At 66.7% G+C, this 224,495-nt stretch carries 199 protein-coding genes, 1 other RNA gene, 4 pseudogenes and 1 riboswitch (1 of these 205 running past the window's edge); of the genes and pseudogenes, 81 read left to right on the top strand and 123 right to left on the bottom strand.

Annotation, left to right across the window (positions count from 1 at the left end):
- Window positions 1-440 carry the 3' portion of a HutD/Ves family protein gene (locus ACM0O9_RS13880; protein WP_088496716.1) on the top strand. The gene continues 169 nt to the left of window position 1, outside the view, so the window shows 440 of its 609 coding nt (coding positions 170-609); its start codon lies beyond the left edge, outside the window; its stop codon occupies window positions 438-440.
- Between the two features lie 116 nt (window positions 441-556).
- Here ACM0O9_RS13880 and ACM0O9_RS13875 read toward each other — a convergent pair whose 3' ends face one another.
- From ACM0O9_RS13875 to ACM0O9_RS13815, 13 genes are all read right to left on the bottom strand, one after another.
- Window positions 557-2,161 carry a sulfite reductase subunit alpha gene (locus ACM0O9_RS13875; protein ID WP_065185836.1) on the bottom strand — a complete coding sequence of 535 codons (1,605 nt, stop codon included), beginning with the start codon at window positions 2,159-2,161 and terminating at the stop codon, window positions 557-559.
- A complete protein-coding gene (locus ACM0O9_RS13870; protein WP_414604244.1) occupies window positions 2,158-3,129 on the bottom strand; it encodes an FAD:protein FMN transferase in 972 nt (323 codons plus the stop codon). Before ACM0O9_RS13870 ends, ACM0O9_RS13875 begins: the two co-directional genes overlap by 4 nt.
- A 56-nt stretch (window positions 3,130-3,185) precedes the next feature.
- Window positions 3,186-3,989 carry a DUF4198 domain-containing protein gene (locus tag ACM0O9_RS13865; RefSeq protein WP_053496840.1) on the bottom strand — a complete coding sequence of 268 codons (804 nt, stop codon included), beginning with the start codon at window positions 3,987-3,989 and terminating at the stop codon, window positions 3,186-3,188.
- A gap of 121 nt (window positions 3,990-4,110) precedes the next feature.
- Window positions 4,111-4,629, bottom strand: a complete 519-nt coding sequence (locus tag ACM0O9_RS13860; RefSeq protein WP_065177931.1) for a DUF2271 domain-containing protein — start codon at window positions 4,627-4,629, stop codon at window positions 4,111-4,113.
- Window positions 4,630-4,669: 40 nt separating this feature from the next.
- On the bottom strand, window positions 4,670-5,308 hold the full coding sequence (locus ACM0O9_RS13855; protein ID WP_053496843.1) for a PepSY-associated TM helix domain-containing protein: 639 nt from the start codon (window positions 5,306-5,308) through the stop codon (window positions 4,670-4,672).
- 169 nt (window positions 5,309-5,477) lie between these two features.
- Complete coding sequence (locus tag ACM0O9_RS13850) at window positions 5,478-7,898, bottom strand: TonB-dependent receptor domain-containing protein (protein ID WP_171955864.1); 2,421 nt, start codon at window positions 7,896-7,898, stop codon at window positions 5,478-5,480.
- Between the two features lie 145 nt (window positions 7,899-8,043).
- Complete coding sequence (locus ACM0O9_RS13845; protein ID WP_053496847.1) at window positions 8,044-8,445, bottom strand: hypothetical protein; 402 nt, start codon at window positions 8,443-8,445, stop codon at window positions 8,044-8,046.
- Window positions 8,446-8,609: 164 nt separating this feature from the next.
- Entirely contained in the window at window positions 8,610-9,287 is a 678-nt protein-coding gene (locus ACM0O9_RS13840; protein ID WP_065196583.1) for a Fe2+-dependent dioxygenase, read from the bottom strand.
- Between the two features lie 10 nt (window positions 9,288-9,297).
- A complete protein-coding gene (locus ACM0O9_RS13835; protein ID WP_005415590.1) occupies window positions 9,298-10,017 on the bottom strand; it encodes a tetratricopeptide repeat protein in 720 nt (239 codons plus the stop codon).
- Between the two features lie 71 nt (window positions 10,018-10,088).
- Window positions 10,089-12,380: a TonB-dependent receptor gene (locus ACM0O9_RS13830; RefSeq protein ID WP_053496852.1), complete on the bottom strand. Its 2,292-nt coding sequence runs from the start codon at window positions 12,378-12,380 to the stop codon at window positions 10,089-10,091.
- Window positions 12,381-12,529: 149 nt separating this feature from the next.
- Entirely contained in the window at window positions 12,530-12,934 is a 405-nt protein-coding gene (locus ACM0O9_RS13825) for a hypothetical protein (RefSeq protein ID WP_053496854.1), read from the bottom strand.
- A 175-nt stretch (window positions 12,935-13,109) separates the two neighbouring features.
- Complete coding sequence (locus tag ACM0O9_RS13820) at window positions 13,110-13,442, bottom strand: non-heme iron oxygenase ferredoxin subunit (protein ID WP_005415593.1); 333 nt, start codon at window positions 13,440-13,442, stop codon at window positions 13,110-13,112.
- Complete coding sequence (locus tag ACM0O9_RS13815; protein WP_065177925.1) at window positions 13,439-13,978, bottom strand: GNAT family N-acetyltransferase; 540 nt, start codon at window positions 13,976-13,978, stop codon at window positions 13,439-13,441. The genes ACM0O9_RS13820 and ACM0O9_RS13815 overlap by 4 nt, the downstream gene beginning before the upstream one ends.
- 68 nt (window positions 13,979-14,046) lie before the next feature.
- On the opposite strand from ACM0O9_RS13815, the gene ACM0O9_RS13810 reads away from it, so the two are divergent.
- Window positions 14,047-14,538, top strand: a complete 492-nt coding sequence (locus ACM0O9_RS13810) for a hypothetical protein (RefSeq protein ID WP_414604243.1) — start codon at window positions 14,047-14,049, stop codon at window positions 14,536-14,538.
- 54 nt (window positions 14,539-14,592) lie between these two features.
- On the opposite strand, the gene ACM0O9_RS13805 is transcribed toward ACM0O9_RS13810, so the two are convergent.
- The 5 genes from ACM0O9_RS13805 to ACM0O9_RS13785 all read right to left on the bottom strand — a co-directional run bounded on the left by ACM0O9_RS13805 (window position 14,593) and on the right by ACM0O9_RS13785 (window position 19,895).
- Window positions 14,593-15,849: a cysteine desulfurase gene (locus ACM0O9_RS13805; RefSeq protein ID WP_005415596.1), complete on the bottom strand. Its 1,257-nt coding sequence runs from the start codon at window positions 15,847-15,849 to the stop codon at window positions 14,593-14,595.
- Complete coding sequence (gene sufD, locus ACM0O9_RS13800) at window positions 15,846-17,108, bottom strand: Fe-S cluster assembly protein SufD (RefSeq protein ID WP_171955866.1); 1,263 nt, start codon at window positions 17,106-17,108, stop codon at window positions 15,846-15,848. The genes ACM0O9_RS13805 and sufD overlap by 4 nt, the downstream gene beginning before the upstream one ends.
- On the bottom strand, window positions 17,108-17,872 hold the full coding sequence (gene sufC, locus ACM0O9_RS13795) for a Fe-S cluster assembly ATPase SufC (protein WP_019337095.1): 765 nt from the start codon (window positions 17,870-17,872) through the stop codon (window positions 17,108-17,110). The genes sufD and sufC overlap by 1 nt, the downstream gene beginning before the upstream one ends.
- Window positions 17,873-17,945: 73 nt before the next feature.
- Window positions 17,946-19,421, bottom strand: a complete 1,476-nt coding sequence (gene sufB, locus ACM0O9_RS13790) for a Fe-S cluster assembly protein SufB (protein ID WP_005408435.1) — start codon at window positions 19,419-19,421, stop codon at window positions 17,946-17,948.
- Window positions 19,422-19,439: 18 nt separating this feature from the next.
- Window positions 19,440-19,895 (bottom strand): SUF system Fe-S cluster assembly regulator, encoded by a 456-nt coding sequence (locus ACM0O9_RS13785; protein ID WP_049414161.1) that lies wholly within the window; start codon window positions 19,893-19,895, stop codon window positions 19,440-19,442.
- 211 nt (window positions 19,896-20,106) lie between these two features.
- On the opposite strand from ACM0O9_RS13785, the gene ACM0O9_RS13780 reads away from it, so the two are divergent.
- Window positions 20,107-20,574, top strand: coding sequence for an SET domain-containing protein (locus ACM0O9_RS13780; RefSeq protein ID WP_012479369.1), 468 nt, complete (start codon window positions 20,107-20,109; stop codon window positions 20,572-20,574).
- 122 nt (window positions 20,575-20,696) lie between these two features.
- Entirely contained in the window at window positions 20,697-21,239 is a 543-nt protein-coding gene (locus ACM0O9_RS13775) for a type 1 glutamine amidotransferase domain-containing protein (protein WP_005415602.1), read from the top strand.
- A 38-nt stretch (window positions 21,240-21,277) separates the two neighbouring features.
- On the opposite strand, the gene ACM0O9_RS13770 is transcribed toward ACM0O9_RS13775, so the two are convergent.
- The 4 genes from ACM0O9_RS13770 to ACM0O9_RS13755 all read right to left on the bottom strand — a co-directional run bounded on the left by ACM0O9_RS13770 (window position 21,278) and on the right by ACM0O9_RS13755 (window position 23,552).
- Window positions 21,278-21,874: a YceB family lipoprotein gene (locus tag ACM0O9_RS13770; RefSeq protein ID WP_005415603.1), complete on the bottom strand. Its 597-nt coding sequence runs from the start codon at window positions 21,872-21,874 to the stop codon at window positions 21,278-21,280.
- 81 nt (window positions 21,875-21,955) lie between these two features.
- On the bottom strand, window positions 21,956-22,495 hold the full coding sequence (locus ACM0O9_RS13765; protein ID WP_139726794.1) for a hypothetical protein: 540 nt from the start codon (window positions 22,493-22,495) through the stop codon (window positions 21,956-21,958).
- Between the two features lie 56 nt (window positions 22,496-22,551).
- On the bottom strand, window positions 22,552-22,860 hold the full coding sequence (locus tag ACM0O9_RS13760) for a DUF3861 family protein (protein ID WP_065177921.1): 309 nt from the start codon (window positions 22,858-22,860) through the stop codon (window positions 22,552-22,554).
- A 293-nt stretch (window positions 22,861-23,153) separates the two neighbouring features.
- On the bottom strand, window positions 23,154-23,552 hold the full coding sequence (locus ACM0O9_RS13755; protein ID WP_005415606.1) for an HU family DNA-binding protein: 399 nt from the start codon (window positions 23,550-23,552) through the stop codon (window positions 23,154-23,156).
- Between the two features lie 372 nt (window positions 23,553-23,924).
- On the opposite strand from ACM0O9_RS13755, the gene ACM0O9_RS13750 reads away from it, so the two are divergent.
- Window positions 23,925-24,356: an OsmC family protein gene (locus tag ACM0O9_RS13750; RefSeq protein WP_005415607.1), complete on the top strand. Its 432-nt coding sequence runs from the start codon at window positions 23,925-23,927 to the stop codon at window positions 24,354-24,356.
- A gap of 99 nt (window positions 24,357-24,455) precedes the next feature.
- Here ACM0O9_RS13750 and ACM0O9_RS13745 read toward each other — a convergent pair whose 3' ends face one another.
- Both ACM0O9_RS13745 and ACM0O9_RS13740 read right to left on the bottom strand, forming a co-directional pair.
- Window positions 24,456-25,334, bottom strand: a complete 879-nt coding sequence (locus ACM0O9_RS13745) for a PhzF family phenazine biosynthesis protein (RefSeq protein ID WP_164093564.1) — start codon at window positions 25,332-25,334, stop codon at window positions 24,456-24,458.
- Window positions 25,335-25,405: 71 nt separating this feature from the next.
- Window positions 25,406-26,281 (bottom strand): PhzF family phenazine biosynthesis protein, encoded by an 876-nt coding sequence (locus tag ACM0O9_RS13740; RefSeq protein WP_139726796.1) that lies wholly within the window; start codon window positions 26,279-26,281, stop codon window positions 25,406-25,408.
- 75 nt (window positions 26,282-26,356) lie between these two features.
- Between ACM0O9_RS13740 and ACM0O9_RS13735 the strand changes: the two genes are divergently transcribed.
- The 4 genes from ACM0O9_RS13735 to ACM0O9_RS13720 all read left to right on the top strand — a co-directional run bounded on the left by ACM0O9_RS13735 (window position 26,357) and on the right by ACM0O9_RS13720 (window position 32,405).
- Window positions 26,357-28,951: a bifunctional aspartate kinase/diaminopimelate decarboxylase gene (locus ACM0O9_RS13735; RefSeq protein WP_139726797.1), complete on the top strand. Its 2,595-nt coding sequence runs from the start codon at window positions 26,357-26,359 to the stop codon at window positions 28,949-28,951.
- Window positions 28,952-29,027: 76 nt separating this feature from the next.
- Entirely contained in the window at window positions 29,028-30,380 is a 1,353-nt protein-coding gene (gene murL / locus ACM0O9_RS13730; RefSeq protein ID WP_235649494.1) for a UDP-N-acetyl-alpha-D-muramoyl-L-alanyl-L-glutamate epimerase, read from the top strand.
- Entirely contained in the window at window positions 30,361-31,770 is a 1,410-nt protein-coding gene (gene murD / locus ACM0O9_RS13725; protein ID WP_235649495.1) for a UDP-N-acetylmuramoyl-L-alanine--D-glutamate ligase, read from the top strand. The genes murL and murD overlap by 20 nt, the downstream gene beginning before the upstream one ends.
- A 98-nt stretch (window positions 31,771-31,868) precedes the next feature.
- Complete coding sequence (locus ACM0O9_RS13720; protein WP_235649496.1) at window positions 31,869-32,405, top strand: hypothetical protein; 537 nt, start codon at window positions 31,869-31,871, stop codon at window positions 32,403-32,405.
- A gap of 87 nt (window positions 32,406-32,492) precedes the next feature.
- On the opposite strand, the gene ACM0O9_RS13715 is transcribed toward ACM0O9_RS13720, so the two are convergent.
- Entirely contained in the window at window positions 32,493-33,086 is a 594-nt protein-coding gene (locus ACM0O9_RS13715) for an SMI1/KNR4 family protein (protein WP_235649497.1), read from the bottom strand.
- Between the two features lie 133 nt (window positions 33,087-33,219).
- Between ACM0O9_RS13715 and ACM0O9_RS13710 the strand changes: the two genes are divergently transcribed.
- Window positions 33,220-34,011, top strand: coding sequence for a dienelactone hydrolase family protein (locus tag ACM0O9_RS13710; RefSeq protein WP_414604027.1), 792 nt, complete (start codon window positions 33,220-33,222; stop codon window positions 34,009-34,011).
- A 137-nt stretch (window positions 34,012-34,148) separates the two neighbouring features.
- Here the strand turns inward: ACM0O9_RS13710 and ACM0O9_RS13705 are convergent, their stop codons facing one another.
- Window positions 34,149-35,147, bottom strand: a complete 999-nt coding sequence (locus tag ACM0O9_RS13705) for a polyprenyl synthetase family protein (RefSeq protein ID WP_061479203.1) — start codon at window positions 35,145-35,147, stop codon at window positions 34,149-34,151.
- A gap of 214 nt (window positions 35,148-35,361) precedes the next feature.
- Here ACM0O9_RS13705 and ACM0O9_RS13700 point away from each other — a divergent pair, with 214 nt between their 5' ends.
- Window positions 35,362-36,975 (top strand): alpha-glucosidase family protein, encoded by a 1,614-nt coding sequence (locus tag ACM0O9_RS13700; protein ID WP_065196576.1) that lies wholly within the window; start codon window positions 35,362-35,364, stop codon window positions 36,973-36,975.
- A 278-nt stretch (window positions 36,976-37,253) separates the two neighbouring features.
- Here ACM0O9_RS13700 and ACM0O9_RS13695 read toward each other — a convergent pair whose 3' ends face one another.
- Window positions 37,254-40,010, bottom strand: coding sequence for a TonB-dependent receptor (locus ACM0O9_RS13695; protein WP_171955870.1), 2,757 nt, complete (start codon window positions 40,008-40,010; stop codon window positions 37,254-37,256).
- 251 nt (window positions 40,011-40,261) lie between these two features.
- A complete protein-coding gene (locus ACM0O9_RS13690) occupies window positions 40,262-42,313 on the bottom strand; it encodes a glycoside hydrolase family 97 protein (RefSeq protein ID WP_235649499.1) in 2,052 nt (683 codons plus the stop codon).
- A 237-nt stretch (window positions 42,314-42,550) separates the two neighbouring features.
- On the opposite strand from ACM0O9_RS13690, the gene ACM0O9_RS13685 reads away from it, so the two are divergent.
- The 6 genes from ACM0O9_RS13685 to ACM0O9_RS13660 all read left to right on the top strand — a co-directional run bounded on the left by ACM0O9_RS13685 (window position 42,551) and on the right by ACM0O9_RS13660 (window position 49,342).
- Window positions 42,551-44,740 carry a glucosidase family protein gene (locus ACM0O9_RS13685; RefSeq protein WP_235649500.1) on the top strand — a complete coding sequence of 730 codons (2,190 nt, stop codon included), beginning with the start codon at window positions 42,551-42,553 and terminating at the stop codon, window positions 44,738-44,740.
- On the top strand, window positions 44,737-46,224 hold the full coding sequence (locus ACM0O9_RS13680) for an MFS transporter (RefSeq protein ID WP_164092705.1): 1,488 nt from the start codon (window positions 44,737-44,739) through the stop codon (window positions 46,222-46,224). Before ACM0O9_RS13685 ends, ACM0O9_RS13680 begins: the two co-directional genes overlap by 4 nt.
- Complete coding sequence (locus tag ACM0O9_RS13675) at window positions 46,224-47,939, top strand: alpha-amylase family glycosyl hydrolase (protein ID WP_164092704.1); 1,716 nt, start codon at window positions 46,224-46,226, stop codon at window positions 47,937-47,939. Before ACM0O9_RS13680 ends, ACM0O9_RS13675 begins: the two co-directional genes overlap by 1 nt.
- Before the next feature lie 121 nt (window positions 47,940-48,060).
- On the top strand, window positions 48,061-48,447 hold the full coding sequence (locus ACM0O9_RS13670; protein WP_005415624.1) for an SseB family protein: 387 nt from the start codon (window positions 48,061-48,063) through the stop codon (window positions 48,445-48,447).
- 140 nt (window positions 48,448-48,587) lie between these two features.
- Complete coding sequence (locus ACM0O9_RS13665; protein ID WP_032954000.1) at window positions 48,588-49,052, top strand: GNAT family N-acetyltransferase; 465 nt, start codon at window positions 48,588-48,590, stop codon at window positions 49,050-49,052.
- Window positions 49,049-49,342 carry a hypothetical protein gene (locus tag ACM0O9_RS13660; RefSeq protein WP_065177907.1) on the top strand — a complete coding sequence of 98 codons (294 nt, stop codon included), beginning with the start codon at window positions 49,049-49,051 and terminating at the stop codon, window positions 49,340-49,342. Before ACM0O9_RS13665 ends, ACM0O9_RS13660 begins: the two co-directional genes overlap by 4 nt.
- 115 nt (window positions 49,343-49,457) lie before the next feature.
- Here ACM0O9_RS13660 and ACM0O9_RS13655 read toward each other — a convergent pair whose 3' ends face one another.
- From ACM0O9_RS13655 to ACM0O9_RS13645, 3 genes are all read right to left on the bottom strand, one after another.
- Window positions 49,458-53,042, bottom strand: coding sequence for an ABC transporter permease/M1 family aminopeptidase (locus ACM0O9_RS13655; protein ID WP_235649501.1), 3,585 nt, complete (start codon window positions 53,040-53,042; stop codon window positions 49,458-49,460).
- A gap of 12 nt (window positions 53,043-53,054) precedes the next feature.
- Window positions 53,055-53,957 carry an ABC transporter ATP-binding protein gene (locus ACM0O9_RS13650; RefSeq protein WP_065177906.1) on the bottom strand — a complete coding sequence of 301 codons (903 nt, stop codon included), beginning with the start codon at window positions 53,955-53,957 and terminating at the stop codon, window positions 53,055-53,057.
- A gap of 351 nt (window positions 53,958-54,308) precedes the next feature.
- A complete protein-coding gene (locus ACM0O9_RS13645) occupies window positions 54,309-55,340 on the bottom strand; it encodes a LacI family DNA-binding transcriptional regulator (protein ID WP_065177905.1) in 1,032 nt (343 codons plus the stop codon).
- Between the two features lie 291 nt (window positions 55,341-55,631).
- Between ACM0O9_RS13645 and ACM0O9_RS13640 the strand changes: the two genes are divergently transcribed.
- The 3 genes from ACM0O9_RS13640 (at window position 55,632) to ACM0O9_RS13630 (ending at window position 61,652) form a co-directional block, all read left to right on the top strand.
- Window positions 55,632-56,204 (top strand): single-stranded DNA-binding protein, encoded by a 573-nt coding sequence (locus tag ACM0O9_RS13640; protein WP_043034165.1) that lies wholly within the window; start codon window positions 55,632-55,634, stop codon window positions 56,202-56,204.
- Window positions 56,205-56,695: 491 nt separating this feature from the next.
- A complete protein-coding gene (locus ACM0O9_RS13635; RefSeq protein ID WP_447907404.1) occupies window positions 56,696-61,264 on the top strand; it encodes an RHS repeat-associated core domain-containing protein in 4,569 nt (1,522 codons plus the stop codon).
- Complete coding sequence (locus tag ACM0O9_RS13630) at window positions 61,248-61,652, top strand: tetratricopeptide repeat protein (protein ID WP_155760660.1); 405 nt, start codon at window positions 61,248-61,250, stop codon at window positions 61,650-61,652. Before ACM0O9_RS13635 ends, ACM0O9_RS13630 begins: the two co-directional genes overlap by 17 nt.
- A 72-nt stretch (window positions 61,653-61,724) precedes the next feature.
- Here the strand turns inward: ACM0O9_RS13630 and ACM0O9_RS13625 are convergent.
- Window positions 61,725-62,096, bottom strand: a pseudogene (locus tag ACM0O9_RS13625) (H-NS histone family protein).
- 216 nt (window positions 62,097-62,312) lie between these two features.
- On the opposite strand from ACM0O9_RS13625, the pseudogene ACM0O9_RS13620 reads away from it, so the two are divergent.
- From ACM0O9_RS13620 to ACM0O9_RS13570, 11 genes and pseudogenes are all read left to right on the top strand, one after another.
- Window positions 62,313-63,260 (top strand): annotated as a pseudogene (locus ACM0O9_RS13620) (IS5 family transposase); the annotation flags it as partial.
- On the top strand, window positions 63,245-63,934 hold the full coding sequence (locus tag ACM0O9_RS13615) for an RHS repeat-associated core domain-containing protein (RefSeq protein WP_235649503.1): 690 nt from the start codon (window positions 63,245-63,247) through the stop codon (window positions 63,932-63,934). The pseudogene ACM0O9_RS13620 and the gene ACM0O9_RS13615, both read left to right, overlap by 16 nt.
- Window positions 63,921-64,337 carry a tetratricopeptide repeat protein gene (locus ACM0O9_RS13610; protein ID WP_049416238.1) on the top strand — a complete coding sequence of 139 codons (417 nt, stop codon included), beginning with the start codon at window positions 63,921-63,923 and terminating at the stop codon, window positions 64,335-64,337. Before ACM0O9_RS13615 ends, ACM0O9_RS13610 begins: the two co-directional genes overlap by 14 nt.
- 142 nt (window positions 64,338-64,479) lie before the next feature.
- A complete protein-coding gene (locus tag ACM0O9_RS13605) occupies window positions 64,480-65,304 on the top strand; it encodes an RHS repeat domain-containing protein (protein ID WP_065178157.1) in 825 nt (274 codons plus the stop codon).
- Window positions 65,294-65,686, top strand: coding sequence for a tetratricopeptide repeat protein (locus ACM0O9_RS13600; protein WP_235649504.1), 393 nt, complete (start codon window positions 65,294-65,296; stop codon window positions 65,684-65,686). The genes ACM0O9_RS13605 and ACM0O9_RS13600 overlap by 11 nt, the downstream gene beginning before the upstream one ends.
- 120 nt (window positions 65,687-65,806) lie before the next feature.
- Entirely contained in the window at window positions 65,807-66,058 is a 252-nt protein-coding gene (locus ACM0O9_RS13595) for a hypothetical protein (protein WP_155760584.1), read from the top strand.
- 549 nt (window positions 66,059-66,607) lie between these two features.
- Window positions 66,608-67,153 (top strand): Imm57 family immunity protein, encoded by a 546-nt coding sequence (locus ACM0O9_RS13590; RefSeq protein WP_196769394.1) that lies wholly within the window; start codon window positions 66,608-66,610, stop codon window positions 67,151-67,153.
- Between the two features lie 511 nt (window positions 67,154-67,664).
- On the top strand, window positions 67,665-68,561 hold the full coding sequence (locus ACM0O9_RS13585; protein WP_235649505.1) for a hydroxypyruvate isomerase family protein: 897 nt from the start codon (window positions 67,665-67,667) through the stop codon (window positions 68,559-68,561).
- A gap of 27 nt (window positions 68,562-68,588) precedes the next feature.
- Window positions 68,589-70,274 carry a GMC oxidoreductase gene (locus ACM0O9_RS13580; protein ID WP_065196569.1) on the top strand — a complete coding sequence of 562 codons (1,686 nt, stop codon included), beginning with the start codon at window positions 68,589-68,591 and terminating at the stop codon, window positions 70,272-70,274.
- Complete coding sequence (locus tag ACM0O9_RS13575) at window positions 70,274-70,849, top strand: gluconate 2-dehydrogenase subunit 3 family protein (protein WP_005415638.1); 576 nt, start codon at window positions 70,274-70,276, stop codon at window positions 70,847-70,849. The genes ACM0O9_RS13580 and ACM0O9_RS13575 overlap by 1 nt, the downstream gene beginning before the upstream one ends.
- Window positions 70,849-71,607, top strand: a complete 759-nt coding sequence (locus ACM0O9_RS13570) for a 3-keto-disaccharide hydrolase (protein WP_065178152.1) — start codon at window positions 70,849-70,851, stop codon at window positions 71,605-71,607. The genes ACM0O9_RS13575 and ACM0O9_RS13570 overlap by 1 nt, the downstream gene beginning before the upstream one ends.
- Before the next feature lie 10 nt (window positions 71,608-71,617).
- Here the strand turns inward: ACM0O9_RS13570 and ACM0O9_RS13565 are convergent, their stop codons facing one another.
- From ACM0O9_RS13565 to ACM0O9_RS13545, 5 genes are read right to left on the bottom strand one after another with little or no spacing between them, the layout of a single operon-like run.
- A complete protein-coding gene (locus ACM0O9_RS13565) occupies window positions 71,618-71,914 on the bottom strand; it encodes a c-type cytochrome (RefSeq protein ID WP_005415640.1) in 297 nt (98 codons plus the stop codon).
- A gap of 18 nt (window positions 71,915-71,932) precedes the next feature.
- Window positions 71,933-72,799, bottom strand: a complete 867-nt coding sequence (locus tag ACM0O9_RS13560; RefSeq protein ID WP_065178151.1) for a sugar phosphate isomerase/epimerase family protein — start codon at window positions 72,797-72,799, stop codon at window positions 71,933-71,935.
- Window positions 72,800-72,818: 19 nt separating this feature from the next.
- Window positions 72,819-73,943, bottom strand: a complete 1,125-nt coding sequence (locus ACM0O9_RS13555) for a Gfo/Idh/MocA family protein (RefSeq protein WP_414604031.1) — start codon at window positions 73,941-73,943, stop codon at window positions 72,819-72,821.
- 12 nt (window positions 73,944-73,955) lie between these two features.
- Window positions 73,956-75,173 carry a nucleoside permease gene (locus ACM0O9_RS13550; protein WP_005415643.1) on the bottom strand — a complete coding sequence of 406 codons (1,218 nt, stop codon included), beginning with the start codon at window positions 75,171-75,173 and terminating at the stop codon, window positions 73,956-73,958.
- Between the two features lie 27 nt (window positions 75,174-75,200).
- On the bottom strand, window positions 75,201-76,253 hold the full coding sequence (locus tag ACM0O9_RS13545) for a sugar phosphate isomerase/epimerase family protein (protein WP_065186011.1): 1,053 nt from the start codon (window positions 76,251-76,253) through the stop codon (window positions 75,201-75,203).
- A 95-nt stretch (window positions 76,254-76,348) separates the two neighbouring features.
- On the opposite strand from ACM0O9_RS13545, the gene ACM0O9_RS13540 reads away from it, so the two are divergent.
- The 4 genes from ACM0O9_RS13540 to ACM0O9_RS13525 all read left to right on the top strand — a co-directional run bounded on the left by ACM0O9_RS13540 (window position 76,349) and on the right by ACM0O9_RS13525 (window position 81,601).
- A complete protein-coding gene (locus tag ACM0O9_RS13540) occupies window positions 76,349-77,353 on the top strand; it encodes a LacI family DNA-binding transcriptional regulator (RefSeq protein ID WP_065178148.1) in 1,005 nt (334 codons plus the stop codon).
- A gap of 148 nt (window positions 77,354-77,501) precedes the next feature.
- On the top strand, window positions 77,502-78,554 hold the full coding sequence (locus tag ACM0O9_RS13535) for a sensor domain-containing diguanylate cyclase (protein ID WP_065178147.1): 1,053 nt from the start codon (window positions 77,502-77,504) through the stop codon (window positions 78,552-78,554).
- Window positions 78,555-78,670: 116 nt separating this feature from the next.
- Window positions 78,671-79,696, top strand: coding sequence for an AI-2E family transporter (locus ACM0O9_RS13530; protein WP_053497611.1), 1,026 nt, complete (start codon window positions 78,671-78,673; stop codon window positions 79,694-79,696).
- Window positions 79,697-79,858: 162 nt separating this feature from the next.
- Window positions 79,859-81,601: a GGDEF domain-containing protein gene (locus ACM0O9_RS13525; RefSeq protein WP_235649507.1), complete on the top strand. Its 1,743-nt coding sequence runs from the start codon at window positions 79,859-79,861 to the stop codon at window positions 81,599-81,601.
- Window positions 81,602-81,610: 9 nt separating this feature from the next.
- Here ACM0O9_RS13525 and ACM0O9_RS13520 read toward each other — a convergent pair whose 3' ends face one another.
- Window positions 81,611-82,117, bottom strand: a complete 507-nt coding sequence (locus ACM0O9_RS13520; protein WP_065178145.1) for a PaaI family thioesterase — start codon at window positions 82,115-82,117, stop codon at window positions 81,611-81,613.
- Between the two features lie 37 nt (window positions 82,118-82,154).
- Complete coding sequence (locus ACM0O9_RS13515; protein WP_065178144.1) at window positions 82,155-82,592, bottom strand: hypothetical protein; 438 nt, start codon at window positions 82,590-82,592, stop codon at window positions 82,155-82,157.
- Window positions 82,593-82,877: 285 nt separating this feature from the next.
- Here ACM0O9_RS13515 and ACM0O9_RS13510 point away from each other — a divergent pair, with 285 nt between their 5' ends.
- The 6 genes from ACM0O9_RS13510 (at window position 82,878) to ACM0O9_RS13485 (ending at window position 87,705) form a co-directional block, all read left to right on the top strand.
- Window positions 82,878-83,309: a pyridoxamine 5'-phosphate oxidase family protein gene (locus tag ACM0O9_RS13510; RefSeq protein ID WP_053497616.1), complete on the top strand. Its 432-nt coding sequence runs from the start codon at window positions 82,878-82,880 to the stop codon at window positions 83,307-83,309.
- 94 nt (window positions 83,310-83,403) lie between these two features.
- Entirely contained in the window at window positions 83,404-83,985 is a 582-nt protein-coding gene (locus ACM0O9_RS13505) for an NMCC_0638 family (lipo)protein (protein ID WP_065178143.1), read from the top strand.
- A gap of 204 nt (window positions 83,986-84,189) precedes the next feature.
- The gene (locus ACM0O9_RS13500) at window positions 84,190-84,657 is read left to right on the top strand and encodes a DUF2975 domain-containing protein (RefSeq protein ID WP_032954010.1); all 468 of its coding nucleotides are present in this window, start codon (window positions 84,190-84,192) and stop codon (window positions 84,655-84,657) included.
- Window positions 84,657-84,881 carry a helix-turn-helix domain-containing protein gene (locus tag ACM0O9_RS13495; protein WP_005415654.1) on the top strand — a complete coding sequence of 75 codons (225 nt, stop codon included), beginning with the start codon at window positions 84,657-84,659 and terminating at the stop codon, window positions 84,879-84,881. Before ACM0O9_RS13500 ends, ACM0O9_RS13495 begins: the two co-directional genes overlap by 1 nt.
- Window positions 84,882-84,924: 43 nt before the next feature.
- Window positions 84,925-86,466 carry a TerC family protein gene (locus ACM0O9_RS13490; protein WP_065186008.1) on the top strand — a complete coding sequence of 514 codons (1,542 nt, stop codon included), beginning with the start codon at window positions 84,925-84,927 and terminating at the stop codon, window positions 86,464-86,466.
- Window positions 86,467-86,568: 102 nt separating this feature from the next.
- Entirely contained in the window at window positions 86,569-87,705 is a 1,137-nt protein-coding gene (locus ACM0O9_RS13485; protein WP_065178141.1) for a metallophosphoesterase, read from the top strand.
- Between the two features lie 137 nt (window positions 87,706-87,842).
- Here the strand turns inward: ACM0O9_RS13485 and ACM0O9_RS13480 are convergent, their stop codons facing one another.
- The 5 genes from ACM0O9_RS13480 to ACM0O9_RS13460 all read right to left on the bottom strand — a co-directional run bounded on the left by ACM0O9_RS13480 (window position 87,843) and on the right by ACM0O9_RS13460 (window position 91,414).
- Complete coding sequence (locus ACM0O9_RS13480; RefSeq protein WP_065178140.1) at window positions 87,843-88,481, bottom strand: ferric reductase-like transmembrane domain-containing protein; 639 nt, start codon at window positions 88,479-88,481, stop codon at window positions 87,843-87,845.
- Between the two features lie 82 nt (window positions 88,482-88,563).
- A complete protein-coding gene (locus ACM0O9_RS13475) occupies window positions 88,564-89,298 on the bottom strand; it encodes an HvfC family RiPP maturation protein (RefSeq protein WP_065186007.1) in 735 nt (244 codons plus the stop codon).
- Window positions 89,291-90,136 carry an HvfB family MNIO-type RiPP peptide maturase gene (locus tag ACM0O9_RS13470; protein WP_235649509.1) on the bottom strand — a complete coding sequence of 282 codons (846 nt, stop codon included), beginning with the start codon at window positions 90,134-90,136 and terminating at the stop codon, window positions 89,291-89,293. Before ACM0O9_RS13470 ends, ACM0O9_RS13475 begins: the two co-directional genes overlap by 8 nt.
- Window positions 90,137-90,192: 56 nt before the next feature.
- On the bottom strand, window positions 90,193-90,669 hold the full coding sequence (locus ACM0O9_RS13465) for an HvfA family oxazolone/thioamide-modified RiPP metallophore (RefSeq protein ID WP_005415660.1): 477 nt from the start codon (window positions 90,667-90,669) through the stop codon (window positions 90,193-90,195).
- A gap of 100 nt (window positions 90,670-90,769) precedes the next feature.
- A complete protein-coding gene (locus ACM0O9_RS13460) occupies window positions 90,770-91,414 on the bottom strand; it encodes an HvfX family Cu-binding RiPP maturation protein (protein WP_005415661.1) in 645 nt (214 codons plus the stop codon).
- Window positions 91,415-91,756: 342 nt separating this feature from the next.
- On the opposite strand from ACM0O9_RS13460, the gene ACM0O9_RS13455 reads away from it, so the two are divergent.
- The 5 genes from ACM0O9_RS13455 to ACM0O9_RS13435 all read left to right on the top strand — a co-directional run bounded on the left by ACM0O9_RS13455 (window position 91,757) and on the right by ACM0O9_RS13435 (window position 96,652).
- On the top strand, window positions 91,757-92,551 hold the full coding sequence (locus ACM0O9_RS13455) for an alpha/beta fold hydrolase (RefSeq protein ID WP_005415662.1): 795 nt from the start codon (window positions 91,757-91,759) through the stop codon (window positions 92,549-92,551).
- A gap of 3 nt (window positions 92,552-92,554) precedes the next feature.
- Complete coding sequence (locus ACM0O9_RS13450; RefSeq protein WP_164092694.1) at window positions 92,555-93,100, top strand: redoxin family protein; 546 nt, start codon at window positions 92,555-92,557, stop codon at window positions 93,098-93,100.
- 57 nt (window positions 93,101-93,157) lie between these two features.
- The gene (locus tag ACM0O9_RS13445) at window positions 93,158-93,898 is read left to right on the top strand and encodes a response regulator (RefSeq protein ID WP_005415664.1); all 741 of its coding nucleotides are present in this window, start codon (window positions 93,158-93,160) and stop codon (window positions 93,896-93,898) included.
- Entirely contained in the window at window positions 93,895-95,208 is a 1,314-nt protein-coding gene (locus ACM0O9_RS13440) for a sensor histidine kinase (protein ID WP_235649511.1), read from the top strand. The genes ACM0O9_RS13445 and ACM0O9_RS13440 overlap by 4 nt, the downstream gene beginning before the upstream one ends.
- Before the next feature lie 184 nt (window positions 95,209-95,392).
- Complete coding sequence (locus ACM0O9_RS13435; protein WP_065186004.1) at window positions 95,393-96,652, top strand: MFS transporter; 1,260 nt, start codon at window positions 95,393-95,395, stop codon at window positions 96,650-96,652.
- A gap of 4 nt (window positions 96,653-96,656) precedes the next feature.
- On the opposite strand, the gene ACM0O9_RS13430 is transcribed toward ACM0O9_RS13435, so the two are convergent.
- The gene (locus tag ACM0O9_RS13430; protein WP_005415667.1) at window positions 96,657-97,604 is read right to left on the bottom strand and encodes a nucleoside hydrolase; all 948 of its coding nucleotides are present in this window, start codon (window positions 97,602-97,604) and stop codon (window positions 96,657-96,659) included.
- 152 nt (window positions 97,605-97,756) lie between these two features.
- Between ACM0O9_RS13430 and ACM0O9_RS13425 the strand changes: the two genes are divergently transcribed.
- Window positions 97,757-98,089 (top strand): hypothetical protein, encoded by a 333-nt coding sequence (locus tag ACM0O9_RS13425; protein ID WP_414604033.1) that lies wholly within the window; start codon window positions 97,757-97,759, stop codon window positions 98,087-98,089.
- Window positions 98,090-98,134: 45 nt separating this feature from the next.
- Here ACM0O9_RS13425 and ACM0O9_RS13420 read toward each other — a convergent pair whose 3' ends face one another.
- The 13 genes from ACM0O9_RS13420 to ACM0O9_RS13360 form a co-directional block, all read right to left on the bottom strand.
- Complete coding sequence (locus ACM0O9_RS13420; RefSeq protein WP_049414197.1) at window positions 98,135-98,854, bottom strand: GntR family transcriptional regulator; 720 nt, start codon at window positions 98,852-98,854, stop codon at window positions 98,135-98,137.
- Window positions 98,855-98,959: 105 nt separating this feature from the next.
- Window positions 98,960-100,327 carry an SLC13 family permease gene (locus ACM0O9_RS13415; RefSeq protein ID WP_049445977.1) on the bottom strand — a complete coding sequence of 456 codons (1,368 nt, stop codon included), beginning with the start codon at window positions 100,325-100,327 and terminating at the stop codon, window positions 98,960-98,962.
- 105 nt (window positions 100,328-100,432) lie between these two features.
- Window positions 100,433-101,353 carry a malonate decarboxylase subunit epsilon gene (gene mdcH / locus ACM0O9_RS13410; protein ID WP_065196560.1) on the bottom strand — a complete coding sequence of 307 codons (921 nt, stop codon included), beginning with the start codon at window positions 101,351-101,353 and terminating at the stop codon, window positions 100,433-100,435.
- Window positions 101,350-102,207, bottom strand: coding sequence for a triphosphoribosyl-dephospho-CoA synthase MdcB (mdcB, locus tag ACM0O9_RS13405; protein ID WP_065186001.1), 858 nt, complete (start codon window positions 102,205-102,207; stop codon window positions 101,350-101,352). The genes mdcH and mdcB overlap by 4 nt, the downstream gene beginning before the upstream one ends.
- A complete protein-coding gene (gene mdcG, locus ACM0O9_RS13400; protein ID WP_235649513.1) occupies window positions 102,204-102,845 on the bottom strand; it encodes a malonate decarboxylase holo-[acyl-carrier-protein] synthase in 642 nt (213 codons plus the stop codon). The genes mdcB and mdcG overlap by 4 nt, the downstream gene beginning before the upstream one ends.
- Window positions 102,838-103,542: a biotin-independent malonate decarboxylase subunit gamma gene (mdcE, locus tag ACM0O9_RS13395; RefSeq protein WP_065186020.1), complete on the bottom strand. Its 705-nt coding sequence runs from the start codon at window positions 103,540-103,542 to the stop codon at window positions 102,838-102,840. The genes mdcG and mdcE overlap by 8 nt, the downstream gene beginning before the upstream one ends.
- 2 nt (window positions 103,543-103,544) lie before the next feature.
- Window positions 103,545-104,453, bottom strand: a complete 909-nt coding sequence (locus tag ACM0O9_RS13390; RefSeq protein WP_065178128.1) for a biotin-independent malonate decarboxylase subunit beta — start codon at window positions 104,451-104,453, stop codon at window positions 103,545-103,547.
- The gene (gene mdcC / locus ACM0O9_RS13385; protein ID WP_065178127.1) at window positions 104,450-104,770 is read right to left on the bottom strand and encodes a malonate decarboxylase acyl carrier protein; all 321 of its coding nucleotides are present in this window, start codon (window positions 104,768-104,770) and stop codon (window positions 104,450-104,452) included. Before mdcC ends, ACM0O9_RS13390 begins: the two co-directional genes overlap by 4 nt.
- A 10-nt stretch (window positions 104,771-104,780) precedes the next feature.
- On the bottom strand, window positions 104,781-106,424 hold the full coding sequence (gene mdcA / locus ACM0O9_RS13380) for a malonate decarboxylase subunit alpha (protein ID WP_065185999.1): 1,644 nt from the start codon (window positions 106,422-106,424) through the stop codon (window positions 104,781-104,783).
- A 190-nt stretch (window positions 106,425-106,614) separates the two neighbouring features.
- Window positions 106,615-108,807 (bottom strand): TonB-dependent siderophore receptor, encoded by a 2,193-nt coding sequence (locus tag ACM0O9_RS13375; RefSeq protein WP_414603916.1) that lies wholly within the window; start codon window positions 108,805-108,807, stop codon window positions 106,615-106,617.
- A 355-nt stretch (window positions 108,808-109,162) separates the two neighbouring features.
- Entirely contained in the window at window positions 109,163-110,854 is a 1,692-nt protein-coding gene (mqo, locus tag ACM0O9_RS13370) for a malate dehydrogenase (quinone) (RefSeq protein ID WP_005415670.1), read from the bottom strand.
- A gap of 154 nt (window positions 110,855-111,008) precedes the next feature.
- The gene (locus ACM0O9_RS13365; protein WP_053497651.1) at window positions 111,009-111,488 is read right to left on the bottom strand and encodes a GNAT family N-acetyltransferase; all 480 of its coding nucleotides are present in this window, start codon (window positions 111,486-111,488) and stop codon (window positions 111,009-111,011) included.
- A 183-nt stretch (window positions 111,489-111,671) separates the two neighbouring features.
- Window positions 111,672-112,577 (bottom strand): LysR family transcriptional regulator ArgP, encoded by a 906-nt coding sequence (locus tag ACM0O9_RS13360; protein ID WP_049416399.1) that lies wholly within the window; start codon window positions 112,575-112,577, stop codon window positions 111,672-111,674.
- A gap of 139 nt (window positions 112,578-112,716) precedes the next feature.
- Here ACM0O9_RS13360 and ACM0O9_RS13355 point away from each other — a divergent pair, with 139 nt between their 5' ends.
- Both ACM0O9_RS13355 and ACM0O9_RS13350 read left to right on the top strand, forming a co-directional pair.
- Window positions 112,717-113,352 (top strand): LysE/ArgO family amino acid transporter, encoded by a 636-nt coding sequence (locus tag ACM0O9_RS13355; RefSeq protein WP_005415673.1) that lies wholly within the window; start codon window positions 112,717-112,719, stop codon window positions 113,350-113,352.
- Between the two features lie 163 nt (window positions 113,353-113,515).
- On the top strand, window positions 113,516-115,504 hold the full coding sequence (locus ACM0O9_RS13350) for an alpha/beta hydrolase family protein (RefSeq protein ID WP_138952953.1): 1,989 nt from the start codon (window positions 113,516-113,518) through the stop codon (window positions 115,502-115,504).
- Between the two features lie 56 nt (window positions 115,505-115,560).
- Here ACM0O9_RS13350 and ACM0O9_RS13345 read toward each other — a convergent pair whose 3' ends face one another.
- Window positions 115,561-117,315, bottom strand: a complete 1,755-nt coding sequence (locus ACM0O9_RS13345; protein WP_414603917.1) for a peptide MFS transporter — start codon at window positions 117,313-117,315, stop codon at window positions 115,561-115,563.
- A 79-nt stretch (window positions 117,316-117,394) separates the two neighbouring features.
- Complete coding sequence (locus ACM0O9_RS13340; RefSeq protein ID WP_414603918.1) at window positions 117,395-118,543, bottom strand: acetyltransferase domain-containing protein; 1,149 nt, start codon at window positions 118,541-118,543, stop codon at window positions 117,395-117,397.
- Window positions 118,544-118,742: 199 nt separating this feature from the next.
- Between ACM0O9_RS13340 and ACM0O9_RS13335 the strand changes: the two genes are divergently transcribed.
- The 3 genes from ACM0O9_RS13335 to ACM0O9_RS13325 all read left to right on the top strand — a co-directional run bounded on the left by ACM0O9_RS13335 (window position 118,743) and on the right by ACM0O9_RS13325 (window position 124,404).
- The gene (locus tag ACM0O9_RS13335; protein WP_049435318.1) at window positions 118,743-120,707 is read left to right on the top strand and encodes an OPT family oligopeptide transporter; all 1,965 of its coding nucleotides are present in this window, start codon (window positions 118,743-118,745) and stop codon (window positions 120,705-120,707) included.
- Window positions 120,708-120,940: 233 nt separating this feature from the next.
- On the top strand, window positions 120,941-123,019 hold the full coding sequence (locus tag ACM0O9_RS13330; protein ID WP_414603919.1) for a prolyl oligopeptidase family serine peptidase: 2,079 nt from the start codon (window positions 120,941-120,943) through the stop codon (window positions 123,017-123,019).
- Window positions 123,020-123,159: 140 nt separating this feature from the next.
- Window positions 123,160-124,404: a DUF819 family protein gene (locus tag ACM0O9_RS13325; RefSeq protein WP_414603920.1), complete on the top strand. Its 1,245-nt coding sequence runs from the start codon at window positions 123,160-123,162 to the stop codon at window positions 124,402-124,404.
- Window positions 124,405-124,467: 63 nt separating this feature from the next.
- Here the strand turns inward: ACM0O9_RS13325 and ACM0O9_RS13320 are convergent, their stop codons facing one another.
- Genes ACM0O9_RS13320 through ACM0O9_RS13300 form a run of 5 tightly spaced genes read right to left on the bottom strand, consistent with a single transcriptional unit; the run spans window position 124,468 to window position 127,489 of the window.
- Window positions 124,468-124,947 carry a hypothetical protein gene (locus ACM0O9_RS13320; protein ID WP_053497660.1) on the bottom strand — a complete coding sequence of 160 codons (480 nt, stop codon included), beginning with the start codon at window positions 124,945-124,947 and terminating at the stop codon, window positions 124,468-124,470.
- A 46-nt stretch (window positions 124,948-124,993) separates the two neighbouring features.
- Entirely contained in the window at window positions 124,994-125,254 is a 261-nt protein-coding gene (gene minE / locus ACM0O9_RS13315) for a cell division topological specificity factor MinE (RefSeq protein WP_005408532.1), read from the bottom strand.
- Window positions 125,255-125,256: 2 nt separating this feature from the next.
- Window positions 125,257-126,066 carry a septum site-determining protein MinD gene (gene minD / locus ACM0O9_RS13310; protein ID WP_005415682.1) on the bottom strand — a complete coding sequence of 270 codons (810 nt, stop codon included), beginning with the start codon at window positions 126,064-126,066 and terminating at the stop codon, window positions 125,257-125,259.
- A gap of 35 nt (window positions 126,067-126,101) precedes the next feature.
- Window positions 126,102-126,890 (bottom strand): septum site-determining protein MinC, encoded by a 789-nt coding sequence (minC, locus tag ACM0O9_RS13305; protein ID WP_329915525.1) that lies wholly within the window; start codon window positions 126,888-126,890, stop codon window positions 126,102-126,104.
- 2 nt (window positions 126,891-126,892) lie between these two features.
- Window positions 126,893-127,489, bottom strand: coding sequence for a GNAT family N-acetyltransferase (locus ACM0O9_RS13300; protein ID WP_005415684.1), 597 nt, complete (start codon window positions 127,487-127,489; stop codon window positions 126,893-126,895).
- 151 nt (window positions 127,490-127,640) lie between these two features.
- On the opposite strand from ACM0O9_RS13300, the gene ACM0O9_RS13295 reads away from it, so the two are divergent.
- The 4 genes from ACM0O9_RS13295 to ACM0O9_RS13280 all read left to right on the top strand — a co-directional run bounded on the left by ACM0O9_RS13295 (window position 127,641) and on the right by ACM0O9_RS13280 (window position 131,262).
- Window positions 127,641-128,837 carry a sensor histidine kinase gene (locus tag ACM0O9_RS13295; RefSeq protein WP_053497662.1) on the top strand — a complete coding sequence of 399 codons (1,197 nt, stop codon included), beginning with the start codon at window positions 127,641-127,643 and terminating at the stop codon, window positions 128,835-128,837.
- Window positions 128,837-129,478 carry a response regulator gene (locus ACM0O9_RS13290; RefSeq protein WP_006424175.1) on the top strand — a complete coding sequence of 214 codons (642 nt, stop codon included), beginning with the start codon at window positions 128,837-128,839 and terminating at the stop codon, window positions 129,476-129,478. The genes ACM0O9_RS13295 and ACM0O9_RS13290 overlap by 1 nt, the downstream gene beginning before the upstream one ends.
- 234 nt (window positions 129,479-129,712) lie before the next feature.
- Window positions 129,713-130,786 carry a polyketide cyclase gene (locus ACM0O9_RS13285; protein ID WP_005415686.1) on the top strand — a complete coding sequence of 358 codons (1,074 nt, stop codon included), beginning with the start codon at window positions 129,713-129,715 and terminating at the stop codon, window positions 130,784-130,786.
- 104 nt (window positions 130,787-130,890) lie between these two features.
- The gene (locus ACM0O9_RS13280; RefSeq protein WP_005415687.1) at window positions 130,891-131,262 is read left to right on the top strand and encodes a DUF423 domain-containing protein; all 372 of its coding nucleotides are present in this window, start codon (window positions 130,891-130,893) and stop codon (window positions 131,260-131,262) included.
- Window positions 131,263-131,671: 409 nt separating this feature from the next.
- Here the strand turns inward: ACM0O9_RS13280 and ACM0O9_RS13275 are convergent, their stop codons facing one another.
- Genes ACM0O9_RS13275 through ACM0O9_RS13255 form a run of 5 tightly spaced genes read right to left on the bottom strand, consistent with a single transcriptional unit; the run spans window position 131,672 to window position 134,370 of the window.
- Window positions 131,672-132,481: a M15 family metallopeptidase gene (locus ACM0O9_RS13275; RefSeq protein ID WP_414603921.1), complete on the bottom strand. Its 810-nt coding sequence runs from the start codon at window positions 132,479-132,481 to the stop codon at window positions 131,672-131,674.
- Between the two features lie 9 nt (window positions 132,482-132,490).
- On the bottom strand, window positions 132,491-133,084 hold the full coding sequence (locus ACM0O9_RS13270) for a PH domain-containing protein (protein ID WP_070489507.1): 594 nt from the start codon (window positions 133,082-133,084) through the stop codon (window positions 132,491-132,493).
- 3 nt (window positions 133,085-133,087) lie between these two features.
- Window positions 133,088-133,267, bottom strand: a complete 180-nt coding sequence (locus ACM0O9_RS13265) for a DUF4177 domain-containing protein (protein WP_005415690.1) — start codon at window positions 133,265-133,267, stop codon at window positions 133,088-133,090.
- Window positions 133,264-133,443, bottom strand: a complete 180-nt coding sequence (locus tag ACM0O9_RS13260; protein ID WP_065178114.1) for a type II toxin-antitoxin system antitoxin — start codon at window positions 133,441-133,443, stop codon at window positions 133,264-133,266. Before ACM0O9_RS13260 ends, ACM0O9_RS13265 begins: the two co-directional genes overlap by 4 nt.
- 45 nt (window positions 133,444-133,488) lie before the next feature.
- Complete coding sequence (locus ACM0O9_RS13255; protein WP_053500808.1) at window positions 133,489-134,370, bottom strand: SPFH domain-containing protein; 882 nt, start codon at window positions 134,368-134,370, stop codon at window positions 133,489-133,491.
- A 137-nt stretch (window positions 134,371-134,507) separates the two neighbouring features.
- Between ACM0O9_RS13255 and purT the strand changes: the two genes are divergently transcribed.
- Window positions 134,508-135,695 (top strand): formate-dependent phosphoribosylglycinamide formyltransferase, encoded by a 1,188-nt coding sequence (gene purT / locus ACM0O9_RS13250; RefSeq protein WP_139726818.1) that lies wholly within the window; start codon window positions 134,508-134,510, stop codon window positions 135,693-135,695.
- An 85-nt stretch (window positions 135,696-135,780) separates the two neighbouring features.
- Here purT and ACM0O9_RS13245 read toward each other — a convergent pair whose 3' ends face one another.
- Window positions 135,781-136,989, bottom strand: a complete 1,209-nt coding sequence (locus ACM0O9_RS13245) for an endonuclease/exonuclease/phosphatase family protein (protein ID WP_111127886.1) — start codon at window positions 136,987-136,989, stop codon at window positions 135,781-135,783.
- Between the two features lie 37 nt (window positions 136,990-137,026).
- Window positions 137,027-137,782: an arginyltransferase gene (locus tag ACM0O9_RS13240; RefSeq protein ID WP_053500802.1), complete on the bottom strand. Its 756-nt coding sequence runs from the start codon at window positions 137,780-137,782 to the stop codon at window positions 137,027-137,029.
- A gap of 156 nt (window positions 137,783-137,938) precedes the next feature.
- Between ACM0O9_RS13240 and ACM0O9_RS13235 the strand changes: the two genes are divergently transcribed.
- The gene (locus ACM0O9_RS13235) at window positions 137,939-138,499 is read left to right on the top strand and encodes an EF-hand domain-containing protein (protein WP_111127889.1); all 561 of its coding nucleotides are present in this window, start codon (window positions 137,939-137,941) and stop codon (window positions 138,497-138,499) included.
- 59 nt (window positions 138,500-138,558) lie between these two features.
- On the opposite strand, the gene ACM0O9_RS13230 is transcribed toward ACM0O9_RS13235, so the two are convergent.
- From ACM0O9_RS13230 to tesB, 3 genes are all read right to left on the bottom strand, one after another.
- Window positions 138,559-139,776 (bottom strand): RNA polymerase sigma factor, encoded by a 1,218-nt coding sequence (locus ACM0O9_RS13230; protein WP_069139079.1) that lies wholly within the window; start codon window positions 139,774-139,776, stop codon window positions 138,559-138,561.
- 182 nt (window positions 139,777-139,958) lie between these two features.
- On the bottom strand, window positions 139,959-140,450 hold the full coding sequence (locus tag ACM0O9_RS13225) for a pathogenicity-like protein (protein ID WP_414603922.1): 492 nt from the start codon (window positions 140,448-140,450) through the stop codon (window positions 139,959-139,961).
- A gap of 3 nt (window positions 140,451-140,453) precedes the next feature.
- The gene (gene tesB, locus ACM0O9_RS13220) at window positions 140,454-141,374 is read right to left on the bottom strand and encodes an acyl-CoA thioesterase II (protein WP_005408551.1); all 921 of its coding nucleotides are present in this window, start codon (window positions 141,372-141,374) and stop codon (window positions 140,454-140,456) included.
- 382 nt (window positions 141,375-141,756) lie between these two features.
- Here tesB and ACM0O9_RS13215 point away from each other — a divergent pair, with 382 nt between their 5' ends.
- The 4 genes from ACM0O9_RS13215 (at window position 141,757) to ACM0O9_RS13200 (ending at window position 144,971) form a co-directional block, all read left to right on the top strand.
- Window positions 141,757-142,512 carry a lysozyme inhibitor LprI family protein gene (locus ACM0O9_RS13215; protein ID WP_235646836.1) on the top strand — a complete coding sequence of 252 codons (756 nt, stop codon included), beginning with the start codon at window positions 141,757-141,759 and terminating at the stop codon, window positions 142,510-142,512.
- Window positions 142,513-142,561: 49 nt separating this feature from the next.
- Entirely contained in the window at window positions 142,562-143,902 is a 1,341-nt protein-coding gene (locus ACM0O9_RS13210; RefSeq protein WP_235649826.1) for a peptidoglycan-binding domain-containing protein, read from the top strand.
- A gap of 110 nt (window positions 143,903-144,012) precedes the next feature.
- Window positions 144,013-144,486, top strand: a complete 474-nt coding sequence (gene ybaK, locus ACM0O9_RS13205; protein ID WP_111128372.1) for a Cys-tRNA(Pro) deacylase — start codon at window positions 144,013-144,015, stop codon at window positions 144,484-144,486.
- Window positions 144,486-144,971, top strand: coding sequence for a hypothetical protein (locus ACM0O9_RS13200; protein WP_065178753.1), 486 nt, complete (start codon window positions 144,486-144,488; stop codon window positions 144,969-144,971). The genes ybaK and ACM0O9_RS13200 overlap by 1 nt, the downstream gene beginning before the upstream one ends.
- A gap of 75 nt (window positions 144,972-145,046) precedes the next feature.
- Here ACM0O9_RS13200 and ACM0O9_RS13195 read toward each other — a convergent pair whose 3' ends face one another.
- Window positions 145,047-145,604 carry a DUF3228 family protein gene (locus ACM0O9_RS13195; RefSeq protein ID WP_053498826.1) on the bottom strand — a complete coding sequence of 186 codons (558 nt, stop codon included), beginning with the start codon at window positions 145,602-145,604 and terminating at the stop codon, window positions 145,047-145,049.
- A 136-nt stretch (window positions 145,605-145,740) separates the two neighbouring features.
- On the opposite strand from ACM0O9_RS13195, the gene ACM0O9_RS13190 reads away from it, so the two are divergent.
- The 3 genes from ACM0O9_RS13190 (at window position 145,741) to ACM0O9_RS13180 (ending at window position 148,811) form a co-directional block, all read left to right on the top strand.
- Complete coding sequence (locus tag ACM0O9_RS13190) at window positions 145,741-147,249, top strand: amidohydrolase family protein (RefSeq protein ID WP_005415305.1); 1,509 nt, start codon at window positions 145,741-145,743, stop codon at window positions 147,247-147,249.
- 109 nt (window positions 147,250-147,358) lie between these two features.
- Window positions 147,359-148,186, top strand: a complete 828-nt coding sequence (gene metF, locus ACM0O9_RS13185; protein ID WP_005415304.1) for a methylenetetrahydrofolate reductase [NAD(P)H] — start codon at window positions 147,359-147,361, stop codon at window positions 148,184-148,186.
- Between the two features lie 40 nt (window positions 148,187-148,226).
- Window positions 148,227-148,811: a DUF4124 domain-containing protein gene (locus ACM0O9_RS13180; RefSeq protein WP_235649828.1), complete on the top strand. Its 585-nt coding sequence runs from the start codon at window positions 148,227-148,229 to the stop codon at window positions 148,809-148,811.
- Window positions 148,812-148,896: 85 nt separating this feature from the next.
- Here ACM0O9_RS13180 and ACM0O9_RS13175 read toward each other — a convergent pair whose 3' ends face one another.
- The 3 genes from ACM0O9_RS13175 to ACM0O9_RS13165 form a co-directional block, all read right to left on the bottom strand.
- Window positions 148,897-149,850 carry a Nudix family hydrolase gene (locus ACM0O9_RS13175; protein ID WP_065178756.1) on the bottom strand — a complete coding sequence of 318 codons (954 nt, stop codon included), beginning with the start codon at window positions 149,848-149,850 and terminating at the stop codon, window positions 148,897-148,899.
- Between the two features lie 101 nt (window positions 149,851-149,951).
- Window positions 149,952-152,684 carry a preprotein translocase subunit SecA gene (gene secA / locus ACM0O9_RS13170; protein WP_005415301.1) on the bottom strand — a complete coding sequence of 911 codons (2,733 nt, stop codon included), beginning with the start codon at window positions 152,682-152,684 and terminating at the stop codon, window positions 149,952-149,954.
- Window positions 152,685-152,986: 302 nt separating this feature from the next.
- Complete coding sequence (locus ACM0O9_RS13165; protein ID WP_053498833.1) at window positions 152,987-153,943, bottom strand: M23 family metallopeptidase; 957 nt, start codon at window positions 153,941-153,943, stop codon at window positions 152,987-152,989.
- A gap of 12 nt (window positions 153,944-153,955) precedes the next feature.
- Here ACM0O9_RS13165 and ACM0O9_RS13160 point away from each other — a divergent pair, with 12 nt between their 5' ends.
- The gene (locus ACM0O9_RS13160) at window positions 153,956-154,405 is read left to right on the top strand and encodes a DciA family protein (RefSeq protein ID WP_049413132.1); all 450 of its coding nucleotides are present in this window, start codon (window positions 153,956-153,958) and stop codon (window positions 154,403-154,405) included.
- Window positions 154,406-154,686: 281 nt separating this feature from the next.
- On the opposite strand, the gene lpxC is transcribed toward ACM0O9_RS13160, so the two are convergent.
- The 15 genes and pseudogenes from lpxC to mraZ all read right to left on the bottom strand — a co-directional run bounded on the left by lpxC (window position 154,687) and on the right by mraZ (window position 171,539).
- Window positions 154,687-155,598, bottom strand: coding sequence for a UDP-3-O-acyl-N-acetylglucosamine deacetylase (gene lpxC, locus ACM0O9_RS13155; RefSeq protein WP_005415298.1), 912 nt, complete (start codon window positions 155,596-155,598; stop codon window positions 154,687-154,689).
- A gap of 205 nt (window positions 155,599-155,803) precedes the next feature.
- Window positions 155,804-157,048: a cell division protein FtsZ gene (ftsZ, locus tag ACM0O9_RS13150; RefSeq protein WP_414603843.1), complete on the bottom strand. Its 1,245-nt coding sequence runs from the start codon at window positions 157,046-157,048 to the stop codon at window positions 155,804-155,806.
- 169 nt (window positions 157,049-157,217) lie between these two features.
- On the bottom strand, window positions 157,218-158,453 hold the full coding sequence (gene ftsA, locus ACM0O9_RS13145) for a cell division protein FtsA (protein ID WP_005408083.1): 1,236 nt from the start codon (window positions 158,451-158,453) through the stop codon (window positions 157,218-157,220).
- Between the two features lie 68 nt (window positions 158,454-158,521).
- Window positions 158,522-159,199: pseudogene (locus ACM0O9_RS13140) on the bottom strand (cell division protein FtsQ/DivIB); the annotation flags it as partial.
- The gene (locus ACM0O9_RS13135; RefSeq protein WP_065178757.1) at window positions 159,196-160,158 is read right to left on the bottom strand and encodes a D-alanine--D-alanine ligase; all 963 of its coding nucleotides are present in this window, start codon (window positions 160,156-160,158) and stop codon (window positions 159,196-159,198) included. The pseudogene ACM0O9_RS13140 and the gene ACM0O9_RS13135, both read right to left, overlap by 4 nt.
- Window positions 160,155-161,591 (bottom strand): UDP-N-acetylmuramate--L-alanine ligase, encoded by a 1,437-nt coding sequence (gene murC, locus ACM0O9_RS13130; RefSeq protein ID WP_005415294.1) that lies wholly within the window; start codon window positions 161,589-161,591, stop codon window positions 160,155-160,157. Before murC ends, ACM0O9_RS13135 begins: the two co-directional genes overlap by 4 nt.
- A gap of 40 nt (window positions 161,592-161,631) precedes the next feature.
- A complete protein-coding gene (murG, locus tag ACM0O9_RS13125; protein ID WP_005415293.1) occupies window positions 161,632-162,720 on the bottom strand; it encodes an undecaprenyldiphospho-muramoylpentapeptide beta-N-acetylglucosaminyltransferase in 1,089 nt (362 codons plus the stop codon).
- Window positions 162,717-164,036 (bottom strand): putative lipid II flippase FtsW, encoded by a 1,320-nt coding sequence (ftsW, locus tag ACM0O9_RS13120; protein ID WP_005415292.1) that lies wholly within the window; start codon window positions 164,034-164,036, stop codon window positions 162,717-162,719. The genes murG and ftsW overlap by 4 nt, the downstream gene beginning before the upstream one ends.
- 1 nt (window position 164,037) lies before the next feature.
- Window positions 164,038-165,123, bottom strand: coding sequence for a phospho-N-acetylmuramoyl-pentapeptide-transferase (mraY, locus tag ACM0O9_RS13115; protein ID WP_005415291.1), 1,086 nt, complete (start codon window positions 165,121-165,123; stop codon window positions 164,038-164,040).
- A complete protein-coding gene (locus ACM0O9_RS13110) occupies window positions 165,113-166,507 on the bottom strand; it encodes a UDP-N-acetylmuramoyl-tripeptide--D-alanyl-D-alanine ligase (RefSeq protein WP_065186664.1) in 1,395 nt (464 codons plus the stop codon). The genes mraY and ACM0O9_RS13110 overlap by 11 nt, the downstream gene beginning before the upstream one ends.
- Window positions 166,504-168,012, bottom strand: a complete 1,509-nt coding sequence (locus ACM0O9_RS13105; protein WP_065178759.1) for a UDP-N-acetylmuramoyl-L-alanyl-D-glutamate--2,6-diaminopimelate ligase — start codon at window positions 168,010-168,012, stop codon at window positions 166,504-166,506. Before ACM0O9_RS13105 ends, ACM0O9_RS13110 begins: the two co-directional genes overlap by 4 nt.
- Window positions 168,009-169,853, bottom strand: a complete 1,845-nt coding sequence (locus ACM0O9_RS13100; protein ID WP_005415287.1) for a peptidoglycan D,D-transpeptidase FtsI family protein — start codon at window positions 169,851-169,853, stop codon at window positions 168,009-168,011. Before ACM0O9_RS13100 ends, ACM0O9_RS13105 begins: the two co-directional genes overlap by 4 nt.
- Complete coding sequence (gene ftsL / locus ACM0O9_RS13095; RefSeq protein WP_005415286.1) at window positions 169,850-170,113, bottom strand: cell division protein FtsL; 264 nt, start codon at window positions 170,111-170,113, stop codon at window positions 169,850-169,852. The genes ACM0O9_RS13100 and ftsL overlap by 4 nt, the downstream gene beginning before the upstream one ends.
- Window positions 170,110-171,078 (bottom strand): 16S rRNA (cytosine(1402)-N(4))-methyltransferase RsmH, encoded by a 969-nt coding sequence (gene rsmH / locus ACM0O9_RS13090; protein ID WP_012479154.1) that lies wholly within the window; start codon window positions 171,076-171,078, stop codon window positions 170,110-170,112. Before rsmH ends, ftsL begins: the two co-directional genes overlap by 4 nt.
- A gap of 14 nt (window positions 171,079-171,092) precedes the next feature.
- The gene (gene mraZ / locus ACM0O9_RS13085; protein ID WP_004143635.1) at window positions 171,093-171,539 is read right to left on the bottom strand and encodes a division/cell wall cluster transcriptional repressor MraZ; all 447 of its coding nucleotides are present in this window, start codon (window positions 171,537-171,539) and stop codon (window positions 171,093-171,095) included.
- 324 nt (window positions 171,540-171,863) lie between these two features.
- Here mraZ and ACM0O9_RS13080 point away from each other — a divergent pair, with 324 nt between their 5' ends.
- Both ACM0O9_RS13080 and ACM0O9_RS13075 read left to right on the top strand, forming a co-directional pair.
- On the top strand, window positions 171,864-172,652 hold the full coding sequence (locus ACM0O9_RS13080) for an NRDE family protein (protein WP_065178760.1): 789 nt from the start codon (window positions 171,864-171,866) through the stop codon (window positions 172,650-172,652).
- Window positions 172,653-173,009: 357 nt separating this feature from the next.
- Window positions 173,010-173,489 carry a DM13 domain-containing protein gene (locus ACM0O9_RS13075; RefSeq protein WP_414603845.1) on the top strand — a complete coding sequence of 160 codons (480 nt, stop codon included), beginning with the start codon at window positions 173,010-173,012 and terminating at the stop codon, window positions 173,487-173,489.
- An 88-nt stretch (window positions 173,490-173,577) separates the two neighbouring features.
- On the opposite strand, the gene rnpB is transcribed toward ACM0O9_RS13075, so the two are convergent.
- The 4 genes from rnpB to rsmI form a co-directional block, all read right to left on the bottom strand.
- An RNA gene (rnpB, locus tag ACM0O9_RS13070) (RNase P RNA component class A) lies at window positions 173,578-173,929 on the bottom strand.
- An 80-nt stretch (window positions 173,930-174,009) separates the two neighbouring features.
- Entirely contained in the window at window positions 174,010-174,819 is an 810-nt protein-coding gene (locus tag ACM0O9_RS13065; protein ID WP_065178761.1) for a PDZ domain-containing protein, read from the bottom strand.
- A gap of 118 nt (window positions 174,820-174,937) precedes the next feature.
- On the bottom strand, window positions 174,938-175,255 hold the full coding sequence (locus ACM0O9_RS13060; RefSeq protein WP_065178762.1) for a DUF6058 family natural product biosynthesis protein: 318 nt from the start codon (window positions 175,253-175,255) through the stop codon (window positions 174,938-174,940).
- A 334-nt stretch (window positions 175,256-175,589) separates the two neighbouring features.
- Window positions 175,590-176,408 (bottom strand): 16S rRNA (cytidine(1402)-2'-O)-methyltransferase, encoded by an 819-nt coding sequence (gene rsmI, locus ACM0O9_RS13055; protein ID WP_164229397.1) that lies wholly within the window; start codon window positions 176,406-176,408, stop codon window positions 175,590-175,592.
- An 81-nt stretch (window positions 176,409-176,489) separates the two neighbouring features.
- Here rsmI and ACM0O9_RS13050 point away from each other — a divergent pair, with 81 nt between their 5' ends.
- From ACM0O9_RS13050 to ACM0O9_RS13035, 4 genes are all read left to right on the top strand, one after another.
- Complete coding sequence (locus ACM0O9_RS13050; protein ID WP_414603846.1) at window positions 176,490-178,211, top strand: penicillin-binding protein activator; 1,722 nt, start codon at window positions 176,490-176,492, stop codon at window positions 178,209-178,211.
- A complete protein-coding gene (locus ACM0O9_RS13045; protein ID WP_170944933.1) occupies window positions 178,201-178,569 on the top strand; it encodes a YraN family protein in 369 nt (122 codons plus the stop codon). Before ACM0O9_RS13050 ends, ACM0O9_RS13045 begins: the two co-directional genes overlap by 11 nt.
- Before the next feature lie 85 nt (window positions 178,570-178,654).
- A complete protein-coding gene (locus ACM0O9_RS13040) occupies window positions 178,655-179,236 on the top strand; it encodes a metal-dependent hydrolase (protein ID WP_414603847.1) in 582 nt (193 codons plus the stop codon).
- Window positions 179,233-180,618, top strand: a complete 1,386-nt coding sequence (locus tag ACM0O9_RS13035; protein ID WP_414603848.1) for an FAD-binding oxidoreductase — start codon at window positions 179,233-179,235, stop codon at window positions 180,616-180,618. The genes ACM0O9_RS13040 and ACM0O9_RS13035 overlap by 4 nt, the downstream gene beginning before the upstream one ends.
- Window positions 180,619-180,728: 110 nt before the next feature.
- Here the strand turns inward: ACM0O9_RS13035 and ACM0O9_RS13030 are convergent, their stop codons facing one another.
- The 3 genes from ACM0O9_RS13030 to ACM0O9_RS13020 all read right to left on the bottom strand — a co-directional run bounded on the left by ACM0O9_RS13030 (window position 180,729) and on the right by ACM0O9_RS13020 (window position 189,123).
- Window positions 180,729-182,750: an acyltransferase family protein gene (locus ACM0O9_RS13030; protein WP_414603849.1), complete on the bottom strand. Its 2,022-nt coding sequence runs from the start codon at window positions 182,748-182,750 to the stop codon at window positions 180,729-180,731.
- A 162-nt stretch (window positions 182,751-182,912) separates the two neighbouring features.
- A complete protein-coding gene (locus ACM0O9_RS13025; protein WP_414603850.1) occupies window positions 182,913-186,410 on the bottom strand; it encodes an autotransporter family protein in 3,498 nt (1,165 codons plus the stop codon).
- A 190-nt stretch (window positions 186,411-186,600) separates the two neighbouring features.
- Window positions 186,601-189,123, bottom strand: coding sequence for an autotransporter outer membrane beta-barrel domain-containing protein (locus ACM0O9_RS13020; protein ID WP_495495890.1), 2,523 nt, complete (start codon window positions 189,121-189,123; stop codon window positions 186,601-186,603).
- Window positions 189,124-189,868: 745 nt separating this feature from the next.
- Here ACM0O9_RS13020 and ACM0O9_RS13015 point away from each other — a divergent pair.
- Window positions 189,869-190,279 carry a hypothetical protein gene (locus tag ACM0O9_RS13015; protein WP_414603852.1) on the top strand — a complete coding sequence of 137 codons (411 nt, stop codon included), beginning with the start codon at window positions 189,869-189,871 and terminating at the stop codon, window positions 190,277-190,279.
- Window positions 190,280-190,406: 127 nt separating this feature from the next.
- Window positions 190,407-190,781 carry a DUF805 domain-containing protein gene (locus tag ACM0O9_RS13010; protein ID WP_065178775.1) on the top strand — a complete coding sequence of 125 codons (375 nt, stop codon included), beginning with the start codon at window positions 190,407-190,409 and terminating at the stop codon, window positions 190,779-190,781.
- Between the two features lie 192 nt (window positions 190,782-190,973).
- Here ACM0O9_RS13010 and thiL read toward each other — a convergent pair whose 3' ends face one another.
- The 5 genes from thiL to ACM0O9_RS12985 all read right to left on the bottom strand — a co-directional run bounded on the left by thiL (window position 190,974) and on the right by ACM0O9_RS12985 (window position 194,860).
- Complete coding sequence (thiL, locus tag ACM0O9_RS13005; protein WP_065186775.1) at window positions 190,974-191,936, bottom strand: thiamine-phosphate kinase; 963 nt, start codon at window positions 191,934-191,936, stop codon at window positions 190,974-190,976.
- A gap of 120 nt (window positions 191,937-192,056) precedes the next feature.
- Entirely contained in the window at window positions 192,057-192,536 is a 480-nt protein-coding gene (gene nusB, locus ACM0O9_RS13000) for a transcription antitermination factor NusB (RefSeq protein WP_005415268.1), read from the bottom strand.
- The gene (gene ribH, locus ACM0O9_RS12995) at window positions 192,533-193,000 is read right to left on the bottom strand and encodes a 6,7-dimethyl-8-ribityllumazine synthase (RefSeq protein ID WP_414603853.1); all 468 of its coding nucleotides are present in this window, start codon (window positions 192,998-193,000) and stop codon (window positions 192,533-192,535) included. The genes nusB and ribH overlap by 4 nt, the downstream gene beginning before the upstream one ends.
- A 136-nt stretch (window positions 193,001-193,136) precedes the next feature.
- Window positions 193,137-194,237, bottom strand: a complete 1,101-nt coding sequence (gene ribB / locus ACM0O9_RS12990; protein ID WP_005415266.1) for a 3,4-dihydroxy-2-butanone-4-phosphate synthase — start codon at window positions 194,235-194,237, stop codon at window positions 193,137-193,139.
- Window positions 194,234-194,860, bottom strand: coding sequence for a riboflavin synthase (locus ACM0O9_RS12985; RefSeq protein ID WP_065186774.1), 627 nt, complete (start codon window positions 194,858-194,860; stop codon window positions 194,234-194,236). The genes ribB and ACM0O9_RS12985 overlap by 4 nt, the downstream gene beginning before the upstream one ends.
- Window positions 194,861-194,934: 74 nt before the next feature.
- Window positions 194,935-195,080, bottom strand: a riboswitch (FMN riboswitch).
- A gap of 293 nt (window positions 195,081-195,373) precedes the next feature.
- On the opposite strand from ACM0O9_RS12985, the gene ACM0O9_RS12980 reads away from it, so the two are divergent.
- The 3 genes and pseudogenes from ACM0O9_RS12980 to ACM0O9_RS12970 all read left to right on the top strand — a co-directional run bounded on the left by ACM0O9_RS12980 (window position 195,374) and on the right by ACM0O9_RS12970 (window position 197,516).
- A complete protein-coding gene (locus ACM0O9_RS12980; RefSeq protein WP_005415264.1) occupies window positions 195,374-195,994 on the top strand; it encodes a hypothetical protein in 621 nt (206 codons plus the stop codon).
- Between the two features lie 150 nt (window positions 195,995-196,144).
- Window positions 196,145-197,027 (top strand): annotated as a pseudogene (locus tag ACM0O9_RS12975) (hypothetical protein).
- A 114-nt stretch (window positions 197,028-197,141) separates the two neighbouring features.
- Window positions 197,142-197,516: a hypothetical protein gene (locus ACM0O9_RS12970; protein WP_032953932.1), complete on the top strand. Its 375-nt coding sequence runs from the start codon at window positions 197,142-197,144 to the stop codon at window positions 197,514-197,516.
- A 35-nt stretch (window positions 197,517-197,551) separates the two neighbouring features.
- Here ACM0O9_RS12970 and ribD read toward each other — a convergent pair whose 3' ends face one another.
- The 6 genes from ribD to ACM0O9_RS12940 form a co-directional block, all read right to left on the bottom strand.
- Window positions 197,552-198,637, bottom strand: coding sequence for a bifunctional diaminohydroxyphosphoribosylaminopyrimidine deaminase/5-amino-6-(5-phosphoribosylamino)uracil reductase RibD (gene ribD, locus ACM0O9_RS12965; RefSeq protein WP_065178779.1), 1,086 nt, complete (start codon window positions 198,635-198,637; stop codon window positions 197,552-197,554).
- A 136-nt stretch (window positions 198,638-198,773) separates the two neighbouring features.
- Complete coding sequence (nrdR, locus tag ACM0O9_RS12960) at window positions 198,774-199,295, bottom strand: transcriptional regulator NrdR (protein ID WP_005415256.1); 522 nt, start codon at window positions 199,293-199,295, stop codon at window positions 198,774-198,776.
- Window positions 199,296-199,440: 145 nt separating this feature from the next.
- Window positions 199,441-199,890 carry a hypothetical protein gene (locus ACM0O9_RS12955; protein ID WP_065186772.1) on the bottom strand — a complete coding sequence of 150 codons (450 nt, stop codon included), beginning with the start codon at window positions 199,888-199,890 and terminating at the stop codon, window positions 199,441-199,443.
- 27 nt (window positions 199,891-199,917) lie between these two features.
- Entirely contained in the window at window positions 199,918-200,337 is a 420-nt protein-coding gene (locus ACM0O9_RS12950) for a hypothetical protein (protein WP_005415252.1), read from the bottom strand.
- Between the two features lie 66 nt (window positions 200,338-200,403).
- Window positions 200,404-201,657, bottom strand: a complete 1,254-nt coding sequence (glyA, locus tag ACM0O9_RS12945; RefSeq protein WP_005415251.1) for a serine hydroxymethyltransferase — start codon at window positions 201,655-201,657, stop codon at window positions 200,404-200,406.
- Window positions 201,658-201,843: 186 nt separating this feature from the next.
- Window positions 201,844-202,311, bottom strand: coding sequence for an RcnB family protein (locus ACM0O9_RS12940; protein ID WP_032953924.1), 468 nt, complete (start codon window positions 202,309-202,311; stop codon window positions 201,844-201,846).
- A 252-nt stretch (window positions 202,312-202,563) separates the two neighbouring features.
- Here ACM0O9_RS12940 and ettA point away from each other — a divergent pair, with 252 nt between their 5' ends.
- The 3 genes from ettA to ACM0O9_RS12925 all read left to right on the top strand — a co-directional run bounded on the left by ettA (window position 202,564) and on the right by ACM0O9_RS12925 (window position 206,814).
- The gene (gene ettA / locus ACM0O9_RS12935) at window positions 202,564-204,228 is read left to right on the top strand and encodes an energy-dependent translational throttle protein EttA (protein WP_414604227.1); all 1,665 of its coding nucleotides are present in this window, start codon (window positions 202,564-202,566) and stop codon (window positions 204,226-204,228) included.
- 181 nt (window positions 204,229-204,409) lie between these two features.
- Window positions 204,410-205,726 carry an NCS2 family permease gene (locus tag ACM0O9_RS12930; RefSeq protein ID WP_005415248.1) on the top strand — a complete coding sequence of 439 codons (1,317 nt, stop codon included), beginning with the start codon at window positions 204,410-204,412 and terminating at the stop codon, window positions 205,724-205,726.
- Window positions 205,727-205,809: 83 nt separating this feature from the next.
- Entirely contained in the window at window positions 205,810-206,814 is a 1,005-nt protein-coding gene (locus tag ACM0O9_RS12925) for a DUF4434 domain-containing protein (RefSeq protein ID WP_414604228.1), read from the top strand.
- On the opposite strand, the gene ACM0O9_RS12920 is transcribed toward ACM0O9_RS12925, so the two are convergent.
- The 8 genes from ACM0O9_RS12920 to ACM0O9_RS12885 all read right to left on the bottom strand — a co-directional run bounded on the left by ACM0O9_RS12920 (window position 206,808) and on the right by ACM0O9_RS12885 (window position 220,477).
- Complete coding sequence (locus ACM0O9_RS12920) at window positions 206,808-209,642, bottom strand: NfrA family protein (protein WP_164092968.1); 2,835 nt, start codon at window positions 209,640-209,642, stop codon at window positions 206,808-206,810. The two genes, ACM0O9_RS12925 and ACM0O9_RS12920, sit on opposite strands and share 7 nt — an antisense overlap.
- Window positions 209,639-211,786 carry a glycosyl transferase family protein gene (locus ACM0O9_RS12915; RefSeq protein ID WP_053498095.1) on the bottom strand — a complete coding sequence of 716 codons (2,148 nt, stop codon included), beginning with the start codon at window positions 211,784-211,786 and terminating at the stop codon, window positions 209,639-209,641. The genes ACM0O9_RS12920 and ACM0O9_RS12915 overlap by 4 nt, the downstream gene beginning before the upstream one ends.
- 6 nt (window positions 211,787-211,792) lie before the next feature.
- The gene (locus ACM0O9_RS12910; RefSeq protein ID WP_235649839.1) at window positions 211,793-213,994 is read right to left on the bottom strand and encodes a cellulose biosynthesis cyclic di-GMP-binding regulatory protein BcsB; all 2,202 of its coding nucleotides are present in this window, start codon (window positions 213,992-213,994) and stop codon (window positions 211,793-211,795) included.
- The gene (wecB, locus tag ACM0O9_RS12905) at window positions 213,991-215,175 is read right to left on the bottom strand and encodes a non-hydrolyzing UDP-N-acetylglucosamine 2-epimerase (protein ID WP_053498091.1); all 1,185 of its coding nucleotides are present in this window, start codon (window positions 215,173-215,175) and stop codon (window positions 213,991-213,993) included. Before wecB ends, ACM0O9_RS12910 begins: the two co-directional genes overlap by 4 nt.
- Window positions 215,176-215,441: 266 nt before the next feature.
- Complete coding sequence (locus tag ACM0O9_RS12900) at window positions 215,442-216,476, bottom strand: fimbrial protein (RefSeq protein WP_235649840.1); 1,035 nt, start codon at window positions 216,474-216,476, stop codon at window positions 215,442-215,444.
- Complete coding sequence (locus ACM0O9_RS12895; protein ID WP_005415240.1) at window positions 216,467-219,031, bottom strand: fimbria/pilus outer membrane usher protein; 2,565 nt, start codon at window positions 219,029-219,031, stop codon at window positions 216,467-216,469. The genes ACM0O9_RS12900 and ACM0O9_RS12895 overlap by 10 nt, the downstream gene beginning before the upstream one ends.
- A gap of 92 nt (window positions 219,032-219,123) precedes the next feature.
- A complete protein-coding gene (locus ACM0O9_RS12890) occupies window positions 219,124-219,852 on the bottom strand; it encodes a fimbrial biogenesis chaperone (protein ID WP_065186240.1) in 729 nt (242 codons plus the stop codon).
- Window positions 219,853-219,937: 85 nt separating this feature from the next.
- A complete protein-coding gene (locus tag ACM0O9_RS12885) occupies window positions 219,938-220,477 on the bottom strand; it encodes a fimbrial protein (protein ID WP_005415238.1) in 540 nt (179 codons plus the stop codon).
- Between the two features lie 459 nt (window positions 220,478-220,936).
- Between ACM0O9_RS12885 and ACM0O9_RS12880 the strand changes: the two genes are divergently transcribed.
- Window positions 220,937-221,302: a fimbrial protein gene (locus ACM0O9_RS12880; protein ID WP_049414538.1), complete on the top strand. Its 366-nt coding sequence runs from the start codon at window positions 220,937-220,939 to the stop codon at window positions 221,300-221,302.
- Window positions 221,303-221,312: 10 nt separating this feature from the next.
- Here the strand turns inward: ACM0O9_RS12880 and pncB are convergent, their stop codons facing one another.
- The 3 genes from pncB to ACM0O9_RS12865 all read right to left on the bottom strand — a co-directional run bounded on the left by pncB (window position 221,313) and on the right by ACM0O9_RS12865 (window position 224,287).
- A complete protein-coding gene (pncB, locus tag ACM0O9_RS12875) occupies window positions 221,313-222,491 on the bottom strand; it encodes a nicotinate phosphoribosyltransferase (RefSeq protein ID WP_005415236.1) in 1,179 nt (392 codons plus the stop codon).
- Between the two features lie 108 nt (window positions 222,492-222,599).
- Window positions 222,600-223,439: a glycosyltransferase family 2 protein gene (locus tag ACM0O9_RS12870; protein ID WP_065179816.1), complete on the bottom strand. Its 840-nt coding sequence runs from the start codon at window positions 223,437-223,439 to the stop codon at window positions 222,600-222,602.
- The gene (locus ACM0O9_RS12865; RefSeq protein WP_065196237.1) at window positions 223,436-224,287 is read right to left on the bottom strand and encodes a glycosyltransferase family 2 protein; all 852 of its coding nucleotides are present in this window, start codon (window positions 224,285-224,287) and stop codon (window positions 223,436-223,438) included. Before ACM0O9_RS12865 ends, ACM0O9_RS12870 begins: the two co-directional genes overlap by 4 nt.
- Window positions 224,288-224,495 lie beyond the last annotated feature (208 nt).

Genomic DNA, 224,495 nt, shown 5'->3' with positions numbered 1-224,495 from the left:
CCGCGTTCTCCGCGTTTCCCGGCGTGGAGCGCGAGCTGGTGCTGCTGCAGGGCAATGGCGTGCGCCTGCGCTTCGAGGATGGCCGCGTGGCCGAAGTCCTGCCGCCGCATGGGCGCGTGCGCTTTGCGGGCGAGGAAACGCTGCACGGCGAACTGGTCGACGGCACCACCCACGACTTCAACCTGATGTGGAAGCGCGACCTGCTGCAGGCCGAACTCCTGCACCGGCCACTGGTGGGCAGCATGTTCTTCTTCTGCGAACCAGGCGTGGCCTGGGCGCTTTACCTGTTGGCCGGTCATGCCGAATTTGGAGCTGACAGCGGTCTGCCGCCGATGCACGCTGGCGATACCGCGTGGTTGGCGGCCGGTGAACGGCAAAGGCATGCGTTGCAGGGCGGGGGCGAGTTGCTGGCGATCCGGGTCAGTGCGGCGGCGGGATGATTCCTGGGCGCCGGTGGGTACCATCCACGCATGGCGTGGATCTACTTGCACTGCGGTTGCCACCCTGCCTGGACACGCCGTTCAGTAGATCCACGCCATGCGTGGATGGGGCGACCTCAATACACATCGCGCCGGTAACGACCGGCCAGCAGTAGCGCTTCCTTGTCCGCAGTCCCCAGCACCTGCTCGATCACCGCATCCACCGCCGGGGCCATGCCCTGCAGGCTGCCACAGACCAGGATCGTCGCGCCTTCATCCACCCACTGCCGCAGTGTTGCTGCTTCGGCCAGCAGGCGGTCCTGCACATAGCGATGCACACCGCCATCGCGGCTGAACACTGCATCCAGCCGCGCCAGCGTGCCATCGGCCAGCATCGCCTGCAGTTCTTCGCCGAAATGGAAGTCATGCGCGGCGGTGCGCTCGCCGAACAGCAGCCAGGTACGGCGCGCGCCACTGCGTACGCGTTCGTGCAGGTGTGCGCGCAGGCCGGCGATGCCGGTGCCGTTGCCGATCAGCAGCAGCGGTACCTCGGCGGCGACGCCATGGAAATTGTCGTTGCGGCGCAGGCGCAGTTGCACCGGTTCGCCAAGTGCGGCGTGGTCGCACAGCCAGCCGCTGCCGATGCCGGGTGTTCCATCGGCGCGTAGCTGGCGACGCAGCAGCAGCTCCACCGCGCCGTCGGCCATCACTGAGGCGATGGAGTACTCGCGATGCGGCAGCGGCTGCAGGGTCGCCAGCAGCGCGGGCAGATCGCCCGGGGGGACCAATGAAGGCAGGTGCGAGTGCGCGACGCGTGCCAGCAACGTCTGCCCGTCATCCAGCACCCTGTCCGCATCGAAGCGCTGTGCGTCCAGCCAGGCACGCACGGTGTGCGACGCATGCTGCGGGCCGATCTCGGCGATGTCGCCGGCCTGCCACTGCACATCTGCGCCGGCCGGTGGCCGCAGGCGCAACCAGTACACTGGACCGCCGGGGCTGCCCGGGTTCAGATGTTCGCGCTGCAGCAGCGTCCACGGCTGGTATTCGGCCGGGCTCCAGTCGGGCATTTCACTGGCGCCACCACCGAGTTGTCCCAGCAGCTGTTGCCAATGACGCAGCGCTGCCGGATCGGCGTTGTCGACCTCGATCACATCGAACAGCGCATGCGCGCCGTGCTGCCGCAGCCATTGGTCAAGCTGGTGGCCGAATCCGCAGAAGTGGCCGTAGCTGCGGTCGCCCAGCGCGAGCACGCCGTAGTGCAGGTGCTGCAGTGAAGGCGGCGAGACCATGACATCGCGCAGGAACGGCAGCGCGTGGTCAGGCGGATCGCCCTCACCGGTGGTGCTGGCGATGAACAATGCACGCTGGCTGCCGGCCAGCAAGGCGGCGTCGACCTCATGCAGACCGCGCACGCGCACCGGCACGCCGGCACCACGCAATGCCTCGCCACTGCGTTCGGCCAGCTCGCGCGCGAAGCCGGTCTGGCTGGACCAGACCAGCAGGATCGGTGCGGCATCGCCAGAGGCAGCATGGTCGCGCGGTCGCCCACGCCACCACAGTGCGGCGCAGGCCAGCGCATACAACGCCGTAGCGAGCACCGCGATCTGCGACTGCCGCGCCGGTGGCGCGCCCTGCCACCAGGCTTCGCCCAGATGCAGCCGCAGCAGCGCCCAGCCGATCACTGCCAGCAGGAACAGCACCAGAGCGTTGCCGAGCCACGCGCGCGACGGACGGGTGCTCATGCGCCTTGCTCGTCGAGCAGGCGCTGGAAGGCGCTGCTGAGAAATTCGAGTGGGCCATCCGCTGCGCGATGCAGGTAGCGCGCCGCCAGGCCTTCGCGCTCGGCCAGCGCCATGCCCTGGTCGCGACCGAGTACGGTCAGCGCGGTTGCCCAGGCATCGGCGTGCATCGCATCGCCGGCCACCACCGTGACTGCCGCAGCGACCTGGCGCACCGGCCTGCCAGTACCCGGATCGAGGCTGTGGCTGTAAGCCTCGCCATCGGCGTGGTACTGGTGCCAGCGATCGCCGGAGGTGGCCACCGCCCGGCCATCCAGTGCCAGCACGCGAGGCGGGGTGTCGGTCCGCGCATCTTCTTCCGGTGCGGACTCCACCAGCACGCGCCACGGCTGGCCATCCGGTTTGCGGCCGTAGCCGGCCAGCTCGCCGCCGACCTCGATCAGCGCTGCCGCAATGCCTTGCCCTCGCAGCCAGGCAGCCACGTGATCGACGCCGAAGCCCTTGGCGATCGCAGAGAGATCCAGTTGCAGTCCACCCGGTTGTAGCAGCGCATCGCCCTGCCACTGCAGGCGCCGCCAACCGCAGCGCTCGCGCGTGGCCTGTACGGAGGTGGCATCGGGTTGGCGGCGTTCGCCGGCGTGTGCACCGAAGCCCCACAGCGCAACCAGCGGACCGATGGTGGGATCAAAGGCGCCGCCACTGGCGGCAGCGATGGCCTGTGCGCAGGCCAGAACGTGGCGGGTCTCGGCCGGCAGCACGCACCATTGGCCCGCGTTGGCGCGGTTGTAGCGACTCAGGTTCGAGCCGGGCTCCCAGGTGCTCATCTGCGCCACCACCGCATCCAGCCGCGCCTGGATGCCGGCATGCAGTGGATGCAGGTCGCGCTGGCGCGGCGCGACCAGCGACACGCTCCACGTGGTGCCCATGGTGGTGCCGCCGAGGCGGGCGATGTCGAGCTGGGGATCGGTCATGGTGGTCTACCGCAGGCACGATGCCGGGGCCTGCCCGGCATCGCGGTCCACATCTATTACTGCGGCAACACTTCCAGCGTGGCGACGTAGCTCAGGCGGCGCTTGGCGGCCTGCTTCACCGAGGTCTTGTTGTCTTCGGTGCCGGTTTCCAGCCAGTACATGCCGGCTTCCGGCCAGGTCACCTTGATCTCGCCCCTGGCGTCGCTGGTGAGCTTCAGTTCGTCCTGTGCGTTGCGGTAGCGGGTGGCACCCCGCACGATCTCGAACTCCAGGCCGGCGGTCGGCTTGCCATCGACCAGCACGCGGAAGGTGGCTTCTTCGCCGGCGAACAGGTCGTTCGGGTGGCCAACAGCGACCAGCTCGATCCCCCGGTTGGTCGGCTTCAGCGCGGTGTCGTTCGGCGCACCGTTGGTGACGAAGGTCTCCACGCGGCCCACCGACTGGCTCAGTTCCAGCTTCTTCGCGTCCTTGGGCAGTTCGCCAAGGGTCGCCACGCTGCCGCGCCAGCGCTTGCGCTCGCCGTTCTGCTCGTAGGTGGCGAACAGGCCGTCATTGACCGACGCGATGCGGTAGGTGCCCGGCTGCTTCAGTTCGATGTCGAACACGCTGCGGTACTTGCCGGTGGTCGCGTTCTGCGGCTGCACGGTGCTGCCGTCCGGCGCGGTGATCACCAGCGATTCCAGTCGCAGCGGCACGTGGTTGAAGTAGAACAGGTCGTTGGAGACCGCACCGTCGACGGTGATCCACGGTGCGTTGCCGGCGATCACGGTCTGCGAGGGCAGCAGCCAGGCCTTGTGGGCCAGAGCGGAGAAGGGAAGGGCAGCGGCCAGGGCGGCGGCGAGGACGAGCGTGCGCTTCATGCGGAAGACTCCAGTTGGAAGGGGTCGAATCCCTTTCCAACGGAAAGGGCTCTGATCCCGGGGATGTGGCGATGGGGTCAGAGCCCTTCCTGTGGAAGGGATCCGACCCCGGCTCAGACAATTACGGTTTGACGGACAGGGTGACCTGACCCAGTTCGGTGGCGCCCTGCGCCTTGCCGTTCTGCGCGGCGGTGGCCGGCCAGGTGAAGGGGATCTTCAGCAGTTCGCGGCCGCCGACTTCGCGCACCGCCTCCACCACCAGTGTGTAGTTGCCTGGGGCCAGCTGCTTCAGTGCCGGCTGCCTGTCGCTGAACGACAGTGCGTGCCTGCCGGCCGGGCGGGTCGGGCCGGTCACGCCGTCCACCGGCACCTGCAGGGTACGGCCACTCTTGCGCCACCACTGGCGCAGGTCGGGCAGCCACTTGGTGCCGTGGCCCTCGCTGTTGCTGGTCTGCTGGTACCAGACCGACAGGTTGGCCGCGACCTTCTGGTCGGCGCCTTCCAGCCACACCGCCACATACGGGCGGTGGTACTCGGCCACGTTGAGCTTGGGCACTTCGACGTTGATGTCGAGGGTGGTGGCATAGGCCGGCGAGGTGGCCAGCAGGCCGCTGAGGGCGATGGTCAGGGTGACGCGCATGGGGCGGCTCCGGAGGAACGGATGGAATTCACGGTGGAAGTCAGTGGATCAGCAGCAGGGCGATCAACAGCGGGATCATCAGGCCGAGGCCGACCAGCGGCCAGGTCATGCGCCGTTGCCGCGCATGCAGGTGCAGCAGGAACAGGCCGGTGATGCAGAACACCAGGCAGGCCACGGCGAACAGGTCCAGGAACCATCCCCACGCCGGGCCTGCGTTGCGGCCCTTGTGCAGGTCATTGAGGTAGGAGACCACGCCGCGCGAGGTCGATTCGTACTCCACCGCGCCGGTTTCGCGGTCGATGCTCAGCCAGGCGTCGCCACCGGGGCGCGGCAGCGACAGGTAGATCTCCTCGGCCGACCACTCGGCCGGGCGCCCACCGATGGCGATGCCCAGCTGCGTGTCCAGCCATTGCCGGGCCGGGCGCGGAATCGGCGCGTTGCCGTCCTCGCGCGTGCCCAGCTGGCCCAGCAGCGCGGCCGGCAGTTCCAGGTGCTGGTTCTGCACCTGGGGTTTGGCCTCGATCTTCGCGGCATGGTTAAGAGTCAGGCCGGTCACCGCGAACAGCAGCATGCCGATCAGGCAAACTGCGGAGCTGATCCAGTGCCACTGGTGCAGCGTCCGCAGCCAGAAGCCACGGTTCTGTTGCTGCTGCACGGTGGAAGAGGCAGGACGGCTCACGGCACGGTTCGAAGCGGACGGGGACTGCCCATTACATCATTGATGAGAATAGCTCGCAATTGCGTGTCGTTCTGTATCCCGGAGCAGGCATTCCGGGGGGCCGGCCAGCGGCCGGCACTACCGATCGGTAGATCCACGCCATGCGTGGAGCAGGAGCAGGGCGCGGCGATCAGAACTTCGCGTTCAGCGAAATCCAGTAGCTGCGGCGCTGGTCCTTGGTCGCATAGTCGTCCACGCAGTTGAATTCGCTCTGGCTGATCAACAGGCACGACTGCGAGACGAAATCCTTGTCGAGCAGGTTGTTGACCCGCGCGTTCACCGTCAGCCAGGGCGTGGCCTTCCAGCTGCCACCGAGATGGAAGATCGTGTAGTCCTCGTAGTAGCGGGTGTGGCTGGCGCCGTTGGCATCCAGCAGCGTGTCGCGGTAGCGGTCGTAGCGGCCCTCACCGATCAGCGACAGGCTGACCGCTTCATTGATCTGCCAGTTGAGGCTGGCGTTGGCCATGTGTCTTGCCGGCATGGTGCCGCTGATCGGCAACCCCTTCTGTGCGCCACTGGTCTGCTCACTCTTCGTCCAGGTGTAGTTGCCGCGCAGCTGCAGAGTGTCGAGCAGGTCGACATGCGCGGCCAGTTCGGCACCGCGGGTCTCGGCCTTGTCGATGTTCACGCTCTGGGTGAAGGTGCTGTAGCCCAGTGCCGCCCAACCCGGGCCGATGTCCACGCAGTAGCCGCTGCCGGCGCGCGCCACTTCGCAGTTGGGGAAGGTGCCGCCGCTGGCGATCTTGTCTTCGAACGTGTTGAAGAAGCCGGTGACGTTGAAGCCCCAGCGCTGGCCCTCGTAGTAGGCGGCCAGCTCGTAGTTGGTGCTGGTTTCAGGCTTCAGGTTCGGCGAACCCACCAACGGCAGCACGCCCTGGCCACCGAAGCCGGTGATGCCCGGGAACAGCTGGTCCGGTCGCGGGGTCTTGTAGCCGGTGCTGACGCCGCCCTTGAAGGTCCACGCATCGCTGGCGTTCCACACCAGGTAGCCACGCGGACTAACGTGGCTGCCGAACACGTTGTGGTCGTCGTAGCGCAGGCCGAAGGTGGCGGTGAGGGTGTCGGTCAGCGCCCAGTTGTCCTCGGCGAACAGCGCCCACATGCGGTGTTTCTGCTTGACGTTGCTGCGGTAGCCGGCGCCATCCATGCCGAACACGCCATCGACCATGTCAGTGTTGTTGTACTGGCCACCCACCGTCAGCTTGTGTGCGCCGAAGTCCAGGTCGAGCATCGTGTCGAGCACGTAGCCTTCCAGTTCCATGGTGCGCAGCGGGCGCGGCAGGAACGCCTGCAGGCGCGCCATCTCGCTGGGATGGAGTGCGGCCAGCGCATTGCCACGGCCGGCCGCGCAGTTGTTGGAAGCGCCGGTGCGACGGCAGACGTCATTCCACAGCGTCTGCAGGTTGGCACGCTCGTCCAGGGTCAGCGGCAGAGAACGGCCGAGATTGCTGCTCTTGCTGTGGGTCAGCGAAGTCTGCCAGGTGCCGAAGCTGTAGCGGCCCTGGTGGGTCAACGATAGCTGATCGCGCTCGTAGCGCTGGTAGGCGGTGTAGCCCACGCGCGGCTGCACCACACGGCGGGTGACGGTGCCGCTGCCGTTCGGGTTGGGGATCACCGCATTGCCGACGCGCCACAGGCTGGCCAGGCTGTCCAGCGTGCCGGTCTGGCCTTCGCTGTTGTCGTATTTCTGCCGCGACACGTCGTAGTCCAGCCACAGTTCGTGATCGTCGTTGATGCGGAAGTCCAGGCGCACCCCGGTATTCCAGTTGGTGTTGGCGACCGACTTGCCGCCACCGCCGAAGCCGATGCTGCGCTCCCACAGGCTGCCGTCGGGCAGGGACAATGCATCCCATTCCGGGTTCGATGCCTTGGCATCGTAGTAGCTGCCGCGTACCGCCAGGCTGAGGCGGTCCTTCAGCAGTGGGCCGCTGAGGTAGAGGTCGGTGGTGCGCGCATCGCCGAACTGGTCGTCCTGCTGCACGGTGAAGCTCTGGCTGACCGAGCCGTGCCAGCTGTCCTGGTTGCGGCGGGTGATGATGTTGATGACGCCGCCCATCGCGTCCGAGCCGTACAGCGTGGACATCGGCCCGCGCACGACTTCGATGCGTTCGATCGCCTCCAGCGGCGGCAGGTAGGCGAACTGGCCGCCACCGAAGTTGTTCGGATAGATCTGGCCGACATTGCTCTGGCGGCGGCCGTCGATCAGCACCAGGGTGTACTCGGACGGCAGGCCGCGCATCGACACGGTGGCGCGGCCGTTCTTGTCGGTCGCTTCCAGGCCCACGTCGATGCCTTCGACGTCGCGCAGCGCGTCGACCAGGCTGGTATAGGGGCGCTTGCTCAGTTCCTCGCGGCTGACCACGCTGATGCTGGCCGGGGCATCGATCACCTTCTGTTCGAAGCCGGAGGCAGTGACCACCACCTTGTCCAGCGTCTGCGGTGCGCCGGCGGCGTCACCGTGGGCGAAGGCGGGGCTGGCGAAAGCCGCCAGCACGGCGCTGGTCAGCAGGGTACGGGACAGGGACGAACGGACACGATGGCGCTGGGCCATGGCAGTTACCTCGAAGGATGCAGGGTGGCGCGATGCCGTGCGCGAAGGGCGCGGCAGGCACGGAAGGCCCGGTCAGGGGCGGCAGGGATGAAGCAGACAGCGGCGTGCAGGCGCGACCGCGCAGGCGGTCACGCCAGGCCGTGGATCAGGCGAGCGGCGGCGCCTGGCCGCGTTGCTGGCGGCGCCCGGGCGCATCGGCCCAGGGCGTGTCCGGAGCGGCCAGCGGCCAGTCCGGGCGCACGCCGGGCATGGCCGGCGTGGCGGGTACGAGTTCGAGTTCAGTGCGCAGCCAGTGGCTGGCCAGCAGCAACGGCGGGTGTGCCTGCTCGGCCGCTTTCACCGGGGTGGCGGCACAGCGGCGCAGCTTGGCCGGCGCCTCTTCCTGCAGGGGACTTTCGCCACCGCGCTCTTCCAGCGGCATCTGCATGGCCATTCCGGCCTGGGCCTGTGGCAGCAGTGGCAGGGTGCCCAGCAGCAACGCCAGCATCGCCACCCATGCCAGCAGGCTGGCCAGCGCCGGACGCTGGCCGCGCATGGCGGTGCCCATCTTGCGATGGATGAGTGGGCGAGGGCGAAGCGGACGCAGCAAGCAGGGGTCCCCAGGGGTCTGCCGGCAGCGGCCGGCATCAACGGGGCGTGATTGTAATGAGAGCCGTTAGCTGTTGCAAATGAGAATGATTGCCAAAATGCCGGAGGCCGGCCCGGCAAGGCTCAGACTTCGCTCCAGCGCCGCAAAAGGTTGTGGTACACGCCGGTCAGCTGCAGGATCGCCTCGGCGTCGCCGCCGGTCTGCCGCAGGCGCTCGATCGAGCCATCCATTTCCCACAACAGGCGGCGCTGCACGTCGTCGCGGATCATGCTCTGCACCCAGAAGAAAGAAGCCACGCGTGCGCCACGGGTAACCGGCCGCACCTGGTGCAGGCTGCTGGACGGGTACACGACCAGGTCGCCGGCCGGCAGCTTCACTTCGTGCTCGCCGTAGGTGTCGCTGATGATCAGCTCGCCGCCTTCGTACTCCTCGGGCGCGGACAGGAACAGGGTGCAGGAGATGTCCGAGCGCAGCTGCTCGCCATTGGCCAGGTTCATCACCGCACCATCGACATGGTAGCCATAGGCGCCGCCACCGCTGTAGCGGTTGAAGCGCGGCGGCAGGTACTTCAGCGGCAGCGCGGCGCTGAAGAACAGCGGGTGCCGGGCCAGCGCGACGAGGATGATCTCGCCCAGTTCGCGGCGCAGCGGGGAAGCCTCGGGCAGCTGCTGGTTGTGCTTGGCCTGTGCGCCCAGATGCCCCACGGTTTCGCGGCCATCGGTCCAATCGGTGTCGTCGAGGCGGCGCCGGAAGCCGGCGACCTGGTCGGCGCTGAGAATGTCGGGGATGTGCAGCAGCATGCGGGACTCCTCAGAGGGACGGCGGTGCGATCAGGGCGCGCACCTGGGGATGCGGCGACGCGGCCAGTTCCGGCACGATGTGCGCCATGAACGCCGGACTGCCGTGCGCCAGGGCGAGCCGCAGCCAGTGCACGGCCTGCTCGACCTGGCCGGCCTGCAGCAGGATCGAGGCGTAGTTGGCCTGGCCGCGGAAATCACCGGCCTCGGCCGCGCGCTGGTACCAGGCGAGCGCCGCCTGCGGATCAGCCGCGGTATCCAGCCCGTCTTCGAGATGCCGGGCCAGCAGGTTCATCGATTTGGCATGGCCCAGGTGCGCGGCACGGGTGTACAGGGCCAGTGCCTGCGCGCGGTCCTGGGGCACGCCGCGGCCGGTGGCCAGCAGGTTGGCCAGGTTGTACAGGCCCCAGTCCAGCCCGGTGTCGGCCGCGCGCCGGTACCACACCGCGGCCAGCGTGGGATCGGGCGTGGTGCCCTGGCCCAGCTCATGGCAGCGGCCGAGCATGTTCATCGCCATCGGCGCGCCGTTGTTGGCGGCGGTTTCGTACCAGAGCAGCGCAGCCGAGGCGTCCTGCGCGGTGCCTTTACCTTCCATGTGCATCTGCGCGAGCAGCAGTTGTGCATCGACCTGCCCGGCCTGTGCGGCGTCGCGCACGCGTGCGAACGCAGCCTGTGGATCGTGCTGGAGCAGCTCGGCCAGGGCGTCGCTGTCGATGGGGGTACGGGGTGCCATGATGGGGTGAGTATCGCCGGAAACAAAAACGGCGGCAGGAGCCCCTGCCGCCGTGGTGGAGCGCCGTTACATCAGAACTTGACGTTCAGTGCCAGGGTGGCCGAGCGACCCGGGGCGATGCTCGCGTAGTGCGAGGCATAGGCCTTGGTGAAGTAGGTCTTGTCGGTCAGGTTCTGCACGTTGAGCTGCAGGCTGATGTTGTCCTGGATCGCGTAGCTGGCCATCGCGTCGAAGCGGGTGTAGCTCGGGATCCACTTGGTGTTGGCGACATCACCGTACTGCTTGTCCGAGTAGAACGCGCCGGCGCCGATGGTCAGGCCGATCGGGAAGCGGTAGGTGGTCCACAGGTTGGCGCTGTGCTTGGCAGTGTTCGGGAACACGTTGCCGTTGTATGGCGACGGCACGTACACGTTGGACGGGCAGGTGCGGCCCACCGGTGCGCCACAGACGAAACCGTTGTCCTTCAGTTCCGAGTCCAGGTAGGTGTAGCCGCCGTACAGGCTCCAGGCGTCGGTCAGCTGGCCGGTGAAGCCCAGTTCGAAGCCGTTGATCTCCTTCTTGCCGGCGTTCTGGCTGGTGCCGTTGTCGACCGTCACGCGTGCGTTGTTCATCACGGTGTGGAAGATCGCTGCGGTCAGGTTCAGGCGCTGGTCGAACAGGTCCCACTTGGTGCCCAGTTCGAGGTTCCTGGTGTCCTGCGGCTTGAGGTCGGCCACGGCGGCGCTCAGGCCGTCCGAACCGTCACCACCGTCCATGCCCGGCGGGGTCGAGGAGGTGCCCCACGACAGGTAGATGCTGCCGTTGGCGGCCGGCTTGAACACCACACCGGCCTGGTAGTTCAGGAAGTCGTTGCTGTTGCGCACGCGGGTCGGTGCCTTGCCGGCCACCGGGGTGGTCAGGGTGGTGCGGAAGTCGTCGTAGCGCAGGCCGAGGTTGATCATCCACTGCTCATTGAGCTCGATGGTGTCGAACACGTAGGCGGAGGTGGTCCTGGTGCGCTGCTCGACGTCCAGTGCCTTGTCGCTGCGGTACACCGAATGGGTGGCTGCCCACGGATCGCGCGGATCCGGATTGGCGAAATCGGTGCAGTTGTAGCCAGTGGCCGCGCCGGTGGTCGGGCACTTGCTGTTGCCGGTGAGCGGGTTGCTGGTGCCCGGTGTCATCAGGTAGCTGCCGCGGGTCATCTTCTCGTCGCTGTACTCCACGCCTGCGCTGTAGCTGTGCTTGAGCGCACCGGTCTGGAAGGCACCGGTCAGGCCCAGCTGGTCGGCGAAACTCTTGACGTCGACGGCGCGGGCGTTGGTACGGCGCCACAGGGTACCGTAGTTGTTCGGGTTGCCCTGGCTGTCGTCCGGCTGGGTCCACAGGTAGTCGTTGCTGGTGTTGCCCAGGCGCGCGATGTTGCGCAGCTTGTGGCCGCCGAAATCGTAGCTGGCATCCAGCGTGCTGATGTCGGCGCGGGTGCGCTGGAAGTCACGGTCGACCAGGCCGTAGTAGTTGTTGCGGTCCGGCACCATCGGGCGGCCGTCGACCCACTTCGAGGCCGGCGCCCCGTTCGGGTTGCCATACGGGAAGCCACCCGCGTCCGGCAGGTCATCGCTCTGCATGTGGTAGTGGCTGGCGATCAGCTGCGCCGGGCCGTTCAGGCCGAACGCGATCGACGGTGCGATGCCCCAGCGGCTGACATTGGCGGCGTCGCGGCCAGCGATGTCCGATTCGTGCTTCATCAGGTTCAGGCGCGCGGCGATGCCGTCGCCCAGAACGTAGTTGGCGTCCACGGTGCCGCGTGCGTAGCTGTCGGTACCGATGCCCATGCTGGCGCTGGTCTCGTTCTTCAGCTTCGGCGTCTTGCTCACCAGGTTCAGGCTGCCACCACCGGAATCACGGCCACCGTAGGCCGAGCTCGGGCCCTTGACCACTTCCACCTGCTCCAGGTCGAAGATCTCGCGGGTCTGCGAGCCGACGTCGCGCAGGCCGTCGACGAAGACGTTGCTCTGCGAATCGAAGCCACGGATGAAGGGGCGGTCGCCGGTCGGGTTGCCGCCTTCGCCGGCACCGAAGGTGATGCCCGGCACCATGCGCAGCGCATCCTGCAGGTTGGTCGCACCGGTTTCGGCGATCAGCTTCTCCGACACGATCGACACTGACTTGGGGGTGTCCAGCAGTTCGGCGGTGAACTTCGGCGAGGACGGATTGAACCAGCTGCCGCGCACCTGCACCTTGTCCAGGTCGGTGGCCTTGCTGGATGCGGCATCAGCGCTGTCGGCAGCCTGCGCGGCCAGCGGCGCGAAGCCTGCGGCCAGGGTGGCGGTGGCGAGCAGGGAAACGCGCGGGGCGTGCTTGCGGGACGTGATGTGGGTCATGGCTTTGGGTAGTGGCGTGGATCGGGAAACGGCGAAGGCCGAAGCGCAGACAGCGCGACGACAGGGAGGGAGCGTCTTCTGTAGAGCCGAGCTGATGCCCGGCGATGCGGCGAACGACTTCAGGCGCACGGCAACAGCCGCAGGGCGCCTCAGCTGGCGTGCGGTGCGGGCGGTGCGTGGCCGGGGTTCAAGCGCAGTGCGGGATCGTGCAGTTGCCGGCGCAGGGCATCGGAGCGCCATAGCGGGATATGTGCGACCAGGGGCGCGCGCAGGGGTGCCACTCCGGTGCAGGGCGTGTTGCCCTCACCATCAAGCGGCGGCTCCGGTGCAGGTGCAGCATGTTGCGGGCATTCGTCTGCCGACGGCGCCGGCAATGGCATGACCTGGCGCAACCCTTCGGCATGTGCCTGCCACCCTTGGGTAGTCGGGGCGTTGCTGCGTCCTTCGTGCAGCGCCGACCAGCCCAGCAGCAGCGTCAGCAGCACGGCCACGGCCAGTGGCCACCCCTGGCGGGCGAGCTGGCACAACGTGGCAGTGGGCGCGGGCGATGCCATGGCGCGAGGGCGAAGTCGTTACGAAGATGTTACGTAGAATAACATCAACGATAATGATTCGCATGTACGGGGTGCTGCGGGACGCCGGGGCGGCCGGGGAACGCCCTGCGAAGGCCCTTGCGGGGCCTCCTGCAGATCCAGCCCATGGGTGGGTACCCCAGGTCGGGGCGCCGCCTCAATCCCGGTCGTCGCGCGTCCAGACGGCGTCGTGTTCGCGCTTCACCGGGAACTTGGGCACCGGGGTATAGGCCGGTGCGCACAGGGCGCGGCCATCGCGTACGTCGAAGCGCGCGCCGTGCAGCACGCACTCCACGCTGCCTTCGGCGGTGTTGAACTCGCCCGAGGACAGCTCGAATTCCTCGTGCGTGCACTGGTCTTCCAGCGCGTACAGCTCGCCGTCGAGGTTGAACACCACGATCGGGGTGCCGGTCACCTCGTCGAACACGCTCTTCATTTCACCGGGCAGCAGCTCGTTGCTGGCGCACACGAAGGTCCAGGTATCGCTCACGCGGCCGCTCCGGCCAGCGGTTTTTCCAGGATCTCGAAGCGCAGGTCGTCGCGCTTGGGGATGCCGAAGCGTTCGTCGCCATATGGGAAGGGTTTCTTGATGCCGGTCCGCTGGTAGCCACGACGCTCGTAGAAGGCGATCAGTTCGTCGCGTACGTCGATCACCGTCATCTGCATCACCGGCACGTTCCATTCGCGTGCGGCGTGGGCTTCGGCGGCGTCCATCAGCTGCTTGCCGACGCCGCCGCCCTGCTGTGCGGGGTCGACCGAGAACATGCCGAAGTAGCCCTTGCCCTCAACGTCGGCAACGTGGGCGCAGGCCACAAGAACGCCTTCGCGCTCGGCCAGCAGGATGGTGGAGCGGGGGCGGTCCAGGTCGGCCTGGATGCCTTCGGCGTCGATGCGGGCGCCATCCAGCAGGTCGGCTTCGGTAGTCCAGCCCACGCGGCTGGCGTCGCCACGGTAGGCCGAGGTGACGAGGGCGATCAGGGCGGGGATGTCGGCCGGCGTGGCGGCGCGGAAGGTCAGGGTGCTCATGGGGGCATTCTAGGTGGGCAGTGGGCGAGCGCAAATGGGGGAGACCCTCGGCGGTCCTGGCAACCGCTATGCTCGTGCATTCTTCAAATGCCAGGCGGAGTGCAGGGGTGGGCATACCGAAGGGAATCGCGCTGGCCGCAACTGTCCTGCTTGTGGCTCTTCTGGCTTGCCTGCCGGCGCACGAGGAGAGTGGCGGCGTCGCGCCCAACGGCCTGGGGTGCCCGCGTTTCAGTGCGTCCCGTGCGTTGCCAGTGACGGTGGAGGCGCTGCGTGCCGATCCCATGCGTTATCACGGCAGACTGGTGCGCGTACGGGGTGCCTACGTTGAGAGCTTCGAAATGTCTGCGCTGCACCCGGGGCCACCGGTGCAGGATCCATGGGCGGCCGACGGCGTGTGGGTGAATGGAATTCCCGTCACGGCGCTGCCGTCGGAGCAGGCGGTTGAACTCACCGGAATCGTATCGGCGGGCCAACCCGCGTTCCCTTACGGCAAGGGGCACCTTGGGCAATGGCCTGCGGAGCTCTGCGTGTCTTCCATCCTGCCCTTGGCGGCGCCATGAAAAACGCCGCGGTTTCCCGCGGCGTTCTCGTTGCTTCCGGCTGCGCTGTGAGTCTTACCCCAGCAGCTTGCGCACCTTGGTCAGCGCGGTCATGAAGCGCTCGATCTCGGCGTGGGTGTTGTAGAACGCCAGCGAGGCACGGCAGGTGGCGGCGACGCCGAAGTACTGCAGCAGCGGGTGTGCGCAGTGCTGGCCCGAGCGCACGGCCACGCCTTCCAGGTCGAGCAGGGTGGCCAGGTCGTGCGCATGCGCACCATCGATCAGGAACGAGACCACGGCCGCCTTCTCCGGTGCCTGGCCGATGATGCGCAGGCCGTCGACACGGCGCAGTTCCTCGGTGAAGTGCGCCAGCAGTTCGGCTTCGCGCGCTTCCACGTTGTCCTGGCCAAGCTGCTGCAGGTAGTCGGCGGCCACGCCCAGGCCGATGAAACCGGCGATGTTCGGGGTGCCGGCTTCGAACTTGTGCGGGGCATCGTTGAACACGGTGCCGTCGAAGCTGACTTCCTTGATCATCTCGCCGCCGCCGAGGAACGGTGGCATCGCGTCCAGGTGCTCGCGGCGGGCCCACAGCGCGCCGGTACCGGTCGGGCCACACATCTTGTGGCCGGTGATGGCGTAGAAGTCGCAGCCGATCGCGGCGACGTCGACCTTGCGGTGTGGCACGGCCTGCGAGCCATCGACCACGGTGATGATGCCGCGCTTGCGCGCTTCGCGGCAGATCTCGCGCACCGGGTTGACCGTGCCCAGCACGTTGGAGACATGGGTGACCGCCAGCAGCTTGACCTCCGGGGTCATCGCCGCGCGCAGCGCATCCAGGTCCAGCGCACCATCGGGAGTGATCTCGGCCACGCGGATGGTGGCACCGGTACGCTGCGCGACCAGCTGCCACGGCACGATGTTGGCATGGTGCTCCATGCGCGACACCAGGATCACGTCGCCGGCCTTCAGCCGCGGCAGCGCCCACGAATACGCCACCAGGTTGATGGCGAAGGTGGTGCCGCTGCACAGCACCAGGTCGCTGGGGCGCACGTTGAGGAAGCGGGCCAGCGTGTTGCGCGCGCCTTCGTAGGCGTCGGTAGCTTCGCTGCCGAGCGCGTGCACCGCGCGGCTGACGTTTGCGTTGTAGCGGCGGTAGAACTCGTCCACCGCGCCGATCACCTGCACCGGCTTCTGACCGGTGTTGGCATTGTCGAAATAGACCAGCGGCTTGCCGTGCACTTCGCGCATCAGCAGCGGGAAGTCGAGGCGGACGCGGTCCCAGTCGGGCGCGCCGGTGCGTTCTTCGATCGGGCGCGGCGTGGACAGGTTCATGCCACACCCGCCTCGGCCAGGGCCTTGTCCAAACGGCGTGCCAGCTGCTCGCGCAGGGCTTCCGGCAGGATCTTCAGCGGCTCATGGCAGAACGCGGCGCTGAGCAGCGCCTGCGCCTGTGCCTGCGGCAGGCCGCGCGAGCGCAGGTAGAACAGCGCATTGGCATCGAGCTGGCCGACGGTGGCGCCATGCGCGGCCTTCACTTCATCGGCGTCGATAACCAGCGTCGGCTGGGTATCGATCTCGGCGTCGGCCGATAGCAGCAGGTTCTTGTTGGACAGGTTCGCATCGGTGCCGTCGGCGCCTTCGCGGATCTGGATGCCGCCATGGAACACCACGCGGCTGCGGTTGGCGGCAACGCCGCGCCACAGCAGTTCGCAGGCGGTATCGCGCGCGATGTGATCGATACCCAGCCGGGTCTCGACGTGGCGGCGGCCATTGCCGAGCAGCACGCCGTTGGCGGTCAGCTGGGCGTTGTCGCCTTCCAGGCGCACGTTCAGTTCATGGCGGCTGAGCGCGGCGCCCAGTTCCAGGTCGACGCGGTGGTACTGCGCGTCGCGGGCCAGCACCGCGTCGGTACGCAGGAAGCTGGTCTGGCGCGCGCTGCCGGCCTGCACGCGGGCGTGCTTGAGCACGGCGTCGCGCGCGACGTGGGCATGCAGCACGGTGTTGTCCAGGTGGGCGGAGTCACCCACGCTGAAGCGGTGCTCGACCACGCCGAGGCTGGCGCCGGCACGCAGTTCGATCAGGTGGCGGTGATGCCAGGCCAGGTCGGTCTCGCCGGCCACACTGGCGAACACCAGCTGCAGCGGCGCTTCGACCTGCACGCCTTCATCCACGCGCAGCACCACGCCTTCATCGGCCAGCGCGGCATTGAGGCGGGCGAAGATCTCTTCGCTGCGCTCGTAGCGGCGGCCGAGGAAACGCACGGCGTCCTCGCCCGCAGCCAGTGCAGCCGACAGCGGCTGCAGCTGCACGCCGGCCGACAGGGCCTGCACGTCGCTCAGTGCGGCGTCCAGGCGGCCATTGACGAACACCAGGCGCGGTGCCGGAATGTCCTCCAGCAGGGCGGCGTCCAGCGCCGGGCCCTGCAGCGGTGCAGCCGCGAACGCACGGCGTTCCAGCTGGCGCAGCGAGGTGTACTTCCAGGCTTCGTTGCGGGCGGCCGGCAGGCCGTCACGCAGGGCCGCATCCAGCACTTCGCGGCGCGCATCGCTGCCACAGAAGGCCTGGGCCATCGAATCAAGCAGGGCGCTCATCAGACCGCCGCCTCGGGCACGACCCGGTCCTTCAGGAAATCATAGCCGTGCGCTTCCAGCTCCAGTGCCAGCTCCGGGCCGCCACTCTTGACGATGCGGCCATCGGCCAGCACGTGCACCACGTCCGGCTTGATGTAGTCCAGCAGGCGCTGGTAGTGGGTGATGACCAGGAACGAGCGATCAGCAGCGCGCAGTGCGTTGACACCATCGGCCACGCTCTTCAGTGCATCGATGTCCAGGCCCGAGTCGGTTTCGTCCAGGATCGCCAGCTTCGGTTCCAGCACGGCCAGCTGGAAGATCTCGTTGCGCTTCTTTTCGCCGCCGGAGAAGCCTTCGTTGACGCCACGGTGCAGCAGTTCGTCCTTCAGGTGCAGCACGGCCAGCTTCTGGCGCACCAGCTTGAGGAACTGCATGGAATCGAGTTCCTCCTCACCGCGTGCCTTGCGCTGGGCGTTCAGTGCCGCGCGCAGGAAGTAGGTGTTGTTCACGCCCGGGATCTCCACCGGGTACTGGAACGCCAGGAACAGGCCGGCAGCGGCGCGCGCTTCCGGGTCCTGCTCCAGCAGGTCGACGCCGTCGAACTGCACGCTGCCTTCGGTCACTTCGTAGCCGTCGCGGCCGGCCAGGACATTGCCCAGGGTGGACTTGCCGGCGCCGTTGGGGCCCATGATGGCGTGCACCTGGCCCGGCTGGACGTCCAGCGACAGGCCCTTGAGGATTTCCTTGTCGCCGATGCGGGCGTGGAGGTTTTCGATCTTCAGCATGGTGGGGTTTCCGTGGGGCGGGCCGCGGCCCGCCGGTAAAGAGAATGCGTTTGCGAGGGGCAGGGGCGGGCGGTCAGCCCACCGAACCTTCCAGCGAGACTTCCAGCAGCTTCTTGGCTTCCACCGCGAACTCCATCGGCAGTTCGCGGAACACCTGCTTGCAGAAGCCGTCGACGATCATCGACACCGCGTCTTCCTGGCTGATGCCACGGGCGCGGCAGTAGAACAGCTGGTCGTCGGAGATCTTCGAGGTGGTGGCCTCGTGCTCGACGGTGGCACCCGGGTTCTTCACCTCGATGTAGGGGAAGGTGTGCGCGCCGCACTGCTTGCCGATCAGCAGCGAATCGCACTGGGTGTAGTTGCGCGCGCCATCGGCATTGCGGTCCACCCGCACCAGGCCGCGGTAGGTGTTCTGGCCGCGGCCGGCGCTGATGCCCTTGCTGACGATCTTGCTCTTGGTGCGCTTGCCGACGTGGATCATCTTGGTGCCGGTGTCGGCCTGCTGCCGGTGATGGGTCAGCGCGACCGAGTGGAACTCACCGACCGAATCGTCGCCCAGCAGCACGCACGAGGGGTACTTCCAGGTGATCGCCGAGCCGGTCTCGACCTGGGTCCAGGTGACCTTGCTGCGCGCGCCACGGCATTCGGCACGCTTGGTGACGAAGTTGTAGATGCCGCCGACGCCGTTCTCGTCGCCCGGGTACCAGTTCTGCACGGTGGAGTACTTGATCTCCGCATCTTCCAGCGCGACCAGCTCGACCACTGCGGCGTGCAGCTGGTTCTCGTCGCGCATCGGCGCGGTGCAGCCTTCCAGGTAGGACACGTAGGCCTTGTCCTCGCACACGATCAGGGTGCGCTCGAACTGGCCGGTGTGGCCGGCGTTGATGCGGAAGTAGGTGCTCAGTTCCATCGGGCAGCGCACGCCCTTGGGAATGAACACGAAGCTGCCATCGGAGAACACCGCCGAGTTGAGCGCGGCGAAGTAGTTGTCACCCACCGGCACCACGGTGCCCAGGTACTGGCGCACCAGCTCCGGGTGTTCCTTGATAGCCTCGGACATCGAGCAGAAGATGATGCCCTTCTCGGCCAGTTCCTTGCGGAAGGTGGTACCGACCGACACCGAGTCGAACACCGCATCCACCGCCACGCCGGCCAGCTTGGCGCGCTCGTGCAGCGGCACGCCCAGCTTGTCGTAGGTGTCCAGAAGCTCCTTGGGCACGTCATCCAGCGAGGCGTACTTCGGGCCCTTCGGCGCGGAGTAGTAGCTGAGCGCCTGCAGGTCGATCGGGGCGATCTCCAGCTTGGCCCAGTCCGGCATCGGCATGGTCAGGAAGTGGCGGTAGGCGTCCAGGCGCCACTGCGTCATCCACTCCGGCTCGTCCTTCTTGGCCGACAGGGCACGGATGGTGTCCTCGTCCAGGCCCGGCGGCAGGGAGTCCGACTCGATCTCGGTGATGAAGCCGGCCGAATACTTGCGGCCGAGCTGCTCGTGGATCTCGCGGTTGGGGGTGTCGTCGTGGGCGACGTTTTCGATGGTTTCGGTGGCCATGGGGGGGCTGCCTGTGGATCAGGAGACGACGTCAACAGCGATGGTGCGGCGCTGTTCGTCATCGGCAAGGGGAAGGGGGGGCAGGATCTGCGCAAGACTGACGTCGCGCAGGGCCTCGGAGACCACGTCGTTGATCAACCGCCAGCTGCTGCGCGCGCCGCACTTGGGTGCCATGCCGCACTGGTGGTGGTCGTGGCTGCATTCGGTCAGGGCAAGCGGCCCTTCCATCGCTTCGACCACTTCGAACAGCGAGATCTCGATGGCCGGGCGGGTCAGCCGGTAGCCGCCACGCACGCCGCGCAGGCCTTCGACCAGGCCGGCCTGGGCCAGCGGCTTGAGTACCTTGCTGACGGTGGGCGGCTCCAGGCCGGTGAATTCGGCCAGTTCGGTGGCACTGAGCACCTCGCCCGGACGGGCGGCGAGCACGGTCAGCACGACGGTGGCGTAATCGGTGAGCTTGGTGACGCGCAACATGGGGATGCGAGTGGTTCTTAAAGCGGACTGAAATTGTACGCTTTTATTCGCCACCATCCAACCCGGGCATTCAGCCGGCGCTGGGGCCGGGCCGGGAGGCTTTGCCAGCGGGCGCTGCCGGGGGCGCCATGCTGCGCCAACCGGGTGATTTTCGCAATCACCCGGAATGGGCGAGAATCCCTGTTCCATCCGCTGCAAACAGCCCGTGCCGATGCCGAAGAAGATCCAAGCCCGCAAGTCCGCCATCCATGGCAACGGCGTGTTCGCCGTCGCCCCGATCAAGCAGGGCGAGCGCGTGATCCAGTACAAGGGCCTGCTGCGCAGCCATGGCGACGTTGATGCCGATGACAGCGGCGACGTCGAAAGCGGCCATACCTTCCTGTTCACCCTCAATGACGACTGGGTGATCGATGCCAACTACAAGGGCAACGATGCGCGCTGGATCAACCACAGCTGCGACCCGAACTGCGAGGCGGTGATCGAGGAGGATGAGGACGGCGACAGCCGTGGCGACAAGGTGTTCATCGAGGCGCTGCGCGATATCAAGGCTGGCGAAGAGCTGACCTACAACTACGGCATCACGCTGGCCGAGCGCCACACCGCCAAGCTGAAGAAGATCTGGGAATGCCGCTGCGGCTCGCCCAAGTGCACCGGCACCATGCTGCAGCCCAAGCGTTGATCCTTCCGGTAGTGCCGGCCGCTGGCCGGCACGGGTCCTCTCCACCTGCCGTGCACAGCAGGGTCACCGCCGTGCAAGGGCCGTTCGTCCACGCTGTGCACTCCCCCAACTGGAGTGCACCCATGGCAGAGCGATTGAAGGGCAAACAGATCGCAATCCTCGCGACCCACGGCTTTGAACAGTCCGAATTGACCGAGCCCAAACGGCTGCTGGAAGCGGAAGGTGCGCGGGTCAGCGTGGTGTCGCCCGCAAAGGAGGCGACCATCAAGGGCTGGAAAGAGAAGAACTGGGGCGACGCCGTCGCGGTCGACATTCCGCTGGACGAGGCGGATCCGGCGGGCTTTGATGCCCTGGTGCTGCCAGGGGGCGTCATCAATCCGGACACACTGCGCACCGACGACGCGGTGCTCAGCTTCATCCGCTCAGTGGATGAAGCCGGCAAGCCCGTCGCGGCGATCTGCCATGGTCCGTGGCTGCTGATCAACAGCGGGCTGGCAGATGGCCGCGAGCTGACCTCCTGGCCCTCCCTTCAGCAGGACCTGGCCAACGCGGGCGCGAACTGGCGCGATGCCGAGGTCGTGGTCGACGGCAACGTGATCACCAGCCGCAAGCCGGATGACATTCCTGCTTTCAGCGAGGCGGTGGTCAAGGCACTCGCCGCGTGATGCCTTGCCGGTAGTGCCGGCCCCCGGCCGGCACTACCTTATTTGCCCAGCAGGCCTGCCGGCACCAGGTTGCCCAGGTTCTGGTTGAAGGTGACCACCAGCTTGCCGTTCTTGACCTGTGCCGCCTGCACCTGCAGCGCGCCGAGCACCCCGGCCACGGCCGGGTCCAGCTTGTAGATCGGTTCGCGCTGGGCGTAGTCGCTCAGCCAGGCATTGAGCAGGCCGCGGGTGCGTGAGTCGAGGCGGCCGCCCTGGTTGGCCGGGGTGAAGTCATCCACGCTGGGCTGCTGCAGGTGGAAGCCCTGGGTCTGCGCGTCGTAGCGCAGGCCGCTGCTGAGCTTCACCGTACCCAGTTTGGCCGGGTTGCCGCCGGCGGTGGCCAGTGCCACGTCCATGCCAAGGTTCAGGCGCTCGCCGGCCGGAAGGCTCAGCTGAGGGTGGCTCATGGTCAGGGAGATCAGGCCGCCAAGGGCGTCCTGGGTGCGCGGGAAGCTGCCATCGAGGTACTGCTGCACGTCGCTGGCACCCACCGACAGTTCGCGGCCGGAAATGGAGGGAGCCGCCTGCGCGCCGATCGCAGCGGCGATCAGTACGGTGGAGGCAGCGAGGCGGGTCATCAGGGAACGCAGGCGCATGGCGGTGACCGATGGCAGGGAATGGATGGATCAAAGAGTAGCCGTGCAGGCTGAATCGCGCGTGCATGCGGCTGTAACGGTTCAGTCCAGCATCGGACGCAGTTGCGCCGACTGGATCTGCCAGGCGCTGCCATCGCTGCTGGGTTGCACGCGGTACCAGCCACCGAAGCGGAACGTACCGTTGGCGGTGACCGCGCGGATCTGCACCGGCACTTCAAGCAGCTGCGGTGGCTGCCGATCGTCGCGGGCGAGCGGGGGATCGCTGTGCAGGCGCAGGGTGCGCAGGTCCTGCAGCTGCCGCAGCGCGGCGTCGTCCGCATGCCGCGGGTCGCTGGGCGGGATCGTCCAGGCGGCATCGCTGGCGGCGCGGTCGCGGTTGAGCAACGCCGCTATGTAGCGGTTGAGCATCGTCGATGGCGGCTCGGCACCGTCGGCGACAGCAGACAGCACCGGCATTTCACTTGCCTGCACTGCTGCGGGATCGGGGCCGGTGCGAGTGTCCGCGGCTGCGGTGGCAGCGACGGGAGCGGACGCTGCCGCGATGTCGCCGGTCGTCTGTGCTGCCGGGCGTGAACAGCCCAGCAGCACCAAGGGTGCGATCAGCAACAGGTTCCTGCGCATGTCTGCCTCCTCCGCGAGGCAACCTGGAGGGCGGCAGTGTAGCGATTGCGCCGGGATCAGCGGGAGGAGGGCAGCTGATCCAGAGCGTCCAGCGCTGGCAGGACCTGGTCGGCGATGGCCGCCAGTGCGTGGCCGCCGGTCTCGGCATGGCGCTGCACGATATCGCGCAGCAGCTGGGTGGCGATCACCAGGGTCGCACGCTCGTCGCCGCTGATACCGGCGGTACGCGGGGCCGCCTCCAGCAGGCGCATCAGGTCGCGGCTGGCGCGATGCTCCAGTTCGATGGTGCAGCGCCCTGTGCACTGCAGCCCGTCCTTTTCGATGGGGGTCACCGAGATCCGGTAGCGGGTGGAGGGGCTGGCCATGAGGGTGTGCTCGCCGTAGCTGTGGAGGATGTGCCCACCATAGGCAAGGCCACGGCCTGAGGCGACGGCCGGCGCTGCACGCAGTGTTCCACCCGGTACGTTCCAGCACCTGCCCAAGCCGCGCTCGGCCAGTGGCGACGGGCCTGTACGGGCATTGCCGGGGAGGCGGCAACGCTGTGTTGCGGATTGCCGCAGCGCGACGCATCCACGCATGGCGTGGATCTACCGCCGGGCACGCAAAAAAAACGGGACGACCAGAGCCGTCCCGTCGGAATCCACGTTGGGGCGCGCGCTTACAGCGCGGCGTCCTTCAGCTTCTTCAGCGGACGCACCTTCAGCTTGGTGGTGGCCGGCTTGGCGGCGAACCACTGCTCTTCCTTGGTGAACGGGTTGATGCCCTTGCGCTTCGGCTTGGCCGGCACATTGACGGTGGTGATCTTCAGCAGGCCCGGCAGGGTGAAGGAGCCAGCGCCCTTCTTGTGCACCGAGGAGGCGACGGCGCTTTCCAGCGAGGCCAGCACAGCGCGGACGTCCTTGGCGATGACGCCGGAGGCTTCAGCGATGTGTGCAACCAGGCCGGACTTGGTCAGCACTTCCTTGATCGGCTTCGGAGCGGCCGGCTTGGCGGCTGCCTTCGTCGCGACTTTCTTCGCTGCCTTCTTCGGGGCAGCCTTCTTAGCGGTCTTTGCCATGGTTTCCTGTTCCGTGAACGGTTGGTTGTTTGGTCGGCGCCGAACCCCGTCGGCAAGCGCAATGTAGGGCAACTCTTGGGCGCCGCCAATAGCCCGAAGCGCGGAAAGTGCATGTTTTTTCATATCCAGGCCGATTCAGTACATGGTCGGCGGTGGGGGATGGGGGCACGCCAGCGTGTTCGATCGCCGGCGCCCGCCGATCGGTGGGGTGCGCGAAACCACTGAAAACAAGAGGAAAATGCGTTCCGGGCTGGCGAGGAAGTGTCCACTCGCCGGGCTCGGGGACGACGTCCGGCGTGCGGCGGAGCGACGCAGGGCTAACGCGTGGCGTGCGAGGGTAGCCGTTCATCACCGCCACGCAGGAGCAGCACAATGGGAATCTCGCGACACGCCACCGCGCACTGGGAAGGCGATCTGAAGACGGGCAAGGGCCAGTTGAGCACGCCGCAGAGTGGGCTGCTGGAGAAGACCCGCTACGGTTTCAACAGCCGCTTCGGCGACGAAAAGGGCACCAATCCGGAAGAGCTGATCGCCGCCGCGCACGCGGGTTGTTTCACCATGGCGCTGTCGGCCAAGCTCGGCGAAGCAGGCTTCACCCCGACCTCGCTGGACACCGAAGCCAAGGTCGACCTGTCGCTGGAAGGCGGTCCGCAGCTGTCGCAGATCCGCCTGAAGGTCAGGGCGGTGGTGCCCGGCATCGATGCGACGCAGTTCCGTGCCATTGCCGATGACGCCAAGCAGAACTGCCCGGTATCCAAGGCGCTGAGCGCGGTGCCGATCAGCCTGGAAGCCGAACTGGGCTGAGCCGGCGCATCTGTAGAGCCGAGCCCATGCTCGGCTTCTGCAGGTCCCGTGATCTGGCCGAGGAGCAGCCGAGCGAGGGCTCGGCTCTACAGTATCCCTTTACCAATCAAGGGTGCCGGTGATCACCGTCTGCACCTGGCCGCCCGACCAGACCTCGCCGTCCTCGTCGACCCGCAGGGTCAGGCGCGCATCGTGGCCGACTTCGCGGCCTTGGCTGACTTCGAACGGCGCACGGCCACGTGGCAGCGCGTCGCGCAGGTCCAGCCACGCGGCCAGCACTGCATTGGCGGCCCCCGAGGCGGCGTCCTCGAAGCGCCGACCATTGCCGACGAAAGCGCGCACGGCCAGATCGAATCCCTCACTGCCATCGCTGAAGGCATAGGCGAACACGCCCATGCTGTCGGTGGACTCGGCCAGCGCAGCCACCGCGTTCCAGTCAGGGCGCAGCGCGCGTAGTGCTGCTTCATCGGCCACCTGCACCACCCACCAGCTGCGTCCGCCCTGCATGCGCGCCGGCGGCAGCGAGCCCAGTGGCCAGTCCTTCAGTGCTGCCCGCAGGCGCGGATCGGTGGCTTCAGCGGTCTCCGCCAACTGCGCGCGCGGGGTGCGGATGGCGATGCGCTGCTGCGCGCCCTCACCGCTGACGCGCAGCGGCAGGGCGCCGGCAATGCCGTCCTGCACCAGCACGCCATCGATCGGTGTGGCCAGGCCTGCCTGCAGTACTGCATGCGCCGTGCCGACGCTGGGGTGGCCGGCGAACGGCACTTCCTTCTGCGGGCTGAACATGCGCAGCCGGTAGCTGACACCGGCGGCCTGGGGCGGGAACACGAAGGTGGTCTCGGGCAGGCGCGTCCAGCGTGCGATGGCCTGCATGCTGGCGTCGTCCAGGCCTTCGGCATCGAGTACCACGGCCAGCGGGTTGCCAGCGCCGGCGCGCGGGGAGAACACATCCAGCTGCAGGAAACGGCGGGTGGTCATCGGGGCGAAACTCCATGATCGGGTGGCGCGCAGCTTAACGCGCCGCTGCAGCGCCGAGCCTACGCTCGGCTCTACAGCCAACGGATCTGGCCGTCGATGACCGGCTGCACCTGGCCGCCGATCCACACCGTGCCCTGCGCATCGACCTGTACCTGCACGCGACCATCGCGACCGACTTCGCGGCCCTGGCTGGCCACGTAGCGGCCCTCGCGGCCGGGCAGGGCATTGCGCTGCCGCAGCCAGGCGCCGATCAGTGCATTGGCACTGCCGGTCACGGGATCCTCGGGCACGGCGGGCGCATCAGCGGGGCAGAAGGCACGCACCACGCGGGTGTGGCCGGTGCCGGCTTCATCGGCGAAGACGGCCAGGCCTGTAGCGTCGGTGGCGAGGTTCCAGTCGGCCAGCGCGGCCATGTCCGGTGCCAGCTCGCGAACGGCGGCGGCATCGCGCAGTGGCAGCAGCCACCAGCGTGCGCCGTTGTCCCAGAGTTCGGGCACCTGCCCGTCGGCAGCGAGCGCCAACAGCGCGGCGGGCGCTCCGTCTGCCTCCGTGTCCAGTTGCCGTGCCGGCGGGCTGGCCAGCTGGATCTCCAGTGCCTCGGCCGGGCCGCTCACCCGTACTGGCAGCACCCCTGCCGCGCATTGCTGCAGCAGGGCGCCGTCGCGCGGTTGGGCCAGGCCGCAGGTCACCGCCGCCCAGGCGGCGCCGACGCTGGGGTGGCCGGCGAAGGCCAGCTCACGGGTCGGGGTGAAGATGCGGATGTGGTAGTCGGCGCCGGGCGCGGTGGGGCGCAGGAAGAACACCGTCTCGGACAGGTTCAGCCAGGCGGCCAGGGCCTGCATCTGGCTGCTGGAGAGCGCGTCGGCGTCCAGGATGGCGCCCAGTGGATTGCCGGTTCCGGGGCGGGGGGCGAAGACGTCGAGCTGCAGGTAACGGAGGACGGCCATCTACGGGGATATTGCGCTTAGAATCAAAGGTTCCGCCCCCGAGGGCGGCTTCCCCACATTCTACATAGCCAATCCATGTCAGCTTCCCCCCTTGTCGATCGTTGGATCGTACTGAAGTTCGGCGGCACTTCGGTGTCGCGTCGTCACCGCTGGGACACGATCGGGAAGCTGGCGAAAAAACGCGCGGAAGAGACCGGATCGCGCGTGCTGGTGGTGGTATCGGCGCTGTCCGGGGTCACCAACGAACTGACCGCGATTGCCGACGGCGCGCCGGACAGCGGTGATCGCGTGGCAGCGCTTGTCGAGCGCCATGAGGGCTTCCTGGCCGAACTCGGCCTGGGCCGCGAGGTGTTGGCCGAACGGCTGGCGGCGCTGCAGGGCCTGCTCGACGATGCGCGGGCGGCTACCCGTCCGCTGGATTGGCAGGCCGAAGTGCTGGGCCAGGGCGAGCTGCTGTCCTCCACCCTGGGCGCGGCCTATCTGCGCGCCTCGGGCCTGGACATGGGCTGGATGGACGCCCGCCAGTGGCTGGACGCGATGCCGCCGCAGCCGAACCAGAGCGACTGGTCGCAGCGGCTGTCGGTGAACTGCCAGTGGCGCGCCGACGCGGAGTGGATGCAGCGCTTCCGCGCGCAGCCGACCCGCCTGCTGATCACCCAGGGCTTCATTTCGCGGCATGCCGATGGCGGTACCGCCATCCTCGGCCGTGGTGGCTCGGATACCTCGGCGGCGTACTTCGGTGCGCTGCTCGGCGCCAGCCGGGTGGAGATCTGGACCGATGTGCCGGGCATGTTCAGCGCCAATCCGAAGGACGTGCCCGACGCACGCCTGCTGACCCGCCTGGACTATTACGAAGCGCAGGAAATCGCCACCACCGGCGCCAAGGTGCTGCACCCGCGCTCGATCAAGCCGTGCCGCGATGCCGGCGTGCCGATGGCCATCCTCGATACCGAGCGCCCGGAACTGCCGGGCACCAGCATCGATGGCAGCGCCGCACCGGTGCCGGGGGTGAAGGCGATCAGCCGCCGCAATGGCATCGTGCTGGTGTCGATGGAAGGCATCGGCATGTGGCAGCAGGTCGGCTTCCTGGCCGATGTGTTCAACCTGTTCAAGAAGCACGGCCTGTCGGTGGACCTGATCGGTTCGGCCGAGACCAACGTCACCGTGTCGCTGGACCCGTCCGAGAACCTGGTCAACACCGATGTGCTGGCCGCGCTGTCGGCCGACCTGTCGCAGATCTGCAAGGTGAAGGTGATCGTGCCGTGCGCGGCGATCACCCTAGTGGGCCGCGGCATGCGGTCGCTGCTGCACAAGCTGTCGGACGTGTGGGCGACCTTCGGCCGCGAGCGCGTACACATGATCTCGCAGTCGTCCAACGACCTGAACCTGACCTTCGTCATCGACGAGGCCGATGCCGATGGCCTGCTGCCGATGCTGCACGCAGAGCTGATCGACAGCGGCGCGATGCCGGTGGAGGAGACCGAAGTGTTCGGCCCGCGCTGGCGCGAGATTGCCGGCACCGTGCGCCCGCGCGGCACGCCGTGGTGGCGCGGCCAGCGTGCGCACCTGCTGCAGCTGGCCGATGCCGGTACGCCGCGCTACGTCTACCACCTGCCGACGGTGCGCGCCCGCGCCCGTGCACTGGCCGCAATCAAGCCGATCGACCAGCGTTACTACGCGATCAAGGCCAACAGCCACCCGGCCATCCTGCAGCTGCTGGAAGCCGAAGGCTTCGGCCTTGAGTGCGTGTCGCATGGCGAGCTGAAGCATGTGTTCCAGCACCTGCCGGAACTGTCGCCCAAGCGCGTGCTGTTCACCCCCAGCTTCTGCCCGCGCAGCGAGTACGAGGCGGCGTTTGCGCTGGGCGTAACCGTGACCGTCGACAACGTGGAAGCGCTGCAGCGCTGGCCGGACCTGTTCCGTAACCGCGAGCTGTGGCTGCGCGTCGATCTGGGCCGGGGCGAGGGCCACCACGCCAAGGTCCGTACCGGTGGCAAGGAGTCCAAGTTCGGCCTGCCGATCGCCCGCGTCGACGAGTTCGTGCGCGCGGCCACCGAACTGGGCAGCCGCGTGGTGGGCCTGCATGCGCACCTGGGCAGCGGCGTGGAAACCGCGCAGCACTGGCGCCTGATGTGCGATGAGCTGGCCGGTTTCGCTCGCCGCATCGGCAGCGTACAGACCATCGATATCGGTGGCGGCCTGCCGATTCCGTACAGCGACGAAGACGAACCCTTCGACCTGGACGCCTGGGCCGAGGGCCTGGCCGAGGTCAAGGCACTGCACCCGGCATTCCGCCTGGCGATCGAGCCGGGCCGCTACCTGGTGGCCGAATCGGGCGTGCTGCTGACCCATGCCACCCAGGTGGTGGAAAAGGACGGCGTGCGCCGTGTCGGCCTGGACGCCGGCATGAACGCTCTGATGCGCCCGGCGCTGTACGACGCCTGGCATGACATCGAGAACCTCAGCCGCCAAGGCGGTTATGCCGAAGCGGCGTTCGATGTGGTCGGGCCGATCTGCGAATCCAGCGATGTGTTCGGCAAGCGCCGCAAGCTGCCGGTGTCGACCGCGCCGGACGACGTGATGCTGATCGCAGATGCCGGTGCCTACGGCTATGTGATGGCCAACACCTACAACCAGCGGATGCTGCCGCGCGAAGACGTGATCGAATGACCACCGCCCGCGCCCTGCACCCGCCCACCGACACGCCCCGCGCCCTCGCGCGGGCCCGTGCCTGACCGGATACACCATGACTGCTTTCGACAAACACCAGGTTTCCCGCTTCCGCTTCGTCCGCTGCGACTTCGCAGCGGATACCGGCGTGGCCCGGCTGGTCTACGCCTTCGACGACGGCCCGGAGATGGTGGAGACCATCACCGTGCCGGGTGCCCCGTTCGTGCTGGACGAGGCGCGCGCCGCTGCCGTGCAGCGTGCGCTGCAGCTGCTGCACCTGATTGCCGGCGTCAGCTACTACAAGGCCGGCGTACCGGATACGGTCAGCATCGAAAGTTACAGCATCGATGCCGATACGGCCGCACTGGTGGAGACCATTTACCTCAATGGCTTGGGCGAATTTGCCTACCGCAACGGCCTGAACCTGCGCGGCCGCTTCCGGTTGCCGGTGCAGGGCGAGGCCGTGCAGGCGCCGGCGCTGGGCCTGCAGCCGCACGCACTGGTGGCCATCGGCGGCGGCAAGGATTCGCTGGTCAGCATCGAAGCGCTGCGCCGTGCCGGCGTGGACGAGACCGTGACCTGGATCGGTGGCTCGCAGCTGATCCGTGCGTGCGCCGAGCGCACCGGCCTGCCGACATTGAACCTGGGCCGCACGCTGGCACCGGAACTGTTCGAGTTGAACCGCCAGGGCGCCTGGAACGGCCATATCCCGGTGACGGTGGTGAACTCGGCAATCATGGTGCTGGCCGCCCTGCTGCACGGCGTGGACCAGGTCGTGTTCTCCAACGAGCGTTCGGCCAGCTACGGCAGCCAGATTCCGGGCACCGGCGAAGTGAACCACCAGTGGTCCAAGGGCTGGGCCTGCGAGCAGGCGTTCGGCAGCCATGTGCGGAAGTACGTGGCGGCGGATCTGCAGTACTACTCGCTGCTGCGACCGATGTCCGAGCTGGCGGTGGCCCGCCAGTTCGCCAAGACTGATTTCTACGACGCGCACTTCTCCAGCTGCAACCGCAATTTCCACATCCTCGGCGAGCGCCCGGTGAACCGCTGGTGTGGCGTCTGCCCGAAGTGCCATTTCGTGTTCCTGGCGCTGGCCCCGTTCATGCCCAAGACGCGCCTGGTGCGCATCTTCGGCCGCAACCTGCTGGACGATGCCGAGCAGGCCGGTGGCTTCGATGCGCTGCTGGAATTCCAGGACCACAAGCCGTTCGAGTGCGTGGGTGAAGGCCGCGAATCGCGTGCGGCGATGGCGACGCTGGCGCAGCGCCCGGAGTGGAAGGAAGACGTGCTGGTGAAGCGCTTCTGCAACGAGATCCAGCCGCAGCTGGATGCCGCCGAACTGGAGCTGGTACCGCTGCTGCAACTGCAGGGCGAGCACCGCGTTCCGGCTGCGCTGTGGGACCGGGTGCGTGAAGATTTCGAAGCTTGAAGGAAAGCGCGTCGCGCTGTGGGGCTGGGGCCGCGAGGGCCGCGCCGCGTTTGCGGTGCTGCGTGAGCGCCTGCCAACGCTTGGCCTGAGCCTGTTCTGCCCGGCCGCTGAAGCCGAAGCCGCGCGTGCGGAAACGCAGGGCGCGCTGCAGGTACTTGGCGAACCCTCGGCCGAAGCGCTGGCCGCGTTCGATGTGGTGATCAAGTCGCCCGGCATCAGCCCTTACCAGCCGATCGCGCTGGCGGCGGCAGAGCAGGGCACCACCTTCATCGGCGGCACCGCGCTGTGGTTTGCGGAGCACGCGGCTGACGATGGCATCGTGCACGACACCGTGTGCGTGACCGGCACCAAGGGCAAGAGCACCACCACAGCGCTGGTCGCGCACCTGCTGCGGGCCGCCGGGCATCGCACCGGACTGGTCGGCAACATCGGCCTGCCGCTGCTTGAAGTGCTGGATCCGCAGCCCGCGCCCGAGTACTGGGCGGTGGAACTGTCCAGCTACCAGACCGGTGAGGTGGCGCGCAGTGGCGCCCGCCCGCAGGTGGCCGTGGTGCTGAACCTGTTCCCGGAACACCTGGACTGGCACGGCAGCGAACAGCGTTACATCGAGGACAAGCTGCGGCTGGTGACTGAAGCTGCGCCGCGCATCGCCGTGCTCAATGCCGCAGATCCGCACCTGGCGGCACTGTCGCTGCCCGAGAGTGAGGTGGTCTGGTTCAACCAGCCGCAGGGCTGGCACATGCGGGGCGACATCGTGCATCGCGGTGAGCAGGCCGTGTTCGATACCCGTAACACGCCGCTGCCGGGCCGTCACAATCGCGGCAACCTGTGCGCGGTGCTGGCCGCGCTGGAGGCACTGGGCCTGGACGCGGTGGCGCTGGCACCGGCGGTGCAGGATTTCCGCCCGCTGCCGAACCGCCTGCAGCGCATCGGCGTGGCCGATGGCCTGACCTACGTCAATGATTCGATCAGCACCACGCCGCATGCCAGCCTGGCCGCGCTGGAGTGCTTTGCTGGGCAGCGCATCGCGCTGCTGGTGGGCGGGCACGACCGTGGCCTGGATTGGACCGACTTCATGCAGCACATGGCGCACGATGTGCCGCCGGTGGAGATCGTGACCATGGGCAGCAACGGCCCGCGCATCCACGCGATGCTGCAGCCGCTGGCCGATGCCGGCCGCTTTGGCCTGCACGCTGCGGGCGATCTCGCCGAGGCGATGGCGTTGGCGCGCACGGCGCTGGGCGCACAGGGCGGGGTGGTGCTGCTGTCGCCGGGTGCGCCGAGCTTCGGGGCCTACCGCGATTACGTGGCGCGCGGACGCCATTTCGCCGAACTGGCTGGGTTCGATCCGGACAGCATCAGCGCGATTCCGGGGTTGGGCATCGCCTGACCGGCGGGATCGGGGTCGGATCCCTTTCCGCAGGAAAGGGTTCTGACCCCATCGTGCATTTATCATGCAGGCATCCCCGGACGGACCCGGATGCCCGCATGTGCACCTTCATTACCCTGTTCCTGCCCGCATCCTTATCGCACGTTGAAGCCGCCGCGATCATGCAGCGCAGTGGCCGGCGCCTGTTTGCGCAGGATTCGCCCAGCCTGCAGTCAGCGGTGGGCCCGGATTGGCAGCCGTGGCTGAGTGCCGCGCACTGCGATTGCGGCACGTCGCTGGCCTCGGCGCAGGCGGTTCGTGAGTGGAACGGCGATGATGCCGAACGCTGGCGCAGGAAGGGCTGGAGCGAAGCGAAGATCGCGCGCGCGTTGGCGGCGCAGTTGGCGCGGCATGAACAGGATCAGCAGGCACGCCGCGATGAAGCCCTGGATGATTCCGGCCAGTGGTTGCAGCGTATCGACGCGCTGTTGCAGGCTGGGGCCGCGCGCATCGGCCTGCTGGTGCGCGACTACGACGGTTCGGTGGGTGCCCGGCAGCCGAAGCCGCCGGAACGGCGCTGGTCGCGCGCGCATCTGGCGGCGTCGGATCTGCTGGCATTCGAGCCGGGCACGTTGCACTGGATCGAGCGTGGGTAGTGCCGGCCGCTGGCCGGCAACCTGCGGGGAAATTCATCCACGCATGGCGTGGCTCTACTGTAGCGCCGAGCCCACGCTCGGCGGCCTTCATTCGTCTTCGTCGATGAACGCGTAACCGCCGTCAATGAGCTGCTGCAGGTACGCATCGAAGCTCGGCGCAATGACTGCGTAGCTGTCCGGATCGTGCAGGTAGCGCACCACCTGGCCGACCGTACCACCCGGTGCCGGATCGAAATCCAGGTACAGCATCGAGGTGCCGCCGTTGTTCATGCAGTGCGAGAAGCACAGGCGCCTGCTCATCGGCAGATCACCGTCGATGCCTTCACCCAGGATCTCCGGCTCCTCATCCAGCCACTCTTCGTAGATGGAACGGATGCTGTCGTCCCACTGCTGCTGGTCCTCGAAGATCTGCGCGACCGAGCGCAGGTAGTACGGGTAGCCACCGTCCTCCACGTCCGAGCCCAGCATCAGTACGCAGACCTTGCCGCCGGGGTACTCCCGGTAGTGGGTGCCATCCACGCGCGATAGGAGTTCCACAAGGCTGTCCGGCACCTGCGGCCACTGCACACGCAGGCGCTGCAGGTCCTCGGCGCTGGCGCCCTGGACATGTGCCCACTGCGGGGCATCCTCGGCAGGCAAACGCGGGATCAGGCCAGACAGAAAGCGATCAACAGGATTCATGCGAAAAAAGGGGACAGAGGGGATTAAGTCGTATCCAACCACACCTGCGTCACGCCGCCAATGCAGAATGCGACGCGGGAGGGGCGAATACGGCTTAATCCCCTCCGTCCCCTTTTTCTTGCGGAGCAGGCGCATGAATCGTTGGCGATGCGGTGTGGCGATGATGCTGGGGCTGGCGGCGATGCCGGCCTGGGCGGCGATGAAGACGCAGCCGGTGGAGTGGAAGCACCAGGGCACGACCTTCAGTGGCGTGCTGGTCTATGACGATGGTGGGCACGACAAGAGCCCCGGCCTGGTGATGGTGCCGAACTGGAAGGGTGTGAACGAGTCGGCCATCGAGAAGGCCAAGCAGCTGGCCGGTGATGACTACGTGGTGCTGGTGGCCGATGTCTATGGCAAGGACGTGCGGCCGAAGAGTGATGCGGAGGCGGGGCCGGTGGCCAGCAAGCTGCGCAATGACCGGCCGCTGCTTCGTGCGCGTGCACTGGAAGCGGTGAACGTGCTCAAGGCGCAGGCCGGCAAGGTGCCGCTGGATGCCAGCCGGATCGGTGCGGTCGGTTTCTGTTTCGGTGGCACCACGGTGCTGGAGCTGGCCCGCGCCGGTGCGCCGCTGGCCGCTGTGGTCAGCCTGCACGGTGGGTTGGGCTCGCCACTGCCGGCGCAGGCCGGTGGCAGCCATCCTTCGGTGCTGGTGCTCAATGGCGCCGACGACAAGAGCGTGACCGCCGAGGACATCGCCGGTTTCCAGAAGGAAATGGACGCGGCCAAGGTCGACTGGGAGTTCACCAACTACAGCGGCGCGGTGCACTGTTTCGCCGAGCGCGATGCCAACAGCCCGCCGGGCTGCCAGTACAACGAACGGGCGGCCAAGCGCGCGTTGAAGGCGCTGGATGAGTTCTTCGAGGAACGGTTCGAGAAGCGTTGAGCCGTGCAGTGGTAGTGCCGGCCGCTGGCCGGCATTCCCGTGACACCCGCAGCATCATGAGGTTGCCGGCCAGCGGCCGGCACCCACCGGAATGCCGGTGGGTGGGTGCCGACCGTTGGTCGGCACACCTCAACCCATCAATGCGAGCGCTGCACCGCGTAGCGGGCCAGGCCGCGCAGGGCCGCCACGGCATCATTGTCGCCCAGGCCATCGAGCGCACGCTCGGCGGCTTCGGCATATTCCTCGGCACGGCGGCGGCTGTACTCCAGGCCGCCGGTGGCGCGGATCGCGGCCAGCACTTCCGGCATTGCCGAGGCGTCGCCGTCCTGCACGATGGTGCGCAGGCGCTCGCGGGTGGCGTCATCGGAGTGGGCCATCGCGTGGATCAGCGGCAGCGTGGCCTTGCCCTCGGCGAGGTCGTCGCCCAGGTTCTTGCCCAGCTCCTCGGCGTTGGCCGAGTAGTCCAGCACGTCGTCGGCGATCTGGAATGCGTAGCCCAGGTGCATGCCGTAGTCGAACAGGGCCTGCTGGGTGGCTTCATCCACGCCGCTGGCCAGCGCGCCCAGGCGGGTGCCGGCGGCGAACAGCACTGCGGTCTTGCGCTCGATCACGCGCAGGTAGGCGGCTTCGTCGGTATCCGGGTTGTGCACGTGCAGCAGCTGCAGCACTTCACCCTCGGCGATGCGGTTGGTGGCATCGGCCAGGATCTGCATCACCGGCATGCGCTCCAGCTCGACCATCAGCTGGAAACTGCGCGAGTACAGGAAGTCGCCCACCAGCACGCTGGGCGCGTTGCCCCACAGCGCGTTGGCGGTGCTGCGGCCACGCCGCAGGCTGGACTCGTCCACCACGTCGTCGTGCAGCAGGGTAGAGGTGTGGATGAACTCGATGATCGCCGCCAGCTGGTGGTGCTCCGGGCCGGCCTGGCCGACCGCGTGGCCGGCCAGCATCACCAGCATCGGGCGCAGGCGCTTGCCGCCGGCGGAAATGATGTGGTCGGCGATCTGGTTGATCAGCACGACGTCCGAGGACAGCCGGCGCCGGATCAGGGCGTCGACGGCGGCCATGTCGGCCGCGGCAAGCGACTGGATCTGGGGCAGGCCCAGGGCGGGACGGGTGTCTTCGGTGATGGTCATGCGATCAGGCTTTCAGGCTCACCATCGATTATAGGCGCTGGCCGTGAATTCGGGCGCAAACCGGCCCGAGCGGCAATTCCAGCCCGGCCTGCGCGGCCCTTCGCGTGAATACGTATGCAGGTTGCGCCATGCCCGCGAGGCCACCGCTAAGCTTGCCGGATCAGGATTTCGGCCCGCTGCCGGCGGGTCCCGCATGCCCGGAGGGGGGCTGTCGATGTCGCACTATCCATGGTGGCGCGGAGCCGTCATCTACCAGATCTACCCGCGCAGTTTCCTCGATGCCAACGGCGATGGGGTGGGCGACCTGCCGGGCATCATCGAGCGCCTGGACCACATTGCCGCGCTGGGCGTGGATGCGATCTGGATCTCGCCGTTCTTCAAGTCCCCCATGGCCGACTTCGGCTACGACATCGCCGACTACCGCGACGTCGACCCGCTGTTCGGCAGCCTGGACGACTTCGACCGCCTGCTGGCCAAGGCCCACGGCCTGGGCCTGAAGGTGATGATCGACCAGGTGCTGAGCCATACCTCGATCGAGCATGCCTGGTTCCGCGAGAGCCGCCAGGACCGCAGCAATCCGAAGGCGGACTGGTACGTCTGGGCCGACCCGCGCGAGGACGGCACCCCGCCCAACAACTGGCTGTCACTGTTCGGCGGCTGTGCCTGGCAATGGGAGCCGCGCCGCGAGCAGTACTACCTGCACAACTTCCTGGTCGACCAGCCGGACCTGAACTTCCACCACCCGGACGTGCAGCAGGCCACCCTGGACAATGTACGTTTCTGGCTCGATCGCGGCGTGGATGGCTTCCGCCTGGATGCGATCAACTTCTGCTTCCACGACGCGCAGCTGCGTGACAACCCGCCCAAGCCGGCGGAGAAGCGGGTGGGGCGCGGCTTCAGCCCGGACAACCCGTACGCCTACCAGTACCACTACTACAACAACACCCAGCCGGAGAACCTGCCGTTCCTGGAGCGCCTGCGCGCGCTGCTGGATCAGTATCCGGGCGCGGTCAGCCTGGGCGAGATCTCCTCGGAGGACTCGCTGGCGACCACCGCCGAGTACACCCGCGAAGGCCGCCTGCACATGGGCTACAGCTTCGAGCTGCTGGTGGATGACTACAGCGCGGCCTACATCCGCGACACGGTCTCGCGGCTGGAAGCGGCGATGACCGAAGGCTGGCCGTGCTGGGCGGTTTCCAATCACGACGTGGAGCGGGCGGTCAGCCGCTGGGGCGGCCACCCGGCTGACCCGCGCCTGGCGCGGATGCTGGTGGCGATGCTGTGCTCGCTGCGCGGTTCGGTCTGCCTGTACCAGGGCGAGGAGCTCGGCCTGGCCGAGGCCGAGGTGCCATTCGAGGCCCTGCAGGACCCCTACGGCATCACCTTCTGGCCGAACTTCAAGGGCCGTGATGGCTGCCGCACCCCGCTGCCGTGGACCGATGCGCCGTTAGCAGGTTTCACCAGCGGCCAGCCCTGGCTGCCGATTCCGGCCGAGCACCGGGCGGCGGCGGTGGCTGTGCAGGAACGCGACCCGCACTCGGTGCTGGCGGCGTTCCGGGCGTTCCTGGCCTGGCGGCATACCCAGCCGGCGCTTCTGCATGGCAGCATCAGATTCCTTGAAAGCGCCGAGCCAGTGCTGCTGTTCGAGCGTATGCTTGCAGATGAAACCCTCCTGCTGGCCTTCAACCTGTCGGCCGAGGCAGTGACCCATCCGCTGCCGCCGGGCAACTGGCAGCAGGTGGCGGTACCGGGCCCGGATGCGGGCACGGTGCAGGGCAACGAACTCCAGCTGCCGCCGCGCGCGGTGTATTGCGCCCGACGCAGCTGACCGTTTTCTCCGGTGGCGGTACTTGCGGGGACGGGGCCGAAGCGCCCCGTCCCTTTTTTGTGGGTGGAGTTCCAGAGAACGGCATCCACGCATGGCGTGGATCTACGGGTTGGAGCGTCGCTGCATGGGCCTTGCCGATCCGCTGCCGGCATTCGCGCAGAAGAAAACCCGCTGCCTGCGCAGCGGGTTTCCGGTCCTGCTCCCTTTGTGTTGCCGGCCAGCGGCCGACGCTACCGGGTTCGGGGTGCCAGCCAGCGGCCGGCACGACCCGGCCGTGATCAGAACTTGTAGTTCACGCCCAGCATGTAGGTGCGGCCCCACTCGATGTACTCCAGCGGGCGGTCCTTGCTGCCGGCGTAGGTGCGGTACGGCTCGTTGGTCAGGTTGCTGCCCTGCAGAAGCAGGGTCAGGCCACGCAGGGCACTGCTGTCGCTGAAGGTGTAGCTGACCTGCGCATCGGTCACGTTCTCGCCGACAACGTAGCGCAGGCTGCGGTTGCCGTTGAAGTTGCCGATCTCGCCGATGAAGTCCGAACGCCGGCGCTGGCTGACGCGTGCTTCGAAGCCGCTGCGCTCGTAGTAGGCGGTGAAGTTGTACACGCGCTTGGACAGGCCCGGCAGGCTGATCGGATCACTGCCCACGCTGGAGGCGCTCTCCGGGTCCAGGATGGTGATGTCGCTCTTGTTGAAGGTCGCGCTGGCCTGCACGCCGAAGCCACGCAGGCTGTCGGTCAGCATCTCCAGCGGGAACGATGCGGTCAGTTCCAGGCCCTTCAGCGTGCCGCCCTTGCCGTTCTGCGGGGCGGAGAAGGTGCCGGTGGTCAGCACCGGTGCCGTCATGCCCGGCGGCGGCACGTAGCTGCCCAGCAGCGCGGTGAAGTCGTAGTTGTCGACCGACTGGGTGTAGACGTAGCTCTTCAGGTCCTTGTAGAAGATCGCGGCAGCCACGTAGGCCTTCTCGCCGAAGTACTTCTCGTAGGACAGGTCCAGCGCGGTGGCACGCCACGGGTCCAGCAGCGGATTGCCGCCGCTGCCGCCGGGGCGGCCGGTGCCGGTGTCCACGCCGAACTCCAGGCCGGCGCGCATCTGGTCCACACGCGGGCGTGCGACCTGCTTTGCAGCGGCGAAGCGCAGCGTCTGCTGGTGCGGGAACAGGAAGGCCAGGTTCAGGCTCGGCAGCCAATCGTTGTAGGTGCGGCCGTTCGAGTACGGCTGCACGTTGTTGCCGGCCGACTGCGAGCTGTCCCAGTAGCGCGAATCCGAACTCTGGTCGGTGTGCTGCATCTGCACGCCGATGTTGCCGCGTACGCCGACTTCACCGATGTCGGCGTTGATGTTCAGGCGCGCCCAGGCGGTGGTGATCTTCTCCTGTACCGTCCACGACTTGGGAATCAGGTAGTCCAGGTTGTCGACCGGGTTGAAGGTCATGTAGCGGCCCACCGCAGCGGGCACGTTCCAGGCCGGGATGGTGCCGAGGCCGGCGAAGCCCAGGTTGACCGGGCGGTACTGCAGGTCCGAGGCGATGTTGGCGTCGCCCTGCGCACCCAGCAGGATGTTGCCTTCGGACTGGGTCTTCACCTTGCGGCGGTCGGCGTAGTTCACGCCGATGTCGATGTCCGGCGCCCACGACGCGAGGGCATCGGGCAGGGCAATGGTGGCGGCCAGCTTGCCACCCTTCAGGCGGTCTTCCACCTTCGGCACCTTGCCGTAGCCGGAACCGTAGATGGTGTTGGTCAGGAACAGGGCGTCGGGGTTGGAATAGTTCAGCTGTGGGCTGATCTGCGAGAACCCGTCCTGGCGGATCGTCACGCCGACCGTATCCAGTTGCGGCATCGGGGTCAGCTGCAGGTTGTTTTCCAGGTTCAGCTCGTCGCGCGTGGCCTTGGAGTAGTTCAGGTCGGCGACCAGCTTGACGCCACTGAAGTTGAACTCGTTGTTCCAGCCGAACGCATCGATCTTGTCCTTGCGCTTGTTGTACATGCCGCGAACCAGCGGATACACGCCACTGGCAGTGCCACCGGTGAACGAGCCATTGGCGTTGACCTGCGGGTTGCTGACCAGCAGGCCCGGGGTGTAGTTGCCGTTGTAGTTGCTGAGGTTCAGCTCGAACTGGTTGGCGGTGTCGATCTGCTCGGCTTCGGTGTGGAATGCATCGAAGGTGCTGGTCCAGCTGTTGTTCGGCCGGAACTGGATCGTGGCCATCACGCCGTCGCGCTTGTTGTTGCCGGTGCGGCGCAGCGCCTTGATGCCATCGGAGAAGTAGGTGCCGGCACCCACGCCCGGACGGTCGCCCTTGTCGGTGTGCTCGGTGGTCCACGGTTCGTACAGGCCGACCTGGTTCTCCTGGATCGGCATGTCGCTGTGCGCATAGCCGATGGCGATGCCCAGGGTCTTGTCCAGGAACTGGTCGATGTAGCTGGCGCTGAAGCGGTTGCCGTACGGATCGGTGTTGGCGGCGCGGCCCAGCGAGCTCTTCTGGTAGCGGCCACTGACCGCGATCACGCGCTCGCCGAAGCTGAGCGGGCGAGCGGTCTGCATGTCGATGGTGCCCGACAGGCCCTGTCCGACCAGCGCCGCGTCCGGGGTCTTGTACACGGTCACGCCGTTGACCAGTTCGGACGGATACTGGTCGAACTCGACGCCACGGTTGTCGCCAGTGCTGACCACTTCGCGGCCATTGAGCAGGGTGGTGGCGAAGTCCGGCGACAGGCCGCGCACGCTGATCACCTGCGCACGGCCGGCAACGCGCTGGGCGGCCAGGCCGGGCAGGCGCGAAATGGACTCGGCGATGCTGACGTCGGGCAGCTTGCCGATGTCTTCGGCGGAGATCGCTTCGACCACCGAGGTGGCGTCCTGCTTGACCGCGATCGCGCTCTCGATGCCGCGGCGGATGCCGGTGACCTGCACCGTATCGAGGTTGGTGGCGGCGGTGCCGGCCGGCGTGGTGGTGCTCTGCGTGGACTGTGCCGACGCCAGCGTCGGCGCCAGGACAACGGCCAGCGCGATGCTGAGCGCGCTGCGCTTGTGGTTCAACATTTTCCCCTCCCAGGCAATGTTGCAGATCGATTTGTGAGCGTTCCGGCGGGGCCGTGAACGTGCGACGCGGTGGCCGCTGTCGTCGCCGCTATGGTAGGCAGCGCGTTCTTCGCGGGAATCACCCTGCATACGTATTCAATGGCGTCTGCAGGGATGTAATCGCTTTCAGGTGCTGCTTGCGGTAGTGCGGGCCGCTGGCCGGCAATCGCGTTCACCGGGTTGCCGGCCAGCGGCCGGCACTACCCGGGCATTCACAGCGGCGTGAAGCGAATGGCCTGGCCACCGCCTGGTGCCAGCACCAGCGTCAGTGCATCGGCGCTGGTCACTTCGCGGGTTTCACGCATGAACGCGAATGGATTGCTGCGGAAATCCGCTCCCTCGCCATCGCGGTAGATTTCGGCGCGGTAGCGTACGCCCGATTCCAGGAAGCCCAGCGATACCGGCAGCACGCGGCCGTGCTCGTCGGTGATGCTGCCGAGGAACCAGTCGCGGCTGTTGCGGTCGCGGCGCACGATCGTCACGTAGTCACCCACTTCGCCATCGAGCACGCGGCTCTGCTCCCAGTCCACCGCCACGTCCTCGATGAAACGGAACGCCTCGCGATGCTGCAGGTAGTGTTCGGGCAGGTCGGCGGCCATCTGGATCGGGCTGTACAGCACCACGTACAGCGCCAGTTGGCGGGCCAACGTACTGGGGATGGCCTGGCCGTGGCGGCCCTTCAGGCTGAGGATGCCGGGGGTGTAATCCATCGGCCCGGCCAGCATGCGGGTGAACACCAGGTTGACCTCGTGCTCCGGCGGGTTCGGTGGCTGGCCCCAGGCGTTGTACTCCATGCCGCGTGCGCCTTCGCGCGAGATCCAGTTGGGATAGGTGCGGCGCAGGCCGGTATCCTTGATCGGCTCATGCGGGTTCACCGACAGATGGCGGCGCGCCGCTTCCTGCACCACCTTCAGATGGTGGCGGGCCATGAACTGCCCGTCATGCCACTCGCGCCACAGTGGGCCCCCCGTGGGATTGCGGCGGTCGACCTGGCCGTCGTCGCAGACGTAGCCGGTCTTGAACTGGTCCACGCCCAGTCGTGCGTAGAGGTCCAGCGCGGCGCCCAGCTGGGCCTCGTAATGTTCGATGGCGCAGCCGGTTTCATGGTGACCGATCAGGTGCACGCCCTTGTTCAGGCCATACGCCGACAGCGCTTCGATGTCGAAATCGGGCGTGGCACGGGTGAAATCGAAGTCGTAGCCATTGCCGACCCAGTTGCCGTCCCAGCCCGGATTCCAGCCTTCCACCAGCACGCCGCGGAAGCCGTGTGCAGCGGCGAAATCGATCACCTTCTTCGTCTTGGCGGTGGTGGCCGCGTGCTTCGGCCCGGTCGCCCAGCTCTCGTTGTCCAGGTGCATCGACCACCACACGCCCAGGTATTTGGCCGGTTTCACCCAGCTCACATCGCCCAGCGCATTGGGTTCGTTGAGGTTGAGGATCAGGTCCGATTCGACCAGGCCGCCGGCACGGTCGGCGATCTGCAGCGTGCGCCACGGCGTGGCGAAGGGCAGGGTGCGGCGCACCTTCCAGCCTTCGGCCGAGGGCGACAGCTGCGCGCGCAGGCGCTGCCCCTCGCTGCGGCGCAGCCACATGCCGGCGTAGTCCACCAGCGCGGCCTCGTGAATGGCCACATGCAGGCCATCGCGGCTGCGCAGGGTCATCGGCGTATGCACCAGTGGTACTTCGCGCAGCGGGGTGCGCTGGTACAGGTACTCGTAGTGGATCGGCTCGCCGGCGGGGATCCACCAGGCGGTGGAGTCCTGTGCGATGGCGAACTCGGTCAGCTCGTCATCGATGATCGCCTCGCGCAGATTCGGCTGCTCGGGGAATATGTAGCGGAAGCCGAGGCCATCGTCGTAGACGCGGAACACTACATCCAGCCGGCGCTTGCTGCCGGTGGTTTCGGCCAGCTGGACGGTCAGCTCGTTGAAATGGTTGCGGGTGAGCCGGCGCTCGCCCCACGGCTGCTCCCAGGTGTCATCGACGCTGCGCCGCTGCTGGCCCAGCAGGGTGAAATCGCGGTCCAGACGACCGTCGCGCAGGGTGAAGCCGAGCTTCGAATCCTCCACAACAGTGTCGCCCAGGCGCTCGACCCGGTAGCGGGCCGTGCCGCCGTCCAGCACCAGGCTGACATTCAACACCTTGCCCGGAGAGTCGACGCTGACCACCTGCGGCGCGGCCTGCGCCAGCGTGGCTATTCCCAGCAGCGCCAGACCGAACAAATGCGCGAGCGCGGTACGTACAGCAGTGAGTGACATCGGCATTTCCCCTCCCAAGGCGCCGTTGGCAGACCCGGACCATAAGCCAGCGCGGCGGGTGCGCTATTGCGCGACGCCATGAATACGTATGCAACTGGACGCAGCCGACAGCCCCGCGTCTACCATGGCGCCAGGGCACCTTGAGGGAGGGGCCGCGCCCGCCCGCCGGCAACGACGGTGCGGACCTACAACGCGTGCAGAGAGGGAGGGAGGCCGACGGGCGCGAGCCGGTCCGCCGCTTCGATGCTGAAGATCATTTGCCTGACCGCTGCCCTGGGGGCAGCGCTGGGGACGACCGCGCAGGCGGCCGACCTGCAATTCGACGGCCGCCATGCGCGCGCCGAAGCCGCTGCCAACGGCAGCTTCGTGCTGCATGCGCCGAAGGGCGATGTGCGTATCGCGCCGATGCCGATGCGCAGCCAGACCGGCAGCGTGATGTTCGATGCCCTGTTCGCGCTGGCCCAGCAGGAGATGGACCAGGACCGCGTGGACGCGATTCGCGATCCCGCGTTCGACGAAGGCCGACCGGTGCCGTGCGAGTGCTTCCAGACCGGCGCGCGCTGGCCCTATGTGTGGACGCGCGATGTCAGCTTTGCCGCCGATCTGGCGCTCGCACGCCTGGACCCGAAGCGCACCCGGCAGTCGCTGCAGTTCAAACTGTCGGCGGCGCGCGACGGGCACACGCCCGGCCTGTTTGTGGCGCAGGACACCGGTTCCGGTGGCAGCTGGCCGATCAGCAGCGACCGCGTGGTGTGGTTCCTGGCGGCTCGCCAGCTGCTGGAGGATCGCGCATTTGCCGACCAGGTCTGGCAGGCGCTGCAGGGCACGCTGGCGCAGGACCGCGCAATGGTGTTCGACGCGCAGATGGGCCTGTACCGTGGCGAGACTTCGTTCCTGGACTGGCGCGAGCAGACCTATCCGGACTGGACCCGCGAGGACGTGCGCTTCATCGGTGATTCCTATGCACTGTCCACCAACGTGCTGCACTACCAGGCACTGCGCCTGGCCGAACGCCTGGCCGGGCAGCACGGCGATGCCCGCGCGGCCGATTACAAGGCCTGGGCCGACGCATTGGCGCAGCAGATCGATGCGCGCTTCTGGCGCGAGGATATCGGCCAGTACATGAGCTACATCGGCGAAGCGGCGCACCCGGTGCCGTACGCCAAGGTCGATCTGCTCGGCCTCTCGCTGGGCATTCTCGCCCAGGTGCTGCCGCCCGAGCGCACGCGGCGTGCGCTGGCGGCGTATCCGATGGGGCCAGCCGGCAGCCCGGTGGTCTGGCCGCAGGAAGCACAACAGCCGATCTATCACAACCGGGCGATCTGGCCGTTCGTCAGTGCCTACTCGCTGCGTGCGGCGCGGCAGCTGGACGATGCGCCGCGCATCGCCGCCGAGATCCGCTCGCTGATGCAGGGTGCCGCGCTGGCCGGTTCCAACATGGAGAATTACGAGCTGGTCAGCCAGGCCGTGCATGTCGATGAAGGCGCGCTCAGCGGGCCGGTGGTCAATTCGGAGCGCCAGCTGTGGTCGGTGGCCGGGTATCTGTCGATGGTGCTCGAAGGCGTATTCGGCGTACAGGCTGACGGCCGCGTGCAGCCCAAGCTGCCAGCCGCGCTGGTCCCCGAACTGTTCGGCAAGCAGCGCCGCATCTCCCTGGAGGCCGATGGCAAGCGCTATGTGCTGGAGCGGCCGAAGCAGGTGGGTGATGGCCTGCTGGTGGCGGGCCAGGTAAAGACGCGTGGTGCCACCACCACCGTGCAGCTGGTGGCCACCGCAGCGGCACCGCGCAGCGTGGCGACGACGGCCGACGCCAATGCGCGCGCACCGGCCACGCCGGCCGCACCGCAGGCGCGACGCAAGGGCAGGGGCTGGAACATCGAGGTCGCTGCCGGCCAGGTGCTGTGGCAGGACGGCCGGGCGCTCACCGCCAGCAATGGCCTGGCACGCATCGGTGACGATGGCCTGCAGCATTGTCTGAGCCTGACCCGGCGCGACGGCGCATTGGAATCGCTGCACAGTCCGATGGTCTGCGTCGGTCCGCAGCAGCGATTGAAGGGTGCCGAGCGCTGGCAGTTCACCTCGGCCAAGGCGGGGCAGGTGCGCCTGCGCCTGCAATACAGCAACGCGAATGGGCCGATCAACACGGGCGTGACCGCCGCGGTGAAGCAGCTGGTGCTGCAGTGCCCGGGCCAGCCGTTGCAGCGGCACACCGTCACCCTGCCGCACAGCGTGGCCGTGCAGGACTCGACCTCGGCGACGTTCCCGGTGCCGAAGGGCCGATGCACGGTCACGCTTGAAGAGGGCTTCAACATGAGCACACTGCAGCATTTCGCGCACTACACCGGGGGCAAGGGCGGGCGCGACGGCGTGCTCAACCAGGCGCAGGTGCAGGCGCTGACGGTGGCGCCCGTGGCTGTAGAGGGCGCACGATGAATCGCCCCGCCAAACCCCAGCTGTCGTTCTGGCAGATCTGGAACATGTGTTTCGGTTTTCTCGGCATCCAGTTCGGCTTCGCCCTGCAGAATGCCAACGCCAGCCGCATTTTCGAGACGCTGGGCGCGGACATCGACGCGGTACCGGGGCTGTGGATCGCCGCGCCGCTGACCGGCCTGCTGGTGCAGCCGGTGATCGGTTACCTGTCCGATCGCACCTGGACGCGCTGGGGGCGGCGCCGTCCGTTCTTCATGATCGGTGCGGTGCTGACCACGCTGGCCCTGCTGGTGATGCCGAATTCACCGACGCTGTGGATCGCGGCCGGCACGCTGTGGGTGCTCGATGCCTCGATCAACGTATCGATGGAGCCGTTCCGAGCCTTCGTCGGCGACCAGCTGGCGCCACGCCAGCGTCCGGCCGGCTATGCGATGCAGAGCTTCTTCATCGGCGTGGGCGCCATCGTCGCCAGCTTCCTGCCGTTCATCCTGGCCCACTTCGGCGTTGCCAATACGGCCGCCGCCGGTGAGGTGCCGGACACCGTGCGCTATGCGTTCTACTTCGGCGCGGCGGTGCTGCTGGCGGCGATCACCTGGACGGTGGTCAGCACCCGCGAATATTCACCAGCAGAACTGGCTGCCTTCGATGATGCCGAGCCGCCGGCGCATCATGCGGGAGCGGTGATCAACGGCCCGGCGCCATGGACGCGGGTGGCCCTGTGGCTAGGGCTGGGTGTGCTGTTGGCGCTGCTGATCACCTGGCGGCAAGGCGACAGGATGCTGTACGTGCTGGCAGGCCTGTGCGCCGGCTACGGCCTGCTGCTGGCGGCCGCGCGCGCGTTGCCGGCCACGCATATGCTGGCCGCCATCGTCGGCGACCTGCGCGCGATGCCGGTGACCATGCGCCGCCTGGCGTGGGTGCAGTTCTTCTCATGGTTCGCGCTTTTCGCCATGTGGATCTACACCACTGCTGCGGTGGCCGGTACCCACTTCGGTTCGACCGATCCACAGTCGGCGGCCTACAACGAAGGTGCCAACTGGGTGGGCGTGCTGTTTGGCGCCTACAACGGCTTCGCTGCGCTGGCGGCGGTGCTGATTCCGCCGATGGTGCGTGCGATCGGCCTGCGCTGGAGCCACCTGGTCAACCTGTGGCTGGGCGCTGCCGGCCTGGTCTCGCTGATGTTCATCCGCGACCCGCACTGGCTGCTGCTGTCGATGGTGGGTGTGGGTTTTGCCTGGGCATCGATCCTGTCGTTGCCGTATGCACTGCTGTCCGACAGCGTGCCGGCGTCGAAGATGGGTGTGTACATGGGCATCTTCAATTTCTTCATCGTGATCCCGCAGCTGGTGGCGGCCAGTGCGCTCGGCTTTGCCCTGCGCGCATGGCTGGGTGGCCAGCCGATGCATGTGCTGGTGCTGGGCGGCTGCAGCCTGTTCGTCGCCGGCCTGTGCGTGCTGCGGGTTCCGTCCCGTCCGGAGGTGGTGTGATGCGTGGTGTCCTGGCTGTTGCTGTTTCCCTTGCCCTGTTCGCCGGCCAGGCCGTGGCCACGCCGCGCCCGGACTACGTCGGCACCACCGAACCGTTCGCCAGCGATGCGGTGTACTTCGTGGTCACTGACCGCTTCGTCAACGGTGATCCATCCAACGATCATCGCGACCAGGGTGGCGCGCACCGCACCTTCGACATCCCGGTGCCATGCCCGGACAAGGTGGACGGCAACATCGGCTACCTCGGCGGCGACTTCCGTGGCGTGCTCGACAATGCGCAGTACATCCGCAACCTGGGTTTCGGCGCGGTGTGGATCACGCCGATCGTCGACAACCCTGACCAAGCTTTCACCGGCAGCAAGCCGATCAGCTGCACCAGCACGCTGACCGACCGCGGCAAGACCGGCTACCACGGCTACTGGGGCATCAACTTCTACAGACTCGATGAGCACCTGCCCAGCAGGGACCTGGACTTCGCCGGACTGACCAGGGGCCTGCACGGTGCCGGCTTGAAGGTGGTGTTGGACATCGTAGGCAACCACGGTTCGCCGGCCTGGACCATGCCGATACGGCAGCCGCAGTTTGGCCAGATCTTCGACAAGGACGGAACGCTGATTGCCGACCACCAGAACCTGCCACCGCAGAAGCTGGACCCGAAGCACAACCCGCTGCACGCGTTCTACAACAACATCGGCCCGGTCGACAGCAAGGACGGCTCGATCTTCGACGGCAACCTCGCCGAACTGTCCGACTTCAACCAGGACAATCCGGCGGTGATGGATTACCTGGTCGGCGCTTACCTGCAGTGGACCGCGCAGGGCGTGGACGCGCTGCGCATCGATACCATCGGCTGGCTGCCGCACCCGTGGTGGCATGAATTCGTCAAGCGTATCCGCGCCGAGCACCCGGGCATGTTCATGTTCGGCGAAGCCTTCGACTACAACGCGACGACCATTGCCGAGCACACCTGGCCGGCCAATGCCAATGTCAGCGTGCTCGATTTCCCGCTGCGCGGCGCACTGGAACAGACCTTCGGCACCGCCGGCAAGGGCTTCGAGACCCTGGCCGAGCCGCTTCACCTGAGCGGTGGCCCGTATGCCAATCCGTACGAGCTGATGAGCTTCTACGACAACCACGACATGCCGCGCCTGCAGGCCAGCGACAATGGCTTCATCGACGCGCACAACTGGCTGTTCACCGCGCGCGGCATTCCGGTGGTCTATTACGGCTCGGAGACCGGCTTCATGCGTGGCCGCGCCGAGCACGCAGGCAACCGTGCCTACTTCGGCCAGCCGCGTGTGGACGCTGCGCCGCAGAGCCCGATCTTCGCGCCGCTGCAGCGTATCGCCAAACTGCGTGAAGCGACCCCGGCACTGCAGCGTGGCTTGCAGGTGAACGAGCGGCTGCAGGGCGATGAGGCCGTGTTCTTCCGCGTGCTGCAGCACGGTGACGTGACGCAGACCGCGCTGGTGCTGCTGAACAAGGGTGATGCGGCGCGCACCTTCGAGGTGGACCGCTACCTGCAGGCTGGCACGTGGCGTGATGCGCTGGATGGCGGCACGGTGAAGGTCGAGCAGCAGCTGAAGACTGACGTGCCGGCGCATGGGGTAAAGGTCTATGTGCTGGACGCCACCGTGCAGCAGCCGGCACTGCAGGCCGAACTGGACAAGGCGATGGCCGACCAGAAGGCGCGGGACCAGCGCCTGGGGCGGTAGTGCCGGTCGCTGGCCGGCAACTCATGAATCCATGGTCCCTTCAGGTGCCGGCCAGCGGCCGGCACTACCGGGGGGACCACATCCGGCACAATAGGCACCCCTCACGCCCTGCCGTACCGCCATGACCGACCTCGTCCCGCAGACCCCGATCGAAACCCTGCTGAAGGCGGCGATGGACGGGGCGGTGCCGATCCGCGCCTTCATGGAAGCCTTCGTCGCCTCCGAGGTGGTGCTGCAGACCGGCAGCCTGGTGACCCCCGATGGCAGCGGTTTCGACCCGCTGCTGTTCGACAAGCAGGGCACGCTGCACGTGGCCGTGTTCACCGATCCATCGCGGGTGGGCATCTACAGCCAGCAGGCCGAACACCAGATCCGCTGGCTGATGCTGGACGTGCTGCGCCGCGTGCCGGGTGGCTACGGCGTGGTGATCAATCCGGGCACCCCGCTGGGCTTCGAGATCTCGCCCAGCGGCATCGGCGAGATCCTGAAGGACTTCGCCCAGGGCTGATTGTCCTGTACAGCCGAGCCCATGCTCGGCTGCCGTTCGCGCAATGCCCGCTCAGTCGTGCAAGGCTCGACGCTACAGAAGGCTTCCCTTCGAACGCCGTCCGTGATCCCCTTGGGCGACATCGGGATCGAGGCCTGGTCATGGAGTTCAGGGTATTGCCTGCAGACGCAGCGGAACGACAGCAATTGGCGCAGTGGTACCACGCGCAATGGGGCCGGGACGCCGGCCTGACGCTGGAACAGGAACTGCAACGGCTCGACCCGCCGCAGGATGCTGAAGGTTTCCCGCACCTGATCGCCGCTTTCGAAGATGGGCAGGTGGTCGGTGCAGTCCAGCTCAAGCGCCGCGAGATGCAGGCCTTTCCACAGTACGAGTACTGGTTGGGCAGCGTATTCGTGGCCGACAGCCATCGCGGCCGCGGATTGGCCAGTGGTCTGGTCGAACAGGCTGCGGCACAGGCCGCGCGGATGGGCGTTTCCGACCTGTACCTGCAGACCGAGGCCCTGGATGGTGGTCTGTATGCGCGGCTGGGCTGGAAGCCGGTGCAGGAAGCCGACAACCGCAGCTATCGCGTGCTGGTGATGGTGCGCAGGTTGGCCGCATGAGCGCATCCACGGTACGCCATTCCCGCTCGGCCCTGATCTTCCTGATCGTGGCCATCGTTGCGGCGCTGGTGGCCATGCCCCTGCTGCGCGCGGTAGGCATGGTGCAGTGGCCGGTGTTTGTCATCGCCTGGCTGATCAACCTGGGCGCGGCTTGGCATCTGGCCCAGTGGGCGCGCCAGCAGGGGCGCTCGGGCTGGGCGTTCGGGGTACCGGCAGCGCTAGGTACGGTCGCCTCGATCGTGGTCTATGTGCTGTTGGCGTTGCTGGGGCCGAAGTCCCCGGTGCGCTGAACCTTCGCCGGCTGTCCTGGACAAGGTGCCGAGCAGGGCTCGGCACCACAGCAAGGCCGAGCCAAGCCCGCACGCGTTGCGTGGAGCGCCGGCGCACAGGCCGGCGCCCCCTCCCTCACATCGTCACCTTGCGCCGGTTGTCATCGCTCACCCGGTCGATCAGCTTGTTGTAGGGATCGAAGCCCGCTTCATCCGGCTTCTCGTCCACCGTCACCGTGATCTTCGGCTCGGCGCTGGTGATGTGGTGGCGCTGCAGGTACAGCACCTTCTGGTCGCGCTCCTTGCCCGACGGGCCGTTGGCGAACACGCCGATCTCGACCCAGTCATCCATCTTCGCGTCGCTCTCCTTGCCCTTGCCATCGGCGTACTGCTTGGCGGCGTGCAGGTCCAGGGTCACGTCGTAGCGCCCGTCATCGCGCTTGCGGGCGCTGGCGGCCATCACCCGGTTGTCGTAGAAGCTGATCTTCTCGAACAGATCGGTGACCAGCTGCTGGCGGTCAGCCGGGGTCTCGGCGCGGATGTAGCCCAGCAGCTCGCGTGAGGTGGTGTACGGCGGCTGCTGGTAGCCCTTGTCCTGCAGGAAGCGCTTCAACGCCCGGTTCAGGGCCTGCTCGCCGATTTCCTCGCGCAGCCGATAGAACACCAGCGAACCCTTCTGGTAGTGGATGTACTGCTGGTTCTCCACGCGCTCCAGCGGCTGTTCCTCGATGGCCTCGCCGCCGCGGCCGGACAGGTAACCGTCCAGCTCGCGCTTGAGGAACTGGCGCATATGCTGGCGGCCGTACTCCTGCTCCATCACCATCAGCGCCGAGTACTGCGACAACGATTCGGACAGCACCGTTGCGCCCTGCACGTTGGCACCAATCACCTGGTGCGCCCACCACTGGTGTGCGATCTCGTGCGCGGTCACGTAGAACACGTAGTCCACCTTGTCCGGGTCACGCAGGTCAGCGATGAAACCGATGGCCTCGGAGTAGGGGATGGTGTTGGCGAACGACTGCGCGAAGCGGGCATAGCCCGGGAACTCGATGATGCGTACCTGGCGGTGCTGGTACGGCGTGAAGTTCGCCTCGTAGTAGGCCAGTGATTTCTGCACCGCCTCGATCATCCGGTCCACGTTGTAGCCGTGCGCCGGGTCGAAGTAGACCTCGATCGGGATGTCCTTGTACTTCGCCTTGCGCACCTCCCAGCGTGCCGACAGATACGCGTAGAAGTTCAGCATGGGCCGGTCCATGGCATAGCTGAAGCAGCGCCGGCCATTCACCGTGGTCTCGTGCCGCAGGTAGCCCGGCGCCAGCGCGACCTGGTCCGGCGCGGTGCACACCGTGGTGCGGAAATCGAGCCAGTCGGCATCATTGGAGATATAGGTGTTGGCCCGCGCTGCCTCGTCTTCCAGCCTGGGCATGCGCCGCGGTTCACCGAGATCGCGCTTGCGGCGTTCGTTGCGGTCGCTGATCTCGGCGCCCTCGTTATAGCCGAAGGACGGCAGTACGCGGCTGTTGAAGAAGGTGCCGTTGTCGACGATGTTGCTCGGTGCCTGGCCAGCGGTGATGCCGTTGGGCTTCTGCACCACCCGGAAATGCACGCTGCGGGTTTCACCGGGTTGCAGCGGCCTGTCCAGCCGGTAGATGCGGTAGCCGAGATCCTTGTCGTGGAAGGTCAACTTCTGCCCGCCGAGGTCGGCGGCCAGCAGCTGCTTGTCGTCGCCCATTGAGACATGCAGGTCCTGGATGGGCTGCGCGTGCAGGTTGCGGATGGTCCAGTTCGCATCGATCACCATTGACTGCGATTCCGGGAACAGGTCCACGCGGTTGTCCACGGCGACAATGCGCGGCTGCGGCAGGTTGCGGTACTTCGACAGCTCGCGCTCGTAGCGGGCCTGCAGGTCCAGCTGCTGGTCGGGCGGGATGAACTCGTTGCGGATGTTGGTGCTCCAGTACAGCCAGCCGCCCACGCCGACGAACGCCACTGCTGCCAGCGCCGCAAAGGCGCCGGTAGGGCCGCGCAGGCGACGGCCAGCCAGCGCCAGGCGCTGGCGCAGGCCCTGGCTGACACCGCGTACCCAGAAGGCTGACGCCAGACACATCAGCGTCAGCAGGAACAGCGCCCAGTAGCCCTGGAAGGCCAGCTGCCCCGGCAGGAAGTGGCCGTAGCCGTTCATGTCCGAATAGGGCGCGTTGGGCCAGCTGCCGAAGTTGTACAGGTGCTGCGTGTAGTCGAGCAGGCCGAGCACGCCCTGGCCGATCATCACCACGATCAGCAGCGCGTAACCGACGAACTTGTTGTTGGTGAGTACCTGCAGCACCAGCGCCAGGCCCCCCATCAGGATGTAGACCACCGAATCCAGCGCCAGGCTGCGCAGGTACAGCAGCGGCTCCAGATGGGTGTAGCCCTTGGCCAGCTGCACGCCCATCGCGGCCAGCGCACCGGCGGCCTGGAAGCAGACGATCACCGCCAGCAGCGCAGTGAACTTGGCCAGCAGTGGCACCCAGTTCGGCACCGGCATGGCATCGGTCACTTCGTTGATACGCGCGCTGCGTTCCTTCCAGACCAGTTCACCGGCGAAGAACAGCACGATGATCACCAGCAGCCAGCTGAAGGCGCCCTGCAGGGCCATGATCATCTGCGAGGTGACCGGCCAGATCGAGGTGCCGTACAGGGTCTGCCGGAACAGCGCGCTGGGCAGGAAGTTGGCCAGGCCCAGCACCAGCAGCACGATGAACGGCACGCTGCGCAGCACGCCGCGTGTATCGAAGCGCACCTGGCGCAGGAACTGCCGCCACGCCGTGGTGGCGGTGAACGCCGGCACCACGCGCGGCAGTGCTGCGCGGGTGGGGCGGACACTGGCGGCATCGGCAACCGGTTGCGCCTGCCTGCGGCCCCAGCGCCGACGACCACTGCCGCTGCGTTCGGTACGGAACAGCGCGAAGGTGGCGGCGAACAGCGCGGCAGCCACACCCAACCACAGAGCACGGTTGGCCAGCAGGTAACCGGCCAGCTCGGGAATCCCGTTGTTGCGTTCGGCGGTGGACCAGTAGCGGATCGTGCGGCCGAGGGCGCGCATGCCCAGCGGTTCGCTCAGCACCGCGATCCACGTATTGTCGATGTCACGCAGCAGGGCCGCGCTGGCACCGTACAGCACCAGGTAGGCCACCAGGCCGATGTAGACCCACAGGATCGAGCGGGTCAGTGCCGCCAGCAGCGACAGCAGTGCGGTGGTGAACAACAGGTTCGGAATGACGATGACCGCGAACGTCCACGCATAGCCCTGCCAGCTGATCGGGCCCATGCGCTCGGGATCGACCCACGGCATGAACGGTGCCAGCCACAGCCCGAACGCGATCACCACGTAAACCAGCAGCCCGGCGGCGAGGGCAGCGGCGATGCGCCCCGCCAGGTAGTCGCGGCGTTTCACCGGGCTGGCGAAGATCAGTTCGGCGGTGCCCAGTTCGAAGTCACGCAGCAGCGCATTGCTGACGAACAGTGCAGTGACCAGCATGCCGAGCAGGGTGAAGATGCCCAGCATCTGCGCGATCACGGTGGGCGCGTTGCTGTGCACGTTGCCGCTACCGCCACCGATCTGCACCGCATCGCTGGAGGCGGCGGCGAAGGCGAGCAGGGCGAACAGCCCGGCCAGCAGCCACAGCAGCGGGGAGCGCAGCTGCTCGCGCAGCTCGAAACGGAAGAAATCGAGGATCATGGTGTGCTCCGCTCAGGCTGCCGCGCGGGCACGGGCCTGCAGGCGCAGGCGCTGGAAGTACACGTCCTCAAGGTCGGGAGCCACGGCCGCGAAGCCATCGCCGGGGTCGTTGGCGCTGTGCACGTGGATCACTGGGCGGCCCCCGACCAGGCGGGTCGAGAGCACCACGTAGCGTGCTTCATGGTCGGCCAGTTCCGAAGGATCGACCTGCTTGCGCCAGACCTGCTGCTGCAGGGCATCGATGGCATCGGCCGGTCGCCCGGTCAGCAGTACCTGGCCCTTGTTCATGATCGCCATCGTCGGGCACAGGTCGGTCACGTCCTCGACGATGTGGGTGGACAGGATCACCGCCACGTTCTCGCCAATCGCCGCCAGCAGGTTGAGGAAGCGGTTGCGTTCCTCCGGATCGAGGCCGGCGGTGGGTTCGTCGACGATTACCAAGCGTGGGTCACCCAACAGCGCCTGAGCGATGCCGAAGCGCTGGCGCATGCCGCCGGAGTAGGTGCCCAGCTTGCGCTTGCGCGCGTCCCAGAGGTTCACCTGCTGCAGCAGTCCATCGACCACCTCGCGACGCTGGGCGCGCTGGGTCAGGCCCTTCAGCACCGCGAAATGTTCCAGCAGGTCCAGCGCGCTGACTTTCGGGTACACGCCGAAATCCTGCGGCAGGTAGCCCAGCCGGCGGCGCACCGCCTCCTTGTCGCGCAGTACGTCGATCGGCGCCTCGCCCGGAATGCTGAGCGTCGCCGTGCCGCTGTCGGCCTCCTGCAGGGTGGACAGCGTGCGCATCAGCGACGACTTGCCAGCGCCGTTCGGGCCGAGCAGGCCGAACATGCCGCGCGGGATGTCCAGGGTGACGTTGTTGAGGGCATGCACGCCGTTGGCGTACGTCTTGGACAGCGAATCGATCTTCAGCACTTGGCAGCTCCAGGAGAAGAGGCGGACCGAGGTGGAATCGACCGGGCGACCTGAAATCGGGTTGCCGGCCTTGAAGGCTGAAACTCTGGGACGTGCAGCTGCAACGTCCTATAGGACATGTCCCAGAGATCACCGATCTTCGCGGATGTCCTGCAGGCGCAGGGCTGCAACACCGGATCGCATGCGATGGGCTCCCGTTCGACCACCAGCTGGCAGTTCAGGAGGGGTGCCACCGATATGCCACACGTGCGTCGTGTTTATCGCTTACGAGCAGGCAGGCGTCATCCGCCGTTGGTCATGGGGGGAGAATCCCGCCATCGTGCGTTGGCCGGAGCGCCGGCCCAGCGGCGCCTACCCGCGCAGGGATGATTCGCGCACGACCAGCTTCACCGGGATGCTCTGGCTGTCCACCGGCTGCCGGCCGATCAGCGTCAGCAGGCGCTCCACCAGCAGCTGCCCGGCCTGCTTGGTGTCCTGCTGCACGGTGGTCAGCGCCGGGGATACCGAAGCGGCCAGCGGGATGTCGTCGAAGCCGGTCACCGCCACGTCCTGCGGTACCCGCAGCCCGGCCTCGCGCAGGGCGCGCATCGCACCGATGGCGATCAGGTCGCTGGCCGCGCAGATCGCGTCGATCGGCTCGCCGCGCGCCAGCAGCGCCTGGCAGGCCTCCTGGCCGGAGGCCTCGGTGGTGATCGCATCGTGCTGCAGCGCCGGTTCGGCAGCCAGGCCGTGGTCCTGCAGCGCCGCGACATGGCCGCGGTAGCGCTCCTGGAATTCGGGGTAGTGGCTGGAGGCATGGCCAAGGAAGGCGATGCGGCGGCAGCCCTGCAGCAACAGGTGGGTGGTGATGTCATGCCCGCCCTGGAAGTTGTCGCTGCCGATCGAGACACCGGGCTGGCCGGGCAGGGCGGCGCCCCAGCGCACGAAGTGCGTGCCCTGTTCAACCAGCCGCTGCAGGCGGTCGCGCGATTCGTGGTAGTCGCCATAACCGAGCAGGATGATGCCGTCGGCCTTGTTGCTGTCTTCGTAATCGGCCTGCCAGTCGGTGGACAGCTGCTGGAACGACACCAGCAGGTCCTGCCCGTGCAGGGCGCAGGCGCGGGTGATCGAGCCCAGCATCGAATGGAAGAACGGGTTGATCAGCGAATCGTCGTTGGTCGGATCCTCGAAGAACAGCAGGGCCAGCGTGCCGGCATTGCGCAGGCGCAGGCTGGAGGCGTTCTTGTCGACCTTGTAATTCAGCTCGCGGGCGATGCGCAGGATGCGCTCGCGGGTCTCGGCGTTGACCATCGGGCTGCCACGCAGGGCCCGCGACACGGTCGGCTGGGAGACCCCGGCCAGGTGGGCGATGTCCAGGGAGGTGGCTTTGCCTTTGATCGTCATGGGCGGGCGGAGCGGGCAGGTGGAAGGTGCCCGGGCATGATGCCATGCGCAGACGCGAATGCCTCTCTGGACGTCGGTCGGGGCGAAGGTAAGTCATTGCCGGACAAGGAAATCAGCCTGATCCTTCGGTGCGGTCGGGGTCTCCTGACCGGGCGGACGGCGGCGGCAATGGTAAGATGCGTCGTTCTCGCATTCCCCCAAATTTCACCAGGGGCGGCCCAGCGTACTGCACCCCGCCCGGGGCTGTGCTATCACTGGCGGTCTGCCCCTGGACAACGGACGAAGGTACCTATGGCGCGCGGCATCAACAAAGTCATCCTGGTCGGCAATCTCGGCAACGACCCGGACGTGAAGTACACCCAGGGCGGCATGGCGATCACCCGCATCAGCCTGGCCACCACCAGCGTCCGCAAGGACAAGGACGGCAACCAGCAGGAGCGCACCGAATGGCACCGCGTGGTGTTCTTCGGCAAGCTCGGCGAGATCGCCGGCGAGTACCTGCGCAAGGGCAGCTCGGTCTACGTCGAAGGCAGCCTGCGTTACGACAAGTACACCGGCCAGGACGGCGTGGAGAAGTACTCCACCGACATCATCGCCGATGAAATGCAGATGCTGGGCGGCCGCGGTGAAGGCGGCGGCGGTGGTGGCGGCAACTACGGCGGCGATCGTCCGCAGCGCCAGCAGGCGCCGCGCCAGGAGTATGGCGGCGGTGGCGGCGGCCAGCGTGGTGGCCAGGGCGGTGGCTATGGCAACCAGGGCGGCAACCAGGGCGGCGGCTACGGCAACCAGGGTGGCAACCAGCGTCCGCAGCCGCAGCAGGCGCCGCCGATGGACGACTTCGCTGACGACGATATTCCGTTCTGATTCCTACTTGACGGTTTTAGTGTTGATAGAGGCCCTCATCGTTGTGGATGGGGGCCTTTTTTTCGTTAGGCAGAATCCGGCCGTGATCTAACCATCTACTTGCGGCAGGGTGTTGATGGATGACTGGCGACACACCATAGCGAATCAGAATGGAGAGCGACACGGGAAAGCCGTCTGCTCGAGCCCATCGCTGGTGCATGGCTTCGGCGGGTCTTGATACGGCGTGCGAAGGACAGGCATAAGCCTAACGAGCTGGCGCGGGGCTGTCGCATACTCTGTGGACACGGTTACCGCGGGCCTATGCTCAATTGCGGTGTGCTTCTCCAAAGCTTGTTTTGGCGCACAAAATCTGTCATTAGCTTGCTCTAGGATTTGCCCATCCCCAGCAAGGTTGGGGGAGAGAAGATGTTCGTTCCGCGCATTAAGGATTGATGTCGGATGGAGTCCTTTGGCCGGACTTGCCAGCTGTATTTCACATGGAGCGTGTACCAATGGCATTTGCAATGCCCCTGCGCAGTCACAAGGCTGCCGCGATTCTCTCCTTCTGCCTGGCATTAGGCGGCACATCGACGGCAAGTGCAGCCACCTACTACGGTCCTCCCTACAAGGTCCAGTCGTTTCGCGGGGTTGGCTCGTTTGAGAGCATCGGTGCTGCGGTCAATTTCCTGGTTGGGAAGATCCAAGCCCCTTGCCAACAGGACCCCAAGTGCACCAAGCCGCCCGTTGTCACGGTGCGATACGGCACCGACGGCTGGGCTGCGACGATCTACGTCAATGGAAGTGTTAGTGACAACGTTTTTGCTTCCGAGATACTGATTGGACAGCCCCAGAAGAACTTCGGCGGGTGCCAGAAGCGTTGTTCGGCCGGGCTTGGCTCCGCTACCGATGGAACTGGTGCTCGAGGTGCTGCTGACAGTGCTTCAAAGGCTAACGCCCGTGATCCAGGAAGCCCGTTTGAGGGTGATCCGATCAATACCTCCACTGGCAACTTCTATCGGCAGGAAACGGACTTCGAGTCTCCGTCAGGCCTGATGTTCCGGCGGTTCTACAACAGTTCTGCTCGTGCCCCGGGTTCTTCTTTGGGTCGTCAGTGGCGCCATCTTTTTGATCGGCGACTCGAAGTGCTTGCACCCACCACGGGAGCGGCCGGAGACCGCACGTTCATCCGTGCCATTCGGCCGGATGGCAGTTCAGAGCTGTTCACTCGAACCCCGAGCGGCTGGATCGTCGATGCTGATGTCGCAGACGTGCTCGTCGATCGAGAGGCGGGCACTGGCTATGCATTGCAGTTAGCGGCCAACCGCCAGACCGAAATCTACGATGCAACAGGCTTGCTGAAGGAGGTCTATGACTCTGCAGGCAGGAAGCTTCTGTCCTTGCAGTATTCAGACGCAACCACGCCGGCAGACGTAGCGCCAGTCGCTGGGCTCCTGTTGACTGTTGGCGACGTCAGCGGGCGCACCTTGAACTTTAAGTATGATGCATCATCGCGTTTGACCACGATGATGTTGCCAGACGGTGCATCGCAAACGTTTGGCTACAACCCCGCAGGACAGCTTGCCTCGGTGACCTATCCGGATACCACAAGCAAGGGCTACATCTACAACGAAACAGCAAACAGTCCCACTGTCGCAGGCACGTCCTTCCTCACAGGAATTGTGGATGAGAAAGGCGTCCGTTACGAGACCATAAAGTTCGACTACAACCATCGCGCCTATCACGCAGAGTTCGCTGGCGGAGTTGATACCACAACCTTGGACTACGCCGCTTCCACCTGGAAGGGAACGCTGCCAGTAACCGTCAAGGGGCCGCTCGGAGCCACTTCCAAGTTGGGCTTCGTGGATACAGGAAAGGGGCGTTTGATGCCCGCGGGCGGTTCGGCCCCCTGTGGCGACCAGTGCAACCAACCCTACAAAGCCATGACCTATGACACGAACGGCTACCCGGCGTCGGTCACGGACTTCAAGGGAATCACCACAAGGACCACGTACACGGCAGACGGGCTACTGGCCGAACAGGTTGACGCCGCCGACACCCCACAGCAGCGCACCACGACGACCACGTGGGATAGCGCACTCCGTTTGCCCCTGAGTCGGGTGGTAAAGAACTCTGCGGGCGTGGCCGTTTCCAGCAGTTCATGGAAGTACAACGCGTTGGGCCTGGAGGTCGCGCGGTGCGAGGTGGATCCTGCCAATTCGGCTGCGGTCGGGTATGCGTGCGGAGCTGCGACCAATGCGCCCGCTGGGGTTCGCCAATGGACCACCGCCTACTGCTCGGCGGTGGATGCCACCCAATGCCCGCAAGTGGGTCTTGTCCTTGCCGAAGACGGGCCGCGGTCCGATGTTCAGGACGTTACCAGGTACACCTACTACCTGACCGCGGATGAGTCGGGTTGCGGCGTTCTCGGGGGCTCCTGCCACCGCGCTAGTGACCTTCAGTCCGAGATCAATGCTCTCGGTCAAGTGACGACACGGCTGGCCTACGACCGAAATGGACGTGTCAGCCGCCTTCGAGACGCGACCGGCACGATCCATGATTTTGGCTATTCCACTCGAGGCAAGCTCACCTCGATAACTGAGCGGAACAGCGTGGACGGAGCTGCGTCTACCAACGATCGAGTGACCTCCCTTTCCTATGATGCGACAGGTAATGTCGCATCGCTTGTTGACCCCGATGGAGTATCCCTCAGCTACACCTACGATGATGCGCACCGTCTCGTCCAGATCAATGACGGGGCCGGGAACAACATTCGCTACACCCTCGATGTGGCAGGCAATCGCACCAAAGAGGAGGTGTTCGACGCAGGTGGTGGACTGAAGCGTTCGCTCTCTCGCGTTTACAACAAGCTGGGGCAACTGGTGTCCCAGAAGACGGCAGCGGGGAATTCAACCGACTTTACGTATGACCTGGCGAACAACGTCCAGCTCATCACCGATGCCCTGAAGCGCAAGACGCAGTTTGACTACGATCCCTATGGAAGGCCCAGCAGGGTGCTTCAGGACGTTTCCGGAATGGCGGTCGAGACGCGATACGAGTATGACGTCGAAGGCCGGACCACCAAGGTGGTCGATCCCAAAGGCCTGGCGACCATTTACGGCTATTCAGGGCTGGGCGACTTGTTGAGCCGCCAGAGTCCTGACACGGGCGCAACCACTGCCAGTTACAACGGTGCAGGGCAGCCGGCGAAGCAGGTTGACGCCAACGGCACGGCTAGCAGCTACACATACGATGCCCTGGGACGCGTGGTGCGCAAGGTTTATGGGGACCAAGCGATTGTTGCGTCATACGTGTATGACCAAGTCGAGGACATCTGCTCAGCTGGTGAGTCGTTTGCAAGCGGGCGGCTCTCATCCATGCAGGATGACGGCGCTAAAACCCAGTATTGCTACGATCGCGCCGGCAATGTGACGCGCAAGGTGCAGACGTCATCGGGGCAGAGCGTAGGCGTCAGCTATGCCTATACCAATGCTGGCCGACTTCGTTCTGTCACCTATCCTGACGGAATGGTGGCGGACTACAAGCGAGATGCAGCCGGCATGGTCACCGAGATCGGCGTGACGCGACCGGGTGCTGCTCGTGTCGTGTTGCTTTCCAGTGCAAAGCGCCATCCCTTCGGCCCCACTGCAGGCTGGGCCTACGGCAACGGGCGTACGCTGGCGCGAGACGTTGACCAGGATTACCGTCCGTCAGCGTTGATCGGCAGTGGCTCGGGAGCACTGAATGCAGCCTTCTCGTTCAGTGCCGTGGGCGAGTTGACCGGCCTCACCTCCGGAGGGACCGGGGCAACGTCCGTATCGATGACCTATGACGCATTGAGCCGACTGACTGCCTTCAAGGATGCGGCGACTGGCTCGATCATCGACAGCTACGCCTACGACGCCACGGGCAATCGCACGTCCGCGAAGGTCAATGGAGTTGATCAAGCCTACGTCTATCCGTCAGACAGTCATCGCCTGCAAAGCGTCGGGGGCGTGTCGCGTGCCTACGATGCGGCTGGCAACACGCTTTCGATCCAAGGCGTAGAACGCGAGTTTGCTTACAACGCAATGGGGCGCCTGAGTGCGGTGAAGCGAAACGGCGCGGTTGCTGCGGAATACCATTACAACGATCTTGGCCAGCAGATCGCCCGTAAGGCCGGAGATGCCTCAGCGCTGAGTCTCTACGATGAGCGCGGGCAATGGCTGGGGGAATACGACCAGGCGGGTATTGCGCGTCAGCAGGTGATCTGGTTGGACAACCTGCCTGTCGGATTGCTGAAGGGTAGCGCGCTCTACTACGTTCAGCCGGATCATCTGGGCACCCCTCGCGTTGTCGTTGATCCAGCCCGTGACGTCGCAGTTTGGAGTTGGGATCTGAAGGGGGAAGCGTTCGGTGCGACGGCACCAAACGAGGATCCGGACCAGGACGGCACGCTGTTTGAGTTCGCGATGCGCTTCCCTGGGCAGCGATACGACGCTGAGAGCGGCCTTCACTACAACGTTCAGCGTGACTACGATCCCGCCAGTGGCCGCTTCGTGACGTCAGACCCGCTCGGATTGCATGGGGGAATCAGCACCTACGGCTACGTGAAGGGCAACCCGCTTACCTCGATTGACCCCGATGGGATGCAGGCAATTCCTTTGCTGCCCCCGCCCCCCGTGGTCACGGGCGCCCCGGGTGCCGTTGGGGCGTACAATGGGGGCGACCTCAGCAATCCGAACGGCAATTGGGATTTTGGTCCAAAGATCAACAGCGATAGCCTTAGTAATGCCCTTAAGGCGGGTGAGATGCTGGGGGTTGGGCCAAACGGTCTTCTTGGACCGAATGGTATCCTGAACCCGCAGAGTTCCGCGTCCAAGATGGCGGTTGCGTTGATTCGGTCGGCATGTGCGGATGGGGAGGATGATCTTGAGGCAGACTGCCAAGAGCACATTCAAGCCTGCAAAGTGACATGCACGCGCGCAGGCGGTGACTTCAGACAGCCTGGTGTGTGGGGGGGAAGCTTCGTTCGTTGCATGACCGGCTGCGTCCCGCACCGCTGTCAAGACTTGATCAAGGAGAGCGATGTCAATGGATATTAGGAGTGCCAAGTTGCTGCTGGAGTCGGGCGACTTGGATGGTGCTCGTAAGCAACTGTTGGAGATCGTTGAGCGTGATCCCTCTTCCGAGCGCGCTTGGCTATTGTTGGTCGGCCTCGGTTTTCGAACAAATGACGCGAATCTATCGCTGCAAGCGTTGCGCCAGCTTGAAAAAACCCGACCGCGTGATGCGTTCGTTGTTTCTGGGTTGGTGGACTGTTTGATTCAGCTGGAGCGCTATGGCGAGGCGAAGGAGGTCATTCGCGCCTTTTCGGATGCAGCCGTTCCTGGAATTCCTGCTCACGATACCGTGCTGCAAGAACATCGCAGAGCACTTCAGTTCATCAACGATAGACTTGAGGCTATAGACAGGAGCTCAGGCTCACCCTGACAGCTGGTCCTGCGTCATTCATCGGCCGGCTGCATGCAATGCAGTAGCCGGCCGCCTTGGTTGGTGGCAGGATTAACTAATCAGGAAATCTTGAGGCGATGCTCCCTTAGCAACCAGCAGGGCCATCCACTTAGGCTGCCTTCCGCGCCCAGTCCAGGTCTCTTCAGGATTCGCCGGATTGCGATACTTCGGAGCCACCTTGCCCAACTTACGGCTTTGGGTGATTTTCCGACCTTTTGCATTCTTTGGCTTGTCTGCCGTCGCTGCTGAGGGGAGGGCATACAACTCCTCTATCGTGTAAGCATGATCCTTGACTTATTTGTTGATCTTAGCTCGCATGGCTGCGGCTTTGGGCCGAGTCAGCACTTTGGTTTGCTGTTTTTCTGCCTGAGTGATGAGGGCTTTGAGTTCTTTGGCCGACAGGCCGCTGACATCAATGGTCATCTGTTTGATCCGAGCGGTGAGGGCTTTAGGGTAATTCCAAATGGAATCCGATGCGAACGCTCGCAGGGGCGCCCAAGCCCTCCTTCAGAATTCGGTAAGGCCCAGGCAACAGTTGCAGATCTACGGGTAGAACTTGCCTGGGTCGCTTAGGGAAAGTCTGCAAAACCTCCCCTGGCAGATCTGTAATTAACGTCAAGCATCCATGACAATTGCTCTATGGATCAAATCACCCTGAGCTTGGACCCACTGCCCAAGAAGACCCGCAAGCAAGTCTTTCTCGACGAAATGAACCGGGTTGTGCCCTGGGCAGCACTGGTGGCCCTCATTGCCCCGTTCGCTCGCGGTGCGCACCGAGTCTTGGGCGGGCGCCCGCCGTTTCCCATTGAGCCCATGTTGCGCATTCACTGCCTGCAACTGTGGTGGAACCTGAGTGATCCTGCGATGGGGGAAGAACTGCACGAGCGGCCGCTGTATCGGCGCTTTGCCGGCCTTGATGGCGCAGCACGCATGCCTGATGAAACCACCATCTTGCGTTTTCGCCATCTGCTGGAAAAACACCAGCTGGCCCCGCAGATACTGGCTGCAATCAACACCGGCCTGGCTCAGCAAGGCTTGATGCTCAAGACCGGCACCATTGTCGATGCCACCCTCATTGCCGCGCCCAGCTCGACCAAGAACAAGGATGGGCAGTGCGATCCGCAAATGCACCAGACCAAGAAGGGCAATCAGTGGTACTTCGGCATGAAGGCGCACATTGGCGTGGATGCCGACACAGGCCTGGTGCATACCGTCATTGGCACGGCGGCCAACGTCAACGACGTGACGCAGGCAGTGGGCTTGCTGCACGGTAAGGAAAAGCATGCGTGGGGCGATGCGGGCTACCAAGGCGTGGACAAGCGCCAGGAACTGTAGGGCAGCAAGGCGAAATAGCACGCGGCCATGCGCCCAGGCAAGCGCAAGGCACTGGACCTCAAGCAGACACAGCACCAGCTGCTGGATGAGGCCGAGAAGATCGAAGCCAGCGTGCGGACGGAAGTGGAACATCCGTTTCGAGTGATCAAACAGCAGTTTGGCTACGCCAAAGTGCGCTACCGGGGCCTGCAGAAGAACACCGATCGCCTGATGATGCTGTTTGCACTGGGCAATCTGTGGATGGCCAGGAAGCGTTCGGTGCGACGGCACCAAACGAGGATCCGGACCAGGATGGCACGCTGTTTGAGTTCGCGATGTGCTTCCCTGGGCAGCGATACGACGCTGAGAGCGGCCTTCACTACAACGTTCAGCGTGACTACGATCCCGCCAGTGGCCGCTTCGTGACGTCAGACCCGCTCGGATTGCAGGGGGGAATCAGCACCTATGGCTACGTGAAGGGCAACCCTCTCACCTCGGTTGACCCGGATGGGATGCTGGCAATTCCTTTAATGCCCCCGCCCCCCGTGGTCACGGGCGCCCCGGGTGCCGTTGGGGCGTACAATGAGACAAACCTCAGCAATCCGAACGGCAATTGGGATTTTGGTCCGAAAATCAACTTGGACTCCCTCAAGAATGTCTTGATGCTCCAAGAAATGATGGGGATCGGTCCCAACGGTTTGCTCAATCCCAATAGCGCTACGTCGCAGATGTCATTGGCAGTGCTGAAGCAAGCCTGCTCGGACAGAGACAAGGATGAGGACTGCAGGAAGGAGATTGAGCACTGCGTGTCAATCTGCAGTCGCGCCCGCAGGGATCCCGACCTTAAGGGAGTATGGGGTGGAAGCAGGGCCCGTTGCCTTACTGGATGCGTATCTTGGCGTTGCCAAGACAAAATAACTGAAGATGACCTCAATGGAATTCGATGAAGTAAAAAGCTGGCTTGAAGCGGGAGACGTTCCTAGAGCGCGCGCTTGGCTGATTGATTTCGTTGACCAAGGTCATGAAACGGAAGGGGCTTGGCTACTTCTCGCAGCCATCGGCATGCGCGCGAATGACGCAGAATTGTCCCTTCGCGCGTTTCGGGCACTCGAAAAGACCCGCCCTCACGATGCCTATGTGGCGTCTGGGTTGGTCGATGCACTTATGAGTATCGAGCGCTACCAGGAGGCCCGCGAGGTAATCCTCTCCTTCCGTAAGGTGGCCAAAAGAGGCGCTCCCTTCCACGATGCAGTCTTGGAAGAACACGAGGACGCACTGAGTTTGATTGAAGAGCGAATGCGTGCGGAGCAGCCGTCGTTGGGTGACGGCCGAACTGGGAGCGGTGATTGAAGATGTCAGGAGAGGGGCATTCCCTCTCCTGGTTGAGGTCCAGTCATCTGATTGTCAATAGGAGGCGCTTCAGCTTGAGCAATCAAGACGCCTCCAGGGCCGCGTCGGTGGCTTTCGGCGACCGGGTATTGCACTTCAGCAGGTGATCTGGTCGGACAACCTGCCCGTCGGATTGTTGAAGGGCAGCGCCCTCTACTACGTTCAGCCGGATCATCTGGGCACCCCTCGCGTTGTCGTTGACCCAACCCGTGACGTCGCAGTTTGGAGTTGGGATCTGAAGGGGGAAGCGTTCGGTGCGACGGCACCAAACGAGGATCCGGACCAGGACGACACGCTTTTTGAGTTCGCAATGCGCTTCCCTGGGCAGCGATACGACGCTGAAAGCGGCCTTCACTACAACCTTCAGCGTGACTACGATCCCGCCAGTGGCCGCTTCGTGACGTCAGACCCGCTCGGATTGCAGGGGGGAATCAGCACCTATGGCTACGTGAAGGGCAACCCGCTTACCTCGATTGACCCCGATGGGATGCAGGCAATTCCTTTGCTGCCCCCGCCCCCCGCGGTCACGGGCGGCCCGGGTGCCGTTGGGGCGTACAATGGGACAGACCTCAGCAACCCGAACGGTAACTGGGGTTTTGGCCCAAAGATCAACAGCGATAGCCTCAGAAATGCCGTTAAGGTGGGTGAGATGTTGGGGGCAGGTCCGAACGGCATTCTGAATCCGAATAGCCCAGCGTCGCGGATGGCTGTTGCATTGATCAGATCTGCGTGTGCCGACGGGGATGACGATGACTTCATTGCTGACTGCCAAAGCCATATTCAGGGCTGTAAGACTACCTGCACGCGCGCTAAGGTTGATTTCGATCAGCCGGGCGTCTGGGGTGGGAACTTGGCACGCTGCATGCTTGGGTGCGTTCCCTATCGGTGTCAGAAGTTAATGAAGCAGAGCGACCTTGATGGATATTAATGAAATTACCAAGATGCTTGAGGCGGGTGACGACAATGGCGCGCGTCACCACCTTTTGGATCTTGTAAGGCGCGATCCCGCTAGTGCGGTCGCGTGGTTGTTTCTTGTTGGGATTGGTTTTCGGAGCGATGATGCGGAGTTGTCCCTCTGGGCGCTTCGTGCGCTTGAGAAGCTTCGTCCTCGCGATGTGTTGGTCGCGTCTGGACTCGTGGACTGCCTGCTTCGGCTGGAACGATATGAGGAAGCTAAGGAGGTCATTCATGCCTTCTCCAAGATTGCTTGTCCTGGTGTACCCGCCCATGACGCAGTCCTCGAAGAGCATCGCAGGGCCCTTCAGTTCATCAACGATATCGTTGAGGCTGCAGGTGACGAAGACGAATAGCTGACGCGTTCGCTAATCGCGAAGCCTTGGCTTGATCGATTACTTTCGCTCGACGTCACGAGCTCTACGCCTTGATGAGGTTGCTCTCCCAGCCGTGCGTGGCTGGCAGCGTTGTCTTCGATGAATTTCTCAAGCTTTTGCGCGAGTACATTATTTTTGATTCGTCCCAAGGCAGGCGTTGCCTTGGTTTGGATGATGAGGATGGCGAAGTTCTTGGGCCTGGATGAAGTAAAGGAATGGCTAGAAGGCGGGGATATCCCTGGCGCGCGCCTGCCGGGCTGTGTCGATGCTCTTGACTGGCGGGTGCACCTGACGAGTGCAGATGACTACGTTCGAACAGGCTCAATCGAACAGAACGCCTGTCTTGCTTGACCAGCGAGGATTTGTTTACACGTTTGGTAGTCACAACCGTTCTGATTCCTACTGGACACTTTTAGTGTTGATAGAGGTCCCCATCTTTATGAAAGGGGGCTTTTTTCGTTTGGCAGTATCCGGTCGTGCCCCAGCCTTCTACCTACGGCGAGATGTTGATGGATGAGGGACGAAACATCTGAGCTAATCAGATTTGAGAACGGAGAGCAGTACGGGAAGAAGTCTGCTCGAGTCCATCGCTGGCCGGGGAGGCAATCATCAGCATCGGCCCGTTTCGACTATGGATCTGTGCAGGGTCTCGGCGGGTCTTGATGACGGCGTGCGAAGGACGGCCATAAGCCTGGCGAACTGGCGCGGGACTGTCGCAGATCCTGCGGACACGGTCACCGCGGGCCTATGCCCAATTGCGCTGTTCTTCACCAAAGCAAGCCCAATGGCCGAGCCTTGGAGCCCGCTCAAGGAACCAATACATTTGGCAGATCCCTGATAAGGTCACACAGCTGTGCAAACGCCTTTTGGTCCGTCTTCCCCCACGTTTCTGGTGAGCCGATGAATACCACTGCGCAAATTTCGTGCCTCATCCTTTGCGTTCTGCTTGGGTCTTCCGTGTCCGCGCGGCCGCTTGCAGAGAGACTCGCGGCGGACATTGAGATGGCCGAACACTCTATTCTTGCCTCGCTGGTGGTGCACAAAAGTTCCGAGAGCAAGTCACTGTGCTCTCAGACGCCATATGCTTGTGTAGGAGCAGACGGTGCTGAGCTTGGTCTCGCCTTGATAGGGGGCAGCAGGAGTGCTGCCGCTCCTCGGCACTTGGTTGAGCTGTCGCGATTTCGTATGGATGGAGCGCTTTCCGAGGACTACAAGTGCTACCTCGCCGCGCATGGCAATTCAACGGTTCAGGCCGCGTCGAAGCTGGATGCCAAAAAGCTGGCAGGGCAATGCATGTCCGAACTTGCTGCTTTCAAACGTCGGGCCGGCGCTGCAAAGTTCGACGTGGCGCCCGAGAATATTTGCAGCTCAGTGGCGGACATCCAGCGATCCCTGCGTGAAGCTGTCCGGCTAGCCAATGCAGGCGGTGAATGTGACGGCTTCTGAGTCGGTCGTCGGAAAAAGCTGATGCGTACGTGATTCGCGAAGCCTTGGCTTGGTTGACTAATGTCGCTCGACGTCGCGAGCTATACAGTTCTGCAATCCGCCGGCTCCGAGGCAGGGCTGGGCCCTGGCGGTGGGGTGCACCCGGATGCAGAACGAAGACATCCAGGAACTGGCTGATATGGTTCGTGAGGCTACGAACGCCCGGTGATCATTCAATGCCTCTGAGAATAGGGCCAATGCCTTGGCTCGGGGCATCGAAGTTCTACTGACTTTGCTCGCTCGCTTGAGAAAAAAGCCAGTAGATTTCATCTCAGGCGACTGATCTGGTTAGAAAAGAAAGCCCCGCCAATGCGGGGCTTTTCTTTCTGCGCGATGTCGTTGGCATTGTGCTTCGCAGCATCAATTTTCGTGCACCGCAACTTGCAAGCATCCAATTTCATCCCCTATGGTGCAATCGATTGCATTGCTGTGAATCGTTGCGTTTGATACCGGTTGGGAGGCCGGCAGGTGGATGTCCATCCATTCGATCAGACCGGCTCCGGCGACGGGCCTCACGCGGCGTGATGCGTTGCGCATGGCGGTTGCTGGAGGCGTAGCCCTGGGTACTGCGGGAGCGTTGCCTGCATTCGCCGCCACCGCAGCGCTCAAGGGCAACCTGAAGCACTCCGTGGCGCGTTGGACCTTCCCGCAGCTGTCGGTCGCCCAGCTCTGCACGACGGTGAAGGACATCGGCTTCGCCGCCATCGACCTGGTCGGCCCGGAAGACTGGCCCACGCTGAAGGCGAACGGCGTCTACAGCTCGATGTGCAATGGCGCGGAGCTGGGCCTGACCAAGGGCTTTGCCGGCCGCGAATTCCACGACCCGCTGGTGGAGCGCTACACGCGGCACATCGACCTGGTCGCCGATGCCGGCTACCGCAACCTCATCTGCTTCTCCGGCAACCGCAACGGTATGGACCCGCAGGACGGCATGGCCAATGCCGAGGCCGGCCTCAAGCGCATCCTCGGGCATGCCGAGAAGCGCGGTGTGGTGCTGGTGATGGAACTGCTGAACTCCAGGGTCGATCATCGCGACTACCTGTGCGACCACTCTGCCTGGGGCGTGGAGCTGTGCCAGCGGCTCGGCTCGGACAACTTCGGCCTGCTCTACGACATCTACCACATGCAGATCATGGAAGGCGACATCATCGCCACCATCGGGAAACACCACGCCTGCTTCAAGCATTACCACACCGCAGGCGTGCCCGGCCGGAACGAGATCGGGGACCGGCAGGAGCTGAACTATCCGGCCATCTGTCGCGCGATCCGCGACACCGGTTTCAAGGGGTATCTGGCGCAGGAGTTCACGCCTGCCGCGCCCGATGCCGTTGCCTCATTGCGCGAGGCGATCCGCCTCTGCGACGTCTGAAACGATATCCACCCAGGTGAGAAACCCATGGCAGATAATCACTATGACGCCATTGTTGTTGGCTCGGGAATCAGTGGCGGTTGGGCGGCGAAGGAGCTGACCGAAAAGGGCCTGAAGGTCCTGATGCTGGAACGTGGCCGTAACATCGAGCACGTCAAGGACTACGTCAACGCGATGAAGGAGGCGTGGGACTTCCCGCACCGCAATCGGCCAACGCAGGCGATGAAGGCCGCTTTTCCGGTGCTGATGCGCGACTACGGCCTCGCCGAGAACCTGGAAGGAATGTGGGCCAACGAGCAGGACTCACCCTACATCGAAACCAAGCGTTTCGACTGGTTCCGTGGCTACCACGTGGGTGGGCGCTCGCTGATGTGGGGCCGGCAGAGCTATCGGTTTTCCGACCTGGACTTCGAAGCCAACCTCAAGGATGGCATTGCCACCGACTGGCCGATCCGCTATGCCGACATCGCGCCGTGGTACGACCATGTGGAAAAGTTCGCCGGCATCGCCGGCACGCGCGAGGGACTGGACGTGCTGCCGGATGGTGAGTTCCTGCCGCCGATCCCGTTGAACATCGTCGAGAAGGACGTGGCCGCGCGGATCAAGAAGGCCTTTGGTGGCACGCGGCACATGATCCACTCGCGCACTGCCAACATCACCCAGCCGATGCCCGAGCAGGGGCGCGTGAACTGCCAGTATCGCAACAAGTGCATTCTGGGCTGTCCCTTTGGTGCCTACTTCTCCACCCAGTCGGCGACGCTGCCGGCGGCGATGAAGACCGGCAACCTGACCCTGCGGCCGTTCTCGATCGTCAAGGAAGTGCTCTACGACAAGGATCGCAAGCGCGCGCGTGGCGTGGAGGTGATCGACGCCGAGACCGGGCAGACCTATCAGTACACGGCCAAGGTCATCTTCCTCAACGCATCGTCCTTCAACTCGACCTGGCTGCTGATGAACTCGGCCACCGATGTCTGGGAGGGGGGGCTGGGTTCTTCGTCGGGCGAGCTGGGGCACAACGTGATGGACCATCATTTCGGTGCGGGCGCCTCGGGCCGGGTCGAGGGCTACGAAGACAAGTACTACTTCGGCCGCCGTCCGTGCGGCTTCTACATTCCGCGGTTCCGCAATGTCGCCGCCGACAAGCGTGGCTACCTGCGCGGATTCGGCTACCAGGGCGGTGCCAGCCGCACCGGCTGGTCGCGCGAGATCGCCGAGCTGAACATCGGTGCCGACCTGAAGGAGGCGCTGACCGTGCCGGGTGACTGGCGCATCGGCATGACCGGGTTCGGTGAAATGCTGCCGCACCACGACAATACGATCCGCCTGGACCGCGACCGCAAGGACAAGTGGGGGCTGCCGGTGCTGGCGATGGACGTTGCCATGCGTGCCAACGAACTGGCGATGCGCAAGGACATGGCCGCTGACGCCGCCGAGATGCTGGAGGCGGCCGGGGTCAAGGACGTGAAGATGCACGACAACGACTACGCCCCGGGCAAGGGCATCCATGAGATGGGGACTGCGCGTATGGGACGTGACCGGAAGAGCTCGGTGTTGAACGCGCACAACCAGGTGTGGGATGCGCCCAATGTGTACGTCACCGACGGTGCCTGCATGACCTCCAGCGCCTGCGTGAATCCGTCGCTGACCTACATGGCGCTGACCGCGCGCGCGGCCGACCACGCGGTACGCGAACTGAAAGCGGGGAACCTGTGATGGATCGCCGCGAACTGCTGAAGATGATCGTCGCCGCCACCGGTGCGGCGATGGTTGGCCTGCCAGCGCTGGTACATGGCAAAGCACCAGCGGCCGGGATGATGGCCGCGTTCTCCGATGCCGAAATCGGCACGCTGGACGAGATTGCCGAAACCATCCTGCCGCGGACCCGGACACCCGGGGCGAAGGACGCGGGCGCCGGTGCGTTCATGGCGACGTTCGTCAGCGACTGCTACACCGCCAGGCAGCAGGCGGTGTTCCGCGCCGGGCTGGCGGACATCGACAAGCGCGCCGGTGGCCGCTTCGTGTCGCTCACGCCGGAGGCGCGCACCGGGTTGCTGCGTACACTGGATGCCGAAGCCAAGGCGCGCAACGCAGACGTGACCGAGACCGGAACGCCCGAAGAGGGCGAAGCCATGCCGCATTACTTCACGATGATCAAGCAGCTGGCCATCTTCGGCTTCTTCACCTCCAAGGTCGGTGCGACCGGGGTGCTGCAGTACGTCGCCGTGCCGGGGCGCTACGACGGTGACCTCGCCTATGTCCCCGGCACACCTGCCTGGGGGACCAGCTGATGGACACCAACCTGATGATCCGCCCTGCGTTGATCACCGCCGGCCTGCTGGCCGCTGCATCTGCGTTCGCACAGGATAATGCCGACGCTGTGCGTGACCCGAAGAAGACGGAAGTGTGGACCCCTGTGCCCGCGACCGTGGCAACGCCACCTGGCAAGGCACCGTCCGATGCGATCGTGCTGTTCGATGGCAAGGATGTCTCCGCGTGGGAGGCGGAGCAGGGTGGCCGCGTGCCCTGGGAGGTGGCCGATGGCGCCATGACGGTTGTTCCGGGCAGCAAGGGCATCCGCACCCGGCAACGCTTCTGCGATGTCCAGCTGCATGTCGAGTGGCGCACGCCCACCGAAACGAAGGGCTTCGACGGCCAGAACCGGGGCAACAGCGGGATCTTCCTGCAGGAACTGTATGAACTGCAGGTGCTCGACAGTTACCACAACCCGACCTATGCCAATGGCCAGGCGGGTTCCATCTACAAGCAGGCCATGCCACGGGTGAACGCCTCGCGCGCACCGGGCCAGTGGCAGGTCTACGACATCATCTGGAAGGCCCCGCGCTTCTCGCCGGGCGGCGGCCTGACGTCGCCCGCACGGATCACCGTGCTGCACAACGGCGTGCTGGTACAGGACGACACCGTGCTGGCGGGCAGGACCGAATACATCGGTGCGCCTTCGTACGCACCGCATGGGTGCGCGCCGCTGTATCTGCAGGAACATGACTCCAAGGTCAGCTACCGCAACATCTGGGTGCGCGAGCTGTAGCGCTCACCGGCTACTTCGCCAGGTAGCTGGCGATGTCATCGATCTCCTGCTGTGACAGCTGCGGGAAGGGTGGCATCAGGCCGCCGCCCTTCCTGATCCTGTCCTTGACCTGGGCGGGCTGCAGCCGCTTGCCGACATCGGTGAGCGCCGGGAACGTCGGTGGTACACCGGTGCGTTCAGCACCGTGGCAGGCAGTGCAGTGCTGGGCGTAGAGTTTCGCACCCGCGGCCGGGTCGTCCTTGGCCCACGCTGCCGTCGCAACGTTCATGCCGCCCAGAGCCACGGCCACTGCCAGGATCATTTTCATGTGGGGCTCCTTGATGCGTCAGCGGTCGGCGCGGGTGGGCGGGTTGGTAGTCAGGTGTTCACGCAGGTAGTCCGCGCCGGCCTGGATGACCTTGGCGGGGTCGCGTGGCTGGTCGTGTTCGACGATGTACCACTGCACGCCAGCGTTGGCGGCGGCTGGCAGGATCGCGTTCCAGTCCAGCACGCCCTGGCCGACCGCAGCGAATCCACCTTCGTCTTCGGCCTGGCCCTTGGGCGCATTGTCCTTGGCGTGTACCGCAAATACGTGGCCGCGGAACTTGCCAAGCATCACGGCCGGGTCCAGGCCCGCGCGCGCGACCCAGGCCAGGTCCAGTTCGGTCTGCAGCTCGGGGCCGGCGGCGTCGAACAGCAGCTCCAGTCCGGTTCTGCCATTGAAGTCGACCAGCTCGAAGTCGTGGTTGTGGTAGGCCAGCTGCATCCCCCTGCCGCGCACCTGCCTGGCAATCCGGCCCAGCTCCCGTCCCAATGCGGTCCAGCCGGCGGCATCGCGCGGGCGGTCCTTCTGGTCCAGGTAGGGCACCACCAGCGTGCTGTTGCCAATCGAGCGGTTGAAGGCCACCACGGCATCCAGGTTGTCGCGCAGCTCGGCCAGCTGAACGTGCGACGAAACCGCTTTGATCGAGTAACGGTCCAGCAACTGTTTCAGTTCCGCAGCGCTTGCATTCTGCGTACCGACGGTTTCCACCGCACGCACGCCCGCGTCGTGGACGATCTTCAGCTGTTGGTCAAGCGGGCCGGCGTTGCGCAGCGTGTACATCTGCACGGCGATGGGCTTCTGCGCACCGGCTGTGTTCCCTGCGAAGGCGGGCAGGACTGCGAGCAGCAGCAGGACGAGGGTTGCAGTTCTACGGACAGGGATGTTCATCAACAGATCCTCCCGGGATTCAACCGATGGTGGTCCAGGTGCGTGACCTGGCCGATGCAATGACACGATCAACGATCCGCGCCGAGCGCAGGCCGTCTTCGAAGGTGGGCAGGCCCTGCGGCCGCTCGCCTTCAATGGCGCGATAGGTATCGGCCACGAACGCTTCGAAGCACTGCCCGTAGCCCTGCGCGTGCCCCGCTGGCAGCGGCGACAACCGGCGTTGTTCGGCGCTGCCGGCGCCCGGGCCGCGCACGAAGATTTCCTCGCGCTGTTCGGGCAGGCCGATCCACAGCCGCTCGGCATCCTCCTGGTTGAACGCCACGCTGGCGTTGGCGCCGTCGATCTCGAACCAGAGCCGGTTGTGGCGTCCGGCCGAGACCTGGCTGACCGTCAATGACGCCAGCGTGCCCGCGCCGGTCCTGAACATCGCTGCGGCCACGTCCTCGCTCTCGACCGCTTGCTTTGCGCCGTCTGTCGCCGGCGTGCTGAAGCTCTGGGAGGTGGTTGCGCTGCGTTCGGCGATCACCGTGGCAAACGCCGCGTTCACTTCGGCGAAGCACTCGCCGCTGACCCATTCAACCAGGTCGCACCAATGCGACCCGATGTCAGCGAACACGCGCGATGTACCACCCAGTGCCGGGTCAACCCGCCAGTTGTTGCTGGCCGGGTCCAGCAGCCAGTCCTGCAGGTAGCTGCCATGGATCAGGTGCAGTGGCCCCAGATCGCCCTGCGCGATGCGTGCACGTGCCTCGCGGACCACCGGGTGGTAGCGGTAGACGAAGGGGACGGTGGCGATCAATCCGGTCGAGGCGGCCAGCGCCGCCAGCGCCTGCGCATCGTCCAGCGTCGTCGCCAACGGTTTCTCGCAGATCACGTGCTTGCCGGCTTCCAGTGCGGCCTGCGCCATCGTGCGGTGCAGATGATTGGGCGTGCAGATGTGCACGACCTGTACCTGGGGATCAGCGACGATGTCCTCGATATCGCGATAGGCGCGCGGGACATTCCACGCGTGCGCCACCTCGCGCGCGCGCTGCGGCGACGAGGCGGCCACGCCGCGCACCTCGGCGCCAGCCAGCAGTGCCGCGCGGCGATGCACCGCACCGATCATGCCGGTACCAATGATGGCGATTCCAAGCGGGGGCATCGGCTGGTCTCCTCAGGGGGTGGACGACGCGGCCGCAGCTACCGGGCGGTCGCGGAACAGCAGCAGGAAGGCGATCAACACCACCAGTGCGACGCCGGCCGGGAACAACCAGATCTGCTGCCAGTCCGGGCCCGCTGCAGTGGTGAAGTGCTCCACTACCGCGCCGGACAGGAAGGTGCCGATCAGCATGCCCACGCCATAGGTGGCCAGGGTGATGAAGCCCTGCGCGCTGCTGCGCGCGGCGGGGCCGGCGTGGGCATCGGTGTAGATCTGGCCGGTGACGAAGAAGAAGTCGTAGCAGATGCCATGCAGTACGATGCCGATCACAAGCAGGGAGAAGCCACTGCCCGCATCGCCGAAGGCGAACAGCGCGTAGCGCACGACCCAGGCCGCCATGCCGACCGCCAGCATGGTCTTCACCCCCAGCCGCACGAACAGGAACGGCATGGCCAGCATCAGCAGCACTTCGGAGACCTGGCCCAGCGACTGCAGTCCGGCGGCGCCGTGCACACCGAGGTCGTTGAGATACGGATTGGTGAAGTTGTAGTAGAACGACAGCGGGATGCAGATGGCGATGGAAGCCAGGAAGAACACCAGGTAGGCGCGCGACTTCAGCAACCGCAATGAATCCAGCCCCAGGATCTGTCCCAGCCCGGCATCGCGCTGCTGCGCCAGCGGCGGCGTGTGCGGCAGGGTGAACGCATACAGGCCCAGCACCAGCGATGCCAATGCGGCCATGCGGAAGGTCAGTTCAAGCCGGTGCGCCTGTTCCCAGCCCAGCCAGCCGATCAGCACCCCGGCGATGATCCAGCCGATGCTGCCGGCCACGCGTACCAGCGGGAACTGCTTCTCCGGCGATTGCATGTGCCGCATGGCGACGCTGTTGGCCAGTGCCAGCGTCGGCATGAACAGCAGCATGTAGCCCATCACGCAGGCGGAGAACATGCTGAAGCTGGTGGCGGTGGACGCCAGCCACATCAGCACCGCGCCTGCCAGGTGCAGTATCGCCAGGATGCGCTGCGCCGCGAAGTAGCGGTCTGCGATCAGGCCGACCAGGAACGGCGCCACGATGGCGCCGATGGACTGGCTGAGGAACGCCGTTGCCACCTGGCTTGCGCTGGCCTGCAGCGGGCCCTGTACCAGGTAGGTACCCAGGGTGACGAACCACGCCCCCCAGATGAAGAACTGCAGAAACATCATCGCGCCCAGGCGCGACATGGCGTGCGTCATGGCTTGCCCTCCCGGGGCGGTCGTGGCTCAGATTCCCAGCATGCGGCGCAGTGATCCAGCGTCCGTGTCGCTCCCGGCAAAGTCGTCGAAGGCGCGTTCGGTCACATGGATGATGTGATCGCGGATGAAGGCGGCACCCTCGCGCGCGCCGTCCTCCGGGTGTTTCAGGCAGCACTCCCATTCCAGCACCGCCCAGCCGGGGAAGTCGTACTGGGCGAACTTCGAGAAGATCGCCTTGAAGTCGATCTGGCCGTCACCGGGTGAGCGGAACCGGCCCGGACGATCGATCCAGTCCTGGTAGCCGCCATACACGCCGCTGCGCGCGCTGGGGCGATACTCCGCGTCCTTGACGTGGAAGATGCCGATGCGGGCGTGGTAGCGGTCGATGAAGCCGAGGTAGTCCATCTGCTGTAGCAGCAGGTGGCTGGGGTCGTACAGGATCTTCGCGCGGGGATGATGGTCGACCTCATCGAGGAAGCGCTCGAAGGTCGCGCCGTCGTGCAGGTCCTCGCCGGGATGGAGTTCGAAGCACAGGTCCACGCCGCAGGCGTCGAACACATCCAGGATCGGGCGCCAGCGACGGCCCAGTTCGGCGAAGGCTTCTTCCACCAGGCCCGGCGGGCGCTGCGGCCACGGATAGAAGTAGGGCCAGGCCAGCGCACCGGAGAAGGTGGCGTGCGCGGTCAGCCCCAGGCGCTGGCTGGCCTGCGCGGCGAGCCGCAGCTGCTCCACGGCCCAGGCCTGGCGCGCGGGCGGGTTGCCGCGCACGTCGGCGGGTGCGAATCCGTCGAACAGGCTGTCGTAGGCGGGATGGACCGCGACCAGCTGCCCCTGCAGGTGGGTCGACAGTTCGGTGATCTGCAGGCCGTGCCCGGCCAGCATGCCGGCAACATCGTCGCAGTACGCCTGGCTGCGTGCCGCCGCGGCCAGATCGAACAGGTAGGGCGCGGAGGTGGGAACTTGTACGCCAGAATAGCCCAGACCCGCGGCCCATCCGGCCAGCGTGTCCAGCCGATCAAAAGGAGCTGTGTCGCCGATGAACTGCGCCAGGAACAGCGCTGGACCCTTGAGCGTCTTCAACGTGATTCGCCCTCGATGCAATCGATTGCATTATCCTAGCAGGGGCGCACGCAGGACCTGTTGTGCACTGCACAGCGGACAGGAGAACTAACGCCATGGCCACCATCTACGACATCGCCAGGCACGTCGGCGTCTCCGCAGGCACGGTGTCACGGGCGCTTTCCCGGCCGGACAAGGTGCTGCCGGCTACCCGTGCGCGCATCGAGCAGGCCGCCGTCGCATTGGGCTATGTGCCCAACACGGTGGCCCGCACGCTCAAGACCCAGCGCAGCGGCAAGATCCTGGTCACCGTCCCGGACATCGCCAATCCGTTCTTCGCACAGATCCTGCAGGGTGCGGAGGAGGCCGCGCAGGCGGTCGGCTACGCGGTTCTGCTGGGCGATACCCAGCATCAACCCGATCGTGAGGAGCGCTACGCGCAGATGCTCCGGCGCAACGAGGCAGACGGCATGATCGTGCTGGGCCATCGCCTGCCACCGACCGCGCGCGAGATCGTCGAGCAGCGCGGCGCAGCTGCGCCGGTGGTCAATGGATGCGAGTTCGACCCCGCACTGGGCATCCCCAGCGTCCATATCGACAACGCGGCCGCCGCACGCGCGGTGATGGAGCACCTGTACGGCCTGGGGCACGAACGGATCGCCGTGGTCGGCGGGCCACCTGACAACCCCCTGCACCAGCAGCGGCTGGAAGGGGTCCGGGCCGCCGGCAAGGCGCGGGGTCGCCTGCGCCAGCTGAGCATCGTGCCCGGGGACTTTTCCGTTGAGTCCGGGCATGCGGCGGTGATGGCGCTGCTGGACGGCACGCCCGTGCCGACCGCGGTGTTCTGCTTCAGCGACCAGATGGCACTGGGGGCACTGGCGGCCTGTCGCGACCGGGGCATCCGCGTTCCGGAAGCGCTCTCCATCGTCGGCTTCGACGACCTGGCCTCGTCGCGTTACCTCACCCCGCCGCTGACGACCATCCAGCAGCCGATGCGTGAAATCGGCGAGCGCGCGGTCAACCTGCTGCTCGCCATCATTGAACAGGTCGATGTACCGCTTCAGCAGACGCTGGAGTTCAGCTTCATGCTGCGCGGTTCGACAGCGGCGCCTCGGCGGTAGCGGAGGCGAGGCAGGGCAGCCGGAGCGGGGCGGCCGGCCCGCGCGTCGTCCCGCGACCTTGATCCCGAATTGACGCAAAGCTGTCAGACTCATCGCAGGCAGCCCGGCAAGGGCCGTAGCAGCGGGTGCGATCGCGCAGGGGGGGGCAATGCCATTCTTTACCGATTCGGCGGAAGGCGCGGTCGAAGGCATTGGCGCGGCACGTCGCATCGGCTGGATGCGTTTCGTCGGCAATGGGCTGGGGGCGATCCCCATCGCTTCGATCATCCTCGAGCGCCACGATGGGCCGCTGGCATGGGTCCTGCTGCTGCTCAACGCGCTGGCGTGGCCTGCGCTGGCATTGAAGCTGACCCAGCGCTCCGGCCAGCCCGCGCTCGTCCAGTTCCGCTGCATGGTGGCCGACTCCTTGTTCGGCGGTGGCTGGATCGCCTTCATGGCATTGAGCGCGGTGCCCAGTGCACTGTTCGCCGCACTGCTGGTGGCCGACAAGATCGCTGCCGGTGGCGTTCGCCTGGCGATGCGCGCCACGCTGGCCCTGCTGGTGGGCTTTGCGCTCACCTGGTGGGCGCTCGGCTTCCCTTACCAGCCGGTCACCTCGCAGCGCACGATCATGCTGAGTGTCCCGTTCCTGTTCGTGTATGGCATCGGCCTGAGCATTCTCAGCTGGCAGCTGGCGCGCCGGGTCAAATCGCAGAACCGCCAGCTGCAGCGTCTCAGCCGGATGGACCCGCTGGTCGAGCTGGCCAACCGCGGTTTCCTGATCCTGCGTGCGCAGCAGGCGCTGGACCGGGCACAGGGCCAGGGCGGCTTTGCCTGCCTGCTGATGCTCGATGTGGACGACTTCAAGCGCATCAATGACTCGCACGGCCACCGCGCCGGTGACGAGGTGCTGCGGCATATCGCGGCGACATTGCGCACCGTTGCCCGCCCGGGTGATACGCCCGCGCGGCTGGGGGGCGATGAGTTCGTCGTGCTGCTGCGCGACTGCGCGCCCGTCGATGCAATGCAGGTGGCCGAGCGGGTGCGCCTGCACCTGCTCGAGGCCGCGCGGCAGGCCACGCCGGGGGTGGAATTCAGCGTCAGTATCGGCATTGCGGCCACGCCGCGTGGCGGCAGTGTCGAGGACTGGTTGGCACTGGCCGACCGCGCGCTGTACCACGCCAAGCGCCAGGGCAAGAACACCGCCAGCTACGGCGAGTGAGCGCGCGTGGGGACGGCACGGCTGCCGCCGAACGCGGATGAAATGCCCATTCATCCTGCACGCGGAATCAGCACGCCAATCCTCTACCATGGGCCACCCCGCCCGGACGCGCTCCCATGCAAGACGCTCTCGTTGCCCAGCCCAAGCCCCCCATCCCAAGGATCGCGGCATGGCTGATGATGCTGCTGGGCATGTGGCTGGCGCTGAAACTGGGCTTGGTGGTCACCCTGCTGTCCGGCCTGCTGGTGTTCCAGCTGACCCACCTGCTGGCCTCCACCGTGGAAGGCAGGCTGCCGCCGGGACGCGCACGGGCGATCGCAGTGATCGTGCTGTCGGCGATCATCATCAGCGCGCTGGTGCTGGCCGGGATCGGCGTGGCCTCGTTCTTCCGCAACGAGACCGGTGGCCCGGACGCTTTGCTGGCGCGCCTGATGGAGATCCTCAACACCTCGCGGCACCAGGTGCCGGCGCTGCTGCAACCCTACATTCCCGAAGACATGCCAGCGCTGCGCGCGGCGCTGAACGACTGGGCCGCCGAGCATCAGCGCCAGCTGGGCGTGGCCGGTACCTCGGTGGTCCAGGTGGGTGTGCGCGTACTGATCGGCATGGTGCTGGGTGCGATGATCGCACTGTATGACGAACTGCCGCTGCCGAAGATGGGTCCGCTGGCGCAGGAGCTGGTCGGGCGCACCAGCCGCCTGGCCACCGCGTTCCGTCAGGTGGTGTTCGCGCAGGTGAAGATCTCGCTGCTCAACACCGTGTTCACCGCGATCTTCCTGCTGGGCGTGCTGCCGTTGTTCGGCGTGCACCTGCCGCTGTCCAAGACCCTGGTGCTGATCACCTTCCTGGCCGGCCTGCTGCCGGTGGTGGGCAACATCATCTCCAACACGATCATCACCATCGTCGCACTGTCGGTCTCGTTCTATGTGGCGGTGGCGGCGCTGCTGTACCTGATCGTGATCCACAAGCTGGAGTACTTCCTCAACGCGCGCATTGTGGGTGGCGAAATCCAGGCGCGGGCCTGGGAGCTGCTGCTGGCCATGCTGGTGATGGAGGCGGCCTTCGGCCTGCCGGGCCTGGTCGCCGCGCCGGTGTTCTATGCCTACGTGAAGCGCGAACTGGTCGACCAGCGCTGGATCTGACGCGGCGGGGCATGACGTATTTGTCCCGATTCGAGCGTCCGCGCGGCCTTGTCGGTGCGTTCGCGGCGCGCACGGTGTACCCACGGCCACGGTTGGCCCGTCAGCGGCTTGGCGCCTGTGCCGGCGGCCGCTACAGTGTTCCGCACGACAGGGGAAATGTGCATGGCCCGCAAGGCGTCGCCCATCGGATTGCGGACCTGGGTCTGGATCCTGGCCGGGCTGTTCGTAGTCTGTACGCTGCCGCTGATGGCCATCGCACTGGTGCAGGGCACGCTGCGCTTCACCGCCGCCGAGGACAACCTGGTCAGCCTGCGCCGGCTGCAGCAGACCTTCGACCTGGCCAACCAGGTGTCGGCCGAGCGCGGCCCCGCCAACAGCCTGCTGGGAGCCAATACGGCCGATGCGGCCGAACAGGCCCGGCTGACCGCGCAGCTGGCGTTTGCGCGCAAGCGGGTCGACACCGCCCTGCTGCAACTGGACACCGTGTTCAAGGCCGATCCCGGCGTGGTCGGCGAACATGGGCTGTTGGCCGACGTGCAACGTCGCCTGCAGTCGGCGCGGGCCGCAGTGGACCAGGTGGCGGCACAGTCGCACGACGCGCGCCGGGTGGAAGACGTGGAGCGCGCGATCAGCAGCATGTTCGCCGTGGTCGATCGCCTGCACGTGTTGACCTCGACGCAGATCGGCGTGCTGGTCAGTGCCGACCGCGAAGCGGCGATCCCGGCAATGCAGGGCCAGGTGCTGATCGACCTGCGCGAGCATGGTGGCCGCCTGGCCTCGAACGTGATGGCGCCGGTCGCGGTGCCGGGGGCCTGGCGTGACGAACAGGTGCGGGCTGCATTGCAGACCGAAGGCCGCCTGCTGGAGCTGTGGCGGCTGGCAGGCAGCCATGAAGCGGTGTTCCGCAGTGATCCGGCGCTGTCCTGGCATTGGGATATGGCGCGCCGCCAGTTCTTCGGCGAATCGCTGCCAATGATCGAACAGCTGATCGAGGATGGCCGGCGTGGCGTGCCGCCGCCGTGGACCGCCGCCGAGTTCACCACGCGCTACGTGCCGACCCTGCAGTCGCTGGAGGCGCTGCGCGACGGTTACCTGAGCGTGTCCATCGCCCGCTTCGAGCGCACCCGTAACCGCGAAGCGACGCGCCTGGTGGTGCTGGTGGCGACGGTGCTGGGCACGCTGGTGGTGCTTGGCGTGGCGCTGCGCATTGCTCACCTGCAGATCCTGCGGCCACTGCTGCAGGCGCAGAAGCAGGTCATCCAGATCGCCTCGGAAGCGCCCGGCCCGGAGCAGCATGTGACCCACCCGCTGGCCGAGATGCAGCGCCTGTTCGATGCCATTGAAGTGCTGCGCGAGAAGTCGCGCGAGCGCTCGGCGTTGACCAGCGAGCTGCGCCAGTTGGCCGGCACCGATGAGCTGACCGGGTTGTTGAACCGGCGCGCGCTGGAAGAAAGGGTACAGCAGCGGCATGCCGACGGCGGCAACAGTGCGGTGGTGATCCTGCTGGATGTCGATCGCTTCAAGGCCATCAACGACGGCCATGGGCATGATGCGGGCGACCAGGTGCTGGTGCAGGTGGCGCAGCTGCTGCAGCGCCACCTGCGCCGCAGCGACAGCATCGCCCGCTACGGTGGCGAGGAGTTCCTGGTGCTGCTGGCCGACGGCGACCTGGCCGGCGGACGCCAATTGGCCGAGTCGCTGCGCATGGCACTGCGGCAGCTGGACATCGCACTGGCCGGTGGCAACGTGCTGCGGGTCACCGCCAGCTTCGGCGTGGCCGCGGGTGGCACCGATGCGCTGGGCTGGCGCACCCTGTTGCGTGCCGCCGATGCGGCCATGTACCAGGCCAAGGCACAGGGGCGCGACCGCGTGCGCGTGGCCGGTGGCGGCCGCAAGGCACGTTGACGGCACCCATCAGCCGATCCGCGCATGCACGCGGCGCAGCGTGCGCGCGATCATCCGGCGCGCGATGGGACGCGGCACCGAGAGCCCACGCCAGCGCAGTGCACCCACCCGGAACGTGGCGCTGGCGGTGGCCAGCACCTTGCCGGCCGGGTCGGTCAGCCAGCCGCGGGTGAAGGCGATGCTGCCCTTGCTGTGCTCGACCTCGCCCCACCCGATGATCCGCCCGGGCCGCGCCGGGCTGACGAAACTGGTCTTGGATTCCACCGTGACCGCGATGCGGTTGGCGGGCAGGGTGGCGTAGATCGCCGGCCCCATGCAGTCGTCCAGCATCGCTGACAGGAAACCGCCCTGCACATTGCCCATTGGGTTGGTGAGCACGGCGCCGGCTTCGAATTCGACCTGGATGCGGCGTAATGCATCGTCGTAGCCAACGAAGCGCCAGCCGAGCAGGGTGCCGGCCTGGGAGGGGGGCAGATCACCGTTGACCACGCTGTAGAAGATCGATTCGGGATTCATTGTGGGGCCTCGTGGGGGGAGGGGAGAGAAAGGGGACTCACTGCGGTAGCGACAACAGGGCCAGCACGAATCCGATGACCGACAGCAGCACCACCGCGGCGCCAGCGGGCACCGGTGTACGTGCGCCGGTACGCCGCCGCACACCGGAGGCGACCAGCACCGGCGGCAGCGTGGCGACCAGGCAGAACAGCTGGAACGCCAGCAGCTGCGGCAGTGCGAAGTGACCGCCGAAGAAGATCAGGCAGGCCAGCATCACGCCGGCACCGGCCAGTGCGATCCACCCGGCGCCGACCACGCGGATGAGCGCCATCAGCAGCACCTGCATGCGCGGTTCGATCTCCGCCCACGGCACGCCCACGGCTTGCCCGTGGTAGGGCATGAAGTCGGAGCGCTTCAGATAGGCTGCAGCAAACAGCGAGACAATGAAGAACGCCAACAGGTAGCAGCCGAACGCGAGCCAGGCGAACAGATCCATGTGGAGGCCATGCGGTTGCGAAGGAGTCGCCGCGCGGATGCCGGCTGCCACGCCGGTCGTGCCACGGGGTTGCGCGATTCTCCGGCAGCCCCCTGTTAGCCGGCTGTGGTGCTTCGCAGGGGCGTTCCTCCATCTGCTTTTAACGTGGGTATGGTGGTGTGGAGTGCGTCACGCACGGACCATGCGCCGTATCTCGTTTCCCGTGAAGAGGCCGCAAGTGCTCCTCCACTTTCCGGTCACCGCTCTGCGCAGACGCTGGGCGTCCCTCCGATCAAGGACCACGCCGTGACCCAGCTCACCCTCCCAGAACTTGCCAAGAAAATGGCCGGCATCGATTTCACGATGCTGCAGACCCACGCCGGTGGAGAAATTGCCGGTCGCCCCATGAGCAACAACGGTGACGTGGACTATGACGGTGACAGCTGGTTCTTCACCATGGAAGACACCGACATGGTGCGCGAGATCGAGGCTGACCCTGCCGTCGCACTGGGTTTCTCCGGCAGCAAGTCGCTGCTGGGCAAGCCGCCGCTGTTCGTGCACGTGCAGGGAAGGGCAGCGCTGGTGCGCGATCGGGCCACGATGCGCGAGCACTGGGTGAAGGACCTGGAGCGGTGGTTCGAACAGGGAGTGGATACACCAGGACTGGTACTGATCCATGTGCGCGCCAGCCGCATCCACTACTGGGATGGCGAGGACGAGGGCGAAATCACAGCCTGATCCCGGTGCGGGGAGGCCGGCGGCAACGCGGCCGTTGCACGCCACGCCCGGGCTTTGCCATCCTCCCCGCTGCGTTCCGTACATTGGAGTTCCAATGCGCCCTGCCTCCTGGCTGATCCTGGCCCTGCTGCCTGCCCTGGTGGCGGCGCAGCCTGCGCGTGCACCCAAGGCCAGCGCACAGGCGCAGGACCCTTTCAGTGAGTTGTTCGATACCGCTTGCATGCAGCACATCGGCGCGCCAGCGCGGTTGCAGTCGTTGATGGAATCCAACGGGCTGTCACCGCTGCAGCCTGCCGAGGCGGCAACGTTGCTGCAGGGGCAGTCGGGCGTGGCCTGGATGGTGCCGCTGGCCAGCGGCCGCTATGCAGTCAGCTGGGCTGACGATGGCACGTGCACGGTCTACGCCGAAAAGGCCGACGCGGCGGTCGTGCAGAAGGGCTTTGCCCGGTTGGTGCAGGCGGCGCCGACGCCGTTGCAGGCGCGCTCGCTGCCAGGCCGTGGGCCGTTGTCGGCGGACCAGGTGGCGATCCAGTACGGCTGGGCCACGCCCGGGCAGGCCAAGCTGCAGGTGCGTTTCCGGCTGGTCACGCGGCAGGCCGCCGAGGCCGGCGTGCAGGCGATGGCCTCGGTGACGCCGGGCGAAGCGATGCTGGAACAGGCTGCACCCAGTCGGTAACGCTGGCCCCGCGCCGCGCAGGCTGCCCATGCCCGCGATTCAGCCTTTCACGCTGGTTGTGATATATCGTTTATCGATAAATACACCCCGGGGCGGCGAGGCCGCCCCAATGCCGGAGGCCGCTTGACCGCTCGTCCCGCCCGCGCCAGATCCGCGCGAGGCTTGTTCACCCTGGCCCAGGCCGCCGTCCAGGCCGTCCGGGCGATGTGCTGGCTGGGCATCCTGGCCGCACTGCTGGCCGTGCCGCTGGTCGCGCACGACCGTCGCTGGCTGCTCGACAGCGTCCACGATGCCGCTGCCGCTGCTGCGCACGGCAACGCCCTGTTCCTGCACTTCTGCCTGGGGCTGGCTGTGATCGTCGCGCTGCTGGTGCTGTGCCTGCTGTTCCTGCGCCATCTGCTGCGGCTGCTGAAATCGGCGGCGCGCGAAAGGCCGTTCACCCACGCCAATGCGCAGCGACTGCAACGCATGGCGTGGCTGATGCTGGCGATGGAGCTGCTGTCGATCCTGATCGGCGCCTACGCGGCCTGGATGGGCCCGGACTTCAGCTGGATGGAGGTGGGCGGCGGCATGTCGATCACCGGGCTGGTGGCGGTGCTGATGCTGTTCGTGCTGGCACGCGTCTTCGCCGTGGGCGCGGCGATGCGCGATGACCTCGACGGTGTCATCTGATGGCAATCGTCATCACCCTGGACCGCGTGCTGCAGGAACGGGGCATGACCCTGTCCGAGCTGGCCGGTCGCATCGACATCACCCTGGCGAACCTGTCGATCCTGAAGACCGGTAAGGCGCGCGCCATCCGCTTTTCCACGCTGGATGCGATCTGCCGGGAGCTGCAATGCACGCCTGGCGACCTGCTCGGGTACGACCCGGCGCGGGCGCAGGAAGCAGACTGAGTGTTTCTTCTTCTCCCTTGCCCAATGACGAAACGGACCTGAAATGGAATGGTTGACTGACCCCTCGATTTGGATGGGCCTTGCAACCCTGGTCGTGCTTGAGATCGTGCTCGGCATCGACAACCTGGTGTTCATCGCGATCCTTGCCGACAAGCTTCCGCCCCACCAGCGCGACCGCGCGCGGGTGATCGGCCTGGCACTGGCCCTGCTGATGCGGCTGGTGCTGCTGGCGGCGCTGGCCTGGATCATGAAACTGACCGCGCCGCTGCTTACGCTGTTCGAGCACAGCTTCTCCGGGCGTGACCTGATCCTGCTGGGCGGTGGCCTGTTCCTGCTGTTCAAGGGCACCATGGAGCTGCACGAACGGCTGGAAGGCCGCGCGCACCACGAAGACGGCAAGAAGGTCTACGCCAGCTTCGCAATGGTGGTGGCGCAGATCGTGGTGCTCGATGCGGTGTTCTCGCTGGACTCGGTGATCACCGCGGTCGGCATGGTCGACAACCTGGGCGTGATGTATGCCGCCGTCACCATCGCGATGGCGCTGATGCTGCTGGCGAGCAAGCCGTTGACCCGCTTCGTCAACAAGCATCCCACCGTGGTGGTGCTGTGCCTGGGCTTCCTGCTGATGATCGGTTTCAGCCTGGTGGCCGAGGGCCTGGGCTACAAGATCCCGAAGGGCTACCTGTACGCCGCGATCGCCTTCTCGATCCTGGTCGAGGCGTTCAACCAGTGGGTGCGTTTCAATCGTGAGCGCAACGAGCGCCGCCAGCCGTTCCGCCAGCGCACCGCTGATGCGGTGCTGCGCATGCTCGGGGCGCGCCCGGCCAACGGCCATTCCGATGACGGCGTGGACGAGCCGGTAGATGCCGAAGAGCGCCTGCAGCCGGCCGAGCACGAGATGATCCGTAGCGTGCTCGGCCTGGCTGACCGTCCGGTGTCGAGCGTAATGACCGTGCGCGCCGATGTGCAGTGGATCGACCTGGCGCGGGGCCAGGAGGATGTGGTGGCCCGCCTGGTGGCATCGCCACACACCCGGCTGCTGGTGGGCGATGGTGACCTGGACAGCCTGCGTGGCGTGGTGCAGAGCCGCGACCTGCTGGCTGACCTGCTGCAGGGCAGGCCGCTGCAGCTGGAAGGCAACCTGCGCGAGCCGCAGTACGTGCTGTCCAGCGCCAGTGCGCTGCAGGCGCTGGAACTGATCCGCCAGCATCCGGTACCGCTGGCGGTGGCGGTGGATGAGTACGGCAGCGTGGAAGGCCTGGTGACCGCCAACGATCTGCTGGCGGCGATTGCCGGCGATCTGGTCGATACCCAGGACGAGCGCTATGGCGTGGTCGCGCAGGGCGAGGACCAGTGGGAGGCCGACGGTGCGCTGACCCTGGACGACCTGCAGCGGCTGACCGGCGTATCGCTGCCACGCAGTGCCGACTACATGACCATCTCCGGGCTGGTGCTGGAGCAGCTGGGCCGGCTGCCGGACACCGGCGATGCGGTGGAGGTGGCGGGTGTGCGCATCACCGTGCTGGCGATGGAGAAGCGCCGCATTGCCCGCCTGCGGGTGGAACACCTCGACCAGCCGTTGTAGAGCCGAGCCCATGCTGGGCTTCGGGGATGCAGCCGAGCATGGCTCGGCTCTACACAACATGGCCCGCAGCCGTCACCATGGCGGGCCCGCTTTCTGTCATGGATGGTTGCAGTGCTGAGTACGATCGGTTTGTTGATGGGCCTGTATGTGGCCTGGCGCCTGTTCTGGCCGCTGCGCATGCCCATCGGGTTGAAGGTCGTGCTGTCGCTGCTGATGGTGGCTGTGGCCGTGCAGCTGCGCATCGTGGCGACCTTTTGGGGCACGATGGCGTCGCCGGAAATTCCGAAACTGGCCATCGCCACGCTGGCCACCGGCTCCACGGCGGTGCTGCTGCTGGCATTGGTGATGCTGGTACTGGACGCCGGCCTGCTGGTTTCGCGCCTGCTGCGTTGGCCGCGCATGGTATCGGCCCTGCGTGCACCGCAGCTGCGGCCGGCGGCCGGCGTGCTGGCCCTGCTGGTCAGTGGTTATGGTGTCAGCCAGGGCATGGCAGTGCCCCAGCCGCGGCAGATCGAGGTGAGCATTGCCGGGCTGCCAGCGGCGTTCGACGGCTATCGCGTGCTGCAGCTGACCGACATCCATGCCAGCCGCCTGCTTACAGGTGACTGGGTGCGCAGGGTGGTGGACCAGGGCAACGCGCTGAAGCCGGACCTGATCGTGATCACCGGTGATCTGATCGACGGCAGCGTCGAGGCCCGTCGCGACGACGCGCGACCCCTGGCCGATCTGCGGGCGCCGGACGGTGTCGTTGCCATTACCGGCAACCACGAGTATTACGCGCAGTACCAGGCATGGATGCAGGCGTTCCGCGCGCTGCACATGCAGGTGCTGGAGAACAGTCATTTGCAGGTACGACGCGGCGATGCGGCGCTCACCATCGCCGGTGTCACCGACCCGGTGGCGGCACGCTACGGCCTGCCGCTGCCGGATCTCCAGGCTGCACTGGAGGGTGCCGATCCGTCCGCGCCGGTGATCCTGCTCGATCATCGCCCGCGCAATGCACGCGAGGCGGCGGCGCGTGGGGTGAAGCTGCAGCTGTCCGGGCACACTCACGGTGGGCAGATCATCGGCATGGACCAGCTGGTGAAGCGCGCCAATGGCGGTTTTGTCTCCGGCCGCTATGACGTGGATGGGATGACGCTGTACGTGGGCAACGGTGCGGGCCTCTGGGCCGGTTTCCCGGCGCGCATCGGCGTGCCGTCGGAGATCACCCTGGTGACATTGCGCCGCGCGCCGTGACCTGAAGTGGGGCAGGTCCCTTTGCGCAGGGAGTTCGCTGCCTATCGCGCTGGGATCCCTCTGTAGAGCCGAGCCCATGCTCGGCTGAACCAGAAAGACAGCCGAGCATGGGCTCGGCTCCACAAGTAACCGCCTCCTCAAGAACTCCGCAGCGGTGGCCGCGCATGCGCATTGCGCCGCAGTGACTGCGCCCGCTTGGCTATCCAGCGCACCACGAAGGCGGTGAACAGCAGGGCCGACGGCACCGCATACCAGAAGTTGCCTGGCACGCGCTTGAAGTACGAGTAGGTGAACACCGCCGCGATGATCCACATGCCGGTCAGGTGCAGGCGACGCCAAGCGGTGGGGCCCATGCGGCGGGCGATCCCCCGATGCGAGGTGATGGCCAGCGCCACGATGGCGATGTAGCCCACCGTGCCCGGGAGGTTGGCCAGCGCGGATCGTGCTGGCCAGAACGCCGGGTTGAGGATGCCGAAACTGGTGATGGCGATGGCATGCAGCAGGTGCGAAAACGCGAAGGACAAACCGACGGTGCGCCGTTCGCGCAGCAGGAACCGGGTGAATGGGCCGGGCAGAAGACTGGCGAACGACGATGCGGTGAACGCCGCCAGGAACAACAGGAACGATGTACGTGCAGTGACCCGTATCGCCGCACGGCTGCCTTCGGCTGCATCGGGATACAGGGCGAAGGCCGCCAGCGCGAATGCGATCAGGACCACGGCCATGGCCACAAACAGGCGCCAGCCGTGCAGGAAGGAAGTGTTGGAAGCAGGCATGGTGAGACCTCGAAGCAGGAATGGGGAGCACCGACCGCTGGCCGGGCGATGAGTGGGTAGCACCGGCCGCTGGCCGGCACCCTCAACAGTCGTTCGGCACAACCAGCACGCTCGCCGCACACAGCTCGCCCAGTACGGGCGCGCAGGCCGCGCGCAATGCGTCCGTTGCCACGCCATGTGCCTCGGACAGCGCCCGGAGTGCTGCTTCCACAGCTGCGCCGTCGTCACCAAAGATCGATAGCAGCGCGTAGGCCAGCGGCGACAGTTGCTCGACCTGCAGGCTGAAATCGGCGAGGCGCCGGATCAGCAGCAGCGTGGGCGCAGCGCTCGGCACCGGCTCCAGGGCCTCGTCCTCATGCACCGGCCATCGGTAGCCCAGCACCCGCACCAGCGGCGAAACCGCCAGCACATCGCTGCCCTCGGGAACGCTGTGCAGCGACTGCCCGGCGTCACGCGCTTCAATGCGCAGCGACTGCAGCGTGCTCTCGTAGTGCGCAAGTTCCGCTGCCCAGGCCGGGAGTGCCAGCGCGTCCTGCACTGCCAGCCAGGCCGTGAACTCGCCGGCGATCTGTGGGAACAACGGGGTCTGGCAGGCGTGGTGGGCGTAGTAGTGCTCCACTGTGTCGCGCCAGTGTGGCGTGCCCAACTGCTGTTGCAGGCGCGGCAGGCTGCCGGCCAGCAGGGCGTCCAGGCTGTCGATGCACAGGCGGCGGTATACCGCCAGCCTGCCCGCCTCGACGCTGTCGGGTGCGGCCATTGCTGGGTCGCGCACATGATCGGCCCAGCGCCGTTGCAGGGTAGCCAGCGACTCAGCCATGGGCCACCTCGGGCCAGCGTGCCTCGGCTTGCGCCTGGCGGATCTGCGCGACCTCGGCCAGCAACTCCGCCAGCGGCGGAAAGTTGAAGTCGCGTTCGAGCAGCGTGGGGCGCACGCCGACCCGCGCATAGGCCTCGCGCAACAGCGCCCAGACCACGCCTTTCACCGGGGCACCGTGGGTGTCGATCTTGAAGCCATCACCTTCATCGAAATGGCCGGCCACATGCAGCGAGGCAACACGGTGGGACGGCACGCGGGCCAGGAATTCGAAAGCGTCGTAATCGTTGTTGCAGGCGTTGACGAAGACGTTGTTGACGTCCAGCAGCAGGTCGCAGTCGGCTTCGGCGAGCACGGCGTTGATGAAGTCGATCTCGCTCATGTCCGCGCCGGCAACGGCGTAGTAGGAGATGTTCTCCACGGAGATGCGCCGGCCCAGCATGTCCTGCACCTGGGCGATGCGACTGGCGACATGCTGTACGGCTTCGGCGGTGAACGGCAGCGGCAGCAGGTCGTAGACATGTCCGCCGGCGGCGCAGTAGCTCAGGTGTTCGCTGTACAGCTGCACCTGGTGCAGGTCGAGGAAGGCACGGGTCTGTGCCAGCAGGGTGCGGTCCAGCGGATCAGGACCTCCCAGCGACAGCGACAGGCCGTGGCAGGTCAGGGGGTGGCGCTCGCTGAGCTGGCGCAGCGCGGCGCCGTGTGCACCGCCGACGCCGATCCAGTTGTCAGGGGACACTTCGAGGAAGTCGATGGCGCCGGCCGGCATTGCCAGCAGTTCGTCGATCAGGCCACGGCGCAGGCCAAGACCGGCGGCATTGGAGGGCAGGGGCAGGGACATGGCGGATGCTCCAGAGAGAGGGCGCCGCCTTGAAGGCAGCGCCGGTTGGACGTCGATCAATCGGCAACGCGGGAGAACAGGCCCTTCGGCATCGGCTTGCCGTTGGCGGTGTAGACGCTGCGCAGGTAGTCGTGCGCTTCCTGCTCGCTGATGTAACCGTCGTGGTCGGTGTCGATGCGGTCGAACTCGGCGGCACGCTTGGCGGCCACCGCGTTGAACTCGGCGCGCGAGACCTTGCCGTCGTGGTCACGGTCGGTACGGGCAAACGAGGCGTCGCCGCACTTGCCTTCACCACACTGGCCCTCGGCCACCTTGGCCTTGCCGGCGGGCTTGCCGGTGGTGGCCTTGTTGGCCCCGCACTTGCCTTCGCCGCACTTGCCTTCGGCGGCGGCGCCCATGGCGACGGCGCTGATCGCCAGCGGTTGGATCGCTGCGGCCTGGCCGGCCAGCAGCAGGCCACCGGCCAGGGCGATGCCGATGGCACCAATGCGCGGCAGGCGGGAGGAGGGGGTGTTCTTGGTCGAGACGGACATGGTGGTGACTCCTTGGGCATGGCACGCCAGGCGTGCGGGATGGACGCCGCCTGAAGGCGACGGAAACGAAAGGAAGAAGCGCGGGAAGGGGCGAAGCAGGTCAGACGGTGCGACGACGGCGCAACGCGTAGCCCAGCAGCAGCACGCCACCGAGCAGGGCGCCGCCGAAGCCGACGCCGGGCAACAGCGCGGCAACCGGCAGCAACAGGGCGATCAGGCTGACGCCCCAGCCCAGGCCGTCATTGCCGACGGGGGCATGCTGTGGGCCGGCCAGCAGCCGGTCCACGCTGAGCGCGCCACCGCCGTTGAGGATCAATGGCAGCAGCATGGCCAGGAACAGCAGCGGCAGCTTGAAGTTGCCGTAGCCCTGGTCTGTGATCGCGTAGCCCTGCCAGAGTTCACCCAGGCCGTTCCACTGGTCGGGCCAGTGCACGGCGGCGATGGCGACCACCGTCAACACCCAGAAGACGTAGGCCACCGAGCGCGTGGCCAGGCCGAGCAGCAGCATCACCGCACCCACCAGTTCCAGCCAGGTGGCCAGTTGCCAGTTCAACGATGCGGGCAGGGTGGAGAACGGGAACGGGAAGCGACCTTCCAGGTCGGCGAACCAGTTCTGGCCGCCCAGCTTCTCGCGGCCGGACTCAAAGAACTCCCAGGCCAGCAGGGTGCGCAGCGCCAATGGCGACAGCCAGCGGCCGACGGCGTCCAGGCGGGGGGTATACACGGAAGAGGCGGTGCTGATCATGGTGGTGTCCTGCGGGCCAGTGGTCGATGGAGGCCATTCCAGGCGGTGCAGGTATCGGCAACGTGTGCCGTTGCCCGGGGTTTTGTCAGCGACTGTGGCCGCGACCGGGGTTTCGTACAGTCCGATACAAAGACGATGCGTGGATGCACATCGGGGCGTTGTGCGCACGCGGGCGGGGAACGATGTCCGGCCGGTAGTAGCCGGCCTGGCCCGTCGCGCAAATGTATCCCAGTGTAGAAACCCGCCTGCGCCCTACAGTCCGGTACAACTCCGCGCCACGGAGAAACAGCGCCGATACACCGGCAGGCGGAAATGGCCACTCCCAACACCGGAGTGACACCCATGATCCGTACCTCCTTGCTTGCCGCCGCTCTCGCTCTGGCCGGCGCTGCCGCCCCCGCCTTCGCTACCCAGGCCGATACCGCTGCACCGCCCACCGTCATCCTGGTGCACGGCGCCTTCGCCGATGGCTCAAGCTGGAGCAAGGTCCTCACCACGCTGCACGACTGGAAGGTGCCGGCGGTGGCGGTGCAGAACCCGCTCACCTCACTGGCCGACGATGTGGCGGCCACCCGCCGCGCGATTGCCGCCGCGCCTGGCAAGGTGGTGCTGGTCGGCCACAGCTGGGGTGGCACGGTCATCACCGAAGCGGGCAATGACCCGAAGGTGCAGGCGCTGGTGTACGTGGCGGCCTTCGCACCGGATGCAGGGCAGTCTTCGGCGCAACAGGGCGAAGGCTTCCCGGTCGGGCCGGGCCTGGCCCGGCTGCAGGAGAGGGATGGCTACCTGACCTTGCCGGCCGATGCCATCGCCCAGGACTTCGCCCCGGACGTGATGAAAAAGTCGGCCGCACTGCTGTACAGCACGCAGGTCCCGTTGAAGGCAAGCGCGCTGGGCGAGGTGGTGAACGTGGCGGCCTGGCGCAGCAAGCCGAGCTGGTACGTGCTCAGCCGTGATGACCGCATGCTGTCGCCACAGCTGCAGGCCGCGACCGCACGTCGCATCGGTGCTCAGCTGCAATCGATCGGCAGCAGCCATGTGTCGCTGCTTTCGCATCCGGCGCAGGTGGCCGACAGCATCCTGGAAGCGGCCGGGGTGAAGCCGGTGGAGCTGCCGCTGGCTGAGCAGGGGGGCTGAGCGATGGCCGCACTGCGAGGGTACGCACTGCCGCTGCTGCTGAGCCTGCTGGGCGGAGCGGTGTTGTTGCTGGCATGGCCCAGCCCGGAGGCCGATGCGCGGCCGGCACAGGCCGTTCCCGCCACCGGGTTCGACGGTGGCGGGCCCTGGCACAACAGCCCACCGCTCACACTGAAGCAGTTGCGGGGACAGGTGGTGCTGGTCGAGTTCTGGACCTACACCTGCAGCAACTGCCTCAACGTGGCGCCGTATGTCCACCAGTGGCATGCACGCTACGCACCGCAGGGCCTGAAGGTGATCGGCGTGCATACGCCGGAATTCGCCCATGAAGGGTTGCCCGGCAACGTGCGCAAGGCCATCGCGCGGTTGGATATCACCTGGCCGGTGGTGCAGGACAACCAGTACCGGATCTGGAACGCCTGGGGCAACCGCTTCTGGCCCGCGCTGTACCTGCTCGACCGGCAGGGGCGGGTGGTCTATCGCCATTACGGCGAGGGCGACTACGCACGTACCGAAAGCGAGATCCAGCGCCTGCTGGCCAGCCCATGAGCCGCGCTACCATGGCCGCGCAGCGCGGCCCTGACCTCCGTCTTCATCGAGAACGCAATGAACCATGTACCGCACATCCTGGTCGTCGACGATGACAGCGAGATCCGCCAGATGCTGGCCGACTACCTGCAGCGCAACGGCCTGCGCGTGAGCCAGGCCGACGGTGGCCGGGCCATGCGCGCGCTGATGGATACCCATGCGGTGGATCTGGTAGTGCTGGACGTGATGATGCCGGGCGAGGACGGCCTGAGCCTGTGCCGCAACCTGCGCGCCGGCAAGCATCGTGCGGTGCCGGTGGTGCTGCTGACCGCCCGCGATGACGAAACCGATCGCATCATCGGCCTGGAAATGGGCGCTGACGACTACGTGACCAAGCCCTTTTCCTCGCGCGAACTGCTGGCGCGCATCAACGCCGTGATCCGCCGCACGCAGATGCTGCCGCCGAACCTGCAGGTGAGCGAGGCCGGGCGCCAGCTCGCCTTCGGCGAGTGGCGCCTGGACACCACCGCGCGCCATCTGCTGGATGCGCAGGACACTGCGTATCCGCTCAGTGGCGCCGAGTTCCGCCTGTTGCGCGTGTTCCTCGACCACGCCAATCGGGTGCTTAGCCGTGACCAGCTGCTCAGCCTCACCCAGGGCCGCGATGCCGAACTGTTTGATCGCTCGATCGACCTGCTGGTCAGCCGCGTGCGCCAGCGACTGGGTGACGACGCGCGCGAGCCGACCTACATCAAGACCGTGCGCAGCGAAGGCTATGTGTTCAGCGTGCCGGTGCAGTTGCTGGGGCCAGACGAATGAACACCTGCGCACGCCGTCCACGCTGGCCGCGCACGCTGTCGGCGCGGCTGCTGCTGGTCCTGCTGGGCGGACTCACCCTGGCCCACGCGCTGTCCTTCGGCCTGCTGTTCTTCGAACGCTACCAGTCCACTCGTAGCATGATGCTGCGCAACCTCGACGAGGATGTGGCGGTGAGTGTCGCGCTGCTGGAGCACCTGCCTGTGGCGCAGCGTGAGGCCTGGGTGCCGCGGCTGGAGCGGCGCACCTACCGTTACCTGCTGCGCCCGGCCGCGGCCGGACCAGGGCTGCAGACCGATCGTGCACGCCAGGTCACGGCGATCATCGACGACAGCCTGCAGCACCGCTATCCGTTGCAGGCGCGCCAGGTGGCTCGCCTGCCGGAGCGGTTCGAGGTGGAACTGCGCCTGCACGACGGCACACCCTTGACCATTGAAGTCACTCCGTCGGGCCTGCCGCTGGCACGTTGGCTGCCCGCCGTGCTGCTGGTGCAGCTGGCGCTGCTGCTGGTGTGCGCGTGGTTGGCGGTGCGCCTGGCCCTGCGCCCGCTGCAGCAGCTGTCGCATGCGGTGGAGCATCTGCAGCCGGGCAAGGACGGGCCTGTACTGCCTGAAGATGGCCCTGCGGAAGTGGGCGGCGCGGCGGCTGCACTCAATGCACTGCAGGCACGCATTCGTGGCCATGTCAGTGAGCGCCTGCAGATCCTGGCCGCGATCTCGCATGACCTGCAGACCCCCATCACGCGCATGAAGCTGCGGGTGGAGACCCTGCCTGAAGACAGCACCCAGCAGCGCCTGCTGGCCGACCTCGATCACCTTGGGCAGCTGGTGCGTGAGGGCGTGGCCTATGCGCGCAGCAGCCACGTTGCCGCTGGCGCGCCGGTGTCGATGGACCTGGGCGCGTTCCTCGCCAGTGTGGTCGGCGACTACGAGGACATGGGCAAGCCGGTCACTGGCGGTGCGCCCGCTGGACTGGTCGTGCAGACCTGGCCGCAGCCGCTGCGCCGCGTGGTCGGCAATCTGGTCGACAACGCATTGCGCTACGCCGGCGCCGCCGAGATCGAGGCGGGCCGCGATAAGGCCGGAAGGGTCTGGATCAGCATTTCCGACCGTGGCCCCGGTATTCCCGAGGGCCAGCTGCAGGCAGTGCTGGCGCCGTTCCACCGGCTGGAAAGCTCGCGCAATCGCGATACCGGCGGGACCGGCCTGGGCCTGGCCATCGCGGTGCAGCTGGCGCAGTCGCTGGGCGGCTCGCTGCGGTTGCACAACCGCGAGGGTGGCGGCCTGCGGGCGGAACTGCAGCTGCCGGGCTGAGTTGCCCGGCCTTGTGTTCCAGCAAGGATGCTTCTGCTTCGGCCTTGGCGGTGAGCGCTTCACCGGTCATGAAACTCAGTGCATGCACGCAGCCGACAGCCGATGACCGGCATTTCACCCCGTCCATGCCACGCTGCGCGGAACCTGCCCAACCGGGACCGAGGCTGTTGAAGGCGAACACGCAATGACGGCGGCGCGGCAGCGCTCGATGTGGGTGGCGGGCCTGTCCACGGTGGTGGAGTGGTACGACTTCACCCTGTACCTGTACTTCGCCACGGTGCTGTCGCGGGTGTTCTTCGGCGGTGGCGAGCAGGCGTTGCTGGTGACCTTGGCTGGCTTCGCGGTGTCCTACCTGATGCGTCCGCTGGGCGCGCTGTGCTTTGGTCACCTGGGTGACCGGCTCGGCCGACGCTGGATGTTGCTCGCGTCGATGGCGTTGATGGCAGCGGCAATGCTGGCCACTGCGCTGCTGCCGACCGCGGCCACCGCAGGCGCCACGGCCGGCGTGCTGCTGCTGGTGCTGCGCTGCGTGATGGCGTTCTCGGTGGGCGGCGAATATACCGGCGTGGTGGCGTACCTGCTGGAAAGCGCACCGGCGCGCCGACGCGGCCTGGTTACGTCATTGGCTTCGGCGGCCAGCGAAGTGGGCGCACTGCTGGCGGTGGCGATCTCTGCACTTACCGTCGCGCTGCTGCCCACCGCGCAGCTGGACCGTTGGGGCTGGCGGATTCCGTTCCTCGTCGGCGCCGCGCTTGCGCTGGTGATCCTGATTGCGCGTTCGGGCATGCACGAGTCGCCGGAGTTCGAGCGCCAGCGCCGCGAAGGCAGCATTCCCGCCACACCACTGCGGCATGTGCTGCAGCATCATCCGTTGGCGGTGGCGCGCACGTTCGCGATTTCGGCGCTGGGATCGATCACTTACTACGTGGGCATCACCTATGTGCCTGCATTCCTGCACGCGCAGGGCCACGATGAGGGTGACGCACTGTGGCTGTCGACGATCGCGGCGGTGGCAGTGATCGCGATCACGCCCCTGTGTGGCGCATTGTCGGACCGCATCGGACGACGTCCGGTGTTGTTGGGCCTGACCGTGCTGGCAGCGCTGCTGCCGCTGTCCCTGTTTGCGTGGATGGCACAGGCGACGGCGCTGGGCATCGTGCTGGCGGCGGTGCTGCTGGCCTGCGTGGCCGGCGGTGTAAGCGCGGTGGCGGCCCCGGCCACGGCTGAGCAGTTCCCAGGCGAAGGCCGGGTCAGCGGCCTGGCACTGGGAGTAACAATGGCCACTGCCTTCTTCGGCGGGGCAACGCCATGGCTGGCGCAATGGTGGGTGGAGCGCAGCGGCTGGGCGGCGGCGCCGGGCGCGATGATCGCGCTGGTGGCGGTGCTGGTGCTGCCGGTGCTGTGGACCCTGCCCGAGACGGTCCCGGGCAGGGCCAGGCGCTAGCCGGTCAGACCTTCAGGGTCTGCTCGATGTCGGCCAGTACCGCGGCCGCATCCACACCGATGGCGATCGACTGCACCACGTGGCCGTCCCACACGCTGGGGCCGAATGCCAGGCCTTCCGGCTTGGGAATGGTCATGCCGCGGGCGACGCCGTCGGTGGCCACGCGCACGCTGGCGCGCTCGAACTGGAACAGTTCCGGGCGGGTCAGCGCGATGCACGCGCAGCAGTCATGCACGACCATGCCCTTGTGGCCGGCCTGCAGGTAGAAGTCCACGTAATCCTGCGACAGCGCACGGACCAGCTCGGCGTCGGCACCGCCGATGGTGGCCAGCTTATCCAGGCCGTCACGGTCCATTTCCACGCGGGTGGTCACGTCCAGGCCGATCGCGGTGACTGGCCAGCTGGCGGTGAACACCACGTCGGCGGCTTCGGCATCGCCCCAGATATTGGCCTCGGCGGCCGGGGTGATGTTGCCGTTGACGTGGAAGGCGCCGCCCATGATCACCACGCCGCGTACCAGGCCGGCGATGTCCGGGGCCTGCTGCAGGGCCAGGGCCAGGTTGGTCATGCGGCCGACCGCGACCAGGGTCACTTCGCCCGGATGGGCGCGGACCAGATCGATGATCAGCTGATGGGCCGGGCGGGCATCGGCGGCCACGTCCAGGCTGGCCGGCACCGGGTGGTTGCCCAGGCCGTTGTGGCCGTGGATGTGCACCGGCCACGCTTCCGGGGTGGCTTCCGGCTGCAGCGGGCCATCGGCACCGCGCGCGACCGGGGCGGCGAAGCCCCAGGCCTGCTTCAGGTACAGCGCGTTGTGCGTGGTCGACTCCACCGAGGCATTGCCGAAGGTGGTGGTGACACCGATCAGGTCGATCTGGGCGTGCTTGTGCAGGTAAAGCAGGGCCAGGGCGTCGTCGACGCCCGGGTCGGTATCGAAAATGACTTTCAGCATGTTGTTGTTCTTCTTCTTCCGTGTGGTGCGAGGGGCGCCGGCGGCCACGGGGCAGGCCGGCGCGCCCCCACATTGTCCCATCTTCATGACAGGCAGGGCCATTGCCGGGGTGGCAGGCCATAATGCCTCCAGTCCAGGCATGGAGTCGCCGAATGCTGATCGTTGCCCTTCTGCTGGTCCTGCTGGTGCTGGGCCTGAACGTGGTGGCCACCGTGGTGATCGTCAGGCGTGATGGGCTGTCGGCGGGTGGCCGGACGGTGCAGCTGCTGCTGGTCTGGCTGCTGCCGCTGGTCGGCGCCATCCTGTGCATGGCGGTGGCTACGGCCTATGGCTCCGGGATCCGGGGCGACAACAGTTTCGGCGATGGCTACGATCATCCGGGCGGCCAATCCGGCGACAGCTACAGCCATCAAAGTCACAGCAGCTCCGACTGCAGCAGCGACGGTGGCAGCGGTGACGGCGGCAGCTGCGGTGGTGGCGATTGACGAGATGTTCCAGGATGCCGGCCGCTGGCCGGCAACCTCATCCGCTCAACCGCCGCCTTCGGTCGGCAAGGGCGCTGGCACGTTCAACAACCCGCCCGCTGCCACATAGGCGGCCAATGCCTGGCCCTGGCTGAGCAGATGGCGCTCCATGGTGCGTTCGGCAGCCTGCGCATCGCGGCGGCGGAAGCACTCCATCAACTCGCGGTGTTCGGCCAGCGACTGCGCCGTGCGGCCCGGGGTCAGCAGCTGGCGGCCGCGATGCATCTTCAGGATGCGGTGCAGGTCGTGGGTGATGCGGATCAGCCACGGATTGCCCGCGTAATGCTGCACGGTTTCGTGGATCAGGTAGTTGTTGCGGTAGTACTCGGCAATGTTGCCCTCGGCCGCCGCGGTTTCCATCGCTGCATGCAGATCTTCCAGCTGCTGCACGCCGGCATCATCGATGTGCCTGACCGCCTCGTGTGCGCAACGGCCTTCCAGCATGGCCATTACCGGGAACAGCTGGTTGAGGTCTTCCAGCGTCAACCGGGTGACCCGGCTGCCACGACCTGCGTCGATCTGTACCAGGCCTTCGGCGGCCAGCAGCTTCAACGCCTCGCGCAGCGGCGTGCGGCTGATGCCCAGTTCTTCGCACAGCGCGGGCTCGTCGATCCACTCGCCCGGCGGCAGCCGGTAGTCGTAGATGCGCTCGCGCACGTGGTCGGCCACCTCTTCATACAGAGGCGCGCGCTTCTTCGGTGATCGCGGGGCGGGGGCAATGGCCATGGAGGAAGTGTACCGCCAGGTAGTGCCGACCGCTGGCCGGCAACCCGTGATCGCTGGATGGCTTCATGGGATTGCCGGCCAGCGGCCGGCACTACCGCTGGGCGGTTACATCCAGCCGGGCACCACGAATACCAGCCAGGCCAGCAGCGGTCCAAGCGCCACCACAAGACCGCTGTAGACCAGGAAGCGGCGGAACAGGGTTTCGCGCTCTTCCTTCGCTGCCGAGGCCACCACCAGTGCGCCATTGGTGGAGAACGGGCTGACATCGACGATGGTGGACGACACCGCCAGCGCGCAGATCACGCCGGCGGCGCTGAGGTGACCCTGCATCAGGAACGGCACCGCCAACGGAATCGTGGCGCCCAGCACTGCGGCCGACGAGGCGAATGCGGAGACGATGCCGCCGACGTAGCAGACCAGCAGCGCGCCGAGCAGCGGAATGCCGATGTCGGACACGCCATTGCCGATGAAGTCCACCGCGCCGGCATGTTCCAGCACGCCGATGTAGGTCACCACGCCACAGATCAGCAGCACGGTGGACCAGCTGATGCCATCGACCGCGCCCTTCTGGCTTTGTGGCGACAGCAGCGCCAGCGCCACCGCGACGGTGATCGAGACCAGGCCGACGTTGAGGTTGTAGATCAGCGCGGCCACGCCCAGGCCGAGCAGGCCGATCAGGGTGAACAACCGTTCGCGGGTCAGGCCCACCGCATCCAGTGCCGCCGGATCATTGCTGAGCGTGCCGCCGCCTGCTGCGACCAGCGCGCCATGGCCTTCGATCGCGAACTGGCGCGACGACGCCTGCGGGCCACCGGCCATCGCCAGTTCGGCATTGCCGATCGTTCCTGCCGCGGTGATCGAGCCGCGACGCAGCAGGGCGATGCCACCGAAGGCGAAGAAGCAGATCGTCGCCATCATGAAGTTGAAGCCCAGGCTGGTCAGGAACACCGCCATCTCGGTCACTTCCAGCCCGGCCTTCTGCACTACGCCATTGGTGATGCTGCCGTACACGCTGATCGGCGAGAAGCCGCCCGCCTGTGCGCCGTGGATGACCAGCAGGCCCATCATCAGTGGGTTGATGTTGTACTGCTTGGCAAAGCGCAGCGCGACCGGGCCGATGATCGCGACCGCCGCCGGGCCCAGCGCACCGAACGCGGTCAGCACCGCGGTGATCACGAACATCACCCACGGGATGGCCACGATATGGCCGCGCACGGCTTTTACAGCCCAGTGCACCAGCAGGTCGATGGTGCCGTTCTTCTGCGCGATGGCGAACAGGTAGGTGATGCCGACCAGGGTCAGGAACAGATCGCCGGGAAAGCCGGCCAGGACCTCCTTGCCGCCCATGTCGACCCACAGCCCACCGATGATGAAGGCCAACGCGAAGGCGACCGCGCCCATGTTGATCGGCATCGCCGTGGCGACGATGAACATGATCACCAGGCCGATGATCGTTGCGATTTGTGGACTCATGCGCCCTCCCAGACACGTGACTCACGTACAGCGCGGATGGAGACCCGCCATCCCCGGGGTAAGGCGACGTACTGCGTGTTGCGTGATACGTACTGCTCGAACCCGTTACTGCAGCCGCTCCAGCGCACTGCGGACCCACGCCGCGGCGCCTTCCAGGCTCTGGAACTCTTCCACCGCGCGCACTTCGCAGCACGGATAGGCCGGTGCGACCATGCGCGCCAGCGCGTTGCCCGGGCCCAGCTGCAGGAAAACCCGCGCGCCGCGCTCGAAGGCCTGGCGCATCACCTGCGCCCATTCGATGGTCTGCGCCAGCTGCGCCGACAGCGTGTGGACCGCCATTGCGCGATCCCGCACCGGTCGCGCATCGATCCCGGCCAGCAGCGGCAGGCGTGGGGCCTGCAGTGGCGAGGCATGGAGTGCGGCAGCAAACGGTGCTACCGCCGCCGCCAGCAACGGTGTGTGTGCAGGCACGTGCACCGGCAGCGGACGGATGCCGGCACCCTGCGCCCGTGCGGCACCGGCCAGCCGCTGCAATGCGGCGTGCGTGCCGCCCACGATGAAATGGTCCTGCCCATTGGCGATGGCCACGTACGCACCGTGCAGATCGCACAGTGGCTGCAGTACATGGCGCTCCAGGCCAAGTACCGCCTGCAGGCCTGCATCGGCGGGGCTGGCGCCGTCCATCAACTGCGCGCGCTGCGCCGCCAGGGCAAGGCAGGTGGCCGCATCGAAGCTACCGGCGATGGCATGCGCGGCCAACTCGCCGATGCTGTAGCCGGCGGCCAGCGTCGGCGTTGGCACGTTGTCGCGCAGCCCCTGCCACTGAGCCAGAGTGGCCGCGCACAGCAGCGGTTGTGCCTGCGCATTGTCGAAACGGTCGTCGGCCGCCGCGGCGGAAAACACATCGCGGCCGAGCACCGTGCTGGCCCGATCAAGGGTGTGGCGCGCAGCCGGAAGATCGCGCACGCGGTCGAACATCGCTGCATGCTGCGCGCCTTGGCCGGGGCAGAGCAGGGCCAGGCTCATGCGCGCTCCTGCAGCAGCAGGAACCCGCTGCAGGCCAACAGGTCTGCGCTGCCGCCCGGGCTCAGCCGGCGCGCGACGAAGCCATCACCGATGCGACGCAGATGTGTCCGCCAGTCCGGCGCGAAGGTGCCGCCCGCTTCCAGGAAGGTGCGGGCCTGCCGCTGGGCCCAGCGCAGGCCGTCGGCGCCGCCACGGTGCAGCAGGTTGAGGTCATCCACGCACGCGATCAGCTGCATCAGGGTCTGGCACATCGCGGCCTCGCGTGGCAGGCCGCTGGCCAGCGCGTGACGCATGGTAGGCAATGCCACGCCGCGCAGCAGCGGATAGCCGGTGGCCGCTTGTTCGCGCACACCCTGCACGCCGTGCCGTGCGCGCGCGCGCTGGCCAGGGCTGTTCGCATCCAGAGGTGCGTCGGCGAGCTCGGCAGACCAGCGGCACACTTCCTGGCAGACCTGCTCGCCCGTGGCGGCATGGCCAAGGCGGGAGCGACAGGCCGCGGCGGCCGCCACCAGCAGGCCGAGACTGAAGACCGCGCCACGATGGGTATTGACGCCGGCGGTCGCGCGCAGCATCGCGATCTCGGCGGCGATGCCACACCGGCGCAAGGCGTCGAAGTCCGTCCCGGCTGCACCGAGGCGGGCCACGGCGGTGAAGTAGTGGCGCAGTGCGAACAGGCTGCGCAGGAACGTGCCGGCGTCCATGTCGTGATGGCTGCCGCTGTCGAATGGCGTGACCAGTCCGGGCTTGGGTGCCAGCGCCAGCTCCGCATGCAGGCTGGCGACGGCGAGGCGCCCCAGACGCGCGCTGTCCACGGCAGCTGCCGGCCTGACTGCCGATTGCACGACGGCGTTCATGCGCTCACCCCGGCGGAGGCGAACAACGCATCGCGGAGTTCCAGTGCGGCACCATCGAGGCGCTTGACCAGTACCTCGCGGCTGCGTCCGGCGTACTCCCGCCAGTTCACGGCGGCGTCGCCGCCCAGGCACAGCTCGCCATCGACCCGCCGGTCGTGTTCGGCTTCCCATGCCTGTAGCCGTGCAGCCAGGGCATCGGCCTGCGCGGTGGTGTCGATCGGCCACAGCAGATCGACGTCCGAGCGCGCGTGCACATAGCGCAGGCCAGTAAGGTGCTGCCACGCGAAGGCACCGAATACGCGCGCCTCAGCGATGTTCTGCAGCACTTCAAGGGGCCGCCGCGAGTCCTGCGGAACGTCGCCTTTCAGCACCGCCTGGAGTGCCGGCGGCGGCGTGGTGCGCAGCACATCGTGTGCTGGCACGCGCAGGGCCAGGCGCAGTTTGCCCTCGGCGGGCGGCAGCGGCACGCCGAGACGCAGGCGTGGATCGGCATCGTCAGCGGCGCGCCGGGCGACGATCGCCGGCAGACCCTGCGCAAACCAGTCGGCCAAGCGCGGCTCATGCGCGGCGATGTCCGCCTGCCAGGCGGCGTGCGCTGACAGCCAGACCAGCGTATGTCGGGGCAGCCGCTCAGGCATCGCCCTGGCTCACGGCTTCAGTCACGCGTGCGGCCAGCATGCGCCCGCCACGCTCGGCGCCCTGGGCGGCGCGGCGGTCGCCATCGGCGGGCGTGCGCAGGGCCTGCAGCAGGTGCTGGGCCAGGTCGCCGCTCCAGATCGAATCCACCGCACCCATCGACACGTAGTTGGCTACGCCCGGCGCGAACACCGGCGAGCTCTGGCTGAGCGCCTGCAGTTTCTCCAGCGGTTGCTTGGTCACCCGTGCCATCGCGCGCAGGTCCATCACCCGCACCTGTGCATCGGGCAGGGCATGGATGTGGTCGGCCATCAGGCCGAAGGACAGGAAGCCACCACTGACGGATTCACCGTAGACCAGCGTGACCAGTCGCGCGCCACGTCGACGCGCGAGATCCAGCGTCTGCGCCAGGTGCGCGAAACAGCCGTTGATGCCGAGCAGTTCGTCGCGGCGTGCCAGGCGCTGGCCGGCGGTGTCGACCAGCATCACGATCGGTTGCTGCGGATGCGCGGCGGTGCTGGCCAGCACCGTTTCGGCCAGTGCCAGTGCGTGGTCCACGCCCACCTCGAGCTTGTTGGCGGTGCCGATCACAGTCACATCGCCGTTGTCGGTGGTGGCGCTGCCGGTCAGCACCGAATCGCTCACCGCAATGGCATGCCCATGCGGAAACAGGGCATCGAGCAGTGTCTGCAACGGCATGCTCATGGCAGGCTCCGGTCGCCGGTGGCGGTGAGGAATTCATCGGTGTCGAGCAGTGGCAGGCGTTCGGGGTGGGCAATGCCCAGCCGCGCCCAGATCTCCAGGCCATCGCGGCAATCGCCCCAGGCCCGCACGCGCGCCTTCAAGGCCGCATGGCGTTCCTGCAATGCGGCCAGTGCAGCATCCGGGTCAGTGCTGCCCGCATCGGGGTGCAGCGCGTCGCGTGCGGCCAGCGCGAATGCTTCAAGGGCATCGGGCACCAGCACCTGCGCCTGGTCGATCAGGTACCGGTGCTTGCCACCGGTCACACGCCAGACCAGCGCGCGATCGCGTGAGTCGAACTCTTCCACGCCGCGAACGGTTTCGATCACCTCCGGTCCGGACAGCGACATCCGGCCTTCCTCGGACATGATGACCGTGTTGCAGCAGCGGGCAACGATGCCCATGCCACCGAAGGCGCCGTTGCCGCTGCCGATCAGCGCGATCACCGGCACGCCCGCTGCACGCGCGTCCAGGGTGGCGCGCATGATCTCGGAGATCGCAATCAGGCCCGCATTGGCTTCGTGCAGCCGCACGCCGCCGGTATCGAGCAGCAGCAGCACGCCGTCAGGGCGGGTGTACGCCGCACGGCGCAGTAGCCCGGTCAGCTTGGCGCCATGCACTTCGCCCACGCCGCCGCCCATGAATTCACCCTGTTGTGCGGCCAGCAGCACGTGTTTGCCCTGCATCCTGGCCTCGCCGACGACGATGCCATCGTCGAACGCGGCCGGCTGGTCGAGCTGGGCCAGGTGCGGACTCATCATCCGTCGCGCCGGGCCGAGGAACTCGTGGAACGAGCCGGCGTCGACCAGCCCGGCGATGCGCTCGCGCGCATCGGCTTCGTAATAGCTGTGGCGCTGTACGTGGTTCATGGCGCGCCTCCGGCCAGCAGGGTTTCCACGGCCTGGTCCAGGCGCAGGCTGACCACGGCCGGGGTCGCACCGGCGTCGTTGATCGAGACGCGCACATCGCGCAGCGGATGACGCTGTGCGAAGTCGTTGATCACCGCCTGCCAGATGCTGCCGAAGCCCTGCGCGGCGGTGATGACGCGCACCGTCATCGCGCCCTGCTGCGCCGCCGGTTCCAGCAGGATTTCCAGGTTGCCTGACGCCAGCACGCCCACCAGCACCGCATCGCGCGCGAACGGCACGTCGGTGCGGCCTTCGAATCGATAGTCGAGGGTTTCCATGCTCAGCCTCTTACCAGTTGCGGAAGCGCTTGGGCGGGTCGTACAGACCGCCGGACCAGCGCACCAGGTCCTTCACCGAACGCGCCGCCAGCAAGTCACGGCTGGCATCGCGCACGGAGATGCCGAGGTCACCGGGACGGCGGATCACGCCGCGGTCGCGCAGGTTCTCCACCATCGCGCGGTCGCGCCCGATGCCCACGGCGGTATAGCCGGCCACGCCACGGATCGCCTGTTCGCGCTCCTCGGGGGTGCGGCACAGCAGCAGGTTGGCGATGCCTTCCTCGGTCAGCACATGGCTGACGTCGTCGCCGTAGATCATCACCGGCGGCAGCGGCATGTTCGCGCGTTCGGCCAGTTCCCAGGCGTCGAGGCGGTCAACGAATGCCGGGGCCATGTGCTCGCGGAAGGTTTCCACCATCTGCACCACCAGTTTGCGCCCGCGTGGCATCTCGCCCGGGCGTGCGGCCTGCTGGCCGGCCTTGATCCAGGCCTCGCTGGCATGGCGGCGGCCGCGCGCGTCCGAGCCCATGTTCGGTGCGCCGCCAAAGCCGGCGATGCGGTCGCGGGTGGCAGTGGAGCTGTTGCCCTGCAGGTCGATCTGCAGGGTGGAACCGATGAACATGTCGCAGGCATACAGGCCTGCGGTCTGCGAGAACGCGCGGTTGGAACGCATCGAGCCGTCGGCGCCGGTGAAAAACACGTCGCCCCGCGCGGCAATGTATTTCTCCATGCCCAGTTCCGAACCGAACGAATGCACCGATCTGACGAAGCCCGATTCGATCGCCGGAATCAGTGCCGGGTGTGGGTTCAACGCCCAGTGCTGGCAGATCTTTCCCTTCAGCCCGAGCGATTCTGCGTAGGTGGGGAGCAGCAGTTCGATGGCGGCGGTATCGAAGCCGATGCCGTGATTCAAACGATTCACGCCGTACTCGGCGTAGATGCCCTTGATGGCCATCATTGCCATCAGCACCTGGATCTCGGAGATCTGCGCAGGGTCGCGGGTGAACAGCGGCTCGATATGGTTCGGCTTCGGCGCCTGCACCACGAAGTTGACCCAGTCCGCAGGAACATCGACGCGGGGGAGGCTGTCGACGATCTCGTTGACCTGGGCGATGACGATGCCGCCACCGAAGGCGGTGGCTTCGACGATCACCGGCGTGTCTTCGGTATTCGGCCCGGTATAGAGGTTGCCGTGGCGGTCGGCGGCCTGCGCGGCGACCAGCGCTACGCGCGGCGTAAGGTCGATGAAGTAGCGGCCGAACAGTTCCAGGTAGGTGTGGATGGCACCGATCTGGATGCGCCCTTCGGCCACCAGGTTGGCCAGTCGCACCGATTGCGGGCCGGAGAACGAGAAATCCAGTTTCGAGGCGATGCCACGCTCGAATACGTCCAGGTGCGAGGGCAGTGAGAGGACCGACTGCACCATGTGCAGATCATGCACGCGGGCGGGGTCGAGGTCGGCCAGCGCCTGGGCGAGGAAATCTGCCTGCTTCTGGTTGTTGCCCTCCAGGCAGACCTTGTCGCCTGGCTCCAGCACTGCGTGCAGCAACTCGCCGACGTCGCTGCTGGCGACCTCGCGTCCCCGGGCCCACGGCGCGGCACGTTCCAGGCGGGCCTGGCGGCTGCGTTCCAACGTATCCCAGCTCGGGTTCATCGACCGGCTTCCGATTGGTGTTGATGTAATTACGGCATAATTACGAAGCGCGCCGCAACCTGCAGTGCAGCAAAAGGAAGGGCCCGCGCGGAGGCGGGCCCATTCAGGTAGGCCGCGACGGTGGGTCGTGGCGGAGGGCGTGCCGACCAACGGTCGGCACCCACCAGGCACCCACCGGTTCGCGGGTTGCTCAGAACTTCCAGCGCAGGCTGGCCGACACGAAGCGCGGTTCGCCGTAGTTGTTGTAGTCCAGGTTCGCCCAGTAGGTCTTGTCCAGTGCGTTGCGCACGCTCAGCGTTGCGGTCCAGCTGTCGCTGATGCGGTAGTTGGCATTGAACTGCACCAGCATGTAGGCCGGCTGGTTCACCGTCACCGTGCCGCCCAGCGGATAGGCGATGTTGTAGCCCTGCACCTTGCTCTGCCACTGCACGCCACCGCCAACGCTCAGGCGTTCCAGCGCACCGCGCAGCTGCAGCTGCGTGTTGAGCTGCAACAGATCCTTCGGCGGGTTGGCGTACAGCAGGTCGGTAGCCGCGCGGGTGACCTTGACGTGGGTGTAGCCGGCATTGACCGTCCAGCCCGGCAGGATCTCGCCGTTGACGTCCATCTCCCAACCGCGCGCCTTGGTACCGTTCACGCCGATGTAGGCCGAGCTGCCGTCGCTCAGCGTGCCTTCCGGCACGCCCATGTCACGCACCGCGTAGTTGTCCTGCTTGGCCTCGAACACAGCGGCATTTGCGGTCAGGCGGCCATCGAACCACTGCGTCTTGATGCCCGCTTCCAGGTTCGAGCCCTGCACGGGTGCCAGCAGGTTCTCGTTGCGGTCCTTGTAGTTCTGCGGATTGAAGATCTCGGTGTAGCTGGCGTAGGCCGACACGTTCGGGGTGATCTCGTAGACCAGGCCCACGTACGGAGTGACTTCATCGCTCACCTTGTACGCACCGCTGGTGCCGGTATAGGCGCCGGTGGCGTTGTAGGAGCGGGTGAGGGTTTCCCAGCGGCTCAGGCGTGCACCGGCAATCAACGACAGCGGATCGGCCAGGTGCAGGCGGGTGGCCAGATAGACGCCGCTCTGCGTGGTCTTCGCTACGCGGCGTGCGCCGGTGCGGGTGTAGGTCACCTCGGAAATGTCGCCGTTCCAGGAGTACACATTGGGGATGTAGTAGCAGCGCTCACGCCCGCAGGTGGCCCAGTCCCCCGGGAAGTTCAGCGACACGGTATTGGTGGTGCCTTCCAGGTCCGACCACTGGGCGCCGATCGTGAGGTCGTGGTCGCGGCCGAACAGCGGGAAGCTGCCGGTCAGGTAAGCATCGACATTGCGGCGGGTGTCCTTCGAATCACCGGCGGCGGCACGCAGGTAGATGCCCGAGCCGGTCGCCGGGTCCGGGTTGCCGGTGCCGTACAGGCGCACGTTCTGCACGTTGCCACGGGTGTAGGCGGTGTTGATCTTCAACAGCCAGTTGTCGCCGAAACGCTGCTCCAGGTTGGCGAAGGCGGTGTTGCTCTCGCGCTTCCAGTAGCTCCACTTCGGCGACAGGTTGGTCGAGCGCGGCAGATGGGCGAAATTGCCCTGGCTGTCGAAGAACGGCACGGTGCCCCAGGTCGAACCGGTCGGGTTGTTGTCCTGGGTCTGGTAGCCGAGGGTGAGGGTGGTGGTGTCGGTGACATCGCCTTCCAGCACCGCCATGCCGGCCATCTTGTTCTCGTCGTAACGGTCGTAGTACAGCCCGCGATCGGTGTAAGCGGCGACCACGCGGCTGCGGAAACGGCCGTCATCGGTCAGCGGCGCGGTGACGTCGGCTTCCATGCGGCGGTAGTCCCAGCTACCGGCGCTGACCGCGAACGACGCGTCGAATTCCTTGCCGGGGCGCTTGCGCAGCAGGTTGACCGTGGCCGACGGCACGCCGGCGCCGCTGAGCAGGCCGTTGGCACCGCGGATCACTTCGATGCGGTCGTAGAAGGCGGTGTCGTATTCCTGGTTGGTGGAGCCGCTGTAGGTGGGAATGCCGTCGACCTGGAAGTCGGTGATGGCGAAGCCACGCGCGTAGTACAGCGGGCGCTGCGTGTCATAGAAGGACACGCTGACGCCGGTCACGTTGCGCATCACATCGTTGATGCTGAACAGTGATTCGTCCTGCAGGCGCTGCAGGCTGATCGCGGTGGCCGACTGCGGGGTTTCCTGCAGGGTGATCGGCAGGCGCGTGGTGCTGGCCGGCGGAGCGGACTGCTCGGCCCGGACGCTGACCCGGTCCAGGGTCTTGGCATCGCCGGCGGCATCGGTGGCGGCGAACGCGGCGGGCGTGGCCAGCAGGGTCAGCGACGAAAGCAGGGCAGCCGGCAGCAGCGCGCGGCGGGGCAGGCGGTTACGGACAGGCAGGGGCATGGTGGGCTCGAGGCTCGGAAACGGGGGAAGGGCGGCAACAGTCGTCCAGCACCCGGGGCGGCGGCTTCGGGCACGGTCAGGTCCATCTGGAGCGGCGCGATCACTGCGCAGGGTGCAAATGTAAATAATTCTTAACAACATTACAATTCGCGTCATTGTGCAGGGGCTTTCCGGCGCAGAGCGGTGGCGGGCTGGGGTCGGATCCCGTTGCTGCAGGCAATGGGCTCTGACCCCATCATCGACGCCCAATCGCAGGTCAGTGCCCTCCCGTGCGGGAGGGATCCGACCCACCTCGCACAAAAACAAACGGCCACCCGAAGGTGGCCGTCCGTCTGCATCGGAGGAACGCGCGGGCTTACAGCGCCTGCAGTTCCTCATTGGCATTGCGCTTTTCCTTCGCCGGTGCCGGAGCCGCAGCGGCCGGAGCCGGCACCGCCGCGTTCGCATCCACCGGCACCTCCAGGTACGGCAGGTGCAGGGTCTGGCTGGTGAGCGTACGGATCTCGTTGACCAGTGCGGCGCTGTCGTTGAGCTTGCGCCCGTACGACGGCACGATCTCGCGCAGACGGGTTTCCCAACCGGCCTTCATCTGGTCCGGGAAGGCCTTGGCCATCAGGTCCAGCATGATCGGCGGCGAGGTCGACGCGCCCGGCGACGCGCCGAGCAGCGCGGCGATGGTGTGGTCCTTGTCGGTCACGATCTCGGTACCGAACTGCAGCACCGGGCCCTTCAGCGGATCGCGCTTGATGATCTGCACGCGCTGGCCGGCGGTGACCAGCTTCCAGTCACCCGGCTTGGCATTGGGGAAGTACTTGACCAGTTCGGCCTGGCGGTCGGCATCGTTCAGGCGCGCCTGGCCCATCAGGTACTGCACCAGGTCCAGGTTGTCCTTGCCCACTTCCAGCATCGGGCCAACGTTGTTGTGGGTCACCGAGGAATACAGGTCCCACCACGAGCCGTGCTTGAGGAACTTGGTACTGTACAGCGCGAACGGCCCGAACAGGACCACCGGCTTGCCGTCCAGCTTGCGTGCATCCAGGTGCGGCACCGACATCGGCGGCGAACCGGTTTCGGCCATGCCGTAGGCCTTTACGCCATGGCGCGAGGTCACGTCCTGGCCCTGGAAGGCGAGGAACTGGCCACCGACCGGGAAGCCTGCGTAGTCCTTCGATTCCGGAATGCCCGACATCTGCAGCAGCTTCAGCGCGGCGCCGCCGGCACCGATGAACACGAAGCGGGTGTGAGTGGTGGTTTCGGTGCCGGCCTTGAGATCCTTCACCGTGACGTTCCAGCTCTTGTCGGCGTTCTGCCGCAGGGCGGTCACTTCATGGTTCAGGTGCAGGCTGAAGTTCGGGCTGCGCTGCAGGCCGGCGGTCAGCTGGCGGGTGATCACACCGAAGTTGACGTCGGTACCGAGCGGCATCCAGGTCGCGGCAACCTTCTGCTTCGGGTCACGGCCTTCCATCAGCAGCGGGGCCCACTGCTTGATCTGCGCCGGATCCTCGGAGTACTGCATGCCGTAGAACAGCGGGTTCTTCACCAGGGCCTGCTGGCGCTTGTGCAGGTAGGCGATGTTGTCATCGCCCCAGACGAAGCTCATGTGCGGGGTCGGGTTGATGAAGTCGCTGGGCTGGCTCAGCCGGCCTTCCTTCACCTGGTGCGACCAGAACTGGCGCGAGACCTCGAACGATTCGGCGATGCCGACCGCGCGCTTGGTCTCGATGCTGCCGTCGGGCAGTTCCGGGGTGTAGTTCAGTTCGGCGAACGCCGAGTGGCCGGTGCCGGCGTTGTTCCAGCCATCGGAGCTTTCACCGGCGACGCCGTCGAGGCGTTCGTAGACCTGGATGTTCCAGTCCGGCTGCAGTTCCTGCAGGTAGGTGGCTAGGGTGATGCTCATGATGCCGGCGCCGACCAGCACAACATCGACGGGCTTGTCGTTGCTGGCGGCGGGCACGGAGCGCTGGGTCAGCGGCCAATACAGGAACAGCGCGGCGGCCAGCAACAGCAGCACGAGCAGGGCGAGCAGGGCCTTGCCAAATTTCTTCATGGGGGCGGGATCGTTGGCGGAGGGGAAGGGGTCAGGATGCGCGTGGGGCAGGGAAAGGGCGTGAAGAAACAACGCCTTGCAGCATCCATCCGCGATTCTAACCGGATCCGGTCGTTTTTTGATGCAACGCAGCATACGACGTTTCGCGACGCTGTCACGTGGGCGGCAGGCGGCGCCCGGCGACGGTGGGGACCAGCTCAAGGATCTCGTCGCCGGCCTCATCGAGCTCGCCGGTCGGGCGCCAGCCCAGGCGGCGGTAGAAGCCATGCGAGCGCGAACGCGGGTCGGCCGAGCAGGCCAGGAACAGCCGCTGGTGGCCGGCATCGCGGGTCAGGCTGACCACGTCCTGCAGCAGCTGGCGGCCGATGCCGCGGCCCTCGTAGTCCGGCAGCAGGGCAAGCACCAGCACCTCGCCGCTGTCACGATCGGCGAAGCAGTAACCGGCCATGCGCTCGCCGTCCCAGGCGACGCGGCCGATCGAATCGCCCTGGGCGATGCCGGCTGCCCAGCTGTCCTCGGTGATGCCCAGTTCTGCCAGCTGGGCCGCACTGAAGGCGTTCTCGCGGGTGCGCCCGCGCAGGTCGATGCAGGCGGCGGCATCTTCGGGGCGGGCGTCGCGGACGAATACAGGCATGCAGGGCATCCTTGCAGTGATCGGCCGACCAGTATCCGCATCACGCATGGACCTGGTGTGGAGCTTACGTGGAGATCCGATGGAGCAAAAAAGGGGACGGAGGGGATTAAGTCGTTTAAGACCCAAACGACATCCGGGGCAAAGACGACTTAATCCCCTCCGTCCCCTTTTTCCCGCTGGGCGTCAGCGCTTGCGCCGGATCAGCGCGGAGGACGCATCCAGTACCGCGCGGGTCAGCAGGGCCATGGTCTGCACGTCGCCCTTCCAGTGCTGCCAGTACAGCGGCACGTCCTCCCACGCGCGCTGGCGCACGTAGACCAGGCGGCCTGCGTCCAGGTGCCGCTTGACCAGCGGCAGCGGGTTCATGGTCCAGCCCATGCCGCCGAGGTTGGCCTGCACGAAGGCCCGGGTGGAGGGAATCCACCAGGTCGGTGCGGTGCTGGGCAGGTCGTCGCCGGCCATGCGCCGGGCGAAGCGCGACTGCATTTCGTCCTTGCGGTTGAACACCAATACCGGCGCCTGCGCCAGCGCCTGCGCGGTTACGCCCTTGGCGAAATGGCGCTCGCGGAACTCGGGGGTACAGGTGGCGGCGTAGCGGATGCTGCCCAGCGCATGGATCTGGCAGCCCTGCACCGGCTCGTCCAGCGTGGTCACTGCGCCCAGCACCGTGCCCTGGCGCAGCAGCTCCACGGTGTGGTCCTGGTCTTCCACGCGCAGGTCCAGGGTGGTGCCGGTGGTCTGCGCGAACTGGTAGGCGGCCTGCGGGAACCAGGTCTCCAGGCTGTCGTGGTTCACCGCCACCGGGATGCTGGCCTGGGGCAGATCCTCATCGGCCAGGCCCATCCGGTGCAGCGCATCGTGTTCGAGCAGGGCGGTCTGCTCGGCCAGCTGCACCAGCAGCTGCCCCTCGGCGGTGGCCGTGGCAGGCGTGCCGCGCTTGACCAGCAGGCGGCCGATCCGGTCCTCCAGCGCCTTGACCCGCTGCGAGATGGCCGAGGGCGTGACATTCAGCGACTGCGCGGCGCGGTCGAAGCTGCCTTCGCGGATCACCGCGGCCAGGGCGCGCAGCTGGGCATGGTCGATACGCATCGAATTAAGCTCCGCTAATGTTGATTTAGGAAGTTTAGCTCGTCTTTTCCATGTTGCGGCGCGACAATGGCGCCCGTTCCGGTGCTGTCCGCCTTCGCGAGGCACCGTCCCCCCCAAGCAATACAAGGCAGTGAATCCCATGTTCTCGGTCATCTCCGCCAGCACCGGCCTCGGTGCCTGGTTCTCTGGTGCAGCCACCGGCATCGGCCTGTTCGCCGTGGTCGGCGCCCAGAGCGCCTTCATTCTGCGCCAGGGCATCCTGCGCAAGCACATCGTGCCGGTGGTCGCCACCTGCGCGGCCATCGATGCCATCTTCATCTTCGCCAGCGTGGCCGGCCTGCGCACGCTCACCTCGGCGCTGCCGTGGCTGACGACCGCCGTGCTGTGGACCGGTGTCGCGTTCCTGGCCTGGTATGCGATGAAGTCGGCACGCCGTGCGATCGCCGGGGGGGGGGGCATGGGCGAGGCCGACAGCGATGACGGCAGCCGCCGCGCGGTGCTGATGGCCGCGGTCGGCTTCTCGCTGATCAACCCGCACTTCTGGCTGGACATGATGGTGATCGGCTCCATCGCCGAGAACTTCGGCAACGCCCGCATGGCCTTCGCTGCCGGCGTGGTCACCGCCAGCTGCCTGTGGCTGACCGCGCAGGGCCTCGGCGCCCGCCTGCTGGCGCCGCTGTTCACCAAGCCCAGCACCTGGCGCGTGCTCGACGGCACCATCGCCGTGATCCTCAGCATCCTGGCCCTCATGTTGGCGGTGCGCGGGGTCCACTGACCCGGCGCACGCCCCCCGAACCCACGTCCTGACTCTCTCTCCAAGGTAGTGGCAACGACGGCACCGGCAACGGTGCCGTCGTCTTTTCCGGCTCTGGCGTCAAACGCTCGGCGCTGCCTAGAATCGGCCACCAGGACAAGGTGTCCACAGGAGCAGGGGAAGGATGCACAAGACCATTCTGGCGGCCGCGCTGGCCGTCATCGGGGGCGTTGCCGCAGGCAGCGCGGGGGCGGTGGATCTGACGCAGTACCTGCGTCGGGAGACCTTCACCGACATCAAGATTTCGCCGGGGGGCGAGTACGTAGCGGCAACGGTTCCGAGGGAGGACAGCACCGCGATCGCGATCCTGCGGTTGAAGGACAAGCAGCTGGTCGGCAGTTTCTGGCCACCCAGCCGCAACCACGCGCAGGAATTCGACTGGGTCAGCAACGAACGCCTGTTGATCGGCCTGGCCCAGAAGTGGGGCTCGCTCGACCAACCCAATCCCACCGGCGAACTCTATGCCGTCGACGCCAACGGCAACCGTGGCGAGCTGCTGGTCGGCTATCGCGTCGAAAGCAAGGGCCCGGGGACCCGCATCCAGCCGAAGAAAGTCGAAGCAGTGGCCGCCTTCCTGGCCGACGACCTGCCGGGCGACGAGCGCAACGTGCTGGTGACCGTATGGCCGCTGGCCGAGGACCCGTTTACCCGCGTCGATCGCATGGATGTGACCACGGGCCGCCGTGCGCGGGTGGCATCTTCGCCGGTACGGCGCGGCGAATTCACCACCGATGGCGCCGGCGAGGTCCGCTTCGTGCACGGCTCGGGCAGCGACAACATCAACAAGCTGTATTTCCGCGAACGCAGCGGCGACACCTGGAAGCTGATCAACGACGAGGCGGTCAGCAAGCGCATCGAAACCGCCCTCGGCTTCTCGGCCGATGACAGCCTGGCCTACCTCAACGTCGAGCAGGCCCAGGGCCCGGATGCGATCGTCAGCTGGAATCCGCAGACCGGCGAGCGTGCCACGCTGCTGCGCGACGAGGTGGTCAATCCGTATCGCATCATCCATCGGCCCGGCACCCACGTGCCGGTGGGCGCGCTGTATCTGGGCGATACGCCGCGTACCCGGTTCTTCGACGAGAAGTCGCCGGAGGCGCGCCTGTACCGCAGCCTGGAAGCCGCCTTCGGAGGGCCCGTCTACATCACCTCCAGCACCCGCGATGGCCGTGTCGTGCTGGTGGAAACCTGGTCGGGCTCGAACCCGGGCGATTTCTACGTGTACGACACGGTGGCGCGCAAGGCCGATCACCTGATCAGCCGCAGCGACTGGATCGACGTGGACCGTAGTGCCAGCGTGAAGCCGATTGCACTGAAGGCGCGCGACGGGCTGCCACTGCATGGCTTCCTGACCCTGCCGGCCGGCAGCGACGGGCGCAACCTGCCGATGGTGGTGATGCCGCATGGCGGCCCGTTCGACATCTTCGATTCCGGCCAGTACGACCGCGAAACGCAGATGCTGGCCGCGGCCGGTTATGCCGTGCTGCAGGTCAACTTCCGTGGTTCGGGCAACTACGGCCGGGCCCACACCCAGGCCGGGGCGCAGCAGTGGGGCGCGGCGATGCAGGACGATGTCACCGATGCCACCCGCTGGGCAATCAGCGAAGGCATCGCCGACGGCCGTCGCATCTGTATCTACGGCGCCAGCTACGGGGCCTACTCGGCGATGATGGGTGCCGCCCGCGAACCCGGGTTGTATCAGTGCGCGGCGGGCTATGTCGGGGTCTACGACCTGCCGATGATGTACACCCGTGGCGACATCCAGGACCGGGGTTCAGGCGTGACCTATCTGCGCGAATGGCTGGGGGATCCGGCCAAGCTGGGTGCGGTGTCGCCGGTGAACATGGCCGAACGGATCAAGGTGCCGGTGTTCCTGGCCGCCGGTGGCGAAGACAAGCGCGCGCCGATCCAGCACACCGAGCGCATGGAAGCCGCGCTCAAGCGCGCCGGCACGCCGGTGGAAAGCCTGTACTACAAGACCGAAGGCCACGGCTTCTACACCGAGGCCCATCGTAGCGAGTACTACGACAAGCTGCTGGCCTTCCTGGCGCGCAGCCTGGGCGGCAAGACTGCGACGACCGTGCCCGCGACCGGCAAGGACAAGGCGCCCTGAGCTGACAGGGCGGTGGATGATCATTCCGCCGCCCTGGTTTTCCGCAAGCGCGGGGGTTACTTCACCCCGTGCATCATCTTCTTCAGCAGCGGTGCGGCGATGAAGGCCGCCAGTGCGCAACCCAGGCCGATCCACATCAGCAGCCAGAACAGGTGCGCATAGGCGCCGGCTGCGGCCACCATGTCCAGCGATTCGCCTTCCGGCACCTCGATCGCGGCCAGCTTGCCGAACAGCGCGGCCAGCGTCTCCGAGAATGCAGTGGCCAGGAACCAGGTGCCCATCATCAGGCTCATCACCCGCGGCACGGCCAGCTGGGTCACTGCCGACAGGCCGACCGGCGACAGGCACATCTCGCCGCTGGCCAGCAGGAAGTAGGCCAGCACCAGCCACCACACGCTGGCCATCTCGCCAGTGGCGCCCACCTGCTGCGCCGCCAGTGCCAGCGGTACGAACGACAGTGCGCCAATCACCAGGCCCCAGGCCGACTTCACCGGCTTGCCCGGCTCCCAGCCGCGGCGGTCCATCCACGTCCACAGCGCGGCGAATGCCGGCGCCAGCAGCACCAGGAACAGGCCGCCGAGATAGGTGAGCGAGCCGGCGGTCTGCGGGATCACCAGGCAGTCGCGCACCAGCAGCACCAGCATCAGCACGACAATGGCGGCGAAGAACGTGCGCGGCGCGGCCGAACCCGGGCGCCGTTCGGACAGCCGCGCGCTGACCACGAAGCCCAGCGGTGCCAGCAGCAGCGAGAGGATCGACCACGGCAGCGGCGTGCCGCCGGTGATCACCAGCGAGGGCACGATGTCCTTGGTCAACAGGCGGTCGGTGAAGGTCACCCACGAGCCGTAGGACTGCTCGTACATGGTGAAGAACACCAGCGCCAGGAAGATGAGTACCATCAGCGCGATCATCTGCTGGCGCTGCACCGGCGTGCACTTGCTGCCGGTGAACCAGGCGAACCAGACCAGCACGCCGCCGAGCACCACCAGCATCAGCATCAGCGCCAGGCTGATTTCTCCGCCCAGCGCGAACGCGCCGTTGCCGGCAGCCCACATCAGCCACGCCACCGGCAGCACACCCAGCACCGCGCACAGATAGATGAGCCATTCGCGCGGCAGTCCCAGCACCTTCTGCTTCAGCGCGGCCGGTTGCGGCGGTTCGGCATGGCCCTGCAGGTACTTCTGGCCCCATAGGAACATCGCCAGGCCGGCCAGCATGCCGATGCCGGCTGCACCGAAACCGTACTTCCAGCCATAGGCCTCGCCGAGGAAGCCGCACACCAGCGAGGAGAACAGCGCGCCGAGGTTGATGCCGGCGTAGAACAGCGAGAAGCCCGAATCGCGGCGCGGGTCATCCTTGGCGTACAGCTTGCCGACGATGGTGGAAATGTTCGGCTTGAGGAAACCGACGCCCATGATGATCAGCGCCAGCGACAGGTAGGTCACCGCCAGTGCCGAGGTGTCGCGCACCACTTCGCCGTTTACCCGGTAAGCGGCGCGGCCCTCGAAGGCCATGCCGAGGTGGCCGAGCACCAGCAGGATGCCGCCGAACAGCACCGCCCGCCGCATGCCCAGCCAGCGGTCGGCCAGCATGCCGCCGAACACCGGGATGCAGTACACCAGGCCACCGTAGGCACCGAGCAGGTCCAGGCCGGCCTTGTCGCCGAACAGGTGATATTTGGTCAGGTACAGCAGCAGCAGCGCCTTCATGCCGTAGAAGGAGAAGCGCTCCCACATTTCAGTGAAGAAGCAGACGTAGACGCCCTTGGGGTGGCCCAGGAAGTCGTCGGAAGCGATAGCGGTGGAATTCATCGCGGAATTATAGGCCTGTGACCTGATCCGCTTTCAGTAGATCCACGCCATGCGTGGATTGCCGGACTGGCCTGGGCGATCACAGGTATCGCAACCAAGGCAGATCGCGCCTTCGCGCTTTGAACCGCGCGAAGGCCCGCGTCGGCGGATACAGCACCACTGCCAGTGCACAGGCCGCCAGCAGCAGGCCGCTGACCGAATCCAGGGCATACAACTCGCCATGGGTCGGCCCCCAGGCCGCCAATGCGGCCAGGTACAGCCCCTTCAGTAAGTACAGGTGCAGCAGGTAGAAGAACATCGGCGCAGCGCCGATATCGGCCAGCGGCTGCAGTGCCCGCGCCAGCGGCGGCCATTCGTACAGCCGCAGCAGCAACACTCCCACGCCCAGGGTCAGCAGCAGGAACTGCAAGGACGGCGGGTACTTGGTGACGTTGAAGATGCTCAGCCAGGTACGCAGCGTGGTGGCCTGGTACTGCCAGGGCGCATCGCCGTATTCGTTGGCCAACCGCAGCAATGCGAACAGGGCCAGCGCGCTGACGCCTGCCCACAGCAGCCAGCGCTGGCGCTGCTCCGGCGCGCGCGCACGGCCAAACCAGGGCCCCATCAGATAACCCAGCGCAATCACCCCGATCCACGGCAGTACCGGATAGGAGGTGCGCAGGCGCAGCGTGCCAGCCTCGATCCAGTCGCGCTGGTGCAGCACTTTCCACAGCACCGCCAGCAGGCCATTGCCTTGCACCCGAAGGCCGTCGAACAGGTTGTGCCCGGCCACCACCGCGATTGCCAGCATCAGCAGGGCCGGGCGTGGCAGCCACAGCAGGCCGGCCAGCGCGATCATGCTCAGCCCGATGGCCCAGATCACCTGCAGGTACAGCGTGTGCGGCGGCAGCTGGAAGGTCCAGGCGAAGTTCACCAGGGTCAGTTCCAGCACCACCAGGAACAGCCCGCGCTTGAGCAGGAAGGCGGCTGTGGCCCGGCGCGGATCCGGCTGGCGCTGGCCGTACAGCCAGGCCGACAGGCCGGTCAACAGGACGAACACGGGTGCGCACAGGTGGGCCAGCAGACGGCAGGCGAACAGCGCAGGGGAGACCGTGGCTGCGTCCATCGGGTCGCTCACCTGGTGCTGCAGGAAGAAGGTCTCGCGCACGTGGTCCAGCAGCATCAGCAGCATCACGGTGCCGCGCAGCTGGTCGATGGAGGCCAGGCGAGAGGAGGGGGAAGGGGGCATGCGATGCGGAAGCTACAGGGTAGTATTAAGATATAACATATCAATTCAGGTGATCCCAGCCGGACTTTGCCGTGTCTGCCGATTCCGGCTTCACGCACAGCCTCATTGCGCTGTGGCGGCTGCCCCATCCTTTGGCACGCTGGACTTGATCTGTCCTGAACGCTAGCGTGACAGGGATTTTTTGCCAGCAGGGGCTTCCATGAACCACGACGCTGCGCCCAAGCAGCTCACCTTCCGCGCAGTGGCCCTGGCCATCGTGCTGGCGGTGGTGCTGTCGGCCGCCAACGCCTACCTCGGCCTGTTCGCAGGCCTGACCATCGCCACCGCCATTCCCGCCGCGGTGATTTCCATGGGCGTGCTGCGCCTGCTGGGTGGTGGTTCCATCCTCGAGAACAACATCGTGCAGACCGGCGCCTCGGCCGGCTCGTCGATCGCCGCCGGTGTGATCTTCACCATCCCCGCGCTGGTGATCATGGGCTACTGGCCGGACTTCAAGTACTGGTGGGTGCTGGGCATCGCCGGCCTGGGCGGCCTGCTGGGCGTGCTGTTCTCGGTGCCGCTGCGCCGTTCGATGATCGTTGAAGACCCGCTGCCGTTCCCGGAAGGCAAGGCGGCGGCGGAAGTGCTCAAGGCCGGTGAGAACCCGGGTCCGGGCCTGAAGATCCTCGGCCTGTCGGCGGTGATCGGCGCCTTCGTCAAGCTGGCTGCGGAAAGCGGCATGCGCTTGATCCCGGACGCCTGGGCCACCTCGGCCTATGTCGGCAGCTCCAAGGTCACCGCCTTCATCGGCACCAACCTGTCGCCTGCACTGCTGGGCGTGGGCTACATCGTCGGCCTCAATGTCGGCATCGTGGTGGTGTCGGGCTCGATCCTGACCTGGCACATCGCCATTCCGATCTACCAGGCGTTCTTCATGAACACCGATCCGGCATTGGCCGCGTCGGTTGCTGCGGCTTCCTCCACCGAGGCCGCGTTCGCCATCTGGGGCGCGAAGATGCGCTACCTGGGCGTTGGTGCGATGCTGATCGGTGGCATCTGGACCCTGATCTCGCTGCGCAAGTCGCTGCTCAACGGCGTCAAGAGCGGTTTCGCCGCGGCCCGCAAGAGTGGTGGCCCGGTGCTAGCGCATACCGAGCGCGACCTGCCGATGAAGTGGATGCTGGTCGCCCTGGTGGCGTTCGTGCTGCCGCTGCTGGCCCTGTATCAGGCCATCGTCGGCCAGTGGCACGTGTCGATCCCGATGACCCTCATCATGATCGTCGCCGGCTTCCTGTTCGTCTCGGTCTCGGCCTACCTGGCCGGCCTGATCGGTTCGTCCAACAACCCGGTTTCGGGCATCACCATCTCCACCATCCTGTTCGCCTCGGCCGTGCTGGTCGTGCTGCTGGGCGCTGACGGCCTCAAGCCGGTCGGTGCCGGCGGGGCGCCGCTGGGCGCGGTGGCCGCGATCATGATTGGTGCGGTGGTGTGCTGTGCCGCCGCGGTCGGTGGTGACAACCTGCAGGACCTCAAGGCCGGTTACATCGTCGGTGCCACCCCGTGGAAGCAGCAGCTGATGCTGGGCATCGGTGCGTTCTCGTGCGCACTGATCATGGCCCCGGTACTGAACCTGCTGGCCACTGCCTACGGCATCGGTGTGAAGTCCGAGCTGCACCCGAACGCGCTGGCTGCGCCGCAGGCCAACCTGATGGCCTCGGTGGCCAAGGGCCTGTTCGGTGGTGAACTGCCGTGGACCTTCATCGGCATTGGTGCTGTGGTCGGCGCTGCCATCATCGCCTTCGACAGCTGGCTGAAGTCCCGCAACGCGCGCTTCCGCGTGCCGGTGCTGGCCGCCGCCATCGGCATCTACCTGCCGCTGGAACTGATGGTGCCGATCTTCCTCGGCGGCCTGATCGCCCATCTGGTCGAGCGCTTCCACAAGGTGCGCGCCGATGACGAAGAAGGCCGCGACCGCGTGCACAAGCCGGGCGTGCTGTTTGCCGCCGGCCTGATCACCGGTGAGGCACTGATGGGCATCGCCATCGCGATTCCGATCGTGGTCAGCAGCCGCGCCGACGTGCTGGCGGTGCCGTTCCACCTGCCGGGCGCACAGTGGATCGGCCTGGCCGTGCTGTTCCTGGTCGGCTGGCTGATCTACCGCACCGGCAAGTACGCCAAGGCGTAAGCAATGGGGTCGGACGCCTTCCCGCAGGGAAGGGCTCCGACCCCGCGCTGACGGCGTCTGGGGTCAGAGCCGATTCCGCCGGAATCGGATCCGACCCCGGCGTCCCCACAAACCCCGCTTCGGCGGGGTTTGCGGTTTCTGGCGATTGCCCGCCTGCAGCCATGACCGATGGCCTTGGCAGCCCCGGCCATGCGGGCCTACCATCGGTTTTTTGCCGTCCTGCGGAGACCCCGATGAAACTGCGTCATGCCCTGCTGCCACTGAGCCTGCTGGCCGCCCTGCCCAGCGTCGCCGCTGCCCGTGGCCTGGAAGTCCGCGACATGGTGGCCATGGACCGCGTCTCCGCGCCGGTATTGACCGCTGACGGCGGCACCGTGGTGTTCGCCAAGCGCAGCGTGGATGCCAATCTCAAGGCCTCCACCGCGCTGTACGCGCGCAACCTGCGCACCCGCGATGCAGCGCCGCCGAAGCAGATCACCCCGGCCGGCTGGAACGTCAATTCCGCTTCGCTGTCGGCCGATGGCCAGACCGTGTATTTCCTCAGTGCCAGGAACGGCAGCCAGCAGCTGTACGCGCAGCCGATCAGCGGCGGCACCCCGCGCCAGCTGACCGACTTCCCGGTCGACGTGGACAGCTACCGTGTGTCGCCGCAGGACGACCGCGTGTTGTTCAGCGCCGGCGTGTTCCAGGCGTGCGCCTCGGACCTGGCCTGCACCGAGAAGAAGCTGAAGGAAAAGAAGGACGCCAAGGCCAGCGGCCAGGTGTGGGATTCGCTGTTCGTGCGCCATTGGGACACCTGGAACGACGGTCGCCGCAACACCCTGTTCGTCGCTCCGCTGCCGGCAGCCAAGTCCGGTGCAGTCAAGGGCGCTTCGGCGCTGAGCGCGACCATCGATGGTGATGCGCCGTCCAAGCCGTTCGGCGGCAATGACGACTTCGTTTGGTCGCCGGACGGCGCCAGCGTGGTGGCCAGCATCCGCGTGGCCGGCAAGCAGGAGCCGTGGTCGACCAACTTCGACCTGTACCGCTTCGACGCCGCCGGCAAGCAGGCGCCGGTCAACCTGACGGCCTCCAATCCGGCCTGGGACGCCGGCCCGGTGTTCAGTGCCGACGGCAAGACGCTGTTCTACCGCGCGATGAAGCGCCCGGGCTTCGAGGCCGACCGCTTCGGCCTGATGGCGATGGACGTTGCCAGCGGCAAGACCCGCGAGATTGCCCCGCAGTGGGATCGTTCGGCCGGTGGCATCACCCTGTCCGCCGACGGCGCCAGCATCTACACCACCGCCGACGACCTCGGCGAACACCCGCTGTTCCAGATCGACGTGGCCAGCGGCAAGGCCACCAAGCTGATCGGCGACGGCAGCGTGACCGCGGTCGACGTGGCCGGCAACAGCGTGGCGATCACCCGCAACAGCCTGAAGAGCAACGACCAGGTGCTGGTTGGCCTGCTGCCGGCCGCGGGCGAAGCCATCGGCGAACTGCGCGCGCTGACCCCGGCCGCAGGCGAGGTGCTGAAGGACGTGTCCTTCGGCGACTACGAGCAGTTCGAGTTCAAGGGCTGGAACAACGACACCGTGCACGGCTACGTGGTCAAGCCGCACAACTACCAGGAAGGCAAGTCCTACCCGGTGGCGTTCCTGATCCACGGCGGCCCGCAGGGCAGCTTCGGCAATGGCTGGAGCTACCGCTGGAACCCGCAGACCTACGCGGGCCAGGGCTACGCGGTGGTGATGATCGACTTCCACGGCTCCACCGGCTATGGCCAGGCATTCACCGATGCGATCAGCCAGCACTGGGGCGACCGCCCGCTGGAAGACCTGCAGAAGGGCTGGGATGCGGCACTGAAGAAGTATTCCTTCCTCAACGGTGACAAGGCCTGCGCGCTGGGCGCCAGCTACGGCGGCTTCATGGTCAACTGGATCGCCGGCAACTGGAACGGCCCGTTCAAGTGCCTGGTCAACCACGACGGCGTGTTCGACCAGCGCATGATGGGCTACGCCACCGAAGAACTGTGGTTCACCGAGTGGGAGCAGGGCGGCACGCCGTACCAGAAGGCCGCCAACTACGAGAAGTTCAACCCGGTCAACCACGTGGCGGACTGGAAGAAGCCGATCCTGGTCATCCACGGCCAGCAGGACTTCCGCATTCCGGTCGAGCAGGGCCTGGCCGCGTTCACCGCCGCCCAGCGCCAGGGCATCGAATCGAAGTTCCTGTACTTCCCGGATGAAAACCACTGGGTGCTGAAGCCGAACAACAGCATCCTGTGGCATGACACCGTCAATGCCTGGCTGAAGCAGCACATCGGCAATTGATGATTGCAGCGCCGCCCTTCGGGGCGGCGCTTTTGTTTCACCCTTTGCTTTACCGGTGGGTGCCGACCGTTGGTCGGTGCACCTTCCGGATCTGCCGCCAACAGCAGCCGGCCAGCGGCCGGCTCTACCAGAGCGCCTGCATGCCTTCGACTGCCCTCATCCAGAACGACATCGTCGTCTTCGGTTTGATCGCCGCCACCCTTGGCGCCGTGTTCTGGACCGCCTCGCGAGAGCAGGGCCTGTGGAAGCGCGTCTACACCTTCGTGCCGGCCCTGCTGCTGTGTTACCTGATTCCCGGCATCTACAACACTGTGGGCCTGATCGACGGGCAGAACACCCGGCTCTACAACCCGATCGCGCGCGACATCCTGCTGCCGGCGGCGCTGATCCTGCTGACCCTTGCGGTCGACATCAAGGGCATCCTGCGGCTTGGCCCGAAGCTGGTGCTGATGTACCTGGGTGCCTCGGCCAGCATCATGCTCGGTGCGGTGGTGGCGTTCCTGCTGATGCGTGCCGTGCATCCGGAAGCCGTGGCCGGAGACACCTGGGCCGGCATGGCCGCGCTGGCGGGCAGCTGGATCGGCGGCGGCGCCAACATGCTGGCGATGCGTGAAGTGTTCGACGTCAATGCGACCACCTTCGGACAGTTCGCGGTGGTCGACGTCGGGGTCGGCTACGTATGGATGGCCGCGCTGATCTTCCTGGCCGGGCGCGCGGCGAAGATCGACGCGCGCAGTGGCGCCGATACCTCGGCCATCGATGAGCTGAAGGAGCGCATCGCGCGCTTCCAGGCCGAACACGAACGCATTCCCAGCCTGACCGACCTGATGCTGATCGTGGCGGTGGCCTTCGGCGGTGTCGGCCTGGCTCACGCCATTGGCGCACCGCTGGCGGCGTGGTTCAAGGCGAATGTCAGCTGGGCTGCGCAGTTCAGCCTGGACGCGCCGTTCGTGTGGGTGGTGGTGCTGTCGACCACGCTCGGCCTCAGCCTGAGTTTCACCCGTGCGCGCAACCTGGAAGGCGCGGGCGCATCGCGCCTGGGCTCGCTGCTGCTGTACTTCCTGATCGCCTGCATCGGCATGCAGATGGATCTGCTGGCGCTGCTGGACCGCCCGTGGCTGTTCCTGCTGGGCATCATCTGGATCAGCGTGCACATCGTGCTGCTGTGGTGCCTGGGCAAGCTGCTGAAGGTACCGTTCTTCTATTTCGCCATCGGTTCGCAGTCGAACATCGGTGGCCCAGCCTCGGCGCCGGTGGTGGCCGCGGCGTTCCATCCGGCCCTGGCGCCGGTCGGCGTGCTGCTGGGGACAATGGGCTATGCCACCGGCACGTACCTGGCCTACATCGTCGGCATCACCCTGCGCGCGCTGGCCGGGCAGGGCTGATACGGTGATGGGGTCAGATCCCTTTTGCGACGCAAAAAGGATCTGACCCCGGTTCCCGGTGAATCACGCCACCGGCAATCCGCGTTCGATCAACCACGCCTTCGCGTCTTCGGCGTCCTGTTCAAACCACGCCTGGGTAGATCCCAGCCGATACGTATATCCCCACGCATCCATGTCGGCCATCAGCCGCTGGCTGCCGACACCGGGCAGCTGCCCGGCCAGCACGATCTGCAGGTAGCAGGTCGCGTCTTCCTCGGCCACCGAGTCGGTGGCATCGGTGTGCACCTGCGCACGCCGCTCCGGCGGCAGTACGATCAGGTGGCAGGCCTCATGCAGCATCGAGTGCACGGGCGTGTCATCGCGTACGTACACGTTGCTGGCGATGATGCCGGCCTCTGGCTCGCCCCAGTAACTGCCGGGAATCGGTTCACCGGCCGCCACGTGGTGCAGCCGAAGGCCATGCGCGGCGAGCAGGCGCTGCGCGTCGGCGAAGGCGATGTCGCCCACGCAGGTGATGTCCACGGCGGTTGTCGTATCGGTCATGCGGGTCAGACAGCCCCGCCCATGCAGGCACGGGCGGGGCAGGGGATCAGGGCTTGTCCGGACCTTCGGGCAGCGCCACGGAAATGTCCAGCACGTCGTGCTGGCCATCCTTTACCAGGTCGACCTTCACCGCATCGACGTCGATGTTCACGTACTTCTTGATCACTTCCAGCAGCTCGCGCTGCAGCAGCGGCAGGTAGTCCGGGCCACCACGGTGGCTGCGTTCCTGCGCGATGATGATCTGCAGGCGGTTCTTGGCGGTTTCGGCGGTGGTCTTCTTCGCTTTGAGGAAATCAAACAGGCCCATGCTTACCCTCCGAACAGCTTGCTGAAGAAGCCCTTCTTCTCGACGTTGGTGAAGCGCATCGGGCGTTCTTCGCCGAGGATGCGCGCGACGGCGTCTTCATAGGCCTGGCCGGCAGCGGATTCGACATCCAGGATGACCGGCTCGCCCTTGTTGGAGGCGTTGAGCACGTCGCCCGATTCCGGAATCACGCCGATCGCCTTCAGGCCGAGCACTTCCTCGACGTCGGCGATGCTCAGCATCTCGCCGCTTTCCACGCGCAGCGGGGTGTAGCGGGTCAGCAGCAGGAAGGCCGGCACGTCCTGGCCGGACTCGGCCTTGTGGGTCTTCGAGTCGAGCAGGCCGATGATGCGGTCGGAGTCGCGCACCGACGACACTTCCGGGTTCACCACCACCACCGCACGATCGGCGAAATACATCGCCAGGAAGGCACCCTTCTCGATGCCGGCCGGGGAGTCGCAGATGATGTAGTCGAAACCGTCGGCGGCCAGGTCCTTCAGGACCTTGCCCACGCCTTCCTGGGTCAGTGCGTCCTTGTCGCGGGTCTGCGAGGCGGCCAGCACGTACAGGTTGTCAAAGCGCTTGTCCTTGATCAGGGCCTGCTTGAGGGTGGCTTCGCCGTGCACGACGTTGACGAAGTCGTACACCACGCGGCGTTCGCAGCCCATGATCAGGTCGAGGTTGCGCAGGCCGACGTCGAAGTCGATCACCGCCACCTTCTTGCCGCGCCGCGCCAGGCCGCAGGCCAGGCTCGCGCTGGAAGTGGTCTTGCCGACGCCGCCCTTGCCGGAGGTGACTACGATGATTTCAGCCAAAGGACTTCTCCTGATGATTCTGTTTGGGGGCTGCGTCAGTCCAGCGCAGCGATCTTGATCTGGTCCTGTTCCAGCCAGACCTGCACGGCCTTGCCGCGCAGGTTGTCCGGGACATCGTCCAGTACCTTGTAATGGCCGGCAATGGCGACCAGTTCCGCATGGAAATCACGGCAGAAAATGCGTGCCGCAGTGTTGCCCTGGGCCCCTGCCAGCGCGCGGCCGCGCAGGGTGCCGTAGATGTGGATGCTGCCATCGGCAATGACCTCGGCGCCGGCGCCGACGGTGGCCATCACGGTCAGGTCGCAGTTCTCCGCGTACAGCTGCTGGCCCGAACGCACGTTGCCCAGCTGCATGCGGCCCGGCTTCGGTGCAGCCGCGTCGGCCACCTTGGCCACCGGCGTTGCCGGGGCCGGCTTCGGTTCGGCACGGGCTGCGCGGCGCGGCTCCGGTGCAGGCGGCGGCGGGGCCGGTTCGGCCTCGGCACGCTCGTACTGCGCTCGGAACTTGGCCAGCAGCGGCAGGCCGAGCTGCTGCGAGAGCAGATCGATCGCGCTGGTGCCATAGGCAAGCGCCACCGGCAGCACGCCGGCGCTGCGCAGGCCATCGACCAGCGCCTGCGCGGTGGCCACATCCGGCACCTGGCTCAGGCCGCCGAAGTCGAGAATCACCGCGGCGCGGCCGAACAGCTTCGGGGCGCGGGTCACGCGCTCGCGCATTTCCTGCACGAGGCGTTCGACATCAAGGGTACGGATGCGCAGGTTGGCGATGCCCACCTGGCCGATCTTCAGTTCACCGGCCTGTTCGTAATCGAAATTCACCGCCACGCTCAGGTCCCCGTCGGCCGCTGTGCCTGCGCCGGCAGCTGCCGTGCGCGTGTCCACGCCACATCCGGCAGCTTGCCGCCGTAGGTCTCCTTGACCCAGGGGTAGCTGCACAGTTCCTTGGCCAGCATGCTGGCGCGCACATCGACCTGCGGCATCGTGTTCTGGCCCAGCTCGCGGAAGCCGAAGCTGCCGTGGAAGAGCAGGGCGGCATCGGCGCCATGGTCGAGGAAGACTTCGCAGGTCATCTGCGGGTAGCGCAGTTCGGCGAAGCTCTGCGCGTCGGCATAGAACGCACGGCCGACGCCGCCGCCACGACGGCGGCTGGCGACCACGATGCGGTCGATATAGAAGAACGGGGTGTCCAGCTGCTGCTTGAACCAGGCGAAATTGCTGCTGTCGTGCTGGCTGTCGCTGCCAAAGCCGATCAGGAAGCCGGCCAGGTTGCCGTCGCGCTCGGCGACGCGGAAGTATTCAGCGGTTTCATAGAACAGGCGCAGGCGGGCCGCATCCAGGGGAAGGATGGCCAGGCCAGCATTGTTGTTCAAAGCCAGGACGGAATCGAGCTCGTGCTCGCGCACGTCGCGGATGACAATCGACATTGTGACTCCGTGGGGTAACGCGGTTGGTCCATCAAGGGACCCTGCGCACGATTATTGCATGCCCGGGGTGGGCTGCGGCATGAACAGGCGACTGCAGGGGCATGACTTCCGTGGGAGTGCGCGACGCAGGCCGGGCCCGTAGAGTGCTGGCATGTTGGGAGTCCTCAGCCATACCCGCGTCCTCCGCCTGGCCGGCCTGTTCACCTGGGTCATGGTCGGCCTGCCGCTGGCGTACTCGCAGTTCGAGAACCTGCACAGCCGCGCTGACATGGGCGGCTGGGCGATCCTGCTGTTCGTTGCCTACCTGTCCTTCGGCACGGCCTACTACTGGCTGACCCGCATCCTGCGCAGCGACAGCCACACCAGCTGGCTGGACCGCAGCCTGCTGCTGTTGCTGACGGTCTCGGCGCTGGGGGTCAGCTTCCTCAGCGGGTCGGGCCTGGGCAGCATCCTGATGATGGTGGCCGCCGGGGTCATTCCGTGGATGCTGTCGGTACGGCTGGGGGTGCTGTGGCTGCTGGTCAGCCAGCTGGCCGTGGCTCCGGTCTACTACATGCTGCTGCGCTTCCCGCTGTTCGAAGCGGTGATGCAGTCGCTGCTGTACGGCGGCTTCTCCATGTTCATCTTCGTGACCAGCCTGGTTGCGCGTCAGCAGACCGAGGCCCGCGACGAGCAGCGCCGGCTCAATTCAGAGCTGCGCGCCACCCGCGCCCTGCTGGCCGAGAGCGCGCGGGTCAACGAGCGCACCCGCATTTCGCGCGAACTGCATGACCTGCTGGGCCACCAGCTGACCGCGCTGACCCTGAACCTGGAGGTCGCCGGGCACCTGGCCGAGGGCCAGGCCCTGGATCACGTGAAGCGCTCGCACGCGCTGGCCAAGCTGTTGCTGGGCAACGTGCGCGAGGTCGTGAGCCAGCTGCGCGAGACCGGCGCGATCGATCTGGCCGCGGCCCTGCGCCCGCTGACCGAGAACGTGCCCTCGCTGGACATCCAGCTGGAGATCGAGGATCCGCTGAACGTGGAGGACCCGCAGCGGGCCCACGTACTGCTGCGCTGCACCCAGGAGATCATCACCAACGCGGTGCGCCATGCCAGTGCCCGCCACCTGTGGATCAAGGTGTACCGTGAAGCCCCCGATCGGGTGGTGGTCGAGGCCCGCGACGACGGTGTCGGCGCGGATATGGTCAATGTGGGCAATGGCTTGCGCGGCATGCGCGAGCGCCTGCAACAATGTGGTGGCCAGCTGCAGATCGAAACCCGCCCCGGTGAGGGTTTCCGGCTGCGGGCGACGGTGCCGGCAACGGTGCTGGTGGCGGCCCTTACCAAGGTTCCTGAAGGAGTGCGTTGATGATTCGCGTCTGCCTGGTCGACGACCAAACCCTGGTGCGGCAGGGAATCCGCTCCCTGCTGGCGCTCGACGACGGCATCGAGGTGGTGGCCGAGGCCGGCGACGGCCGGCAGGCGGTCGAGTTGATCCCCCAGGTACGCCCCGACGTGGTGCTGATGGACATGCGCATGCCGGTGATGTCGGGGCTGGAGGCCCTGCAGGTGCTGTCGAGGCAGGAACAGCTGCCGCCGACCATCATCCTCACTACCTTCGACGACGATCAGCTGGTGCTGGCCGGGCTCAAGGCCGGTGCCAAGGGCTACCTGCTCAAGGACGTCACCCTGGCACAGCTGGTCGGTGCCATCCGCACCGTGGCCGACGGGGGATCGCTGGTGCAGCCGGCGGTAACCCAGCGCCTGCTGTCCGGCCTGGAGCACATGCGCAATGAATTCGTCAGCCTGGACCGCCCGGACCCGCTGACCGACCGCGAGACCGAGATCCTGCGGCTGATGGCCAGTGGCTTCTCCAACAAGGAGATCGCCAATTCGCTGGGCGTCGCCGAGGGCACCATCAAGAACCACGTGTCCAACATCCTTTCCAAGCTGGGTGTGCGCGACCGTACGCGTGCCGTATTGAAGGCCTTCGAACTCCAGCTGGTATAAGAAAAATCTTTCAAGTACAAAGACTTGGGTCGTGGCCGGGGGGTTCCGCCAGGGTTGCCCCCTACTTGCCGGGTAGCGGTATGCGTTACCCTTCGAATCCTTTGTCCATACAAATACGCAGCCGGCAGGGAAACCGGTGCGCCAATCCCGATAAACAATGCCCGCGAAGCCTGCTAGGATTGGCGCTTCGCTTCAATCAACCCGGCCGTGGGATCGGCCCCGGAGACTCTCTGAATGACCCGTATTATCGAGTTCCTGATCGCCTTGGGGATCGTGGCTGGCCTGTTCGTCATCATTGGCGTATGTCTGCCGGGCGAGCGTCACATCACCGAAAGCATCGAGACCAACCGCAAGATGACGATCGTGTACGACACGGTCAGCAGCCTGCGCCGCTTCAAGGACTGGAACCCGCTGGTACTGCGCGATCCCGCCGTTGACCTGAAGCTGTCCGGCCCGGCCTCGGGTGTCGGTGCCACCCTCGACTTCACCTCCAAGGACCTGGGTACCGGTTCCTGGAAGATCACCGAAGCCGAAGAGAACAAGCGTGTTGTGATCGCCATCGAGGACGCCACCAAGGGTCACGACAAGGTCACCACCTTCAACCTGGAGCCGACCGGCAAGGGCGGTCGCAACGTCAAGATCACCCAGGACTACTCGGTGAAGTACGGCTTCGACCTGTTCGGCCGTTACGCCGGCCTGTATGTCAGCCGCCAGATCGGCGACGACATCAAGATGGGTCTGTCGCGCATGGCCAACATGCTCGCAACCGTGCCGAACGTGGACTACCGCACGCCGGAAGCCCCGCTGACCGACCTGGCCATCGTTGAAGTGCCGGCCGAGAACCTGCTGGTGGTCAACGCCGGCAACGTGGACCGCGGTCAGGACACCATCACCAAGTCCATCAAGGACAACCAGGAGTGGATCAAGCGCGTGATGGAGGCCAATGGCCTTGAAGCTGCCGGTCCGTTCCGCATCATCACAACCGACTTCGGCCAGGAGAAGTACGCCTTCGACATTGCCCAGCCGGTGAAGAAGAAGGGTGCCGAAGGTGCTGCTGCCGACGAGCTGACCGTCAAGATCGACGGCGGCGCTCCGGTCAAGTACGTGCACGTTGCTCCGCACCGTTCGGCGCATGCGGCCTACACCGGCCACATGGCGGGTCTGGACGTGGCGCGCAACGGCCTGCGTGCCTGGGCCGTGACCTCGGGCAACGAAGTCATCGACCGTCCGTACGAAACCTGGAAGGACGGCATCGACAAGTCGTTCACCCCGGAAGGTACCTACGACATCTACTGGGCCGTCAAGTAATCCCCGGCTGAGCCATGTAGTGTTGGACACGAAAACGCGCCGCTCATTGCGGCGCGTTTTTTTTCATCCGGCGCCCGGCAAGGGGCGCTGCGCAAGGAGCCCTCATGTTCAATCTGGAACGTCGCGCACGTAAGCCTTCCCTGCTGGCCTGCCTCGGGGCGCTGTTGGCTGCCGTCTCGATCGGCCTGTCTGCCTATGCATCGCATGGCGTGGCCGACCCGTTGGCGCAGCAGCATCTGAACATGGCGGCGCTGTATGCGTTCGCGCATGGCGCGGTGCTGGTCGCGCTTGGGCCGCGCGCGCAGGGGGTGATCGCACACCTGGCGCTGTACGTGCTGCTGCTGGGGGTCCTGCTGTTTTCCGGCAGCCTGGTGGGTGGGGCGTTGTGGCAGTGGCCGACACGGATGGCGCCGATCGGTGGCACCAGCATGATGGCCGGGTGGGTATTGCTGGCGATCAATGCGTTGAGGCGGTGAGGGTCGCAGGGCTGTCGCTCCGATCCATGCCGATGCGATCGTGATGGTTCATGGGCGTTACTTTTCTTTTCGCGCGAAAAGAAAAGTAACCAAAAGAAACGCGCCGCCGGCCGCGAGCCGGTGCTGTGCACCGGTCCCCTGTGCTCCTCGGCCCGTCGAGGGGCGGTGCGGAGAGCAGCCGAGCATGGCTCGGCTCTACAGAATCGCAAGCACCTCTTCGCCCTCGCCGGACCTGCGGTGCTCGGCTCGCTTGAAGGCGGACCCAACAGCCGCGCGCTGATCCCTTATAGAGACTTCGAGCGAAGCGACCGGCTTCTGTCTTTGCCTTCTTGTTCCATCTCGTGGTGGGCGCGCGCGGAATCCGCCCGGACAGCTCCATGAATTTCGCCCTGCGGCCGTCACGAGGGGCTCAGCCGTTGGCCGGTCTCCAGCACCAGTGCCAGGGTTCGTAGACGATGCCGTGCGGGTTGTCGCGCGGGTAGCTCAACCGGAAGCCGTGCCCAGCGGCATGGGCCTGCAGCCAGGCGAACGCGTCGGTGGCTTCAAATGATTCCTCGGCCGGGGCATCGCCCGGCGTGCCGATGTCCAGCGCATGGCCGCTATGGTGTTCACTGAACCCCGGCGCGGCATTCACCTTCAGGATCTCCGTCACGCTCAGCCCGCGCGCCCGTTTCCGTTCGAAGATGCCCAGCTGGTAGGCATGGCTGCGGAAGCCGGAGATTGCATCCAGCGCGATGCCATCGCGCGCTGCATGCAGGCGCATCCGCCGCCAGCCCTGTGCAGCGCCGCGGCGCAGCCACAGCGGGCGGGCGAAGCGGTCGCGCCCAGCAAAGTGAAGCAGGCACGGTTCGGGTTCCAGCGGCAGGCCGCTGTCGTCGGCATAGCGCTGGGCATCCAGGCCGAGCTGCTGCAGGCGCTGCTGCAGCCCGGCGAGGGGCAGCCACTGCGCTTCCAGATTTGCACCGAACGGCCGGGCCGCGGCTGCATCCAGCAAGGCCAGTGCTTCCTCGGCCCCGGGCTCGCGCGCCAGGCGCGGCACCATGGCGTGCACGCCGTGTTCCACCACCGCCGCCAGGTAACGGCCATCGCACTTGCGCCGCAGCACCCAGTTCGCTCGTGACAGCAGGCGCGCGTCGAGATTGCTGCGCGCACGCAGCAGGTCTGCGGGCCACAACTCGATGGCTTCGGTATTGATCAGCAGGGGCAGGCGTCGTTGCATCGCCGCAGCTTACTGCCGCGGACCCGGCACGGCCACCTTGCGCAGTGCTTCCAGCAGCGCCTGTGGCCGATCGAGACTGAGCAGCAGGGTGCTGCCATCGCGGACCGGCAGGGCGAGGACGCTCGCGCGGTTGGTGACCAGCGCGAAACCCTTGCCACCGCCCTGCAGGCGAAAGTGACCGGAATAGAAGCCCGGCATCGCGTAGCCGTTGGTCTTGAAGCGGATGCCATAGCGGGGGGCACGCTGCAGGTCGACCACCTCGGCCTGGTCCAGCCGCAACTGCGCCACCGGAACGCGGCGGCGGTACATCGTCGAACGCACGTCCAGCATGCCATCGGCCAGTTCCACCCGGCGGCGGAAGAATGCTGCGCCCAGCCCGATGCCGAGCGCTGCAATGACCAGCAGGCTCCAGGCGGCGCTGCCGCCCATCCGGAACCAGGGTGGCGACAGCGTTACTTCGATCCAGGGCGCCGTCGCCGGCGCCTTGTACAACTGCGCATACAAGCAGGCCACGAAGGCGGCGAGCAGGGGCAGCACGATCCACAGCACGCGCAACGGCGAGCTCTCGGCCACCTCGTACTGTTTCGGATCGCTGGCGCCCATGGCTCAGGCCTCCTTCTTGAACACCAGCATCGCCGGGCGCATCGGTGCGGGGATGATGATGTTGACCAGTTCCCAGCCGAGTTGGCCCTGGCGGCTCAGCTCGCTCTGGATGTCCTCGGCCTTGAGCAGGCCCATCATGGACGTCTTGACCTCGATCGTCTGGTAGCTCCAACGCTTGCTCATTCCTTGTCCTCCGAAGATGGCGTGGGTTTCGGCAGGCGTCCTGCCTTGCGCAGGGCGTCGCGCAGCACGTATTCGATCTGTGCGTTGAGGCTGCGCAGCTCGTCGTCAGCCCAGCGTTGCGCCGCGGCCAGGACCTCGGCGTTGATGCGCAGCGGATAGGCTTTCTTCTCACTCATGAAGACTCCCGGCGGGGCGGTGGGGCACCCCGTTGCGAGGGTGGTTCAGTACAGCGAACCGGCGTTGACGATCGGCTGGGTGCCGCGGTCCGAGCACAGCACGGTCAGCAGGTTGCTGACCATGTGCGCCTTGCGTTCCTCATCCAGCTGCACCACGCCGTTCTTCTGCAGCTCGGCCAGGGCCATTTCAACCATGCCGACCGCACCGGCCACGATGCGCGTGCGTGCAGCGATCACTGCGTTGGCCTGCTGCCGCTGCAGCATCGCCTGGGCAATCTCGGCGGCGTAGGCGAGGTGGCTGATGCGTGCGTCGATCACCTGCACGCCAGCATCGGCAAGGCGTTCGGCCAGCTCGTTCTTCAGGTGCTGGGAGATCTCGCTGGCATGGCTGCGCAGCGCCAGCTGGCCCTCCTCGTGCTGGTCGTAGGGATAGCTGGTGGCCATCGCGCGCAACGCCGATTCCGACTGGATGTGCACGAAGCTCTCGTAGTCGTCCACGTTGTAGACGGCCTCGGAGGCATCGACCACCTGCCAGACGATGACCGCAGCAATCTCGATCGGGCTGCCGTCCAGCTCGTTGACCTTCAGCTTGCCGCTCTCGAAGTTGCGTACGCGCTGGCTGACCCGGCGCTTGGCATAGAAGGGGTTGTTCCAGCGCAGGCCGTTGTCCTTGACGGTGCCGATGTACTTGCCGAACAGGCTCAGCACCGCCGCCTGGTTGGGCTGGATGGTGTACAGGCCGGCCAGGATGAAGACCGCAGCGAAGATCACCAGCATGCCGGCCAGCATCAGCAGCAGGTTCGGTGAGCCGGAACCGGTCCTGGTCGTCGCCCCGAGTACGAACAGTGCGGTACCCGCCAGCGCGACCAGCAGGGATCCGGCCAGGGTGCCCAGGCCGTTGAGGGAGGCAAGCGACTTCTCTTTCATGGCGGTACGTCCTTGAGGGTTCGAATTGAAGATATCAAAGTGATATCACTTTTAGACTACCGTTCGTCGGATGCCATGACCCGGGTGCGCGGCCAGCTAGAATGCCCACCCGCCTTCACGTCGCTGCTGGAACCGCCATGGCCAAGCTTGGAACTCCGTTGTCTCCCTCCGCCACCCGCGTGCTGCTGCTGGGCTCGGGCGAACTCGGCAAGGAGGTGGCCATCGAGCTGCAGCGGCTGGGCGTGGAAGTGATCGCCGCTGACCGCTACGCCGATGCCCCGGCCATGCAGGTCGCCCACCGCTCGCACGTGATCGACATGCTCGATGCGATGGCGCTGCGCGCCCTGATCGCCCAGGAGCAGCCACATCTGGTGGTGCCGGAGATCGAGGCCATCCATACCGAGACCCTGGTCCAGCTGGAGCAGGAGCAAGGCCTGCGGGTGATCCCGACCGCACGCGCCGCGCGCCTGACCATGGACCGCGAGGGCATCCGCCGCCTCGCCGCCGAAACCCTGGGCCTGCCGACCTCGCCCTACCGCTTCGTCGATACCGAGGCCGAATACCGCGCTGCCGTGGCTGCCATCGGTCTGCCGTGCGTGGTCAAGCCGGTGATGTCGTCCTCGGGCAAGGGCCAGAGCACCCTGCGCAGCGAAGCGGACATCGCTCCGGCCTGGGAGTACGCACAGACCGGTGGCCGTGCCGGTGCCGGCCGCTGCATCGTCGAAGGCTTCATCGATTTCGACTACGAGATCACCCTGTTGACCGTGCGCCATGCCGGCGGCACCTCATTCTGTGCGCCGATCGGCCACCTGCAGAAGGATGGCGACTACCGCGAAAGCTGGCAGCCGCAGCCGATGTCGAGCGCGGCACTGGCGCGTGCCGAAGAGATTTCGCGTGCGATCACCGACGACCTTGGCGGCTGGGGCCTGTTCGGCGTCGAGCTGTTCGTGAAGGGCGACGAGGTGTGGTTCAGCGAAGTGTCGCCGCGCCCGCACGATACCGGCCTGGTGACCCTGGTTTCGCAGGAACTGAGCGAGTTCGCGCTGCACGCGCGCGCGATCCTCGGCCTGCCGGTTCCGGTGATCCGCCAGAGTGGCCCGTCGGCGTCGTGCGCGCTGTTGGCACACGGCGAGGGTGTGCCGTACTTCAACAATGTCGCCGCCGCGCTGCAGGTGCCGGATACCGCCGTGCGCCTGTTCGGCAAGCCGAGCGTGCATGGCCACCGCCGCGTCGGTGTGACCCTGGCGCGCGCGGAAACCATCGACGAAGCACGCGCCATCGCGCGTGATGCCGCCGACGCCATCGGCGTCGAGCTGCGCCCGTAAAAAAGGAGCGACGATCAACGGTCGTCGCCTACCGAAACCCGGTGGGTACCGACCGTTGGTCGGTACAAAAAAAGGGGACGGACGGTTACGGCTTCACATCCACCCACACCAGGTGGTGGTCGCTGCCGTCGGCGATCTTCGCTTCCGGGCTTTCATTGGCCGGCCAGAAGATGCCGCTGCCCACGTACTCGAAACCGGTCGAGGGAAGCACGTAGTCCAGGCGCATGGTGCCGGACTTCGGGCCGAAATCGCCGGTGGCGTGGAACGGTGCGCCCTTGCGTTCGATGCCCTTGGCCGCATAGGCCAGGCTGGTCTGCTCGCCGCCGACGCTGCGCGGGGTGGGGTAGCGCAGCACGCGCGCGTTCTCGATCAGCTCGACGATCGCCTCGTGGCGGCCATCGCCATCGACCGGGTCGTTGTTCAGATCGCCGAGGATCACGAAGCGCGCGTCCTCCGCCAAGCCGCCGCACTGGCCCTTGTCGTCGCACAGCCAGGGCTTCTCACCCTTGGACAGGTATTCCTGCCACAGGCGCAGTTCGTCGTGGTTGCGTGCCGCGTTGCGCTTTTCCGGGCCGTCGAACACCGGCGGCGTCGGATGCGAGACCAGCGCGTGGACCACGCCGCCCGGGGTCTTCACCGGCACGTCCCAATGCGACTTCGAGGACAGGCGCAGCTGCGACCACACGTGGTCGTTGTAGAAGCTCTGGCCGGTACGCGGATCGACCGGGCGGATCGCGCCGGGCATCGCGCTCCACTTCAACAGCTGGAAGCTGCGCACCTTGGTTTCATCGATCGGGTAGCGCGACAGCACCAGCATGCCGTACTGGCCCGGGTGCAGGCCGTAGCCCCACGCGTCATTGCCACGGCTGCGGCCTTCGCCGCCGACCACGCCGTTGTTGTCCAGATCCAGGCCGCTGGGCACACCAGTGTTGACCGGCGCCAGGTAGCGGTAGGCAAAGTGCAGCGGCTTGCCGCCGCCGGGCTGGGCGACTTCCAGGTAGCGCTTCTGGAACAGGTCGGCGGCGCGATGGGCATCGTCGAAATCGAATTCGTTCAGCAGTACCAGGTCCGGGCGCACCTGCTGCAGCACGGCGGCGATCTTGCGTGCGTGCTCGCTGTCGCCCTCCAGTTCCTTGATCAGGCCACCGGCATCATCGGAGTACAGCGAAGTGTTGTAGGTGGCCAGGCGCAGCGCAGTGGACGGCTTCTCAGTCATCGCGGGGGACGTGGCAAAGGCGGGGGCGGTGGCGCCGCAGAGCAGGGCCAGGGCGAGGATCAGGGGTTTGGCGTTCATCCCCCTATTCTGCACCCGGCCCGGTGTCAGCGGTTTGTCAGCGCCCGTCCAGTTCGTTGTCGAAATCGTGCCAGCGGCGACCGTCGTAGGCCTCAAGGGGATGGAAGCGGCGCTTGTAGTCCATCTTCTGGTGCCCGCGGATCCAGTAGCCCAGGTACACGTGCGGCAGCCCCTCGCGGCGCGCCCACTCGATCTGTTGGAGGATCGCGAAGGTCCCCAGCCCGCGCGCGGCGTGGTCCGGGTCGAAGAAGGTGTAGACCGCCGAGAGGCCATGCTCGGTGACGTCGGTCACCGCCACCCCCAGCAACTGGCTGGGCTGGCCGTCGTGGCCGGGCAGGCGCATCTCCATGAAGCGGGTGTGCGACCAGCTGCCGATCAGGAACTGCTCGAACTCGTGCGGGCCATGGTCGTCCATGCCGCCATTGGCGTGGCGGTGGGTGAGGTAGCGGTGATACAGCGCGAACAGGTCGTCACGGGCGGTGGCGGCGGTGATCCGCACCTCCAGGTCGTCATTGCGGGCGGCACAGCGGCGCTGGCTGCGGTCCGGGGCGAAGCGGGCCACCGGGATGCGCACCGCCACGCAGGCCTGGCAGTGCGCGCAGTGCGGCCGGTAGACCAGATCACCGCTGCGGCGGAAGCCCCAGCTCAGTGCCAGCGGGTACAGGCCACCCAGCCGGCGATCGTGCGGGTCCAGCACCAGGTCGCGCGCCACCCGGTCGGACCAGTACCCGCAGGGGTGCTCGCCGGTCTGGAAAAGCCGCAGTTCGTCGTCTCTATCGCCGTGTAGTGCCATGGGCACAGCATAGCCCCAGCCCGTCGCAGTGGCGGCGACTGTCCGCCGGATGAATGGAACCGGCCACGGCGTCAACCGATGTCGCGCCCGGGCGTTGTTGTCACTCGAGGGTGAAGTGATCACCCCGACGCAATTCCCATTCCCAGGAGTGACCCCATGATCCGTACCCCCCTGCTGCTGGCCCTGCTGCTCGGCACTTCCGCCTCCGGCATCGCGCTGGCGGCCGACACCCCGGCCACGTCGGCGCAGCGCCCGGCCAAGCTGGACACCAATGGCGACGGCGTGATCGACCGCAGCGAGGCGGCTGCCAACCCGCGCCTGGCCGCGAAGTTCGACGAGCTGGACAGGAACAAGGACGGCAAGCTCTCGCGCGATGAGATGCCGCGCTGGCAGCATGGCCGTCGTGGCCACGGCGGTGAGCGCTGGGCCAGGCTGGACGTCAACAAGGACGGCCGCATCAGCCGCGACGAGGCCAAGGCCGACCCGCGCCTGGCCGCGCGCTTCGACCAGCTCGACCTCAACAAGGACGGTTACCTGGACAAGGCTGACCGCGAGCTGCGCATGAAGCAGCATCGTGATGCCTGGTTTGCTGCCGCCGACACCAACAAGGATGGCCAGCTGAGCAAGGCCGAGTTCGACGCGGCCAAGGGCCCGATGCACGGTGGCCCGCGCCAAGGCGGTCCGCGCGACGGCGGTGCACCGAAGTCGCAGCGCTGATTCATCGCACGCTGACCGACCACGACGCCGGCGTACTGCCGGCGTCGTGCGTTGAGGCCCTAGCGGCCGCTGGAATGGGCCACGGCATACAGCACGACGCCCAGCACCACGATGTTCATGGCGATGATCCCGGTACGCCCATACAGCGATTCATACACCCAGTTGGTGCCGGTGCGCCCACGCCGCGACGAATCGCGCGCGATCAGCGGCGCCATGATCTGCTGCAGCGGTCCCAGGCACTGGTAGTTCACCAGACCCATGCCGAGCACCAGCACCAGCAGATGCACCCACGTCGGGGTCTGCAGCAGTACCACCGCCAGCACTGCCAGGCAGCAGGCCATGGCTGTCCAGGTGTTCATGCGCACAAAGCGCCAGACCCGCGCGCGTTCGGCATCGGTCTTGGCATAGGACAGCAGGAATCGACCGCCCAGGTAGCTGCCGATCACGCCGCCGGCAACGCCACCAGCGAACGCGCCCCAAGTGCTGGCCGGAATCATGTGCAGGTAGCCCAGGGTGGCGGTGACCGAGCCCATGGCTGTACCCCCGGCCACGCTGGCCCCGCCCAGGCCCAGCTTGCTGCTGCCCACGCCGACGCCGGCGCTCAGCAGGATCGCGGCACTGGCGGTGCCGGGTGCGGCCACCAGCACCATCGACACCACGGCGGTGGCGAAGGCGGCGCTCGGCGCGCTGCTGCGCGCGAACTCACCGAAGCGCTGCAGCAGGCCGTCGCGCACCAGCGCGCGGGCGCGCGACAGGCGCTTGCGCACGGCGGCGTCGCTGAGCCCGAGCAGGTCGGCCACCTGCTGCGAGCGCTGGCCTTCGCGGTAGTACAGCAACAGGACTTCGCGGCTGTCGGCGGGCAGGGTGGAGATGATGTCCTCGGCGGCGATTTCTTCCTCCACCCGTTGCAGGCGATCGGCTGCGCCCGGGGACGGATCGGCGGCCATCCCCATCGCCACCTCGGCCGCCTCGCCGGTCAGTGGACGGCCACGCTGGGCGCGCAGCCAGTCGCGGGCGAGGTTGCGGGTGATCTGCCGCAGCCACGGCAGGAAGCTGGTCGCGCTGCGCAGCTGGTGCAGCTGCTGCCAGCCCTTCACAAAGGCCTCCTGGGCGATGTCCTCGCTGGCCTGGCGGTCCCGGGTGATGGCCAGCGCGATGGCGGTGACCGTGTTCTGGCAGGCCAGCACGATGCGGCCGTAGGCGTGCTGGCAACCGCTGGCGGCGGCGGGCAGTTCGCGTTCCAGGGTCTGGTCGATCGATGCGGTGAACGTCGTCATGGCGGCGGCTCTCCTGCGGGGATTGTGTCCCATGACGGAGCCGCGCGCGAAGTGTGACCAGCATTCTGTGCGGTAGTGCCGGCCGCTGGCCGGCATCCTCATGACAAAAAGGGGACGGAGGGGATTAAGTCGTTTGTGCCACAAACGACTTAATCCCCTCCGTCCCCTTTTTCACCCGCGAATCATTTCGAGGGCTGGATGCGGACCCGGACTTCTTCCTCTTCCGGCGCGGCCTGCGGGGCCGGTTGCGCCTGCTGCGGCTGGGCCTGCGGGGCGGGCACCGGGGCGCCGCCCCGCAGGCCGATCACCAGCGCCACGCCAGCGATCACCACCAGCAGCGCGATGCGGATGCGCCAGGCCCAGCTGCGGCCGCCGCTGCCCGGTTCCGGCGCGTCGCGGAAGGCGAATTCGGCGGTGGGGTGGTCACGGCGGGTAGTGTCGAGCAGGCGCGCTTCGCGCAGGATTTCGCGCGCGCGCGGCTGGTCGTCGGCACGCACGATCCATACCGCCGGATAGGCGTTGGCGTTGCCCAGGTCGGTATAACTGAACTGGCCGCGGCGACGGGTCTTGTACGAGCGCCCGTTGGTCACCTTGACGTCGATCCCATGCCCGCGCAGGAGCTCGGCCACGCCTTCGACGGTTTCCACGCGCTGGCTGCTGAAGATCTGGCGCATGGGTTACTCCTTGGCCGGCACGGCGGCGGCCGCAGCCTGGTCGGGAACCACGCGGATCAGGCCTTCCTGCGCAGTGCTGGCCACCAGCACGCCGTTGCGGGTGAAGAACTGGCCGCGGGCCAGGCCGCGCGAATCCTGCGCGCTGGGGCTGTCCAGCGAGTACAGCAGCCAGTCGTCGGCGCGGAACGGGCGGTGGAACCAGATTGCGTGGTCGAGCGAGGCCATCTGCACGTGCGGGTGGTAGTAGCTGATGCCGTGCGGGAAGGTCGCCGTGCCCAGCAGGTGGAAGTCGGAGGCATAGGCCAGCAGCGCCTGGTGCAGCTCCGGGGCATCGCCGACCGGCTCGCTCAGGCGCAGCCACACCTGGTGGTAGGGCGGGCGCTTGGGCGGGTTCAACTCGTCGCGCGGGTAGACGTGGCGGAACTCGAACGGGCCGCCACGCGACAGCCAGCGCTGCACCTTGATCGGCAGCCGCTCCAGCACTTCGGCCGGCAGCGGCCGGTTCGGTTCGATGTCTTCCGGCTGCGGCACTTCAGGCATCTTGTGCTGGTGCTCGGCGCCGGTCTCGGCCTGCTGGAACGAGGCCGCGCAGAAGAAGATCACCTTGCCGTGCTGGATCGCGGTGACCCGTCGCACCGAGAAGCTGCCGCCGTCGCGGGTGCGGTCCACGTCGTAGACGATCGGGTGGTCGATGTTGCCGGCGCGCAGGAAGTAGGCGTGCAGCGAGTGCACGTGGCGGCCGTTGTCGACCGTGGCCTGCGCCGCAGCCAGGGCCTGGCCCAGCACCTGCCCACCGAACACGTACTTGGTGCCGATGTCGCGGCTCTGCCCGCGGAACAGGTTGTCCTCCAGCCGCTCCAGCGTGAGCAGGTCGATCAGCTCGGAGACGACGGGTTCGGGCGTGTCGTTCAAGGGGGCGGCCACAGCAATGAGAAGGCCCCGATTATACCGGTGCGGGCCAGCCCATCATCGGTAGTGCCGGCCGCTGGCCGGCAACCTCATGATCCTCTTGGGGCGCTTGCGGTTGCCGGCCAGCGGCCGGCACTACCGGCGTACGCGGGGTCGGATCCCTTTCCGCATGAAAGGGCTCTGACCCCGGCAACGGATGCAGACAGGACGGGCGCCTTCGGGCGCCCGTTCTGCGTTGCGGCACCCGGCAACTGATCCGCGCACCCTGTCACGGAGCACTAAGAAGCTGCTTGCTAGGCTTTACGCCCGCGTGGGCTGCCAACGGCAGGCCATGCGCCGGGACGCAGACACCAAAGGACAGGACATGCCGCGCAACCGTGAACGACTGAACCGGGCCATGAAGCCCCTGATGACCCTGTGCTGGGTGGCCCTGCTGGCCGCCTGCACCCCACCTGCCGGCGACGCCGGCGCTACGGCTCCGGCTGCGGCCAGCGGACAGGCCAGCCCCGCAGGCAAGGCCGCCGACGCGCCCGCCACGGTTGCCGACACGAGCGCTGGTTGCGCCGATGCAGCGTCGCCGGCACAGACCCTGGTCTGCAAGGACCCGACCCTGACCGGCCTGGATGCGGACATGGGCAAGGCGGTCACTGCCGCACAGGCCACGCTCGATGCAGCAGGGCAGAGCAAGCTGCACGCCGAACAGCAGCGCTGGCAGGAGCACACCCGCGACCTGTGCACCGATGCACAGTGCCTGCGTCAGGTGTACGCCGATCGCCTCAAGGTGCTGTCCGCTACGCGTGACGGCCTGGTCGATCAGGATGCATGCGAAGCCCCTGACGGCCAGCAGCAGTGCGTGGACCTGCTGGTGCTGCGCGATCCCAACAGCCAGCTGGCTAACTTCAACACGCTGCTGGGTGAGAACGGCCAGGAAGGCCGCCTGCTGGGCTGCACGGCCGCCACGAACATGGGCGGCGGCGCCAACGCCCTGCTCGCAGCCAACTGCACCCAGGAAACCTCCGCCGGCAGGCGCACCGTACAGCTGTGCAGCAACCAGATGGTTGGCCAGTTCGCCCTCGAACCGGCGCCGGCTGCTTACGGCACCCAGGCTATCCGCCAGCTGCTCGGCTTCACCCAGCAGCACTGCGCCGGCTGACAATCGCCGGGCACGCCCGGCGCTTTTCTCTCATTGAAGGACGATGACCATGGCAACGGATTCCACCCTTACGCGCGAACAGCTGTCCACGCTGTTCCTCAACACCGAGCTGGGCGGCGACACCCGCCACCTGGACCACTTCTCATACGCACAGAAGGGCGCAAGCACCTATTCGTTCGGGCTGGTGCAGTTCGATGTCGGCGGCAATCCGCAGGCCAGGCGCTTCCTGCGCGACAACGGCTTCACCGATGGTGACATCGCACTGTTGTCCCAGCAGGGCGGATTGAGCACCCAGCAGCTGGCGGCGCTCGACGCCAAGTTGCAGGCCATTCCGCAGGCCAGGATGGACGAGCTCACCAACGCCAAGCTGGACAGCGCCATCGAGCGTGTCGATCAGGCCATCGCCAAGGTGCGTGCAACCAATCCGGCCGCGGCCGATGCCATCGCCGCCAACCCGGAGTTGCAGTTGGCCATGGCGGACTATGACAACCAGTTCGGCAGCATGGGCCCGCAGTTCATCAGCTATCTGGCCGGCAATGCGGAAAAGCTGCAGGGCGGCACGGTCCAGGCCGGCAATCCGCCGACGCGCGGCGACGTGCAGAACTTCGTCGATGCCACCAAATACGGCATCCAGTCGCAGGCCGCCGTAGCCAGCCGCGATGAGCGCTTCGACCGGGCCATGGTCCAGATCGGCATCACCCCAACCCATGCTCCCTCGCACGGGTCACCGGGCACGCCTGCGGGCAACGGCGTGCTGGTCAACGGCAGCAAGGGCGATGAGGTGCAGGCCATGCAGCAGAAGCTGTCCGACCTGGGCTATCTGGGCAAGGACGGCAAGCCGCTGGTGGCCGATGGCGATTTCGGCCCCGGCACCCTGGAAGCGGTCAAGCAGTTCCAGCGGGATCACCACCTCACCGTAGACGGCAAGGCTGGCGGCACTACCCTGGCCGCACTGGATGCGGCCACGCAGCAGCGCGCACCGGCTGCCGAACCGACCATGGCCACCCCGGGCCACGCCGACAACCCGCGTTACCAGCAGGTCGTGGAAAAGCTGGAAGCACTGGAAGAACAGCGGCGCCAGGGCGGCCTGTCGCCGCTGTTCAATGACCGCAGCCAGCTCGAGAACGCCGCAGGCCAGGTGGCTTACGAGTCAAAGTTGGCCGGCATGAGCCAGGTCGATACCGTGCTGGCGCGGCCGGACAACCAGGGCGTGTTCGCGGTGCAGGGCCAGCTCGGCGATCCCGCCATGCATCGCACCTACGTGGACCTGTCGCAGGCGGTGAACCACAATCTGCAGGACAGCACGCGGCAGAGCCAGGCCCTGGACAACGAACTGTCGCAGCGGCAGACCCAGGAACAGATGCAGACGCAGCAGTCGATGTCGCGCTGATGCTGGATGCAGCCGATCGCAGCCGGGACGGGCGCCTTCGGGCGCCCGTTCTGCGTTGACGCGCGAGTCTCGGTCAAGGCAACGCCCCAGCCCCGCGCTAGGATGCGTCCATGACCCCGGCCATCAACCTGCTCAAGCGCGAGAAGATCGCCCACACCGTGCGCAGCTATGTGCACGACGCCCACGCCGAATCGTATGGCGGCGAAGCCGTCGACAAGCTCGGCCTCGACCCGGCCCAGGTCTTCAAGACCCTGCTGGCCAGCACTGAAGCACATGAACTGCTGGTGGCGATCGTGCCGGTGGCCGGCCACCTGGACCTGAAGGCGCTGGCCGAAGCGGCCGGCTGCAAGAAGTGCGAGATGGCCGCCGCCGACGCCGCGCAGCGTGCGACCGGCTACCTGGTCGGCGGCATCAGCCCGCTGGGGCAGAAGAAGCGCCTGCGCACGTTCCTGGATGCCAGCGCGCAGGTGTTGCCCACGCTGCACGTCAGCGCCGGCCGCCGTGGCCTGGAAGTGGAACTGGCGCCGGCCGACCTGCTGCGCCTGACCGCCGGCCACTACGCTGCCGTCGGCAAGGCACGCTGATGCGCTGGCCGTGGTCTGCAGCACCGCCGCCCAGGCTGGAAGACGCGCAGGCCGATGTGCTGCTGCAGGACCTGCTGTCGCGCGACGCGACGCGCATCACCGACGCCGCCCGCATCGTCGCACGACTGTTCAGTGCACCGTCGCTGGACGCATTGGCCGCGCATGTGGACCTGATTGAACGCAGCTGCCACGGCATCACCCTCGGCGGCATGCTGATCAGCAACCAGGCGCATCTGGAGGCGGCCCTGAAACGGCTGCGTCACTGGCAGGCGCACGCAGGCTGCCTGTGCGCGCTCAATCCCGGCTACCCGTTCTTCGATCCGCGCCGCCTGATTGAACAAGGGCAGATGCAGCTGCTCGCGTTGCAGGAGGCCGAGGATGGTTGGGGCGATTGCCACAACGTTGCCTGCATGCACTGCGGCCAGCATTGGCAGGCCATCGACCGCGAGTACCACTACCCGTGGTGGGAATGGAAAACTGCCTGAAGGCCAGGCAGCCAAGCATGGCGTGGCTCTACTGCGGTCCGTACACTCACGCGATGCGTGGACGACCAATATCGCTCACGGCCGCCAGTTCGCGTTGCTCTCCCAGAACTCGACAGAACGCCGGTAGGCCTCGCGGTCCAACGGCACGCCGGAACCGCCCTCTTCCACGCCCAGCGCATTGCGCATCATCGTGATCGGCGCCATCGGCACCTCTTCCGGCTCGGCGGTATAGATACAGCCGACGATGCCCCAGTCGGCCTCGATCGGCGAGCCTTCCTTCGCCAGCTGCTCGGCGCTGTACAGGATCACCACCAGATAGTTCGCACGCGGCGACTCCACGCCCTCGAACCAGCGCACCAGCACCGGCAGTTCGTCGCGATTGCGTGCCTCGTAACCACTGCGCAGCAGATGGCGGTTGGCCTCGGTGATCGGCACGGTCAGGCAGCGCGTGCTGGTCCAGTTCTCGTAGACGAACAGTTTGCAGAACGGCGCATAGCCGTCCAGTACCTTCATCGGCGCGTGCGCGTTGAGGTGCGCTTCGAACTGTTCGGCAGTGCAGTCCTGGATCGTGTTGCCACGCGGTACGCGCGGGAACAGGCGGGGACGGGCGAAATCGGTGAGAACGATGGACATGGCGCGGCGTGATCAGGGAATCTGCTGCACAGGGTACCTGCCCACGCGGCATGGAGGGCGGGATGCCGATGGTCACTGGCATCGGCACCCGTGTTGGCGCACCCTGCAGGCGACCCCATGCAAGGATTGCCGGTTCATGGATGCACTACCCCGCTCCGCCCGTCGTCGCCGCTGGCCGCGCGTGCTGGCCGTGCTCCTGCTGGTCCCACCCCTGTTGTTCACCGCCGCCCTGCTCTGGCCGCTGTCTGCACCACCGCTGCCCCACCCCGGCAACAGTCACGTGATCGTCAACGCACGCGTGGTGGACATCGCCCGCGGCCAGGCCAGCGAACCCACCACGGTGACCGTGCGCAACGGCACCATCACCGCCATCGGTGAAGACCCGCCGGAGACCACGTTGCCGGTTCTCGATGCGGGCGGACGCTGGCTGCTGCCCGGTTTCTGGGACATGCACACCCATGCACTGCAGCTGTCACCGCAACTGCAGTTTCCGTTGATGCTGGCCAACGGCATCACCGGTACCCGCGACATGATGGACTGCCCACAGGCCACCGATCCGCTGATCGCCTGCGTGGCCGACAAGCGCCGCTGGACCGCACAGGCCATTGCCGGGCAGCAGGTTGCACCGCGCTTCGTACAGATCGCCAGCTTCTATTTTGAAGACCCGGCGCTGACGCCGGATGCAGCGGGCGAACGTGCACACGCGTACCGCGCACGCGGCGTCGATGCGTTCAAGGTCTACAACCGCCTTCGCGCCGAGACCTACCAGCGGCTGGCCAGCGAAGCGCGGCAGCTGCATCTGCCCCTGGTCGGACACCTGCCCAGGGCGGTCCCGCTGGAAGCCGCATTGCACGCGGGCCAGCGCAGCTTCGAGCACGGCCATCTGTTCGTGCGCCATTGCGTGGACAGTGCCGCCGCCTGGCGCGAAGGCTCGCTCGATGACGGGAACCCGACCGCGCTCGCCGAAGCCATGGTGGGTGACTACCAGCCCGCCCTCTGCGCCCAGGCGTTCGACCTGATGCAGGCCAGCGGTGCGGCGTTCGTACCGACCCATGTCACCCGCGAAGAGGATGCACGCGCGCGCGATCCGGCGTTCGTCGACGACCCGCGCCTGGCCTACCTGGATCCGCTCTCGCGCTGGGCATGGCGCGACGATCTGAAGGCCACCGTGGCGCGCTATCCCGGCGCGCGCGGCGAACAGGCGCTGAAGGCCTACTTCACCCATGGCCTGGCGCTCACCGGCGCCGCCCATCGGGCTGGCGTGACCGTACTGGTCGGCACCGATACCGGACTGGGTGGACTGCGTTACCACGACGAACTGCAGTGGCTGCGGCAGGCGGGGCTGAGCCAGGCCGACGTGCTGCGTGCGGCCACGCTGCAGGCCGCGCGTCATCTGCAGCTGCAGGCATCGCATGGCAGCGTCGAGGTCGGCCGGGCCGCCGACCTGGTGTTGCTCGATGGCGATCCGCTGCTGGACACCGGCAACACGCGCCGCATCCACGCCGTGCTGCTGGCCGGGCACTTGTACGACCGCCCGCGCCTGGACGCACTGTGGGCGTACGCCCGTGCACAGGCACGCTCGCCGGCGGTGATGGCGCGCCTGCTGTGGGGCTTCATCACCAGCCCGGTCAGCGCTGAGCTGTAGCAGCCTGTCCCGCGCGAGCGCCCGGCAGCGGCCACGCTTCCACATATTCGCGCACATCCATCTTGATGAAGCGATATACTGATCCGCACCCGCCGCCGCCGCCCGTGCCATGACTGCCATCAGCTTCGAGTTCTATCCGCCCAAGACCGACGAACAGCGCAGCCAGCTGGATCGCGCCGCAGCCAAGCTGAAGGACTACGGCCCCGAGTACGTGTCCTGTACCTTCGGCGCTGGTGGCTCGACGCTGAGCTATACCTCCGAGACCGTGCGCCATCTCAACCAGCACCATGGCTTCGAGGCCGCACCGCATCTGTCGTGTGTCGGCGGCACCCGCCAGGAAATCCGCGAACTGCTCAAGCTGTACCGCGCCATCGGCTGCCATCGCCTGGTCGCGCTGCGCGGCGACCTGCCCTCCGGCATGGGCTTCCCCGGCGACATGCGCTATGCCGCCGAGCTGATCGAGTTCATCCGCGCCGAACACGGCGATGCGTTCCGCATCGAGGTAGGTGCCTACCCGGAGACCCACCCACAGGCCTCCGATGCATTGGCCGACCTGAAGCACTTCAAGGCCAAGATCGATGCCGGCGCCGACGCGGCGATCACCCAGTATTTCTACAACCCGGATGCGTACTTCCACTTCGTCGATGCCGTGCGCCGGCTCGGCGTACAGGTACCGATCACGCCCGGCATCATGCCGATCGCCAACTTCAGCCAGCTGCGCCGTTTCTCCGAGCAGTGCGGTGCGGAGATCCCGCGCTGGATCAGCCGCAAGATGCAGGCCTATGGCGATGACGCCGAATCGGTGCGGGCGTTCGGTACCGAAGTGGTCGCCAGGCTGTGCCAGCGCCTGGTCGAGGGCGGCGCGCCGGGCCTGCACTTCTACACCCTGAACCTGGCCAAGCCGACCACGTCGGTGCTGAAGCTGCTGCACGGCTGAAAGCACGCCATGCCACCGCGATCGGCGCTACCCTGCGTCGATGAACCGGCTTTCCTTCCTGCTGTTGCTGCTGTCATTGTGCTCGGCATCGAGCGTTGTCCATGCGCAGTCCACGCGCTTGAACCGCTGCACCGATGCGCAGGGCCAGAGCGTGTATACCGACCGGCCCTGCGACAGCGTCGGCGCCCGATCACGATTGCCACCGCCCGCGCCCACCGGCAGCAGCCTGCGGCGAGACACCCTGGGGGCGCGCTGCCCACGGCGCCTTAGCGAGCTGGTGGACGCGCTGCGCATCGGCATCCTCAGCAACGATGTGAACCGGTTGTCGTCGCTGTACCTGTGGGGCGCGGTCTCCGATGCCGGTGCGCAGCGCATCCTCGGTCAACTGGAATCGCTGGCGCGGCGGCCGCTGGTAGACGTGGTACCGGTGTATCCAGGACAGGGCCAGGACGCAGTGACTGACGAGGGTCAGGGCCCTGCTGCGCAGGGATCCGCCCCTGAGCCGACGGATGTTCGCCATCCGGTCGGACTGCGTCTGGAGCAGACCCTGCCAGGCAGCGTGGCGCGTGCCTCGACGGTGGTGGGATTACGGCGGCAGTACGGGTGTTTCTGGATCACGTTGTGATCGCAGGCATCCATCCACGCATGGCGTGGATCTACTGCCTCCCTTCCACGCCAGCACCGGGCGATGCCCGGCGACCGACGCGGCTTTACGCCGGCCACAACCCGCCAATCGCAGCGATACCCTGCCCACCGTGGCGACGGGCTTCGGCGATATGGCCGGCAACCATCCCACCCAACGCGTAGATCGGCAGCGACACCTGCGCGCGCAGCGCGGCGAAGGCCTCCCAGCCCAGCGGCACTGCCCCGGGGTGGCTGGCCGTGGCCTGCACCGGGCCGAGCACCACGAAGTCGCAGCCCAGCCGCTGCGCCGCCTGCAGCTGCTCCAGGTCGTGGCAGGACGCGGCGACAAGCTGCCCTTCCGGCAAGGGCCGTTCCTGCAGGTCCTGCAGCTGCTCGCTGCCCAGGTGCACACCCACGCCCAGTGCGCGTGCCAGCGCGACATCGCGGTTGACCAGCCATTGCACGCCGCGACGATGCGCGCGCACGGCCTGTTCGATCATTGCCTGCCGTTGCGGGTGTTCCGGTGGCAGGCGCAGCTGGATGCGCTGCTGGCCCGCCGCGACCGCGCGCTGCAGGCAGTCATGCCAGTGCTGCACGCCGCTGGCATCGTCAGCCGGCGCCGGCGTGATCAGGTAGCGGTCCGGTTGGCGCAGTGCGGCCACCACCGGCAGGTCGGCCGGCGGCATCGAATAGCGGCCCAGCTTGTCCTGCGCCACCCAGGTGATCGCCTGGCCTTCGCGGCCGCGCGGGGTGCCCTTCCAGCTGCGCACATGGCGCACTTCCAGGGTCAGGTGCTTGTCCGGATAGCGCTGCGGCACGTCCATCAGCCAGGGCCCGACATCGGCCTCGATGCCCAGCTCTTCGCGCAGTTCACGCGCCAGCGCCTGTTCGGAGGTCTCGCCGGATTCGCGCTTGCCGCCGGGGAACTCCCACAGGCCGGCCATGTCGCGGTTCTCGGTACGGCGGTTGAGCAGCACGCGGCCACGGGCGTCGGTGATGACGGCGGCCACGACGTGGATCGATCGGGTGGGGGAAGGCATGGGGGAAGCATGCCCAGAACAGTGCGGCCGGCGCAATCACGGATCCGGTGCAACTCCCCCGCAACAAACGAAAAGCCCCGCTTTCGCGGGGCTCTTCGGGATCAGCTCAGCTGGCCGTGGCAGTGCTTGTACTTCTTGCCACTGCCGCACGGGCACGGATCGTTGCGGCCGATCTTCGGCTCGTCGCGCTGCATCTGCGCGACGCCCTGCTGCGCAGCCTGCACCTGCGCGGCTTCCTCGTCGGCACTGTAGCCGCCCGCATCCTGGTGCTGGAACTGCGACTGGCTCAGGCGAGCCTGCGCCTGCTGCCGCTCGGCGGCCTCCAGGGCCTGCACTTCCTCGTCGCTGCGGATACGCACGCGGGCCAGCAGGGTCACCACTTCGCGCTTGACGTTCTCCAGCATGTCCGAGAACAGCTCGAAGGCTTCCTTCTTGTATTCCTGCTTGGGCTGCTTCTGCGCGTAACCACGCAGGTAGATGCCCTGGCGCAGGTAATCCATGCGCGCCAGGTGCTCCTTCCAGCTCTGGTCCAGCACGGTCAGCATCACGTGCTTCTCCAGCGCGCGCATGGTCTCTTCGCCCAGGCTGGCTTCCTTCTCGGCGAAGTGCTGGTTGACGCGCTCCTGGACCTTGCTGGCGATGGCCTCGGCGTCCAGTTCCTCATGCTGCTTGACCAGGTCGGTCAGCGACATCTGCAGGCCGAAGTCCGACTCCAGGGTCGCTTCCAGGCCACGCAGGTCCCACTGCTCGTCGATCGAGTTCGGCGGCACGAAGCGCGCAACGATGTCGAAGATCACGTCGTCACGGATGCCGTCGACGTTGTCCTTCACCGATTCGGCGTCCAGCAGCTCGTCGCGCTGGGCGTAGATCACCTTGCGCTGATCGTTGTTGACGTCGTCGAAGTCCAGCAGGTTCTTGCGGATGTCGAAGTTGTGGGCCTCGACCTTGCGCTGCGCCTTTTCGATCTGGCGGCTGACCAGGCGGTCCTCGATGACGTCGTCTTCCTTCATGCCCATCATGCGCATGGCCTTCTGCACCCAGTCGGAGGCGAAGATGCGCATCAGGTTGTCTTCCAGCGACAGGTAGAAACGGGACGAACCCGGGTCACCCTGGCGGCCCGAACGGCCGCGCAGCTGGTTGTCGATACGACGCGACTCGTGGCGCTCGGTGCCGACGATATGCAGGCCGCCAGCGGCCTTCACTGCGTCGTGGCGCTTCTGCCATTCGGCCTTGACCGCCGCCTTCTGCTCGTCGGTTGCGTCCTCGCCCAGAGCGTGGATCTCGGCTTCCAGCGAGCCGCCCAGCACGATGTCGGTACCACGACCGGCCATGTTGGTGGCGATGGTCACCGCCGCCGGGCGGCCCGCGTTGGCGACGATGGTCGCTTCGCGGTCATGCTGCTTGGCGTTGAGCACTTCGTGCTTCACGCCGGCCTTGCTCAGGTGCTCGGACAGCATTTCCGAGGTTTCGATCGAGGTGGTACCCACCAGCACCGGCTGGCCGCGCTTGGCGCACTCTTCGATGTCGGCCAGCACCGCATTGAACTTGCCCTTGCGGTTGAGGAACACCTGGTCCGGGCTGTCCTTGCGGATGGTCGGGCGGTTGGTCGGGATCACCACCACTTCCAGGCCATAGATGCTCTGGAACTCGAACGCTTCGGTATCGGCCGTACCGGTCATGCCGGACAGCTTCTTGTACATGCGGAACAGGTTCTGGAAGGTGATGCTCGCCAGCGTCTGGTTCTCGCGCTGCACCGGCACGCCTTCCTTCGCTTCCACCGCCTGGTGCAGGCCATCGGACCAGCGGCGGCCGGCCAGGGTACGGCCGGTGAATTCGTCGACGATGACCACTTCGCCATCGCGCACGATGTAGTCCACGTCACGCTGGTAGATCGCGTGCGCGCGCAGGGCGGCGTTGAGGTGGTGCACCACGGTCAGGTTCTGCGCCGCGTACAGGCCTTCGGTCTCGCCATCGAGGATGCCGGCCTCGACCAGCAGCTGCTCGGCGTGCTCCATGCCCGCTTCGGACAGGTGCACCTGCTTGCCCTTCTCGTCGACCCAGAAATCGCCTTCGCCGTCTTCCGCTTCCTGCTTGACCAGGTGCGGCACGACACGGTTGACGCGGATGTACAGCTCCGGGGAATCATCGGCCGGACCGGAGATGATCAGCGGGGTGCGCGCTTCGTCGATCAGGATGGAGTCGACTTCGTCGACGATGGCGTAGTGCAGGCCGCGCTGGTAGCGGTCGGCCTTGGACAGCGCCATGTTGTCGCGCAGGTAGTCGAAACCGAATTCGTTGTTGGTGCCGTAGGTGATGTCCGCAGCGTAGGCTTCGCGCTTGTCGCTGTGCGGCATGCCCGGGTACACCACGCCCACGCTCAGGCCCAGCCAGTTGTACAGCTTGCCCATCTGCGCGGCGTCGCGGCGGGCCAGGTAGTCGTTCACGGTGACCACGTGCACGCCCTTGCCTTCCAGCGCGTTGAGGTACACCGGCAGGGTCGCCACCAGGGTCTTGCCTTCACCGGTGCGCATTTCTGCGATCTTGCCCAGGTGAAGCACCATGCCGCCGATCAGCTGCACGTCGTAGTGGCGCATGCCCAGCACGCGGCGACCGGCTTCGCGGCAGACCGCGAACGCTTCCGGCAGCACCTTGTCCAGGGCTTCACCGCCAGCAATGCGCTGCTTGAACTCCGGCGTCTTGGCCTGAAGCTGCTCGTCGGACAGCTTCTCGATCTCCGGCTCCAGCGCATTGATCTTGGCGACGATGCGGTTGAGCTGGCGCAGCTGTCGTTCGTTACGACTGCCAAATACGCGGGTAAGCAGGCTGTTGATCATTGAAGGAACCGGGTTGGATGGACACGACGCCCGGCCTCCCCCTGGGGATCCGTCCGCCGCAAACGAAACAGGGCGCCTGGCGCCCTGTCGATGGCAACACCCATTGTAGCTTGGGACGGCCGCAAGGGGTTTCAACCCTTTGGCGGCAATGGCATCCGAACATTCCCGGTAGTGCCGGCCGCTGGCCGGCAATCCGCGATGCTGCCGAAATCCATGAGGTTGCCGGCCAGCGGCCGGCACTACCAGATCAACCGAGTCGGGTCAGAGCCCTTGCGCGGCGCGGAAGGGATCCGACCCGGGGATCAACCGCGGCTGACCCGCCCGACCGGCGTGTTGCCGCCGTCGCCGAGGAACTTGCGCGGGTTGACCACGTTGCCGTTCTCCCACACCTCGAAGTGCACGTGGGCACCGGTCGAACGGCCGGTGGAACCGGCCTTGGCCACTTCCTGGCCGGCACGGACCAGGTCGCCGGCCTTCACCACCAGGCGCGAATTGTGCGCGTAGCGGGTGACATAGCCATTGCCATGGTCGACATCGACGACATTGCCGTAGCCGCCCTTCACGCCGGCGAAGCTGACCACGCCCTCGGCCACGGCCATCACCGGGTCACCGACCTTTGCGTGGAAGTCCATGCCCTTGTGGGTGGCGGCGCCGCGGCCGAACGGGTCGGCACGGGTGCCGAAGCCGGACGTCACATAGCTGTTGCGGATCGGCATGCGCGACGGCACGGCGTTCTGCTGCAGCTGGTGGTCGAACATCAGCGATTCCATCACCGACAGCTGGCGGCCTGAAGCAGCGAAGCGCTGCTCCAGCACCTGTAAGTCGGCGTTGACGTCCTTGACCGGGATGTCGCTGGTCGGGCCGCCTGCGTCACCGTCACCGAGGCCGGGGGTCTCGTTGAAGTCGAACTCGCCGTCCTCCAGCTTGCCCATCTGGGTCAGCCGTTCGCCGAGGGCGTTGAGGCGGGTCGCCTGGGCCTGCAGCTCGCCGAGGCGGGCCGCCAGCGCATTGACCTGGGTCTGCGCATCGCGCTTGACCTTGGCCAGCTCCGCATCCTGGCGCTCGACCTTGGCCTGCAGCCGGGAATCATTCAGCGCGCTGGCGCCAATGCCGCCAGCAAGGCCGATAATGCAGCCTACCCCGAGCACGCTGCCCAGCAGGGCGCGGGGGCGGTCCTCGAAATAGAACCGCAAACGCGTGATCGGCGACGATTTGGCCTGTCCTTCACGCGTTTTGATTACGATCTTTTTGAATGCCATCAGTGAGTTTTCATGTCTGAGCCGAAATCCAGCGTTCGCCCCGCGTCGGCACCGAAACCGGCGCTGGATGCGGTAATGGCGGACAAAAGCGGGAACCCGCTGCGGCGTGCCCTGTGGCTCGACGCGCTGGACCGTCAGTTGCGCCCCCAGTTGCCGCCACCTCTGCGCAGCCGTTGCCGGCTGGCCAATGTGGACGGGGAACACCTCGTTTTTCTCGTCGAGTCCCCGGTCTGGCATGCCAAGTTGCGGCTTGCCGAAGCCCAGCTGCTCGACGCGGCCCGTTCCATCGGGCTGAAGGCCACCAGGGTGACCATCAAGACTGCGTCTCCCACTCCCACGCGCTCCCCAGCGCTCGACAACCGGAATGGACCCCACGCAGTTTCAGCCGCCACGCACAAAGGGCTACGCGACGCCTTGGCTTGCCTGCAGGACGTTCCCTCGAAGCCGAAGAAACGGTCCTGATGGCAACGGAGCATCCGGCTCCGCTCCCCGTCGCGCGTGTCACCACGGCGTGAAACATTTCGGGGGCCGGGTCGCATCCTAGCGGCCATCCGGGGGCCTGTCGTTAGATTGTTGTTAAAACTGCGTTAAATTCAGGCTTCTGATCCAACAGGTTCACAAAACCGTGACCTTGAACCAGCCTTGACGTCTTTCAAGCACGCTGAATGCGTCGCCAACGCCGGAAACAAGAACGCCGCCCAGGAAGGCGGCGTTTTTATCTTTAAATTCAACAACCTATGGAATCATGCGTACGCCGGGGTGGCGTATTCCACCGGATCCGGGGTGGCCGGCGAGTCGAAGCTGACCCATTCCCAGGCACTGGCATCGGCCATCAGGGCCCGCACCAGCTTGTTGTTGAGCGCGTGGCCGGACTTGAAGCCTTCGTAGGCACCCAACACCTGGCCACCGGCCAGATAGAGGTCGCCGATGGCGTCAAGGATCTTGTGGCGCACGAATTCGTCGGCGTAGCGCAAGCCGTCTTCGTTGAGCACGCGGAACTCGTCCAGCACGATGGCGTTGTCCATCGAACCGCCCAGGCCCAGGTTGCGCTCGCGCATGTACTCCAGGTCGCGCATGAAACCAAAGGTGCGCGCGCGGGAGATTTCCTTGGTGTAGGCCAGCGTCGAGAACTCGATTTCCTGGCGCGACTGCTTGGCCGGAATCATCGGGTGGTTGAACTGGATGGTGAAACCCAGCTTGTAACCCTCGTACGGGGTGAAGCGGGCCACCTTGTCGCCCTCGGTCACTTCCACGGTCTTCAGCACGCGGATGAAGCGCTTGGGCGCATCCTGTTCCACGATGCCTGCCGACTGCAGCAGGAACACGAACGGGCCGGCCGAACCGTCCATGATCGGCAGCTCGGCCGAGGACAGCTCGACGATGATGTTGTCCACACCCAGGCCGGCCAGCGCCGACATCAGGTGTTCGACGGTCTGGATCTTGGCGTCGTTGCAGGTCAGGCCGGTGCACAGGGTCACTTCGGTGACCAGTTCGGCCTTGGCCGGCACTTCCACCACCGGGTCCAGGTCCACGCGGCGGAACACGATGCCATGGTTGACCGGTGCCGGGCGCAGGGTCATGTAGACCTTGTCACCACTATGCAGGCCAACGCCGGTGGCGCGGATCGTGTTCTTGAGGGTGCGTTGCTGGATCATGGGGATGGACCGGAAGTGACACATTAGATTAACACGCGCACTCCCCTACCCTGGCTGAAACGCCAGTGACAGCCACCGGCAGGACACACCGGCACGCCGCTGGGAAAGCGCGTGAAGCAGGGCGGCCGGGCCCATCCTGGCCCGGCGCCCGCATTTTCAGGACATGGTGGCGCAACCCGGGGAGGACAACCCCGGGCCGCCCCGCTTAGTCCGCCTGGCGGCGCAGGAAGGCCGGGATGTCCAGGTAGTCGTTCGGCAGTTCCGCCGCTGCCGGGGCCGAAGCCGCCGGGGCCGACGGGGCCGACGGGGCCGACGCCGCCGCGGTATCGCTGCTGGCGCGACGCAGGCCCAGGCCCATGCCGCCCACGGCCTTGGACACGGCATCGCCGCCGTTGTCGAACTCGCCGAACTCCGGCTGGCCAGTGGTGGCGTTACGGACCAGCTTGATCGGTGCACGCTCGCCCGGACGCTGGGTCTTGCTGGCCGAGACGCGGTTCAGGCCAGTGGCCACCACGGTCACGCGCACTTCGTCCTGCATGTCCGGGTCCAGCACGGTGCCGACCACGACGGTGGCGTCTTCCGAAGCGAAACCGTCGATGGTGCGGCCGATCTCGTCGAACTCGGCCATGGTGAAGTCGGCGCCGGCGGTGATGTTGACCAGGATGCCGTTGGCACCGGCCAGGTTCACATCGTCCAGCAGCGGGTTCTGGATCGCCGATTCGGCAGCGGCCTGGGCGCGGTCATCGCCCCGTGCGGTGCCGGTACCCATCATCGCCAGGCCCATTTCGGACATGACGGTGCGCACGTCGGCGAAGTCGACGTTGATCAGGCCCGGACGCACGATCAGGTCGGCGATGCCCTGCACGGCGCCCTGCAGCACGTCGTTGGCGGCGCGGAAGGCCTGGATCATGGTCGCGTTGCGACCCAGCACGGTGATCAGCTTCTCGTTCGGGATCGTGATCAGCGAGTCGCAGTGCTGGCTCAGTTCCTCGATGCCCTTCAGCGCCACCTGCATGCGGCGACGGCCTTCGAACGGGAACGGCTTGGTGACCACGGCCACGGTCAGGATGCCCATTTCCTTGGCCAGCTGCGCCACCACCGGCGCAGCGCCGGTGCCGGTGCCGCCGCCCATGCCGGCGGTGATGAACACCATGTCCGCGCCCTGCAGCGCGTCCATGATGCGCTCACGGTCTTCCAGCGCGGCCTGGCGGCCGACTTCCGGGTTCGCGCCTGCGCCCAGGCCCTTGGTCACGTTGGTACCCAGCTGCAGCTGCAGCTTGGCACCACAATTCTTGATGGCCTGCGAGTCGGTGTTGGCGGTGATGAACTCCACGCCGTCCACCGCCGAGTTGACCATGTGCGCCACGGCATTGCCGCCGCCGCCGCCCACGCCAACCACCTTGATCACCGCATTGGGTGCCATCTTTTCGATCAGTTCAAAATGCGCCATGTCCGTGTCCTCGTTGTATCCGCTTGTCGGTGGCATGGACGGTCGGGCCTCCTGCCTTCGCGTGTCATGTTGCCGTTGCGGCTGTGTGGGTTGTGTAGTGCGTTGTTGCGTTGTGATGCGGGTACTGCGGGTGTTGCGCCGGGCCGGGCCCGGAGTTACGGGTTCCGCGTCAGAACTCGCCGCGGAACCAGGTCTTGAGTTTCTTGAACATGCTTCCAGCGCGCCCGGTCGGCAGCGACGGCCGCCGCGGGTGCTCGATCTGGCTGCCCATCAGCAGCAGGCCCACGCCGGTGGCGTGCACCGGGTTGCCGACCACTTCGCCCAGGCCGGTGACGTGCTGCGGGATGCCCACGCGCACCGGCATCTGCAGCATTTCCTCGGCCAGTTCGACCACGCCTTCCATCTTCGATGCGCCCCCGGTCAGCACCATGCCGGCGCGCACCAGTTCCTCGAAGCCGGAGCGGCGCAGTTCGGCCTGCACCATCTCGAAGATCTCCTCGTAACGGCCCTGCACGGCCTGCGCCAGCGAATGGCGCGGCATGCGGCGCGGCGGGCGGTCGCCGACCGACGGCACCTGGATGCTCTCCTCGGCCGTGGCCAGCTGGGCCAGAGCGCAGGCATAGCGCACCTTGATCTGCTCGGCTTCCGGGGTCGGCGTGCGCAGCATGTGCGCGATGTCGTTGGTCACGTGGTCGCCGGCGATCGGCAGCGAGGCGGTGTGGCAGATCGCGCCCTGCACGAACACCGCGATGTCGGTGGTACCGGCGCCCATGTCGACCAGCACCACGCCCAGCTCGCGCTCGTCGGCGGTCAGCACCGCCACGCTGGAGGCCAGCGAGGACAGCACCAGGTCGTCCACCTGCAGGCCGCAGCGCTGCACGCACTTGCTGATGTTGGCCGCCGCCGACTGCGCGCACACCACCAGGTGCGCATGTACCTCCAGGCGCACGCCGGTCATGCCGACCGGGTTGCGGATGCCCTCCTGCGAATCGTCCAGCACGTACTCGCGCGGAATCGCGTGCAGGATCTTCTGGTCGGCCGGGATCGCCACCGCCTTGGCTGCGTCGAGCACGCGATCCAGGTCGCCCCAGGTCACTTCACCGTCGCGGATCGGCACGATGCCCGGCGAGTTCTTGCACTGCACGTGGTTGCCGGAGATCGAGGCGTACACCGAACGGATCTCGCAGCCGGCCATCAGCTCGGCTTCTTCCACCGCACGCTGGATCGACTGCACGGTCGATTCGATGTCCACCACCACGCCACGCTTCAGCCCGCGCGATTCGTGCGAGCCGATGCCGATCACTTCGATCGGGTTGCCCGGCGAATACTCGCCCACCAGCGCCACCACCTTGGAGGTGCCAATGTCCAGGCCAACGATCAGCGATTTGTCACCCTTGCGATTCATGTCCTTTCCTGCGTGCTTCTGGCCGGGGTCGCCGGCGTTTTCGCCGGCGTGGCCGGGGTACCCCAGCTCAGCGTGAAACCATTGGTGTAACGGAGGTCGGCGCGCTCGATCGGCGCGTCCTGGCGGTTGAGCTGCGGCAGCACCTTGACGAAGCGCTGCATGCGCGAGCGCGCGTCGTCACGGCCGACCACCACTTCGGTGCCGTTGCTCAGCACCAGCGACCAGCTGCCGCGAGCATCCATCGTCACCCGGCGCACGTCGACGCCGGCCGGTGCGAACAAGGCACGCGAGTCGCTGTACAGCTTCATCACTTCCTGGGTCTGGCTGTCCGGGCCATCCAGCTCCGGCAGTTCCAGGTCGGACAGTTTCTTCGGCGTGGGGAACAGCTTGCCCTGCTCGGAGACCAGGCGGTCGTTGCCCCAGCGTGCGAACGGCTTGTGCTCGACCAGGGTCACTTCCAGCACATCCGGCCACTGCTTGCGTACCTGCGCGCTTTCCACCCACGGCAGCTTTTCCAGCGCGTCCTGCGCATCCTGCAGCTTGACCGCGAAGAACCCGGCGCGCGCGTACGGCAGCAGCACCTGCTGCAGCTGCTCGGCCGGTACCCGCTTGAACTCGCCATGCACGCGCAGCTTCGCCAGCGGCCAGCGCTCGGCGCCGACCCAGCCATTGACCACGGCCACCACCGGCAGTGCAACCACCGACAGTGCCAACAGCCAGACGAAGATGCGCAGCAGCGCGTTCATGCGTGCGTGGCCTCCAGGGTCTGTTCCAGCACGCGCCACACCAGTTCCTCGAAACCGATGCCGGCCTGGCGGGCCGCCTTGGGTACCAGCGAATGGCTGGTCATGCCCGGCGCGGTGTTCACTTCCAGCAGGAAGAAACGGCCGCTGGCGCGGTCACGCATCACGTCCACGCGGCCCCAGCCACGGCAGCCGGCGGCGCGGAATGCGGCCAGCGCGATGCGGCGGATCTCGTCTTCGTCGCTACCGTCCAGGCCCGGGCACAGGTACTGGGTGTCCTCGGCGATGTACTTGGCGTTGTAGTCGTACCACTGGCCCTTGGGCACGATGCGGATCGACGGCAGGGCAACGTCGCCAAGGATGGCGACGGTCAGCTCATCGCCCACCACCATCTGCTCCATCAGCAACTGGCCGTCGTAGCGCGCGGCCAGGGCCACGGCCTCGTCCAGGCCGGCCTCGTCGGTGACCCGGCTGATGCCCACGCTGGAGCCTTCGTTGGCCGGCTTCACCACCACCGGCAGGCCCAGCTCGGCGGCCAGCGCATGCACGTTCGACGCGTCGACCTTGCGGTACTGCGGCGTTGGCAGGCCCAGCGACAGCCACACCTGCTTGGTGCGGATCTTGTCCATGCTCAGCGCCGAACCCAGCACGTCCGAGCCGGTGTACGGCACGCCGAAGGCGTCCATCAGGCCCTGCACGATGCCGTCCTCACCGCCACCGTTGTGGCCATGCAGGATGTTGAACACGCGGTCGATGCCACCGGCGGCGAGCGCGCTGGCCAGCGCCGGAATGCCATCGACGGCGAACGCATCGACGCCGCGCGACTGCAGGGCTTCGAGCACGTTGCGGCCCGAATCCAGCGACACCTCGCGTTCGCTGGAACTGCCGCCGAGCAGCACGGCGACGCGGCCGAACACGGCCGGGTCGGTCACGCGCAGCGGCGGGAAAGTCAGCGCGCTCACGCCTGGCCCTCCCCCTGGAAGCCTTCCACCGCGATATGGGCGGCCACGGCACCGATATCGCCGGCCCCCATCATCAGCAGCAGGTCACCGTCCTGCAGCACGTCCGGCAGCACGCTGGCCAGCTCGGCGGCCTTGCCCACCACCACCGGCTCGCTGCGGCCACGCGCGCGGATGGCGCGGGCCAGCGCATGCGAGTCGGCACCGGCAATGGGTTCCTCACCGGCCGGATAGACCTCGCTCAGCACCAGCGCGTCGACGCTGGACAGCACTGCGGCAAACTTGTCGAACTGGTCACGGGTGCGGCTGTAGCGGTGCGGCTGGAAGGCCACCACCAGGCGCTTGTCAGCCCAGCCGCCGCGAGCGGCGGCGAACACCGCCTCCAGCTCGCTCGGGTGATGGCCGTAGTCGTCGATGATGCGCACCTTGGCACCGCTGGCGGTGGTCACTTCGCCCAGGTCATTGAAGCGGCGGCCGACACCGGCGAAGCCTTCCAGCGCGCGCGCGATGGCGTCCGGTGCCACGCCCAGCTGCCAGCCCACCGCGGCGGCGGCCAGCGCGTTGAGTACGTTGTGCCTGCCCGGCAGCGCCAGCACCACTTCCTGGCTGGTGCCCTGCGGCAGGCGCAGCGTGAAGCGCATGCGCGATCCTTCCTGCACCACGTTCTCGGCGCGCACGTCGGCCTGCGGGCTCATGCCGTAGCTCATCACGTGGCGCGGGGTCCTGGCAGCCAGCGCGGCCACTTCCGGATCGTCGATGCACAGCACCGCCAGGCCGTAGAACGGCAGGCGCTGCAGGAATTCGGCGAACGCCGCCTGCACGCGGGCAAAGTCGTTGCCGTAGTTCTCCAGGTGGTCCGCATCGATGTTGGTGATGATCGACATCAGCGGGTTCAGGCGCAGGAAGCTGCCATCGCTTTCGTCGGCCTCGGCCACCAGCCACTGCCCACCGCCCAGCTTGGCGTTGGCACCGGCAGCCAGCAGCTGGCCACCGATCACGAACGTCGGGTCCAGGCCACCTTCGCTCAGCACCGCTGCGGTCAGGCTGGTGGTGGTGGTCTTGCCATGGGTACCGGCCACGGCGATGCCGCGGCGGAAGCGCATCAGCTCGGCCAGCATCGCCGCGCGCGGCATGATCGGAATGCGCTGGCTGCGCGCTTCCATCAGCTCCGGGTTGTCCTCGCGGATGGCGCTGGAGACCACCACGCAGTCGGTGCCCAGCACATTGGCTGCCGAGTGGCCGCGCATGATGCGCGCACCCAGGCTGGCCAGGCGGCGGGTCGCTACGTTGTCGGCGTTGTCCGAGCCGGACACTTCGTAGCCCAGCGTCAGCATCACTTCGGCGATGCCACTCATGCCGGTGCCACCGATGCCGACGAAATGCACGCGCGGGAACGCGCGCACCAGGTCGTTGGTGTCGTGCAGGCGACGGATCATGCGCGGCCTCGCGCAGGGCAGGCGCGGTGGCATGCCTTCTTCATACAGCTTCCTCGAGAATGATATCGGCGATGCGCTCGGCGGCATCGACCTTGGCCAGGGCACGCGCGGCTTGCGCCATCTGCATGCGGCGGGCGGGATTTTCGGACAGATCGCGCAGCAGTGCGGCAATGCCGTCGGCCAGCGTTCCGTCCTGCTTCAGCAACACCGCCGCGCCGCGCTCGACCAGGTACTCCGCATTGCGGGTCTGGTGATCGTCGACGGCAGCAGGGAATGGCACCAGCACGCTGCCGACGCCGGCCGCGCACAGCTCGGCCAGGGTCGACGCACCGGAGCGGCACACGACCAGATCGGCCCAGGCGAAGGCCTCGGCCATGTCCGCGATGAACGGGGTGATTTCAGCCTGCACGCCGGCCTTGGCATACGCCTCGACCGCCTCGGCATGCATTTTCTCGCCGCTCTGGTGGCGCACCTGGACCGGCACGCCGGCACCCAGCGCGGCAATCGCCTGCGGCACGCCGGCATTGAGTGCGCGCGCACCCTGGCTGCCGCCCACCACCAGCACGCGCAGCGGGCCGTTGCGGTCGGCGAAGCGCTGTTCCGGCGGAGCGATGGCGGCGATCTCCGCACGCACCGGGTTGCCGACGAACTCCTCGCGCTGGGCGAAGGTGCCCGGGAAGCCGGTCAGCAGCCGGCGCGCATAGCGCGACAGGATGCGGTTGGTCAGGCCCGGTGCACGGTTCTGCTCATGCACGATCAGCGGCAGGCCATGCAGGCGCGTGGCCATGCCACCCGGGCCGGAGGCGAAGCCACCGAAGGCCACCACCGCACGCGGCTGGCGCTTGCGGATGATCATGCCGGCCGCGCGCAGCGCGCGCATCAGCCGCCATGGCGCCGCCAGCAGCGCCAGCTTGCCCTTGCCGCGCAGGCCGGTGATCGCCAGCGTGTCGATGGCGATGTCGTGCTGCGGCACCAGGCGGGTTTCCATCGCGCCTTCGGCGCCCATCCAGGTGACCGGCACGCCACGCTCGCGCAGCACGCGGGCCACGGCCAGGCCGGGGAAGATGTGACCGCCGGTACCACCGGCCAGGATCATCACCGGGCGCACCTTCTCGTTGGCTGCACTCATGACAGCCTCCCGAAGGTCGGTTCGATGCGCGACTGCAGGCGGCTGGTGCCGCGCGCTGCGTTCGCCGCAGCGGCAGCCGTCGGCTCGGCGCTCGCCGGCACGCTGGCGGCCACCGGCGTGGCGGCGGCGTCCATCGGCTCGGCAGCGGTTTCTTCGGCGCCACCGATGCGCACGGCCTGGCGACGCTCGGCGCGCTTGAGCTCATAGGACACGCGCAGCAGCAGGCCCATCGCCACGCAGGTCATCAGCACCGACGAGCCGCCGGAGGAGATCAGCGGCAGAGTCAGGCCCTTGGTCGGCAGGATACCCAGGTTCACGCCGATCGAAACGAAGGTCTGCATGCTGATCCACAGGCCGATGCCGAAGGCGATGTAGCCGGAGAAGTGGCGCTTCATTTCCACGCAGCGCATGCCCAGCCAGAAGGTACGGCCGACCAGCAGCGCGTACAGCGCCACGATCACGCAGGTACCCAGGAAACCGAATTCCTCAGCGGTGACCGAGAAGATGAAGTCGGTATGCGCTTCCGGCAGGTAGTAGAGCTTCTGCACCGAATTGCCCAGGCCGACGCCGGTCCACTCGCCACGGCCCACCGCCATCAGCGCGTTGGACAGCTGGTAGCCGTCGCCCTGCTGGTCGGCCCACGGGTCCAGGAACGAGGTGATGCGGCGCATGCGGTACGGCTCGATGATCGCCAGCGCGCTCATGCCGACCAGGCCGATGACCACCGGCATCGACATGCGCGGCATGTTCACCCCGCCCAGCACCAGCATGCCGGCGGTGATCGCCAGCAGCAGGGTCGAAGAACCAAAGTCCGGCTGCAGCAGCAGCAGCACCACCAGCGCACCGGCCACGCCCAGCGGCTTGAGCATCGCCGGCCAGGTCGCATTGACCTCGTCGCGGAAGCGCACCAGGTAGCTGGACAGCCAGACGATGTACAGCACCTTCACCGCCTCGACCGTCTGGAACTTGGAGATGCCCAGGTTGATCCAGCGGCGTGCGCCGTTGACCGTGCTGCCCAGGCCCGGCGCGAACACCGCCAGCAGCAGCACGAAGCAGCCCAGCAGCAGCATCTGGTTGTACTGCTCGATGGACTTCAGCTCGGTGCGGGCGGCGATGACCGCCAGCACGATACCCACCGCCAGGAAGATCAGGTGGCGGTTGAGGTAGTAGAACGGGCTGCTCATCAAGGCGATCGAGCTGGACGCCACCATCACCACGCCCACGCCGGTGAGCGCGATGATCGCGCCCAGCAGCCACTTGTCGTAGCTGCCTTCGATGGCTTCAAGGCGTGTTGCCTGGCGGGACAGGTCGTTCATCTCAGCGCACCTTCAACGTGGCCAGGCCGATCAGCACGAGCACGACGGAGATGATCCAGAAGCGCACGATCACGCGCGGCTCCGGCCAGCCCTTCAGTTCGAAATGGTGGTGGATCGGCGCCATGCGGAACACGCGCTTGCCGGTCAGCTTGAACGAGGCGACCTGGATCATCACCGACAGGGTTTCGATGACGAACACGCCGCCCATGATCACCAGCACCAGTTCCTGGCGGGTGATCACCGCGATGGTGCCCAGCACCGCACCCAGCGCCAGCGCGCCGATGTCGCCCATGAAGACCATGGCCGGATAGGTGTTGAACCACAGGAAGCCCAGGCCGGCTCCGGCGATGGCCGCGCAGATGATGACCAGCTCGCCGGCGCCCGGGATCTGCGGGATCTGCAGGTAGTTGGCGAACACCACGTTGCCCGAGGCATAGGCGAACACGCCCAGCGCGCAGGCCACCAGCACGGTCGGCATGATTGCCAGGCCGTCCAGGCCGTCGGTCAGGTTCACCGCGTTGGAGAAGCCGACGATCCAGAAGTAGGCGATGGCCACGAAGCCGATGCCGGCCAGCGGCAGCGCGACCGACTTGAACATCGGGATGTAGAAGGTCAGCGCTGCCGGCACGTCGGCCGTGTAGAACAGGAACAGGCCCGCGGCCAGGCCGAAGATCGACTGCAGCAGGTACTTCCAGCGCGACTTCAGGCCGTTCGGGTCACGGCGGACGATCTTGATCCAGTCGTCATACCAGCCGATGGCGCCGAAGCACAGCATCACCGCCAGCACCAGCCACACGTAGCGGTTGCGCAGGTCGGCCCACATCAGCACCGACAGGGTGATGGTGAGCAGGATCAGCGAACCGCCCATGGTCGGCGTGCCGGCCTTGGAGAAATGGGTCTGCGGGCCGTCCTGGCGGATCGGCTGGCCGCCCTTGAACTGGGCGAGCTTGCGGATCATCGCCGGGCCAAGCCACAGCGACAGGAACAGGGCCGTCAGCGCGGCAAGGATGGCGCGGAACGTCTGGTAGTTGAACAGCCCGAACAGGCTCTCCAACTGCTGCAACCATCGAGCCAGTTCATACAACATGCGGGGATTCCTCTCCTTGCGCCAGCAGCGCTTTGACAATCGTGTCCATGGCGCTGCCACGGGAACCCTTGACCAGGCAGCGCACGCCGGCGTGCAGCCCGTCCTTCAGCGCCTGCGACAGCGCGTCGTGGGTGGCGAAACGACGGCCGCCGTCGCCGAAGGCGGTGGCGGCGGCGGCACTGAGCGGGCCCAGCGCGTACAGGCGCTTCAGGCCGGCGGCGCGTGCGCGGATGCCGGCCTGCGCATGCAGCGCCTCGGCGTCCGGGCCCAGCTCGCGCATGTCACCCAGCACCAGCCAGCCCTCTTCCGGGGCAGCGGCCAGGGCATCGATGGCCGCAGCCAGCGAGCCGGGATTGGCGTTGTAGCTGTCGTCCACCAGCACCGCGCCGTTGCGCAGCTGATGGGCAATCTGGCGGCCCGGTACCGGCTGCGCCTCGGCCAGACCGGCCGCAATCAGCGCCAGATCGACACCGGCCGCCAGCGCCAGGCTGGCGGCGGCCAGCGCATTGCTGACGTTGTGGCGACCCGGCAGGCCCAGCACCACGCGGGCTTCGCCGGTCGGGGCGACCAGGGTGAACTGGCTGCCCTGTGCACCGGCGCGGATGTCGCGCGCGGTCACGTCCGCCGAGTGTTCCAGCCCATAGCGCAGCACGCGGCAACGCTGCGGGCGACCGACGAAGTGCTGCTCGAACCAGCGGCCGTAGGCATCGTCGGCGTTGATCACCGCCACGCCATCGGCCGGCAGCGCGGCATAGATCGCGCCCTTGGTCACCGCCACCCCGAGCAGGCTGCCCATCCGCTCCAGGTGGGCGGGGGCGATGTTGTTGACCAGCGCATAGCGCGGGCGGGCGATGTCGGTCAGGTAGGCGATATCGCCAGGCTTGCCAGCGCCCATCTCGTAGACGGCGTAGTCGGCATCTTCCGGCGCGTCGATCACCGCCAGCGGCAGGCCGATCTCGTTGTTGCGGTTACCCGGGTTGGCGTAGACCACCTTGTGCGCGTGCTGGGCCACCTGCTGCAGGATCGACAGCAGCAGGCTCTTCACGCTGGTCTTGCCATTGCTGCCGGTGATCGCGAACACCTCGGTGCCACGGTCACGCTGCATGCCGGTGGCGATCTTCGCCAGTGCCAGCTCGCTGTCGGCCACCAGTACCTGCGGCAGCTCGATCGGCAGCAGCCGCTCGACCAGCAGCGCACTGGCACCGCGCGCCTGCGCGTCGGCAGCGAAGTCATGGCCGTCGAAACGCTCGCCGCGCAGCGCCACATACAGGCTGCCCGGGCCCAGGCTACGGGTGTCATTGCTGACTGCATCGATGGCCACGTCGTCGCCATGGATCTCGCCGCCGGCCCAGTGTGCGATCAGCGAAAGCAGAGTGCGCTTCATGCGGCGCCCTCCCCGGCCTTTGCCTGCAGAACACCGGCCTTGGCCGCCAGTGCAGCCGCAGCCACTTCGGTGTCGTCGAAGTCATGGCGCACGCCATTCACTTCCTGGTACGGCTCATGGCCCTTGCCGGCAATCAGGATGATGTCGCCGGCACCGGCACGCTTCACCGCCAGGCCGATCGCACGCGCGCGGTTGCGCTGCACGGTCACGGCATCGGCGTGCTGGAAGCCGGCCAGGATGTCGGCCACGATCACGTCGCCATCCTCGCCGCGCGGGTTGTCGTCGGTGACGATGACCTGGTTGGCCAGGCGCTCGGCAATCGCCGCCATCTGCGGACGCTTGCCGGTATCGCGCTCGCCACCGCAACCGAACACGCAGAACAGCGTGCCCTGCAGATGGCCGTGCAGGCTGTCCAGCGCCTGCTCCAGCGCGTCCGGGGTATGGGCGTAATCGACCACCACTGTCGGCAGACCGTCTTCACCACCCAGGCGGTTCATGCGGCCACGGATCGGCTGCAGCGCCGACAGCACTTCGGCGATGCGCGGCAGCGGCTGGCCCTGCGCATGCAGAGTACCGGCCACGGCCAGCAGGTTGTCCACGTTGAAGCGGCCCAGCAGCGGCGACTGCACCGCAGCACGCTGGCCGTCGATGACCAGCTCGAAGGCAATGCCGCGTCCATCCAGTTGCAGCGCCTCGGCGCGCACGCTGGCGTCAGCGGCAGCGCGCGAGCTCAGGCCGATCGGTTGCACGCCAGCAGGCAGGCCAGCGAACAGCTGGCGACCGAAGGCGTCGTCCAGGTTGACCACCGCCGCCTTCAGGCCCGGGCGATGGAACAGCCGCGCCTTGGCCGCGCCGTAGCTGGCCATGTCACCGTGGTAGTCCAGATGATCGCGGGTGAGGTTGGTGAACACCGCCACGTCGTAGTGCACGGCATCCACGCGGCCCTGGTCCAGCGCGTGCGAGCTGACTTCCATCGCCACCGCGCGCGCACCGGCGTCGCGCAGCTGTGCCAGCAGCGCATGCATCTGCAGCACCAGCGGCGTGGTGAAACCGGTCGGCTCGACCGCACCATAAAGTCCGGCGCCCAACGTGCCGATACTGCCACTGGGCGTTCCGAGCAGGTGCCAGGCCTGGGCCAGCAGCTGCACGGTGGAGGTCTTGCCGTTGGTACCGGTCACGCCAACCATCGCCATCGCCCGCGACGGCGCGCCATGGAACTGGTCGGCCATCGCCCCCATGCGCGCCCGCAGGCCCGGCACGGCGATCGCATCGGCCGGCGCCGGCAGCTCGGCCGGTGCCGGTGGCTCGAACAGGATGACGCTGGCACCGGCCGCACGGGCCTGCTCGACAAAGCCCAGCCCATGCGCGCCGAAGCCGGCGATCGCGACGAAGGCATTGCCGGGGCGCACGGCGCGGCTGTCCAGCACCAGGCCGGTCAGAACGGGATCATGGCCCGCCAGGGCCACGTCCGGAAGCAACTGCGAAAGCAACATCGAAGGACTCATTGCGTGCCTCCCGTAACGGGCGGCGTCTGGGCTTGCGCGCTCGGCAGCGCAGCATCGAATTCAGCGGCGGCATCGACCGGCAGCGCGGTCTCGGCCGGCGGTGCGGGCAGGATCGAGGCCGAATGGCCGACCTTGCCCGACTGCTGTGCGGCCAGCCACGACTGCAGGTCATCCAGCGGCACGTCCATCAGGCGCAGGGTGCCTTCCATCACGTTGTGATAGACCGGCGCCGACACCAGGCCGCCGTAGAACTTGCCGGCCTGCGGATCGTTGATGACGATGACGGTGGCGAAGCGCGGGTTGGTGGCCGGCACCACGCCGGCGAACAGCGCGTTGTAATGCCCGCGCTCGTAACCGCCCGGGCCAGCCTTGCGTGCAGTGCCGGTCTTGCCGGCCACGCGGTAGCCCAGCACCGCCGCCTGCTTGGCGCCGCCCTGGGTGACCACCGTTTCCATCATCGCCACCACCTGCCTGGCGACGTTCTCGTCGATGATCTGCTGGCCTTCGTTGCGCTGGCCCTTGACGAAGGTCGGCGCGATCAGGCGCCCGCCGTTGGCCAGCGCCGAGTAGGCGGTGGCAATCTGCAGTGGCGTGACCGACAGGCCGTAGCCGTAGGACATGGTGGTCTTGGTGGTCCCCGACCAGCGCGCCGGACGCATCACCACACCAGCCGATTCACCGGGGAAACCGCTGTGCGGCGCCGAGCCATAGCCGAAGCGGCGCACGCCGTCATAGAAGGTCTGGTCCGGCATCTTCGCCGCAACCTTGGCTGCACCCACGTTCGAACTGCGGGTGATCACGCCGGTCACGTTCAGCACGCCGTTGTTGCGTGGCACGTCGCGGATGGTGAAGCGACCCAGCGTCATGTAGCCCGGGTTGGTGTCGATGATGGTGTCCTTGGTCACCGCACCGGCCTGCAGCGCGGTGGCGATGGTCAGCGGCTTCATCGTCGAACCCGGCTCGACCAGGTCGGTCACCGCACGGTTGCGGCGCGTATCAGGGATCGCGCCGGTCAACGAATTCGGGTTGTAGGTCGGCAGGTTGACCATGGCCAGGATCTCGCCGGTGGTCACGTCCATGATCACCATCGAGCCGCCGGCCGCCTTGTTGGCCACCAGCGCGTTGCGCAGTTCCTTGAACGCCAGGTACTGGATGCGGCGGTCGATGCTGAGGGTCAGGTCCTTGCCCGGCTCAGCGGCACGCAGCAGATCGCTTTCGACGGTTTCCCCCTTGCGGTTGCGGATCACCCGCTTCGCACCGGGCTTGCCGCGCAGCCATTCGTCGAAGGCCAGTTCCAGGCCTTCCTGGCCGCGATCATCGATGTTGGTGAAGCCCAGCACGTGCGCCATCGCCTCACCCTGCGGGTAGAAGCGGCGGAACTCGCGCTGAGCCGCCACGCCCGGAATCTTCAGCGCGACCACCTTCTCTGCCTCGTCCGGATTGATCCGGCGACGCAGATACATGAATTCCTTGTCCGACTTCTGCGACAGGCGGCTGCTCAGCTCATCCACCGACATGCCGACCGCCTGGGCCAGCTCGGGGATGCGCTCGGGCGAACGCAGCAGGTCCTGCGGGTTGACCCAGATCGAGGCAACCGGCGTGGACACCGCCAGCGGCTCGCCGTTGCGGTCGGTGATCATGCCGCGCGAAGTCTTGATCGGCAGCTCGCGCAGATAGCGGGCCTCGCCCTGGCGCTGGTAGAAGTCGCTGTTGATGATCTGCACGTAGGCCGCGCGGCCGACCAGCGACACCGAGCACAGGCCGAGCGCCAGCGCGACCCAGCGCAGGCGCTGGCGCAGGTTGAAGGCATTGCGTGGACGGTTGCGACCGGCCTTGCTCATGGGCGCACCACCACGATGTCGGCGGCCTCGGGGAACTTCATGCCGAGCTTTTCGCGGGCGATGCGATCGACACGGTTGGCTTCGGCCAACGTGGCCTGCTCCAGCTGCAGGCGGCCGAATTCCAGGTTGATGTCATCGCGCTTGCGCTCGGCGCGCGACAGCTCGATGAACGTCTGCCGATGACGGTGACGCACGAACACGACGCCGATCGCCGAGGCCACGGTGCAGGCCAACAGGATGATCAGCAGCAACCGGCTCATGCGTCGGCCTCCCGCTTCTGGGCCACGCGCAGCACCGCGCTGCGGGCGCGCGGGTTGGCGGCCAGCTCTTCGTCGGTGGCCTTGATGGCCCCACCGATCAGGTCCAGCGTCGGCACGAACGCAACGGCCTCGGGCAGGCGGCGGTTGGCCGGTGGCGCCTTGGCCAGGCGGTTCATGTACTGCTTGACGATGCGGTCTTCCAGCGAATGGAAGCTGATCACCGCCAGACGGCCACCGGGCTTGAGCCGTTCCACCGCCGCATCGAGCCCCGCTTCCAGGTCTGCCAGCTCGCGGTTGATGTGGATGCGGATGGCCTGGAAGCTGCGCGTGGCGGGATGGATCTTGTCCTTGCCACGCGGCATCACCGAGGCGATCAGCTCGGCCAGTTCGGCGGTGCGGGAGAACGGCTGCTTCTCGCGGCGGGCCACGATGGCGCGGGCGATGCGCCGGCTCTGGCGCTCTTCGCCGTAGGTCCACAGCACATCGGCGATCTCGCGCTCTTCCACGCGGTTGATCCACTGCGCGGCGCTTTCACCGCTGTCCGGGTCCATGCGCATGTCCAGCGGGCCGTCCTTGCCGAAGCTGAAGCCACGTTCGGCCACATCCAGCTGCGGCGACGACACGCCCAGGTCGAACAGCACGCCGTCCAGGCCTTCGGCCGTGGCATCCCACTGCAGCAGCTGGGCGAAGCTGCCACGGAAGATGGACACGCGCGGATCCGGCGCGAAATCGCGCTCGGCAACGGCGATGGCTTCCGGATCCTTGTCCATGACCAGCAGGCGCCCCTCGGGACCGAGCTGGGTAAGCACGCCACGTGCATGACCGCCACGACCGAACGTGCCATCCAGATAACGTCCGTTTTCGATCACCCTCAGGCCTTCAAGGACCTGGGTGTACAGGACCGGCAGGTGCACCGCCGGCGACTGCGACACCGGAAGGTGACCGGTCTGCGCTTCTGGGCGCATCCGGGCACCCCGGCTCACAACTTCAGGTCGAGCAACCCATCACCCAGATCCTCGTCAGACAACGTCTGCTGGATCAGGGCCCGATGCGCCTGCTCGCTCCACAATTCGAACTTGTCGCCCATGCCGAGCAATACCGCCTTCTTCTCAATGCCCACCGCACCGCGGTGGCTGGCGGGGATGCTGATGCGACCGTTGCCGTCCAGTTCCAGATGGGCGGCCGAGCCGACCAGCTTCTGCTGCAACAGGCGCACGACGCGCTGGGTGTTGGGCTTGGACATCACATCGTCGCGGACCCGTTCCCATTCCGACTCTGCGTACAGCCACAGGCAGCCGGCTTCGAACGGGTTGTAGGTCAGCACGAGACGGTTGTTACTGGCGCGCGCGACGAGGTCGCGGTAAGCGGTGGGAACCGCCATGCGCCCCTTGTCGTCAACTGTGATGGCCGTCTCGCCCTGGAACACGACGCCTGCACCTTGTCCTTCGCCCGGTGAAACATTGAACCACGAAAACCCACAAAACACCCGGATTTCCCTCTGATGCCCACCTTAGCAGCGGGCCGAGGGTTGTCAACAACTTTTCAGCAGGGAAATCGCCAGCCGCATCAATGGCTTGCAACAACCTTTAGAGAATTGTTCAAGGCTTATCCACAAGTTGCTGATCCGTCTCAATTTTTGAGATTGAACGGAAGTTCAGGGGCGTGGACGGGGCGTGAAACATCGACCGCGCATTCATCCCGGCCTGGCCGGAAACGGCGCCGTAATGCGCAAACGGTGCACAATGAGGCCATGTGCCTGCTCGCTCTTGGCTGGATGCACCACCCGCGCTGGCGGCTGGTAATGACCGGCAACCGTGATGAGTTCCACGCCCGCCCCACCGCGGCGCTGGCCCCCTGGCAGGATGAGACCTCCGTCATCGGGGGACGCGACCTGCGCTCCGGCGGTGGCTGGGCCGGGGTCGGCGCCTCGGGCCGGATGGCGGTGGTCACCAACGTCCGCGACCCGCTGGCGGCCCAGACCGGACCGTCGCGGGGCGCGCTGGTGGCCGACTTCCTGCGCGGCCGCGACCCGGCCGCCGTGCATATCGAGCGGCTGGCAACCGTGGCGGGTGCCTACGCCCCATTCAATCTGTTGCTGGCCGATGGCGACAGCCTGGAGTACCTGGGCAACCATCCCGCCGAACGGCAGACGCTTGGCCCGGGGGTCCACGGCATGTCCAACGGCGCGCTGGACGCGCCCTGGCCGAAGACCCGCAGGTTGATGGCTGCGCTCTCGGCGTGGCTTGAGGAAGATGGGGTCAGATCCCTTTCGCAGCGCGAAAGGGATCTGACCCCGAACCTGACCCCGCTCTGGAATGCGCTGGCCAACGAACACCGCCCTGCCGACAGCGACCTGCCCGACACCGGCATTGGCCTGGAACGCGAGCGCTGGTTGAGCCCGGCCTTCATCCGCGGCGACGACTACGGCACCCGCGCCAGCACCGTACTGCTGATCGACGCCGACGGCCACGGCGAGATCCACGAACGCCGTTTCGGCCCGCAGGGTGCACCGAGCGGACAAAGCCACGTCATTTTCTGACCAGGCCGTCCCGGCCACTGGGCGGATTCTCTTGCCAGCGGGGTAGTGCCGGCCGCTGGCCGGCAACCTTTGGATGCTCGGATTCGCCATGAAGCTGCCGGCCAGCGGAGGGCACTACCCGCAGCTTGCTGTCGCGATCCACGTGACGGCCGTCGCCATCGCAGCGGGCCTGAAACGTCATTCAGCTTCCAGCCGCGACCACGATCCGTCCGCACCCCAGGGGTTTCAGTATCGCCGCCACCCGACTGTGCCCTTTTCGCAATCGGCACTGTGTCTATAAATGTCGCCCTCGACCTCCCAGGGTGGTCGCGCCCGGCACCGCGCCGCGCAAATCGACCGCAACCCCAAGGAGGCCCCATGCGCCGCATCCTCATTCTGCTTGCCACCCACCTGCTCACCCTCGGCCTTGGCTTCGGCCTGGGCGTCTATCTGCTGCCGATCCTGATCGCCCCCGATGACCCGCCGGTCGCCCAGGTACAGGCCGCAATGAAAGACGCCACCTACCGCACCACCTTCCGCCGCGACCTCAAAGGCAGCGATGCGGTGCACTGGGCCGAAGGCAAGGTCAGCGTCAGCGCCACCCAGGTCGCCTTCGACGGGAAGATGGGACCGGGCCCGGATTACAAGGTCTATCTGGTCCGCGATTTCGTCGACAACAAGGCCGACTTCCTGAAGATCAAGGCACAGGCCCAACGCATCGGCGAGGTGAAGACCTTCAACCGCTTCCTGGTGGATGTGCCCGCGAACGTGGACGTGGACGACTACACCACGGTGGTGGTGTGGTGCGAGCGCTTCTCGCAGTTCATTTCCGCCGGGCAGTACCGCACGCCGGGCTGAACAACATCCCGAGCGTCTGGACGGAAAGCAGCCGAGCATGCCTCGGCTGTACTGTAGAGCCGAGCCGTGCTCGGCTTACCGGAAAAAGAGGCGGAGCCGGCCGATAAGCCGGGTTCTGTCGTGGACAGTCATTCCTCTAGGCGTTACGTCACCGCAACGCTCAAGCAACCTACCCGGATCCAACGCGGGCCGCGCCAAAGGATCCCTATTTGGTCTTGCTCCAGGTGGGGTTTGCCGTGCCGGTCTGTTGCCAGACTCGCGGTGCGCTCTTACCGCACCATTTCACCCTTACCGGCCTTCCGAAGAAGACGTAGGCGGTATCTTTCTGTTGCACTTTCCGTCGGCTTGCGCCGCCCAGGCGTTACCTGGCACCTTGCCCTATGGAGCCCGGACTTTCCTCGGCACCCCCGAAGGGATGACGCGACTGTCTGGCCGGCTCCGCCAGCGCGTATTCTAGCGTACGCACGCCCTTCCTGCCGTGCCGATCGCGGCGGCCGGTTCATCCACGCGTGGCGTGGCTCTAGCGACCCTTCGCCCTCGCCATCACCACCGCCCGCGACTCCAGCACCACACCTACGATCAATTCCCGCACCTGCGGTTGCGAACCGTCCCATTCAATGCGGCGAACGCGCACGTCCACGCGATCGCCCGGCGCGTAGGCTTTCAATGCTTGGCCGACACCGAAGACGGTCTTCACTCGGGTACCCGCCACGGCCAGCACCTCATCCCCCTTGCGCAGGCCGGCGCGATGGGCCGGACCCTCGTCAGGCTCGGATTCGATCACGGTCGCGCCCCCCATCTGAACGCCGAGGACCGGGCGCAGCGCGTCGCTACGCGAATCCCCTTCCCCGGCCTGCTCGCGCGCCAATTCGGTGGCGCCCAGCAGTGCATCGTCCAACCCCGCATCGAAATAGGGCGCGTTGTCCACGAATGCGGCGCATTGCCACGACGCGCGCTCGGGCACCGGCTCGCGCCTCGCACGCAGGGCCTGCCGCAGGTCGCGCCATTGCGCCGCGCTGACGTACCGCTGCTGGCTGTTCACCAACTGCTGGTAGGCCGCCTCGATCTGTGCGTGGTTGTCGGCCCCCACCTGCAGACATGCCTCGTAGCTCTCCAACGCGTCACGTGCCGCGCGGTAGGTCAGGTAATTGCCGTAATCGCGAACCGACTGCAGCCGATTGAACTCGACCAACCCCGGATCGAACAGCAGGTAGCCGACATAGTCCGGGCCCAGATCGGCTTCGGTAATGGCTGCAGGTGGCGGCGCTTCAGCTGCAGGAGCTGGCACGTCGGCCAGAGCGAACAGCAGGAACAGTCCCTTTTCCAGCATCTGTCTTCCCTCCCTCAAGTAAATTTGAGAGCTTCATTTCTTCCCCCCCCAGAATTCCGCCGCTCATTCGCATTCCAGCGTCCCAGGCTGTGAATGACCCATGCAGCCTGCACGCTTCTCAGGACTTTTCGCCCAGCTCCCGGCGAAGATCGTCGACCAACCGCTTTCTACTGCTACGGTCATACTCGGCCGGCGAGAACGGCATCGACGCACGCGCATAGATGGTGCCTTCCTCGCAGGTGCAGGTGGGCTCCGGCACCGCGCCCACTGCAATCAGGCGACTTAGCCTTTCTTCTGACACATTACAGAATGCGGCGAACACATCCTTTGGCAGGAAATGAGCCTGAAGGTAGGCTGTCAATGCCATCTCGAACAATTGCTCCCAAGTGGGGAATGAAGAGGCGTGTGCCGGAGCGTCTTCGCCCAGGACAGGCATTTGAAGACATCCCGAGCACCGGTCCTCACGCGTCAGAGGCCTCGGAAATGGGGTCACACTACGGACACCCTTCCGCATCGGGAGTATCCGCGCGGGCTCGACTGATCTCAATGTCGCTCTGCAGGACGTCCCGTACTGCCAAAGGCTGCTGGGTTCGTACGATCATCAGTGGGTCGGTCATTGATGCTCATCACGACATTCCCTAGCCCCTGATTCGCCCCTCAGCTGCGCACGTGAGCACATTCACGCGCCAGAGATCGGCGACCCTCCGGCGGATCCGAACCGTTTTGCATTTCGCGCCGCGCGCTGCCCGGGCATGGCCCGGAGCGAGCGATCAACTGCCGTACAGCGCCTTGCGCGGCGCACCGGTCAGTTCCGCGGCCAGCTTGGCGGCGGTCGACGGCGGCAGGTGCTCGCTCAGCTTCGCGTAGACGCGGCGACCATGCGCCAGCTGCGCTTCCTCGTCGTCGCCGGCGCCCTGCACCATCACCACGAACTCGCCCTTGCGCTGGTTGTCGTCGGCTTCGACCTTGGCCAACAAGCCCGCCAGGTCACCATCAAGCACGGTCTCGAACAGCTTGGTCAGCTCGCGGGCCAGCACCGCCGGGCGCTCGCCGCCGAAGATCGCCTCCATGTCGGCCAGCGATTCGGCGATGCGGTGCGAGGATTCGTAGAACACCATCGTGCGCACTTCGCCGGCCAGCGCCTGCAGGCGGTCGCGGCGACCGCTGGCCTTGGCCGGCAGGAAACCTTCGAAGCTGAATCGATCGCTGGGCAGGCCGGCCACGCTCAGCGCGGCAATGGCGGCGCAGGCGCCGGGCACCGGGCTGACCTTGATGCCCGCCGCGCGCGCGGCACGCACCAGGCGGAAACCGGGGTCACTGACCAGCGGGGTACCGGCATCGCTGACCAGCGCCAGCGACTCGCCGGCCTGCAATCGCGAAACCAGGCGTTGCGCCAGGGCCTCTTCATTGTGTTCGTGCAGGGCCACCAGCGGTTGCTGGATGCCGAAATGGGACAGCAGCTGGCCGCTGCGGCGGGTGTCCTCGGCACAGATGGCCGCCACCGAACGCAGCACCTCCTGCGCGCGCGGGCTCAGATCGGCCAGGTTGCCGATCGGCGTGGCGACGACGTACAGGGTTGGCACACTCATTTCAGCGGTACTCACGGGGCAAGGGTAGAATCGTAGCGTGTACCCGGCCAAGGCCGCTGCCCCCATCGCATGGACCCGATCATGAACAAGCCCGCCGCACGGATCTCCGCCCTGTCGTTGTCGCTGATGCTGCTGGCCGGTTGTGCCACCACCAGCCTGACCAGCACGCCCGAGTCGCCGGCCCAGAGCCAGGCGCTGGCGCTGATCGAACAGGGCAAGCCGCGCGATGCCGCGCTGCAGCTGGAAGGCCTGGCCTCCACCCTGCGCGGCGGCGCCCGCAGCAACGCACTGGCCGATGCGGCCTGGGCCTGGCACCTCGCCGGCGACAGTGCCCGCGCGCGCAGCCTGCTCGGCCAGCTCACCGCACGCCAGCTGTCCGGCGCCAGCCTGCAGCGCTACCAGCTGACCAGTGCCGAGCTGGCCCTGGCCGACAAGCAGCCGGCGCAGGCGCTGGCCCTGCTGAAGGTCCACGGCGACAACGTGCTGCCGGCCCTGCGCACACGCTGGTACCTGGCCCGTGCCAGTGCCCTGCAGGGCACCGGCGATGCCTTCGGTGCCGCCACCGAACGGGCCCGCGCCCATTCCAGCCTGACCGGCAGCGCGCGCAGCGAGAACCAGGCCGCCATTGCCGGCCTGCTCGGCACCCTCGACGACGCCACCCTGCGCAGCCGTGCCGCCGCCCTGCCGGCCAACGACCCGCTCTACAACTTCGCCGGCCGTGCACTGATCGCGCGCGGCCTGCCGCTGCCGCGCCCGTTCGACCGCGATGGCGCGGCCCAGTTCGACACCAGCAAGCGCCCGCCGGCGATGAGCGACGGTTACCGCCCGCCGGCCAAGCTGGCCGTGCTGCTGCCGCTCAGCGGCCGCCTGGCCACTGCCGCACAGCCGGTGCGCGATGGCCTGTTGAGCGCCTACTACGGTGAAAGCCGGCGCCGCCCGGACATCAACTTCTTCGACACCGCCGGCACCCCGGCCGGTGCCCTGGCCGCCTATGACAAGGCCGTCGCCTCCGGTGCCGACTTCGTGGTCGGCCCGCTGGGCCGCGACGAAGTGGACGCGGTGTACGGCCGCCAGCAGCTGCAGGTGCCGGTGCTGGCCTTGAACCGCGGCAAGGACGCACCGCCGGCTGGCAGTGCCGGCTTCTCGCTGGCACCGGAAGACGATGGCATCGTCGCCGCCGAGTACCTGCGTGGCCGCGAGCGCGGCAAGGCGCTGGTGATCAACAGCGCCGACGACACCGGCCGCCGTGCCGCCGCCGCCTTCGCCCAGCGCTTCGCGCAGCGCGGTGGCCAGGTGGTGGCCACGATCGGCGTCACCGATGCCGTCGGCGATGTCGGCGCGCAGGTGCGCAACGCCGGCCAGGTCGATGCCGTGTTCCTCGCCGTGCGTGCGCCGCAGGCGCGCCTGCTGGCGCCGCAGCTGGCGCTGGCCGGTGCAGGCGGCGCGACCCGCGTTGGCACCTCGCAGCTGACCGTTGGCAGCGGCAAGGTGGAAGAAGACGTGGCGCTGGACGGCATTGTCTACCCGAACGAAGCCTGGAACGTGCGCAGCGTGTCCGGCCTGCCGTCGGCCAGCCAGGTGGCCAGCACCCTGCCGAGCGCACGCGGTGCGGCCGGCCGCCTGTTCGCCTTCGGTGCCGACGCCTGGAAGATCACCGCCTACCTGGACAAGCTGTCCAACGAAGGCGGCCTGGACGGTGCCACCGGCACCCTGTTCCTGGACAGCAACGGCAACATCCTGCGCCAGCCGGCCTGGTCGACCTTCAATGGCGGCCGGCCGATGCCGATCGTCGGTGGTCGCTGAACGCAGCCAACGGGGCTCGGCGGTGGAAGCCGCCGCCGAGCAGCATCTGCAACAGGCCGGACTGCAGCCGCGTGCGCGCAATGTGCGCTATCGCGGCGGTGAACTGGACCTGGTGATGGACGATGCCGGCACCGTGGTGTTCGTGGAAGTGCGTTACCGCGCGCGATCCGATTTCGGTGGCGGCGCGGCCTCGGTGGATGCGCGCAAGTGCCGGCGCCTGGCCCATGCCGCGCAACTGTACCTGCAGGACAACCCGGCGCTGGCCAATGCACCCTGCCGCTTCGATGTGGTGGAAGCCACCGGCGAACCGCCGCAGCTGCACTGGCTGCGGGATGCGTTCCGATTGGATGACTGCTGATGGCTACTCTTTGCCGGCCAGCGGCCGGCACTACCCGTCGGACCTGCAGCCGGCCCTCGGCCGGCACGACCACGGTGCGTGACTGATGCCTTCGATCATCACCCATGCCGCTGTGCCGCTGGCGCTGTGGTGCGCCGCGGATCGTGGCCGCATCCCGCCGCGCCTGCTGGCCGCCGGCGTGATCGCCGCCATGCTGCCCGATGCCGATGTACTGGCCTTTGCCCTGCACATTCCCTATGCCGATGCCTTCGGCCATCGCGGCGCCAGCCACTCACTGCTGTTCGCCGGCGTGCTGGCAGCATTGGCCGCGGCGTTGGCGTTCTTGGGCAGTCGCCGACCTTGGTCGGCGGATGTGTGCCAACCAAGGTTGGCATCTACCGTGCAAGCGGCGGTATTTGTCTTCGTCTGCGCCGCCAGCCATCCGCTGCTGGATGCGATGACCTCCGGTGGCCTGGGCGTTGCGCTGGCCTGGCCGTGGAGCGAACACCGCTTCTTCGCGCCATGGCGCCCCATCCGCGTGTCACCGCTCGCGCCACAGTTCTTCAGCGCACGCGGCGTGGCTACCCTGCTCTCCGAACTGCGTTGGGTGTGGCTGCCACTGGCCGGCGCCGTTGTCGCCTGGAAACTGATCCAACCCGCTCCTGCTGCCTTACGAGATCCGTCATGAGTCCTGCCCTGCCTGCTGCCCTGGTTGCCGAACTGTCCACCCTGCTGGGCACGGAGGGCTGGCGCATGGATGACGGCGCGCTGGAGGCGAATGCGCAGGACAACTCATGGCGCCATCAGCGGCCGGCCGCAGTGGCGTTTCCGGCGGACATCGAGCAGGTGCAGGCGCTGGTGCGTGCATGCCGCGCGCATGGCGTGGCGCTGGTCGCGCGCGGTGCCGGCACCGGTACCACCGGTGCCGCGGTCCCGCAGCCGGGCAGCATCGTACTCTCGTTCACCCGCATGGACCGCATCGTCGAGATCCGCGCCGGTGATCGCTGCGCGGTCGTGCAGCCGGGCGTGTTGAACGGCACGCTGCAGCAGGCGCTGGCGTCGCACGGCCTGTTCTGGGCGCCGGACCCGTCCAGCGCCGAAATCTGCAGCATCGGCGGCAACCTGGCCTGCAATGCGGGCGGCCCGCGCGCGGTGAAGTACGGCACCAGCCGCGACAACGTGCTGGGCCTGGTGGCGGTGACCGGAACCGGCGACGTGATCCGTTGCGGTGGCGCCTACACCAAAGACGCCACCGGCTACGACCTCACCCATCTACTGGTGGGCAGCGAAGGCACGCTGGCACTGATCGTGGAAGCCACGTTGAAGCTCACCCCGTTGCCGGTCAGCCAGGCCGGGCTGCGCGTGCTGTACCGCGACGCCGATGCTGCTGCGGCCGCCGTATCGCGGTTGATGTCGCAGCCGGTGGTACCCACCCGCCTGGAATTCATGGACGCGCGCAGCCTGGAGCTGCTGCGGTTGAATGGTGCCGATGTGCCGGAGGCAGGCGCGATGCTGCTGGTCGAGGCCGATGGTGACCACGACACGCTACCCTATCTGTTGCAGGCATTGGCCAGCGCCGCCGAAGGCGACGGCATGATCGAGCTGGACGTGGCGATGGAAGGCCGTGCACGCGATCAGCTGTGGGCGGCGCGCAAGGCGCTGTCGCCTGCGCTGCGCAGCGTCGCGCCGGGCAAGATCAATGAAGACGTGGTGGTTCCGGTGTCGCGCATTCCGGAACTGGTGGCCGGCGTGCAGGCCCTGGCACGTGACTACGCGCTCACCATCGTCACCTTCGGCCACGCCGGCAACGGCAACCTGCACGTCAACATCCTCTATCACCCGGAGGATGCCGACGAAAACGCGCGCGCGCATGCCGCGCTGCCGAAGATCTTCGAGCTGACACTGGCACTGGGCGGCACGTTGTCGGGCGAACACGGCATCGGCCTGGCCAAGCGCGATTTCATGGCGCAGGCGTTTACACCGGCTACGCTGGCGACGATGCGCGCGATCAAAGCCGCGCTGGACCCGGACGGCATTCTCAACCCGGGCAAGGTACTGCCGCCGGCATAGACCGCGCGCACTCCTTCGCACTCCTGTAGAGCCGAGCCCATGCTCGGCTGCGCTTCGACCAGATCGCGATGAAGCCCGCACCGCGTGGCAAGCCGAGCGTGAGCTCGGTTCTACACCGGCGTGTCGCCTGCAATATCGATCAGGGTCTGCCGGAAACTGGGCAACAGCACGCGGTTGCCATGCCCACTCAGGTGGTCGTTGTCGAAGAACAGCGGCTCCCCGTCTTCCACCGCCGAACAGGTCGTTGGCCCGCACAGCAGCGGCAGCGGATCCCACACCGTGAGCGATGGATAGCGCGCTGCCAGCTCGGCCAGCAACGCCATCTGCGGCGCACGCAGCCTCTCCAGATCATCGCGCGGCATGCTCAGGCCACCGGCACACGCCGGGTTGCGGCGGTTGAACCAGTCCGAACAGCGGTACGCACCGGCCTTGAACAACGGCAGCGGTGCATCCAAAACCACTTGCACGCCCAGCTTCTGCAGGCGTCCAAGAACATGATCAGCCTCATCACGCGCGGCCTGCGCATCGGTCGGGGTGCGCTCGGCGAGCAGTTGACGATAGATTTCCTGCGCATCCTGACGCTGCCAGTCGAATCCACGCAGCTCCGGCATGCGCAAGGCCGCCAGCAGCACGATGTCACCGGGGCGTGCCTCGCGCTCGATGGTCGACAACGCGTCCTCAATGAAGCCCTGGCAGTCGGACGGGCTGGCCCGCAGCAGGTTGACGAAGCTGCAGCCGCCGCGATCCTGCTGGCGCACCTCCATGCCGGTCTGGCGCGCGACCATGCTGGTCATGGTGCGATACGCCGCCGCGTGCGAATCGCCGGACACGAACAGGCGCCGCCCTTCAAGCGCCGGCGCACTCACCGGCTCCAATGGGCGCCACGCGGGGTAGCGACGCGCCTGCCATGCATAGCCGTCGCGGGTCACGCTCAGCGAGACCTGCTCATGGTACTCCACCGTGGCCCAGGCACCCGCGCCACACAGCGCCACCAGCGGCAACGCCATCGCCAGCACCTTGGCCGGTGCCAGGCGCAGCAGCGGCAACGCACTGCGCAGCGGACGCTCGATGAAGTGATACGACACAGCCGATAGCGCCAGCAGCAGTACCGGATACAGCCACAGCGCGGCGCCGTGCAGGCCGTAGGTCCAGCGCAGCAGCACCAGCAGCGGCCAATGCCACAGGTACAGCGAATAGGACAGGCGCCCCAGGTAGGCGAGCGGTGCGCAGCCCAGCGCGCGGGCGATGTGTGATGTCCCCGGCATCGACACGCTTGCCAACAGCAGCAGGGTACCGGCCACGGTGGCCAGCACGCCGGGAACCGGCATCGCCAGCTGCGGTGCGATCACCACGCCCGCACCCAGCAGTGCCAGACCGACCACTGCAACCGCATCACCGTTCTGGCCCGGCGTGCGCGTGCGCATCCACTGGTACAGCAGCGCGCCCGCAGCCAGCTCCCAGAATCGCGCCGGCAGCAGGTAGAACGCTGCCGCCGGTGCCGTCTGCGCCTGCCAGCCTGCCCACGCCAGCGACAGCAGGGTGAGCACCGGCAACAACCAGCGCAACCACGGCCAGCGCTCACGCCCGCGCAGCCACACGAAGAACAGCAGCGGGAAGACCAGGTAGAACTGTTCCTCCACGCCCAGCGTCCACGTGTGCAGGAAAGGGTTCAGTTCTGCGCCGGGTGAGAAGTAGTCGTCCTGCTGACCAGCCAGCACGATGTTGCTGAAGCCGACCAGCGCGGCCAAGCCGGTCTGGTCGAACTGCTCATTGCGCCACGCGCGGGGAATGAACAGCGCAGACAGTATGAAAGTGGTCACCAGCATCACCAGCAGCGCCGGCAACAGGCGCAGCACGCGGCGCCGGTAGAAATCGAGCAGCATCGCGCCCAGCGACGCATGGGCGCGCGAAGCCAACGACTGGCTGATCACGAAGCCGGACACCACGAAGAACAGATCCACACCGGTGAAGCCACCCGGTAACCAGGCTGCGTTGGTGTGAAACAGGATGACGGCCAGCACCGCCAATGCACGCAGGCCGTCAATGGCAGCGTTGTGGGAACGTTCGGGAGCAGACATGCGGGTGACCGGCAGCGAGCGATCCGGCAGCATCGCCACCGTTTGCGTAGTCATTCAATGGACGATCGCGACAGACATGGACATCGTTCAGGTCCCGCCCCCGCTCGACGCGGTTGTAGAGCCGAGCCATGCTCGGCTGCTCTTCGTTCAGATCGCGGTGAGCCGAGCGTGGGCTCGGCTCTACAGAGGTCCGTGCGCCGACCCCGACACGCCCGCTTACCAGGCCATGCGCAAGCCCACCTGGCCACCCACGTTGCGATAGCCGCCTTCGCCGCGCTGCACGCTCACGCCGCCCCACGCACCCCAGCGCTGGCCCAGCTTCAGCTCGGCACCGGCCTGCATCTCGTAGCGGTTGCGTGGCAGGTCCGCGCCCAGCGTCTCACCGTTGAACTGCAACGTGCTGCTGCCGCTGCCACGCAACCAGTTCACGCCCAGGTACGGCTGCACCGTGTTGCCGGCGGCAGTGCCATGGCCAAACACGCGCACGCCCAGGCGCCCGCTCAGGCCACCGGCGTCGGCGTGGTCGATCACCGTGCCATTGCTCTCCACGTGGCGATCGGCGCGGAAGTCGACATGACTCAGCTGCAGCTGCGGCTGCACGTACAATGCGCTGGCGGCACCCTGCCACACGTTGAAGGTGTAGCCGGTCTCCAGCGACGCACTGGCCATGCGCGAATCGTAGTGCTCCGGCGCCAGGCCGATGCCCTGCACCCGGTTGTCGAATCGGCCGTACTGCAGGGTCGCATCCACATACGCGCCTCGCGTGCCATCGGCCTCCTGCAACCAGGTGCCGTACACGCCCACCGCGCTGCCACGCACCCGGCCCTTGGCACTGTAGCCAGTCAGATCGGACACTGCGCTGCTGTCAGCACGCCCCGTGCCTAACATCACGCCGAATGCAGCGTTGCCTCGGCGAGCCAGGTCAGTGCCGATCTGCAGCACCGAGGTGTTGCCGTCTACCGACAGCTGGCCCCCCACCGCGGTGAAGTCGGCCCGACCATGCCCGACCCGCGCCCAGGCGTTGCGTGTATCACCTGCACCCGCGCCACCCTGGCGATCGTTGAGTCGATGACCAAACATACCCACCGCGGCAGCTTGGTTGGCCAAGTAAGCACCGGCTTCCGGGCGCAGCAGCCGAGGCAGAGTGATGGGGTCAACCGGATCGATCGGGTCAATCGGCGCACAGCCCGGCAGCGACGCTTCGACCTGGCACGGGTCGGGCGTCGTCGGCAGTTCGGAACGCAGGTACCAGTTGCCTTCGCCGCCGGCCACGCCCCCCTTGTGCAGGAAGTACTCATACGTACCCGCCACGGCACGCCCGGCCAGCGTGTAGTGGGCCAGCGACGCGCCATCAACCCGGATCAGTTCGATCCCGTCCAGCGTTTGCGCACCGAGGCCGCCGACGTTGTTTACCATTACCTGCGCATCGCCCCGCGCGTCGCCATGCACGTGCAGGCGGTCGATGGCCGAATCGTCCCCCTGCAATGCACCGTTGAACAGGAACGTCGCAGCGGTCGTATCCAGATCACCGGCCACGGTCAACGTGTTGAAACCGCGCCCGTCGGACAGTGCAAGGCCACTGCCGTTGACCTGCAGCGATTCGACCGCAGTATCGCCGGTCAACGTCCACTGGCTGCCACTGTCCAGCGAGACGCCGTGCAGCCGATCCGAGCGGCCCACCCACAGCGAGCCCTCCGACAGGTGCACGTGCAGCTCCGACTGCGGCGCCCGGCCCGCCGCCAGATCGTCGGGATTGATGACGATGTCGCCCTGCATCCGCGCGCCCTCCGCCAAGGCCACGTCGAAGCGACCGGCCACGGCCGCATCCAGCTGCACGGCGATGCCGTTGCCACCGTACAGCACCGCGCCCTTGCCCAGCGCCAGTCCGGCATCACGCGTGGAACGGATCCAGGCGCCGCCGTACTGCTGGCTTACCAGCGATCCGCCATCGATCTGCAGGCGCCCGCCATCGTTGATTACTGCCGCCCATGAGCCCTCGCCTTCGGTCAATACGTGGGTGTCATGCAGGACGATTTCACCCGTACCCGCTGCCAGTACGCCATGCGCCTGGGCACCTCGCGTGACGACGGCACTTTCCCGCAAGTGCGCTGTGCCGCCATCGCGTGCAACCACCGCAGGCGAATCGTCACCAGTCGTTTCAACCCAGGATCCGATCACCTCGGCCTGCGGCGTGGCAGAATGCCTGCCATCGACCCATAAGCCAGCCGCACCGGTGCCAGATGCGCGCAGCGCGCTTTCATGCACCCTCGCCACGCCACCTTCCTGCCACAGTGCCGCGCCCCCCGCAGCCGTGGACTGCAGTTCCGAATGGCGCGCATCCAGCGAGGTGTTTCCAGACAGGCTCACGCCGATGCCGCCCACAACCGCACTGGCATCGACATGGGCCGTGCTTCGCTCGCCGGAAAGCCGCAGGCCGGCACGGAAATACCGGTCTTCTCCCTCAGAGGCTTCAAGCCGACTGCCCACGACGTCCACGTGATTGTCCGCTCCAGTCATCGACAACGCATCGCCTATTGCGGAAACACCGCTGCCGTGAAGGCTCAGTCGGCTTCCGTCACCAATCACGTTAATGGCGTGATACAGATCGCTACGCAATCGACTTCCGGATATCGCAACAGCACTGCTGCCAAGGGCCAAAGCGAGGGCGCCGCTCAGTTCGCTGTCGGCAACAACCAGCGTGCCGTTGTAGCTGTCGATAGCTACACCACCACCGGCAACTATGCGACTGTCATTGACCGTCGCGGTTGCGCCGGCCGCCAGGGACAGCCCTTTGGGATAGGACCCGCCATCCTTGTCGCTCAGATCGATCGCGACACGATCCAGCGTCACCTTGGCGTTCTCCCGCACCCGGATGGCATGGATATCTCTGGGTGACATGGGCTGCTCGACAATTCGTACATCCCTGAGCATCACGTGCGCTGTGCCGGCAACCATGATGCCCTCTCTCGGGCCCGCCGGCAGTTCCACCAGCACCCCGTCCAGCGTCGTGGTCCCTCCGGTCGCATTCAAGGCGTATCCACGCCGTGCCAGGATCGTCCCTCCCCGCATCTGCAGCCGGCCGCCTGATACGTCGATAGCAGGGCCCGTGGACCCTTTGTCAGAACCTTGAATATGCACATCCTCCAGAGCAACCTCCCCTCCCTCGACGAGAACTCCGCTACTGCTCTCACCACTCACTGTGATGCGTGTGCCGGACGCCTGCAGGACCGCGCCAGCACCCACCGAGATGCCATGCGCACGCCTGCCGTTGGTCTGGATGCTGCCGCCCTCGATCACGGCCCGGCTCCCTTCACCATCGACCGCCACGGCCACGGCCTTCGAAGAGCGGGTTTCCAGATGCACGCCAGAAAGACGGGCGTATCCTCCCGTGCCAACAGAGATGCCGGGCGCGCTACTCCCCCCAGAGAAGATACTGCCCCCTTCCAGCGCAACGCGGCTTCCCGAGCCTTCGACCCGGACAGCTGGAACGTCGGCGCCCCACTGGTAGAGATTCACCGATCCTGAGGGAATGATCGAACCGCCGTTGAGCGCGTGGAATACCGGCGCAGCGTCACTGCTGTAGGCTCGATAGTCACCGGCTGCAGGCCTCTGCTCATCACCGTCGGCGATGACCTGTTGCGCTTGCGCCGAGAAGCCGGCGAGCACGCCAGCAAGCAGCCCCAAAGAGGGGACGACAGGATGATTGCGACACATGAAGGCGCTCCGAAGAAAGGCAATGTCGCAAATGGTCCCTTCTGTCGCAGAGGCCATCCATGCAACTTGTTGCAATCAGGCAGTACAGGGGACGGTGGGTTCATCTGGCGTTGCGCGGCCCGCATTGCGGGCCTACGCTGGCGGCCAGGAAAGCCGCCGGGCGTAGGCTCAGCGCTACATCGATGCTGTCCTACCAGCGCCGTGCCACGCCCAGCTGTGCGCTCGTCTGGCGGTAGCCGTGATCACCACGCGAGACGTTGAGGCCACCCCAGGCGGACAGGCCGCTCCGGAACTGGATGCGTACCCCACTTCCCACTTCGTAGCGACTGCGCGGTGTAGTACCGGCGATTGTCTCGTTGCCGAAACCGAGCTCGGATCGGCCCGTATCGCGATACCCGTGGGCGGCCAGCCATGGACTGACCACTAAGCCCTGTCCTTCGGCACCCTGCCCCTCCAGGCGCAACCCCAGGCGCCGTGACCACGCGGTACGGTTTGGATGTGCGATCGAAGTGCCGGTTGCCTCCACGTGCAGGTTGCCGCGATCGCGGAACTGGACGATCTGTACATCCGGTTGCAAGGTCAGCACGGTGCCGCCAAGCGTGCCCAGCGGCAGGCGGTAGCCGGCCTGAAGCGATGCCTGGCGTGCGCGCGACCGGTAGTGCTCTGGCGCCAGCGCATCACCCTGCACGCGATTGCGGAAGCGCGCATGCACAACTGCAGCATCCACATAAGCGGCCTCACCCTGCCAACCGGCGTACACGCCGAGGGCATTGGACTGCACCCGGCCGCGGGCGGCATAGCCGGTCAGGGACGAGCGCGACTGCGCATCGGCACGCCCGGACAACAGCGACACGCCAGCGCGGCCACGCCCGGCGTCGAACACGCCCAGGTCGGCGCCCAGCTGCAGGCTGTTCCACTGCGCGGATTGCTGCAGCTGATCCACCAGTCCCGGCAGCTGCGCCTGACCACTCTCGACCCGGGTCCACCCGCGTACGCCCTCCCGCCCCTCATTCGTGGCCAGAGGCTGGCGTGGCTGCAGCAGCGCCTGTCGCACCCACCGGTTGGCCAGATAGGCACCCGCTTCCGGTCGCAGCACGCCTGCCGGGTCAGGCAGTGATGGAACTTCCGGGGTTGGATCAGGCCCCGGCTCCGGTGTCGGCTCCGGTGCCGGATCGGGACCAGGAACTGGATCGACGCCGCAGCCGGGCAGAGCCGGATCGTCATCGCATGGGTCAACGGCGGTCAATTGCGAGCGCAGGTACCAGTCACCATCGGCGTTATCGCGATGCAGGAAGTACTCATACATGCCGCCGACCGCACGACCGGACAGGGCCAGCGTCGCCAGCGACTGCCCGCCCACGGTGATCAAGGGGATTCCCTTGTCGGTTGCGGCCCCGTCGCCAACGCCGACCACCGAGACCGTACCATTGCCCAGGAAATCGCCCTGGACGTCGAAGCGATCACTGGCTGCGGCGTCCCCGCCCAGCACCGTATCCAGGCGCAGGTGACCTTCGTCAAGGGTCAAATCCCCGCGCACGACGAAGCGATCGCCTGCATGGCCGTTGGCCAGCGACACCTCGCTGCGCTGCACACTCAACTGATCGACCATGGCGTTGCCGTCCACCTGCCAGACGCTGCGCTCGCGCAATGCGACATCGAGCCGGCCAACATCCGCGACGCGGGCGCCCCCCCGCATCAGGCTGCCCTGCAGCTGGACATCGGCCGCGGCGAAGCGGCCGATATCGAACAGTGCACCGCGCTCGTTCGCAAGTACGCTGCCCGCCTGCGCGCGCAGCTGCACCCGGGTATCGGGTGCCTCCAGGACGATCGCCGCAGCCCCTCCGCCAAGCAGCTTGGATGCGTGCAGGTTCACCCGCACCTGACCATGCCCAACCGCCATGCGCAGCGCCGCGTCGCTGCCCTCTGCCACGCTGTTGACCATCTCCAATCGATTGGCATCGCCATCGAGGAAGCGCACTGCATCGCCCTGCAGCGCCTGTACCTGGCTGTCCTGCAGCATCAGTTCGGCGCCCATGCCTGCACGGCCCGCGTCAGCGCCGCGATAGCCTGCAACGATGCCATTGCTACCATTGCCCTCAACGCGAACCTGCACACCGTACAGCTGGGCACGACCCACGTAGGCGTACGACGGGCCTCCGAAACCAATGTGACCCGACTCGACGTAGAGCCCCGTACTGTCTTCCCCCGCTGTGCGAATGCTGCCGCCCTGCATGGCCACATCCGATCGATAGTTCCAGAGGCCGAACGCCCTGTCACCCTGGGTCGCGATGTCCACGTTGCGCAGCTGCAGCCACGCACTGGGATTGAGCGCGACGCCCGCACTATCCTGGCCCTGCGTGAAGATCGAGCTGTCGATCACGGTGGTCGTATTCGCCTTGGCGATGAATCCTGACGCGTCCGGCGAAATATTGCCTACGTACAGCCCCGTCGAAGCCTCGCCGGAGGTCCTCAGGTGCGACCGGCTGATCCTTGCGCCGTCCACATGGTTGCTGGTCATCACCACGGCGTCGGACATCGTCCCTGCAGTCTCGACCCGGCTGTCTTCCATCACCAGATAGCCACGGTGATTGATGCTCATCTCCACGCCAGGCCAGCGATCATGGCTACCGATCACGGTGGCGTCGTAGACCTCCAGCGACCGATCGAACCAGAGATCGTGGGCAGCGATCTCAACGCCGCACAGGTAGGACACGTCTACAGCCGGATCGCCCGGATCAGCCGGGCGGGGAATGCTCGGGCAAGGCACGCCGGGAGGAGCGGCGGCAACCGATGCTGCGGGTAGCACCAAGGCCAGCATCAATGCTGCCGCCAGAGGCTGTCGGGTGAGGTTGTTCATGGCGTCCAGGAATCGAAAGGTGGTATAGGCAGGAACTTTCGACCCGTACGCCACCGAATGCCATGCAACTTGTTGCAAATCCATCCGCAGTATGAAGGCTGCAACCCGCCAGACAAGACATGTGCCATCGCGATTGCCTCTTCTTGCAGTGCGCCCGCACGACGCTGCTCCTGTAGAGCCTAGCCATGCTCGGCCGCTTTTCGATCAGATTGCGATGATCCGAGCGTGGGCTCTACAGGAATGTCGCGATTGCCATGCCGAGGCGCGCGCCACGCGTCTGCACCTTCTTTGAATTTTCAAATCTTTCTCATTGGCAGTGCTGGCGCTTCCCGCAAATGATGTGGCGCCACCGACAACGGGTGGCACGGGCTTCCAATCCCGTTAGGTTGATGTGTTGGTTACGCTTGCCTGCCGGCGTCGCTCTTTCCTTGTTGGGTGGCGTCGGCAGGCATTCTGTCCGCGCTTACATGGCGGGCGGTGCGTGGGGGCCTTGTGCCCGCCGGCGCCTCTACATCGACCTCCGGTATTGGAACCACGCACCGTCCGCCACCCTCGCTGTTAAGCAGGGTGGCCCCTTCGTCGCACGCACAAGGAAGCCGCCATGACTGCCACACACTACCCGTACCTGTTCGCCACCCTCGGCGAGGCCGCCAACGAACTGCCCGAGGCCATCGCCCGTGCGCTCGAAACCACACTCAGTGCCACCCAAGGCAGTACCGAACCTTCAGCCACCACGCTGCTGGCATGCCTGCAGCGCTTCCGCCAGGTGGACGCCGCCGACGGCCAACCCTGGCCAAAGAAGGGCCACACGTCGGGTCACCGGATGGCCATGGCACGCGCGGACCGCGCCAATGCCGGGCTGACCGTGTTGCTGGAACTGCTGCATGCGAGCGAACGGATGCGTGTGGATGGCGATGAAGATCAACAGATTGGAGAGGACGTGCGCGAAGGCTTGCTTCTGGCGTGCCGAGGGCTGTCTGAATATGTGGATGTGCAGTTGCACTGCACATGAGCACACAACCATGGCAGCTGTCGAAGTGCCCACAGTCAGGGCAATTGGGGCTCGTGTTTGCAAGAAATTGTATGGCCCGTCAGTGCACCAGTGTCGATAGTGCTCTCTTCTTTCCTGGAGGGTACTGATGCACAAGATGATGGTTCCACTGACAAAACGCTATGCACAGTTCAATGGCCGCGCAAGCCGCAGCGAGTTCTGGTGGTTCCAGCTGTTCATCCTGATCGTTTCGATCCCGCTGTATCTGCTGAGCTTCTATGCCGGCCACAGTGGTTCGCAGGGCCTGGCGCTGGTCGCTACCGGGCTGAGCGTAGTGATGTGGCTGGTGTTCGCCTTGCCGTGCATTGCCGCAACCATTCGCCGCTTGCACGATACCGATCGCTCGGGCTGGTGGATGCTGCTGGCGTTCGTGCCGTTTGCGAGCCTGGTGCTGCTGGTGTTCCTGGTGCTGCCCAGCACGCCGGGCGACAACCGCTTCGGTGCGCCGGTTCCGCACGTATAACCAGACCGCGTTGGTAGGTGTCGACCTTGGTCGACATGGATGTGCCACCGGATGCCGACACATCCGTGCCAACCAAGGTTGGCACCTACCAGAGCAACATCGATGTGCTTCACTTGGGGTCAGATCCCTTTGCGGCGCAAAGGGATCTGACCCCACCCCGAAGGTTGACCCAGCAGGGCAGTACCGCTGCGGCTACGCGAAGTGCTGGTAGCCGCCGTCGGCGGCTTCGCCATCCACATGCACGCCCTGCCCTCCGGCCATCCGACCGATGCGGGTGAGCGGCACGTCCAGCGATTCGGCCAGGTAGTGCAGCGCGTCACGCTGGTCGGCAGCCGCGGTAAAGCACAGCTCGTAGTCGTCGCCACCGCGCAGTGCGCAGTCGCGTGCGGCCTCACGACCGAGCAGCTCACGCAATGCGTGCGAGATCGGCAGCGAGTCGGCATCGACATGTGCGGCCACGTTGCTGCGCGTGGCGATATGACCGAGGTCGGCCAGCAGGCCGTCGGACACGTCCACCGCCGCGTGCGCGAAGGCCCGCAGGCGCAGGCCCAGGGTCACGCGCGGTGCCGGCCGCAGCAGGCGCAGGCGCAGGCTTTCGTAGTCGGCCAGCAGCGTGGCGGTGGCGATGCTCAACGCACCCTGTTGCCACAGGCGCAGCGCACCGGCGGCATCGCCGAGCGTGCCACTGACCCAAATGTCATCGCCTGCCTGTGCGCGGTCGCGCCGCAGGGCCTGGCCGCGCCCGACCTGGCCCATCGCGGTCACCGACAGCGACAGCGGACCGCGCGTGGTGTCGCCACCGATCAGCGCGATGTCGTGCTGGTCGGCCAGGGCGAAAAAGCCATCGGCAAAGGCCTCGATCCAATCTTCAGATGCTTCCGGCAGCGACAGTGCCAGCGTGCACCACGCCGGGCGCGCGCCCATCGCGGCCAGGTCCGACAGATTGACCGCCAGGGTCTTCCAGCCGATGTCGAAGGCCGGGGTTTCCACCGGGAAGTGCACGCCGCTGTTGAGCGTATCAGCGGTGACCACCAGCTGTTCGTTGGCGCGCGGCTGCAACAGCGCGGCGTCGTCACCGATGCCGAGCAGGATGTCGTCGCGCTCGAGGGTGCGGGCGCGGATGCGGTCGATGAGGGCGAATTCGGCCAGGGACATGGGGCGTTCCCGCTGTTGTACGTGCCGCGCAAGGCGCGGTGGGCGGTAGTGCCGGCCGCTGGCCGGCAACCTCAGGATCCCTGCAGCTGCCGGCCAGCGGCCGGCACTACCACAGGCGGGTCAGTGACCCGATTCGACCTTGCGCCATTCCACGGCGGCACGATCCAGCACGCCGTTGACGTAGGTATGGCCATGTTCGGAACCGAAGCGCTTGGCCGATTCGATGGCCTCGTTGATCACCACGCGGTACGGCACGTCCAGGCGGTAGCGAAGCTCGTAGGCGGCCAGGCGCAGCACCGCGCGTTCGATCGCATCCACTTCCTCGATGCCACGGTCCAGGTACGGGCCGAGCGCTTCGTCGATGTCGCGACGGTTGTCGAGCACGCCGTGCACCAGCGCCTCGAAGTACGCCAGGTCGGCGATTTCGCGGGCCTGCTCGTGGGCGAACTGGGCGATCAGCGACTGCGCGTTGCCGCCGGAGATCTGCCAGGCGTAGATGGCCTGCACGGCACGACGACGGGCGCGCGAGCGCAGCACCGGATCGACGCCATCGCGGCGGACGGGTTTACCGGAGGGCTTGCCCTGGGTGTTCTTGTTCATGGCAGTTGCTCCAGCAGATTGACCATTTCCAGTGCGGCGAGTGCGACTTCCTCGCCCTTGTTGCCGTGGCTGCCGCCTGCGCGGGCCTCGGCGTCTTCAACGCGTTCCACCGCCAGCACGCCGTTCAGCACCGGCACGCCGAAATCCAGCTGCACGCGCATCAGGCCTTCGGCGCAGCGGTCGGCCACGTGTTCGTAGTGGCGGGTGTCGCCACGGATCACGCAGCCCAGGGTGAGGATGGCGGCGTGTTCATGCGCGGCGGCCAGGCGTGCAGCCACCAGCGGCAGTTCCCAGGCACCCGGCACGCGGATCACGTCGATGTTGGCTTCGGTGATGCCGTTGCCGGCCAGGCTCAGGCGGACGCCTGCGACCAGCGCGTCGGTGATGCGGGCGTTCCAGCGGCTGGCCAGGATGGCGAAGCGCGCCGACTCGGGAGTGCGAAGATCGCCTTCGTAGTGGCTCATATGCGGCTTGGGGGACTCGATAAGGGGGTAATTCTAGCGTGGATGGGCCCCGGCCGTGGCTGGCGGGGGCCTTCAGGGTGTGCCGACCAACGGTCGGCACCCACCGGTAGTGCCGGCCGCTGGCCGGCTCTACCCATTACAGGGTCACCGTCTCCACCACTTCCAGGCCGTACCCGGCCAGGCCGATCTGGCGGCGCGGGGTGCCCAGCACGCGCAGCTTGCCCAGGCCCAGGTCGGACAGGATCTGTGCGCCGGCACCGTTGCGGCGCCACTGGCCCACGTCCTTGTCCTTGCCCGGCACCACCGGCGCCGGCTGCTGGCGCAGGCGGGCCAGCAGGGCTTCGCCATCGCGCGGGGCCGACAGCACCACCATCACGCCTGCGCCCTCGGCATCGATTGCACGCAGGGCGTCGGTGGCCGCCACGCCGAAGTCGTCACGGCGCCAGTGCAGCAGGTCGGCCAGCGGGTTTTCCACCTGCACGCGCACCAGGGTCGGTGTTTCCGCATCCGGCGTGCCGCGCACCAGGGCGAAATGCAGGTCGTGGGCGATGCGGTCGCGGTAGGTCACCAGCTTGAACGGGCCGAATTCGGTGTCGATGTCGCGCTCGTCCACACGTTCAACAGTCTTTTCGGTGGCCAGGCGGTAGGCGATCAGGTCGGCGATGGAGCCCATCTTCAGGCCGTGCTCGCGGGCGAACACTTCCAGTTCCGGGCGGCGCGCCATGCTGCCATCCGGGTTCAGGATCTCCACCAGCACGCCGGCCGGTTCCAGCCCGGCCAGCATGGCCAGGTCGACGCCGGCTTCGGTATGGCCGGCGCGGGTCAGCACGCCGCCCGGCTGGGCGATCAGCGGGAAGATGTGGCCCGGCTGGTGCAGGTCCGACGGCTTGGCGTTGGGCTTGACCGCGGTGCGGATGGTGTGGGCGCGGTCGTGAGCCGAGATGCCGGTGGTAACGCCCTCGGCGGCCTCGATGCTGACCGTGAAGTTGGTCTGGAACTGCGCGGTATTGGCCTGCACCATCGGCGCCAGGCCGAGGTCGGCGGCGCGGGTGCGGGTCAGCGGCAGGCACACCAGGCCACGGCCATGGGTGACCATGAAGTTGATGTCCGACGGCTTGACCAGCTCGGCGGCCATGATCAGGTCGCCTTCGTTCTCTCGGTCTTCGTCATCGACGATGACCACCATGCGGCCCAGGCGGATGTCTTCCAGGATTTCCGGAATCGGGGCGAAATTCATGCGGCATCTCCGTGTGGGTGCTGACCGTTGGTCGGCACACTGATCAACCGCTCCACATAGCGGGCGACCAAATCGATTTCCAGATTGACCGCACTGCCCACGCCGGTGGCAGAGAAGGCGGTGTTGGCCACGGTGTGCGGAATGAGGGCGACTTCAAAGCCTTCATCGTCCACTTCGTTGACGGTGAGGCTGACGCCGTCCACGCAGATCGAACCCTTCTTGGCGATGTAGCGGCGCAGCGAGGCCGGCGCGGCGAAGCGCCAGCGCTGGGCACGTGCATCTTCCTGGATGGACAGCACCTGGCCGAGGCCGTCGACGTGGCCGCTGACCAGATGGCCGCCGAGGCGGTCGGTCGGGCGCATGGCCCGTTCCAGGTTGATGACCGCACCCTCGCCCAGCTGGCCCAGCGTGGTCAGGCCCAGAGTCTCGGTGGAGGCGTCGGCCTGGAAGCTGCGGGCATCGAACGCGATGACGGTGAGGCAGACGCCGTTGATGGCAATGCTCTCGCCCATCTGCACGTTGTCGAACGGCAGATTCCCGACATTGAAGGTGAAGCGGACATCGCCGCCGATGGATTCGCGTGCGGCCAGACGGCCGACGCCTTCGATGATTCCAGTAAACAAGTAACGTTCTCCGCGAAAAGTGAGCGAAAAACGCCGCAAGGCAAACAGGTGCACGCAGGGCAAGAGCCCTGTGGCACCGTCTTCTTTCATCCGGACTATGACCGTCGGCTCCGGCATTGGACCGGATCTGCTGACCCCCGGCCGTGGGCCGGGGCGCTCGCGGGCTCGTGCTTGCGCACCTACCGCCGGTGGGGAATTGCACCCCGCCCTGAAGACGTTTGTGTACCGGCGAACCGGCCCGCGCAGTGTACCAGCCCGTGCTGAACGGGGTCGGATCCCTTTCCGCAGGAAAGGGCTCTGACCCCATGGACCGGTGGCGCAGCAGCACTGGGGTCAGGGCCGTTTCCCGATGGCAAACGGATCCGACCCCCAACCCCGGTCCGCCCCAGCCTGTGACGGCCGTCTCTCGCATTTTGTAAAACTTTCATTAAAATCCGCAGCGGACGACATGAGGTCGCCACGGGCAGCCGCGAGGGCAGGCCCGCCAATGGACTGAAACTCACAGGAATTCCCATGCGCAAGATCCTGATCGTGGCCGCCCTGCTGGCCGCCGCCCCGTTCTCGGCTTCGGCCGAGGCCCTGAGCTACACCTACGTTGAAGGCGGCTGGACCCAGGTCCAGGTTGACGACAACCTGCTGGACGACCCGAAGGTCGACGGTGGCTACCTGCGCGGTTCGGTCGCGCTGGCCGAGCAGGTCTACGTGTTCGGTGGCTGGTCGCGCACCAGCAAGACCCGCCACTACGGCGAAGATTCGCTGAAGCTGGAACTGAACCAGCCGGAGCTGGGTATCGGCTACCACATGCCGTGGACCGACCGCCTGGACTTCACCGCCGATGCCGCCTGGGTGCGCCAGAACGCCGAATCGACCCTGCGTTATGACGGTGTGCGTTACCACGGCAAGGACCACACCAACCTGGGCCGCGTCACCATGGGCATCCGCGGCAAGCCGTCGCGCATGACCGAAGCCTGGGCCAAGGCCGGCTACATGGATGGCGGCAACAACTACAAGGGCACCTGGGTCGGCACTGTTGGCGGCCAGATCAACTTCACCAAGACCTGGGGTCTGGTGGGCGAGATCTCCGGCTACCGCGACGTCACCCAGTACTCGGCCGGCGTCCGCGCCAGCTTCTGATCCAACGGTCGCTCCTCGTCGTGCGATCGAACGGGCCCCGCAAGGGGCCCGTTTTTTTTGCCCCGCGCGTCGGCACGTGATCACAGGGCGCCGTGGGGCCTGCGCAAAGATGCGCTAGGCTTGCGCGCCTCTGGAACAGGAAACACCGTCATGAAGACCCCCTTGCGTACCCTGCTGGCCAGCGCCCTGCTGGCTGCCCCGCTGCTGGCCAGCGCCGCCCCGGCCACACTGACGCCCGAACAGGCCTTCGATCTGTATGCCCGCGTCCTGCTGGAAGACGACGCCGCCGCGACCCGCACCCTCAACGATGCGCTGAAGCCCGCCTTCGACGGCCAGGACGCGGTAACCCCGAACCCGGGCGCATTGGCCAAGGCGCTGGCCGAACCGTGGCAGGTCGTGCTTGCCAGCACCGGCGCCAAGGCCGACGCGGCCACCAGCGAAGCGCTGTATGCCAAGGCCCTGCGTGATTCGAAGTGCCGCGCCAGCAAGAGCGTGATTGAAGACAACGAATACGTGGACGACCAGAAGCTGGCGCGCATCACCTTCAGCTGCCAGGTGCCCGACCTGGGCAAGGTACGTCCGCTGTTCGCCGCCAGCCTTGCCGCCGACGCCAGCCCGGCCTCGCGCAAGCAGTTCACCGACGCCTACACCCAGGCGCTGCAGAGCGGCGCGCGTGCCGGTCAGCGGCACCTTCACCCTGTACCCGGCCAAGGACAACGGCTACTGGTACAGCGGCAACTTCGATGATCTGGTGGGCACCGTGACCGGGGCGCTGGCACCGTTCGAGGAATGGATGCAGGACGTGCAGGCGGCCAGCGCACCGAAGGTGACCGGCGTACCCGGCTGCGACCTGCTGCTGCAGCAGCACCGCAGCTGCGTGGCGAAGATCGCACCCGACCAGATCAGCGGCGTGGATGCGATGGCCGAGGAACTGAAGGCCAAGGCACAGGTGAAGTCGGCCGATGAGATGACGCAGGAGTGCAAGGCGCTGCGCCCGATCGCCGAGATGATGTGGACGGACGAGTGCACATGAGCACGATGTAGCGCCGTTGCCTGCAGCAGGATCAATGGCACTTTCAGAACCGTTGCATGGTCTTGCGCACACTGCGTGATCAATGCTGTTGTCCTCTTCCACGAGGGCAACAGCATGAAACACCGCACAACCTCGACCACGGCCCTGCTTGTCGCGCTGATGGCGTGCTGGCACGCCGAAGCGTCCAGACCCAGGACATTCTTCGTGCAACCTTCGGTTGCGTTCGAGTCGACCCAGCTGCGCGACCGCGACATCGACGCGCAACTGAGCGAGAACGACGATTGCCGCGCGTTCCTGCAGTACCACGATCAGTGCGCACCGTCGGTACTGCCGGACGAGTACGACCAGGGCATCAGCCGGCGCAGGCTGCGGTGGAAGTCAACGCAACTGACGGGAGAAGCACTCGGTGCCTACTGCCGTGACCTGCATCTGCTGTGGAAGCAGCAATGGAAAGAGCAGTGCCCTGCCCACGAGGACGAGGGCACCTGACAGCGCCGGAACGGGGCCAGTGCCCCGCCATTGCCTCACGGGCGCAACAGCAGCCGGATGTCCTCGCCGACCTGGCGCTGGTCAACCACGCGCAGACGGCGCTGCTGGCCCATTGCCTCGATGCCCAGGCCCGCCAGCAACGGACGACCGTTGTCGCCCAGCAGCGTGGGCGCCTGGTACAGCAGCAGTTCGTCCACCCAGCCAGCGCGCAGCAGCGCACCGGCCAGTGTCGCGCCGGCTTCGGTATGCACCTCGTTGATGCCACGCTCGGCCAGCAGCGCCAGCACCGCACCCAGATCCAACCGCCCCTCTGCGCTGGGCACGCTGGCAAATTCGGCGTCGGCCGCATCCGGTGCGCTCACCGCCGCATCGTGCAGGTACAGCGTCGGCGCACCGCCCTCGCGCACACGGCTGCATTCGAGCGAACGCAGGCGCGAATCGAGCACCACGCGCAGTGGCGGCATCACTTCGGCACCGGCCAGGCGCACGGTCAACATCGGGTCGTCGGCCAGCACGGTATCGGCGCCAGTCAGGATCGCACCGGCGCGAGCGCGCCAGTGCTGCACGTCCTCGCGCGCAGCCGGCCCGGTGATCCACTTGGAGCTGCCGTCGGCCATCGCGGTGCGGCCATCGAGGCTGGCGGCCAGCTTCACCCGCAGCCACGGGCGGTTGCGCTCCACGCGTGACAGGAAACCCTTGTTGAGCTCGCGCGCCGGCGCCGCCATCAGTCCTTCGGCAACCTCGATACCTGCATTGCGCAGCAGATCGAAGCCACCGCCATCAACCTTCGGGAAGGGATCGCGCATCGCCGCCACCACGCGCGTCACGCCCGCTTCGATCAGCGCCAGTGCGCACGGCGGCGTGCGCCCGTAATGGGCGCAGGGCTCCAGGGTGACATAAGCGGTGGCACCGCGGGCCTCGCTGCCGGCTTCGCGCAGTGCGAATACTTCAGCGTGCGGCCCCCCTGCGCGCTGGTGCCAGCCCTGCCCGACCACGCGTTCGCCGTGGGCGATCACGCAGCCGACCATCGGGTTGGGCCGGGTGGTATAGGCAGCGCGCTCGGCCAGACGCAGCGCGTTGGCCATGTGCAGGTGGTCGAGGACGGAGAACGATGGTGTCATGCGACCATGGTAACGCCGCCGGTGTGGATGCACGCGATCGGTAGATCCACGCCATGCGTGGATGGATACCTCCGTGCCAACCAAGGTTGGCACCCACCAGATCATGGGCGCCTCCGTGCCACCACAGCGGTGTCGGTCAGCCCTTCTTCTTCTTGGTCAGGGCGATCACATCGCCCAGCAGCTGCAGCTGTTCGGTGCTGGACGGCAGGTCGCGCTCGAGCTTCTCGATCTCCTCGCGGAAATCGGCCACGTCCTCGAAGCTGCGGTACACCGAAGCGAAGCGCACGTAGCCCACGTGGTCGAGCTTGCGCAGTTCGTTCATGACGAACTCGCCAACCTTGATCGAGGGCACTTCGCGCTCGCCGCTGATGCGCAGCTGGTGCACCACCGCACGTACCGCCGCTTCGATCTTGTCTTCGGGCACCGCGCGCTTCTGCAGCGCGCGGTCGAACCCCGCGCGGACCTTGCGCTGGTCGAACGCTTCGCGGGTGCCATCGCTCTTGACGATGGCCGGCAGCTTCAGCTCGACCGTTTCCAGAGTGCTGAAGCGCTCGCCGCAGGCTTCGCATTCCCGCCGACGGCGAATCGTCGCGCCGTCTTCAGAGACGCGCGAGTCGATGACCCGGGTATCGGCATGTTGGCAGAAGGGGCAATGCATGGAACGCCTGGCTCAGGGAGCAATTGCCACGATCATGGCAGCGTCGCAAAGGTACCTGAGAAAGGGCGCCGCAGCAAATGCTGCCTGCGCGGAAGCGCCTGCATTCTGGCCACCCGAGGTGTGCGGCGAGTTCGTGATGTCCGGCTCAACCCGGTGCGGGCGGCGGCGATGCCACGCGTGACCAGCGCAGCCACGCCAGGTGCCCGGCCATCACCAACAGCGGTGGGCCAAAGCCGAGGAAGGCCAATGTCGAGATCTCCCCGTGCTTGAAGGTGAAGTACAACGCGGCGGCGATCACGCCCAACGCAGCCAGCACGCCCAGCGCCAGGCCGGCCCAGGCGGCAACCGGTGATTGGCGCAGGCCGGCAACACCGCGCCACAGGAACAGCCCGCTCAGCCACAACCACGACAGCAGGCCGATGATTCCCGCCGACGACCACAGCAGCAACAGCGTGTGCTCGTCGCCCGTCAGGTACTTGCCGTCCCATACGACCATCAGCCCCAGCACGGCACCCGTACCGCCTGCTGCCACTGTGGGCAGGCCCACCAGCAGGCCGGCAATGGCCATCCCGCGCTTGTGCAGGGGCTCATCCATGCGTTCGATGTCCTTCCATGGGCCACGTCATGCGCGGCGCTTGATCCACACCAGCACCGCCGCCGGCACCAGCATCGATGGGCCCAACAGCAACAGGGCGATGCCTTCGGCGTGGACCGTGATGCTCCACCACAGCGCCAGCCCCAGCGGGGGCACAGCGGCAAGACCGCCGGCCAGCAGCATCCACCACCAGAGGCGATGCACCTGCAGCCCGGCACGCCCCTGCAGCAGATACCCGGCGCTGAGCCACAACCAGGCCAGGCAGCCGGCAATGCCGGCCAGGCCCCACAGCGGCATCACCGTCACCGCGGCCAGCGTGCCATGGCCGAACTGGCCCAGCCCCGTCAGCAGCAGCATCGTCGCCGCGACACCGCCCACTGCCAGGCTGGGCAGGCCAAATGCCACCGCCAGGACGGCATACAGGTACTTGAGGCGGCGCTCATCCATGCGCGGGATTCCTGGTGACGGGGTCAGAGCCCTTCCCTGCGGGAAGGGATCCGACCCCGGCGGCGATCAGCCGTAGACCGGGTACTTGCGGCACTGCGCGCTGACGGCATCACGCACGCGGGCGATGACGGCATCATCGTTCGGCGCGTCCAGCACGTCGGCGATCCAGTTGGCCAGGTCCACGCAGTCCTGCTCGACGTAGCCACGGGTGGTCACGGCCGGGGTGCCCAGGCGCAGGCCCGAGGTCACGAACGGAGAACGCGGATCGTTCGGCACCGAGTTCTTGTTGACAGTGATGTGAGCCTTGCCCAGCGCAGCTTCCGCATCCTTGCCGGACACGTCCTTGCCGATCATGTCGACCAGCATCAGGTGGTTCTGGGTGCCACCGGAAACGATCTTGTAGCCGCGCGAGATCAGCGTGTTGGCCATCGCCTGGGCGTTCTTCACCACCTGCTGCTGGTAGGCCTTGAAGCCCGGTTCCAGCGCTTCCTTGAAGGCCACGGCCTTGCCGGCGATGACGTGCATCAGCGGACCGCCCTGGATGCCCGGGAACACGATCGACTGCAGCTTCTTGACCAGGTCTTCGTCGGCGCCCTTGGCGATGATGATGCCGCCACGCGGGCCGCGCAGGGTCTTGTGGGTGGTGGAGGTAACGACGTGGGCATGCTCCAGCGGGCTCGGGTAGACGCCAGCGGCGACCAGGCCGGCCACGTGGGCCATGTCCACGAACAGGTAGGCACCGACCTTGTCGGCGATGGCGCGGAAGCGCGCCCAGTCGATCACCTGCGAGTACGCCGAGAAGCCGGCGACGACCATCTTCGGCTTGTGCTCCAGGGCCAGGCGCTCGACTTCGTCGTAATCGATCAGGCCCTGGTCGTTGACGCCGTACTGCACGGCGTTGAACAGCTTGCCCGAGGCATTGACCTTGGCACCGTGGGTGAGGTGGCCGCCGTGGGCCAGGCTCATGCCGAGGATGGTGTCACCCGGCTGCAGCAGGGCGAAGTACACGGCCTGGTTGGCCTGCGAGCCGCTGTGCGGCTGCACGTTGGCGTAGTCCGCGCCGAACAGCTGCTTGAGGCGGTCGATCGCCAGCTGCTCGGCGATGTCCACGTATTCGCAGCCACCGTAGTAGCGCTTGCCCGGGTAGCCTTCGGCGTACTTGTTGGTCAGCTGGCTGCCCTGGGCTTCCATCACCGCCGGGCTGGTGTAGTTCTCGCTGGCGATCAGCTCGACGTGGTCTTCCTGGCGCTGGGTCTCAGCGGCGATGGCCTTGGCCAGTTCGGGATCGTAGGTTTCGATGCGGACGTCACGCGGGAACATCGGGTACTCCAGCAGGCAGGGAAAGGGGTACGGCTCAGCCCCTGATTGTAGCCCCGCACCGGCCTGCCGGGGCCGAAAAGGCCGGGGCCGGCACTCCCGAAGGAATCCGGCCCCGTATGGTTTCCAGGGATGTTGTGGGATCAGGGCCCTTTCCGTTGGAAAGGGATCCGACCCCGGCCGCGATCCTCAGCGACTGTTGATGATGTAGTCGGCGATGATGCCGGTCGCCACCGCCACCAGCAGCATGTTGCCGCGGTCGTCGCGGATCCAGTGGTGCCCATACGGCGGGCGGCGCAGGTGGTAGCGCGGGTAGTCGTTCACCACATAGATCGGGCCGCGGTAGTAATCGCGGTAGCGGTGGCCGACCTTCCAGCCGTAGCCCGGGCCGTAGACCACGCGCGGCGGCGGCGGGGCCGGGCGGTAGTAGCGGTCGTGATCGCGGTGCCAGTCGCGGCGGTCGCGCTCCCAGTCGCGGCGTGCCTCGCGGCGGTCGCGTTCCCAGTCACGGCGGTCCTGTCGCCATTCGCGGCGGTCCTCGCGCCACTCGCGGCGGTCATGGCCGCGACGGTGGTCGTTGTCGGCAAAGGCCGGGGCCACCGCGCCGAACGCCAGCACAGAGGCCACGGCGCCGGCCATTACTCGATTGATGCGCATGTCAGACCTCTGCTTGGGTGGTGGTGAGCCCATATTGCGCAACCGATCTGAACCGTTTCCGGCTGGAAACGCTTCCCGCTGCAGGACTGTGACGCAGTATTCAGCCCACGGCCAGCCCGACGGCGCCTGCCCGGCGCGGCCCGGAACCGGTTCCGGCTATAATTGCGGGTATTCCTTTCCAGTCTGTGCCCGCTGCCACAACGGGATGTTCCCGTGATGGGCCGGGCGCAGGGCCGCGCCTACGGAGACCTCATGTCCTCGCAATACATCTACACCATGAACCGCGTGTCCAAGGTGGTCCCGCCCAAGCGGCAGATCATCAAGGACATCTCGCTGTCCTTCTTCCCGGGTGCCAAGATCGGCCTGCTGGGCCTGAACGGCGCCGGCAAGTCCACCGTGCTGAAGATCATGGCCGGCGTGGACACCGATTTCGAGGGCGAGGCCCGCCCGCAGCCGGGCATCAAGGTCGGCTACCTGGCCCAGGAACCGGAACTGGACCCGAACAAGACCGTGCGCGAGTCGGTCGAGGAAGGCGTGGGCGAAGTGCTGCAGGCGCAGGCTGCGCTGGAAGCGGTGTATGCCGCCTACGCCGAGGAAGGTGCCGACTTCGACGCGCTGGCCAAGGAGCAGGAGCGCCTGGAGGCGATCCTGGCCGCCGGTGATGCGCACACCCTGGAAAACCAGCTGGACGTGGCTGCCGATGCGCTGCGCCTGCCGCCGTGGGATGCCAAGATCGCCAACCTGTCCGGCGGTGAAAAGCGCCGCGTGGCACTGTGCCGCCTGCTGCTGCAGAAGCCGGACATGCTGCTGCTGGACGAACCGACCAACCACCTCGACGCCGAGTCGGTGGAATGGCTGGAACAGTTCCTTGCGCGCTACACCGGCACCGTGGTGGCGGTCACCCATGATCGCTACTTCCTGGACAACGCCGCCGAGTGGATCCTGGAACTGGACCGCGGCCGCGGCATTCCGTGGAAGGGCAACTACACTGAATGGCTGGTGCAGAAGGATGAGCGCCTGAAGCAGGAAGAGAACCAGGAAAAGGCCCGCCAGAAGGCGATCCAGAAGGAACTGGAGTGGTCGCGCCAGAACGCCAAGGGCGGCCGTTCCAAGGGCAAGGCCCGTCTGGCCCGCCTGGAAGAGCTGCAGTCGCAGGATTACCAGAAGCGCAACGAGACCAACGAAATCTTCATCCCGCCGGGCGAGCGCCTGGGCAACATGGTGATGGAGTTCAAGAACGTCTCCAAGAAGTTCGGCGACCGCCTGCTGATCGACAACCTGTCGATGCTGATTCCGCCGGGCGCGATCGTCGGCATCATCGGCCCGAACGGCGCCGGCAAGTCGACCCTGTTCAAGATGATCACCGGCCAGGAAAAGCCGGATTCGGGCGAGATCGTGATCGGCCCGACCGTGCAGCTGTCCTACGTGGACCAGAGCCGCGACAAGCTGGAAGGCAACCACAACGTCTTCCAGGAAGTCGCCGGCGGCCTGGACATCCTCAACATCAACGGCATCGAGATCCAGTCGCGCGCCTACATCGGCCGCTTCAACTTCAAGGGCCAGGACCAGCAGAAGATGGTCGGTTCGCTGTCCGGTGGTGAGCGTGGCCGCCTGCACATGGCCAAGACCCTGCTGCAGGGCGGCAACGTGCTGCTGCTCGACGAACCGTCCAACGACCTGGACATCGAAACCCTGCGTGCACTGGAAGACGCGCTGCTGGAGTTCCCGGGCAACACCTTCGTGATCTCGCACGACCGCTGGTTCCTGGACCGCATCGCCACGCACATCATCGCTTTCGAAGGCGACTCGCACGTGGAGTTCTTCCAGGGCAACTACCGCGAGTACGAGGAAGACAAGAAGCGTCGGATGGGCGATGACGCTGCGCCGAAGCGCCTGCGCTTCAAGGCGCTGAAGTAAAGCAACCGGAAAGGCCGCGCTCGCGCGGCCTTTCTCCTTTCGGTAGGTCACCACCGTTGGTGGTGACGCTTTGAAGCGTACCGACCAACGGTCGGTACCCACCACCAACGGTCGGTACCCACGTTCTGCATTCGGGTAGGTCACGACCGTTGGTCGTGACACCTTAGTCGCGAGAATCTCCATGTCCCTGTTCGAGCGCATGTTCCAGCTGCAGCAGCACGGCACCACCGTGCGTACCGAGCTGCTGGCCGGCATCACCACCTTCCTGACGATGTCCTACATCGTCTTCGTCAACCCGGAGATCCTCGGCACCACCGGCATGGATGCGGGTGCGGTGTTCGTGGCCACCTGCCTGGCCGCCGCGCTGGGTTCGGCGGTAATGGCGCTGGCGGCCAACTTCCCGGTCGGCATGGCACCGGGGATGGGCCTGAACGCGTTCTTCGCGTTCACCGTGGTCGGCGCTGCCGGCCTGCCGTGGCAGCAGGCGCTGGGGGCGGTGTTCATCTCCGGCCTGGTGTTCCTGGTGCTGTCGCTGACCGGTGTGCGGGCATGGCTGGTGTCGGGCATTCCTTCGTCGCTGCGCTCGGCGATCGTGGCCGGCATCGGCCTGTTCCTGGCGATCATCGCACTGCAGAAATCCGGCGTGATCGTCGGCAACGAAGACACGCTGGTGGCGCTGGGCCCGTTGAACACGGCGCCGCCACTGCTGGCGCTGGCCGGTTTCCTGTTGATCGCAGTGCTGGAAGCACGCCGGATCCGCGGCGCGATCCTGATCGGCATCCTGGCGGTGACCGGTGCGGGCTGGGCATTGGGCGACGTGCAGTACCAGGGCCTGGTTTCGCTGCCGCCGAGCCTGGCCCCCACCTTCCTGCAGCTGGACCTGCCGGGCCTGCTGCACCATGACGGCGGTGCGCCGATCGCGGTGTTGCTGCAGGTAGTGCTGGTGTTCGTGCTGGTGGAAGTGTTCGATGCCACCGGCACCCTGTATGGCGTGGTCGGTCGCGCCGGACTGCTGAAGCTGCCGGGCGCGCAGAAGCGCTTCGGCCGCGCGTTGCTGGCCGACAGCACCGCCATCGTGGCCGGTTCGGTGCTCGGCACCAGCAGCACCACCGCTTTCGCTGAAAGCGCCTCGGGCGTGCAGGTGGGTGGCCGTACCGGCCTGACTGCGCTGGTCGTATCGGCGCTGTTCGTGGCCGCGCTGCTGTTCTCGCCGCTGGCGGCGATGGTGCCCAGCTATGCCACCGCACCGGCGCTGCTGTTCGTGGCCGGCCTGATGCTGCGCGAACTGGTGGAAGTGGACTGGAGCGACCTGACCGAATCGGTGCCGGCCGCACTGTGCGCGCTGGCGATGCCGTTCACCTACTCCATCGCGAATGGCCTGGCGTTTGGCTTCATCGCGTATGCGGCACTGAAGGCCGGCACCGGCCGCTGGCGCGAAGTGCATCCGGCGGTATGGCTGGTGGCGGTGCTGTTCACCCTGCGCTACGCGTTGGAGTAAGCACACGGTGGTGCCGGCCAGCGGCCAGCACCACCGGTCGCTGGGTTCACCTGCTGCGCACGGTGCTCTGGGATGATGCGGGCATGGTTGCGCCCGTCCTTCCCGCAGATCCGTCTTCGCCGTTGCGCCGCCGCCTGCTGCGCGCGGCCGTGCTGGCGCCGTTGGCCGGTACGCTCGCCACCCTGCCCGGCTGCTCGCTGCCGGTGCAGGTCGACGGCACCTTCCTGCAGCCCTGGCGCAGCCACCTGCAGTGGGGACTGGCCGACTGGCAGCGCTCGTTGAAGCTTGCACATACGCTGGGCTGCCGTCAGCTGGTGCTGCAATGGACCGGCATCGTCGGCGGCAGTGACGGCGACTGGTCACTGCCCGACGGCAGCCTGCAGCAGCTGTTCACCGCCGCCAGCGAGAACGACATCCGCATCCGCGTCGGACTGCCCTTCCAGCAACGCTGGTGGCAGGCGATCGGGGCCGACAATGCCACGCTGCAGGCGTTCCTCGCCGACAGCCTGGCGCATGCACGCCGCTGGTTGGCACAGGCGCCCTGGGCGCAGGTACCCGCCTTCGAGGGCTGGTACCTGCCCTACGAGCTGGAGCAGTACCACTGGGCCGATCCGGCCCGCCAGCAGTGGCTGGCGCAATGGCTGCACGGGCTGGCAGACGCCGCCCGCGCGCGCGGCGGTGACTGCGCGATCTCCTGCTACTTCAGCCGCCTGCAGACCGACGGCAACCTGGTCACGCTGTGGCAGGCGGTGCTGGCACAGGCCACGCTGCGGCCGATGGTGCAGGACGGCGTGGGCGTTGCCGGCGCCGGCAACGTGCAGCAGCTTCAGCCGTTGCTCGATCATTTCCACGCGCACGACATCGGCTTCGATGCGATCGTCGAGCTGTTCCGCGAACTGCCCGGCAGCGCCGCTGATGGCAGCGGGTTCAAGGGCGAGACTGCCGATGCCGCGCGGATCCAACGGCAGCTGGCGTGGGCACGCGACAGCCGCGCGCAGCACGTGCTGGTCTATGCGCTGGAGCCGTGGCTGACCCAGGACACGCCGCAGGCGGCGGCGCTGCGGCGGCGGTGGGGGTTGCCTCAGTAATAGAGGATGGCGGTGGCGAACAGGCCCTTGGCGCGCTGCGTATCACCGCCACCGATCGCAAAGCGGTACTGCACGGTCAGGTCGAGGTAGGAACGCGGCGTGTTGTAGCGGTCCTCGCGGAACCAGTAGCGCACGCCCAGGCCCGGCCCCGCGCCAAGTGACCAGCTGCGCTGCGTATCGTTGAGCGCGAACGACTGCGACGGGAACAGCGGGTAACGGATGTCGCGCACGCGCGAGCGCTGGTCCAGCCAGTCCGCCCCCACCACCAGATACGGCGTGACCACCCAGTGGGTCTGCCCGGCGCCAAAGCGGAAGCTGCGTCCGGCGCGCAGCTCACCGGCTGCGAACCACTGTTCGCGATGCAGGCGCCCGCTGGCATCGCCGATCCGCCGCACCGGTATGCCGTTGGCATCGAGTGCATCGAGCGTGAAATGCGCGCTGTTGTCATCCCATGTGTAACCGCCCTGCGCGTAGCCGCTGACCATCCACCACTGGTTCACGTCGGTGCGCAGGTCGGTACCGTGGTAATAGCCGTAGGTCAGGTAGGACATCCAGCCACCGGAACCGCTGGCCAGGCGGTAGCGGGCCAGCGTGCTGGCTTCCAGTGGCGGGTTCAGGGCCAGCTGCAGGCTGCACTGCACGGCCGCGGACGCGGGATAGACATCGCCCGTGCGGGTGGCGCTACCGAGAAACTGGCGGCGCTCGATGCCGGCGCTCAGGCCGGTCTGGCCGAAGGCGTAGCGCATGCCGAACGAGGCGATGGTGGACGGCCAGCCGGTGGTGGAACGCGAGCGGCTGAGACGGTCGGCGCGAGCACGTGCGTCGGGTGTCGATTCGCCGGTGCACGGGTCCACTGCGCGAATCGATTCGTAGGTGCCGCCCTCGTCGTACAGCGTGTTGAGCAGCCGGGTGTACAGCTCCAGCGTGCCATGCTGGTCATTGAACGCCGGGGGCCGCCAGAACGCTTCCAGCGTGCTGAACACCGAATCGCCCGACGTACTGATCGCCGCGCCGCCGACATTGGTCGCGGCCTGGCGCGCGCCGCGGAAACCGGCCGAGGCGATCACGCCCCACTCGCGCGAATAGTTGGCGATGGCATTGCGCACGTTGTAGCGCTGATGCGCATCCAGAGGCAGCTCACCGGCGTCGGCGCGATCAATGGCGCTGCGCAGCAGCGACACCGCCTGCGGATGATCTCCGTTGGCCGCACTCGCGTACGCCTGGTCGATCACCACGCTCTTGGGTGCCTTGCCGGTGGCCTCGGCGGCACGGAAGTCGGCCAGTGCGCGCGCCGGTTCACGGGCCTTCTGGTTGAGGTAGCCGCGTTGCATCAGCGCCACCGCGTCATCAGGGTGTTGTGCCAGCGTCGCATCCAGGCGCAGCCGCGCTTCGTCCTGCTGGCTGCGGTTGCCTGCCGCCAGCGTGGTGGTCAGCAGGCCTTGCAGGTCTGCATCGTCCGGTGCGAGTTGCACGGCCTGCCTTGCCTCACCGATGGCCTCGGCAAAGTCCTGCCGCGCGTAGGCTGCATATGCGCGCTGTGCGGCACCACCGTCGCCCTGCAGGTCAGCCGGCATCAGCTCGCAGACATTGCCGGTGCCATCCGACTGGCAATGCTGGAACGGCGCCGGATAGGCCTGCGCACTCATGCGCGGACGCTCGCGACTGGATCCGGTCGCCCTGGCGCGCTGCTCGATGCCCTGCTGCAGCAACTGCTGCGCGCGAGCATCGCCCACATCCGTGGGCAACGCCGCCTGCAGCGGCGCCAGCAGTGCAGCCGCACGTATGCGGTCCCCAGCGGCCAATGCCGCATCCACGGCCAGCAGGCGCACGTTGCGCTGTTGCGTTGTGGACCCCGGCAGGGCAAGCGCGGTGTCGAAGTCCTCATTGGCAAGCACGGTCTTGCCCTGGCGCTGGCGCAGATAACCGCGCATCACCCGGGCATTGAGATCGCCGCCGTCGGCCTGCAGTGCCTGGTCGGCGCTGCGCTCGGCGTCGGCCAGCTGCCCCTGCTGCAGCTGCGCGGTGATCAACAGCAACCGGTACGAAGCAACATCCGGCGCAAGCTCGACGGCGGCCCGCGCCTGCGCGACGGCCGCCGCATCGTTCTGCGTGGACAGCGACTGGTAGGCCTGCTGGGCCTGCAGCAGCGCGCGCTGGCGGGCCAGCGCCACGCGCCGCGCGTGCAGTTCCTCGACGTTCGGTGCGCCCAGCTGCAGCGCCGTGCCGATGGCCGCGTCGGCCAGTTCGGCCTGTTGCTGTGCTTCCAGCGCCGCCACCCACAGCATCGCCCAGGCGCCCTGCTTCGGCTGCTGGCGGAAGGCCTGCTCGGCCTTGCTGGCTGCTTCCCGCATGCGCCCGGCGTCATAGGCAGCATAGGCCTCGGTGGCCAGCGTGTAGGCCTGCTGCCTGGCGCGGTCTGCGCCGCTGCCGGCCGCGCGCGGTGGGGAGGGGGCGCGCCCGCCCCTGGCATCCGGGGGCGTGCTGCGCGCAGCGGTGGCAGCGGCCAGTGCCGGCAAGGCCGGATCCTTCAACCCGGCATCCAGTGCACGGCGCGCCTGCTGCTGCGCCTCCGCCGACCGGCCCAGTTTCTGCAACGCATAGATCTGCAGCAGGCGCAGCCGCACCACGTCCGGGCGCAACCGGACAGCTTCGCTGGACTGCTGGTAAGCCGCTTGATAGTCGCCGCGCTCGTAAGCGGCGAAGGCCTGCTCGGCGATGCGGTATGCAGCGCCGGACAACGGCAGCGGCGCATCGGCCTGCGCCAGCACCGGCGCGGCGGCCGTGGCCAGTGCCACGGCAATGACGGTGGACAGCAGCGTGGTCTTCATGCGGGCAAGGCTCCGGGAGGCGGCGACTGCAGCGCGGCCGCACGCCGGCGCTGCTCCTGCATGGCCTGGGCCACGGCCTCTTCGGTAGTGATGCCCTGCTTGACCAGGTAATCGCCAATGCGGCCATCGCGCTGCGGCTTGTACGCATCCAGTGCGATCTCGAAGCGCGCGTGGTCGATCAGGCGCATCTCCACCAGCAGGTCGCCCAGCAAGGGCACGTTGTCCAGCTGCCAGTGCTGGTCGCCGCCGATCAGGCGCAGGCCAGCGTTGATTTCGCTTTCGCGGGCGATGCTCTGTTCGATGTGTGCGCTGCGGGTTTCCTGCTTCAGCAATGCCAGCGCGTCTTCGGGCAATGGGCTGGCCACGGCCAGCCGCAGTGTCTGCTGCTGCCGCGGCGGTAGCGGCAGCATGCGCCACTGCACGCAGGCATCGGCGCTGACCGGGAATGAGCCCGCGCGCAGGTAGTCGACGTCGATGACCGCACGCGGCAGGTCGCCCTGGAAGGCGATGGCTTCGGCCAGGGTTTCATCATCCAGCCAGCCCTGGGTTAGCAGGATGCGGCCCAGCGGCTGCCGCCGGCCGGCATGCTGCTGCGCCAGCGCCTGCTGCAGCCGCTCCGGTTCCACCGCCTGCCAGGTGGTCAACAGCTCACCGAGCTGCTTGCGGGTCTGCACCAGCTGTGCCGCATCGGGGAAGTCGTGCATGGTCTTGTCCCAGACCATGCGCTTGCCGAACAGCAGGTAGGCCAGGAACACCTTCCATGCGCGGGCGGTGGCCATGAAGTTGATCATGTTGCCGACCACCATGCGCGGGATCGACATCAGCGCATGCTCCCAGCCGTACAAGCGGTTGACGAAGTAGAAGCGCTGCACGACGCGGGTCGCCAGCGCTGCTGTGGTCAGCAGCGCGACATTCATCTGCCAGGTACCGGCCTGGAACACGCTGGGGAACTGCATCGTCCACACCCCGGTCGCCTTCAACAGCCAGAACAACAGCAACTGCAGGAAGATGAGGTAGGCGATGATGCTGACGAACGAGGTGATGATGCCCTTGCGATCGCGCGCCAACAGGTACTTGGTAGCCAGCGAACCGCGCCAGCCCAGCGACTCCCAGCTCTGCAGGCCGATGCCCAGCACCCAGCGCGCCTTCTGCCGGTACGAGGCGCGGAAGTTGTCGGGGAAGTACTCACGCACGCACAGTGCCATCTGCTGGGTGCGCTCGCGCACCGGCCCCCAGCCGAACCAAGACGGCCGGCGCACGCGGAACTGCACCGGGAAGCGGGCGAAGATCGACTGCATGCCCATGGCTGCCAGCCGCGCACCGACGTCGTAATCTTCGGTGAGGCTGTCGGTGTTGAAAGGCTGGTTGTCGGTCTGCGCGCTCAACGCCAGCAGCGCACGCCGCGAAAAGCAGGTGCCGACGCCGGCCGACGGCACCATGCCGGACACGCTCTCGCGCACCACCAGGTCCTTGGCGTGCCATTCGGCGAACTCGTCCATGTAGACACCGGCCACCAGTTCGTACCATTCGCGGTCCAGCGAGGTGACCGGCAGCTGGATCATGTCCTTGCGCGGCAGCAGGTAGTTGTAGAAGCGCAGTTCCATCGGGTGCAGCACGTCTTCGCTGTCGTGCAGGATCACCCCGGCGAACTCGATGTCGTGGCGCTTCTCGTAGTCGAAGATCGCCAGGATCAGCCAGTTCAGGCAGTCGGCCTTGCTGGTCGGTCCGTCATGCGGCACCTCCACGCGACGCAGGCGCTTGTAGCGACGGCGCATGCGCTCGACTTCGTCGATGGTCTGCTGGTCGTTGGGATAGGTGCCGACGAACACGACGTACTCGCGGTAGTCGAGCACGTTGATCATGTTCTCGACCATCTGCGCGATGACGTCGTACTCCATCCACGCCGGCACCATGATCGCCAGCGGCTGTTCCGGCCGCTGCAGCAGGTCTTCCTGGGTCAGCGGCCGGTACGCGTCGCGGCGCTTGACGGTCAGCGCGCGCCAGCTCTCGCGCACCCAGTACCAGACATCGATGAACAGATCATCGAGGCTGGAGATCAGGATCAGCACGGCCACCGCCGCCGCCGTGGTTTCGAGGGCGGCGTAGTAGTTGGCCAGCTGGATGTTCCAGAACAGACCGTCCACGGTGGATCAATGTCCTGCGTTGGCGGACTTGCGGCGGCGCACCTGGGTGACGCGGGCGGCCAGCAGCGCGAATACGATCACGCCGACCAGCAGCAGCAACCAGACCATGTGCCGTTCCCACTTCGATTGCGGATTGCCATCGTGCGCGAGGCGCGTGCCATAGGGATCCTGGCGGTCGAACTCGCGCACGACGTCAGTGCCGTCAAGCACGGCAAGATCGCCGCGCAGCAACCGGAACGGTGCGCTGAACGACGGTGCCTGTGCACCGAGGTCGCTGTAGAGAACGCCCAACTGGCCGCCGGACGATCCCACCTGCACCACCGCGGCGTGATCCAGGCCGCTGACATCCAGCAGCGGTTGCGACGTGCCACCTACGCGCAGGTGGCCACCCTTCAGGCCGGCCACATCGACACCGACCGGCGCAACGCCGAAGGCCAGCCATGGCGCGCCCGGGCTGACCGCGGCACCGGCGTCGACCACCTTCAGTTCCGACGCCTCCGGCGAAGCGCCCACTGCACTGGTCACCGCGATGACCTTGCCCAGCGAGGCCGGTGCATCCTGCAGCCAGGCGCCGGGCACGAACACCTGGTTGCCGCGTGACAGCTGGCTGCTGGCACCGACGAAATCACTGCCCAGCGAGCGCTTGGCCAGGGTCAGGTGGCTGCTGGGCAGGATCGAGACTGGATAGCCGGTCGCCGGATCGTGGCAGTAGGGGCGTGCCGGTTGGCGCAGGAAGCTGACACGGATCTCGTTGCGCGCCGACAGCGCGTAGGCCGGTACCTTGGCCACCAGCCGTTGCGGTTGGCCGTTGGCCGACAGCACCTTGCCGCCCAGCAGGTAGTCGTTGAGGTAGATCGTGGCCACCGCGCCCTGACCCGCCGCATTGGGGGCCGCCGAGACATCGATCACCACTTGCCCGGGCAGGCGGCCATCGGCCGACAGCGTGCCCAGATCGAAGCTGGCGCTGCGGTCGGCACGGGTCACCACATCCATGGTTCCGGCGATGTTTCCGAGCCGGCTCAGCAGTACCTGGTCACCGTCCAGTTTGGGCGTTCCTGCTGCGCTGACCTGCAGGCTGCGGCCCAGCGCATAGCCGCGCCACTGTTCGGCGAACAGTCCGGCCACCTTGCCCGCTGCCGCCGGGTCGACCACCAGCGTCGGACGGCCCGCAACGGCCACCACGCTGACCGAAGCGTTGGCGGCGGGCTTCTCCAGGCCGCTCATGTCAGTACCGCGCCACGCAGCAAACGCTGCGCCCGCATCGGTGCCCGCCGCGCCGACCTGTGCGGCCAGCGCATCCAGCGCCGCGCGTACGCCGGCGCGCAATGCCTCGCTGCCGATCATCACATCGGCGGCAAGCGGCCCGCTGTCACGCAACGACAGCAGCGCCCCCACTTCGGCCAGATCCTTGATCGCGTGCACGCGTTCGCCCGTAGCCAGCGCTGCATAGGCCGGCACGCCCTGCAGGCTGGCCGGGACGCTGATGCCGGCCAGGTCGACGCTGTCGCCGACCTTGGGCAGCGCCACCACCTGCACCTGCTTGCCGCCGGCCTGCAACGCGGTACCAATGCGCCAGGCGGCATCATAGGTTGGCGCCTGCAGCGCCTTGCCCTCCACCAGCAGGCGCACCCGCGGTGGCAGCGCGCCCCAGGCCTTGGCGACGGTATCCACGGCACGCCCATCGAAGCGGTAGCTGAAGCGCGAATCCGGCGACAACCGCAGCACATTGGCCGGCGCGCTCTGGTCGGCACATTGATAGTCGGACACGATCGACCACCAGCCGACACCGACCCGCACGAAGCCGTTCTGGCGGGGTTCGCCATCAATGGCCAGCAGCTGGCTGGCATCGCCCTGGGCATCGGTGATCGAACGCGCGGCGACCGGATCGCCATCCACCGACCACAGGCCTGAAGTGCGCCCAGCGTGGCCACGCACATAGCGCCCATCGAGCTGCAGCTGCGCATCGCGGGTGGCAACACCGGCCGGCACCGGCAGGTAGACCTCGCGCTGGCTCTCCTGCCCACTGAGTACCAGCGGCTGGCGGAAGCCGAGTTCGCGCAGGGTCATCTGCCGGCTCACCGTGCTGTCGCCGCTCCATTCTGCGAACTGGCCGGCGACGCTGTCGGCGGCGTGGGCACTGCCAACCGCGCACGACAGGACGAACGCGGCGGCGGAAACAAACAGGGGACAGCGGCCGGTCTGGCTCATGGCGTCACTTCATGGAGAGGGTGGTGGGCGGCACCGCCGCTGCGGAGACCGGGCGAGAACTCGGGAAGAGGAGCGCCACGCAGGGCGGCGACGATGCGGGCGCTGGCGCGGCCATCGCCATAGGGACTGCCATCGGGGTCGAAACGGGTCGGCTGCGGTGGCTGTGCCAAGGCCGCATTGACCCCCTCGACGATGCGCGAGGGCGTGGTCCCGACCAGCGTCACCACACCGGCCTCGACCGCCTCCGGGCGCTCGGTGACGTCGCGCATCACCAGCACCGGCTTGGCCAATGCCGGCGCTTCTTCCTGCACGCCACCGGAGTCGGTGAGGATGACGTCGGCGCGCTGCATCAGGCGCACGAAGCGCAGGTAGTCCTGCGGCGGCACCAGGTGCACGTTGTCGAGGTTGCCCAGGTGTGCGTTGACCGGTGCCTGGACGTTCGGATTGAGGTGCACCGGGTACAGCACCTGCAGGTCCGGCCGCTGGGCCAGTTCGGCCAGCGCACGGCAGATGTCCTCGAAGCCCTGGCCGAAGCTCTCGCGGCGATGGCCGGTGACCAGCAGCAGGCGGCGCCCGGGGTCGAGCATGTGGAAGGGTTCGTCGGCCTGGGCACGCAGTGCCGGATCGGCATCCAGGCGCTGCACGGTCTGCTGCAGGGCATCGATGACGGTGTTGCCGGTGACCAGGATCTGACCGCCCAGATGCTCACGGGCCAGGTTGGCGCGCGAGCCGGGAGTGGGTGCATACAGCTGATGACCGACCACGTCGATCACCCGCCGGTTCATCTCCTCCGGCCATGGCCGGTTGATGTCGCCGGTGCGCAGGCCGGCCTCGACATGGCCGATCGGAATGCGGTGGTGGAACGCGGCCAGGGCGGCGGTCATCGCCGTGGTGGTATCGCCGTGCACCAGCACGCGATCCGGGCGGACCTGCGTGTAGAGCGCGTCAAGCCGCTCGAACAGCCTGGAGCACAGGCCATTGAGGGTCTGGTTGGGCACCATGACATCCAGGTCATGGTCGGCGGTGATCTCGAACAGCGACATCACCTGGTCGAGCATCGCCCGGTGCTGGCCGGTGATGCAGACCACCGATTCGATGTCCGCAGCCTCGGCCAGGGCGCGCACCAGCGGCCCCATCTTGATCGCTTCCGGTCGGGTGCCGAACACCGACAGGACCTTCACCGGGGTGCTCCGGAAGGACCGTACTGGAGAATGCCAGTAGCTGTAGCCACGTCTGGATCCTTTCGGCGTTCCCGCCCAATGCCCGCAGGCAGGAGACGGTCACCTCATGAGGAAACTCCAAATTCGCGACGTCCATCACATTAGATTGATGGTACGTGCGTCGTGGCACTGATCTTCATCGTTGGAAGATCAAGACGCAGTCAACGCCGCCCGTGGGACGGGCGACGTTGCGGCGGAACGCAGCAGGGACAGCCGCCCGGGCGGCCTTACTCGTACTGGATGGTGAAGGTGGCCTGGCCGTTCGCGACACCCGCACCCACCGTACCGGCCTGGGTCTGCACATAGCGCGCGCGCAGGGGCAGCGCCATGACGCTGGTCCCCGGCGCGGTGGTGCCGACGTTGATGGTCTGGCCGAAGCGCACTTCGCGCTCGGTGGTGCCAACGCGCTGGACCATCTGGATGCCGATGCGGGTGGCGCTGTTGCTGGCTGCGCTGAGCTTCAGCACACCCGGCATGTTCGAGCTGTCCTGGTCGGCATCGAGGCGGATGCCGATCTTGCTCTGGTAGGCGGCAACATTGCTGCCCTGGCAGTTCAGGCGGATCTCGAAATCACGATCGACCGCGCGCGAACCGACACCGGTGAAGGTGGTGTTAGGCACGCTGCCGAAGTCGACGGCGATGTTGCGGCTGCCGGCCTGCACTTCGCAGGTCGGGCTGACCACGGTGGTGCCCGAGCCCTTGAAGGTGGAGGTCAGCACCGGTCGGCCGGCGCCATCACCGTCGAAGTAGTACGTGGTGAAGCGGCCGTTCGGCGCGATCACGCCCGAGCCTGTCTGTGCCGCAGTCTTGATCAGCTGGATGCGGAACGTGCCTCCGACCAGCGAGATGGTGCTGTTGCTGGCGAAGTTGATGGTGTGCGGATAGTAGGTCTGGATCGCGCCGGAGTCGCGGTACAGGCGGATGCCCACGCCCACCACATCGGTTTCATAGACGTTCGAGAAGCCGGCCACCGGACGCTTCTGCGCGGCGTTGACGTACTCGCCGATGGAACGGCCACCGGACCAGTCGCAGCGTGCCACGCTGTTCTGCTGGTTGATTGGTTCGCTGATCTCCTTGATCACGCCACCGACCGGCGTGCTGGGCAGGATCACGATCTGGCCCATGTCCATGGTCACGTCCTGCGCGGTGAACCAGCTGGACTGGATGCGGCACGACGCGCTGGCCTGCTGTGCCAGCAGTGCGCCACCCAGCAGTACAAGGGCCGTCAGCGCCTTGCGGCCACGGGAAGAAATCATCGGCATGCTGCCTCCAGCGGAATGAAGCCGGTCTTGGACGCATCGGCGCCCGCCGGAACCTGGTAATCGATGGTGCAGCGCTGGTCGGCACCGGCGCCCCACTCCACCAGCAGGCGGCCCTGGTTCTTTTCACTGCGCACGTACAGGCGGCCGCCCTGGCTGACCATGCCGACCGGCTGGCCCTGCTCATCCTTGACCTGTGCACCGAACGGCATGCTGCGGCCATCCGGGTTGCGTACCTGGATCAGCAACGCGTTGCCCTTGCGGGTATCGAAGCGCAGGTAGCTGATGGCACCGGCGAACGGTGCGATCGACTGGCTGGTGCTTTCCAGCTCGACGTCGTGGGCCATGCCCTGCGGATCGAGGGTGACGGTGTTGAGGCGGTACGGCGACACGTACGGCACCACGGCGTAGCCGCGGCCATCGACGCGCAGGCCCGGGGCGTTGCTGACGATCGCATCGCGCGCGCCCGGTGCCTCGACCAGCACCATGGTGTCGCCACGCTGCGGGGTGAAAGTGAAGCCGCCCGGATGCACCACCACGCTGCCGTTGGCACCGACGGAGGCCTGGCGGAAATCACGCGAGTGGCTGTAGGTGGCATTCAACGCGGAGTAGCGGCTGCGGTATTCGGCATTGCCGACCGCCGTGGTGCCACCCTCGCGGGAATCGGACAGGGCCACGCCGTAGCTGAAGTTGTTGTCGACGCCGGCCGAACCGGTGATGCCGACGCGGCTGTTGTCGTAGCCACCGCGGTCGCGCACGCCCAGATCGGCACTGAACGACACCGGGTGGGTACCACGGCCCAGCGGCACGCTCATCGACAGCAGGTACTGGGTGTCGGAACGGCCGAGCACGCCTTCTTCGGTGCGCAGCGCCGAGAAGCCGTAGTTCACCGAACGCCAGGCGTTGTTGTAGCCCACCTGGTACTGCTTGGAGGTGCCGGAGCGGTCATAGAAGTCACGCACCGAACCGGTCACGTACAGCGCACCGCCACGACGGCCCAGCGGCTGGTTCAAGGTCACCTGGAACTGGCTGCGCTGGCGACCACGGGTGGTCGGATCGATGCCGCGCTTGTCCGAGTCACGGCCATACAGCGCGTCCTGCAGGCTGTAGAAACCTTCGGTCGAGTAACGGTAGGCGGCCAGGGTCAGGTTGGTGCCGGTCTCACCGATCATGTTGCTGTAGCTCAAGCGCACGCTGGCGCCGGTGTGGCTGCCGTAGTGGTCGAACGAGGTGCGTGCATGGGTGACGTCTGCCGCGAAGGCACCGACCCGCGTGGACAGGCCGACACCGTACAGCAGCGACAGGTAGCCATCGCTCAGCGCGCTGCCGCCGTACAGGGTCAGCTGGTTGCCGATGCCGCGCTGGTAGGTGCCCTGCACCAGCCAGGGTTCGTCGGCCAGCAGCTTGTTGCGCACTTGGCCGGCGGTCAGCGAGTAACGCGACACGCCTTCGCGCAGCATCTGCGGCACCGAGCCGAACGGCACCTTGAATTCGCGGCGGCGGCCATCGGCCTCGATCACGCTCACTTCCAGGTCTCCGCCGTAGCCGGTCGGGTACAGGTCATCGATGACGAAGTTGCCCGGCGAAACGGTGGAGGAGTAGATCAGCTGCTGGTTCTGGCGCACTTCGATGCGTGCGTTGGTCTCGGCGATGCCGCGCACCACCGGCGCGTAACCGCGCAGCGAATCGGGCAGCATGCGATCGTCGCTGGCCAGGCTGGCACCGCGGTAGCCGATCGAGTCGAACAGCTCGCCGGTGGTGTAGGCCTCACCGATGGTGAGCATGCCGCGCACCTGCGGGATGCCGCGCTGTGCGTAGGTGGCGATGCTCTGCCAATGGCGGCCGTCACCCTCGGACCAGGTCAGGTTGGAGTCGTGGCGGAACTGCCAGCCACCCAGGTTCAGGCCGGCATTGAGGCCGAGATAGGCACTGCGGTTGCGCTGGCCACCTTCGACACGGCTGTTGCTGTCGATGGCATTGAAGCTGTAGCCGACGAAACCGGCATTGATGCCGCGGTCCCACAGCGCCGGGTTGACGTAGCCGCGTGCCTCACGGCGCAGGAACACCTGCGGGATGCTGAGGTCGTAGCGCAGGTTGCCGCTGTCGTAGACACCATAGGCGTTGGCCATGCGCTGCTGCACCGGCACGCAGCTGGTCGTGTCGGTCGGCAGCGTCGGGTCCTGCTGCAGCAGCACGGCCTCGCTGTCCACGCCCATTTCTTCCAGCATCGGCAGCGGCAGGCAGGCGTCGACACGGCCCTGTGCATCGGCCTTGAACTGCAGGTCACGACGGCCCTGCCAGGCACCGTTGACGTAGACATCGACACGGTAACTGCCGGCCACCATCGGGTTGCCGTTGCTGAAGGCAGCCAGGTCGACCTGCTTGGCCTGGCCGGACAGGAAGCTCGAATTGAACTGGGCCGATTCCGGTGCACGCGCGTTGGCCGCACCACTCTGCGCCATCAGCGCCTGTTCGCCGAGATTGGCCGGTGCAGCCAGCGCCCATCCTGGGCAGGCCGCGCCAACAACCAGCAGGCAAAGCGCCTGATGGATCGACAATGTCAATCTGTTTCCGATCACACTGACATTCCTTCAATTCGCCGCACGGCGGCGGTGGCGGGATGCGCAGGCCCTTGGCCGGCGCGGCGCGTTCAGCTCCCGGTGCTGTCGAGGCGGACGGTGTGCTCGACCCGGCCGCCGTAATCGTTGATGGTGATGAAGCGCACCTGGTTGGTGCCCGCCGGCGCGGCGAACTCCAGGCTCTGCTTCGGCGCGACCATCGCGCCCTTGTCCTCGACGGCCTTTTCGCCGCTGCCGGTCACGGCATGCACTTCGGCCAGAGTGACGTGGAAGGGGCTCGGGTTTTCCACCCGCAGGCGGTCGCCATTGCGGGTCCAGCGCAGCGCTGCCGGTGCGTCGTTGGCGACGCCCTTCAGGCCCTGCGGCCGGTAGAAAAGCTTCAGGCGCGAACGGAACGCAACCTGCAGGTAATTCTGGTCACCACTGTCGGCGTTGTCCGGCGACGGCGGTACGTCCAGCACATTGAGCCAGAACACCGTCTCGTGATCGGTCGGCAGCTGCGCGCCGGAGAAGATCAGGCGCAGCGCCTGGCTGCGGCCCGGCTCGACGCGCGCGATCGGCGGCGTCAGCACGAACGGAGCATCGCTGGTATCGGCGGTCTGGTTGGCGTCGCCACTGTCGATCCAGGCCTGGACCAGTGCGGGCGAGTCGCCCACGTTGTCGACCTGCACGGTGACTTCGCGTGCCTGTGCCGGGTAGATCACCCGCGTGCCATTGACCACCACGCCGGCCAGTGCGTTCTGGCAGAGGGGCAGCGTGAACGCTGCCAGCAGCAGCGCCCGGGGAAAGAGTGCTTTCATCGGAAGTACTACGCTCGAGGGGTGTGGCCAAGGGCCGCGGAGCACTGGCCGGCGCGTACGCCGGCCAATGCGGGTACGGCTACGATCAGTTGTAGATGATCGTGTACTTGACGCTGCTGGTGACGTCGCCCGGGGTGGCGGCGGCAGTGGCGTAGTACTCAGCGTAGTAGTTCAGGTCGGCCGAGCCGTCGGTGCCGACGGTGACCCACTGCGAGTTGGTCTGGGCCAGGCCAGCGCCAGCCGCCTTGATCGGGAGGAACTGGTTGTTCGAGCCCAGCAGCTGCAGCTGCACGTTGGTGGCAGCGTTGGCCGAGGCCTGGTTGACCAGGCGGCCGCTGTTGAAGTCGACGGTCGAACCCGGCTCGAAGTAGGTGGCGACGTTGCCGGCGCTGCACTTGGTCAGGTTGATGGCGAACGGGGTACGGCCCGCAACGGCACCGGCGGTAGCCAGGGTGTTCTTCGACACGGTCGGCAGGGTCACGGCGAAGTCCTTGCCGCCCGGGGTCGAGATGGTGCAGGTCTTGTCGGTCACCTTGCCATTGAAGGTGATGGTGCCGTCGGCGGCGTTGGCGGCCAGCGGAGCGGCGGCCAGCATCAGAGCGGCAATGAGGTTGATCTTGTGCATTCGCTTTTACCTAACCCTACTGAAGAGATGAGAAGTAGAGGAGGAAGCAAGGAGCACTGCCGGGCTAACAAGACCCATCCTTGCGTCTCACCTGTGGCCGGACTCGGACATACCTTCCCCTGAATCCGTGACGCAAGTATATGCACAAATGTGATGAAAGTCTCATTATTTTTCTGAACGCCAATTCATTGACGCTCTAAATGTGACGTGATAGGCGGAATCTGCGCCTGGGAGGCGTGAAAGATTTGACGACGGGGCCGCCAGGTCGCGGCCGACCGTGGATGACGCGTTGAGAGGCGCGTTCGGCAGGCGCGGAAACAGGCCTTTTTCAGCCGGAAATCGCCTTATTTGATGCGCATCACTCTTTCTTGGTGATGGCCCTAGCAGATTCGGATTTGTCCTATTAAAGGCGGATCGAACCTGTCGCTAACTAGGACACACCGAACCAGAGAACGTGTCATGAGGAATTCCATTCTGCTGTGTGTGGCCCTGATGTCCGTCAGTGCGCTGGCCCAGGCCAGCAGCGGCAGCATCCGTTTCAGCGGCCGCATCGCCGAGCCGGGCTGCACGACGAACCTGTCCCAGGGTGAGCTGAGCCTGGCGGCCTGCCCGCCGTCGGCCAAGGGCTCGACGGTGGAAGTGACGGCACTGGCCGATGGCCAGGCCGCGACGCTGCGCGATGGCAAGCGCCAGGGCCAGAAGCTGTCGGTGTCGGCCAGCGCGATGCGCGCCGGCGATATCGCCTTCTCCGAGCGTTACAGCGTGCAGGCTTCGAAGCAGCAGCCGCTGCAGGGCGCCTACCTGGTGGTGGTCGACTACCTGTAAGCCGACGTATTTACGCCGGCGGCAGCTCGAAGACCTGGCGCAGGTAGGCCAGGTAGCCCGGGTCGTCGCACATGCTCTTGCCCGGCGAATCGCTGAGCTTGGCCACCGGCTGGCCGTTGCAGCGGACCATCTTGATGACGATGTTGAGCGGTGTCGGGCCCAGGTCATTGGTCAGGTGGGTGCCGACACCGAACGCGACCTGGCAGCGACCGCGGAAGTAGTCGTACAGGCGCATGACCTTGGCGATGTCGAGCCCATCGCTGAACACCAGCACCTTGCTGCGCGGATCGACCCGGCGCTGCTGGAAGTGCGCCAGCATGCGGTCACCCCAGTCGAACGGATCGCCTGAGTCATGGCGCACACCGTCGAACAGCTTGCAGAAATACATGTCGAAGTCGCGCAGGAACGCGTCCAGGCCGACCACATCGGACAACGCGATGCCGAGGTCGCCGCGGTACTCGCGCGCCCAGGATTCCAGTGCCGCCACCTGCGAATCACGCAGGCGCGGGCCGAGCGCCTGGAACGCCTGCAGGTACTCGTGGGCCATGGTGCCGTGCGGGGTCATGCCGTACAGGCGCGCGAAATGGACGTTGCTGGTGCCGACCAGCTGCGGGCCGAGCGCGTCGCGCAGCAGCGGCAGCAGCCGGGCATGCCAGTCACGCGAGTAGCGGCGACGGCTGCCATAGTCGGCGATGCGGCATTGTTCGAAGCCGGGGGTATCGCGCAGCAGCGCGGCCTTGGCCTGCAGGCGGCGCTCGCCTTCGGCGAAGTCGGCCGTGGTGGTGTTGCGGAACCAGACTTCGTTGATGATCGCCAGCAGCGGCACTTCAAACAGGATGGTGTGCAGCCACGGGCCGGTGATGTCCAGTTCGATCTCGCCGGGCACGGCCGTCGACGCACGCAGTTGGATGTACTTGCGGTCGAGGTGGAACAGGCCGAGGAAATCGGCGAAATCCGGCTTCACGAAGCGCAGGCCACGCATGTAGTCCAGCTCCGCGTCACTGAAGCGCAGGCTGCACAGGTGGTCGATTTCTTCGTCGATCTGGTCGATGTAGCGGGCCAGGTCGATGCCGGGCGTACGGCACTTGAACCGGTACTGCACCTGGGCGCCGGGGTGCTGGTGCAGCACCGCCTGCATCATGGTGAACTTGTACAGGTCGGTGTCGAGCAGGGACTGGATGATAGGCATAGGGCGGATTATGCGCCCGGCAGGGTGAACCGGGGTGCCTCCGGCCACGCTCGGCTCACGGGGAACAGCATTGGTAGATCCACGCCATGCGTGGATGCTCCTGCGGCGCTACAACGACCTGCGCAGCAGGCGCGGCACCAGCATCGCCGCATGCGCCCAGATCGCGGCCCACACCGCAACGCGTACCGGCAGCGAGCGCTGCCTGGCCTCGAACTTCTGGAAGTAACGCCACAGCCCCCTGTGCTTGTGCCATTCCACGAAGAATGGCCGCGAACGGCTGGAGACGCCGCGCACATGGGTAACCTGCAGGTCGTTGGCGATCGCCACCACCGCGCCGGCCTCGCGTGCGCGGCGGCACAGATCCAGGTCCTCGGCATGCAGGCGGTAACCCGCATCCCAGCCACCGATGCGCTCGAACAGGGTACGCGGCATCATCAGCAGCGCACCGGACAACGCCGGCACCGGCTGCACGGCCTGGTGCGGATCGCGCGGAACCGCCAGCTTCGAACCCTTGCCCGGCGAGCGCAGCATCAGCAGGAAATCCGGATCGCGACGGCGCACCGCTTCATCGGCGTGGCCGTGCTCGTCCACCTGCTCCACGCCCAGCAGGCAATCGCCCAGCACCTCACCACGGCTGCGCAGTTCGGTCAGGGTGTCCGGCTCAATCATCAGGTCCGGGTTGATGAAGGCCAGCCATGGGCTGTGCGAGTCGGCCACGCCCTGGTTGTTGGCGGCGGCAAAGCCGGGATTGTCCGGATTGCCGACGAAGCGCACGCGCGGGTCATGGCTGGCGTGCCGCTGCACGATGTCCAGCGTGCCATCCAGCGAACCATTGTCGATCACCCGGATCTCGGCGATGTCCTGCGCCTGGCGCAGGCGCGACAGGCAGGCATCGATGGTGCTGCCACTCTGGTAGGTGACGACGATGGCGGCAATGGCTGCATTCAAACGGGAGGCTCCGGCGCGGGCGGGACGAACAGGTCGCCCTGTTCCTTCGGCATTATCGCCTGCCGCATGCGCTGCTGCAGGTCGGCACGCAGACCGTGCAGTGGATCGTGCATCAGGAAATCGGCCAGCCGCGGCACCCAGGCCGGCCAGCGCGCGGCCAGGGCCTCCAGATCGCCATCGCGGCTGACCGCCTCTCCTGCCCGGCCGACGAACGCGGTCTCGCACAACACGTTGCGCCACCCCAGGCCCGCCATGCGCAGGCTCAGGTCGACCAGCGCGGCATTCCAGCCGGCATAGCTGTCCACGTCCAGGCCACCGGCACGGCGGCGAGCGTTGCCACGTACCAGCACCGCGTGGGTGACCGCCGATGGCAGCTCCGGGTGAAGCGTCGGCAACGTGGCGCAGGTATGCGCCAGCAAGGCCGGGTCATGGGGTTCGGGATTGATCTCGCCCAGCCGTGGCCACGCCGCGGTCTCGCCGGCATTGCACCAGGGGGTCGCGGTGGCAATGGCGGCATCGCGGGCGAAGGCATCCTGCAACTGCTGCAACCAACCGGGCGACGGCACGCTGTCCGGCGCCAGCACGGCCACGTCCAGGCCATCGCAGGCGCGCAGCATCTCGTCCAGATGGGCAACCTCGCCCAGTGGGCGCGCGCGCCGGGTGTACTCGGCCTGCAGCGGCGTATGCGCCAACCAGTGCTCGACCACGGCCTGCGCACGCGGCCCTGCCTGCGCGTCATCGGCCAGCCAGACCGCGGTGCCCGGCGCGGTGCCGGCATCCAGTGCGGCCAGGCAGCGGTCGAGCGCGGCATCGTCCACGCACAGCGGCAACAACACGATCGCCCCCATCCCGCCTCCGTGGTTGTCGGTGGCCACAGCGTAGCACCGGGAGGGTATCGGCCGGGTTGCACCCGGCACCCGCGGTAGTGCCGGCCGCTGGCCGGCAGCAGCCGAAGCAGAAGCTGGGTTCCTGCGGGATGGCGGGGTGGGTCCGGTTGCGGGGGACGCCGTAAACCCATCCTTGGTGGCTTGGCCGCGGCATCCATGCCGCGGCCCC

Origin of the sequence: Stenotrophomonas sp. FR012 (assembly GCF_047520565.2) — a bacterium.
Taxonomy (GTDB): domain Bacteria; phylum Pseudomonadota; class Gammaproteobacteria; order Xanthomonadales; family Xanthomonadaceae; genus Stenotrophomonas; species Stenotrophomonas sepilia.
This window is presented reverse-complemented; position numbering and strand designations above follow the sequence as displayed.

What these genes read in the sequence shown, in the direction of transcription:
- ACM0O9_RS13015 (WP_414603852.1), top strand. Translation starts at nt 189,869, where the DNA reads ATGACTGCCACACACTACCCGTACCTGTTCGCCACCCTCGGCGAGGCC.
- ACM0O9_RS13780 (WP_012479369.1), top strand. Translation starts at nt 20,107, where the DNA reads ATGCCGAAGAAGATCCAAGCCCGCAAGTCCGCCATCCATGGCAACGGC.
- ACM0O9_RS13365 (WP_053497651.1), bottom strand. Translation starts at nt 111,488, where the DNA reads ATGCCTGTATTCGTCCGCGACGCCCGCCCCGAAGATGCCGCCGCCTGC.
- ACM0O9_RS13245 (WP_111127886.1), bottom strand. Translation starts at nt 136,989, where the DNA reads ATGAACGCCAAACCCCTGATCCTCGCCCTGGCCCTGCTCTGCGGCGCC.
- ACM0O9_RS13865 (WP_053496840.1), bottom strand. Translation starts at nt 3,989, where the DNA reads ATGAAGCGCACGCTCGTCCTCGCCGCCGCCCTGGCCGCTGCCCTTCCC.
- ACM0O9_RS13300 (WP_005415684.1), bottom strand. Translation starts at nt 127,489, where the DNA reads ATGTCGATTGTCATCCGCGACGTGCGCGAGCACGAGCTCGATTCCGTC.
- ACM0O9_RS13270 (WP_070489507.1), bottom strand. Translation starts at nt 133,084, where the DNA reads ATGGGCGCCAGCGATCCGAAACAGTACGAGGTGGCCGAGAGCTCGCCG.
- ACM0O9_RS12900 (WP_235649840.1), bottom strand. Translation starts at nt 216,476, where the DNA reads ATGCCGATGATTTCTTCCCGTGGCCGCAAGGCGCTGACGGCCCTTGTA.
- mraY (WP_005415291.1), bottom strand. Translation starts at nt 165,123, where the DNA reads ATGTTGTATGAACTGGCTCGATGGTTGCAGCAGTTGGAGAGCCTGTTC.
- ACM0O9_RS13785 (WP_049414161.1), bottom strand. Translation starts at nt 19,895, where the DNA reads ATGTTGCGCGTCACCAAGCTCACCGATTACGCCACCGTCGTGCTGACC.
- ACM0O9_RS13735 (WP_139726797.1), top strand. Translation starts at nt 26,357, where the DNA reads ATGTCAGCTTCCCCCCTTGTCGATCGTTGGATCGTACTGAAGTTCGGC.
- ACM0O9_RS13335 (WP_049435318.1), top strand. Translation starts at nt 118,743, where the DNA reads ATGAACCACGACGCTGCGCCCAAGCAGCTCACCTTCCGCGCAGTGGCC.
- ACM0O9_RS13525 (WP_235649507.1), top strand. Translation starts at nt 79,859, where the DNA reads ATGGCCCGCAAGGCGTCGCCCATCGGATTGCGGACCTGGGTCTGGATC.
- ACM0O9_RS13845 (WP_053496847.1), bottom strand. Translation starts at nt 8,445, where the DNA reads ATGGGCACCGCCATGCGCGGCCAGCGTCCGGCGCTGGCCAGCCTGCTG.
- ACM0O9_RS13675 (WP_164092704.1), top strand. Translation starts at nt 46,224, where the DNA reads ATGCGTGGTGTCCTGGCTGTTGCTGTTTCCCTTGCCCTGTTCGCCGGC.
- ACM0O9_RS13560 (WP_065178151.1), bottom strand. Translation starts at nt 72,799, where the DNA reads ATGAACATCCCTGTCCGTAGAACTGCAACCCTCGTCCTGCTGCTGCTC.
- ACM0O9_RS13360 (WP_049416399.1), bottom strand. Translation starts at nt 112,577, where the DNA reads ATGCGTATCGACCATGCCCAGCTGCGCGCCCTGGCCGCGGTGATCCGC.
- ACM0O9_RS13760 (WP_065177921.1), bottom strand. Translation starts at nt 22,860, where the DNA reads ATGGCCAGCCCCTCCACCCGCTACCGGATCTCGGTGACCCCCATCGAA.
- ACM0O9_RS13555 (WP_414604031.1), bottom strand. Translation starts at nt 73,943, where the DNA reads ATGCCCCCGCTTGGAATCGCCATCATTGGTACCGGCATGATCGGTGCG.
- ACM0O9_RS13180 (WP_235649828.1), top strand. Translation starts at nt 148,227, where the DNA reads ATGAACCGGCTTTCCTTCCTGCTGTTGCTGCTGTCATTGTGCTCGGCA.
- ACM0O9_RS13355 (WP_005415673.1), top strand. Translation starts at nt 112,717, where the DNA reads ATGTTCTCGGTCATCTCCGCCAGCACCGGCCTCGGTGCCTGGTTCTCT.
- murG (WP_005415293.1), bottom strand. Translation starts at nt 162,720, where the DNA reads ATGAGTGCAGCCAACGAGAAGGTGCGCCCGGTGATGATCCTGGCCGGT.
- rsmI (WP_164229397.1), bottom strand. Translation starts at nt 176,408, where the DNA reads ATGAGTGTGCCAACCCTGTACGTCGTCGCCACGCCGATCGGCAACCTG.
- nusB (WP_005415268.1), bottom strand. Translation starts at nt 192,536, where the DNA reads ATGAACAAGAACACCCAGGGCAAGCCCTCCGGTAAACCCGTCCGCCGC.
- ACM0O9_RS13815 (WP_065177925.1), bottom strand. Translation starts at nt 13,978, where the DNA reads ATGAGCACCCTGACCTTCCGCGCCGCCACGCCGGCCGACATCCCCGCC.
- ACM0O9_RS13645 (WP_065177905.1), bottom strand. Translation starts at nt 55,340, where the DNA reads ATGACGATCAAAGGCAAAGCCACCTCCCTGGACATCGCCCACCTGGCC.
- mdcE (WP_065186020.1), bottom strand. Translation starts at nt 103,542, where the DNA reads ATGCCGTTGCAGACACTGCTCGATGCCCTGTTTCCGCATGGGCATGCC.
- ACM0O9_RS13330 (WP_414603919.1), top strand. Translation starts at nt 120,941, where the DNA reads ATGAAACTGCGTCATGCCCTGCTGCCACTGAGCCTGCTGGCCGCCCTG.
- ACM0O9_RS13345 (WP_414603917.1), bottom strand. Translation starts at nt 117,315, where the DNA reads ATGAATTCCACCGCTATCGCTTCCGACGACTTCCTGGGCCACCCCAAG.
- ACM0O9_RS13420 (WP_049414197.1), bottom strand. Translation starts at nt 98,854, where the DNA reads ATGGCCATTGCCCCCGCCCCGCGATCACCGAAGAAGCGCGCGCCTCTG.
- ACM0O9_RS12920 (WP_164092968.1), bottom strand. Translation starts at nt 209,642, where the DNA reads ATGAAGACCACGCTGCTGTCCACCGTCATTGCCGTGGCACTGGCCACG.
- ACM0O9_RS13875 (WP_065185836.1), bottom strand. Translation starts at nt 2,161, where the DNA reads ATGAGCACCCGTCCGTCGCGCGCGTGGCTCGGCAACGCTCTGGTGCTG.
- ACM0O9_RS13030 (WP_414603849.1), bottom strand. Translation starts at nt 182,750, where the DNA reads ATGACTACGCAAACGGTGGCGATGCTGCCGGATCGCTCGCTGCCGGTC.
- ACM0O9_RS12890 (WP_065186240.1), bottom strand. Translation starts at nt 219,852, where the DNA reads ATGAAAGCACTCTTTCCCCGGGCGCTGCTGCTGGCAGCGTTCACGCTG.
- ACM0O9_RS13515 (WP_065178144.1), bottom strand. Translation starts at nt 82,592, where the DNA reads ATGGATCTGTTCGCCTGGCTCGCGTTCGGCTGCTACCTGTTGGCGTTC.
- minE (WP_005408532.1), bottom strand. Translation starts at nt 125,254, where the DNA reads ATGGGCCTGTTTGATTTCCTCAAAGCGAAGAAGACCACCGCCGAAACC.
- ACM0O9_RS12880 (WP_049414538.1), top strand. Translation starts at nt 220,937, where the DNA reads ATGAGGAATTCCATTCTGCTGTGTGTGGCCCTGATGTCCGTCAGTGCG.
- ribB (WP_005415266.1), bottom strand. Translation starts at nt 194,237, where the DNA reads ATGAATTTCGCCCCGATTCCGGAAATCCTGGAAGACATCCGCCTGGGC.
- ACM0O9_RS12950 (WP_005415252.1), bottom strand. Translation starts at nt 200,337, where the DNA reads ATGGATGAGCGCCGCCTCAAGTACCTGTATGCCGTCCTGGCGGTGGCA.
- ettA (WP_414604227.1), top strand. Translation starts at nt 202,564, where the DNA reads ATGTCCTCGCAATACATCTACACCATGAACCGCGTGTCCAAGGTGGTC.
- secA (WP_005415301.1), bottom strand. Translation starts at nt 152,684, where the DNA reads ATGATCAACAGCCTGCTTACCCGCGTATTTGGCAGTCGTAACGAACGA.
- ACM0O9_RS13455 (WP_005415662.1), top strand. Translation starts at nt 91,757, where the DNA reads ATGATCCGTACCTCCTTGCTTGCCGCCGCTCTCGCTCTGGCCGGCGCT.
- ACM0O9_RS13840 (WP_065196583.1), bottom strand. Translation starts at nt 9,287, where the DNA reads ATGCTGCTGCACATCCCCGACATTCTCAGCGCCGACCAGGTCGCCGGC.
- ACM0O9_RS13690 (WP_235649499.1), bottom strand. Translation starts at nt 42,313, where the DNA reads ATGCCGATGTCACTCACTGCTGTACGTACCGCGCTCGCGCATTTGTTC.
- ACM0O9_RS13860 (WP_065177931.1), bottom strand. Translation starts at nt 4,629, where the DNA reads ATGCGCGTCACCCTGACCATCGCCCTCAGCGGCCTGCTGGCCACCTCG.
- ACM0O9_RS13235 (WP_111127889.1), top strand. Translation starts at nt 137,939, where the DNA reads ATGATCCGTACCCCCCTGCTGCTGGCCCTGCTGCTCGGCACTTCCGCC.
- glyA (WP_005415251.1), bottom strand. Translation starts at nt 201,657, where the DNA reads ATGTTCCCGCGTGACGTCCGCATCGAAACCTACGATCCCGAACTGGCC.
- ACM0O9_RS13575 (WP_005415638.1), top strand. Translation starts at nt 70,274, where the DNA reads ATGGATCGCCGCGAACTGCTGAAGATGATCGTCGCCGCCACCGGTGCG.
- ACM0O9_RS13745 (WP_164093564.1), bottom strand. Translation starts at nt 25,334, where the DNA reads ATGACCACCCGCCGTTTCCTGCAGCTGGATGTGTTCTCCCCGCGCGCC.
- ACM0O9_RS13010 (WP_065178775.1), top strand. Translation starts at nt 190,407, where the DNA reads ATGCACAAGATGATGGTTCCACTGACAAAACGCTATGCACAGTTCAAT.
- ACM0O9_RS13340 (WP_414603918.1), bottom strand. Translation starts at nt 118,543, where the DNA reads ATGCCCCCTTCCCCCTCCTCTCGCCTGGCCTCCATCGACCAGCTGCGC.
- ACM0O9_RS13830 (WP_053496852.1), bottom strand. Translation starts at nt 12,380, where the DNA reads ATGACCCACATCACGTCCCGCAAGCACGCCCCGCGCGTTTCCCTGCTC.
- sufC (WP_019337095.1), bottom strand. Translation starts at nt 17,872, where the DNA reads ATGCTGAAGATCGAAAACCTCCACGCCCGCATCGGCGACAAGGAAATC.
- ACM0O9_RS13685 (WP_235649500.1), top strand. Translation starts at nt 42,551, where the DNA reads ATGCTGAAGATCATTTGCCTGACCGCTGCCCTGGGGGCAGCGCTGGGG.
- ACM0O9_RS13425 (WP_414604033.1), top strand. Translation starts at nt 97,757, where the DNA reads ATGCTGATCGTTGCCCTTCTGCTGGTCCTGCTGGTGCTGGGCCTGAAC.
- ACM0O9_RS12885 (WP_005415238.1), bottom strand. Translation starts at nt 220,477, where the DNA reads ATGCACAAGATCAACCTCATTGCCGCTCTGATGCTGGCCGCCGCTCCG.
- ACM0O9_RS13225 (WP_414603922.1), bottom strand. Translation starts at nt 140,450, where the DNA reads ATGCGCCAGATCTTCAGCAGCCAGCGCGTGGAAACCGTCGAAGGCGTG.
- ACM0O9_RS12930 (WP_005415248.1), top strand. Translation starts at nt 204,410, where the DNA reads ATGTCCCTGTTCGAGCGCATGTTCCAGCTGCAGCAGCACGGCACCACC.
- thiL (WP_065186775.1), bottom strand. Translation starts at nt 191,936, where the DNA reads ATGTCCCTGGCCGAATTCGCCCTCATCGACCGCATCCGCGCCCGCACC.
- mdcH (WP_065196560.1), bottom strand. Translation starts at nt 101,353, where the DNA reads ATGAGCCTGGCCCTGCTCTGCCCCGGCCAAGGCGCGCAGCATGCAGCG.
- ACM0O9_RS13585 (WP_235649505.1), top strand. Translation starts at nt 67,665, where the DNA reads ATGTCCATCCATTCGATCAGACCGGCTCCGGCGACGGGCCTCACGCGG.
- ACM0O9_RS13665 (WP_032954000.1), top strand. Translation starts at nt 48,588, where the DNA reads ATGGAGTTCAGGGTATTGCCTGCAGACGCAGCGGAACGACAGCAATTG.
- ACM0O9_RS13670 (WP_005415624.1), top strand. Translation starts at nt 48,061, where the DNA reads ATGACCGACCTCGTCCCGCAGACCCCGATCGAAACCCTGCTGAAGGCG.
- ACM0O9_RS13655 (WP_235649501.1), bottom strand. Translation starts at nt 53,042, where the DNA reads ATGATCCTCGATTTCTTCCGTTTCGAGCTGCGCGAGCAGCTGCGCTCC.
- ACM0O9_RS13350 (WP_138952953.1), top strand. Translation starts at nt 113,516, where the DNA reads ATGCACAAGACCATTCTGGCGGCCGCGCTGGCCGTCATCGGGGGCGTT.
- ACM0O9_RS13750 (WP_005415607.1), top strand. Translation starts at nt 23,925, where the DNA reads ATGGGAATCTCGCGACACGCCACCGCGCACTGGGAAGGCGATCTGAAG.
- ACM0O9_RS13710 (WP_414604027.1), top strand. Translation starts at nt 33,220, where the DNA reads ATGAATCGTTGGCGATGCGGTGTGGCGATGATGCTGGGGCTGGCGGCG.
- ribH (WP_414603853.1), bottom strand. Translation starts at nt 193,000, where the DNA reads ATGAGCCACTACGAAGGCGATCTTCGCACTCCCGAGTCGGCGCGCTTC.
- ACM0O9_RS13480 (WP_065178140.1), bottom strand. Translation starts at nt 88,481, where the DNA reads ATGCCTGCTTCCAACACTTCCTTCCTGCACGGCTGGCGCCTGTTTGTG.
- ACM0O9_RS13535 (WP_065178147.1), top strand. Translation starts at nt 77,502, where the DNA reads ATGCCATTCTTTACCGATTCGGCGGAAGGCGCGGTCGAAGGCATTGGC.
- ACM0O9_RS13770 (WP_005415603.1), bottom strand. Translation starts at nt 21,874, where the DNA reads ATGCGCCTGCGTTCCCTGATGACCCGCCTCGCTGCCTCCACCGTACTG.
- ACM0O9_RS13035 (WP_414603848.1), top strand. Translation starts at nt 179,233, where the DNA reads ATGAGTCCTGCCCTGCCTGCTGCCCTGGTTGCCGAACTGTCCACCCTG.
- ACM0O9_RS13705 (WP_061479203.1), bottom strand. Translation starts at nt 35,147, where the DNA reads ATGACCATCACCGAAGACACCCGTCCCGCCCTGGGCCTGCCCCAGATC.
- ACM0O9_RS13445 (WP_005415664.1), top strand. Translation starts at nt 93,158, where the DNA reads ATGAACCATGTACCGCACATCCTGGTCGTCGACGATGACAGCGAGATC.
- ACM0O9_RS13230 (WP_069139079.1), bottom strand. Translation starts at nt 139,776, where the DNA reads ATGACGACGTTCACCGCATCGATCGACCAGACCCTGGAACGCGAACTG.
- ACM0O9_RS13040 (WP_414603847.1), top strand. Translation starts at nt 178,655, where the DNA reads ATGCCTTCGATCATCACCCATGCCGCTGTGCCGCTGGCGCTGTGGTGC.
- rsmH (WP_012479154.1), bottom strand. Translation starts at nt 171,078, where the DNA reads ATGCGCCCAGAAGCGCAGACCGGTCACCTTCCGGTGTCGCAGTCGCCG.
- ACM0O9_RS13460 (WP_005415661.1), bottom strand. Translation starts at nt 91,414, where the DNA reads ATGATCAGCACCGCCTCTTCCGTGTATACCCCCCGCCTGGACGCCGTC.
- ACM0O9_RS13060 (WP_065178762.1), bottom strand. Translation starts at nt 175,255, where the DNA reads ATGCCTGTCCTGGGCGAAGACGCTCCGGCACACGCCTCTTCATTCCCC.
- ACM0O9_RS12925 (WP_414604228.1), top strand. Translation starts at nt 205,810, where the DNA reads ATGGTTGCGCCCGTCCTTCCCGCAGATCCGTCTTCGCCGTTGCGCCGC.
- ftsL (WP_005415286.1), bottom strand. Translation starts at nt 170,113, where the DNA reads ATGAGCCGGTTGCTGCTGATCATCCTGTTGGCCTGCACCGTGGCCTCG.
- ACM0O9_RS13530 (WP_053497611.1), top strand. Translation starts at nt 78,671, where the DNA reads ATGCAAGACGCTCTCGTTGCCCAGCCCAAGCCCCCCATCCCAAGGATC.
- ACM0O9_RS13570 (WP_065178152.1), top strand. Translation starts at nt 70,849, where the DNA reads ATGGACACCAACCTGATGATCCGCCCTGCGTTGATCACCGCCGGCCTG.
- ACM0O9_RS12980 (WP_005415264.1), top strand. Translation starts at nt 195,374, where the DNA reads ATGCGCAAGATCCTGATCGTGGCCGCCCTGCTGGCCGCCGCCCCGTTC.
- ACM0O9_RS13265 (WP_005415690.1), bottom strand. Translation starts at nt 133,267, where the DNA reads ATGAGCAAGCGTTGGAGCTACCAGACGATCGAGGTCAAGACGTCCATG.
- ACM0O9_RS13715 (WP_235649497.1), bottom strand. Translation starts at nt 33,086, where the DNA reads ATGAATCCTGTTGATCGCTTTCTGTCTGGCCTGATCCCGCGTTTGCCT.
- ftsA (WP_005408083.1), bottom strand. Translation starts at nt 158,453, where the DNA reads ATGAATCGCAAGGGTGACAAATCGCTGATCGTTGGCCTGGACATTGGC.
- ACM0O9_RS13610 (WP_049416238.1), top strand. Translation starts at nt 63,921, where the DNA reads ATGGAATTCGATGAAGTAAAAAGCTGGCTTGAAGCGGGAGACGTTCCT.
- ACM0O9_RS13165 (WP_053498833.1), bottom strand. Translation starts at nt 153,943, where the DNA reads ATGGCATTCAAAAAGATCGTAATCAAAACGCGTGAAGGACAGGCCAAA.
- ACM0O9_RS13835 (WP_005415590.1), bottom strand. Translation starts at nt 10,017, where the DNA reads ATGGCACCCCGTACCCCCATCGACAGCGACGCCCTGGCCGAGCTGCTC.
- ACM0O9_RS13540 (WP_065178148.1), top strand. Translation starts at nt 76,349, where the DNA reads ATGGCCACCATCTACGACATCGCCAGGCACGTCGGCGTCTCCGCAGGC.
- mdcC (WP_065178127.1), bottom strand. Translation starts at nt 104,770, where the DNA reads ATGGAAACCCTCGACTATCGATTCGAAGGCCGCACCGACGTGCCGTTC.
- ACM0O9_RS13640 (WP_043034165.1), top strand. Translation starts at nt 55,632, where the DNA reads ATGGCGCGCGGCATCAACAAAGTCATCCTGGTCGGCAATCTCGGCAAC.
- ACM0O9_RS13110 (WP_065186664.1), bottom strand. Translation starts at nt 166,507, where the DNA reads ATGAAGCGCACTCTGCTTTCGCTGATCGCACACTGGGCCGGCGGCGAG.
- ACM0O9_RS12910 (WP_235649839.1), bottom strand. Translation starts at nt 213,994, where the DNA reads ATGAGCCAGACCGGCCGCTGTCCCCTGTTTGTTTCCGCCGCCGCGTTC.
- ACM0O9_RS13435 (WP_065186004.1), top strand. Translation starts at nt 95,393, where the DNA reads ATGACGGCGGCGCGGCAGCGCTCGATGTGGGTGGCGGGCCTGTCCACG.
- ACM0O9_RS12955 (WP_065186772.1), bottom strand. Translation starts at nt 199,890, where the DNA reads ATGGATGAGCCCCTGCACAAGCGCGGGATGGCCATTGCCGGCCTGCTG.
- ACM0O9_RS13325 (WP_414603920.1), top strand. Translation starts at nt 123,160, where the DNA reads ATGCCTTCGACTGCCCTCATCCAGAACGACATCGTCGTCTTCGGTTTG.
- ACM0O9_RS13590 (WP_196769394.1), top strand. Translation starts at nt 66,608, where the DNA reads ATGAATACCACTGCGCAAATTTCGTGCCTCATCCTTTGCGTTCTGCTT.
- sufB (WP_005408435.1), bottom strand. Translation starts at nt 19,421, where the DNA reads ATGGCCACCGAAACCATCGAAAACGTCGCCCACGACGACACCCCCAAC.
- ACM0O9_RS13490 (WP_065186008.1), top strand. Translation starts at nt 84,925, where the DNA reads ATGGAATGGTTGACTGACCCCTCGATTTGGATGGGCCTTGCAACCCTG.
- ACM0O9_RS13660 (WP_065177907.1), top strand. Translation starts at nt 49,049, where the DNA reads ATGAGCGCATCCACGGTACGCCATTCCCGCTCGGCCCTGATCTTCCTG.
- metF (WP_005415304.1), top strand. Translation starts at nt 147,359, where the DNA reads ATGACTGCCATCAGCTTCGAGTTCTATCCGCCCAAGACCGACGAACAG.
- murL (WP_235649494.1), top strand. Translation starts at nt 29,028, where the DNA reads ATGACTGCTTTCGACAAACACCAGGTTTCCCGCTTCCGCTTCGTCCGC.
- ACM0O9_RS13025 (WP_414603850.1), bottom strand. Translation starts at nt 186,410, where the DNA reads ATGTGTCGCAATCATCCTGTCGTCCCCTCTTTGGGGCTGCTTGCTGGC.
- ftsZ (WP_414603843.1), bottom strand. Translation starts at nt 157,048, where the DNA reads ATGGCGCATTTTGAACTGATCGAAAAGATGGCACCCAATGCGGTGATC.
- ACM0O9_RS13765 (WP_139726794.1), bottom strand. Translation starts at nt 22,495, where the DNA reads ATGCGCAGGAACCTGTTGCTGATCGCACCCTTGGTGCTGCTGGGCTGT.
- ACM0O9_RS13175 (WP_065178756.1), bottom strand. Translation starts at nt 149,850, where the DNA reads ATGCCTTCCCCCACCCGATCGATCCACGTCGTGGCCGCCGTCATCACC.
- ACM0O9_RS13775 (WP_005415602.1), top strand. Translation starts at nt 20,697, where the DNA reads ATGGCAGAGCGATTGAAGGGCAAACAGATCGCAATCCTCGCGACCCAC.
- ACM0O9_RS13105 (WP_065178759.1), bottom strand. Translation starts at nt 168,012, where the DNA reads ATGAGTCCTTCGATGTTGCTTTCGCAGTTGCTTCCGGACGTGGCCCTG.
- ACM0O9_RS13440 (WP_235649511.1), top strand. Translation starts at nt 93,895, where the DNA reads ATGAACACCTGCGCACGCCGTCCACGCTGGCCGCGCACGCTGTCGGCG.
- ACM0O9_RS13505 (WP_065178143.1), top strand. Translation starts at nt 83,404, where the DNA reads ATGCGCCCTGCCTCCTGGCTGATCCTGGCCCTGCTGCCTGCCCTGGTG.
- ACM0O9_RS13595 (WP_155760584.1), top strand. Translation starts at nt 65,807, where the DNA reads ATGAATTTCTCAAGCTTTTGCGCGAGTACATTATTTTTGATTCGTCCC.
- ACM0O9_RS13805 (WP_005415596.1), bottom strand. Translation starts at nt 15,849, where the DNA reads ATGAACCTGTCCACGCCGCGCCCGATCGAAGAACGCACCGGCGCGCCC.
- ACM0O9_RS13810 (WP_414604243.1), top strand. Translation starts at nt 14,047, where the DNA reads ATGCTCGTGCATTCTTCAAATGCCAGGCGGAGTGCAGGGGTGGGCATA.
- ACM0O9_RS13100 (WP_005415287.1), bottom strand. Translation starts at nt 169,853, where the DNA reads ATGAGCAAGGCCGGTCGCAACCGTCCACGCAATGCCTTCAACCTGCGC.
- ACM0O9_RS13740 (WP_139726796.1), bottom strand. Translation starts at nt 26,281, where the DNA reads ATGGCCGTCCTCCGTTACCTGCAGCTCGACGTCTTCGCCCCCCGCCCC.
- ACM0O9_RS13285 (WP_005415686.1), top strand. Translation starts at nt 129,713, where the DNA reads ATGACCCGTATTATCGAGTTCCTGATCGCCTTGGGGATCGTGGCTGGC.
- ACM0O9_RS13500 (WP_032954010.1), top strand. Translation starts at nt 84,190, where the DNA reads ATGTGCTGGCTGGGCATCCTGGCCGCACTGCTGGCCGTGCCGCTGGTC.
- ACM0O9_RS13295 (WP_053497662.1), top strand. Translation starts at nt 127,641, where the DNA reads ATGTTGGGAGTCCTCAGCCATACCCGCGTCCTCCGCCTGGCCGGCCTG.
- ACM0O9_RS13375 (WP_414603916.1), bottom strand. Translation starts at nt 108,807, where the DNA reads ATGCCCCTGCCTGTCCGTAACCGCCTGCCCCGCCGCGCGCTGCTGCCG.
- ACM0O9_RS13825 (WP_053496854.1), bottom strand. Translation starts at nt 12,934, where the DNA reads ATGGCATCGCCCGCGCCCACTGCCACGTTGTGCCAGCTCGCCCGCCAG.
- ACM0O9_RS13290 (WP_006424175.1), top strand. Translation starts at nt 128,837, where the DNA reads ATGATTCGCGTCTGCCTGGTCGACGACCAAACCCTGGTGCGGCAGGGA.
- ACM0O9_RS13630 (WP_155760660.1), top strand. Translation starts at nt 61,248, where the DNA reads ATGTCAATGGATATTAGGAGTGCCAAGTTGCTGCTGGAGTCGGGCGAC.
- ACM0O9_RS13080 (WP_065178760.1), top strand. Translation starts at nt 171,864, where the DNA reads ATGTGCCTGCTCGCTCTTGGCTGGATGCACCACCCGCGCTGGCGGCTG.
- ACM0O9_RS13195 (WP_053498826.1), bottom strand. Translation starts at nt 145,604, where the DNA reads ATGTCCATCGTTCTCACCGATTTCGCCCGTCCCCGCCTGTTCCCGCGC.
- purT (WP_139726818.1), top strand. Translation starts at nt 134,508, where the DNA reads ATGGCCAAGCTTGGAACTCCGTTGTCTCCCTCCGCCACCCGCGTGCTG.
- ybaK (WP_111128372.1), top strand. Translation starts at nt 144,013, where the DNA reads ATGACCCCGGCCATCAACCTGCTCAAGCGCGAGAAGATCGCCCACACC.
- ACM0O9_RS13720 (WP_235649496.1), top strand. Translation starts at nt 31,869, where the DNA reads ATGTGCACCTTCATTACCCTGTTCCTGCCCGCATCCTTATCGCACGTT.
- ACM0O9_RS13465 (WP_005415660.1), bottom strand. Translation starts at nt 90,669, where the DNA reads ATGTCCGTCTCGACCAAGAACACCCCCTCCTCCCGCCTGCCGCGCATT.
- ACM0O9_RS13280 (WP_005415687.1), top strand. Translation starts at nt 130,891, where the DNA reads ATGTTCAATCTGGAACGTCGCGCACGTAAGCCTTCCCTGCTGGCCTGC.
- ACM0O9_RS13065 (WP_065178761.1), bottom strand. Translation starts at nt 174,819, where the DNA reads ATGCTGGAAAAGGGACTGTTCCTGCTGTTCGCTCTGGCCGACGTGCCA.
- mqo (WP_005415670.1), bottom strand. Translation starts at nt 110,854, where the DNA reads ATGAAGAAATTTGGCAAGGCCCTGCTCGCCCTGCTCGTGCTGCTGTTG.
- mdcB (WP_065186001.1), bottom strand. Translation starts at nt 102,207, where the DNA reads ATGAACGCCGTCGTGCAATCGGCAGTCAGGCCGGCAGCTGCCGTGGAC.
- ACM0O9_RS13260 (WP_065178114.1), bottom strand. Translation starts at nt 133,443, where the DNA reads ATGAGTGAGAAGAAAGCCTATCCGCTGCGCATCAACGCCGAGGTCCTG.
- sufD (WP_171955866.1), bottom strand. Translation starts at nt 17,108, where the DNA reads ATGAGCGCCCTGCTTGATTCGATGGCCCAGGCCTTCTGTGGCAGCGAT.
- murC (WP_005415294.1), bottom strand. Translation starts at nt 161,591, where the DNA reads ATGATCCGTCGCCTGCACGACACCAACGACCTGGTGCGCGCGTTCCCG.
- ACM0O9_RS13200 (WP_065178753.1), top strand. Translation starts at nt 144,486, where the DNA reads ATGCGCTGGCCGTGGTCTGCAGCACCGCCGCCCAGGCTGGAAGACGCG.
- ACM0O9_RS13240 (WP_053500802.1), bottom strand. Translation starts at nt 137,782, where the DNA reads ATGGCACTACACGGCGATAGAGACGACGAACTGCGGCTTTTCCAGACC.
- ACM0O9_RS13475 (WP_065186007.1), bottom strand. Translation starts at nt 89,298, where the DNA reads ATGGCTGAGTCGCTGGCTACCCTGCAACGGCGCTGGGCCGATCATGTG.
- ACM0O9_RS13255 (WP_053500808.1), bottom strand. Translation starts at nt 134,370, where the DNA reads ATGAAAGAGAAGTCGCTTGCCTCCCTCAACGGCCTGGGCACCCTGGCC.
- ACM0O9_RS13075 (WP_414603845.1), top strand. Translation starts at nt 173,010, where the DNA reads ATGCGCCGCATCCTCATTCTGCTTGCCACCCACCTGCTCACCCTCGGC.
- mdcG (WP_235649513.1), bottom strand. Translation starts at nt 102,845, where the DNA reads ATGCCTGAGCGGCTGCCCCGACATACGCTGGTCTGGCTGTCAGCGCAC.
- ACM0O9_RS13870 (WP_414604244.1), bottom strand. Translation starts at nt 3,129, where the DNA reads ATGACCGATCCCCAGCTCGACATCGCCCGCCTCGGCGGCACCACCATG.
- ACM0O9_RS13450 (WP_164092694.1), top strand. Translation starts at nt 92,555, where the DNA reads ATGGCCGCACTGCGAGGGTACGCACTGCCGCTGCTGCTGAGCCTGCTG.
- ACM0O9_RS13215 (WP_235646836.1), top strand. Translation starts at nt 141,757, where the DNA reads ATGAAGCCCCTGATGACCCTGTGCTGGGTGGCCCTGCTGGCCGCCTGC.
- mdcA (WP_065185999.1), bottom strand. Translation starts at nt 106,424, where the DNA reads ATGAACCCGAGCTGGGATACGTTGGAACGCAGCCGCCAGGCCCGCCTG.
- ACM0O9_RS13160 (WP_049413132.1), top strand. Translation starts at nt 153,956, where the DNA reads ATGTCTGAGCCGAAATCCAGCGTTCGCCCCGCGTCGGCACCGAAACCG.
- ACM0O9_RS13390 (WP_065178128.1), bottom strand. Translation starts at nt 104,453, where the DNA reads ATGAACCACGTACAGCGCCACAGCTATTACGAAGCCGATGCGCGCGAG.
- ACM0O9_RS12940 (WP_032953924.1), bottom strand. Translation starts at nt 202,311, where the DNA reads ATGCGCATCAATCGAGTAATGGCCGGCGCCGTGGCCTCTGTGCTGGCG.
- ACM0O9_RS13485 (WP_065178141.1), top strand. Translation starts at nt 86,569, where the DNA reads ATGGTTGCAGTGCTGAGTACGATCGGTTTGTTGATGGGCCTGTATGTG.
- ACM0O9_RS13470 (WP_235649509.1), bottom strand. Translation starts at nt 90,136, where the DNA reads ATGTCCCTGCCCCTGCCCTCCAATGCCGCCGGTCTTGGCCTGCGCCGT.
- ACM0O9_RS13050 (WP_414603846.1), top strand. Translation starts at nt 176,490, where the DNA reads ATGAACAAGCCCGCCGCACGGATCTCCGCCCTGTCGTTGTCGCTGATG.
- ACM0O9_RS13680 (WP_164092705.1), top strand. Translation starts at nt 44,737, where the DNA reads ATGAATCGCCCCGCCAAACCCCAGCTGTCGTTCTGGCAGATCTGGAAC.
- ACM0O9_RS13635 (WP_447907404.1), top strand. Translation starts at nt 56,696, where the DNA reads ATGGCATTTGCAATGCCCCTGCGCAGTCACAAGGCTGCCGCGATTCTC.
- ribD (WP_065178779.1), bottom strand. Translation starts at nt 198,637, where the DNA reads ATGACACCATCGTTCTCCGTCCTCGACCACCTGCACATGGCCAACGCG.
- ACM0O9_RS13190 (WP_005415305.1), top strand. Translation starts at nt 145,741, where the DNA reads ATGGATGCACTACCCCGCTCCGCCCGTCGTCGCCGCTGGCCGCGCGTG.
- ACM0O9_RS13320 (WP_053497660.1), bottom strand. Translation starts at nt 124,947, where the DNA reads ATGACCGATACGACAACCGCCGTGGACATCACCTGCGTGGGCGACATC.
- ACM0O9_RS13210 (WP_235649826.1), top strand. Translation starts at nt 142,562, where the DNA reads ATGGCAACGGATTCCACCCTTACGCGCGAACAGCTGTCCACGCTGTTC.
- ACM0O9_RS13275 (WP_414603921.1), bottom strand. Translation starts at nt 132,481, where the DNA reads ATGCAACGACGCCTGCCCCTGCTGATCAATACCGAAGCCATCGAGTTG.
- ACM0O9_RS13565 (WP_005415640.1), bottom strand. Translation starts at nt 71,914, where the DNA reads ATGAAAATGATCCTGGCAGTGGCCGTGGCTCTGGGCGGCATGAACGTT.
- ACM0O9_RS13850 (WP_171955864.1), bottom strand. Translation starts at nt 7,898, where the DNA reads ATGGCCCAGCGCCATCGTGTCCGTTCGTCCCTGTCCCGTACCCTGCTG.
- ACM0O9_RS12970 (WP_032953932.1), top strand. Translation starts at nt 197,142, where the DNA reads ATGAAACACCGCACAACCTCGACCACGGCCCTGCTTGTCGCGCTGATG.
- ACM0O9_RS13430 (WP_005415667.1), bottom strand. Translation starts at nt 97,604, where the DNA reads ATGCTGAAAGTCATTTTCGATACCGACCCGGGCGTCGACGACGCCCTG.
- lpxC (WP_005415298.1), bottom strand. Translation starts at nt 155,598, where the DNA reads ATGATCCAGCAACGCACCCTCAAGAACACGATCCGCGCCACCGGCGTT.
- ACM0O9_RS13695 (WP_171955870.1), bottom strand. Translation starts at nt 40,010, where the DNA reads ATGTTGAACCACAAGCGCAGCGCGCTCAGCATCGCGCTGGCCGTTGTC.
- nrdR (WP_005415256.1), bottom strand. Translation starts at nt 199,295, where the DNA reads ATGCATTGCCCCTTCTGCCAACATGCCGATACCCGGGTCATCGACTCG.
- ACM0O9_RS13415 (WP_049445977.1), bottom strand. Translation starts at nt 100,327, where the DNA reads ATGAGTCCACAAATCGCAACGATCATCGGCCTGGTGATCATGTTCATC.
- ftsW (WP_005415292.1), bottom strand. Translation starts at nt 164,036, where the DNA reads ATGAACGACCTGTCCCGCCAGGCAACACGCCTTGAAGCCATCGAAGGC.
- ACM0O9_RS13755 (WP_005415606.1), bottom strand. Translation starts at nt 23,552, where the DNA reads ATGGCAAAGACCGCTAAGAAGGCTGCCCCGAAGAAGGCAGCGAAGAAA.
- ACM0O9_RS13520 (WP_065178145.1), bottom strand. Translation starts at nt 82,117, where the DNA reads ATGAATCCCGAATCGATCTTCTACAGCGTGGTCAACGGTGATCTGCCC.
- ACM0O9_RS12865 (WP_065196237.1), bottom strand. Translation starts at nt 224,287, where the DNA reads ATGGGGGCGATCGTGTTGTTGCCGCTGTGCGTGGACGATGCCGCGCTC.
- ACM0O9_RS13550 (WP_005415643.1), bottom strand. Translation starts at nt 75,173, where the DNA reads ATGACGCACGCCATGTCGCGCCTGGGCGCGATGATGTTTCTGCAGTTC.
- ACM0O9_RS13580 (WP_065196569.1), top strand. Translation starts at nt 68,589, where the DNA reads ATGGCAGATAATCACTATGACGCCATTGTTGTTGGCTCGGGAATCAGT.
- ACM0O9_RS13600 (WP_235649504.1), top strand. Translation starts at nt 65,294, where the DNA reads ATGGATATTAATGAAATTACCAAGATGCTTGAGGCGGGTGACGACAAT.
- ACM0O9_RS13495 (WP_005415654.1), top strand. Translation starts at nt 84,657, where the DNA reads ATGGCAATCGTCATCACCCTGGACCGCGTGCTGCAGGAACGGGGCATG.
- ACM0O9_RS13700 (WP_065196576.1), top strand. Translation starts at nt 35,362, where the DNA reads ATGTCGCACTATCCATGGTGGCGCGGAGCCGTCATCTACCAGATCTAC.
- pncB (WP_005415236.1), bottom strand. Translation starts at nt 222,491, where the DNA reads ATGCCTATCATCCAGTCCCTGCTCGACACCGACCTGTACAAGTTCACC.